This window comes from Paraburkholderia sp. EG286B, from assembly GCF_040965655.1.
Taxonomy (GTDB): Bacteria; Pseudomonadota; Gammaproteobacteria; order Burkholderiales; family Burkholderiaceae; genus Paraburkholderia.
This window is the reverse complement of the sequence record NZ_JBFRCF010000006.1, coordinates 225,114-452,483: the sequence shown is the minus strand read 5'-3', so window position 1 is coordinate 452,483 and position 227,370 is coordinate 225,114. Positions and strand designations below refer to the sequence as shown.

General features: G+C 65.1%; 197 protein-coding genes, 4 tRNA genes, 4 pseudogenes and 1 riboswitch (1 of these 206 cut by a window edge). Of the genes and pseudogenes, 71 read left to right on the top strand and 134 right to left on the bottom strand.

The features are described 5' to 3' along the window. Window positions 1–164: 164 nt before the first annotated feature. The 3 genes from lexA (at window position 165) to AB4Y42_RS16180 (ending at window position 2,053) form a co-directional block, all read left to right on the top strand. Entirely contained in the window at window positions 165–815 is a 651-nt protein-coding gene (lexA, locus tag AB4Y42_RS16190) for a transcriptional repressor LexA (RefSeq protein ID WP_042268621.1), read from the top strand. Between the two features lie 80 nt (window positions 816–895). Further along, window positions 896–1,273 (top strand): hypothetical protein, encoded by a 378-nt coding sequence (locus tag AB4Y42_RS16185; protein ID WP_133184263.1) that lies wholly within the window; start codon window positions 896–898, stop codon window positions 1,271–1,273. 96 nt (window positions 1,274–1,369) lie between these two features. Beyond that, the gene (locus AB4Y42_RS16180) at window positions 1,370–2,053 is read left to right on the top strand and encodes a DUF2939 domain-containing protein (protein ID WP_368686708.1); all 684 of its coding nucleotides are present in this window, start codon (window positions 1,370–1,372) and stop codon (window positions 2,051–2,053) included. Between the two features lie 61 nt (window positions 2,054–2,114). Here the strand turns inward: AB4Y42_RS16180 and AB4Y42_RS16175 are convergent, their stop codons facing one another. Then, entirely contained in the window at window positions 2,115–2,585 is a 471-nt protein-coding gene (locus AB4Y42_RS16175) for a universal stress protein (protein WP_069267551.1), read from the bottom strand. 320 nt (window positions 2,586–2,905) lie between these two features. On the opposite strand from AB4Y42_RS16175, the gene nodI reads away from it, so the two are divergent. Both nodI and AB4Y42_RS16165 read left to right on the top strand, forming a co-directional pair. After that, window positions 2,906–3,820, top strand: coding sequence for a nodulation factor ABC transporter ATP-binding protein NodI (nodI, locus tag AB4Y42_RS16170; protein ID WP_368686392.1), 915 nt, complete (start codon window positions 2,906–2,908; stop codon window positions 3,818–3,820). A gap of 58 nt (window positions 3,821–3,878) precedes the next feature. Continuing rightward, window positions 3,879–4,715: an ABC transporter permease gene (locus tag AB4Y42_RS16165; protein ID WP_368686393.1), complete on the top strand. Its 837-nt coding sequence runs from the start codon at window positions 3,879–3,881 to the stop codon at window positions 4,713–4,715. Between the two features lie 18 nt (window positions 4,716–4,733). Here AB4Y42_RS16165 and AB4Y42_RS16160 read toward each other — a convergent pair whose 3' ends face one another. The 3 genes from AB4Y42_RS16160 to AB4Y42_RS16150 all read right to left on the bottom strand — a co-directional run bounded on the left by AB4Y42_RS16160 (window position 4,734) and on the right by AB4Y42_RS16150 (window position 7,565). Then, window positions 4,734–5,156 carry a hypothetical protein gene (locus AB4Y42_RS16160; RefSeq protein ID WP_042268617.1) on the bottom strand — a complete coding sequence of 141 codons (423 nt, stop codon included), beginning with the start codon at window positions 5,154–5,156 and terminating at the stop codon, window positions 4,734–4,736. 104 nt (window positions 5,157–5,260) lie between these two features. Beyond that, window positions 5,261–6,322: a permease gene (locus AB4Y42_RS16155; RefSeq protein WP_368686394.1), complete on the bottom strand. Its 1,062-nt coding sequence runs from the start codon at window positions 6,320–6,322 to the stop codon at window positions 5,261–5,263. 190 nt (window positions 6,323–6,512) lie between these two features. Beyond that, on the bottom strand, window positions 6,513–7,565 hold the full coding sequence (locus tag AB4Y42_RS16150; RefSeq protein ID WP_368686395.1) for an NADP(H)-dependent aldo-keto reductase: 1,053 nt from the start codon (window positions 7,563–7,565) through the stop codon (window positions 6,513–6,515). Window positions 7,566–7,749: 184 nt separating this feature from the next. Between AB4Y42_RS16150 and AB4Y42_RS16145 the strand changes: the two genes are divergently transcribed. Further along, the gene (locus AB4Y42_RS16145) at window positions 7,750–7,992 is read left to right on the top strand and encodes a hypothetical protein (protein WP_368686396.1); all 243 of its coding nucleotides are present in this window, start codon (window positions 7,750–7,752) and stop codon (window positions 7,990–7,992) included. A 126-nt stretch (window positions 7,993–8,118) separates the two neighbouring features. On the opposite strand, the gene AB4Y42_RS16140 is transcribed toward AB4Y42_RS16145, so the two are convergent. Further along, window positions 8,119–8,391: a hypothetical protein gene (locus AB4Y42_RS16140; RefSeq protein ID WP_028204875.1), complete on the bottom strand. Its 273-nt coding sequence runs from the start codon at window positions 8,389–8,391 to the stop codon at window positions 8,119–8,121. A 416-nt stretch (window positions 8,392–8,807) separates the two neighbouring features. On the opposite strand from AB4Y42_RS16140, the gene dusA reads away from it, so the two are divergent. After that, window positions 8,808–9,809 carry a tRNA dihydrouridine(20/20a) synthase DusA gene (gene dusA / locus AB4Y42_RS16135; RefSeq protein WP_368686397.1) on the top strand — a complete coding sequence of 334 codons (1,002 nt, stop codon included), beginning with the start codon at window positions 8,808–8,810 and terminating at the stop codon, window positions 9,807–9,809. 89 nt (window positions 9,810–9,898) lie between these two features. Further along, window positions 9,899–9,974, top strand: a tRNA-His gene (locus AB4Y42_RS16130). Window positions 9,975–9,988: 14 nt separating this feature from the next. Here the strand turns inward: AB4Y42_RS16130 and AB4Y42_RS16125 are convergent. From AB4Y42_RS16125 to AB4Y42_RS16115, 3 genes are all read right to left on the bottom strand, one after another. Beyond that, window positions 9,989–10,432, bottom strand: coding sequence for a hypothetical protein (locus AB4Y42_RS16125; protein WP_368694719.1), 444 nt, complete (start codon window positions 10,430–10,432; stop codon window positions 9,989–9,991). Window positions 10,433–10,555: 123 nt separating this feature from the next. After that, entirely contained in the window at window positions 10,556–10,747 is a 192-nt protein-coding gene (locus AB4Y42_RS16120) for a hypothetical protein (protein ID WP_368694718.1), read from the bottom strand. Window positions 10,748–11,006: 259 nt separating this feature from the next. Further along, window positions 11,007–11,228, bottom strand: a complete 222-nt coding sequence (locus AB4Y42_RS16115; protein WP_069267557.1) for a hypothetical protein — start codon at window positions 11,226–11,228, stop codon at window positions 11,007–11,009. Between the two features lie 1,344 nt (window positions 11,229–12,572). Between AB4Y42_RS16115 and AB4Y42_RS16110 the strand changes: the two genes are divergently transcribed. Further along, window positions 12,573–13,487: a DnaJ C-terminal domain-containing protein gene (locus tag AB4Y42_RS16110; RefSeq protein ID WP_368694717.1), complete on the top strand. Its 915-nt coding sequence runs from the start codon at window positions 12,573–12,575 to the stop codon at window positions 13,485–13,487. On the opposite strand, the gene AB4Y42_RS16105 is transcribed toward AB4Y42_RS16110, so the two are convergent. From AB4Y42_RS16105 to ssuD, 5 genes are all read right to left on the bottom strand, one after another. After that, a complete protein-coding gene (locus AB4Y42_RS16105; protein ID WP_368686709.1) occupies window positions 13,484–13,732 on the bottom strand; it encodes a DUF6566 family protein in 249 nt (82 codons plus the stop codon). The genes AB4Y42_RS16110 and AB4Y42_RS16105 overlap by 4 nt on opposite strands. A gap of 87 nt (window positions 13,733–13,819) precedes the next feature. Then, the gene (locus AB4Y42_RS16100; RefSeq protein WP_028204871.1) at window positions 13,820–14,035 is read right to left on the bottom strand and encodes a molybdopterin-binding protein; all 216 of its coding nucleotides are present in this window, start codon (window positions 14,033–14,035) and stop codon (window positions 13,820–13,822) included. A 55-nt stretch (window positions 14,036–14,090) separates the two neighbouring features. After that, complete coding sequence (locus AB4Y42_RS16095; RefSeq protein WP_368694716.1) at window positions 14,091–14,972, bottom strand: ATP-binding cassette domain-containing protein; 882 nt, start codon at window positions 14,970–14,972, stop codon at window positions 14,091–14,093. Continuing rightward, window positions 14,969–15,829, bottom strand: a complete 861-nt coding sequence (ssuC, locus tag AB4Y42_RS16090) for an aliphatic sulfonate ABC transporter permease SsuC (RefSeq protein ID WP_368694715.1) — start codon at window positions 15,827–15,829, stop codon at window positions 14,969–14,971. The genes AB4Y42_RS16095 and ssuC overlap by 4 nt, the downstream gene beginning before the upstream one ends. Before the next feature lie 38 nt (window positions 15,830–15,867). Further along, window positions 15,868–17,025 carry an FMNH2-dependent alkanesulfonate monooxygenase gene (gene ssuD / locus AB4Y42_RS16085; protein WP_368694714.1) on the bottom strand — a complete coding sequence of 386 codons (1,158 nt, stop codon included), beginning with the start codon at window positions 17,023–17,025 and terminating at the stop codon, window positions 15,868–15,870. 412 nt (window positions 17,026–17,437) lie between these two features. Here ssuD and AB4Y42_RS16080 point away from each other — a divergent pair, with 412 nt between their 5' ends. Continuing rightward, on the top strand, window positions 17,438–17,863 hold the full coding sequence (locus AB4Y42_RS16080; RefSeq protein ID WP_342920606.1) for a hypothetical protein: 426 nt from the start codon (window positions 17,438–17,440) through the stop codon (window positions 17,861–17,863). A gap of 77 nt (window positions 17,864–17,940) precedes the next feature. Here AB4Y42_RS16080 and AB4Y42_RS16075 read toward each other — a convergent pair whose 3' ends face one another. From AB4Y42_RS16075 to AB4Y42_RS16055, 5 genes are all read right to left on the bottom strand, one after another. Continuing rightward, a complete protein-coding gene (locus AB4Y42_RS16075; RefSeq protein WP_368694713.1) occupies window positions 17,941–19,098 on the bottom strand; it encodes an enoyl-CoA hydratase/isomerase family protein in 1,158 nt (385 codons plus the stop codon). A gap of 72 nt (window positions 19,099–19,170) precedes the next feature. Then, window positions 19,171–19,884 carry a TetR/AcrR family transcriptional regulator gene (locus AB4Y42_RS16070; protein WP_368686405.1) on the bottom strand — a complete coding sequence of 238 codons (714 nt, stop codon included), beginning with the start codon at window positions 19,882–19,884 and terminating at the stop codon, window positions 19,171–19,173. Between the two features lie 74 nt (window positions 19,885–19,958). Further along, window positions 19,959–20,243: a DUF1488 domain-containing protein gene (locus AB4Y42_RS16065; RefSeq protein ID WP_368694712.1), complete on the bottom strand. Its 285-nt coding sequence runs from the start codon at window positions 20,241–20,243 to the stop codon at window positions 19,959–19,961. 156 nt (window positions 20,244–20,399) lie between these two features. Continuing rightward, window positions 20,400–20,747 (bottom strand): multidrug efflux SMR transporter, encoded by a 348-nt coding sequence (locus AB4Y42_RS16060; RefSeq protein ID WP_042268604.1) that lies wholly within the window; start codon window positions 20,745–20,747, stop codon window positions 20,400–20,402. Window positions 20,748–20,751: 4 nt separating this feature from the next. Next, window positions 20,752–21,249, bottom strand: a complete 498-nt coding sequence (locus AB4Y42_RS16055) for a heme-degrading domain-containing protein (RefSeq protein WP_368686406.1) — start codon at window positions 21,247–21,249, stop codon at window positions 20,752–20,754. A gap of 220 nt (window positions 21,250–21,469) precedes the next feature. Here AB4Y42_RS16055 and AB4Y42_RS16050 point away from each other — a divergent pair. The 7 genes from AB4Y42_RS16050 (at window position 21,470) to AB4Y42_RS16020 (ending at window position 26,825) form a co-directional block, all read left to right on the top strand. Next, a tRNA-Met gene (locus AB4Y42_RS16050) sits at window positions 21,470–21,546 on the top strand. A gap of 146 nt (window positions 21,547–21,692) precedes the next feature. Next, window positions 21,693–22,238, top strand: coding sequence for an NUDIX hydrolase (locus tag AB4Y42_RS16045; protein ID WP_110384546.1), 546 nt, complete (start codon window positions 21,693–21,695; stop codon window positions 22,236–22,238). A 26-nt stretch (window positions 22,239–22,264) separates the two neighbouring features. Continuing rightward, the gene (aat, locus tag AB4Y42_RS16040) at window positions 22,265–23,029 is read left to right on the top strand and encodes a leucyl/phenylalanyl-tRNA--protein transferase (protein WP_342920611.1); all 765 of its coding nucleotides are present in this window, start codon (window positions 22,265–22,267) and stop codon (window positions 23,027–23,029) included. Between the two features lie 253 nt (window positions 23,030–23,282). Beyond that, window positions 23,283–24,047 (top strand): arginyltransferase, encoded by a 765-nt coding sequence (locus AB4Y42_RS16035; protein WP_342920612.1) that lies wholly within the window; start codon window positions 23,283–23,285, stop codon window positions 24,045–24,047. A gap of 80 nt (window positions 24,048–24,127) precedes the next feature. Then, on the top strand, window positions 24,128–25,162 hold the full coding sequence (locus tag AB4Y42_RS16030) for a quinone-dependent dihydroorotate dehydrogenase (protein ID WP_028204861.1): 1,035 nt from the start codon (window positions 24,128–24,130) through the stop codon (window positions 25,160–25,162). 83 nt (window positions 25,163–25,245) lie between these two features. Then, on the top strand, window positions 25,246–26,043 hold the full coding sequence (locus AB4Y42_RS16025; protein WP_368686407.1) for a transporter substrate-binding domain-containing protein: 798 nt from the start codon (window positions 25,246–25,248) through the stop codon (window positions 26,041–26,043). A 122-nt stretch (window positions 26,044–26,165) separates the two neighbouring features. Then, window positions 26,166–26,825, top strand: coding sequence for an amino acid ABC transporter permease (locus AB4Y42_RS16020; RefSeq protein ID WP_342920615.1), 660 nt, complete (start codon window positions 26,166–26,168; stop codon window positions 26,823–26,825). Window positions 26,826–26,904: 79 nt separating this feature from the next. Here AB4Y42_RS16020 and AB4Y42_RS16015 read toward each other — a convergent pair whose 3' ends face one another. The 3 genes from AB4Y42_RS16015 to AB4Y42_RS16005 form a co-directional block, all read right to left on the bottom strand. Then, the gene (locus tag AB4Y42_RS16015; RefSeq protein ID WP_368694711.1) at window positions 26,905–27,882 is read right to left on the bottom strand and encodes a Gfo/Idh/MocA family protein; all 978 of its coding nucleotides are present in this window, start codon (window positions 27,880–27,882) and stop codon (window positions 26,905–26,907) included. Window positions 27,883–28,060: 178 nt separating this feature from the next. Then, window positions 28,061–28,780 (bottom strand): FadR/GntR family transcriptional regulator, encoded by a 720-nt coding sequence (locus AB4Y42_RS16010; RefSeq protein ID WP_368686410.1) that lies wholly within the window; start codon window positions 28,778–28,780, stop codon window positions 28,061–28,063. A gap of 373 nt (window positions 28,781–29,153) precedes the next feature. Next, entirely contained in the window at window positions 29,154–30,713 is a 1,560-nt protein-coding gene (locus tag AB4Y42_RS16005) for a mannose-1-phosphate guanylyltransferase/mannose-6-phosphate isomerase (protein ID WP_368686411.1), read from the bottom strand. A gap of 782 nt (window positions 30,714–31,495) precedes the next feature. Between AB4Y42_RS16005 and AB4Y42_RS16000 the strand changes: the two genes are divergently transcribed. After that, complete coding sequence (locus AB4Y42_RS16000; protein ID WP_028204855.1) at window positions 31,496–32,230, top strand: Crp/Fnr family transcriptional regulator; 735 nt, start codon at window positions 31,496–31,498, stop codon at window positions 32,228–32,230. A 239-nt stretch (window positions 32,231–32,469) separates the two neighbouring features. On the opposite strand, the gene AB4Y42_RS15995 is transcribed toward AB4Y42_RS16000, so the two are convergent. From AB4Y42_RS15995 to rnr, 5 genes are all read right to left on the bottom strand, one after another. Next, the gene (locus tag AB4Y42_RS15995; RefSeq protein ID WP_342920619.1) at window positions 32,470–33,081 is read right to left on the bottom strand and encodes a hypothetical protein; all 612 of its coding nucleotides are present in this window, start codon (window positions 33,079–33,081) and stop codon (window positions 32,470–32,472) included. A gap of 72 nt (window positions 33,082–33,153) precedes the next feature. Further along, window positions 33,154–33,747, bottom strand: coding sequence for a hypothetical protein (locus tag AB4Y42_RS15990; RefSeq protein WP_368686412.1), 594 nt, complete (start codon window positions 33,745–33,747; stop codon window positions 33,154–33,156). Between the two features lie 807 nt (window positions 33,748–34,554). Then, window positions 34,555–35,250, bottom strand: a complete 696-nt coding sequence (gene rpiA / locus AB4Y42_RS15985) for a ribose-5-phosphate isomerase RpiA (protein ID WP_324160720.1) — start codon at window positions 35,248–35,250, stop codon at window positions 34,555–34,557. A gap of 123 nt (window positions 35,251–35,373) precedes the next feature. Then, window positions 35,374–36,117: a 23S rRNA (guanosine(2251)-2'-O)-methyltransferase RlmB gene (gene rlmB / locus AB4Y42_RS15980; RefSeq protein WP_342920622.1), complete on the bottom strand. Its 744-nt coding sequence runs from the start codon at window positions 36,115–36,117 to the stop codon at window positions 35,374–35,376. Window positions 36,118–36,336: 219 nt separating this feature from the next. Then, window positions 36,337–38,799, bottom strand: a complete 2,463-nt coding sequence (rnr, locus tag AB4Y42_RS15975; RefSeq protein WP_368686413.1) for a ribonuclease R — start codon at window positions 38,797–38,799, stop codon at window positions 36,337–36,339. 395 nt (window positions 38,800–39,194) lie between these two features. On the opposite strand from rnr, the gene AB4Y42_RS15970 reads away from it, so the two are divergent. From AB4Y42_RS15970 to istB, 4 genes and pseudogenes are all read left to right on the top strand, one after another. Beyond that, a tRNA-Leu gene (locus AB4Y42_RS15970) sits at window positions 39,195–39,281 on the top strand. 176 nt (window positions 39,282–39,457) lie between these two features. After that, window positions 39,458–39,544 (top strand) — tRNA-Leu (locus tag AB4Y42_RS15965). Window positions 39,545–39,708: 164 nt separating this feature from the next. After that, entirely contained in the window at window positions 39,709–40,995 is a 1,287-nt protein-coding gene (locus tag AB4Y42_RS15960; protein ID WP_368694710.1) for a tyrosine-type recombinase/integrase, read from the top strand. A gap of 49 nt (window positions 40,996–41,044) precedes the next feature. After that, a pseudogene (gene istB / locus AB4Y42_RS15955) lies at window positions 41,045–41,801 on the top strand (IS21-like element helper ATPase IstB); the annotation flags it as partial. Between the two features lie 239 nt (window positions 41,802–42,040). Here the strand turns inward: istB and AB4Y42_RS15950 are convergent. The 12 genes from AB4Y42_RS15950 to AB4Y42_RS15895 all read right to left on the bottom strand — a co-directional run bounded on the left by AB4Y42_RS15950 (window position 42,041) and on the right by AB4Y42_RS15895 (window position 55,968). Continuing rightward, window positions 42,041–43,468 (bottom strand): hypothetical protein, encoded by a 1,428-nt coding sequence (locus AB4Y42_RS15950; RefSeq protein WP_368694709.1) that lies wholly within the window; start codon window positions 43,466–43,468, stop codon window positions 42,041–42,043. A 74-nt stretch (window positions 43,469–43,542) separates the two neighbouring features. Next, window positions 43,543–44,784 carry a hypothetical protein gene (locus AB4Y42_RS15945; RefSeq protein WP_368694708.1) on the bottom strand — a complete coding sequence of 414 codons (1,242 nt, stop codon included), beginning with the start codon at window positions 44,782–44,784 and terminating at the stop codon, window positions 43,543–43,545. Window positions 44,785–44,912: 128 nt separating this feature from the next. Then, on the bottom strand, window positions 44,913–45,647 hold the full coding sequence (locus AB4Y42_RS15940; RefSeq protein ID WP_368694707.1) for a hypothetical protein: 735 nt from the start codon (window positions 45,645–45,647) through the stop codon (window positions 44,913–44,915). Window positions 45,648–45,687: 40 nt separating this feature from the next. Further along, window positions 45,688–47,916: a hypothetical protein gene (locus tag AB4Y42_RS15935; protein WP_368694706.1), complete on the bottom strand. Its 2,229-nt coding sequence runs from the start codon at window positions 47,914–47,916 to the stop codon at window positions 45,688–45,690. A gap of 12 nt (window positions 47,917–47,928) precedes the next feature. Further along, window positions 47,929–48,639 carry a hypothetical protein gene (locus AB4Y42_RS15930; protein ID WP_368694705.1) on the bottom strand — a complete coding sequence of 237 codons (711 nt, stop codon included), beginning with the start codon at window positions 48,637–48,639 and terminating at the stop codon, window positions 47,929–47,931. A gap of 335 nt (window positions 48,640–48,974) precedes the next feature. Beyond that, entirely contained in the window at window positions 48,975–49,304 is a 330-nt protein-coding gene (locus AB4Y42_RS15925; protein WP_368694704.1) for a DUF4148 domain-containing protein, read from the bottom strand. 290 nt (window positions 49,305–49,594) lie between these two features. Further along, window positions 49,595–50,818 (bottom strand): enolase C-terminal domain-like protein, encoded by a 1,224-nt coding sequence (locus AB4Y42_RS15920; RefSeq protein WP_368694703.1) that lies wholly within the window; start codon window positions 50,816–50,818, stop codon window positions 49,595–49,597. A 238-nt stretch (window positions 50,819–51,056) separates the two neighbouring features. Beyond that, complete coding sequence (locus AB4Y42_RS15915; RefSeq protein ID WP_368694702.1) at window positions 51,057–52,394, bottom strand: MmgE/PrpD family protein; 1,338 nt, start codon at window positions 52,392–52,394, stop codon at window positions 51,057–51,059. A gap of 162 nt (window positions 52,395–52,556) precedes the next feature. Continuing rightward, a complete protein-coding gene (locus AB4Y42_RS15910) occupies window positions 52,557–53,333 on the bottom strand; it encodes an amino acid ABC transporter ATP-binding protein (protein WP_368694701.1) in 777 nt (258 codons plus the stop codon). Between the two features lies 1 nt (window position 53,334). Then, the gene (locus AB4Y42_RS15905) at window positions 53,335–54,102 is read right to left on the bottom strand and encodes an amino acid ABC transporter permease (RefSeq protein ID WP_368694700.1); all 768 of its coding nucleotides are present in this window, start codon (window positions 54,100–54,102) and stop codon (window positions 53,335–53,337) included. 88 nt (window positions 54,103–54,190) lie between these two features. Then, window positions 54,191–54,913 (bottom strand): amino acid ABC transporter permease, encoded by a 723-nt coding sequence (locus AB4Y42_RS15900; protein WP_368694699.1) that lies wholly within the window; start codon window positions 54,911–54,913, stop codon window positions 54,191–54,193. 152 nt (window positions 54,914–55,065) lie between these two features. Continuing rightward, window positions 55,066–55,968, bottom strand: coding sequence for an ABC transporter substrate-binding protein (locus AB4Y42_RS15895; RefSeq protein WP_368694698.1), 903 nt, complete (start codon window positions 55,966–55,968; stop codon window positions 55,066–55,068). A gap of 492 nt (window positions 55,969–56,460) precedes the next feature. On the opposite strand from AB4Y42_RS15895, the gene AB4Y42_RS15890 reads away from it, so the two are divergent. Beyond that, on the top strand, window positions 56,461–57,822 hold the full coding sequence (locus AB4Y42_RS15890; RefSeq protein ID WP_368694697.1) for an aminotransferase class I/II-fold pyridoxal phosphate-dependent enzyme: 1,362 nt from the start codon (window positions 56,461–56,463) through the stop codon (window positions 57,820–57,822). Between the two features lie 399 nt (window positions 57,823–58,221). On the opposite strand, the gene AB4Y42_RS15885 is transcribed toward AB4Y42_RS15890, so the two are convergent. From AB4Y42_RS15885 to AB4Y42_RS15820, 14 genes are all read right to left on the bottom strand, one after another. Next, window positions 58,222–59,820 (bottom strand): methyl-accepting chemotaxis protein, encoded by a 1,599-nt coding sequence (locus AB4Y42_RS15885; protein ID WP_368694696.1) that lies wholly within the window; start codon window positions 59,818–59,820, stop codon window positions 58,222–58,224. Window positions 59,821–60,389: 569 nt separating this feature from the next. Continuing rightward, on the bottom strand, window positions 60,390–61,208 hold the full coding sequence (hutG, locus tag AB4Y42_RS15880) for an N-formylglutamate deformylase (RefSeq protein ID WP_368694695.1): 819 nt from the start codon (window positions 61,206–61,208) through the stop codon (window positions 60,390–60,392). A 33-nt stretch (window positions 61,209–61,241) separates the two neighbouring features. Beyond that, on the bottom strand, window positions 61,242–62,624 hold the full coding sequence (locus tag AB4Y42_RS15875) for a formimidoylglutamate deiminase (RefSeq protein WP_368694694.1): 1,383 nt from the start codon (window positions 62,622–62,624) through the stop codon (window positions 61,242–61,244). 41 nt (window positions 62,625–62,665) lie between these two features. Next, the gene (gene hutI / locus AB4Y42_RS15870) at window positions 62,666–63,889 is read right to left on the bottom strand and encodes an imidazolonepropionase (protein WP_368694693.1); all 1,224 of its coding nucleotides are present in this window, start codon (window positions 63,887–63,889) and stop codon (window positions 62,666–62,668) included. Further along, window positions 63,886–64,566, bottom strand: coding sequence for a HutD family protein (locus tag AB4Y42_RS15865; RefSeq protein WP_368694692.1), 681 nt, complete (start codon window positions 64,564–64,566; stop codon window positions 63,886–63,888). The genes hutI and AB4Y42_RS15865 overlap by 4 nt, the downstream gene beginning before the upstream one ends. Then, entirely contained in the window at window positions 64,563–66,251 is a 1,689-nt protein-coding gene (gene hutU / locus AB4Y42_RS15860; RefSeq protein WP_368694751.1) for a urocanate hydratase, read from the bottom strand. Before hutU ends, AB4Y42_RS15865 begins: the two co-directional genes overlap by 4 nt. Window positions 66,252–66,265: 14 nt before the next feature. Beyond that, the gene (gene hutH, locus AB4Y42_RS15855; RefSeq protein WP_368694750.1) at window positions 66,266–67,795 is read right to left on the bottom strand and encodes a histidine ammonia-lyase; all 1,530 of its coding nucleotides are present in this window, start codon (window positions 67,793–67,795) and stop codon (window positions 66,266–66,268) included. An 82-nt stretch (window positions 67,796–67,877) separates the two neighbouring features. Beyond that, on the bottom strand, window positions 67,878–68,669 hold the full coding sequence (locus tag AB4Y42_RS15850; protein WP_368694691.1) for an ABC transporter ATP-binding protein: 792 nt from the start codon (window positions 68,667–68,669) through the stop codon (window positions 67,878–67,880). A 222-nt stretch (window positions 68,670–68,891) separates the two neighbouring features. Continuing rightward, window positions 68,892–69,863 carry a hypothetical protein gene (locus tag AB4Y42_RS15845; RefSeq protein WP_368694690.1) on the bottom strand — a complete coding sequence of 324 codons (972 nt, stop codon included), beginning with the start codon at window positions 69,861–69,863 and terminating at the stop codon, window positions 68,892–68,894. 224 nt (window positions 69,864–70,087) lie between these two features. Further along, a complete protein-coding gene (locus AB4Y42_RS15840; RefSeq protein WP_368694689.1) occupies window positions 70,088–70,876 on the bottom strand; it encodes an amino acid ABC transporter permease in 789 nt (262 codons plus the stop codon). A 212-nt stretch (window positions 70,877–71,088) separates the two neighbouring features. Further along, complete coding sequence (locus tag AB4Y42_RS15835; RefSeq protein ID WP_368694688.1) at window positions 71,089–73,071, bottom strand: hydantoinase B/oxoprolinase family protein; 1,983 nt, start codon at window positions 73,069–73,071, stop codon at window positions 71,089–71,091. 1 nt (window position 73,072) lies between these two features. Further along, window positions 73,073–75,121 (bottom strand): hydantoinase/oxoprolinase family protein, encoded by a 2,049-nt coding sequence (locus AB4Y42_RS15830; protein ID WP_368694687.1) that lies wholly within the window; start codon window positions 75,119–75,121, stop codon window positions 73,073–73,075. A 710-nt stretch (window positions 75,122–75,831) separates the two neighbouring features. Further along, window positions 75,832–76,671 (bottom strand): ABC transporter substrate-binding protein, encoded by an 840-nt coding sequence (locus AB4Y42_RS15825; protein WP_368694686.1) that lies wholly within the window; start codon window positions 76,669–76,671, stop codon window positions 75,832–75,834. 104 nt (window positions 76,672–76,775) lie between these two features. Next, complete coding sequence (locus AB4Y42_RS15820) at window positions 76,776–77,888, bottom strand: porin (RefSeq protein ID WP_368694685.1); 1,113 nt, start codon at window positions 77,886–77,888, stop codon at window positions 76,776–76,778. Between the two features lie 461 nt (window positions 77,889–78,349). On the opposite strand from AB4Y42_RS15820, the gene AB4Y42_RS15815 reads away from it, so the two are divergent. Next, complete coding sequence (locus AB4Y42_RS15815; RefSeq protein ID WP_368694684.1) at window positions 78,350–79,690, top strand: PLP-dependent aminotransferase family protein; 1,341 nt, start codon at window positions 78,350–78,352, stop codon at window positions 79,688–79,690. Between the two features lie 675 nt (window positions 79,691–80,365). Further along, the gene (locus tag AB4Y42_RS15810) at window positions 80,366–80,671 is read left to right on the top strand and encodes a hypothetical protein (protein WP_368694683.1); all 306 of its coding nucleotides are present in this window, start codon (window positions 80,366–80,368) and stop codon (window positions 80,669–80,671) included. Between the two features lie 28 nt (window positions 80,672–80,699). On the opposite strand, the gene oxlT is transcribed toward AB4Y42_RS15810, so the two are convergent. The 8 genes and pseudogenes from oxlT to AB4Y42_RS15770 all read right to left on the bottom strand — a co-directional run bounded on the left by oxlT (window position 80,700) and on the right by AB4Y42_RS15770 (window position 90,258). Next, window positions 80,700–82,025 carry an oxalate/formate MFS antiporter gene (gene oxlT, locus AB4Y42_RS15805; RefSeq protein ID WP_368686415.1) on the bottom strand — a complete coding sequence of 442 codons (1,326 nt, stop codon included), beginning with the start codon at window positions 82,023–82,025 and terminating at the stop codon, window positions 80,700–80,702. Between the two features lie 128 nt (window positions 82,026–82,153). Continuing rightward, window positions 82,154–83,548, bottom strand: coding sequence for an NAD(P)(+) transhydrogenase (Re/Si-specific) subunit beta (locus AB4Y42_RS15800; protein WP_368686416.1), 1,395 nt, complete (start codon window positions 83,546–83,548; stop codon window positions 82,154–82,156). Window positions 83,549–83,557: 9 nt separating this feature from the next. Continuing rightward, window positions 83,558–85,053, bottom strand: a pseudogene (locus AB4Y42_RS15795) (Re/Si-specific NAD(P)(+) transhydrogenase subunit alpha). Window positions 85,054–85,277: 224 nt separating this feature from the next. After that, a complete protein-coding gene (locus AB4Y42_RS15790) occupies window positions 85,278–85,535 on the bottom strand; it encodes a hypothetical protein (protein ID WP_368686418.1) in 258 nt (85 codons plus the stop codon). Window positions 85,536–85,563: 28 nt separating this feature from the next. Next, a complete protein-coding gene (locus tag AB4Y42_RS15785) occupies window positions 85,564–85,998 on the bottom strand; it encodes a PAS domain-containing protein (protein WP_368694682.1) in 435 nt (144 codons plus the stop codon). A 161-nt stretch (window positions 85,999–86,159) separates the two neighbouring features. Further along, entirely contained in the window at window positions 86,160–87,410 is a 1,251-nt protein-coding gene (gene frc / locus AB4Y42_RS15780; protein WP_368686420.1) for a formyl-CoA transferase, read from the bottom strand. A gap of 35 nt (window positions 87,411–87,445) precedes the next feature. Next, window positions 87,446–89,194: an oxalyl-CoA decarboxylase gene (gene oxc, locus AB4Y42_RS15775; RefSeq protein WP_368694681.1), complete on the bottom strand. Its 1,749-nt coding sequence runs from the start codon at window positions 89,192–89,194 to the stop codon at window positions 87,446–87,448. A 344-nt stretch (window positions 89,195–89,538) separates the two neighbouring features. Beyond that, window positions 89,539–90,258 carry a GntR family transcriptional regulator gene (locus tag AB4Y42_RS15770; RefSeq protein WP_368686422.1) on the bottom strand — a complete coding sequence of 240 codons (720 nt, stop codon included), beginning with the start codon at window positions 90,256–90,258 and terminating at the stop codon, window positions 89,539–89,541. 248 nt (window positions 90,259–90,506) lie between these two features. On the opposite strand from AB4Y42_RS15770, the gene AB4Y42_RS15765 reads away from it, so the two are divergent. After that, window positions 90,507–90,869, top strand: a complete 363-nt coding sequence (locus AB4Y42_RS15765) for a hypothetical protein (RefSeq protein ID WP_368686423.1) — start codon at window positions 90,507–90,509, stop codon at window positions 90,867–90,869. Between the two features lie 125 nt (window positions 90,870–90,994). On the opposite strand, the gene AB4Y42_RS15760 is transcribed toward AB4Y42_RS15765, so the two are convergent. Beyond that, the gene (locus AB4Y42_RS15760; protein WP_368694680.1) at window positions 90,995–92,710 is read right to left on the bottom strand and encodes a long-chain fatty acid--CoA ligase; all 1,716 of its coding nucleotides are present in this window, start codon (window positions 92,708–92,710) and stop codon (window positions 90,995–90,997) included. Between the two features lie 81 nt (window positions 92,711–92,791). Beyond that, the gene (locus AB4Y42_RS15755) at window positions 92,792–93,565 is read right to left on the bottom strand and encodes an SDR family oxidoreductase (protein ID WP_342920633.1); all 774 of its coding nucleotides are present in this window, start codon (window positions 93,563–93,565) and stop codon (window positions 92,792–92,794) included. 372 nt (window positions 93,566–93,937) lie between these two features. Here AB4Y42_RS15755 and AB4Y42_RS15750 point away from each other — a divergent pair, with 372 nt between their 5' ends. The 3 genes from AB4Y42_RS15750 to AB4Y42_RS15740 all read left to right on the top strand — a co-directional run bounded on the left by AB4Y42_RS15750 (window position 93,938) and on the right by AB4Y42_RS15740 (window position 98,757). Then, window positions 93,938–95,044 (top strand): porin, encoded by a 1,107-nt coding sequence (locus tag AB4Y42_RS15750; RefSeq protein WP_368694679.1) that lies wholly within the window; start codon window positions 93,938–93,940, stop codon window positions 95,042–95,044. Window positions 95,045–95,528: 484 nt separating this feature from the next. Then, complete coding sequence (locus AB4Y42_RS15745) at window positions 95,529–96,746, top strand: MFS transporter (RefSeq protein ID WP_368694678.1); 1,218 nt, start codon at window positions 95,529–95,531, stop codon at window positions 96,744–96,746. 205 nt (window positions 96,747–96,951) lie between these two features. Next, window positions 96,952–98,757, top strand: coding sequence for an AMP-binding protein (locus AB4Y42_RS15740; RefSeq protein ID WP_368694677.1), 1,806 nt, complete (start codon window positions 96,952–96,954; stop codon window positions 98,755–98,757). Window positions 98,758–98,785: 28 nt separating this feature from the next. On the opposite strand, the gene AB4Y42_RS15735 is transcribed toward AB4Y42_RS15740, so the two are convergent. The 5 genes from AB4Y42_RS15735 to AB4Y42_RS15715 form a co-directional block, all read right to left on the bottom strand. After that, on the bottom strand, window positions 98,786–99,169 hold the full coding sequence (locus AB4Y42_RS15735) for a hypothetical protein (protein ID WP_368694676.1): 384 nt from the start codon (window positions 99,167–99,169) through the stop codon (window positions 98,786–98,788). 66 nt (window positions 99,170–99,235) lie between these two features. After that, window positions 99,236–100,837, bottom strand: coding sequence for an FAD-binding protein (locus AB4Y42_RS15730; RefSeq protein ID WP_368694675.1), 1,602 nt, complete (start codon window positions 100,835–100,837; stop codon window positions 99,236–99,238). Window positions 100,838–100,862: 25 nt separating this feature from the next. After that, a complete protein-coding gene (locus AB4Y42_RS15725) occupies window positions 100,863–101,687 on the bottom strand; it encodes an anti-sigma factor (RefSeq protein WP_368694749.1) in 825 nt (274 codons plus the stop codon). A 71-nt stretch (window positions 101,688–101,758) separates the two neighbouring features. Beyond that, the gene (locus AB4Y42_RS15720) at window positions 101,759–102,265 is read right to left on the bottom strand and encodes a sigma-70 family RNA polymerase sigma factor (RefSeq protein ID WP_342920706.1); all 507 of its coding nucleotides are present in this window, start codon (window positions 102,263–102,265) and stop codon (window positions 101,759–101,761) included. Window positions 102,266–102,334: 69 nt separating this feature from the next. Then, the gene (locus AB4Y42_RS15715; RefSeq protein WP_368694674.1) at window positions 102,335–102,481 is read right to left on the bottom strand and encodes a hypothetical protein; all 147 of its coding nucleotides are present in this window, start codon (window positions 102,479–102,481) and stop codon (window positions 102,335–102,337) included. A gap of 531 nt (window positions 102,482–103,012) precedes the next feature. On the opposite strand from AB4Y42_RS15715, the gene hfq reads away from it, so the two are divergent. Next, a complete protein-coding gene (gene hfq, locus AB4Y42_RS15710; RefSeq protein WP_342920640.1) occupies window positions 103,013–103,513 on the top strand; it encodes an RNA chaperone Hfq in 501 nt (166 codons plus the stop codon). A gap of 236 nt (window positions 103,514–103,749) precedes the next feature. Beyond that, entirely contained in the window at window positions 103,750–103,956 is a 207-nt protein-coding gene (locus AB4Y42_RS15705) for a hypothetical protein (protein ID WP_368686432.1), read from the top strand. 143 nt (window positions 103,957–104,099) lie between these two features. Here AB4Y42_RS15705 and AB4Y42_RS15700 read toward each other — a convergent pair whose 3' ends face one another. Further along, window positions 104,100–104,846 carry a DUF2968 domain-containing protein gene (locus AB4Y42_RS15700; protein ID WP_368686433.1) on the bottom strand — a complete coding sequence of 249 codons (747 nt, stop codon included), beginning with the start codon at window positions 104,844–104,846 and terminating at the stop codon, window positions 104,100–104,102. Window positions 104,847–104,894: 48 nt separating this feature from the next. After that, window positions 104,895–105,038: pseudogene (locus tag AB4Y42_RS15695) on the bottom strand (sigma-54-dependent Fis family transcriptional regulator); the annotation flags it as partial. Window positions 105,039–105,164: 126 nt separating this feature from the next. Here AB4Y42_RS15695 and AB4Y42_RS15690 point away from each other — a divergent pair. Further along, entirely contained in the window at window positions 105,165–105,629 is a 465-nt protein-coding gene (locus AB4Y42_RS15690) for a DUF2147 domain-containing protein (RefSeq protein ID WP_342920643.1), read from the top strand. Window positions 105,630–105,824: 195 nt separating this feature from the next. Here AB4Y42_RS15690 and zapE read toward each other — a convergent pair whose 3' ends face one another. From zapE to typA, 5 genes are all read right to left on the bottom strand, one after another. Further along, window positions 105,825–106,922, bottom strand: a complete 1,098-nt coding sequence (gene zapE, locus AB4Y42_RS15685) for a cell division protein ZapE (RefSeq protein WP_368686435.1) — start codon at window positions 106,920–106,922, stop codon at window positions 105,825–105,827. A gap of 116 nt (window positions 106,923–107,038) precedes the next feature. Continuing rightward, window positions 107,039–108,469, bottom strand: coding sequence for a dihydrolipoyl dehydrogenase (lpdA, locus tag AB4Y42_RS15680; RefSeq protein ID WP_368686436.1), 1,431 nt, complete (start codon window positions 108,467–108,469; stop codon window positions 107,039–107,041). 156 nt (window positions 108,470–108,625) lie between these two features. Continuing rightward, on the bottom strand, window positions 108,626–109,897 hold the full coding sequence (gene odhB / locus AB4Y42_RS15675) for a 2-oxoglutarate dehydrogenase complex dihydrolipoyllysine-residue succinyltransferase (RefSeq protein WP_342920646.1): 1,272 nt from the start codon (window positions 109,895–109,897) through the stop codon (window positions 108,626–108,628). Between the two features lie 105 nt (window positions 109,898–110,002). Beyond that, window positions 110,003–112,867: a 2-oxoglutarate dehydrogenase E1 component gene (locus AB4Y42_RS15670; RefSeq protein WP_368686437.1), complete on the bottom strand. Its 2,865-nt coding sequence runs from the start codon at window positions 112,865–112,867 to the stop codon at window positions 110,003–110,005. 338 nt (window positions 112,868–113,205) lie between these two features. Continuing rightward, complete coding sequence (typA, locus tag AB4Y42_RS15665; protein WP_342920648.1) at window positions 113,206–115,032, bottom strand: translational GTPase TypA; 1,827 nt, start codon at window positions 115,030–115,032, stop codon at window positions 113,206–113,208. 410 nt (window positions 115,033–115,442) lie between these two features. On the opposite strand from typA, the gene AB4Y42_RS15660 reads away from it, so the two are divergent. The 4 genes from AB4Y42_RS15660 (at window position 115,443) to AB4Y42_RS15645 (ending at window position 120,671) form a co-directional block, all read left to right on the top strand. After that, window positions 115,443–115,946, top strand: a complete 504-nt coding sequence (locus AB4Y42_RS15660; RefSeq protein ID WP_028204820.1) for a MarR family winged helix-turn-helix transcriptional regulator — start codon at window positions 115,443–115,445, stop codon at window positions 115,944–115,946. An 89-nt stretch (window positions 115,947–116,035) separates the two neighbouring features. Beyond that, window positions 116,036–117,637, top strand: a complete 1,602-nt coding sequence (locus AB4Y42_RS15655) for an efflux transporter outer membrane subunit (protein WP_368686438.1) — start codon at window positions 116,036–116,038, stop codon at window positions 117,635–117,637. Window positions 117,638–117,714: 77 nt separating this feature from the next. Further along, the gene (locus AB4Y42_RS15650) at window positions 117,715–118,995 is read left to right on the top strand and encodes an EmrA/EmrK family multidrug efflux transporter periplasmic adaptor subunit (RefSeq protein ID WP_368686439.1); all 1,281 of its coding nucleotides are present in this window, start codon (window positions 117,715–117,717) and stop codon (window positions 118,993–118,995) included. Window positions 118,996–119,102: 107 nt separating this feature from the next. Beyond that, window positions 119,103–120,671, top strand: coding sequence for a DHA2 family efflux MFS transporter permease subunit (locus AB4Y42_RS15645; protein WP_368694673.1), 1,569 nt, complete (start codon window positions 119,103–119,105; stop codon window positions 120,669–120,671). Window positions 120,672–120,788: 117 nt separating this feature from the next. On the opposite strand, the gene truB is transcribed toward AB4Y42_RS15645, so the two are convergent. The 9 genes from truB to AB4Y42_RS15600 form a co-directional block, all read right to left on the bottom strand. Next, window positions 120,789–121,787: a tRNA pseudouridine(55) synthase TruB gene (gene truB, locus AB4Y42_RS15640; RefSeq protein WP_368694672.1), complete on the bottom strand. Its 999-nt coding sequence runs from the start codon at window positions 121,785–121,787 to the stop codon at window positions 120,789–120,791. 8 nt (window positions 121,788–121,795) lie between these two features. After that, entirely contained in the window at window positions 121,796–122,161 is a 366-nt protein-coding gene (rbfA, locus tag AB4Y42_RS15635; protein ID WP_042272510.1) for a 30S ribosome-binding factor RbfA, read from the bottom strand. 184 nt (window positions 122,162–122,345) lie between these two features. Beyond that, window positions 122,346–125,303, bottom strand: coding sequence for a translation initiation factor IF-2 (gene infB, locus AB4Y42_RS15630; protein WP_368686442.1), 2,958 nt, complete (start codon window positions 125,301–125,303; stop codon window positions 122,346–122,348). Window positions 125,304–125,458: 155 nt separating this feature from the next. Next, window positions 125,459–126,934, bottom strand: coding sequence for a transcription termination factor NusA (nusA, locus tag AB4Y42_RS15625; RefSeq protein WP_116613786.1), 1,476 nt, complete (start codon window positions 126,932–126,934; stop codon window positions 125,459–125,461). After that, complete coding sequence (rimP, locus tag AB4Y42_RS15620) at window positions 126,931–127,389, bottom strand: ribosome maturation factor RimP (protein WP_028204813.1); 459 nt, start codon at window positions 127,387–127,389, stop codon at window positions 126,931–126,933. Before rimP ends, nusA begins: the two co-directional genes overlap by 4 nt. 501 nt (window positions 127,390–127,890) lie before the next feature. Beyond that, a complete protein-coding gene (gene rluB / locus AB4Y42_RS15615; RefSeq protein ID WP_368686443.1) occupies window positions 127,891–129,660 on the bottom strand; it encodes a 23S rRNA pseudouridine(2605) synthase RluB in 1,770 nt (589 codons plus the stop codon). A 62-nt stretch (window positions 129,661–129,722) separates the two neighbouring features. Then, entirely contained in the window at window positions 129,723–130,715 is a 993-nt protein-coding gene (gene scpB, locus AB4Y42_RS15610) for an SMC-Scp complex subunit ScpB (protein WP_368694671.1), read from the bottom strand. Between the two features lie 339 nt (window positions 130,716–131,054). Further along, a complete protein-coding gene (locus AB4Y42_RS15605) occupies window positions 131,055–132,254 on the bottom strand; it encodes a pyridoxal phosphate-dependent aminotransferase (RefSeq protein ID WP_368694670.1) in 1,200 nt (399 codons plus the stop codon). A 96-nt stretch (window positions 132,255–132,350) separates the two neighbouring features. Continuing rightward, entirely contained in the window at window positions 132,351–133,253 is a 903-nt protein-coding gene (locus tag AB4Y42_RS15600; RefSeq protein WP_368686446.1) for a LysR substrate-binding domain-containing protein, read from the bottom strand. A gap of 425 nt (window positions 133,254–133,678) precedes the next feature. On the opposite strand from AB4Y42_RS15600, the pseudogene AB4Y42_RS15595 reads away from it, so the two are divergent. Both AB4Y42_RS15595 and AB4Y42_RS15590 read left to right on the top strand, forming a co-directional pair. After that, a pseudogene (locus AB4Y42_RS15595) lies at window positions 133,679–134,065 on the top strand (transposase); the annotation flags it as partial. 307 nt (window positions 134,066–134,372) lie between these two features. Beyond that, the gene (locus tag AB4Y42_RS15590) at window positions 134,373–134,651 is read left to right on the top strand and encodes a hypothetical protein (protein ID WP_368686447.1); all 279 of its coding nucleotides are present in this window, start codon (window positions 134,373–134,375) and stop codon (window positions 134,649–134,651) included. 238 nt (window positions 134,652–134,889) lie between these two features. Here AB4Y42_RS15590 and AB4Y42_RS15585 read toward each other — a convergent pair whose 3' ends face one another. Next, on the bottom strand, window positions 134,890–135,204 hold the full coding sequence (locus AB4Y42_RS15585) for a hypothetical protein (protein WP_368694669.1): 315 nt from the start codon (window positions 135,202–135,204) through the stop codon (window positions 134,890–134,892). Window positions 135,205–135,490: 286 nt separating this feature from the next. Here AB4Y42_RS15585 and AB4Y42_RS15580 point away from each other — a divergent pair, with 286 nt between their 5' ends. The 4 genes from AB4Y42_RS15580 to AB4Y42_RS15565 all read left to right on the top strand — a co-directional run bounded on the left by AB4Y42_RS15580 (window position 135,491) and on the right by AB4Y42_RS15565 (window position 138,697). Next, entirely contained in the window at window positions 135,491–136,213 is a 723-nt protein-coding gene (locus AB4Y42_RS15580; protein ID WP_368694668.1) for a YdcF family protein, read from the top strand. A gap of 159 nt (window positions 136,214–136,372) precedes the next feature. Next, window positions 136,373–136,600 carry a hypothetical protein gene (locus AB4Y42_RS15575; protein ID WP_342920661.1) on the top strand — a complete coding sequence of 76 codons (228 nt, stop codon included), beginning with the start codon at window positions 136,373–136,375 and terminating at the stop codon, window positions 136,598–136,600. 257 nt (window positions 136,601–136,857) lie between these two features. Then, window positions 136,858–137,118: a hypothetical protein gene (locus AB4Y42_RS15570; protein WP_028212153.1), complete on the top strand. Its 261-nt coding sequence runs from the start codon at window positions 136,858–136,860 to the stop codon at window positions 137,116–137,118. A 274-nt stretch (window positions 137,119–137,392) separates the two neighbouring features. After that, window positions 137,393–138,697 carry an EAL domain-containing protein gene (locus AB4Y42_RS15565; protein ID WP_368686449.1) on the top strand — a complete coding sequence of 435 codons (1,305 nt, stop codon included), beginning with the start codon at window positions 137,393–137,395 and terminating at the stop codon, window positions 138,695–138,697. 41 nt (window positions 138,698–138,738) lie between these two features. Here the strand turns inward: AB4Y42_RS15565 and arfB are convergent, their stop codons facing one another. Next, the gene (gene arfB / locus AB4Y42_RS15560; protein WP_368694667.1) at window positions 138,739–139,143 is read right to left on the bottom strand and encodes an alternative ribosome rescue aminoacyl-tRNA hydrolase ArfB; all 405 of its coding nucleotides are present in this window, start codon (window positions 139,141–139,143) and stop codon (window positions 138,739–138,741) included. Window positions 139,144–139,387: 244 nt separating this feature from the next. Between arfB and AB4Y42_RS15555 the strand changes: the two genes are divergently transcribed. Both AB4Y42_RS15555 and AB4Y42_RS15550 read left to right on the top strand, forming a co-directional pair. Next, the gene (locus AB4Y42_RS15555) at window positions 139,388–140,059 is read left to right on the top strand and encodes a VC0807 family protein (protein ID WP_368686451.1); all 672 of its coding nucleotides are present in this window, start codon (window positions 139,388–139,390) and stop codon (window positions 140,057–140,059) included. 122 nt (window positions 140,060–140,181) lie between these two features. After that, window positions 140,182–142,716, top strand: a complete 2,535-nt coding sequence (locus tag AB4Y42_RS15550; RefSeq protein ID WP_368694666.1) for an FUSC family membrane protein — start codon at window positions 140,182–140,184, stop codon at window positions 142,714–142,716. Between the two features lie 20 nt (window positions 142,717–142,736). Here AB4Y42_RS15550 and AB4Y42_RS15545 read toward each other — a convergent pair whose 3' ends face one another. Together AB4Y42_RS15545 and AB4Y42_RS15540 are read right to left on the bottom strand one after the other, a co-directional pair. Then, window positions 142,737–142,931 carry a hypothetical protein gene (locus AB4Y42_RS15545; RefSeq protein WP_368694665.1) on the bottom strand — a complete coding sequence of 65 codons (195 nt, stop codon included), beginning with the start codon at window positions 142,929–142,931 and terminating at the stop codon, window positions 142,737–142,739. Between the two features lie 93 nt (window positions 142,932–143,024). Beyond that, entirely contained in the window at window positions 143,025–143,486 is a 462-nt protein-coding gene (locus AB4Y42_RS15540) for an Lrp/AsnC family transcriptional regulator (protein ID WP_028204798.1), read from the bottom strand. A 125-nt stretch (window positions 143,487–143,611) separates the two neighbouring features. Between AB4Y42_RS15540 and AB4Y42_RS15535 the strand changes: the two genes are divergently transcribed. Beyond that, window positions 143,612–144,220 (top strand): cysteine dioxygenase, encoded by a 609-nt coding sequence (locus tag AB4Y42_RS15535; protein ID WP_368694664.1) that lies wholly within the window; start codon window positions 143,612–143,614, stop codon window positions 144,218–144,220. A 220-nt stretch (window positions 144,221–144,440) separates the two neighbouring features. Here AB4Y42_RS15535 and AB4Y42_RS15530 read toward each other — a convergent pair whose 3' ends face one another. The 5 genes from AB4Y42_RS15530 to AB4Y42_RS15510 all read right to left on the bottom strand — a co-directional run bounded on the left by AB4Y42_RS15530 (window position 144,441) and on the right by AB4Y42_RS15510 (window position 149,380). Beyond that, entirely contained in the window at window positions 144,441–146,783 is a 2,343-nt protein-coding gene (locus AB4Y42_RS15530) for a mechanosensitive ion channel family protein (protein ID WP_368694748.1), read from the bottom strand. A gap of 268 nt (window positions 146,784–147,051) precedes the next feature. Then, entirely contained in the window at window positions 147,052–147,696 is a 645-nt protein-coding gene (locus AB4Y42_RS15525) for an NAD(P)-dependent oxidoreductase (RefSeq protein ID WP_368694663.1), read from the bottom strand. Window positions 147,697–147,801: 105 nt separating this feature from the next. Beyond that, window positions 147,802–148,257, bottom strand: coding sequence for an Rrf2 family transcriptional regulator (locus AB4Y42_RS15520; protein WP_368686456.1), 456 nt, complete (start codon window positions 148,255–148,257; stop codon window positions 147,802–147,804). A gap of 125 nt (window positions 148,258–148,382) precedes the next feature. Next, window positions 148,383–148,841 carry a hypothetical protein gene (locus AB4Y42_RS15515; protein ID WP_368686457.1) on the bottom strand — a complete coding sequence of 153 codons (459 nt, stop codon included), beginning with the start codon at window positions 148,839–148,841 and terminating at the stop codon, window positions 148,383–148,385. Window positions 148,842–148,843: 2 nt separating this feature from the next. Further along, window positions 148,844–149,380 carry a GNAT family N-acetyltransferase gene (locus tag AB4Y42_RS15510; RefSeq protein ID WP_368686458.1) on the bottom strand — a complete coding sequence of 179 codons (537 nt, stop codon included), beginning with the start codon at window positions 149,378–149,380 and terminating at the stop codon, window positions 148,844–148,846. Window positions 149,381–149,439: 59 nt separating this feature from the next. Here AB4Y42_RS15510 and AB4Y42_RS15505 point away from each other — a divergent pair, with 59 nt between their 5' ends. Together AB4Y42_RS15505 and AB4Y42_RS15500 are read left to right on the top strand one after the other, a co-directional pair. Beyond that, window positions 149,440–150,021 carry a DJ-1/PfpI family protein gene (locus tag AB4Y42_RS15505; RefSeq protein ID WP_342920672.1) on the top strand — a complete coding sequence of 194 codons (582 nt, stop codon included), beginning with the start codon at window positions 149,440–149,442 and terminating at the stop codon, window positions 150,019–150,021. 145 nt (window positions 150,022–150,166) lie between these two features. Further along, window positions 150,167–150,496 (top strand): hypothetical protein, encoded by a 330-nt coding sequence (locus AB4Y42_RS15500; RefSeq protein ID WP_368694662.1) that lies wholly within the window; start codon window positions 150,167–150,169, stop codon window positions 150,494–150,496. A 16-nt stretch (window positions 150,497–150,512) separates the two neighbouring features. Here the strand turns inward: AB4Y42_RS15500 and AB4Y42_RS15495 are convergent, their stop codons facing one another. Then, window positions 150,513–152,303, bottom strand: a complete 1,791-nt coding sequence (locus AB4Y42_RS15495) for an ATP-binding protein (protein ID WP_368686460.1) — start codon at window positions 152,301–152,303, stop codon at window positions 150,513–150,515. A 406-nt stretch (window positions 152,304–152,709) separates the two neighbouring features. Here AB4Y42_RS15495 and AB4Y42_RS15490 point away from each other — a divergent pair, with 406 nt between their 5' ends. After that, a complete protein-coding gene (locus AB4Y42_RS15490; protein ID WP_254314253.1) occupies window positions 152,710–153,912 on the top strand; it encodes an ammonium transporter in 1,203 nt (400 codons plus the stop codon). Between the two features lie 69 nt (window positions 153,913–153,981). On the opposite strand, the gene AB4Y42_RS15485 is transcribed toward AB4Y42_RS15490, so the two are convergent. Continuing rightward, the gene (locus AB4Y42_RS15485; RefSeq protein WP_368686461.1) at window positions 153,982–154,731 is read right to left on the bottom strand and encodes an SDR family oxidoreductase; all 750 of its coding nucleotides are present in this window, start codon (window positions 154,729–154,731) and stop codon (window positions 153,982–153,984) included. A 132-nt stretch (window positions 154,732–154,863) separates the two neighbouring features. Further along, window positions 154,864–155,781: a LysR family transcriptional regulator gene (locus AB4Y42_RS15480; protein ID WP_368686462.1), complete on the bottom strand. Its 918-nt coding sequence runs from the start codon at window positions 155,779–155,781 to the stop codon at window positions 154,864–154,866. A 276-nt stretch (window positions 155,782–156,057) separates the two neighbouring features. Here AB4Y42_RS15480 and AB4Y42_RS15475 point away from each other — a divergent pair, with 276 nt between their 5' ends. The 5 genes from AB4Y42_RS15475 to AB4Y42_RS15455 all read left to right on the top strand — a co-directional run bounded on the left by AB4Y42_RS15475 (window position 156,058) and on the right by AB4Y42_RS15455 (window position 167,125). Next, window positions 156,058–157,605, top strand: coding sequence for a class I adenylate-forming enzyme family protein (locus AB4Y42_RS15475; protein ID WP_368694661.1), 1,548 nt, complete (start codon window positions 156,058–156,060; stop codon window positions 157,603–157,605). 489 nt (window positions 157,606–158,094) lie between these two features. Beyond that, window positions 158,095–158,931 (top strand): IclR family transcriptional regulator, encoded by an 837-nt coding sequence (locus AB4Y42_RS15470; RefSeq protein WP_368694660.1) that lies wholly within the window; start codon window positions 158,095–158,097, stop codon window positions 158,929–158,931. A gap of 396 nt (window positions 158,932–159,327) precedes the next feature. Continuing rightward, complete coding sequence (locus tag AB4Y42_RS15465) at window positions 159,328–160,692, top strand: MdtA/MuxA family multidrug efflux RND transporter periplasmic adaptor subunit (RefSeq protein ID WP_368686465.1); 1,365 nt, start codon at window positions 159,328–159,330, stop codon at window positions 160,690–160,692. Window positions 160,693–160,698: 6 nt separating this feature from the next. Then, window positions 160,699–163,821, top strand: a complete 3,123-nt coding sequence (locus tag AB4Y42_RS15460; RefSeq protein WP_368694659.1) for an MdtB/MuxB family multidrug efflux RND transporter permease subunit — start codon at window positions 160,699–160,701, stop codon at window positions 163,819–163,821. Window positions 163,822–163,825: 4 nt separating this feature from the next. Continuing rightward, window positions 163,826–167,125, top strand: a complete 3,300-nt coding sequence (locus tag AB4Y42_RS15455) for an efflux RND transporter permease subunit (protein ID WP_368694658.1) — start codon at window positions 163,826–163,828, stop codon at window positions 167,123–167,125. 47 nt (window positions 167,126–167,172) lie between these two features. Here AB4Y42_RS15455 and AB4Y42_RS15450 read toward each other — a convergent pair whose 3' ends face one another. From AB4Y42_RS15450 to AB4Y42_RS15430, 5 genes are all read right to left on the bottom strand, one after another. Then, complete coding sequence (locus AB4Y42_RS15450; protein WP_368686468.1) at window positions 167,173–167,436, bottom strand: hypothetical protein; 264 nt, start codon at window positions 167,434–167,436, stop codon at window positions 167,173–167,175. Between the two features lie 43 nt (window positions 167,437–167,479). After that, entirely contained in the window at window positions 167,480–168,022 is a 543-nt protein-coding gene (locus AB4Y42_RS15445) for a hypothetical protein (protein WP_368686469.1), read from the bottom strand. An 83-nt stretch (window positions 168,023–168,105) separates the two neighbouring features. Then, window positions 168,106–168,573: a hypothetical protein gene (locus AB4Y42_RS15440; RefSeq protein WP_368694657.1), complete on the bottom strand. Its 468-nt coding sequence runs from the start codon at window positions 168,571–168,573 to the stop codon at window positions 168,106–168,108. A 128-nt stretch (window positions 168,574–168,701) separates the two neighbouring features. Beyond that, on the bottom strand, window positions 168,702–169,265 hold the full coding sequence (locus AB4Y42_RS15435) for a peroxiredoxin (RefSeq protein ID WP_368694656.1): 564 nt from the start codon (window positions 169,263–169,265) through the stop codon (window positions 168,702–168,704). 163 nt (window positions 169,266–169,428) lie between these two features. After that, the gene (locus tag AB4Y42_RS15430; protein WP_368686472.1) at window positions 169,429–170,721 is read right to left on the bottom strand and encodes an EAL and HDOD domain-containing protein; all 1,293 of its coding nucleotides are present in this window, start codon (window positions 170,719–170,721) and stop codon (window positions 169,429–169,431) included. A 408-nt stretch (window positions 170,722–171,129) separates the two neighbouring features. Between AB4Y42_RS15430 and AB4Y42_RS15425 the strand changes: the two genes are divergently transcribed. Together AB4Y42_RS15425 and AB4Y42_RS15420 are read left to right on the top strand one after the other, a co-directional pair. Next, window positions 171,130–173,103 (top strand): putative bifunctional diguanylate cyclase/phosphodiesterase, encoded by a 1,974-nt coding sequence (locus tag AB4Y42_RS15425; RefSeq protein WP_368694655.1) that lies wholly within the window; start codon window positions 171,130–171,132, stop codon window positions 173,101–173,103. A gap of 48 nt (window positions 173,104–173,151) precedes the next feature. Then, window positions 173,152–174,594, top strand: a complete 1,443-nt coding sequence (locus tag AB4Y42_RS15420; RefSeq protein WP_368694747.1) for an HDOD domain-containing protein — start codon at window positions 173,152–173,154, stop codon at window positions 174,592–174,594. A 70-nt stretch (window positions 174,595–174,664) separates the two neighbouring features. Here AB4Y42_RS15420 and AB4Y42_RS15415 read toward each other — a convergent pair whose 3' ends face one another. From AB4Y42_RS15415 to AB4Y42_RS15350, 14 genes are all read right to left on the bottom strand, one after another. Beyond that, entirely contained in the window at window positions 174,665–176,050 is a 1,386-nt protein-coding gene (locus tag AB4Y42_RS15415; RefSeq protein ID WP_368694654.1) for an EAL and HDOD domain-containing protein, read from the bottom strand. A 329-nt stretch (window positions 176,051–176,379) separates the two neighbouring features. After that, on the bottom strand, window positions 176,380–177,189 hold the full coding sequence (locus AB4Y42_RS15410) for an ABC transporter substrate-binding protein (RefSeq protein WP_368694653.1): 810 nt from the start codon (window positions 177,187–177,189) through the stop codon (window positions 176,380–176,382). 330 nt (window positions 177,190–177,519) lie between these two features. Then, on the bottom strand, window positions 177,520–178,572 hold the full coding sequence (gene astE, locus AB4Y42_RS15405; protein ID WP_368694652.1) for a succinylglutamate desuccinylase: 1,053 nt from the start codon (window positions 178,570–178,572) through the stop codon (window positions 177,520–177,522). Continuing rightward, window positions 178,556–179,896 (bottom strand): N-succinylarginine dihydrolase, encoded by a 1,341-nt coding sequence (gene astB / locus AB4Y42_RS15400; RefSeq protein ID WP_368694651.1) that lies wholly within the window; start codon window positions 179,894–179,896, stop codon window positions 178,556–178,558. Before astB ends, astE begins: the two co-directional genes overlap by 17 nt. Before the next feature lie 9 nt (window positions 179,897–179,905). Beyond that, the gene (gene astD / locus AB4Y42_RS15395; protein WP_368686478.1) at window positions 179,906–181,369 is read right to left on the bottom strand and encodes a succinylglutamate-semialdehyde dehydrogenase; all 1,464 of its coding nucleotides are present in this window, start codon (window positions 181,367–181,369) and stop codon (window positions 179,906–179,908) included. 2 nt (window positions 181,370–181,371) lie between these two features. Continuing rightward, window positions 181,372–182,406, bottom strand: coding sequence for an arginine N-succinyltransferase (astA, locus tag AB4Y42_RS15390; RefSeq protein WP_368686479.1), 1,035 nt, complete (start codon window positions 182,404–182,406; stop codon window positions 181,372–181,374). Continuing rightward, window positions 182,403–183,482, bottom strand: a complete 1,080-nt coding sequence (gene aruF / locus AB4Y42_RS15385; protein ID WP_368686480.1) for an arginine/ornithine succinyltransferase subunit alpha — start codon at window positions 183,480–183,482, stop codon at window positions 182,403–182,405. Before aruF ends, astA begins: the two co-directional genes overlap by 4 nt. A 42-nt stretch (window positions 183,483–183,524) precedes the next feature. After that, window positions 183,525–184,742 carry an aspartate aminotransferase family protein gene (locus AB4Y42_RS15380; RefSeq protein WP_368686481.1) on the bottom strand — a complete coding sequence of 406 codons (1,218 nt, stop codon included), beginning with the start codon at window positions 184,740–184,742 and terminating at the stop codon, window positions 183,525–183,527. A gap of 229 nt (window positions 184,743–184,971) precedes the next feature. Next, on the bottom strand, window positions 184,972–186,066 hold the full coding sequence (locus tag AB4Y42_RS15375) for a GlxA family transcriptional regulator (protein WP_368686482.1): 1,095 nt from the start codon (window positions 186,064–186,066) through the stop codon (window positions 184,972–184,974). A 33-nt stretch (window positions 186,067–186,099) separates the two neighbouring features. Then, on the bottom strand, window positions 186,100–186,888 hold the full coding sequence (locus AB4Y42_RS15370; RefSeq protein WP_368686483.1) for an ABC transporter ATP-binding protein: 789 nt from the start codon (window positions 186,886–186,888) through the stop codon (window positions 186,100–186,102). Between the two features lie 31 nt (window positions 186,889–186,919). Beyond that, a complete protein-coding gene (locus AB4Y42_RS15365) occupies window positions 186,920–187,633 on the bottom strand; it encodes an ABC transporter permease (protein WP_368694650.1) in 714 nt (237 codons plus the stop codon). 13 nt (window positions 187,634–187,646) lie between these two features. After that, a complete protein-coding gene (locus AB4Y42_RS15360) occupies window positions 187,647–188,336 on the bottom strand; it encodes an ABC transporter permease (protein WP_028204762.1) in 690 nt (229 codons plus the stop codon). Window positions 188,337–188,653: 317 nt separating this feature from the next. Beyond that, window positions 188,654–189,406 carry a CbtA family protein gene (locus AB4Y42_RS15355; protein ID WP_368686484.1) on the bottom strand — a complete coding sequence of 251 codons (753 nt, stop codon included), beginning with the start codon at window positions 189,404–189,406 and terminating at the stop codon, window positions 188,654–188,656. A 13-nt stretch (window positions 189,407–189,419) separates the two neighbouring features. Continuing rightward, window positions 189,420–189,638 (bottom strand): CbtB-domain containing protein, encoded by a 219-nt coding sequence (locus AB4Y42_RS15350; RefSeq protein WP_368686485.1) that lies wholly within the window; start codon window positions 189,636–189,638, stop codon window positions 189,420–189,422. Between the two features lie 39 nt (window positions 189,639–189,677). Continuing rightward, a riboswitch (cobalamin riboswitch) is annotated at window positions 189,678–189,823 on the bottom strand. A 44-nt stretch (window positions 189,824–189,867) separates the two neighbouring features. Here AB4Y42_RS15350 and AB4Y42_RS15345 point away from each other — a divergent pair. The 3 genes from AB4Y42_RS15345 (at window position 189,868) to AB4Y42_RS15335 (ending at window position 191,316) form a co-directional block, all read left to right on the top strand. Beyond that, a complete protein-coding gene (locus AB4Y42_RS15345; protein ID WP_368694649.1) occupies window positions 189,868–190,497 on the top strand; it encodes a histidine phosphatase family protein in 630 nt (209 codons plus the stop codon). 128 nt (window positions 190,498–190,625) lie between these two features. After that, the gene (locus AB4Y42_RS15340; protein ID WP_368686487.1) at window positions 190,626–190,970 is read left to right on the top strand and encodes an AbrB/MazE/SpoVT family DNA-binding domain-containing protein; all 345 of its coding nucleotides are present in this window, start codon (window positions 190,626–190,628) and stop codon (window positions 190,968–190,970) included. 7 nt (window positions 190,971–190,977) lie between these two features. Then, on the top strand, window positions 190,978–191,316 hold the full coding sequence (locus AB4Y42_RS15335; protein ID WP_368686488.1) for a type II toxin-antitoxin system PemK/MazF family toxin: 339 nt from the start codon (window positions 190,978–190,980) through the stop codon (window positions 191,314–191,316). Between the two features lie 22 nt (window positions 191,317–191,338). On the opposite strand, the gene AB4Y42_RS15330 is transcribed toward AB4Y42_RS15335, so the two are convergent. From AB4Y42_RS15330 to hpnI, 6 genes are all read right to left on the bottom strand, one after another. After that, window positions 191,339–192,376 carry a patatin-like phospholipase family protein gene (locus AB4Y42_RS15330; protein ID WP_368694648.1) on the bottom strand — a complete coding sequence of 346 codons (1,038 nt, stop codon included), beginning with the start codon at window positions 192,374–192,376 and terminating at the stop codon, window positions 191,339–191,341. 52 nt (window positions 192,377–192,428) lie between these two features. Next, window positions 192,429–193,010 carry a hypothetical protein gene (locus AB4Y42_RS15325; RefSeq protein ID WP_368686490.1) on the bottom strand — a complete coding sequence of 194 codons (582 nt, stop codon included), beginning with the start codon at window positions 193,008–193,010 and terminating at the stop codon, window positions 192,429–192,431. A 78-nt stretch (window positions 193,011–193,088) separates the two neighbouring features. After that, on the bottom strand, window positions 193,089–194,189 hold the full coding sequence (locus tag AB4Y42_RS15320) for a lysylphosphatidylglycerol synthase domain-containing protein (RefSeq protein WP_368694647.1): 1,101 nt from the start codon (window positions 194,187–194,189) through the stop codon (window positions 193,089–193,091). After that, window positions 194,186–195,085, bottom strand: coding sequence for a hopanoid biosynthesis-associated protein HpnK (gene hpnK / locus AB4Y42_RS15315; protein ID WP_368686714.1), 900 nt, complete (start codon window positions 195,083–195,085; stop codon window positions 194,186–194,188). The genes AB4Y42_RS15320 and hpnK overlap by 4 nt, the downstream gene beginning before the upstream one ends. After that, entirely contained in the window at window positions 195,085–196,506 is a 1,422-nt protein-coding gene (hpnJ, locus tag AB4Y42_RS15310) for a hopanoid biosynthesis associated radical SAM protein HpnJ (protein ID WP_368694646.1), read from the bottom strand. The genes hpnK and hpnJ overlap by 1 nt, the downstream gene beginning before the upstream one ends. 98 nt (window positions 196,507–196,604) lie before the next feature. Then, window positions 196,605–197,894 (bottom strand): bacteriohopanetetrol glucosamine biosynthesis glycosyltransferase HpnI, encoded by a 1,290-nt coding sequence (gene hpnI, locus AB4Y42_RS15305; protein ID WP_368694645.1) that lies wholly within the window; start codon window positions 197,892–197,894, stop codon window positions 196,605–196,607. Window positions 197,895–198,595: 701 nt separating this feature from the next. Between hpnI and AB4Y42_RS15300 the strand changes: the two genes are divergently transcribed. Beyond that, on the top strand, window positions 198,596–199,600 hold the full coding sequence (locus AB4Y42_RS15300; protein WP_368694644.1) for an LLM class flavin-dependent oxidoreductase: 1,005 nt from the start codon (window positions 198,596–198,598) through the stop codon (window positions 199,598–199,600). Between the two features lie 24 nt (window positions 199,601–199,624). On the opposite strand, the gene AB4Y42_RS15295 is transcribed toward AB4Y42_RS15300, so the two are convergent. After that, window positions 199,625–200,728: an alpha/beta fold hydrolase gene (locus AB4Y42_RS15295; protein WP_368694643.1), complete on the bottom strand. Its 1,104-nt coding sequence runs from the start codon at window positions 200,726–200,728 to the stop codon at window positions 199,625–199,627. Window positions 200,729–201,124: 396 nt separating this feature from the next. Here AB4Y42_RS15295 and glgC point away from each other — a divergent pair, with 396 nt between their 5' ends. From glgC to AB4Y42_RS15270, 5 genes are all read left to right on the top strand, one after another. Then, window positions 201,125–202,390 (top strand): glucose-1-phosphate adenylyltransferase, encoded by a 1,266-nt coding sequence (gene glgC / locus AB4Y42_RS15290; RefSeq protein ID WP_368686496.1) that lies wholly within the window; start codon window positions 201,125–201,127, stop codon window positions 202,388–202,390. Between the two features lie 94 nt (window positions 202,391–202,484). Beyond that, window positions 202,485–203,975 (top strand): glycogen synthase GlgA, encoded by a 1,491-nt coding sequence (gene glgA, locus AB4Y42_RS15285; RefSeq protein ID WP_368686497.1) that lies wholly within the window; start codon window positions 202,485–202,487, stop codon window positions 203,973–203,975. A 161-nt stretch (window positions 203,976–204,136) separates the two neighbouring features. Beyond that, window positions 204,137–205,009, top strand: a complete 873-nt coding sequence (gene pdxY / locus AB4Y42_RS15280) for a pyridoxal kinase PdxY (protein ID WP_368694642.1) — start codon at window positions 204,137–204,139, stop codon at window positions 205,007–205,009. A 101-nt stretch (window positions 205,010–205,110) separates the two neighbouring features. Continuing rightward, a complete protein-coding gene (locus AB4Y42_RS15275; RefSeq protein ID WP_368694641.1) occupies window positions 205,111–205,572 on the top strand; it encodes a hypothetical protein in 462 nt (153 codons plus the stop codon). 293 nt (window positions 205,573–205,865) lie between these two features. After that, entirely contained in the window at window positions 205,866–207,080 is a 1,215-nt protein-coding gene (locus AB4Y42_RS15270; RefSeq protein ID WP_368694640.1) for a branched-chain amino acid ABC transporter substrate-binding protein, read from the top strand. 5 nt (window positions 207,081–207,085) lie between these two features. Here the strand turns inward: AB4Y42_RS15270 and AB4Y42_RS15265 are convergent, their stop codons facing one another. The 3 genes from AB4Y42_RS15265 to AB4Y42_RS15255 form a co-directional block, all read right to left on the bottom strand. Further along, a complete protein-coding gene (locus tag AB4Y42_RS15265) occupies window positions 207,086–209,074 on the bottom strand; it encodes a DUF3857 domain-containing transglutaminase family protein (protein WP_368694639.1) in 1,989 nt (662 codons plus the stop codon). A 7-nt stretch (window positions 209,075–209,081) separates the two neighbouring features. Then, a complete protein-coding gene (locus tag AB4Y42_RS15260; protein ID WP_368694638.1) occupies window positions 209,082–210,068 on the bottom strand; it encodes a helix-turn-helix domain-containing protein in 987 nt (328 codons plus the stop codon). An 89-nt stretch (window positions 210,069–210,157) separates the two neighbouring features. Continuing rightward, the gene (locus AB4Y42_RS15255; RefSeq protein ID WP_368694746.1) at window positions 210,158–211,402 is read right to left on the bottom strand and encodes an aminotransferase class I/II-fold pyridoxal phosphate-dependent enzyme; all 1,245 of its coding nucleotides are present in this window, start codon (window positions 211,400–211,402) and stop codon (window positions 210,158–210,160) included. 136 nt (window positions 211,403–211,538) lie between these two features. Here AB4Y42_RS15255 and AB4Y42_RS15250 point away from each other — a divergent pair, with 136 nt between their 5' ends. Continuing rightward, window positions 211,539–212,417 carry a LysR substrate-binding domain-containing protein gene (locus AB4Y42_RS15250; RefSeq protein ID WP_069269346.1) on the top strand — a complete coding sequence of 293 codons (879 nt, stop codon included), beginning with the start codon at window positions 211,539–211,541 and terminating at the stop codon, window positions 212,415–212,417. A 31-nt stretch (window positions 212,418–212,448) separates the two neighbouring features. Here the strand turns inward: AB4Y42_RS15250 and AB4Y42_RS15245 are convergent, their stop codons facing one another. The 4 genes from AB4Y42_RS15245 to AB4Y42_RS15230 all read right to left on the bottom strand — a co-directional run bounded on the left by AB4Y42_RS15245 (window position 212,449) and on the right by AB4Y42_RS15230 (window position 216,660). Then, on the bottom strand, window positions 212,449–213,099 hold the full coding sequence (locus tag AB4Y42_RS15245) for a hypothetical protein (protein WP_321926769.1): 651 nt from the start codon (window positions 213,097–213,099) through the stop codon (window positions 212,449–212,451). Window positions 213,100–213,332: 233 nt separating this feature from the next. Then, the gene (gene hutC / locus AB4Y42_RS15240; protein ID WP_368686503.1) at window positions 213,333–214,028 is read right to left on the bottom strand and encodes a histidine utilization repressor; all 696 of its coding nucleotides are present in this window, start codon (window positions 214,026–214,028) and stop codon (window positions 213,333–213,335) included. Window positions 214,029–214,067: 39 nt separating this feature from the next. Then, window positions 214,068–215,603, bottom strand: coding sequence for a histidine ammonia-lyase (gene hutH / locus AB4Y42_RS15235; RefSeq protein WP_368686504.1), 1,536 nt, complete (start codon window positions 215,601–215,603; stop codon window positions 214,068–214,070). 124 nt (window positions 215,604–215,727) lie between these two features. Next, complete coding sequence (locus AB4Y42_RS15230; RefSeq protein ID WP_368694637.1) at window positions 215,728–216,660, bottom strand: LysR substrate-binding domain-containing protein; 933 nt, start codon at window positions 216,658–216,660, stop codon at window positions 215,728–215,730. 115 nt (window positions 216,661–216,775) lie between these two features. On the opposite strand from AB4Y42_RS15230, the gene AB4Y42_RS15225 reads away from it, so the two are divergent. Together AB4Y42_RS15225 and AB4Y42_RS15220 are read left to right on the top strand one after the other, a co-directional pair. Continuing rightward, window positions 216,776–217,690: an NAD-dependent epimerase/dehydratase family protein gene (locus AB4Y42_RS15225; protein WP_368686506.1), complete on the top strand. Its 915-nt coding sequence runs from the start codon at window positions 216,776–216,778 to the stop codon at window positions 217,688–217,690. A 106-nt stretch (window positions 217,691–217,796) separates the two neighbouring features. Then, window positions 217,797–217,979, top strand: a complete 183-nt coding sequence (locus AB4Y42_RS15220) for a hypothetical protein (protein ID WP_069262451.1) — start codon at window positions 217,797–217,799, stop codon at window positions 217,977–217,979. A 75-nt stretch (window positions 217,980–218,054) separates the two neighbouring features. Here AB4Y42_RS15220 and AB4Y42_RS15215 read toward each other — a convergent pair whose 3' ends face one another. From AB4Y42_RS15215 to AB4Y42_RS15205, 3 genes are read right to left on the bottom strand one after another with little or no spacing between them, the layout of a single operon-like run. Continuing rightward, the gene (locus AB4Y42_RS15215) at window positions 218,055–218,795 is read right to left on the bottom strand and encodes a DUF899 domain-containing protein (protein ID WP_368686507.1); all 741 of its coding nucleotides are present in this window, start codon (window positions 218,793–218,795) and stop codon (window positions 218,055–218,057) included. A 35-nt stretch (window positions 218,796–218,830) separates the two neighbouring features. Beyond that, complete coding sequence (locus AB4Y42_RS15210; RefSeq protein ID WP_368694745.1) at window positions 218,831–219,235, bottom strand: SRPBCC domain-containing protein; 405 nt, start codon at window positions 219,233–219,235, stop codon at window positions 218,831–218,833. Beyond that, on the bottom strand, window positions 219,169–219,621 hold the full coding sequence (locus AB4Y42_RS15205) for an ArsR/SmtB family transcription factor (protein WP_368694636.1): 453 nt from the start codon (window positions 219,619–219,621) through the stop codon (window positions 219,169–219,171). Before AB4Y42_RS15205 ends, AB4Y42_RS15210 begins: the two co-directional genes overlap by 67 nt. 140 nt (window positions 219,622–219,761) lie before the next feature. Here AB4Y42_RS15205 and AB4Y42_RS15200 point away from each other — a divergent pair, with 140 nt between their 5' ends. Further along, window positions 219,762–220,157, top strand: coding sequence for a hypothetical protein (locus AB4Y42_RS15200; RefSeq protein WP_368686510.1), 396 nt, complete (start codon window positions 219,762–219,764; stop codon window positions 220,155–220,157). A 120-nt stretch (window positions 220,158–220,277) separates the two neighbouring features. Here the strand turns inward: AB4Y42_RS15200 and AB4Y42_RS15195 are convergent, their stop codons facing one another. Beyond that, complete coding sequence (locus AB4Y42_RS15195) at window positions 220,278–221,681, bottom strand: NCS2 family permease (RefSeq protein WP_368694635.1); 1,404 nt, start codon at window positions 221,679–221,681, stop codon at window positions 220,278–220,280. A gap of 546 nt (window positions 221,682–222,227) precedes the next feature. Here AB4Y42_RS15195 and AB4Y42_RS15190 point away from each other — a divergent pair. Both AB4Y42_RS15190 and AB4Y42_RS15185 read left to right on the top strand, forming a co-directional pair. Continuing rightward, complete coding sequence (locus AB4Y42_RS15190; RefSeq protein WP_368686512.1) at window positions 222,228–223,265, top strand: PRC-barrel domain-containing protein; 1,038 nt, start codon at window positions 222,228–222,230, stop codon at window positions 223,263–223,265. Between the two features lie 11 nt (window positions 223,266–223,276). Further along, on the top strand, window positions 223,277–224,527 hold the full coding sequence (locus AB4Y42_RS15185; protein ID WP_368686513.1) for an MFS transporter: 1,251 nt from the start codon (window positions 223,277–223,279) through the stop codon (window positions 224,525–224,527). Between the two features lie 209 nt (window positions 224,528–224,736). Here AB4Y42_RS15185 and AB4Y42_RS15180 read toward each other — a convergent pair whose 3' ends face one another. Next, the gene (locus tag AB4Y42_RS15180) at window positions 224,737–225,210 is read right to left on the bottom strand and encodes a DUF3331 domain-containing protein (RefSeq protein WP_051482004.1); all 474 of its coding nucleotides are present in this window, start codon (window positions 225,208–225,210) and stop codon (window positions 224,737–224,739) included. A 762-nt stretch (window positions 225,211–225,972) separates the two neighbouring features. Beyond that, on the bottom strand, window positions 225,973–226,881 hold the full coding sequence (locus AB4Y42_RS15175; RefSeq protein WP_342925092.1) for a LysR family transcriptional regulator ArgP: 909 nt from the start codon (window positions 226,879–226,881) through the stop codon (window positions 225,973–225,975). A gap of 144 nt (window positions 226,882–227,025) precedes the next feature. On the opposite strand from AB4Y42_RS15175, the gene AB4Y42_RS15170 reads away from it, so the two are divergent. Next, window positions 227,026–227,370 carry the 5' portion of a LysE/ArgO family amino acid transporter gene (locus AB4Y42_RS15170; protein WP_342925091.1) on the top strand. The gene runs 273 nt beyond the window's last position, so 345 of the gene's 618 nt are visible here — the first part of the coding sequence; the start codon lies at window positions 227,026–227,028; its stop codon lies off the right edge, out of view.

Here is a 227,370-nt window from a genome sequence, read left to right as displayed (position 1 = left end):
AGTGGTAAGGGCAGAGGAAGTCGCTGCTGGAACGCGGTTTCATCCGCGCAAACACGGGAAAGCGGCCTGATGGCAACGCTCAGTCGATGAACTTCAAGTAACACTTGAAAAGTGGCGAGTACTGTATAAAAATACAGTTACCTGTTCAAACATACAGTGGCGCCATGACCAAACTCACCGCACGACAGCAGCAGGTTTTCGATCTGGTTCGCCGGGCCATCGAGCGCACGGGCTTCCCGCCCACGCGCGCCGAGATCGCGGCGGAACTCGGCTTCAGCTCGGCCAACTCCGCGGAGGAGCATCTGCGTGCGCTGGCGCGCAAGGGCGTGATCGAACTGGCTGCGGGCGCCTCGCGCGGCATCCGTCTCGTGCCGGGGCCCGACGACCTGCCGCACCAGTTCACGCTCCCGCACCCGAGCATCATGCAGCTCTCGCTGCCGCTCGTCGGCCGCGTCGCGGCGGGTAGCCCGATCCTCGCGCAGGAGCACATCTCGCAGAACTACATGTGCGACCCGGCGCTCTTCTCGAGCCGCCCCGACTACCTCCTGAAGGTGCGCGGCCTGTCCATGCGCGACGCCGGCATCCTCGACGGCGACCTGCTAGCCGTGCAGAAGAAGGCCGAAGCGAAAGACGGCCAGATCATCGTGGCGCGCCTTGGCGACGACGTCACCGTGAAGCGCCTGAAGCGCCGTCCGAACGGGCTCGAGCTGATCGCCGAGAACCCCGACTACGACAATATTTTTGTCGAGGCCGGCAGCGCGGAATTCGCGCTCGAAGGCATTGCGGTCGGCCTGATCCGCCCCACCGAATTCTAAGCAATCCGTCTGCGCGTAGTTTGCGCGCAGTTCGCGCAGAGTTTGCGCACGCACCGTCTGCGCACTACCTGGAGAGAGTCATGGAACGCCTTGCCCGCCTGCTGCCCTTCCGCCAATTCGGCCGTCTTCGCCATCTCCGTGGAATCGCCTCGTGCGCGGTCCGCGAAGTGCGCGGTTCGGCTGCCGCGCTGAGCGGCTCGCTTTTCGAAGACTCGCCAGAGATGGTGGCGGCCAGCACGGCCGACCTGCCCGTGCTGCCCTCGGCCCAGCCCGCGTTTGCGCGCGTGTCGCTCAACAGCACGCTCAACACCGAACAGCCCATGCGCCGCGCGCCCGTGCGCGTCTATCAGGGCCCGTCGCGGCTCATCCTCGTCGGTACGGTCGACGCGGTTTGCCGCGCGATCGACCGCTGCATCGCCGAACAGCACAGCGACCTGCCCGCGGCGCTCGCGAAGTAAGCAGGAACGCAGCTGAAATGTGAGAAGAGGTTACGGGCGGGATCGTTTGGCCTGGTTTGCGGTCAACACCGTGTTTAAACGATTTGCCCTATGCCGATGACGGAATCTCTCTCTACCCCGCGTAAGACCCAAGGCTGGAAAAAGCCCGTCGCGATCACGGTTGCCGTCGCAATGGTGGTTGCCGCGATCGGCTACGCCTATGCGTCGCCCTATATCGCGGTGAAGCACATGAAAGCCGCCGCCGATGCGCGTGACGCCGTCGCGCTCAACGAGTACGTCGATTACCCTGCGCTGCGCCTGAGCCTGAAACAGCAGGTGGGCGAGATGCTGCATCGGCGCGTCGAGGGGCAGCACAGCAGCAATCCGCTGCTGATCCTCGGCGCCGTGATTGGCGCGGCATTGATTAGTCCGCTCGTCGATGCCTACGCCACACCGGAAGGCGTGGCCGCCCTGCTCGATGGCATGCCGCCGACGGGCAAGCCCGGCGACCGCCCGCACGCGCCGCCGCCGGCGGAATCCGGCGCGCCATCCACGCAATCGGCGGAACCGGCGCAATCGGCACCCGCCTCTGCCTCGCCACCGGCCCCGGCGGCATCCGGCAATCCCGCGCCCGAGGCCCGGCCAGTGACCACGGCCGGCTATCGCGGCCTCAACGAGTTCGCGCTCACGTGGGACCGCGGCAGTACGGGCGAGCACTACGCCGCCATCCTGCAGCGTCACGGGCTCTTCTCGTGGAAGCTCTCGGCCGTCGAGCTCGACGAAGGCAACGTCTCGAACTGAGACAGACCGGTGGTGACAGCCGAGCCAGGCCGGCTCTCTACGAACCGGCCCGCTTGATCCGCTATGCGGCGGCTTGCTGCTGCTTTTCCTCAGCCGCCGACGAACACGCCACCAGAATGCTGCACGATACGCGGTCGAGCAGCGGCGTGTTGCCCGCGCCCATCCACCAGCGCGAGAGCCCCGTGCGGCAGCGGTGGCCCACCACCACGAGGTCGGCATTCAGCTCGTTGGCCAGATTCGCGATTTCGTCGATCGGATGACCGAACGCGAAATGCCCCTGAGCGCGCACGCCGCGCTCGGTTAGCCAGTCCACGCCTTCCTGAAGGATCTCGCGCGCCGTTTCTTCGAAGCGGCCGCAGGCCACATCGGTCAGCAAGCCGGCGCTCTGCGCAATCGTCGAACGCATGTCGACGACCGAGAGCAAATGCGTCTCGGCTTGCAGATCGAGTGCAAGATCGGCGCCGCAACGCAGTGCCTTGCGGCCTTCGCGCGAGCCGTCGTAACAGAGCAGAATTTTTTTATAGCTCGCCATGATCGCTTCTCCCCGCCCGCGTGATTTGCAGGCTGTGCGATTCTCATGATGGTGCGCCGCAATTCCACATGCAAGGGCTGGAAAACGCCAGGTGTGCATCGAAAAACGCCAGATGTGTCGCGACCGCCGCACGCATCTTGCTCAGTGCTGAATGCTTGCCGTGACATGCATTTGCCCGCGTATCGTCAAACCGCTTCGAAGCGCGGCCCGACCCGCCACGCAGCAATGCACTAAAATGGGCCGCCTTGTTTCGTGCGATTTTTCGTTCGGTACTTCGAGCGACTCGCGCGATGCCCGTTCGACTCACGTTCAACCGGTCCATGCCAGCACCCGCCATCGAATTCGAGCAGGTCATCAAACATTACGGAGACAGGGCGGTCGTCAACGGCCTGTCGTTCGACGTCGTTCCCGGCGAGTGCTTCGGACTGCTCGGCCCGAACGGCGCGGGGAAAACCACGACGCTGCGCATGCTGCTCGGCATCGTTTCGCCCGATGCGGGTCGCATCAGCCTGTGCGGCGAGCCGGTGCCGGCGCGCGCACGCCACGCCCGCCAGCGCGTGGGGGTGGTGCCGCAGTTCGACAATCTCGACCCCGACTTCACCGTGCGCGAGAACCTGCTCGTGTTCGGCCGCTACTTCGGCTTGTCTGCGCGCGAAACGCGCGACCTCGTCGCGCCGCTGCTCGAATTCGCGCGCCTCGAAAGCAAGGCCGACGCGCGCGTGGGCGAGCTCTCCGGCGGCATGCGCCGGCGTCTCACGCTCGCGCGCGCGCTCGTGAACGACCCCGACGTGCTCGTGATGGACGAGCCCACCACGGGCCTCGATCCGCAGGCGCGGCATCTGATCTGGGAGCGGCTGCGCTCGCTGCTCGCGCGCGGCAAGACGATCCTCCTCACCACGCATTTCATGGAGGAGGCCGAACGGCTTTGCAATCGCGTCTGCGTGATCGAGGAAGGCCGCAAGATCGCCGAGGGCGCACCCAAGGCGCTGATCGAATCGGAGATCGGCTGCGACGTGATCGAGGTGTACGGACCGGACCCGGTGGCGCTGCGCGACGAACTCGCGGGCGATGCGAAGCGCACGGAGATCAGCGGCGAGACGCTGTTCTGCTATGTGGACGACCCCGCGCCCGTCCATGCGAAGCTGCGCCATCGCTCCGATTTGCGCTACCTGCACCGGCCCGCGAATCTCGAAGACGTGTTCCTGCGGCTCACGGGCCGCGAGATGCAGGATTAACGGCGGCTGGATTAACGGCGGCAAGATCGACGGCGGCGTACGAATCGCCAAGGACACCATGCAGACACGCACCAACAACCCGACGCCCTCGCGCCCCGAGCATGCGAGCGTGCGCGAGCCGCGCGCCGCGCTGCCTTCGAACGCCACGCACTGGATGGCCGTGTGGCGGCGCAACTATCTGGTCTGGCGCAAGCTCGCCCTCGCGTCGATGTTCGGCAATCTCGCCGACCCGATGATCTATCTGTTCGGTCTCGGCTTCGGGCTCGGGCTGATGGTCGGGCACGTCGACGGCGTCTCGTACATCGCGTTTCTCGCGGCGGGCACGGTGTCGTCTTCGGTGATGATGTCGGCGAGCTTCGAGTCGATGTACTCGGGCTTCTCGCGCATGCACGTGCAGCGCACGTGGGAAGCGATCATGCACACGCCGCTCACGCTCGGCGACGTCGTGCTCGGCGAGGTGATGTGGGCCGCGAGCAAGTCGGTGCTCTCGGGCGTGGCGATCATGGTGGTGGCGGGCCTGCTCGGCTACGCGAGCTTTCCTTCCATGCTACTCGCGCTGCCCGTGATCGCGCTCGCGGGCCTCGCGTTCGCGAGCTGCGCGATGATCGTCACCGCGCTCGCGCCCTCCTACGACTTCTTCATGTTTTATCAGACGCTCGTGCTCACGCCGATGCTGCTGCTCTCCGGCGTGTTCTTTCCGATCGCGCAACTGCCCGCGGCCGCGCAGCACATCACGCTGATGCTGCCGCTCGCGCACGCCGTTGCGCTGATCCGCCCTGCCATGCTCGACCGGCCTGTCGAGCAGGCCGGCCTGCACCTGCTGGTGCTCGCGATCTACGTGGTGGTGCCGTTCGCGATCGCATCCGTACTGTTCCGCCGACGCATGATGCGCTGAAACGGCACAGCGAGGCGCTCAGTCCTCGTCGTCGCCCCAGGGAATATCGACGTCCGAAATAAACGCGACCGTCGCGAACGGGCCGCCTTCCTGGCGGCCGACCTTGCCGTCGGCGCGATGCCATTCCACGCGGAACATCGTCGATTGGGTCTGGGCGAGCAAACGCACCGTGCGGATCTCTTCGGGATCCGACTCCTCCACCGGGCCATCGAGCGAAACCAGCAACGACTGCGGCCAGAGACCGTCGGCCGGGTCGTAGATGCGATCACCGTCGGGAATCGAGGTATCCGCCTCGACGCCGATGGTGGCCGAAGCCTCGACGATCATCTTGCCGAGCGCGCGTAGCACCGCCGTGGCGCGGGCCGAATTGGCCTGGCGAATGGCGAGATCGCCGCGCGTGAGCGCCTGCTCGAGTTTCGGATTGGTTTTTTGCTTTGCCATGCTGGTTTTCGGGCCGGGGCCCGCTCCGTGGCGGACGGCGAACCGCCCGCTTATTACAAGAATGCCAACGCTGAACGCATGGCGCCTGCCTCGTCCCGGCGTCCCTAGAAGCCCAGGGCCACCGCCGCGAGCCCGGCGGCAATGCCGAAGAACACCACCGTCGTGCCCACGACCGCGAGCATGCGCGGCCGGAACGAGCCCGCCAGCATCGCGAACGACGGCACGCTCACGGGCGGCAGCGTCATCAGCAGCGCACCCGCGGGTCCCACGCCCATGCCGAGCGCGAGCATCGCCTGGATGATGGGGACCTCGCCGGCCGTGGGGATCACGAACAGCATGCCGACCACGGCGAACGTGACGATCCAGCCAAGGCTGCTCGTGACTTCCGGGCCGATGTGCGGGAACAGCCACGCGCGCGCCGCGCCAAGCAACAGCACCAGCACGATGTATTCCGGCACCAGCCGCACGGCCATACGCGCAAAGATACGCGCCCAGCGCACGAAGACGTTGCCGCCCTCGGCCTGCTGCTGGGCGAGTTGCGCCAGCCGATCGTCGGCGGCGCGCGATTCCTCGGGCGTCACGAGCCGGTTGCAGACCCAGCCGAGGCCGAACACCATCAGCAGGCCCAGCGTGAGACGCAGCGCACTCCATTGCCAGCCGAGCACGAAGCCCATGAACACGAGCGTGGCGGGATTGAGCACGGAGTTGCCGAGCCAGAACGCGATCGCGCCGCCCGCCGACGCATTGCGCGCGCGCAGGCCCACCACCACGGGCGCGGCGCAGCAGGTGCACATCATGCCGGGCACGGCGAGCAGGCCGCCCGCCGCCACGCTGCCGAAGCCGCGCCGGCCGAGCACGCGCGCGACCCACTGCACGGGCAGGAGCGCCTGCACGCCGGAGCCGAGCAGCAGGCCGAGCACCATGGCCTGCCAGATCGCCTTGCCGTAGGCGTAGGCGTAATCGAGCGCGGCGGAGAACGAGGGGTCGGGGGCCGTGGCCGAGCCGCCCATCAGGATCGATTTGCCGATGGAGTGGGTTTCCTCGGCCGTGAATGCGCGGTGATAGTACGGGAACCACTTCACGTAGAAGAGGCCGGCCACCGCCAGCAAAATGAAAATGGGCCAGCCGTAAGACGGGGGCGATTGCGCTGGACGTGCGCTCGTCATTGTGAAAATTCTCCGGGATTGAGCGTATGGACGGCCGCCGGGCGCCGTCACGCGAGGCGTGATGGCGCCCCGGGCGGCGCATGCTGGATCGTAGTGTATGCCTTGCGAATCGCCAACGACTTTGCTGCGTTGGCGACTCGCGCGGCGCCGCGCGGCCCGGCAAAGGACAGCGCAGTTTCCCGCTTTCCCGTTAAGGGGCCGGATTGGGCTGCTGCTCGTGCAACGCGTCGATCTGCGCGAGCAGTTCGGGAGTGAGTTTGACGTCGGCGCTGGCGATATTTTCCTTCAACTGCTCGAGCGAGGTCGCGCCGATCAGGTTGCTGGTGAGGAACGGCCGGCTGTTGACGAACGCGAGTGCGAACTGCGCGGACGTGTAGCCATGGGCGCGGGCGAGTTCCACGTAGCGCGTCGTCGCGGCCACCGATTCCGGCTTGCTGTAGCGCTTGAAGCGCTCGAACCGCGTGATGCGCGCGCCTTCCGGACGCGCCCCGCCCTCGTACTTGCCCGACAGCCAGCCGAACGCGAGCGGCGAATACGCGAGCAGGCCCACGGCTTCGCGGTGCGCGAATTCGGACAGGCCGCTTTCGAACGTGCGGTTGAGCAAGCTGTACGGATTCTGGATGCTGACAATTCGCGGCAGCCCGAGCTTTTCGGCGGCGCGCAGGAACTGCGCGACGCCCCACGGCGTTTCGTTCGACACGCCGATATGGCGGATCTTGCCCGCCTTCACGAAATCGGCGAGCACGCTGAGCGTTTCCTCGATCGGCACCGTGTACGCATCGTCGAGATACGGATACATGCTGCGGCCGAACGTCATCGTGCTGCGGTCGGGCCAGTGCAACTGATACAGGTCGACGTAATCGGTCTGCAGGCGTTTCAGGCTGCCGTCGAGCGCTTCGGTCAGATTCTTGCGGTCGAACTGGTTCTGCGGCCCGCGAATGTGCTGCGGGTTGTGCGGCTGGCGCGCCGGGCCCGCAATCTTGGTGGCGAGCACGATGCGCTCGCGCGCCGCGCGATGCTGCGCGAGCCACGTCCCGATGAAGCGCTCGGTCTGTCCCTGCGTCTCCGGGCGCGGCGGCACGGGGTACATTTCGGCGGCATCGATCAGCGTGACGCCCTGCTCGAGCGCGTAGTCGATCTGCTCGTGCGCCTCGCGCTCCGTGTTCTGCTCGCCCCACGTCATCGTGCCGAGCCCGATCAGGCTCACCTTGACGTCGGTATCGCCGAGTGTGCGGTATTCCATGGAAACGTTGTCCATCAGTTCGGTTGGGGAGCGCCGAAACTACCACGACGCGGGAAATTTTTCAGGAGTTGCAGAATACGGCCGCATTTCTGCACAAGCGGCCGCATGCACTGCGGCCGGCCGCGGCGCCGCTCGGCGACAGACGTGCCAGAATCCGCACAGGCGCCTACGAGGAGCAATCGGCATGGAAAATCGACGCAGCTACGAATACATGGGCTTCGACATGACAGCCGGCGTGGACGGCGACCACGAAGCCGGCTTCTTCGTCTCGACGCAGATCATCCAGAGCCTCACGGACGCGGAAAACGGCAACGTGCCCGTCGACGGCATCGCCGCCGGCCGCTTTCCGACCCAGGACAACGCCTTCGACGCGGCCTTCGATCGCATTCGCGAGGCGATCGACAAGCGCGTGCGCGCCGCATCCTGAGCGTCGCCCCGGGGAAAAACCAGAACGGACGCAGAAAAGCAAAAGCCGGACGTCGCAATGACATCCGGCTTTCAGGCCGCCCGACTGACGGGCGGCTCAGCAACGAATCGGAAACTTCGGCGGGACTTACTGGCCGAAGAAAACCGATTGCGGGCCCGTGGCCTTCGCGTGGCTGCCCGACTGCGAAGCCGAGCCGGCGACACCGCCGTAAGCCGTTTGGGCGCCTTGTTCCTGGACGCGTTCGGCGGCCACGGTCTGGACGCTCTGGCCACGCTGCGAAGCGGGCGCGCCGACGTCCGGACGATAGAACGGTGCCGGGCCGTAGCCGCTGGCGAACGCCGGAGCGGCAACAGAAGCGGTAGCTGCGACCAGCAGCGCTGCGATGAGTTTGGTCTTCATGGTGGACTCCAATATCAGGTTCAGTTGCGGATCGGGAAGGCGCCGCGCCTGGGAGGTCAGTGCCCACGAGCTGCGTCAACGAAACTCAGTGTATACACCTACTATCGGAAAATAATCGCGATAATCCGAATTTACTATTCTCCGTTACACAACAATCCTGTCAGGCAGTTCTGACGGGGCTGAGCGACGAACAGACCCTAAAAGCGCTCTCAAAATAATTTGCGCGACGCAGCAAATTCCCTGCGGATTACATAACGCCGTTAGGGTTTTTCGGCCGAAAATGGCTATCGGGCGCGCTTCCTGCAGAGGTATCCGGCAAATTGGCGCAGTGCGCAAAGGGTACGAAGAACGCGGCCCGTATGCGTTAAAATGCAAGGTTGTTCCACGCCAGCCGTTACTCATCGGTTTCCATCGCCATGTCCGCCAACCGTCAAGCCAGCCCCCGCCGCGTTTCCGTCGCGCCGATGATGGACTGGACCGATCGCCACTGCCGTTCGCTGCATCGCTTCATCTCCCGGCACACGTGGCTGTATACGGAGATGGTGACGACGGGCGCCCTCATCCACGGCGACGTGCCGCGCCATCTCGCGTTCACGCCGGCCGAGGCGCCGGTCGCGCTTCAGCTGGGCGGCAGCGAACCCGACGACCTCGCGCGCGCCGCGAAGCTCGGCGAACAGTGGGGCTACGACGAGATCAACCTGAACTGCGGCTGCCCGTCCGAGCGCGTGCAGCGCGGCGCGTTCGGCGCGTGCCTCATGAACGAACCGCAACTGGTGGCGGACTGCGTGAAGGCGATGCGCGATGTCGTCTCCGTGCCCGTGACGGTCAAGCACCGCATCGGCGTGGATACGGTCGAGGACTATGCGTTCGTGCGCGACTTTGTCGGCACGATTGCCGAAGCCGGCTGCGAGGTGTTCATCGTGCACGCGCGCAACGCGATCCTGAAGGGCTTGAGCCCGAAGGAAAACCGCGAGATTCCGCCGCTCAAGTACGACTACGCGTACCAGCTCAAGCGCGACTTCCCGCAGCTCGAAATCATCATCAACGGCGGCATCAAGACGCTCGACGAAGTCGAGCAGCATCTACAGCACGTCGATGGCGTGATGCTCGGCCGCGAGGCGTACCACAACCCCTACGTGCTCGCCGACGTCGATGCGCGCTTCTATGGCGCAACCGACGCTGCGCTCACGCGCGAGGAAGTGGAAGCGCGGCTCATCGAGTACTGCGCGAGCGAAATCGCGCGCGGCACTTACCTGGGCGCGATCGTGCGCCATGCGCTGGGCCTCTATCGCGGCGTGGCCGGCGCGCGCGGCTGGCGCCGCATCCTCTCGGACAGCCGCAAGCTCGCGAAGGCAGATCTCGCGATCTTCGACGAGGCCCGCGAATATCTGCGCGTTCCGGACGAAATTCTTGAATAAAGGGCTAGGCAAGCAAGCTTTGGTATGTATATAATCTTGCTTCTTGATTGACGCCGCTTTCGAAGCCGCGCTAATTGAGGAAAACAGTGGTGGCTGTAGCTCAGTTGGTAGAGTCCAGGATTGTGATTCCTGTCGTCGTGGGTTCGAGTCCCATCAGCCACCCCAAAGAATTCAAGCGCTTAGCCCAGTTCGATGAACTGGGCTTTTTGCTTTCTGGAATCCGTGTAAGCGCCGGTATAAGCAATTTTCGTCAGACTGAACCGCTCGCAGACCAAGTCGAAGCGGCGCGAGCCGACGGATTCATCTAGTGAACGCCATGCGGCGCCCTGCCGCTCTGAAAACAAGGCACTACATGTGGCCGGCCAGCGGCGGTCAACAAAAGGCGGCGCGAGCGGTTGACCGCGAAAGCGATCCCGTATGCGACGGCTGCAATCCTTTGTGTGCACGTTCTGCACATATGCATCGGGCACGCGGCAGTCTGCACCCATGTGCCCCGCGGTAACCTGGTCAACGTGATCAATCGCACCGACAGGTGTCGCGGTAGCGTTCGCGCTTGAAATCGCATGCTTCAAGCCGTCTGCCGCCGAATTCTGATTCGGTACATCGCGCTTCGGTATCGCCATAACAGCGAACACGCGCTTCCCCGCAACATTGGCGCGCTGCGTGAAAATGTTGAGGTCCTGGCGAATTGCGCCTCCGCTGGGTCGTCAGCCTGAGCCAGGCATGAAACACTTTTGAACTGTCGCCTAAGTCATGCCGTTTGCCCGATCTCTCGCAGCAACGAATTGCCGGTGAGTAGCGACCTCGCGCGCGATCAGGGCGCGTATCAAATCGTCGTTTGGGTTTTCGAGGATCAGCGGCGGCAGATCACGCGCCAATCCTTCGCGTGCCGCGACCCAAGCCTCGTAGGCAGTTGTGAGCTCGTCAACTTTGTCCAAAGTTTGTCCCCGACGACTGGCAATGATTCTCCGGCCCATTGCACCGATTTCGCTTGCTGCGCCGCTCGCATGGGCGCGAGCGGGAGCAAGTTAATCACACATTTGCGTCAGAAACGACCAAGGATTTTCGAGGCAGCGTTCAGTACATTCGTGCGCTGCCAGATCCCCGCCACACAACCGCAGAGAGATGGCCAGGTACGACGACGAGATCAATCCAATCAATACGCAGCGCAGTGGTTGCGTAACCTGACACGCAGCATTAGTCGAGGTCAATCATTTGCAAAGCTTGCAGTTTCCCGATTGCTGTTGCCTCTTCGTAGGTACCGCGATGCATCAAACGACCACTAGACAACGGGACACTGCCAGCCCAGACAGTATCGTCCATTGCGATGGCCCACCGCGGACCGAATTCTCCGTTGCCAACATCAAACGGCGTGAAATCGACGATGTATCCCTTGTAGCGAATGACGTGATTGTTCATTGGCTCTCCTCCCGGTTGCAATCTAACACCGGCGCCGAGGGTGAATTTTTAGAGATTGTTAAGTGAATGTGGACGCGCCACGGAAATCGTTAACGGCGGCTGTGGCAGCAACCTTTAGCGACTTGGGGCAATCCCCCCATCACAGAGCGGCAGAGAGATGACTGCGTATTACAACGAGATCGACAAGCGAAGCGCGCGGCAGCGTCATCGCAGCAGCCGACGAAGCAACGACCGCGTAACGAATAGAGGAAGCGATGGCATCAATCAACGAAACATCCGCATCAACGCCGCGCTTCGCGCCGCGGTAAAGGTCTGCACGCTGTCGAGCCCTGATCACATCGAAGCCTGCCGACTCATCACCGTCGGCGAACGAGTCGCTCTCGCGCCTTCCGATGCGACGAGAGCGCCGAGTGAAACAGGTTTTGGCGAAAGTGCGCAGTTCTCCACAGAAACTGTGGGCAAACCTGTGCGAAGGGCGAGCGACGCAGAGCGCGCTACAGGCAGAAATGAGCGCGACGAGCCTAGCCCGTCAAGATTTCATCGACCATCGCGCGCCCCCAAGCGAACCCGGCGCTTTCCGCATCGTCCCGAGTCCTGTGGCTCGTCTCCAGGTCTTGACTCGAAGCGATGTCGCGTTCCGTGCCCCTGCTTACTTTCGCGCGCCATACCCACATTTCATTGGGGCACTCAAGTGTTTCCGAATGAAGGTCATAGCCACGGTAGTCGGTAAAGCGCACGTTCCAGCCCATCAGCAGTCTCCTTTCAAATTGAAAGGAAATAGTAGCATGGCCGGCGGCGGCGCTATGCATGTAACAGGTAATCGCCTCCAATAGCCGGGAACCGACGCACTCAAGGCAAGTAGCGAATAGAGCAATCGATGAGCGACTACCTGACCACGAGCGAACTCGCCGACCTCATCGGCTGCAAGCCGAACCAGCGCACCAGCATGATCAACTAGCTGTCGGACAACCGCTGGAAGTTCGTCATCGATCGCAACGGAATCCCTAAGGTCGCACGCGCGTTCCGCGACCTGACGCTCGGGCTCAGTGCGGATACCAAAGCAACGAAATTAGCTGGACCGGCTAAAATAGCTACAGCATTTTGGAACGCTCCGCCGCAAACCCGCGCAAGTGCCAGGTCGATGAAGTGGGGCATATTCCGAAATCAAAATCACAGGGCTTTGATTTTTAACCTGAATTTGGTGTTCGACGACTCGATTGCGATTCCTGTTGTCGTGGGTTCGAGTCCCATCAGCCACCCCAAAGAATTCAGCAGTGAACAAATGAGCCCGCACTGGTTGCGGGCTCATTTGCGTCTGTGCACGAGAGACACCCGGGAACGCCTTTGAGCTTCGAGGAATACTACAGGCGGCTGCAACTGCCGGAGACTGCGTCGCCGGCGGAAATCAAGCGCGCCTACCGTCAACTGCGCGCGAAGTACCACCCCGACCGCAACAAGGGTCGCGAGGCGGCAGTCGAGCCGGTGTTCAAGCTCATTCAGGAAGCCTTCGAGATTCTGAGCGGCCGGCGCGTCGCGCCAACGGGCACCGCAGGTTCGGCCAGCAAGACCCGCAACGGCGAGGCTCCGCCGCGCCAGCGCCGCGCGGCGCCGCCCATGCGCGGCGCCAACTGCCTCGTCGAGCTATTCGTGCCGCTCGAAGTCGCGCTCAATGGCGGCGGCGTTCAGGCCCACTACCCCGTCAAAGGTCCGTGTCCCGCATGTGAAAAGGAAGATCGCGGCGCGCTTTGCGAACAATGTCACGGCACCGGCGTCAAGACGTGGCGCAAATCGGAAATGGTCGAGATCCCTCGCGGGGCATGGGACGGCCAGCGTCTCGTGGTGGCCGGTGGCGGCCATCCCGGCGTCAACGGCGGTCCGTCCGGAGACGCGACTTTCTCGGTCTCCATCGTTTGCGGCCCGGGCTTCACGCGCAACGGGCTCGACCTCGCCTGCGAGCTTCCAGTCGACTTCGTGACGGCCATGCTGGGCGGCGGCGTTCAGGCAAAGGTACTCGGCCGCACGTTCGAAGTGAAAATTCCCGCGAACGCGAATGCGCGCACGCCAATCCGTCTGGCGGGTGTCGGACTCGCGGATCGCAACGGCGTGCACGGCAACCTCACGCTGCACCTGGTGCTCACCGTGCCGGCCGCCGCCGCACATTTGACCGGCGCCGAGCGCCAGCAGCTACGCGACATGTTCGCCGACGCAACGCGCCGGGCAAGCCAGCCGCCCGGCGCGGGTTCGCAAGGCAAACGCTAGCGCGCTTGCGTGCCGCGCGCATCGATCCACGCGCGCGCCGCTTCGAAGCCCGCCTCTGCCGCCGCGTGCTCGGTGGACCAGAGGCGCGTGATATGCACGAGCTGCCAGTCCTCCACGACCGTATCGCCCTGCAGCACGCGATAGTGCGCCTTCACGCCCGTGAGCACCTGCTCGACCGCGACTTCGATGTCGTAGTCCTTGTAGCGCTCCTGGTAGTCGCCCATGTCGATGCCCTTCGGCTCCATGCTCGCCTCTTTCGTCGTCCGCTGACAGTTCATGCTAGCACTTCCGCCCGCCGCGACTCGCGGGCGCCGCCGACTCGCGGGCACGCTTCACAGGCGCGCGATCGACACCTCCGTCGACTTCACCAGCGCGACCACTTCCGAGCCCACCTTCAACTCGAGTTCGTCGATCGAGCGCGTGGTGATGACCGAGGTGACGATGCCGAATGCCGTATCGACATCGACTTCCGAAACGACGGGTCCGCGAATGATCTCCTTGATCTTGCCGCGAAACTGGTTGCGTACGTTGATGGCGGTAATGCTCATAGGTTCGGCTCCGTGAGTTCGAGGATAAACAAGAGGATTCCTGATAAAAAATGATTCAAGCCACTGCGCCCAACGGCCGTCCGGCGGCTTGCTGTGGCCCGTGGCCGAGCACGCGCTGCAGCACGCGCTCCTCGAGCGCCGCGAAGCGTGCGTCGACACGCGCCCGCGGGCGCTCGAGCGGCACGCGCTGATCGAGCGCGATGCGCCCCGCCTCGACGAGCAAAATACGGTCGCCCAGTGCGACGGCTTCGTGCACGTCGTGCGTCACCAGCAGCGCGGTGAAGCGATGCTCGCGCCACAGGCGCTCGATCAGCGCATGCATCTCGAGACGCGTCAGCGCGTCGAGTGCGCCGAGCGGCTCGTCGAGCAGCAACAGGCTCGGACGATGCACGAGCGCGCGGGCGAGCGCCACCCGCTGGCGCTGGCCGCCCGAGAGGCGCGCGGGCCACTCGTCGGCGCGCGCGAGCAGGCCCACCTCGTCGAGCACCGCGCGGGCGTCGTCACGCGCGCCGCGCCCAAGTCCTAGCATCACGTTCTGCAAGACGGTCTTCCACGGCAGGAGGCGCGCGTCCTGAAACATGATGCGCGTATCGAGCGGCGCGCCCTCCGCGCCGCGCCGCTCCACCGCGCCCTCGTCCGGCGTTTCGAGGCCGGCGATCAGGCGCAGCAAGGTGGACTTGCCGCAACCGCTGCGTCCGACGATCGACACAAAACTGCCGCGCTCGATCGCGAGGTCGAAACCGGCGAGCACGGCGCGCTCGCCGTAGCGTTTGCCCACGCCGCGAAGGGCAACGGCGGCGTCCATTTCGGGTGTATGCGTGCGCGGTGTCGCGCCCTCGCGCGCCGCCTGCGCCTTGTCGTTGCGTTCGCGCGCCTGTACGCGCTCGAAAGCTTCCCGCTTTACGCCATAGTTCGGCGCCAGTTGACTCGCGCTCATGCTTCGTTCTCCTGTTGATAAGCGGGGTGCCAGCGCAGCGCCAAGCGTTCGAGCGACTTCGCGAGCCAGTCGGCGAGCTTGCCGAGCGCCGCATACAGCAGGATGCCGACCACCACCACATCGGTTTGCAGGAATTCGCGCGCGTTCATCGTCATGTAGCCAATGCCCGACTGCGCGGAGATCGTTTCGGCGACGATCAGCGTCACCCACATCAGGCCGAGCGCGAAACGCACGCCGACGAGAATCGAAGGCAACGCCCCCGGCAATATCACCTCGTGATAAAGCGCGAAACCTTTGAGCCCGTAGCTGCGCGCCATCTCGACGAGATTGGCGTCCACCGAGCGGATACCGTGGAACGTATTCACGTAGACGGGAAAGAACACGCCCAGCGCCACGAGAAAGACTTTCGCCTCCTCGCCAATGCCGAACCAGAGAATCACGAGCGGAATCATGGCGAGCGCAGGAATATTGCGGACCATCTGCACGGTTGAATCGAGCGCGGTTTCAGCGGGCTTGAAGAGCCCGGTAGCCAGCCCGAGCACGAGCCCAATGCCGCCGCCGATCGCGAACCCCGAAAGCGCCCGCCACGTGCTCACGCGCACGTCGGCCCACATTTCGCCCGACTCGATCAGCGACCACGCCGCCCGCACCACGGCGAGCGGCTCGGGCAGCACGCGCGTCGAGAGCGCGCCACTTCTTGCGGCGATCTCCCAGATCGCCAGCACCGCCAGCGGCACGAGCCAGGGGGCGAGCCGCCGCCGGCCCGCCCGCACGAAGGCCCGCGCGGCGCGCAGCACGCCGCCGCCTGGGCGCGAGCGGTCGCGTGCGGGTGCAGCCGTTACCAGGGATTGCGTCATCGTTGCATCCTCCACGATTGCTGCCGTTCTCCAGCGCCTCAGCTCTGGCTCACTTTCGGCAGATAGTGATTGCCGACCACTTCGCCAAACGGCCCTGAAAGCGGGCCGCCCGCGCCCTTCGCCGCGCGCCCCGGCAGCAGCGGGAAGACGAGTTCCGCAAACCGGTAGGATTCCTCGAGATGGGGATAGCCGGACAAAATGAACGTCTCAATGCCGAGCTGCGCATACTCCTTCATGAGCGCGGCCACCTGTTCAGGATTGCCGACGAGCGCCGTGCCCGCGCCGCCGCGCACGAGGCCCACGCCCGCCCACAAATTCGGATACACCTCGAGATCCTTGCGCGTGCCGCGCTTACCGCCGTGCAGCGCGGCCATGCGGCGCTGGCCTTCCGAATCCATCTTTGCGAACGCGGCCTGGGCGCGCGCGACCGTCTCGTCGTCGAGGTGGCTGATGAGCTTGTCGGCGGCGGCCCACGCTTCGTCTTCGGTCTCGCGCACGATCACGTGCAGGCGAATGCCGAAGCGAATCGTGCGTCCATGCTCGGCCGCGCGCGCGCGAATGTCGGCGATCTTGCGCGCGACGGCTTCGGGCGGCTCGCCCCACGTCAGATAGGTGTCGATGTGCGCGCCCGCCATGGCGTGCGCGGCCGGCGACGAGCCGCCGAACCACAACGGCGGATGCGGATGCTGCGCGGGCGGATACAGCACCTTGCCGCCCACCGAGCGCAGATGGCGCCCCTCGAAGTCGATCGCCTCGTTCGCGTGCGATGCCGCGAGCAGCTTGCGCCAGACATGCAGGAACTCGTCGGTGATCTCGTAGCGCGTGTCGTGATCGACGAAGAGGCCATCGCCCTCCAGCTCGGCCGTGTCGCCGCCCGTCACGACGTTGATGAGCAGGCGGCCATTGGAGAGCCGGTCGAACGTGGCGGCCATGCGCGCGGAAAGCGCCGGCGACGAGAGGCCCGGGCGGATCGCCACGAGAAACTTCAGGCGCCGCGTCGCGGCGATGAGGCTCGACGCCACGACCCACGCGTCCTCGCACGAGCGGCCCGTGGGCAGCAGCACGCCTTCGTAGCCGAGCGTATCGGCGGCGACGGCGATCTGCTGGAAATACGCGAGATCGGCCGCGCGCGCCCCCTGGGTCGTGCCCAGATAGCGGCTGTCGCCGTGGGTCGGGATGAACCAGAACACATTCATGCGTTGCTCCTGCCTGGAAATTCGAAACACGAATCGGGTGACTGCCGGCCAGCGAGCGAGCGCGGGCACGCCGCGCAAACGAATGCGCCGCTCGTGGCTCGACTGAAAGGATTCGACAGCAGACGGAATGCGCCGGCGCGTTCCCCGCGCGCCTCGCGAGAGCGCCCGGCGACGGCGGCGCCGTCTTCATGGGGAACCAGTCTAGGGACCGCTCGCACCCTTTAGAACGATTTTTTTGAGCTTAGGTTTTCCACTTTCGTGCTTTGCCCGACGCTTTAGCATACGGTGCGCCTCGCGCGCACCGCGCGCCGATATAATGGCGCACGCACCCACAAAAACACCGGCACGCCGCGCGCGCACCGCTCCATGAGGCGCATTGCGCAGCGAGGCCAAGAAGCTCTCGCAAGATTCCATGCAAAAACTGATTCTGCCGTTCGTATCCGGCTTTCTGGCGTCGCTCTTCTTTCGCGAGGCGACGCTCGCACTCCTGCATGCCGCACAAGTCATCGACGCGGCCGGATTTTCGACGGACCCGTTCCAGCCGCTCGGGCTGCCCGAGTTCCTCGTGAATGCGATCTGGAGCGCCATCTGGGCCGTGCTGATGGCGTGGCTGCTGCGCGTATCGCCTTCGCGGCCCGCGCCGTGGGTTCAGGCCTTCGTGTTCGGCGGCATCGTGCTCACCGCGGCGATGGTGTTCGTCGTCGATCCGCTGCGCGGCATCTGGCCGACCGGCAACATGCTGCCGCGGCTTGCCACGGGCTTCGCTTCGAATGCGATGTGGGGCTGGGGCGCGCTGGTTTTCATGCGCGCGTTCATGAGCGAAACCGCCGAAGACTGATCCCGCCTGCGGGCCGTGCGCAACGCGCGGCCCGAGTTTTCCCGCCGCGCTTCCCCCCTTCCCTCGCGCGCGCCAGTTCAACCGATGAGTTCGCGCAGCGGATGCTCCATCAAGCTCCAGGGACTCTCGAACATCCGCTCGACGTCTTCGCGGCGCACGCCTTCGCTATTCGCGAAGCGCCAGTGCGGATGATTGTCCTTGTCGATGATGCGCGCGCGGATGCCCTCCATCACGTCGCCAATCGCGAAGCTCGAGCGCGTGAGGTCGAGGTCGCGGCGCAGACAGTCGGCCATCGTGCCTTCCGCGCGCGACACCACCTCGAGCGACACCGCCATGGAAAGCGGCGAACGCTCACGCAGCACGTCTACCATCTGCCCGGCCCATTGCGCCTGGTCGCCCGCGCCCGCATGGCGAGCGGCTTCGAGCGATGCCAGCATGGCCGGCACATCGGCAAGCGAGAAATGCTGGTCGATCCAGCCGCGCACCGCGGCCAGCGAGGAGCCTTCGGCGAGGCACCGCAGGCCGGGCGCAGGCAAGGCCGCCTGGCGGATGCGCGCGACCACTTCCGCGCCGCTCGCAAACGGCTCGCTCTCCAGCGCATCGAGCAGCGCCGGCCACGCGGACTCGTCAAGCGACGCATCGGCGAGGCCCGCATACACGGCGCTGGCCTGATCGAGCGTCTCGCCGGTCACCGCGAGATAGCGGCCGATCGCGCCAGGCGTGCGCGCAAGAAACCAGCCCATGCCGACATCGGGAAAGAGGCCGATGCGCGTCTCCGGCATCGCCATGCGCGTGGTCGGACCCACGAGCCGCAGCCCGCCCGTGCGATGCGCGCCCTGCGAGATGCCCATGCCGCCGCCCATGACCACGCCGTTGAGCATCGCGATATACGGCTTCGGAAAGGTGAAGATGGCGTGGTTGAGGCGATATTCGTCGGCGAAGAAGGTGTCGAGCGCCGCCTGTTCGCCCGCGCGGTACGACTCGTACAGAAAGCGAATATCGCCGCCCGCGCAGAACGCGCGCGGGTGGCGCGTACGCACGATCACGGCGAGCACGCCCGGGTCGTCGCGCCAGCGATCTAGCGCCGCGTGCATCGTGCGGACCATGGCGGTGGTGAGCGCATTGAGCGCCTGCGGGCGCTCGAGTTCGATAAAACCGATGCGGTTCACTACGCGCGTGAGCACGTGCGAGTCGGCATCGGCTGCGGTCGGGCTTGCGTTGGCTTCGTGTGACATGGCGATTGGCAAGGCAGAACGATGAGCGGCGCCTGCGTCGGGCGACGCGCGATCACAGACTTTCTGAGGCTATCACGACGCCACACCGGGCGCTTGCCCGGCCGGCAACGTGGCCGCGGCGGCGCGCGTGCCGAACCAGGCATCGAGCGTGGCGTCGATCAACGGACCGGGGGTCGCGTGCTCAAAGCCGGCACGCGCGAGCGTGAGCATCACCACGCCGTGCAGCGTGGCCCAAAGCGACTGCGCGAGCAGCGGGCCATCGATATGGGCCCCGCTCGCCGGCGTCAGTGCGGACAGTGTGGCGGCAAAGAGTTGCGCGCCGGAGGCCGGCGCGGCGTCCGCTTCAGGCGCGCCAGCCGCATCGGCCAGCGCGTCGCGCTGACGACGTGCGGCCGGTCCCACGTGCTCCGCGCGCGCCTTGTGCGCCATGAAGATGAGTTCGTAAGTCTGCGGATGGTCGCAGCCGTACGCCACGTATGCATGCGCGAGCGCATGAAGCCGCTCGCGCGCGTCGGCGATCAGCGCGAGCGGTTCGAGCTGCGCGAGCAGTTGTGCGTAGCCTTCGCGGCCGAGCGCCTCGGCAATCTCGTCGCGGCCGGCGAAATAAAGGTAGAGGGACGCAGGGGAATAACCGATCGCATCGGCGATCTTGCGCATGGAAAGCGCGGCGAGGCCTTCGCGCATGACGATGCGGCGCGCAGCGTCGAGGATGCGCTCGCGCTGGTCGTGCGCGCGCGCTGCTTGCCTTGCGTGGAGTTCGCGTTCCTTGCGTTCGACGATGCTCATGGCGACGCTAGCCAGTTGCGGCAACCAAAAATCCCGTGACGCCCGAGCGGGCGTGCCTGACTACGAGTACAAGCCTACGAGTCCAGGCGTCCGGGCGGAAAGTGACCGCTCTTGAGCAGCACCGGCGTGCCGTTGCTGAGTTCGAGATGGGCGCGTGCCACAGCCTCGATGCGCGAGCGGCCGGCGTCGAACGCCTGCATCCACGCGTCGCGGTTCGCGGGCAGCGCGCCGAAATGGTCCTCGAGCGCCTCGACGGAAATCGCGCAGGGTACGCGTGTGCCGTCAACGAGCGCGGCAAAGACCACGGTCAGATTGGCGTCGCGATAGAGCGGCGCGTCGGCGGGAAAGCGAATGATCATGTCCAGCCCCAATGGGGAAAATCTGCAGAAAGCATTGCCGCCGGAGGACGACGCGGCACACGGCGGTAACCGGCCATGTTACGCGCGAGGCGCAAGGTCTGGCGCGAACGTGGCCAATGCGGCGGCCAACGCAGTCGCCGGTTCAGCCGCCGTCTTTCAATGCGCCTGCATCTTCGAGAACAGATTCAGCACGACCACCCCGGCCACGATGAGACCGAGCCCGAGCACGGCCGGCAGATCGGGCACCTGCCGATAGAGCGCCATCGCCACGAGCGTGATGAGCACAATGCCTACGCCCGACCACACCGCATAGACGATGCCCACCGGCAAACTGCGCAACGTGAGCGAGAGCCCGTAGAACGCGATGCCATACCCCACCACGACGATCGCCGACGGCACGAGCCGCGTGAAGCCATCCGACGCGCGCAGCGCAGAGGTGGCGATGACTTCCGCGACGATCGCGATGACGAGCCAGGTCCAGGCCGAAAACGGAGGAATGCGCATCGTCTCAGACCTTCGCGAGCGCGAGCTGCGCGTAGTCGACGTCGAGTTGCGCGCAGAGCGCTTCGACCACCAGTTCGTGATCGGCGCGCTGGGGCAGGCCCGAGACCGTGATCGAGCCGATCACGCCCGCACCCGCCACCGTGAGCGGAAACGAACCGCCATGCGGCGCGAAATCGCTGTTGGGCAAGCCGTGCTTTTCGGCGAGCGTCGAGCCGGTTTGCTGCATGCGCAAGCCGATCGCATAGGAGCTGCGCCGGAAGTGCTCGACCACGCGCGACTTGCGGCGGACCCAGTCGGCGTTGTCGGGCGTGGCGCCGTCCAGCGCGCAGAAGAAGAGCTGCTGCCCGAAAGTGCGCACGTCGATGGCGACGGGCAGCGCGCGAGCGCGCGCGAGTTCATGCAGATGCGCACCGAGCTGCCAGGCGCGATCGGCGTCGAAACGGGGAAACACCAGCGCGTGCTCCTGAGCGGCTATCGATTGCAGATCGAGGGGAATGTCCATGGAAGAGGCAAATGAAGCGCAGTGCGCTGTAGAAGGCAAAGGCGCAGCGTGAACACTGCGAAGAGCGAGCACGGCGCCAAACGAGCCCCGATTCTATCCTGACGATTCAAGATGCCCTGACGCGCGCGTCCTGCAAACATTTTGCAATCGCCTGGAAAGGCACTCGTCATTTGTTGTTGCAACGCGGCGCGAACTGTCATATAATCTTTTCTTCGACGGACGCGGGGTGGAGCAGTCTGGCAGCTCGTCGGGCTCATAACCCGAAGGTCGTAGGTTCAAATCCTACCCCCGCAACCAGCAGAATTCGAAAGGGTTACAGGTCATTGGCCTGTAACCCTTTTTCCGTTTACGCCTCTTCAAGACGCGGCCTTCCCAGCGTTGGGCACATGAGCGAAGCCGCTGAGCGGTGATAAACTCGCATCACCCATCCCCCTATCGTGCCCATGAAATTCTGCTCGACTTGCGGTCAGGCGGTCAGCCTGCTCATTCCGCCCGGCGACAATCGCGAACGCTACGTCTGCTCACACTGCGGCACCATCCACTATCAGAATCCGCGCAACGTGGTCGGCACGGTTCCGGTCTGGGAAGACAAGGTGCTGTTGTGCCGCCGCGCGATCGAGCCGCGCTACGGCTACTGGACGCTGCCCGCCGGCTTCATGGAGATGGGCGAGACGACCGCCGAAGCCGCTGCGCGCGAAACGCTCGAGGAAGCCGGCGCGCGCGTCGAGGTGCAGAACCTCTTTTCGCTCCTGAACGTACCGCGCGTGCATCAGGTGCATCTGTTCTATCTCGCGCGCCTGCTCGACATCGATATCGCAGCTGGCGAGGAAAGCCTCGAAGTGCGGCTTTTCGAAGAGCACGAGATTCCCTGGGACGACATCGCGTTCCCAACGGTCGGGCAGACCCTGCGCTGTTTCTTCGCCGATCGCCAGTCGGGCAGCTTCGGGCTGCACACAGGCGACGTCCTGCGCTCGCTGCGCGACGGCTGATCGCCCTTCTGACTGCGCCCGCGACGATGGTCCCCTGGCTTTCGCCCGACGAACCGTTTCCCGCCGTCGAGCGCGCACTCGGCGCGGCGAGCGGCGCGCCGGGCCTGCTCGCCGCCAGCGCGGACCTGCTCCCCTCGCGCCTCATCGATGCCTACCGGCGCGGCATTTTCCCGTGGTACTCAGACGGCCAGCCGGTGCTCTGGTGGAGCCCCGACCCGCGCATGATCCTGCGCCCCGACGAATTCAAGGTCTCGCCCTCGTTCAGGAAAACGCTCAAGCGCGTGCTGCGTGAGGATGCGTGGGAAATTCGCGTCGACAACAATTTCGCCGCCGTGATGCGCGCATGCGCGAACGCGCCGCGGCGCGGCCAGCGCGGCACCTGGATCACCGGCGACGTGATCGACGCCTACTCCACCCTGCACCGCGTGGGCGATGCGCACAGCGTCGAGGCCTGGTTCGGCGGCGAGCGTGTGGGCGGCCTCTACGGTGTGGCGCTCGGCACGATGTTCTTCGGCGAGTCGATGTTCGCCTCCATGACCGACGCCTCGAAGATCGCGCTCGCGGCGCTCGTCGCGCATCTGCGCCGCCACGGCGTCGAGTTGATCGATTGCCAGCAGAACACCGCGCATCTCGCCTCGCTCGGCGGGCGCGAAATCTCGCGCAAGGCGTTCATCGCCCACGTACGCACGCACGTGAACGCCGCGCCCATTCCCTGGAAATTCGACAAAGCCGTGCTCGCCGATCTGCTCGGCGGCACAGGCGCGCCTGACGAGTTCTTGCCCGCAGCGTGACTCGCCGGTGGGCGGTAAATGAGTGGCACATGAGCGACGCACGATTGCCGCGTGCGCACTTGCTACGGCCCGCTCAATTCGATGGATACATGTTCGGCGTCAATGTTAGACTGAATAGCGAACCCGTCGCCGCCCGGCCTTCCCTGGCACGCCATGTGCGGCGCGCCGTGTGGCCCGGCAAGGCTTGCGCGCGAGGCTGGGGGCGCGACGCGCGCGCCACGCGACGATCCGAACTGCTACGAGAGCTGCCAACGTGACGCATCCAAACGAGCTGCCGCTTTCACCGCTTTCCGCGCTGCAATTCTATGCGACGGCGCCCTATCCCTGCAGTTACCTGGAGGGGCGCATCGCGCGCTCGCAGGTGGCAACGCCCAGTCATCTCATCAATTCCGACGTCTATACCGATCTCGTGAAGGCCGGCTTCCGGCGCTCGGGCGTGTTCACCTATCGCCCCTATTGCGACGGTTGCCGCGCGTGCGTGCCGGTGCGCGTGCCGGTCGAGCGCTTCACGCCGAGCCGCACGCAGCGCCGCGCGTGGAAGCGGCACGGCGCGCTCGTCGCGACGGTCGCGCCGCTGCACTACGACGAGGCGCATTACGCGCTCTACATGCGCTATCAGTCCGCGCGCCACGCGGGCGGCGGGATGGATCGCGACAGCCGCGACCAGTACGAGCAGTTCCTGCTGCAAAGCCGGATCAACTCGCGGCTGGTCGAATTCCGCGAACCGGACCCTGCGCATCCGGACGAGCCCGGCGCGTTGCGCATGGTGAGCATGATCGACATCCTCGGGGACGGGCTCTCGTCGGTCTACACGTTCTTCGACCCGGACACGCTCCATACGAGCTACGGCACCTACAACATCCTCTGGCAGATCGAGCAGGCCCGCAGCCTTCAGCTGCCTTACGTCTATCTCGGCTACTGGATCCGCGAGAGCCCGAAAATGGCGTACAAGGCGCGCTTCCAGCCGCTCGAAGGCCTCTTCGACGGCGCATGGACCGCACTCACGGCCGAAGCCTGAGCCCCGGGCGCATCGCCCAGGGTCCGCGTTACCGCTAAAATAGCGGGTTCCCATTTTCTGGCGCCCGCGCCTTCTCCCTCGTGTTCAGCACCCTTTATCCGTTCGTCCGCGACCAGCTCTTTCGCATGGACGCCGAAGACGCCCATCACCTCTCGCTGCGCATGATCGGCGCCGCCGGCCGCACCGGCATGGCGGGCCTGCTCGCCCCGCGCGTGCCCGATTCGCCGCGCACCGTCATGGGCCTCACCTTCCGCAACCCGGTGGGGCTCGCCGCGGGCCTCGACAAGGAAGGCGCCGCGATCGACGGTTTCGCCGCGCTCGGCTTCGGCTTCATCGAGGTGGGCACCGTGACGCCGCGCCCGCAGCCGGGCAATCCGCGCCCGCGCATTTTCCGGCTGCCGCAGGCGGGCGGCATCATCAACCGCATGGGGTTCAACAACCACGGCGTCGAGCAGTTCGTGAAGAACGTGCAGGCCGCGCGCTATCGCGGCATTCTCGGCCTGAATATCGGCAAGAACGCCGACACGCCGATCGAGCGCGCCGCCGACGACTATCTCTTCTGCCTCGAGCGCGTCTATCCGTTCGCGAGCTACGTGACGATCAATATCTCGTCGCCGAACACGAAGAATCTGCGCCAGCTGCAAGGCGGCGGCGAACTCGACGCCCTGCTCGCCGCGCTCAAGGACAAGCAGCAGCGTCTCGCCGACATGCACGGCAAGCTCGTGCCGCTCGCGCTGAAGATCGCGCCCGATCTCGACGACGAGCAGATCAAGGAAATCGCCGACACGCTCCTGCGCCACAAGATCGAAGGCGTGATCGCGACCAACACCACGCTCTCGCGCGCGGCGGTGGAAGGCATGCCAAATGCGAACGAAACGGGCGGCCTCTCGGGACGCCCCGTGTTCGATGCCTCGAACAACGTGATCCGCAAGCTGCGCGCCGAACTGGGCGGCGACGTGCCCATCATCGGTGTGGGCGGCATTTTTTCGGGCGACGACGCGCGCGCCAAGATCGCGGCCGGCGCCTCGCTCGTGCAGGTCTACACGGGCTTCATCTACCGGGGCCCGGCGCTCGTCGCCGAATGTGCGCGGGCGCTGGCCTCGGGCCGCGCGTAAAGCTATAGTGGCACGCTAGTCATGGCGCATCGGAGGCGCTGTGCACCAGCACCAGAATCGCAGCAGCAGAACAAGAGGAAAACATGAAATCCGGTTTGCTGAAAAAACTCCTTGCACTTGCAATCGTTGGCGCATCGTTCGTCGCAGCCAGCGCCCACGCCGATGACCTGCTCGACCAGGTCAAGGCGCGCGGCACGCTGCGCATCGGTCTCGAAGGCACGTTCCCCCCGTTCAACTCGAAGGCGCCCAACGGCGAGCTGGTCGGCTATGACGTCGACATCGCGAAGGCCGTGGCCGCGAAAATGGGCCTCAAGCCCGAATTCGTCACGACCGAATGGAGCGGCATCATCGCGGGCCTGCAGGCAGGCAAGTTCGACGTGATCGTGAATCAGGTCGGCGTGACCGACCAGCGCAAGGCCGTGCTCGACTTCTCGCCGGCGTACACGTACTCGGCCGCGCAACTCATCCAGCGCAAGGACGACACGCGCCAGTTCAAGACGCTCGAAGACCTCAAGGGCAAGAAGCTCGGCGTCGGCCTCGGCACCAATTACATGGACATGGCCAAGTCGGTGCCGGGCATCGACGTGAAGACCTATCCGGGTGCCCCCGAATATCTGCGCGACCTCGCAGCGAGCCGTCTCGACGCGGCGCTGAACGACCGCCTGATGCTCGCCTACCTGCTCAAGAACTCGCAGCTGCCGCTGCGCACGGGCGCGATGGTCGGCGCCGGCAACCCGTCGGCCATTCCGTTCAAGAAGGGCAATCCGAAGTTCGCCAAGGCGATCGACGACGCGATGACGCAACTCGAAGCCGATGGCACCTTCACGAAGATCTCGGACAAGTGGTTCGGCATCGACGTGACGAAGCCGATCTCGCAATGATCCGGCAATGATCGCGAGCGCCGCACATTCCGGCTGACGCGAAGGGCGGCATCGTACGATGCCGCCCTTCGCACATATGCCTCCATTGCAAACCGCGCCACTTCCATTCGTTACCTACGCCCATGCCCATCTATACGCTCATCATCCAGTCGCTGCCGGTGCTCGCACAGGGCGCGGTGCTGACGGTCAAGTTCGCCGTGCTTTCGATGATCTTCGGGCTCATCGGCGGTGCCGTGCTCGCGCTCATGGGCATCAGTTCGAACCGCACGCTCGTGTTCATCGCACGCGTGTATGTGAGCCTGATGCGCGGCACGCCGCTGCTCGTGCAGATCTTCGTCATTTATTACGGATTGCCGAGCGTCGGCATCTCGCTCGACCCGACGCCCGCAGGCGTGATCGCGCTTTCCGCGAACGTGGCGGCGTATCTCTCGGAGAGCATGCGCGGCGCGATTCTCGGCATTCACAGCGGACAGTGGCTCGCGGCCTATAGCCTCGGCCTCTCGCGCAGCCAGACCCTGCGCTACGTGATCGCGCCGCAGGCGTTGCGCATCGCCGTGCCGAGTCTCTCGAACAGCCTCATCAGCCTCATCAAGGACACGTCGCTCGTTTCGGTCATCACCGTGACGGAGCTGCTGCGCAGCGCGCAGGAAATCATCGCTTCGACGTATCAGCCGCTGCCGCTCTATCTCGCGGCCGCCGCCGTGTACTGGGTGCTCTGCCAGGTGCTCGAATGGGTGCAGCACTGGTACGAAAAGCGCCTCGCGCTGCCTGCGCGCCACTGATTTTCCTCCCTGCCTCAGGCGTTTTCATGCACGGCCCGCCCACGCGGGCCGTGTCGCTTGCGGGCCGCTGTTTAGCTTGTCACTCGCAGGGGAAACGCAGTCCGAGCGCCGCTCGCGCGGCGTCGGCCATGGCGAGCATGCGGCGCGAGGTGTCGTGCGGCATCACCGGGCTTTCCAGCGCGCCCGCGCGCAGCAGCTCGCAGAAGTGCGCGGTCTCGTAGTTGAGGCCGCCGCCCTCGAACGGCTCGTCGAGTTCGGCGACGCGGCCATCCACGTAGCGCACCGTCGCGCGCGCCGGATTCCACCAGTTCGCGTGGATCGTCACGTTGCCGAGCGGCCCCGCCAGCAGCGCGTCGCCATAGCCGTGCAGATCGAGCCCGCAGAACAGTTGCGCGATGCCGCGCTCATGCTGGCAATTGAGACTCGCGAAGGTATCCACGCCAGTCGAGCCGAGGCGCCCGACGGTCTGCACTTCGCGCGGCGCACCGAGCCAGTCGACCGCAAGAAACATTTCATACACGCCGATGTCGAGCAGCGCCCCGCCCGCGTGTTCGAATGACAGCGAGGGATGGTCGGCAGGCACGCTTGCCACCGAACAACCCGCGCGCACGAGCCCGACCGGCCCGATGGGATCGGCGTCCAGTTGCGCGCGCAACTTTCGATAGAGGGGATAAAACGGCGGCTTCATCGCCTCCATGAAGAGGCGCTGCGCGCGGCGCGCCGCGTCGAGCACGCGTTCGAACTGCGCGCCGTTCACGGTGGCGGGTTTTTCGCACAGCACGGGCAAGCCGGCTTCGAGCGCGGCAATGGCGTACTGGGCGTGGCTGTCCTGCATCGTGGCGATGTACACGGCTTCGATGCCGCTCGCGAAGAGCGCATCCAGGCTCTCGCACGCCTTTGCGCCGCAGGTAGCGGCAAGCGCCTGCGCAGTAGCCGCGCGCCGCGACCAAACCGCCTCGACGCGTGCATGCGGCACGTGCGCGACGCCCTGTGCGAAGCGGTGCGCAATGCGGCCCGCGCCGACGATGCCCCAACGTATCGTTTGTGTTTCGCTCATGTGCTGCGTGCTCCGGCTGTGAGGTCGAGGGCCGCCGCACAACGTACCTCATGTACGTCACGCGCGGCGCACCCAAAGACACGCACGATACCGGCACACGCAGCGCGCCGCAATGCGCTCGCCTCGATCCGCGCACGGCGCCTGGATCGAGGCGAGCGAAGCGACGCCGCGAACGGCCTTAGCGCTGCTCCAGCGCCTCGGGCGAGAGTGCCCGAGTGAGCTCGTCGGCGGTGTATTCGATCATCGCGAGCGCAGCCGCTTCGGCCTCTTTCGGCGCACGCCGCTCGATCGCTTCGACGATGCGCCCATGGGCCGCCACGACGTTGTTCCAGCCGCCGTCACGCGTGTTGAGAATCGGATTCACGAGCGACAGCGCGCCGCGAATGATCGCCGCCATCTGCTGATAAAACTGATTCCCGCTCGCCGCGAGGATGCGCGTGTGCAGAAGCGCGTCGGCGGTCTGGAAATTCGGATCGTCGGTGCTCGTCTGGCGCAGCGCCTCGAACGCCTCGCGAATGCCGGTAATGTCCGCGGCGCTCGCGCGCGTGGCCGCGAGCGCGCACGCCGCCGGTTCGATCAGGCCGCGAAACTCGATCACGTCGCGCAAGAACGTCTTGTCCGGTTTCGAACGGAAACGCCAGTTCACGACGTCCTCGTCGATCATGCGCCAGTCGCGCATGGGCCGGATGCGCGTGCCTATTTTCGGCCGCACGTCGAGCATGTGACGCGCGAGCAGCATGGAGAGCGCTTCGCGCATCACCGTGCGGCTCACGTCGAACTCCTTCGAGAGGATGTCCTGCGGCGGCAGCACGGCGCCATACCGCTCCTCGACGATGCCTGAAATCAGCCCGTCCATCACCTTGCTGACGAGCGAGCGTTCCTTGTTCCCCAGTTCCATGACCCTACCCCCCCGATGTGGGCGTTATCGCCCATGTTTGCCGGATACTGCGCGGGCCCTCGTGCGTCGTCGAACTTAGGTGTTACGTTGCCATGCGCTTCGCATATTTCGCCAGCCAGGATATCTCCTGACATGATGCTTGCGCGCACGCATCTTGTTCGTATTTACGCGTGTTCCGTCGGCCCTTGCGCTGCTGTTTTTGTAAGGCGTTCGTATGAATCGCCCACTTACTTCAATCGACACGCTTTCAACTGGCTTCAAATCGATCGGCAGTCCCTGGCTGTGCATATGCAGGGATGCCGGCGCGCATGTTTCTTCTGCGCACGCTTTTTCGCGCGCGGCCCAACGTCGTGCTTTTCAACCTTGTACTTGTTCACCGTTGTATCCGGCCGTACTCATCGTCGAAGCGCACGATGTCGTCTTCGCCCAGATAACCGCCTGACTGCACCTCGATGATCTCGAGCGGCGTCTTGCCCGGATTTTCCAGCCGGTGCTTCACGCCCAGCGGAATGTAGGTCGATTCGTTTTCCGACAGCAAAAAGACCTCCTCGCCGCGCGTGACGCGCGCCGTGCCACGCACCACGGTCCAGTGCTCCGCGCGGTGATGATGCATCTGCAGCGACAGCCGCCCGCCCGGCTTCACGACGATGCGCTTGACCTGAAAGCGTTCGCCCTGATCGAGCGAGTCGTAGCAGCCCCATGGCCGCTCCACGCGCCGGTGATGCTGCGCGACCGCGCTGCGCTCCTGCCTGAGTTTGCCCACGATCGCCTTGACGTCCTGCACGCGATCCCTGGCCGCGACGAGGACGGCGTCGGCCGTTTCGACCACCACCACGCCGTGCACGCCCACGCAGGCCACGAGCCGTCCGTCCGAATGTGCGAACGTGTCGGTCACGTCTTCGAACATCACGCGCCCGCGGGCCACGTTGCCGCTTGCGTCCTTGTTCGACACCTGCCACACCGCATCCCACGCGCCCACGTCGGACCAGCCGGCCGCGAGCGGCACGACCACGCCCGTGAGCCGCGCATTGGCGCCGAGCGACTCCATCACCGCGTAGTCGATCGAATCGGACGGGCACGCGGCGAGCGCCGCGGCATCGAGATGCACGGTGCCGTCGGCGTCGATGGCGGCCGCCTCGAACGCTGCCGCGCATTGCGCCGCGATAGCCGGCCGGCAGTGCGCGATCGCGGCGAGCCATACTGATGCGCGCACCACGAAAATGCCGCTATTCCAGAGGTAATCGCCCGAGGCCACGTAACTCGCCGCGAGTTCGGCGCCGGGCTTTTCCACGAAACGTTCGATCACGCGCGCGCCGCTCGCGCCGAGCGCCGCCCCCGCGCCGATGTACCCGTAGCCGGTCTCCGCGCGCTGCGGCGGCACGCCCAGCGTGACGATCGCGCCGCGCGCCGCGTAGCCCACCGCTTCTTCGAGCGCGGCGGCAAACGCCGCGCGATCCGCGATCAGGTGGTCCGCAGGCGTGGCGATGAGCACGGGGTCGCTGTCGCATACGGCAAGCGCGCCATTGCGGACGAGCGCCGCCTCGTGCCCGGCGCGCGCTGCCAGCGCCGCCACAGTGAGCGCCGGCGCCGTGTTGCGTGCGACCGGTTCGAGCACGACGCGAGCGGACATGCCGCTGCGGCCGAGCCGGTCGACGGTCATGAGCCGCAATTCCTCGCTGCTCACGACGACCGGCGCGGCCTTGCGGATCGCCGCGCCCGCCTCGGCATACATGCCGTCGAGCCGCCGCACCGTGGCTTCGAGCAGCGACTCGCCGTCGAGCAGATCGATCAGCTGTTTCGGGCAATGCTCGCGCGAGAGCGGCCAGAGCCGCGTGCCCGAGCCCCCGGCCAGCACCACGGGCTGAACGATGAGCGCGACGTCGGGTTCATTGGCTGCCGCGAGCAAGCCGGCAGGCGTCACGAGCTGATTCATGCGGTGAGCTCCCCGTTGAAATACGCCGGGTCACGTCGACGAGCGCCGCCCCTGCCTGCCGGCCGGCTCGCCCGAAGCGTCACGCGCTTCCCGGATCTCTCAAGCCTCACAACGCCTCGAGGCTTTTTACGGACCTCATTGGAGCAAACCTCGGCATGCCAATCTGTACGCATACCCACACTGACCGCATGCGCACCGGCGGGCACGCCGCAAGCCACCCTCGCGCGATGTTTCAGCGCCGAACGTTTTTTCGCCGGCTTCGTCTGCGTTGCAACAGAAGTGAATCAAAACCGCTTGTTTTTTGGGTCGCTGCCCGAATCGCCCCGGATCCATGTTTCAACGAGGAGCCATTTCTGAATCCCCCGCTCGCCAGGGGAAATAATTCAATCAAATCATTGTCTTGCGATTTTCAATCGGGCTGCGCGCAGCACGGCGGCCTGCAAGGTCGCCGTACAAAACTGAAACAAAAACGCGGCGTTTCGCCGCGCTGCCGCATGGCCGGCTCGCGCTCAGCCGCTTCAATGCGTGCTTTCGCACCAACTGGCACACACCCTGCTAAAGAGAGATCGCCACACGAGCGCAGATGCGGACGAACGATACCGCGCCCGCAAACGCGCGAATGGGACGAGGCAAGAACAAGCTGGAACAAGCACCAACAAGCGGGACTATGGGGCCGGCACGACGAACACAAAAGCCGCACGGGAAACGGCAGATAACAACGAGTTCGGCGAACGGAATCAAAAACAGGAGGCGGCTCGCGCTGCTTCACACGAGGACCAGTCATGTTAACCCTTCAATCCGATCTTCACGGCAACCATTTGCTGGGCGCCCTCCCGTCGCATGAATGGCAGGCTCTCGCCCCGCACCTCGAACTCGTTCATCTGCGCACCGAACAGTTGATCTGCGATTCCGGCCAGCGCATTCATCACGTGTACTTTCCGACCACTGCGATCGTCTCGCTGCTCTCGACGATGGAAGACGGCAGCTCGGTCGAAATCGCGGCGGTCGGCCGCGAAGGCATGACGGGCGTGCCGGTGCTGACGGGCGGCGAAACGATGCCGAACCGCGTGCAGGTGCAATGCGCGGGCTTCGCCTATCGCATGAGCGCGCAAGCCCTCAAGCAGCAATTCGCGCGCTCGGATTTCCTGCGCCGCCTCATGCTGCTCTATATGCACGCGCTGCTCACGCAGGTGGCACAGACCGCTGCGTGCAATCGTCACCACTCGCTGAGCAAGCAGCTGTGCCGCTGGCTGCTGATCGAAGTGGACCGCGTGGCCTCCAACGATCTCAGCGTCACGCAGCAGCTGATCGCCGACATGCTCGGCGTGCGCCGCGAAGGCATTACCGAAGCCGCCGGCAAGCTGCACGACGAAGGCCTGATCCATCACAGCCGCGGCCATATCCGCGTGCTCGATCGCGAAGGCCTCGAAGCCCGCGCCTGCGAGTGCTACGGGCTCGTGCGCCGCGAATTCGACCGGCTGCTGCCGCGCCTGCATCAGGCGGAAACGGTCGCTTGAGCGCGTAATCGCGTGCGTTTCCGTTGCGCGCCGCGAGTTCATTCGCGTCTCGTCCTTCTGACAAAGCGTGCCCGTAGCGGCACGCTTTTGCGCGCCTGCTCGCTTTGCCTGCGCCATCGCGCGCCCCGTCAGGCAAGGTCGAAGGCAACCGGAGCATAGAGGATACCGAATCGATCGGATCTCTCCGCGCTAGCTGGAGAGAACAGGAGAGCGCCCTCTTCTCTTCAGCCTTGCCGGACTCAATGGGCCGAAGGCACGAGCGCCTGCGCAAGCGGCAAGGCGGGCAAGTGCTCGCGTTCGCGCACGAACGGGTCGGTCGGCTCCTGAAGCTTCGGATCCGGGCTCGTGTCGGCATTGCGCAATTGCACGGGTGCGCCGTCGTTCTTCGCGACCTTGCGATTGTCGCCGCAAGGATGATCGGTCAGCGCGGCAGCCTCGCGGAAGTCGTCTTCCTGACACATGATGTTGAACGCGATGTCCTTGCGGTCCATGCGCCAGGCCACGGCCGCATTCAGGCGCTTGTTGCAGTCCATATCCTTGATGGTGCCCGCGGCCGTCGCGCCCACGCCCACCACCGACACCGCGGCGGAAATACTGCCCCAGCAGGTCTCGGTCACCGAGGCCGTCAGGGCCGGCGCGTAGACCGTAGGCGTCGTGCGTACATCGTAGCCGCCGTGATACGTGACGTCCGACGTACCGCCGCTCGGCAATACGACGGTATTGGAGACGGTGCTCGTCTGGCTCGACGTGGACGTGGTCCCCGACGTCATCGTCGGCGTGGTTTGCGCCCACGCGGCGCCTGCAAACAGCAACACCCCGGCAACGGCAATTTTTTGCTTCAGCTTGCTCATTCTTCTCTCCGTGAACGGAAAGGGGGCTGCGCCCCCTCTCCGACGCGCTAGTGAACGGCTGACCCGTTCGGATTACCAGTGCATGCCACCCGTGAGCGAACCCGAACCGCCCGCTGCGACGATGCCGACGCCGCCGTCCGCATTGGCCGTGCCGCTGCCGTTCGCGGTCGCGTTCGACGTGAAGCCCGAGCCGCCGTAGCTGCCGCTCGAACCGTCGAACGACGTGTTGATCACCGACGAGTTGAAGTTCTGCGAGCCCGACTGCGTGGCGCTCGTGAAGCCGAGCGTCGACGAATTCTGGTTCGTGGTCGTCGTGCCGGTCTGGCCGACGTAGCCGCTAGCCGTCTGGCCGTAGGTCTGCGAGTTGCCGTTTTGCGTCGTGTAGCTCGAACCGAACGTGAGGCTCGCGTTCGAAAACGACTGGTTGCCTTGCGACACGGTGGCGTCGATATGGCCCGGCACCGTCAGCGCCGACGTGAAGCTGCCGTTGACCGACGAGGTCGAGTTCGACGTGAGTGCCGTCGCACCAAAGCCGACGCCCGCTGCGCCCACCGCCGACGTGGTGGAGGACGACGGCGCGCCCATGCCGCCGGCACCGCCTGCAAATGCGGCAACCGAACCGAAAGAGAGCATGGCGGCGAGCGAAATGGCCTGAATCTTCTTCATGATTGTGGTCTTCCTGATAAAACAGGGGAACGTTGGATGAATGCGCGCGCACTCCCCCTGATAGCGCGGGCGCATTTAACACGACTTCAATTGCCATACCGATTAAATTGCTGCATTTAAAACGCGCGAATATCCCCGCGGACCATCCCGATATCGGGAAGACCGTTTAACGGAGTGACCAGATTAAAACTCGCGCGCAGAACGCCTTAAGCTTTACGCACTCGCGTAAATCAGGCGGTCATGCAGAATTGAAAATCCGGAGAACAGAAAGGAATGCCCCGTAAAGCCCCGTACGCTTCGCGGACTCCATTGAATAGCAGTCCGATACAAATCGCTCAACACCCGCTGTTATCATTATTTCCCCGTGTACCGCACGGCGTACGCCAGTCACTCTCACGCACTGCCTGACAGAAACCCTCGGGCCGCTGCGCATTTTTGCGCGCCGCCCTTCCCCTGCCCGGTCGTTTCGACGTCTCTTTTAGCGAACCGTTTGCATAACGTCGCCGGACGGTGAATTTATATCTCAGACAGTCAGACTATTGCTACGTCATTCGCATTTTTGTGTGCGGTTCTCAACGTAGTGATTTTCGATGACCTTGAATTGGGGGATTTCCTTTCAATAATAATCGAAAGGCGAATTGAAGTTTCAGATGGATGCACGGACAACCAGATCGGAAAATCGCGTTCTTTTAATGATTAATCGCGATGTTCGGTTCGGCAGGCCACGCAGGCCTGCCGGAATAAAGAGCGGCAGCGCACAGGCAATCAGGCGCAAGCCTGTTGCACGCGCCGCTCGCGCGAGGCCGCTCAGGCCTTGCGGTAATCGATGCGCTCGACGCCGTTTTCACCGCCGAGCAGGCAGAAGTCCGCGCCGCGTGCGGCGAACAGGCCCACCGTCACCACGCCCGGCCATGCGTTGACATGCGCCTCGAGCGTGCGCGGGTCGCTGATACGCAGGCCCTTCACGTCGAGAATCTCGTTGCCGTTGTCGGTGATGAAGGGCGAGCCGTCCTTTTGCACACGCAGCACCGGCACGCCGCCGAGCGCCGTCACGCGGCGGCCAATGGCCGTGCGCGCCATCGGCACGACTTCGATGGGCAGCGGGAACTGGCCGAGCACGTCGACACGCTTGCTCGCATCGGCGATGCAGACGAACACGTCCGACACCGACGCGACGATCTTCTCGCGCGTGAGCGCGCCGCCGCCGCCCTTGATCATGGCGCCGGCGCCGTCGATTTCATCGGCGCCGTCCACGTACACGGGCAGCGATTCGATCTCGTTGAGGTCGAAAATCTTGAAGCCGTGCGCTTCGAGGCGCGCGGTGGTCGCGACCGAGCTCGACACGGCGCCGCGGTAGCGGCCCTTGCTCGCCGCCAGTGCGTCGATGAAGCAGTTCGCGGTGGAGCCCGTGCCGACGCCGATCACGGCGCCTTCCGGCACGTTCGCGTTGACATAGTCGGCGGCGGCCTGGCCGACCAGTTGCTTGAGTTCGTCTTGAGTCATGGGAGTACAGCCCGAGGAGGAGAAAAACGCGGAATCCGCATAGTTTACCGGAGATGCGGGCACGGGCTGCCCGCATCTCGCAGGATCGCGCGGCAGGTCATCCCGCGGGCGACCGGTCGGCGCTCAGCGCGCGGCCGCGCGTTGGCGCACCGCTTCGAACAGGCACACGCCCGACGCCACGGAAACGTTGAGGCTCTCGACCGTGCCCGCCATCGGAATCTGCATGACTTCGTCGCAGGTTTCGCGCGTGAGGCGGCGCATGCCCTCGCCTTCGGCGCCCAGCACGAGCGCCACGGGACCGTCGAGCTTCGTCTCGTAGAGGCTCGCGCTAGCGTCGCCGGCGGTGCCGACCACCCACACGCCCGCGTCCTTGAGTTCGCGCAGCGCACGCGCGAGATTCGTCACGGTGATATAGGGCACGGTGTCCGCCGCGCCGCTCGCCACCTTCGCGGCCGTGGCGTTCAGACCCACGGCGCGGTCGCGCGGGGCGATCACGGCGTGCGCGCCGGCTGCGTCGGCCACGCGCAGGCACGCGCCGAGATTGTGCGGATCGGTCACGCCGTCGAGCACGAGCAAGAGCGGCGAGCCCTGGATGCCGTCGAGCAGCTCAGCGAGGTTCTGCGCGAGCGCCAGATCGTGGACGCGGGCCACCACGCCCTGGTGGCGCTCCGTGTGCGCGAGACCCCAGAGGCGCGTTTCGTCGGCTGCGATCACGCGCGCGCCGGCTTCCTTCGCGGTGTGCAGGAAGTCCTGCATGCGGCGGTCGCGGCGCGTCGGATCGTAGTAGACATCCTCGACCGTGGACGCGTCGTGCCGCAAGCGTGCGGTCACCGCATGAAACCCGTAAAGAACCTTGAGACGTGACATGACTGAACCAACCTCTGATGAACGTTTTGCGACGCAGATACAGCGCCGCCGACAACGATAGTCAGCCGGCCGCGTCGTGCGGTCCGGCGTATGCAAGCCGCGCGCGCATGTGGCAAAAGCCGACGCGGCCGGCAAGTGAAAAAACCGGGCGCGCGCACGGCGGCGCGGCCCGGATAATGAAACGGCTGCGGAGCACGTTGGCGCTCCGCATGCAGGTGCTCAGCGCTTCTTGCGCGGCGCCTGCTTCTTGGGCGTCGGCTTCACGGCCGAGCGCTTCTTCGCGGTCTTGGCGGCGCCGCGCGCTGCGCGCGCCTCCTTCACCGCGACGCTCGGCGCCGGCGCAGCCTTCTTCTGGCGCGCCATGTCGCCGCCCTGCAGCGCACGCACGCGCGGACCACCCTCCATGCCGCTCTTGTCGACCGGCATCGGCCGGTTGCCGCCCGGCTTCACGGGCGTATCGCGCACGAGGCGGAAGTCGATCTTGCGCGCGTCGAGATCCACGCGGCTCACCTGCACGCGCACGCGGTCCGACAGGCGATAGCGAATGCCGGTGCGCTCGCCACGCAGCTCGTTCTTGATCTCGTCGTACTGGAAGTAGTCCGAGCCCAGTTCCGTCACGTGCACGAGGCCTTCGATGAAGAGCGCGTCGAGCTGCACGAAAATGCCGAACGACGTCACACCGCTCACCATCCCGCCGTACTCTTCGCCGAGCTTGTCGCGCATGAAGTAGCACTTGAGCCAGGCTTCGACGTCGCGCGAGGCTTCGTCGGCGCGGCGCTCGTTCGCCGAGCAGTGCAGGCCGAGTTCTTCCCAGATCGCCGTGTTGGCGCCGCGCGCGCGCTTGCCGCGCTTCTCCTCGTCCTCGGCCTGCAGCGCGCGGGCGCGCGGCGAGAGCGCGGTATTGAGCTCGACGCCATCGGGTGCCTGCGGCTGGTACTTCTTGCCCTGCAGGATCGCGTAGATCGCGCGGTGCGTGAGCAGGTCGGGATAGCGGCGAATCGGGCTCGTGAAGTGCGCGTACGCCTCGTAGGCAAGACCGAAGTGACCGATATTGTCCGGGCTGTACACGGCCTGCTGCATCGAGCGCAGCAGCATGGTCTGCAGCATCTGCGCGTCGGGCCGGTCGCGGATGTGCGCCATCAGCGCGGCGTAGTCGCTCGCGTGCGGCGTGTCGCCGCCGCCGAGCGAAAGGCCCATGCCGCGCAGGAAGGTACGCAGGTTTTCGAGCTTTTCGGCCGTCGGCCCCGCGTGCACGCGGTACAGGCCCGGGTGCTTGTGGCGCTTCATGAAGTCGGCCGCGCACACGTTGGCTGCGAGCATGCACTCTTCGATCAGCTTGTGCGCGTCGTTGCGCTGGCGCGGCACGATCTGCTCGATCTTGCCTTGCGCGTTGCAGACGATATACGTCTCAGTCGTGTCGAAATCGATCGCACCGCGCTTCTGGCGCGCGGCGAACAGCGACTTGTACACGCCATAGAGATTCTGCAGTTGCGGCAGCAGCGCCGCACGGCGTGTCGCCTCGGGGCCCTTGGTGTTGGTGAGCACCGCCGCGACTTCAGTATACGTGAGCCGCGCCGCCGAGTGCATGACGCCCGGATAGAACTGGTACGCCTTGATCTCGCCGCGCGCGGTGATCACCATGTCGCACACGAGCACGCAGCGGTCGACGTGCGGATTGAGCGAACAGAGCCCGTTCGACAGCTTCTCGGGCAGCATCGGGATCACGCGGCGCGGGAAGTACACCGACGTGCTGCGCTCGATCGCGTCCACATCGAGACCGCCGCCCGGCAGCACGTAATGCGAGACGTCGGCGATGGCGACGATCAGGCGGAAGCCCTCGCCACGGCCGACCTGCATCGGCTCGCAATAGACGGCGTCGTCGAAGTCGCGCGCATCTTCGCCGTCGATGGTGACGAGCGGCACGTCGCGCAGGTCCACGCGATAACGAATGTCAGTGGGACGCACGGCGTCGGGCAGCTTCGCGGCTTCGTCGAGCGCGGGCTTGCTGAACTCGTGCGGCACGCCGTACTTGCGCACGGCGATCTCGATCTCCATGCCCGGGTCGTCGATATCGCCGAGCACTTCCATCACCCGGCCGAGCGGCTGCGAGTGGCGGCTGGGGAAATCGGTGAGCTCGACGACCACGACCTGGCCGACCTTGGCCTTCTTGGGATTCTGCGTGACGAGAATATCGTGGCCGATGCGCTTGTCTTCCGGCGCAACGATCAACGCGCCGTTCTCGTTGAGCAGGCGCCCGATGACACTGCGGTTCGCACGGTCGGTGACTTCGACGATATGCCCTTCCGGCCGCCCGCGCCGGTCATAGCCGACGATGCGCGCGAGCACGCGGTCGTTGTGCATGACCTTCTGCATTTCGCCTTGCGGCAGGAACAGGTCGTCCTGACCGTCGTCGCGCACGAGGAAGCCGTAGCCGTCGCGATGACCCTGCACACGCCCGGCGACGAAATTCGAAGGATGGGCGAGCTGGTAGTGGCCGCGCGAGTCGAGCCGGATCTGCCCGTCGCGCTCCATGGCGGCGAGCCGCCTGAAGAACCCTTCACGCTCCTGGCGCTTGATGGAGAGCGCCTCGGCGATATCGTTCGCGGTGCACGGCGAGTCGCTGGTCCGCAGCACGCCGAGAATCTCTTCGCGGCTGGGAATCGGATACGGATATTTGCTCAAGGGCTTATCGATGGTTGTTCTCGTTGCGTGGACGTCGGATTTTGCGCGGCCTGAATGTGCGATACATGCACGCGGCGCCCGGTCTTCGAGTGCTGCAATCTGCCGGCCCGTAACGTGGATTGCCTGACCGCTCGCGTTGCGTGCGCCACGCTGCACGCAGCACCTGAATCACGGACTTTTGCCGGCGGAACTTCTGCGAGGCATTCTAACACCCGCATCGCACCCTACGAGCCGTGGGAGCGGCCTCGCGGCCCGACGAGACGGCCACTCCACGCGGTCTGCAACGCTTCGGCAGGCGCGTTTCATCACCTTCCACAAAACGCTTGACAGCCGTTCCGATCCCGCTATAATTTCGGTCTTTGCTGCACAACACGTTGAACAGCAAACGACACCTTGCCCAGGTGGCGGAATTGGTAGACGCACCAGGTTCAGGTCCTGGCGGTGGCAACACTGTGGAGGTTCGAGTCCTCTCTTGGGCACCAGATTCAAAAGGCCGGCTTTATGCCGGCCTTTTTCATTTCCGGCGTAGGCAACGAGTACAACTGCCCTGCTATCGCGCAAAACGCAGCAGCCCCGTTCCCGGGATGAAGATTTTTTGAAAAGATCTATTGACAGACACGCGAATTCACGTCACAATTTTCTTCTAGCTTGAAGACGTGCCCAGGTGGCGGAATTGGTAGACGCACCAGGTTCAGGTCCTGGCGGTGGCAACACTGTGGAGGTTCGAGTCCTCTCCTGGGCACCACAAGGCTGTTTAGCGTAGTACAGAGAAGTCCAGAAGACCCCGTAAATGATTGAATTTGCGGGGTTTTTTGTTTATTGCCGTCCAAGCTGGAGCACGGCAAGCCGCGTGCAGATGAGTGCGTTTTTGAGTACATTGAAAGTTCGAGATAACCCAATGTACTCGCCATGCCCCTCACCGTCCGAGAAGTCGAAGCAGCCCGGCCCCGGCCGAAGCCCTACGGTATCGCCGATGGCGACGGTCTGGTCCTCTGGGTAACGCCGGAGGGCAACAAGTTCTGGCATTTCCGCTATCGGCTGCACGGCAAGCAACCGCGCATCTCGTTAGGACGCTACCCCGACGTTACGCTTCAGAAAGCAAGGCAGCAGGCCGCGTCATATCGGACGCTCGTCGCCGATGGCGCCGATCCTCGCGCGAAACGACGGATCGATCGCCAGCGGGCGGACACGAGCGACGATGGCACGTTCAAGGCAGCCGCTGAGCTCTGGTACAAGAGCAAACAGGATGCGGGCCGATCCGCCTCGACGCTGAACAAGATCCGAACGTACCTCGACAAGGACATCCAGCCCGAACTCGGTTCGATCAAGCTCGTAAACATCACGCGCGCCGACTGCGCCCGCGTCCAAGAACGCTTCGAAAAGCGCGACGCCCTCAACGTATCGAAGAAAGCCCGCGGCTGGTTACGCGAAATCTTCAGTCAGGCCATCGCACGCGGCCAGTGCGAGTTCAATCCCGCATCCGAGCTCAAGGTCATTGCGAAACCCGCGCGAAAAGCAAAACCCTATCCCCACCTCCTCGAACCGGAGCTGCCCGATTTTCTGCGTGCACTCGAGAAATCAACGAGTCGCCTCATCGCCTACGTCTCTGCCTGGATGACGATCTGGACGGCGAGCCGTCCCGGCATGGTCCGCTACGCCGAATGGACCGAGATTGATCTCGACGGCGCGCTGTGGACGATCTCCGCCGAAAAGATGAAGATGCGACGCAGCCACGTCACGCCGCTACCGTCGCAACTCGTTACGGCGCTCAGGGAGCTCAAAAAGCTGACAGGCCGTCACCAGTACGTTTTTCCCGGCATCGGCACGAAGCACCAGGTCATCAGCGAGAACACGATAAACCTTGTGTTTTCGAAGATCGGCTACAAGGGCCGCATGGTCGGTCACGGTACACGGCATACCGCAAGCACCCTTCTTCGCGAACATGGCTGGGTAAAAGACCACGTCGAAACGCAGCTAGCCCACCTTGAAGAAGGCACAGCCGGTGACTACAACCACGCCAGGTATCTGGTGCAACGTCGCGCGATGATCCAGTGGTACGCCGACTACCTTGATGCACTCAAGACAGGCATGCAACCCGCCGATCAGCGTTCATTGGCCCAACGGGTCAACAACATACCCACGCGATCACGCCCAGCGCCTTCGCAAATGGTCGACAACGACGAAATCGCTATCTGATGAACCCGCGGGATCAACGCTCGAACACCGACGTCGAGAAGGTGGCGGCATGAACGCGTCCGCGCATGATGGTGGCCGCGTGGCCCTGATGCTCAACGAGCCGCCTTTGCCAACGATCGGCCGGTTGTGCCCCGAGTTCGCTGAGCGCTCGGACAAGGAAGCCTGGCCGGCCGCATGCCTGCTTGGCGCACTGCTAGAGCACGAGCTGGCCGAACGCGCTAAACGACGTATCGAGCGGCACCGAACCGAGTCGCATCTGGACCCGACCAAGACGCTCGCCGCCTTCGACTTCGGCGCCGTGCCGATGGTCTCAAAAGCGCATGTCACAGCGCTGGCCACCGGAGAGTCATGGTTGGAGAAAGGCGTCACGGTTCTCCTGTTCGGCCCGCCTGGGGGCCGAAAAAACCACCTGGGATCGGCTATCGGTCATGCATTGATCGACGTCGGCTACCGCGTGTTGTTCACGCGTACCAGCGAGCTCGTCCAGAAGCTGCAGGCCGCGCGCCAGAGCATGCAGTTGCCTTCCGCGCTGGCCAAGCTCGACCGCTCGATCTGATCATCCTCGACCTGTCGTATGCCCGCAAGGACCGGGCCGAGACCAGCGTTCTGTTCGAGCTGATTGCTGAGAGGTATGAGCGGAAAGCCTTCTGATAACTGCAAACCAACCGCTCTCGGGCTGGAACGACGTGTTCCCCGACCCCGGCATGACGGTCGCCGCCATCGACCGGCTTGTGCATCACTCGACGATCGTCGAGCTCAACGTCGAAAGCTACCGCCGCCGCAAGGCCGGCGACAAAAAAAATGCACGGGCGGCCATCCTAATTGACAATCTACACGAGTACGTCCTCGCCGGTCAGCTCGACATAGCGCCGCCGGCTACCACCTGCCGGCGCCCTTTTTATTCAGTCTTTCCAAAACAGCCTCGACCAATTCGGAAACTGAATCCAACGCGCAAACATCACACGAAGCCGCGGCGCCTACCTGGAGGGCGCGCAAATGAAATGTGAAAGATGTTGACAGCCCACTCGGAACTCGGGCAAGGCTTCTATAAGTTGGCAGCCGATTGCTGCTCTAACAGAGTCTCAGCATAGAGTTCGTGTTTTGGAAATCTCAGCTCGACATTCGTCGCCTCGGAGACTTCGCAACGACGGCGACCAAACCTTCGAAGGCTTGGCTCAAGCAGGATACCGGCGATGGCTGACAGCTCATTGCGTTTCAGCAATTCATCCACCAATTCGACATGCCCGAAGAACAGCAAGGTGTTCAACACGTGCTGCAATGCTGCCGGCTTGTTCATGAGGTAGAACGCGGATTGACGTAGCCTTGCTTCCCCTGCATCACGGTGGGCCAGCGTGTCGCGAACAGCTATCTCCCGCTCTCTTTCGAAATCCTCGCTATACAAAGAGCTATTCCTTGAGAAGTAGTACAAAGCTCTGAGTTCTCCGAACGCTTCCGGCGATATATTGTCCCTAAGCGTTGGCCAGATTTCGGTTCGCAAGGCCGCGTCTGCAACAAATTCCTCGAAACTCCATGAACCAGCTACCTCAGCATCCAGCAGAGCAGCACGTTCTTCTGATGCTGGAGCATATCGCCGCTTCACATCGTCAATGCCAATAATTTTGCACCACGAATCGAAGAACAATTGGAGTTGCGCTGAAGTTAAAAATTTGAATTCGAGACGGGCATCGATAATGGCACCCATTTCGATGTTCGCCTGAATGAGATTCAGCGCTAGCGTGAACTGTTTGGAGCTAAGGTTGTAGTGTTCTCGAAGCGCAGCCTCCGCGACTGTGAACGCATCTGTGCGCCATTCAGCTCTCGGCGGCAGTTGGTAGCCGATGCACACAAGGTCAAAGCGCGAGAGGTGTCGGGTGTAAGTCTTGTGTCGATACTCGTCACCAAAGAATTCACCCTGGTAGTTCAACGTTTTCAGGTCCGCAACCAACGCCCGAAACTTCCTCCAGAGGACCAGAAGATTGATTATTGCAAGCTCCGTCAGGTGCTTTTGATTCTCGCGCCCAAACGGGTAGCGAAAGACCTGTCCAGTGGCGTCCACCTCCGCAAAATCTGATATGGCAGTATCCAGAGGCTCGATGACTTTTTTATAACGCCAATCTAGTGCAACCGAGTGCTCTTTGAAATAACGCCACAGCATCCCGATATCGTGTGATGTCTGAACGTCGACGTCAGGCAAACGATAATCGTGATGAGCAAGCGGGCGCAATGATTCGATAGCTGCCTTGATGTACAGTTCTATCGCATGACGCATGTTGAAGCAAATAGGATACACAAAGGTGTCCGTCGGATGCTTCAAACCTCGGTGACGTATGACCTGCTCTAGCAGCACCTGGGCGGCATTAGCAAAGCCCGCGGCATAGTCCACGATGTCGGGCGAGCCGTTTTCGCCCACGCAGGCATTTGCCCACGACGGTTCTGCGTTTCTGAACGTTTCGTTGCCAGGATTCTGCGACATGTCGTATTGCAATAGTTAGCGGTCAGAGCACAATTTTACGCAAAGGTTGCGGCTTCGGCGTGCTCGGATGCTCTTCAATCTCCTTCCGCATGCGCCCATAAGGCCCGAACGTCACGAGCACCGAAGCGAAGTCGAGGAAACTCGCCGAGTTCACGCGCGGCGTCGAAGACCTGAAAATAGGCTCCGAGGAAACTCCCTTGATTCGGGCAGAACGTCGCGTACTTATGCAGCTCAGCGTAATCAAGCGCGATACACGGCAGGCCTGTCTCATCGAATGCGCTGAACAAAGACTTGCTGTATTCGGCGTAGGTGTCGGTGAAAAGCTCTCGCACAATAACCAACGACAAAAGATGGTGCTTACTGATGTCTACACAGACCTCGCCTCCATCAACAATCATACGAAGCGGCCGCGTGGAATCCGCGTAGCCCACCGCGCCAACAACCTGCTTCAGAGCATCGTTTACCTGATGCACCGACATCAGTTTCTTTCGTTTCAGGGTGCGCTGTAGCGTTTTCTCTGTATTCGGTGAGTCCTTGGCCTGCACTATAAGACACAGGTCGTCGGTGATGACGATGACGTCCGCAATCTCTTCTTTGTCGTAGTGACGCCTTGGTGCGTGATAAATCTGCTCGGACTTGAAGACTCGCTGGAGCATCAAAATAATATCAAGCTCCTGGAATGCTCCTGGCTCCTCCCGCTCCAGCGAAGTGAATGCGTACCCCTGCCCACCGTGGAACTGGTACATCTGTGGCCGGGTGTCGGCTATCGTCAAGTCTTCTGGAAACAAAGGCTCCTCGAATCGCACGGCAATCGCGTCAGCGTCGTCAGCAGCAGTTCTGAGGCCAAACCACATGTTTGCCTGTTCATGCGCGTGACCAAAGCTTGAGTCACTCAAGGGGGGGAACCTTACATGCTCGAGGCGCATCTTCGCCATGAGAGGCACATCGACCTCTGCGCTGTAACCTAACAGCTCGCGATTCTGCTCATCAAATATGTGGACCAGAATCTCGCGCCGGCTGAGCAGATGCAGAAGGTCGAGGGACGGTACGTCATCCGTGAGGAGACGCCATAACGTCAGCGGACAATCCTCGTCGTCGAAGAATGCGCTCATGAGCCCTATCGTTGACTGCCCGTTCAGTTCAACCGGGACGACGTAAATCTTGAACCCTCGATTCAACTTCGCCGGCAGGAGGTAGGACACCGACAACTTCAAAATAAGCCGCATCGTGCCCTCTTCCGGAGCACGTACACAGTGAATTCCGTCTGGATAGTCAAGCACCCCTCGGTAAAGCTCTGGCTGGTCAATCGAAAGCATGTCCCATCACCCTGCAATTCAGAAGCTATTGATTACGCACCCAGTGCAGTACGCCGGCTGAATCGCACCTCGCTCGAGCGGGCGTGTTCGCATCGGTGCCGCAGCACACCGAAGCACTGCACCGTATGTCAATCACCTCGTCCATCAGAAACGCCCGCCTTCTTTTCGGATTTGCTCCTGGGAGCGGCGCGCCGAGCACCGCTTACCTTCTTTGCCGAATGGATGCAAAGTACGTTCTGGACGAAGCGAATTCCCGAGTTTCTTGCGGCGAGCGCCGCAATCAGATACTGCACTGCGAAGACCACCGCAGACCACACAACAGCCGTGACCGTGTTGCCGAACAGAAAAAGCCCAAGCGCCACCAGCGGTACGAGCAATAGCGACATCGCTGCGATGTCCCGGAACATCAGATATTTCTGGTGGCTCTCAAGCACCGATACTTCGTTCTCCACCTGCTTGTAGAGCCGATACCACATCGAATTTTGGTCGCGGTCATCACTCGGGAAGGCTCCCACATTTTTCTTCAGCGTATCTAAGTCAATCCGCGTATCGGTCTGTGCATGCACGGAGAAGGCGCGCGAACCAGGCATCGGGTTACGAAGGCGCCAGAATACGAGAATCGCCTTCTGCGAATGCGAGAGCAAGTACGAAAGAAAAATAATGGGAACAGGCAGGAAAACCGACAGGCCCGTTCGCAGCGCCACCCCTTTGTCCGCGGTGAAGTCGTCGATGGGGTGATGAAAGGCGATGACCATCAATATGATGACATCGAAGACGCCAACGGCGACTAGCCAGACCATATTGCGCGCTTTCAACGACTTTCCAGGCGATGCTACTTGTGCGACCTGCTGAAGAGCGTCCATGTGTTTCCCCGTAGTGTCGAGTATCGAAGCCGTGTGAGCCTTACGCTGGCGCGCCATCGCGGACCAGCGCAGCGTAACCTCGCGGGTGGCGAATGAGCAGAACTGCCGCGTGGCGGATTTGTCCATCGAGCGATTTCGCGGTGTCCCGGTCCATCTGTGATGGACCACTCACCGTCAAATGGTTATGCCATGTCCCGAGGCACCAGAGCGTGTGTCCACCAAGCGCTTCGTAGTCGCGAATAGTATCGAGCGTTCCGTCGACCCCGAGCACAAAACGCGCAGGTGAGCGCGTGCTGTCAGGCGACGCAGGCAGGACGTCAGTGATGAATATCTCTCTGGTGAGCGCAGAGACATTTCCCACGATGAGGCCGCCTGTTTCGACCGTTGGATGCTCTGCAACATCGGCGACAATTTTCTTATGCGCCCTATCAAGCACGCGCACGGTCCACGCCTTCTTATCGAACACCTCCGCCACATGCGTTGCGCCAACCTCGTCGTGAACCCACGTGATGGACATCCCATCTTCGCCGACTGAAGCGACGGACGCCATGCCGGTCCGTAGCAAGCCGACCTCATCGTAGTGATGCAGTCTCTGACCAATACCAGCTGCGACGAGCGAGACTCGAGCGTCAGACATGGGGATAGTGACCGAGTGGCAACCGATACCGATTTCGAGAGTGTTCGCCGCCGCGGTTACACCTGCATCCCGCAGAAAGCCGAGAGAGCGCAATCGCTCGTATGCGTGATACAGCAGGTCGACAGTTGAGGGATTTTTGCCTTCTCCTTCCACAGTCATGAATGCTGCGTCGCCGTGATGGATGAGCGCCCCCTCCATAATGCGTGCGTCAAATTTCGCCCTTGCGAAATAGTCGCGCACAGCTGACGAGCCGGTCGTGTTCACCACCACCGATTGCGCGCTACGAAAAAAATCTCGGTATTTGGCTGCTTTGACGTCTAAGCCGCGAACGTCCGATGCGGCAACCTTCGGGCGTTTTGAACCAAAGCTTGCCATGATTTGCGCCAGCCGCTCTGCCTTGCCGTGGAAGTTAGCCACATCTTCAGGCAGCAGCGCATGGCGAGCCACGTTATGTGCGGCAGCAAGCTTCCCGTCTACAAGCAGCGCTGCCTTACCGCCCGCGCGCGCGACATGCACGGCAACCTTCGACCCGAGGCTCCCGCATCCCACAAACGTCAGTTGTAACTCTTTCGATTGTTCTTGCAGCGCCGACGTCTGCCTCAACAATTTCGAAGAGATGGGCGAGGTGAAAGCAACGGCACTGACCGGCGTCGTATCTTCCACAGACAGTTTTGCCGGCAGCGAGAGCCGCATCTTGTAGCCCAGCATCTCAAACTGGCTCTGCGTACCGATAATGTTTGTGGGCCTGCGCACCGGGAAGGCAAAATACAAGAGCGCTTCGAACTTGTCTTTCGACGTTGCAAGGGTGCGGTTGAAGTTGTTCACGAAATCGTCTAGCGCGACTCGACATCCCCACTCGGTCGCCTGCTCGGCAAGCTCTGCAAACGTCGTGACCGTATCGGCCTTATATCGCTCATGGACGACGGGTTGCTCTCCAGGAGCGGTTTGCGGCCAGCAGAAAACCAAAGGTTCATGCCCGCGATAAGCCGTCTCGTTCACCCCAAGCGTGTTCAGCCACTCACGCATGAAGTTGCGGTCACCAACGGGGAACTTCTGCTGCGGGTCACGCGCCAACGACCAGCGGCCGTCTTTGCTCCAGCACGTCATGCACATGAATAAGCGCCACCCGCCGTACGGTGGCTTGTCGAAATATCCTGCGGGGTGCATCTCGACAAAGTTGAAGCCAACTTCCCTTCGACTCGGTTCCCAGCCCTTTTCATTGATGGCCAGCTCATCGACCGCAGCTTTGTTCAGCCAATCCGACATCTGGTCGGCAAGGCGAAAGAACCCGTCTGAATGCATTACATCAAGCATGTCGCCGAACGTAATGCACGGTGGCACCCGACTTCCGCGCTTGTGCAGATAAATATGCGGCAACGCATCAGGAAAATCCTCACGCAACGTGAATCGCGGAGCCCTATCCGGAAAACCGGACGGAAGTTCGACGAGCACTTCCTCTCGCGCTCGTACCCCGTTCGGACTCGCGCCCGCGGCGGCCCAACGCGACGGCAGGTCGACGAGAAATGTCGCGGAGACGTTTGCACCACCGCCAGAAGTTTCTTCGACCTTTACCGACTCGACCGCAGGATGCGCCTCGAGCAGCTGGATTGCACCCTGCAGTAGAGCGTTCATAGCGACCCCGTCTTAGCCGTGCGACAGAGGCTTCGAGCCGAACGCTGCGGCGGCACCAGCCGCTGCAGGAGCCGCCGCAACCTTCCATTTCGCCTTGACGCCACCCGACATGACCTCGAAAACCATCGGCTCGGGATTCTTTTCGTTGGGATGGGCCGAGGTGTTCACAAACTTGCCCGAGCCCTCCTTCGCGGTAGCCTCGTACTCGCGCTTCGCACGGATGCAAGGCGGGTCATTGTCGTCGTCGAGAATCAGGTTGCTGCTGGCGACGATGTAAGCGCCCGCGCGCGTCTGCGACAGTGCTTTGCGCGCGTCGGAAGACACTTCAGCGTCCTCTTTCTTCTTGCTCCAGCTGTGCCACGAGAGCGTGTGCCACGAGCAATGGTGCGGCGTCGACAGCAAGTCGTACTCGAGTGCCGTCGTGTCGTCCTTGTGGCGTTTCCACTGCTTTTCCCAGATGTACACCTCTGCATCGCCGCCCGACAGGAACTTCACGGCGTCGGCGACCGCTCCCGTGCCGATGGAGTAGTTGATGATGATGCTCGACTCGTTCTTCGAGAGTTCGTCGGCATCGTGCTCGTCGTCAGCAGGCATCGGCGCCAGAAGCAACGCGCTGAAGTTTTCCTGCTCTTTGCCGGCCACCGCCGTGATGCGCTCGTCCGTCTTCACTACGATGTCGAGAATGTCGTCGGTCTTGCCGTCCGTGTCCTCGCCCATAATCAAGATGCGGTCGCCATCTTCCAGCTCCCCTTCTTCGCGGAAGAGCGCAACGCGACGCTTTGCCTCCGTGTTCCACGCGCGCGCGTCGTCCAACTCGGCAAGCGCAGTGAGCAGAAGAAACCGCGCAACGATCGGAAGCGGTCCCGATAGACGCCCCTCTGAGGGGCGTCCGACGTGGCCCGCTACGATCGAACATTGGGGGTCCTGATTGGATAGATTGCGAGAACTGCTGCTGCGCGCAGTGCACGGCGGCTGCGTGACGATAGTGCGAACAGGCCGGGCAAGTCTCGATCCGGATAGACAAGCCGGCCTGCCCGACAGATCATGCGTAGCGCCTGTTACTGGCTTGCGCCAGCGGCTGCATTGGCTTTCTTTTGTGCATTCTGAAGATTCTGCGGATAGTTCGGGTCATTCTGCGATGGCCTATAGCCGTTCTCGCCAAGCTGCTTTAACTCCGCATTGTTCCTGGCACGCGCGGCTTTGCGTTCCGCCTTGCGCTGCGCCTTGGCCTGTTGCTTCTTTTCTGCATTGGTAAGCGGCTTCGAGGCTGCAGATTCGGCGACCGCTGGCGCGCTACCCTCAGATTGTGCGAACGACGGTACTGCTGCGCCGACTAGGAGCGCCGCAACCGCCGCGGCGAGAGAGAGCTTTGTGGTAGTGACACGCATGAATACTCCTATCGATTCATTTGGGCTCGGCTTGCTCAAAACGATGCAAGTGCCGCACGTAACATTGAAAGCGGGTGGCCAGCCCACTAAAGCGAATCTCTCCCGAGAGTCTCTGACTGCACTGCAGCGCGCGCACTTCGCCCGCCACAACAGCGAAACCCCGCCCTTTCGCTCGGACTCTGGATCTCAATTGTGAGAGGCCCGCAAGCCACCCTGTTGCGCCGTGCTTCGCAATTGCAGTGATGGCCATATATCGTGCCTGCACGAAAGACCCCTACCTGCTCACCGCTCTACACCGGAGCAGTTGTCGCAAGGGTGTCCGTGTGATCGTCAATCACGTCGTCGGCTCGTCGTTCATCCGACATTCGCCTATTCAATTTCCTCGAACTGACGCAATTTGCGTGTGATCCCGAGAGCCGTTCGACTACGTGCCAGTCGACCTGTACACCAAGTCCGTCGCCGGTTGGCAGTTCCACGTACCCGTCACGATATTCGATCGGGGACTTGATGATGTCTTCGCTCAACATCAGCGGCCCAGGCAGCGCAGCGCCATGCCTCATGTCTTTAAGCGCGCACGCAGTCTGTAGATATGCGGCGGTTCCAAGGCCGGTCTCTGTCATGCAGTCCAAGTAACAGGAAAGACCGGCAGCATCTGCGACTTGGGCGCTTTGCAGGGTTCCGAGTATCCCACCTGACTTGGCCACTTTCAGTGCAATCATGTCCGCCGCCGCGGAGAGGATGACGTTCATGACCTCGTTGGCGTTCATCGCAGAGTCGTTCGCCACTATCGCAAGCTGTGCCTGATGCCTGAGACGGGCCATTCCCGCGAGGTCCCAGCTCGGCAAAGGTTGTTCGAGGGCAGTGATGCCAAGTTCACGAAGGCGCGGCAGCATCCATGCAGCGGTCATTTCGTTCCAGCGCTGGTTGGCATCAAGCCGGAATTCAAACGCGGGCGAAACATTGCGAACCAGCCTGGCAACACGCTCCAGATCGACTGCGGGACAAGCGGCGCCAACCTTCACCTTGAACAGACGAACACCGAGTCTCTCGTTGACGTCAAGGACCTCTTCGATTTCCTGCTCGACAACGCCGGAGTCGAGCGACCAGACCATCGGGACTTTGTCGCGGTGCTGCCCCCCGATCAATTGCGCAGCTCCAACGCCAAGTGCGTTTCCCAGGATGTCAAAGCATGCCATCTCGATCGCCGCCTTCGCGAACGGATTCCCGCGGACCGCCCTTCTCATAGTGGCCGCGATTTCGGAAATTCTGCAGGGATCGCGTCCGATGAGGACGGGCGCGAGGTACTCCTTGATGATCGACAGCACGGTCATAGCAGATTCCCCGCTCCAGACGGGGCCACCCGGCATCGACGCCTCGCCTGCGCCGACAATTCCGTAGTCCGTCTGAACCTTCACTATCACCGAATGTGCGCCATGCGGTAGCCCCGAACCTGCAGTGAGCTTTCGGCGATAAGGTATTCGGATTTCGAAGCAGTCGATCGAAACGATCTTCATGAATGATGTTCCCTTTGGCGTGCGGGCTCAGTTCGGTCGAAACGACACTGGGCGCCGGTCCGCATGACACAACCCCACTGCGATGCCGCGGGCAGAGGTCCGATAGCACGTCTCGCAACCCCAGCGCAGCGCCGCCAGACCATTCCCCATCGACGCGTGGCGGCGGTGCCGACCGAATCGGCGAGTTGCGGCGAGGTTGACCTGGTTGCAACGCCGTCGGGCCCTATAGTCTCTCTAGCTATGCGCGAAGGAGATCGGCAAACTGAGCCTGTCGGTGCATCTCCCGAATCTGGGCGAAAAGCGCTTCCCGATCAAATGAGGTAGATGGTGTCGCGCGCGCGGTACCGTCCCGAAGCTTCCCGAAAATGTCGTCCCAGGTCGGTGGATCCTCCGGGGAACCACGGGGATTGACCTTGCAAGCGCTCAAATGCGTTCCGTCCGTCAGAACGACCTCGACGTTGCCTGCTGCCATAGTTTTCGATGCCGTAACCATGCGCACTCGCGGCATGAGCGTCGCAATATCAACGCGATCAAGCGCGGATGTCTCAAAATCGTCCAGTGAAACCTTGCCACGTGCCAATGCAACGGCTACCGCGTAACTCATACTGAATTTGGCTTCGATGCCCGACGTCGGGTTCGGAAATCGCAAATAGTGAGTGCACTCCTCGCGTACCGAACAGGTGACCTGCTCGATACGCGACGGATTGAAAGCGCGGCGACGATGAATATCGATGGCCGCATCGATCGCCAGGTGAGTGCAACTACAGCATGGATAAAGCTTCACCGCGAGCCCAGGTGAAATCAGTTCCCAGTCGCTTCCCAATACGGGCAAATCAATCTGGTCCAGCGATCGGTCAGTCAAGGTATCCAGAAACCCCGATTTCACTTCGAGAATGTCTGTGCCCGCCGTAAACCCCTGCTCTGCAAGCGCCGCGGCCAGGTATCCTGCCTGGGCGGCGCGGCCGCAATGAAGAGCCTTGGTCATCGTTCCTGTGTTGCCAAGCAAGCCACCAGCAAAAGAACCCGCTATCCCCAGCGCATGCTCCACTTGAACGGCGTCAAGTCCGCGCAGATTAGCCGCGGCTGCTGTGGCCCCTAACGTGCCGAGCGTCGACATCGTATGCCAGCCGCGGCGGGTATGCGCGGCGCCCAGCGCACTGCCAAGCTTGCACGCCACTTCGACTCCAACGGCATATGCGCGGATCACGTCCCCGCCGCTCGCGCCGGTCACGCTCGCCGTCGTTGCCAGGGCACTCACGATAGGCGCACTCGGATGGCCGTTCATCGAGTACTCACTTGTATCGTCGAAATCGTCCGCGTGAGCACACACACCCATGAGCATTGCGGCTACCGCTGGATCATTCCAGGCGCCCAACCCGGGAACGATAATTCGCCCGTTTCCTTCGGAGGGCACGGAGACCTGCGTCAGTAGAGCAGCGGCATGTGATGCCGACCCGGCGTAGATGCACGCCAGGGTATCGGCTATATGAAGCGCGGCGCGTTCGACAACGTCCGGGGGCAACGCGCGGACGTTGAAGATGAATTCAGAAAGGCGAGCGGTGGCGGACATAGCCATGACGTTCGTTTCGTTGCGTCGATTTACGAGGTGACAAATTCTGGAAAAGGATCTCGAGCAATGAATCCACCTTCTACGTCAGACACTTGAGGCGCAAAAGGCGTTTGCCGATCGAGACCTTCGGCCCAGGACGAGCGTCGCCGGCATCCAACCTGGTTGCTCTCAGGCAACGCGCTTCAGGAACGACACGGTTCGCGCATTGGTCGACTTCGAGAAGATCTGATCGGGAGGGCCATCTTCAATGATGGCGCCCTTGTCCATGACGATGACACGGTCTGCTACCTCACGGGCAAATCCCATCTCGTGAGTGACAACGACCATGGTCATCCCGTTGTTCGCCAGCTCCTTCATCACAGCCAGGACCTCGCCAACCATTTCCGGATCCAGCGCGCTGGTCGGTTCGTCGAACAACACGATATCCGGCTTCATTGCGAGCACACGAGCGATCGCGACACGTTGCTGCTGTCCGCCGGACAATTGAGCCGGATACTGGTCCTTCTTGTCGGCCAGCCCCACACGTTCGAGCAGCGCCAGCGCGTGCGTCGTTGCTTCCTGCCGCGTCTGCTTCAGTACATGCATCGGCGCTTCGATAATATTCTGCAGTGCAGTCAGATGGGGGAACAGATTAAATCGCTGAAAAACCATCCCCACATTACGGCGTGTTGCCGTCTTCTCCTTCTCGCTAAGGGGAACCTTCCTGTTCCCGAGAATTCGATGGCTGACGAGTGATCCATTAACGAAGATCTCGCCATCCTCAATTTCTTCAAGGTGATTTATGCAGCGGATGAGCGTCGTCTTGCCTGAACCTGACGGGCCGATGATCACCACGGTCTCGTTACGTTCAACGGTCAGCGAGACATGATCGAACACCTTCAGGGTGCCAAAGGATTTGCTCACGTTGCGCAGCTCCACGGCCGGCGCAGTTCGACCTTCGCGCATATCAGTTCTCCATTTGCAAGAGGGTTGCGGTTTTATCGTCAAGCTTCTGTTTCACCGTGCGTGCGCTCCAGGACAGACGCTTTTCGATCCACCGCTGAAAGAACATCCACGCTGCGCTGAGCAGCAGGTAGTAGACAGAGATTGCGGCGTACGCCTCGAAGGTCTTGAAGTTGCTCGAGCGCAGGTTGTCAGCAACGTGCACCAGTTCCGGTACCGCGATAACGCTCAGGAATGCAGTCGTCTTGAACATGAGGTTGCACTGGTTGCCGAGCGAAGGAATAATCGTGCGGATTGCCTGTGGAAGAATGACTCTGCGCATGGCGAGCGAGCCTGACATGCCGAGGGCCAACGCGGCCTCCCGCTGCCCCTTGTCGATCGATCGTATGCCAGCCCGGGTAATCTCGCTCATGTGTGCCGCCTCGTGCAAACTAAACGCGAGGATGCCCGCCACAATACTGCCGCTGATCGAAAATACCAGCGTGTGTATGGTTGAGGGAAAAAGGTCGACGCCAAACAGTGAGGGTAAGCCAAAGTAGATCAGAAACATTTGCACAAGAACCGGCGTGCCCCGGAAGAACCACACATAGAACCGGTTGAGCCCCTTCAGGCTCCCCAGCCGGCTGCAGCCGAATAGCGCAAGCAACAGACCAACGACTGTCCCGACCGTCATTGACGTCAAGGTGACTGAAACGGTTATCCAGACTGCGTAAAGCAGCTGTGGAGGTGGCGTGAAGACCAGCTCAAGGAAGTAATGTAGATCGAAATTCACAGATGCTTCTCCACGACTGAGTCTCCATGACCACGACAAACCAACGGCGCTTCAACGAAACGATCAACAAAAGTCACCGATCCTGATTTCATATCGCGCTGAACCCCTTTGAGTATCGCTTCTCCAGCATGTCCTGAACGAATCCCCATGCGGTTGTAAGCGCGAGATAATAAATGGAGACACCGAGATAGACCTCAATCGTCTTGTAGTTCACCGACTGGATGGCGTCAGCAATGAACAGCATCTCGGGCACGGCGATCAGGTACAACAGGGAAGTCGCCTTGAACATCCCGTTGATCTGATTGCCCAGCGGAGGCAACATGATCCGGACGGCCTGAGGCAGGATGACGCGCTTCATGACGAGCCCCGGTGCCATCCCGAGAGCCCTGCCGGCCTCCCATTGCCCGCTATCCACCGACGCAATTGCGGCACGAGCGATTTCGCTGACGTATGCTGCTTCGTGCAGGGCGAACGCCGTGACACCCGCGACGATGGCGCCAGCGACAGAGATAGCGCCGAACAGCTGCACGTCCTGAGGAAACAGGTTCAGATTGGTCAGATACGGCAACCCAAAATAGATGACGATAACCTGCACCAGGAGCGGAGTCCCGCGAAACACAAAGATATAGGCGCTGTTGACCCAGCGAAGCAGGCGCCATCTAGAAAGACCACACACTGACAGCAACAGCCCGAGTACCACGCCAATTGCCATGGACACGAATGTCGTCAAGACCGTCGTCAGCAGCCCCCGCAACAGTGCAAGCGGGGGGTGGAAGACGAAACCAAGAAAGTAACCTACGTCGAAATGCATTTCGGAAATCTCTTCACTGGTAAAGAAAATTGTAAGTCAGCCCCTGGTCCTCAAACCGCTGTTCCACCGATGCCAACTCTGCTGCATTGGTGAAGCAGGGTCTGACTTCGTCATCCTAACCGCATGGTCCTCCCCGGATATCTACACGCTCTTCACGAGCATGGCTTGTCGTCGCGACAGAGGGCGACCAGGTCGGCCATTCCCCATCGTTTCGCTGCCTGTTCGACAAAACCGCTGTCATACAGCGCAAAATAGGCTTTGCGCACAGCATTCTCTGTCTCCGGGTCATCCTTGCGCAGAACGATGCCAATGGTGAGTGGTTCAACCGGAAGTCCACCGACCTCGAACTTGTCCTTGATGAGATGCGTGAAGTAGCCGATCGTCATGGCATCACCCACAAACGCGTCGACCCGACCGAGTTCCAGCTGACGAAATACCACCGTATTTTGCGGGTACGACTGGATCTCGATCGGCTTCTTCCCTTGAGCGACCAGCTTCTCGTTGGTGGCCTTGAGGAGGCGTTCAGTGGTACTGGATACAAGGACGGCAGCGCGGTGACCAGACAAGTCTTCAAAGGTCTTCAGGCCCAGGGGATTTCCCTTGGGGACCATCAATCCCAGCCGGATGGTCATGTAGGAAACGAAGTTGTAGCGCGCAAGCCGGGCTGGACTCTTGGAGTCAGTCGACATGACCGCGTCGCATTTCCCGGAATCGAGTGCGGCGAAAATGTCCGCGAACGGATAGTTGACGACCTGGCTCTTGATCCCCATCACCGGACCGACGGCGGACATGATATCGATGTTGAACCCCCTTGGCGTCACACCGTCTTCTGCCAGGAAGCCGCCGGGCGGATCGCCCAGTTCCGTACACATCACAATCTTGCCAGCTTTCGCCAGTCGTACTGAGGGCGTAACGCTCTTCTGGACCTTGGTCGCAAGCTTCACGTCGAATGCAGTGCCGGCGGCCACGTCTTCGCTGCGAGCATTCAACGAGGTCAGGCTGCCTGCGAGAGCGAGGCAAGCGCTAAAGGCTACTGCGCATGAACGAACAGTCATGGAAATCCCTCTTCTTGTGATCGCTCCACGGCACCGTTGAAACGTGGTGAGTTTCAGCACCAGGAGGCGTCTCTGCATAATTGGAAGAAACCAAAAGCCTCTACGTGGTCTCGATCCCGATGATCCTGCTGGGTCGGGCTGACGTCGAGTGCACGGTAGATCAGTCAAACTGGACGAGCGGGTTTGTCTTTCGGGACGCCATGGGTGACACGCACTGGGGCCGGCAAGATCCCGACACTGCGCGACCTGCTTCTCGCCAATCGCCCGAAAGCGTCAGCACGTGGCACAGCCGGCGGATGTGGCGATGCGTTTTCACAAGTTGTCTCCGAATTGATTTTTTGATCACACGACGTCGGTGGAGAGGTCACGTATTCAGGCGATATTGCTGCCTTTTCACGCGCCAGCCCTGTTGCGCCGGTACCATGATCAAAGCATATGTTTATCAAAAAAAATGTACAATATCTTTTTCGTTATTGAACATAATCGGCGCCGATGGATCTTCAGACGTTTGTCGAGCAGATCAGTTCCCGAACGATGCGAGGCATTGCGCTGGAAGTCGCCGAGCTCATTCGTAGCGGGAGAGTCCCCATCGGTACGCAGTTGCCGCCGGTTCGTGAGCTCGCTGATGCTTTCGGGGTAAGCCCTGCGACCGTATCCGGAGCGTGGAAGGAACTGCGCACGTTCCGCATGGTGGGAGGTAGTGGCCGAACCGGCACGTGGGTACTCGGTGACCAGACGACCCTGCGGCCGGCGCGGTACGAGGACTTTGCAAACTACGGCGAGAACGTCGTAGCCGATCTGCGCTTCGCCTCACCGGACCCCCAATTGCTGCCCGATGTTAGCCGCGCACTCAGCCTTGCGAATCGCACCCGAAATCTGCATAGCTATGCGCGCGAATCCATATCGAGAGAACTTAAAAATGCCGTTGCGCCGGACTGGCCATATGACGAATGCGTATTTACCGCTACCAATGGCGGCTACGACGGCCTCTACACCGCGCTGAAGCTTATTGTCGTCCCTGGCTGCTCGATCGCGATCGAGGATCCGACGACATTGCGCGTATTCGACGTTCTCGAGAAGCTGGGCGCGCGCTCGATTGGTGTGGAAAGTGATTGCCACGGGCCGCGCCCGGACTCGCTGGCTGCCGCCCTTGAACAGCAGCCTGTTGCGTTCGTCTACCAGCCCGGGACGCACTCGCTAACCGGCACGCGCGTCAGCGCCGCAAGGCTGGACCAGTTGCGCGGCCTCCTCGCTGGCAACTCGACGCGCATCGTAGAACTCGATGGTCTGGCAGGACTTTCGAGCGCCGCTCCACTCAGCCTCGGAGGCGCCTTTCCCGAGCGCACCGTACATATCCGTACGTTCTCGAAGTCGCTCGGAACCGACTTCCGGTTGGCCGTGTTGTCCAGCTCCGGGGCCTTTGCCGACCAGATTCAGGCGCTCAGGAATTTTCGCGAGGGCTGGACCAGCCGGCTCCTCCAGAGTACAGCGGCTGCGCTTCTCACGGATCCGCAGGCACTACGCCAGGTCGCCTTTGCTCGCGACACGTATGCAGTCAGACGCAAGCGGCTGGCAGACGCTCTCGAAGAGCGCGGACTGAGTGTGTCCGGCGAAGGAACGTTATGCATCTGGCTGCCAGTTCGCGATCAGCAATATGCCCTGGTAACCCTTGCTGCACGCGGGATTGCGGTACAGCCAGGCTCCCGCTTCCAGGTTACACACCGCCCACATATCCGCGTCGCCATTTCCATTGACGCCGATCACGTGGCCAAGATCGCCAACGCACTGGTTCAGGCCGCGGGACCATTTGATGGTCAGAATTCAAGAGATCAGCCCGGGTCCGAACAGCCTTAAACGCAGCCTGCCACTTCCTGCGACCCGTTGACCCACTTAACCCCATGCGGTGCACCGTCTGGCGCTGCCCTCACGCGACGGTCTGCATCGCAACCGTGAGCCGTGGTCAACGCCCTCACCGAAGAGCATCGAGCCATATCGTCCCCAGAGAACGTGAACGGTCATCGACTGGGCATAGCGACAGAACGAGCAAACCCACGAGGCCCCGGGGTAGTCGCTTGTGGGCACGACCAGTTCGCTGCGTGTACGGGTGTTCGCGAGCGCGTGCCCGCGAACGAATTGACTGAGGCCATCGAAACCCGCCGAACTTGACAACTAAATGTTGCCGCCAGACGTCACCCGGGAACACGCCGTGTCGCGCCGGGTGACTCGACAATACGGCGCGACCCCATCACGATCTCACGTATCGGAGCCCTCGCGCAGCTTGAACGCCGCCGCTATCTCCGCAAGCGCCTGGGCCTCGTCCTGCAACGCGCGTGCCGCCGCGGCGGCGCGCTCGACGAGTGCCGCGTTCAGTTGGGTACCTTTGTCCATTGCGCTGACGGCGACGCTAACCTGCATGAGACCGCTGCTCTGCTCCTTTGACGCCGCTGAGATCTCGGACATGATCGTATGGACCCGCGATACCGCGTCGATCAGCTCGCTCATCGTATCGCCAGCGTCGCTGACAAGCCTGGAACCGACCTCAATACGGGACGTTGCGCTAAGGATCAAATCCTTGATCTCTTTTGCGGCCGCCGACGATCGCTGTGCAAGTACGCGTACTTCGCCCGCAACGACAGCAAAACCACGCCCCTGTGGTCCGGCGCGAGCGGCTTCGACAGCGGCGTTGAGCGCCAGTATGTTCGTCTGAAAGGCGATACCTTCGATGATTGACGAGATTTCGGACACAGCCGATGATCTGTGCCGGATCTCGCTCATCGTGGTAACCACATTGGCAACGACCTCGTGCCCGCGCCGCGCAATTTCCAGAGCCGACGACGACAGGCTGCTCGCGCGCTGGGCGTTCTCGGAGTTCTGACTGACCGTGCTCGTCAATTCCTCGGTACTAGCCGCGGTTTCCTGAAGGGAAGCCGCGTGCGACTCTGTCCGCGCCTGCAGGTCGGCGTTGCCCTGGGCGATCTCCCGCGTCGCCGTCGCGATCGCGCTGCTCCCCTCACGCAGGGTAAATACGGTGCGAGTCAGACTATCCTGCATGCCGGCGAGCCCCTCAAGCATGCGCCCCATCTCGTCGCGTCTCCTGATGTCGATGTTGCGGCTCAGGTCACCGCGAGCGATGCGCTCAAAATGCGTGATGCATTCATTCACCGGCACGAGGATTGCCTTGCCCAGGAAGTACCAGCCGCCTAGCGCCGCGAGAACGCCTATCGCGATCGCAGCGATGCAACCCGCCCGCAACATCTTGTATCGGCGTTCGCTCGCTTCGTACTGAAGCTTCGATTGCTCATACTGGTACGTCTTGAGCGCGTTCGCGGCATCCTGCATTTGCGAGTAGGTCTTCCCAACACTGTAGAGCAGTGTCACGATCTCATCCAGATTGCCGAGTATCGTGGCATTGCGAAACCTCGTCAGCTCCTTTTCGACCGCTTCATATTCATTCGTGACCCTGGCGGCAAGGCGATCCTCACCCGCGTCCCGTGACAACGAAAGGTATGTGCGCCACGCCTTGGCCGCCGCGGCACGGTCCACCCGCTCCTCGCCATACATGTTGACGGCATCCTGTGACCCCGGATTAATTGCCGCCCGGTCCAGCGAAGCGCGTTGCTTTCCGACCACAATCGCCATTTCGCCGACCGCGATGGATTTGGGCATCTGCTCGGAATACGTTCGACGATTTGCATCGTTGCTCAGCGCCATGCCGGCAAGGCCAAATGCTCCGATGCTCAGGAGCAGAATCCCCAGAAGTGCCATCACCGAGGCGAGTCGCCCGTTGATTGAAAGACGTGAAAGCAACATTGTTATTTCCTTGCACAGCTTGGTGTGCTTCGGCAGCAACATGGTGGTATGCGATCGCGCGGCGAGCGAAGCCTGTTGATACTTCAGCCCGATGGTCCTCTTCGCTGTCCCGATAGCAACGAGTCTCTGTTACATGACAGTCTATATTTCGTATTGCTCATTTATATCGAAACTCAGTCGGCGCGCAGGCGCACTTTCCCCCGTCGATGCGTGCCGCCGACTTTCCTGCTCCGCCCCGATCAATCCCCGTTCATGCCAAGGCTGACAGCAGGAGCGTTAAGGCGCACTCTCTCCTCTGGAGCCTGGGCGTTGTGACCTAGTTGTAGCCAAGAATTGCTGCGAAGTGGACGTCTGCGCGATCGCTGACGCTGCTCACTAGCGACGCCATGGGCACCTGGAGTAGCGATGCGTACGGGGACTTCCCACGTGTCTTGTTCAGATCGCTCGGCGCCTCGAATTCCCCAGGTGCGTCCGGGGATCGGAACTGAGGAATACCAGTTTCACGGGATACCATTTTCTTTACCTTGACGTGCTAACCAGCTGCTTTCATCAGAGTGCCCTCGGCGCCGCCCATGCGGCGACCGAAAGGACGTTTGAACAAAAAGGCGTACTCACCGGTTCGTGCCACGCACAGCTTCAACAGCCCTGCTTACGAGACGCTCAAGTAACGGTTCAATGAGTGCTGCCCGACTGTTGTCGTATGCGTAGGGGAAGTCCTCGTCCATATACGTTCGCTGCGCGAGCTCAAGCTGGATCGCATGGATGCCTTCGTGTGGCCGGCCATATTCTCGCGTGATATAGCCTCCACGGAAGCGACCGTTCGCGACCACTGAATAACTCCCGTAGTCCTCGACGATCTTTGCCATCTCTTCGGCGAGACCAGGCACTGCGCTCCCTCCCCCCGCAGTGCCGAAGTTGAAATCCGGCAATATGCCGTCGAACAGGCGAGGTACCTGCGAACGAATTGAATGTGCCTCCCACAGCAGCACCACACCGTGCTGTTGTTTCAGTGCAGCCAGTTCGCCAACAAGTGCTTCGTGGTACGGCTTCCAGTAAATATCGCGCCGACGCGAAATTTCCGGCCTTCCTGGCAACTGACCATCCAGATAAAGCGGCTTCCTGTCGAATGTATCAACCGGAACCAGTCCGGTTGTATCCTGCCCCGGATACAGGTTTGCGTCGTCAGGTGGTCGATTTAGATCGATCACGTAGCGTGCATACGACGGCGTTATGATCGACGCACCAAGGTGCTTCGCGAACGAATACAGACGATCCAGGTGCCAGTCGCAATCGTCCGTTTGCGACGCCACGTCCGTCATCGTCGAAGCAATGTCCTCCGGAATGCACGTTCCCAGATGCGGGATCGACACAAGCAGTGGAATCCTGCCCGGGTGAAGAGTGAAAACTGGCACATCCTTGCGTTCGATCATTTGAAACCCCTGCTGATTTATATTAAGTCCTGGCTACTGACCCAACAGCTCGGCGAGTGCGTCTTTATACGCGCCGTAGGCGACATCCTCGTCTCGATGCACACGGTCCTGTACAACCCGTTCGCCACCCGTGTAGACGTCACGAACAGCACTTTCGCCGTGCTCCGCGAAGACCACGGATGAAAGCCACGTGTCGGGGCCGTGGCCCGCGATAGCAGGATGATCGGTATCCAGCACCATCCAGTCGGCGCGCCGCCCAACTGCAAGCGCGCCAACTGAGCGGCCGCTCGCCTGAGCACCGCCATCGAGTGCCGCGGCGAACAACCGGTCAGCGACCCGCGGCATCTCCGCAGACGCGAGAACGTTTCGCTCGCGCCGCAGGAGCCGCTGCCCGTATTCAAGGAGTCGCAGCTCCGCGCGCCAGTCGACCGCGATATGGCTGTCTGAGCCCACACCGATGCGCCCACGCGCGCCAAGGTAGTCGTACGCAGGGAAGAGGCCATCCCCGAGATTGGCCTCAGTCGTCAGGCTTAGCCCGGCCACGGCGCCGCTGCGCGCAAGCGCCGCGGTTTCCGCACGATTGACGTGCGTTGCATGCACAAGACACCAGCGGGAATCCACATCAAAGCGATCCAGCAACCATTCCACCGGGCGCGCGCCCGAGAACGCAACTGATGCGTCGACTTCGGCTGTCTGCTCTGCAATATGGATATGCACCGGTGCACTGCGATCCACCGTATCAAGGCCAGCAAGCAGTTCGCGCAGCGACGGCTCCGAGACCGCACGCAGGGAGTGTGGCGCAACGCCGTATGCGCGGGAGCTGTCGGCGGGCAATGCCGCACGCAGCGATGCGAGCAGGCCAAGCAGACCCTCGGGCGTGTTGAGGAACCGGCCCTGATCGTCACGCGGCGGCTGTGAGCCGAAACCGGAGTACTGGTAAAGCACGGGCAGCATCGTCATGCCGATTCCGCTCGCTGTCGCTGCGTCAACCACGCGCGCTGCGAGCTCGTGCGGCCGGGCGTAGCGTCCGCCACCCGGCAAGTGATGCACATAGTGGAACTCGCACACCGAGGTATAGCCGCTCTTGAGCATTTCGATGTACAGCCATCGTGCTATCGCTCCAAGCGTCTCCGGCGTGATTCGTGTGGCAAAGCGATACATCAGGTCGCGCCAGCTCCAGAACGTATCTGTCGCGTTGGCGCGATATTCGGTAAGTCCTGCCATAGCGCGCTGGAACGCGTGCGAGTGCAGATTCGGCATGCCCGGCAGCAAAGGCCCAACAGCGCACGGGGCTCCCAAAGCCGACGAGTCAACCTCGATCTGTGTCAGCGTGCCGGCGCGGTCCCACTCAAGGCGAACGTTGCGACGCCAGCCGTCGGGCAACCATGCATATTCTGCAAAAAGGGTGTTGTTCATTGTGTATTCCGATGACAACTGGACGGGCCGCGATGAATCACTCAATCGCCTCGCATCTGGTAGACAGTATGACCAGCCCGGACTACCCGGCTGCACAGCGGTCGACCAAACCAGTAGACAAGTTCAGCGAGCGATTGCACCCGCCAGGCTGCAAAATCGGCCTGGCGCCCTGCTTCGAGCGTGCCGTGACGGCCAGCCTGACCGAGCGCGCGAGCGGCGTGTACGGTCACCCCCCGCAGCACTTCGGGCACCGACATCCGGAAGAGCGTCGCGGCCATATTCATCATCGTCAGCAATGACGTGCACGGCGAGGTGCCCGGGTTGCAGTCGGTCGACACTGCGACTGGCACCCGATGGCGACGCAGCAAATCGAGCGGCGGCAGTTGCGTCTCCCGGATGAAGTAGAACGCACCCGGCAGCAAGACAGCGACCGTCCCACTTTCGATCATCGCAAGCACGCCTGCTTCGTCCAGAAATTCGAGGTGATCGGCGGAAATCGCGTTGTATCGTGCGGCGAGCTGTGTGCCGCCCATGTTCGAGAGTTGCTCGGCGTGTACCTTGACCGGCAGGCCCGCACGCTCAGCTGCCTCGAATACGCGCTCGCTTTGCGCCAGGGAGAACCCAATGCGCTCGCAGAACACGTCGACGGCATCCACGAGCCCCTCGTCAGCGAGCGCCGGAAGCATACGATCGCAGACTTCGTTGATATAGGCATCAGCGCGACCGGCAAACTCGGGCGGCAGCGCGTGCGCACCGAGAAACGTCGTGTAGACCGTGACGGGATATCGCTCGCCCAACCGACGAGCGACGCGCAGCATCTTGCGTTCGCTTTCAAGATCGAGCCCGTAGCCGGACTTGATTTCGATGGCGGTCACGCCTTCCGCGAGGAGTGCCTCGAGACGCTCAGCCGATTGCGCGAAGAGCGCCTCTTCACTCGCTGCGCGTGTCGCGCGCACGGTTGAGACGATGCCCCCACCGCGCCTTGCGATTTCCTCATAGCTTGCGCCCGCAAGTCGCTGGGCAAACTCATCTGCACGTTGTCCGCCGTAGACAAGATGCGTGTGACAATCGACCAGGCCCGGGGTGACCCACGCACGTTTCAGGTCTTCGCGGTGCCAGCCGGCGTACAGGGAGGGAAGGTCGCGCTGCGCGCCAAGCCAGGCGATTGTGCCGTCATCCTGGACCGCGATGGCCCCATCGAGTATCGTCACGTCCGGGTCGCCATGCGGACAAAGGTTCAGGTTATGCCAAACGGTCGGTTTCATGAATGAGTCGCACCTTGAGCACCCGCACGCATGCGCAGCCGGATCGCGAGAACCACGCCACCCTCCCCCTGGAGCGTGCAGCTGACGGTCCCCGGAGCATCGATGCGCAACGTGTCGCGCGTTTCGAGTGCATGCCGGCTTCCGGTCGACAGCGCGACCTCGAGCGGACCGTGAACGCAATACAGCAACACCGTGTCTGCCTTCTGTGCGTCGAAGTCTCCCCCGCGCCAAACCGTGAGGTCGCCATGCGCACAGGTACGACGCACCATGAGGTTGAAGTCGCGCGTGGGGCCGGCCACGAGCCGTGCATCGATTGGCGTTTCGCCAGCGAAGCTCGCGATCTCGAGCGGCTGCGTGAGCGTACGTGTTGTGGCGCCTGCGCCAGCCTCTTCAAGGACCATGCCCGCGCCCTCAAGCAATACGAGCGTTCGGTCCACGCCCTCGAATCGCGAGAACGGTCCAGCTTGAGCGACGTCGGCGATACTCACTCGCCACGCAAAGGTGTCCAGTCCGGCGCCCGCCCCGCTCGCGCACGCCGGACCTTCCACCATCGCACCAGCTTGCGCCGCCGCGATCTCGCGCGTGACGCCGCCGCCGTTCTTCCACGGCGACGCCACCAGATCGGCACCGCGCAACAATGCAACCCGCGCGGCACACATTTCGTTTGCCTGAGTCATCGGCCCAGCATCGGCAGCTTCAGGCCCGCCTCGCGCGCGGTTTGCTGCGCGAGTTCGTAGCCAGCATCCGCATGGCGCATGACGCCCGTGGCCGGGTCGTTGTGCAGCACACGACCCAGACGCTCGTGCGCCGCCTGCGTGCCGTCCGCCACGATCACCACGCCTGCGTGCTGCGAGAAGCCCATGCCCACGCCGCCGCCGTGGTGCAGAGACACCCACGACGCGCCGCCCGCCGTGTTCAGCAGCGCATTGAGCAACGGCCAGTCGCTCACGGCGTCCGAGCCGTCCTTCATCGATTCCGTTTCGCGGTTCGGGCTCGCCACCGAGCCGGTGTCGAGGTGGTCGCGGCCGATCACGACCGGCGCCTTCAGCTCGCCGTTCTTGACCATTTCGTTGAACGCCTGGCCCAAGCGGTAGCGATCCTTCACGCCCACCCAGCAGATACGCGAAGGCAGACCCTGGAACGCAATGCGCTCGCGCGCCATGTCGAGCCAGTTGTGCAGGTGCGGATCGTCGGGGATCAGTTCCTTGACCTTCGCATCGGTCTTGTAGATGTCCTCAGGGTCGCCCGAGAGCGCCACCCAGCGGAACGGGCCCTTGCCCTCGCAGAACAGCGGACGGATATACGCCGGCACGAAGCCCGGGAAATCGAACGCGTTTTCCACGCCCATTTCCAGCGCCATCTGGCGGATGTTGTTGCCGTAGTCGAGCGTGGCCGCGCCGCGCTCCTGTAGCGTGAGCATCGCGCGCACCTGGTGGGCCATCGACTCCTTCGCGACCTTCACGATGGATTCGGGCGCCACCTTCTGCGCTTCGCGCCACTGCTCCACCGTCCAGCCCTGCGGCAGGTAGCCGTTGATCGGGTCGTGCGCGCTCGTCTGGTCGGTCACGCAGTCGGGCGTGATGCCGCGCTTCACGAACTCGGCGAACACGTCGGCGGCATTGCCGAGCAGGCTCACCGAAACCGGCTTGCCCGTCTGCTTCGCTTCCTCGACGATGGCCAGCGCCTCGTCGATGGTCTTCGCCTTGCGGTCCACGTAGCGCGTCTTCAGCCGGAAGTCGATGCGCGTCTCGTCGCATTCCACCGCGATCATCGAGAAACCCGCCATCGTCGCTGCGAGCGGCTGTGCGCCGCCCATGCCGCCGAGGCCACCCGTGAGGATCCAGCGGCCCTTCGGGTCGCCGTTGAAGTGCTGGTTCGCGACCGAATAGAACGTTTCGTAGGTGCCCTGCACGATGCCCTGCGAGCCGATGTAGATCCAGCTGCCCGCCGTCATCTGGCCGTACATCATGAGGCCCTTGCGGTCCAGTTCGTGGAAATGTTCCCAGGTGGCCCAGTGCGGCACGAGGTTCGAGTTCGCGAGCAGCACGCGCGGGGCGTCGGCATGGGTGCGGAACACGCCCACGGGCTTGCCCGACTGGATCAGCAGCGTCTCGTCCTCGTTCAGGTCCTTCAGCGACGCGAGGATCTGGTCGAAGCACTCCCAGTTGCGCGCGGCGCGGCCGATGCCGCCATACACCACGAGCGCATGCGGATGCTCGGCGACTTCGGGGTCCAGATTATTCTGGATCATCCGGTAGGCGGCTTCCGCCAGCCAGGTCTTGCAGACCTTCTCGCTGCCGCGCGGCGCGCGGATGGTCCGGGTCGGGTCAAGTCGGGGATCAATGTGTTTCCGGTGATTCATCATGTTCCTCCTGCTCAGTGCAGTTTGCTTTCCGAGGCGAAAGAAAAGGGCGAGAAGCTCGCAACCGTACCGGCAATGACCTGATCGGCAATTGCAGCGATATCGGGCGCGAAATAGCGATCCAGGTCGTAGTGCGGAACGTCACGACGAATCGCGCGCACCACCTGCTGCAGACGAGGACTGGTGACGACCGGCGCGCGCAGGTCTACGCCCTGCGCAGCAGCGAGCAATTCGATCGCGAGGATGTTGGCCACGTTGTCTGCAATATCGGACAACTTGCGTGCTGCGAAGGTCGCCATCGAAACGTGGTCTTCCTGGTTTGCCGACGTCGGCAGCGAATCGACAGACGCAGGATGCGCAAGCGTCTTGTTTTCAGACGCGAGTGCGGCGGCCGTGACGTGTGCAATCATGAAGCCCGAATTCACACCGCCATCCTTGACGAGGAAAGGCGGAAGCCCCGACATGGTCGCATCGATCAACAACGCGACGCGGCGCTCCGCGATGGCTCCGATTTCCGACGCTGCGATTGCGAGATTGTCGGCAGCAAAGGCAACAGGCTCTGCGTGGAAATTGCCGCCGGAAATCACTTCGCCCGTCTCAGGGAAAATCAGCGGGTTATCGGATACTGCATTCGCCTCAATCAGCAGCACATCCGCCGCGTGGAGGATCTGGTCGAGACACGCGCCCATGACCTGAGGTTGACAGCGCAGGCAATACGGGTCCTGCACCTTGTCGCAATTGACGTGCGACTCGACAATCGGGGAGTCTGCCAGCAGCGTCCGATAAGCCGCTGCAGCGTCGATCTGCCCCTGATGCCCGCGCAACGAATGAATACGCGAATCGAACGGTTTGACCGACCCCATCGCGGCATCGACCGACAGCGCACCCGCAACCAGTGCAGTGCGGTAGAGATCCTCGATCGCAAACAGGTTGTAGATGGCGAGCGCGGTGGACGCCTGGGTGCCGTTCAGCAGGGCGAGGCCTTCCTTGGCCTGCAGCGTAAGCGGCGACAGGCCAGCGAGTTCAAGTCCCTGGCGCGCGCTCATGCGCACACCCTTTGCAAAGACGTCACCCACGCCGAGAAGCACGGCTGACATATGCGCCAGGGGCGAAAGGTCGCCGGAGGCGCCGACGGAACCCTTGACGGGGATGACCGGCAGCACATCCGCGTTGAACAACGCGATCAATGCATCCATTACCTCCCTTCGGATACCGGAGTTACCCCTGCCAAGGCTGGACAGCTTCAGCGCGATGAGAAGGCGAACAACCGGCGGCGACATTGGCTCGCCCACGCCGACGGCGTGCGAGAGGACCAGGTTCTTCTGGAGCAGTTCGAGGCTTTCTCGAGGAATATGCGTGCTCGCCAGCCGGCCGAACCCTGTATTGATGCCGTACGCCGGCTCGCCTTTCGCGACGATATCCGCCACAGTCTTCGCACTGGCATCGATTGCGGCATGACTCGCCGGATCGAGTTCCAGGGTTACGTTCGAGCGCGCAATCTGGCGCAACTGAGCAAGCGTTACTTTCCCGGGTGTAAGAATCATTTCCGAAATCCTGTCTGTTCGTTCATTGCCAATGGGCCCGTCCGCAGCGCGGATGCGCAGGTCGTAGCGGGCCCAGTTCATATCAATTCGCTGTGGCGAGCTGGTGCCCTGCGATGAACTGCCTTACCCGCTGGGATCCACCACCGCCAAAGACCTCATCGGGCGTGCCGTCTACATCGACCTGCCCCTGGTGAAGGAACACGATGCGGTTCGATACGTCGCGTGCAAAGCCGAGTTCGTGTGTGACTACCAGCATCGTCCTGCCTTCTTCAGCGAGGGACCGCATGACACGAAGGACTTCTCCAACCAGTTCGGGATCGAGAGCCGACGTCGGTTCATCGAACAGCATGACTTTCGGACGCATCGCGAGCGCACGGGCAATTGCCACACGTTGCTGTTGACCACCGGAAAGCTGTGCCGGGTAGTGCCCGCTCTTGTCGGCCAGCCCGACTTTCGCGAGCAGCACTTCCGCTTCGTCGATTACTTCTGCCCTGGGGCGCTTTTGTACGTGCGTTGGCCCCTCAATGAGGTTCTGCATGACGGTCATGTGATTCCAGAGGTTGAAACTCTGAAATACCATCGCAAGTTCGGTCCGGATCCGCTGGACCTGCCGGCGGTCGCTGCGCTGCAACTTTCCGTGTCGGTGCCGCGCCATGTCGAACTCTTCGCCTGATACCGCGACCGAGCCCTCGTCGGGGGTCTCAAGCAGGTTCAGGCACCGGAGAAACGTGCTTTTCCCCGAGCCGCTTGCTCCAAGGATTGAAATCACGTCGCCTTGATGGGCGTCCAGCGAAATGCCCTTCAGAACATGGTGATTCCCGAACCATTTGTGGATATTCTTCGCCGAAAGTGCGGCAGAATTTCCGTCATCCATGATGTCTTCCTTACGCGGGTAGTCGATCCGACGGGGGCACCGCGGCGGCGCCGGAATCCCGCTTCGTTTCCGGCACCGCATCCGTCGGTCTGACGAGATTCTTCAGGTCAGCTCAGCCGCTTGCAGTGGCTTGCCGCCCCAACCCTGTCCGCATCACGCGAGGTGCGAACCGGAGGCCCGCACCCAATCGTCTGTCGAGTACGACAACGGCAATGACTTAGCTCAGTCGGCCAGTTCGACCGTCATCCAGATCAGGTCCTTCGACTCGAAGGTCGATTCCCAGACCGCCTTGCCGACCTCTGCCAGCTTGGCGGCATCCGCTTCATCGATCTCCCCGAGAACCGGCTGCGAAAGATCTTCAGTGGTCGGGCCGTACTGGACGATGAATTTTTGACCCGTGGACTGCGAGAAACGAATCCGGCCAATCGGCGCGTCACAGATGCGCTCACGCAGACGGATCGGTGCCGTGCTGACGAACGGCGACCATGCGTACATCGACTCGCCCGTCACGACGGCGTGATCCTGGATCGTCGTGAAGGGAAGCGCGGCAACCAGATCCGCACAGAGTTCCGGGTTCTCCTTGGTCGCCAACGTCGCGTTGACCGTAATGTTCAGCGGCTTCCAGCTGATACGGATGCGTTGACCGCTCTTGATGTGCGCACGGGTCGCGCCGAGATCAGCGACAGGCGGCGGAGCGGTCTTCAGACGGTCTTCCGGATACTGGAAGTACTTGCCGAGCCCCCACGGGAAATAGTGGAACGACCAGGCCTGAAGCTTGTTGGTGTAGTCGGTGAACGCGCGCAGCGCCGTCACCACCTCTTCCCTGGAGGGGTTGTCTTTCAGGTGGGCACGCAGCTCGAGCGCGAGGGCGCCCATCTTCGGAAAGCCGCTGTAGCGCAGATAGTTGCTGTACGCCTGGTCCAGCGCATCCACAATCTTCGACATCTGTCGCGGCTGAACGTCGGGATCCTCAGCCAGGACGACCAGCGGATACAGGGTGTACATCGAGTAGTCGCGCAGCATGCCGTGAGCAATGTCCCACGTTCCGAAGTACTGGCCGTAGCTCCCGGCCGGAATTTCCATTTCGCCGAGCCGCAGGTCGGAAATTTCCTTGGGTTCTTCGCTCATCATGCGATCGGTCAACGCCTTGACCTCGGCAACGAATTCGCTCAGCGATCTTTGAGTCTGGGACATCTAGTTTCTCCAGTGGTGGTTAAGGTAATCCGGTCAGCACCACTTAATTAGTAGTACGAATTACCAACAGAACAAAATTTACGCAAACATCATCTACCCGGACACACCTGGTGGTGACGTCCTACAAGTACGGTCGCGAGGACGATTGGTCGAGGCTCAGAGATCCTCTTCGTCACACTTCCCTGACATCGACCACGCCCCGCGTACCAGAGGCGCCACGCTGCCTAGTTTGCTGCCTCCGGGTGAGGACTCTTTCCAACGCTCGACTCGCGTTTGCGGTTGGAGCGCAGATGCCTCGACAAACGCTTCTCGATGAAGTGTTGAATGATGGTCCACAAGCCCGTGAGCGCCAGGTAGTACACCGACACGCCGAGGTAGACCTCAAAAGTCATGAAGGTTGCGGCTTGCAGCTGCTGGGCAACCCGGAACATTTCTGCGACACCAATCACACTGAGTAGTGATGTGGTCTTCAGCATATTGTTGAACTGATTGCCCAGCGCGGGAACCAGCAGTGGCAATGCCTGGGGCAGGATGATTCGTTGCATCGTCATTCCCGACGTCATCCCGATCGCTTGGGCAGCTTCCCATTGCCCCCGTGGAATGGACGTAATGCTTGCCCGCGTGATTTCGCTCATGTACGCACCTTCGTGCATCCCGAAAGCGATAATCCCCGCGATCAACGCCCCGCTGATCTCGACCGGGCCGAGATGCATCACCGCCGGGAAGAGATCGAAGCCGACGAGATAAGGGAGGCCAAAATAGATAAGCACCAGTTGAACGAGAACCGGTGTGCCACGGAAAAACCAGATATAGACCTGGTTAAACCCGCGGAAGACCCGTCCTGGCGCCATGCCGGCGATGGCCAGAACGACGCCGATGATCGTCCCGAGAAGCTGTGCGATCGCCGCCGCGCTAACGGTAGCCACCAGTCCTCGCAGCAAGGCTGGACTCGGCGAAAGCACGAACTTCAGGAAGAAGTCCGGGTCGAATACAACGTGAACGTTCTCTAACATAGTTCCTTACCTCTCTCCTTGGTCCCGCCTGAAACATGCGCAGGAATGGGTGCTTCTACCAAATGCGACGCCATTCTTGATTCCCCCGGCTCAAGAGCCGATATGACCGGAATCATCTTCAGCACGCTCAGGGCAGGGATATCCGCGCTAACCTCAGTCTCCTCTGCGCGGATCCCAAACGTCATTTTTTCCTGCTTCAACCCGCGAAATCGCTACTGCAAGACACTGTCGCCCGCAAGCCGTGCCGCTTCTTCGGACAGCGCGCGCTGCAAGCTTTCTTCGGTAACCGTCGCACCGGCTGCGGTCAGACGTCGGCGGACGGCATCCACGAGAAGCTGCCGATGCGCTTTTGGCCGTTGCAGGCTGGCTTTCGCAAAATCGGCGCGCACTGCGTCGGGCCAGATACTGTCATAGGCGGTACGCTCAGGTCCCATGTCGAACGCTGCGGGAACATGTGAGGGCCTGCGCGCCACCCGTGTCGCCTCCGTGGCACCATGATCGATCGAACCGTCCGCCGCGAAGACGACCCCGTAGTCCCTCGCAGCTGCGGCCGCCGACAACATACCCCGCTGCAGATCGTGCTCGATTGCGCGAAGATCACGCTCAAGAGGATCCCCAAACCCGCCACCTGCGGGAGTGACCAGACGCAGTACATCTCCACGCTTGAGCTTGAGTACCGTGACCCGCTGCAGGGTCTCCTCGTTTTCCTTCCCCGGATTCAACACAACTTCAGCCATCCTGCCGGGGTGACCACCGTGGACCCCCCAGGGGCGGAAGGAGAAGCGGTTCATGCCGCGAATTGTCATCGTCGCTTCGGCGTCGGTGTTCTCCATCTCCATCAGGAGTGCTGCACCGCTGCGCCAGCGACCAGGTGAGTAGCTATCCTCAAGCAGCCGGTTTGCGTGGACGAAAAGCACGGTCTCTACTTCAATGACCTCGGTCGGAACACTCTTCAGGTATCCGGATCGCGAATCGATGGCATCCGTGCCATCGCTGCCAGCTCGCCCGCCTCCGCCACCGCACAAGGGGTTAATCACGCTAACCTGGCGTTTGCCGCTGCGCGGGTCCCGCGCGCTAAGGACGATCACCGCCGACATTCCCGGACCCGATGCCGTCAATCCGCCTTTAACTGCCTGCTGCAGACAGCCGAGCAGCGTATCGTAGACGCGCGTGCTCGCCGCGACGCGTGAGCCACCGGCAGCCGGAAATTCCGCATTGATGACGGTCCCGCGGGGCGCGTGCATCTTGATTGCACGCAGCAAGCCAGCGTTTCGCGGTGCATCCGGTTCTACCGTCAGCAAGTAGTAGAGAAACGCCTGGACCGTATACGGATGCGTCCGGTCACCGCTTACGAAGTTGTACGCGGCGGGAATCTGCGGGTCGGTACCGTCGAAGTCGAACGAAACGCCATCGCCCTCCACCCGCATGGCGCAGCGGATGTAAGTGTGCTGACCCGGCTCGATACCCTCGAGGTAGTCGCCGAATTCGTAGGTCCCATCGGGCAGCTGCGCGATCACGGCGCGAGCCTTTGCTTCGGCAAAAGACAGGACGTCACGCATACCCTGCTCGACCGCGGTGCGACCATACGCTTCGCACAGCTGGTGGAATCGCCGGTCCATGCTTTGCAGGGCGGAAAGCATGGCTTTCATATCGCCCCAGAGGTCATCCGGGATCCGGCTGTTGTCGAGGAAGAGACGGCGAACGTCCTCGTTGACCTTGCCCTTCTTGTAGAGCTTGACCGGTCGGATCCGGATCCCTTCCTGAAAAACCTCCGTGAAAGCCGGGGAAATGCTGCCAGGCACAGCCCCGCCGATATCCGACGCGTGAACAAAGCCCCAGGAGAACGCGATCAGCCGCCCGCCGACGAAGATCGGTCGGACCATCGTGACGTCCATCATGTGCGTGACGAGGCCATCGGTGGAAAACGGGTCGTTCGTGAGGAAGCAGTCACCCTCCTCGATGCCAAGCTCGTGCAGCTGTTCGATGGTTTTCTGCAGGGGAACGCCGATGAACGAACTCACACCCGACTGGCTCGGATACGCAAAGATTTCGCCCTCAGGGGTCGCAACCGCACACTGATAGTCCTGCACCAGCTTCACGAAGGTCGTATGAGCCGTGCGATACATTACCGCTGACGCTTCCTCGACGATCGCGGTAAAGCGGTTATTCATTACTGCTGTCCGGACCGCATCCATCTCAAGACTCCTTCGTCAACAGGATATTGCCGTGCGAATCCACCGTCGCCACATAGCCAGGCGGGACAAGGATTGTCGTGTCGTTCTGCTCAATGATCGCGGTACCTTTCAGCGTGTCTCCTGCACGCAAACGCTCACGTGCGTAGACGTTGCACATCAGCTCCGAGCGCCCCGCAATCTGGAGATCCCGCTTTCCGACAAGCGCATCCTCGACGTGATCCTTACGCGACGGCACTGCTGCGGGCGTCGGTGTTGGCAGCATGCCCCGGATACGTACGCGAAACTCCGTGAATTCCACGGGCGCCGACGGGTCTGAATGCGCATAGAGCCGCTCGTGCTGGCGATGGAACTCCTGCTCCATTGCTGCCACATCGCCCCTCTTTGCCGCTTCGGCGGGCACATTCACCGTCAGCTGGAACGACTGGCCGCGGTATCGCGCTTCCGCACGGTATTCCAGAACAGTTTCGCGCAGACCCGCTCCAACGTTCTGGGTTGCCAGCCACTGACGCGCGCTGGTCTCAAGCGAAGCGAATTGCGCCTTCGTCGTGTCGCTGTCGACCGCGACACCCTGCATGCTTTTCACGTTGTCGTGCGTCAAGCCGGCCACGAGGCCGCCAAATGCGCAGAATACGGATGGCATACCAGGGACGAGCACGCGACCAATGCCAAGCTCGGCAGCCAGCAACGGGCCGTGAAGTGAACCTGCACCGCCGTAGACGACCAGTGTGACGTCCGCGGGATCCAGCCCGTAACGGGCGAGATAAGGCAGCACGCTTGCGACCATGTTGGAAGTAGCGACCGTGAGGCATGCTTCAGCAGCGGCCACCACGTTGGTCTCTAGCGCTTCCGCGATCGGCCGCATGGCTGCCTGCGCCGCGGCCAGATCCAGGGCCATCCGGCCGCCAAGGAAGTGCTGCGGATGAATCAGACCGCAAAGCAGATATGCATCCGTCACGGTCGGCTGCGTACCACCGTGTCCGAAGCAGGCCGGGCCAGGCCGGGCCCCGGAGCTGCGCGGACCAACCCGCAGCACGCCCCCGTCGATCCAGCAGATCGAGCCGCCGCCCGCGCCGATTGCCTCGATGCCGGTAACCGGCATCATCAGCGGAAAGTCGCCGACTTCCGCATCTCCCGTGATGGACGGTTCGCCATCCTGAATGAGCGAAATATCGGTGCTGGTGCCGCCCATATCCATGGTCAGCATGCAACGCTCGTCGAGGGAGACGCCGAGATATTGCGCCGCCGACACACCGGATGCCGGCCCCGACAGCAGCGTATGCACCGGCATCGCGCGCGCCTCGGCGGCGGCCAGCGCCCCGCCATTGGACTGCATGATGAAAAGCTTCGCGTCCGGCAGACGTTCGCCGAGCCAACGCTCGATTTCGGCGATGTACGCGGTCATCCGGGGTTTAACGTACGTGTTCAGCACCGCGACGATCGCGCGCTCGTACTCACCGATCTTCGGCCAGATGTCGCTTGATATCGAGACGTTCTGGATGCCCGTCGCGGCAATGATGGCGTCCCGCGCTGCCTGTTCGTGAGCGGGATTCCGGAAGCTGTGAAGGAAGGCCACAGCGATGCCCTCGACTCCCGCTTCTTTCGCCAGTACTGCAGCGCGCTTTACCGCGTCGAGATCGATTTCCTTTCGCACACGTCCATCCGAAGCCATGCGCTCCGGAATTTCATAGACCAGTTCGCGCGGCACGAGAGGCTGGACGCGATCCCCGAGAAGATCAATCGCGCGACGCAGCCGAAGGCGCTGCAGTTCGAGGATGTCACGAAAGCCATTCGTTGTAAAAAGCGCGATCGGAGGCCCGTTGCGCTCGATGACCGTGTTGGTCGCCACGGTGGTGCCGTGCACCACAACAATCTGCTCACCATCGCGAGGCTTCATGCGCTTGAGCATTTCCTCGCAGCCGTTCTTGAAACCCTCTGCAAAGTGCGGCGGTGTCGAGGGTACTTTCAACGTCTCAACCTTCTGCTCCCCTCCTTCGCGCCAGGCTGCGAAGTCGGTGAACGTTCCGCCGATGTCTACTCCGATCTTAAGCATCTTTTCTCCGCGTCTTCTCACGACAAGGCTTGCTACTCGACGGGCAACCTGTTTCTCCAGGCTTCTGTCCCGGCACCCGTTTTACCGACCAGGAATCGTTGGCGGGCCTCGACACACATCATCAAGCGCGCTCTACCAGACATTCATCGGCGACTACCGACAATCATCTGTTCACGATGGAGATAGCTTATGTTCAAAAAACGAAATGTACAATTGTTTTTTTGTTATTGAACAAAACTTGATCGAAGCTTCGCCGAACATGCGTTTCGATGAGGAACGCGCGCATCGCTGAGGTGATCGCTACAACGCTGATTTGGGCCGGGACACTAAACGTCGCAGCGCAGCGGCCGCGCGCTTTCAAGGCCGTTCAGCACTCAAAGGCGACCTTGCGCACCCGCGTAAGACAAAGCTAGGAGGATGCGCGAGCCTGAGCCTCGCCACCCTGTGGAAAAGAGAAGGGGCGAAACGCCTAATAAAAGTCGCCACCGATCCGCGGAGGGGACCGCCAGATCTGGTTTGGCCTGAACATACCTGGGCGTTGGGCCATGTACGGCGTAAGCGAGCCGCGTGACCCTGGGATATACCGGGAAGAAAAAGAGGCGATCGCGTACGATCGCCTCCTGTACAACTATTGATCCACTGCGATCACGTGCCGGCCATCTAGCTCACCGCACCTGAGGAATCCGTACGTAGTCGCCTATCCATCCCGCCTACTGGCAGGGATTGGCCGAACTGCATGCAACGACGCCGTTTTCGATTCCCCAAGTCTTGATCAACTGGGCCATCTGACCGCTGGAGTTCATCTTGTCAACCGCGGCCTGTACTGCATTCCTCAGGTCTGTGTTTCCCTTCAGAATCGCAATCGACATTGTTTTCGGGGGTACCGGGACGCCACCAATCGAAAACCGCCCGTGAGAACGTGACATGTAGTAATTCATGACGACCGTATCGCTCACGAGAGCGTCGACGCGCCCAAGACTCAGATCCTGAAAGGCAACCTCGTTCGTTCCCAGTTCAACGATGTCGATCGGCGGCTTTCCGGCCGCTTTCAGGTCATCGCTGATCTTGTGCAGCGCCTTCGAGTTGTTGCTGCCGAGAAGTACGGCGACACGCTTGCCGGAAAGGTCCTCGAACCGGGTCAGATGCTTCGGGTTACCTGCGGGGACGAGCAAACCTGAACCAAACCGCCAGTAGTCGACGAGTTCATACCGCTGCGCACGCTCCGGTGTCTTACCGAGGCTGGCGACAGCCAGATCGCACTTCCCGGTATCAAGGGCGGCAAAGAGGCCGGAGAACTGATAGTTGTCGATTTTCGGCTTCACCCCCAGAAGCGACGCGATGTTGTTCATCATGTCGACCGCGGCACCTTTCGGCGTAACGCCGTCTTCCGCGATGCCTTCAGCCGGCGGATTCTCGAGGTCCGAGCAAAACGTCAGAACTTTCTTCGCCTTGATCGCTGCGGGTGCCTCCACTGCCCCGGGCACAGCAGCCCACGAATGAGCTGCCATGAATACGGCCACCAACGCCAAAGAACCTTTGATCCAGCGCATACAGACTCCTACATGTATCCAAGTTATCGATTTCGTAATCCTGTCGTTATCCAGACCGGCGGTGGACTGAATCGCAAATCCTCGCCGGTTCAGATAAGGCCGCCTTAGAACCTGTGAGTGATGCCGAGGCGTACAGCAGCCTGGGTATCCGAGAGCGACGGCGTCGTATCCCACCCCAACACCGGATTCACGCCCGAGGAGGCTTTCACGAAGTCCCCTGACACATACACGGTGGTCCGCTTCGACAGGCTGTACTGCGCACCGGCCGATACCTGATTCCAGGTATGCCCCATAAGCGTATTGTGCTGATAACCCGCCGCAAGGAGCCACGCGGGTGACAACTGGTAAGTCGCGCCGCCTTCATAGACGTGCATGTACGACGTCATATTCTTGTAGCCCAGCTCGGTATTCGTGAAGTTGCCGATGATCGTCACGCTCCCGATCTGATAGCTCGCACCGATCGCAAAAATCTTGTATGTGTCGAGGACGAAATTGGAGTTCAGATCCTTTTCAACATCATTCGATACCGTCGCGACCGTCTGACCAAAGAAGACCGGCGTACCCAGGCGGTTATATGGGTCGATCGAGTAGCCTGGCAGGGAAGCATATGCGAGCCCCATGTGAAACGGGCCATTAAGGTAGTTACCACCGACCTCCCACGCACTGCCAGTGTGGAAACTGCCTGGAGTGTTGCTAAACGAGTACATCACCCCGGCCCTGAAGCCAGCAATTCGGGGCGAGGTGTACTTGGCCGCGTTAGGCAGACGCGTACAGCTCATCCGGTCAATATCCCCCTGGTGAATACCGTATCCGCTTGCGATGAAACTGACGTTGTAATCGCAGGCATAGTCCGAAATCATGTCGTACTGGTCGCCCAGGGTCAGGGTACCCCATTGGCTGTCGAGACCAACGTACGATTGCCGGCCGAACACCGCCCCGCCGTTATTCGCCTTGCCCGTATTCACGTTGAAACCACCTTCCAAGGCAAAAACGGCTGCAAGACCTCCGCCGAGATCCTCCCGGCCCCTCATCCCCCAACGGTTACCGTGAGCGATACCGCTATCCATCTTGACGTTGCTGTGCCCGCTTTCATTCGACACCCATGTGATGCCGTCGTCGATCAAGCCATACAGCGTGACGGTGCTCTGCGCGTGTGCAACACCGACCATGGAACTCAATCCGCCAAAAGCAACCACCACTGCGAACCGCTTTTTCATTGTGACATTCCCCTAACCAGGTAGTAATCCTAATTGTCTGTTTATTGCGTTACGACGTGCCGGCGAACTTCAGTTGCGCATTCGCCTGTGGTCCCTTCGCGACAGAGGCAAAAGCTTCACGACGATGACTGCAGCTTATGTTCGCCAAAAAAAATGTACAATGAGTTTTTTGTTATTGAACAATGATTATTTTCAATCATTTTTGTTAGAGGAATCGGCACTTGCTGGCGAAGTCTTCTGTATGCTTTTAACGATGTTTGATTGCTGCGTCGCAATATACGCCACACGCCCGAACAGCGTGGCCGCAGCCAGCGCGACGCGGCATAGCAACATGAGCCGCCTTCGCTCTGCGCGTATCGCTCGGCCTTTCGTCGCCGTCGAGCTTGACCGAACTGACCACGTTCTCCACTCCTCAAAACCTTGTACAATGAAGCTTATGTTATTGAACATAGGGAATCAGCATGGACGTCCAGACGTTTGCTGAGCAAATCAGCTCCCGCACAATGCGCGGGATTGCGTTGGAGGTGGCTGAGCTAATTCGCAGCGGGTCAATTCCGGTTGGTTCGCAGTTGCCACCAGTGCGCGACCTCGCCGAAGCGTTTGGCGTCAGTCCTGCGACAGTGTCCGGCGCATGGAAACAGCTTCGCGCCGTCCGGATGGTGAGTGGAAGCGGCCGTACCGGCACCTGGGTGCGTGGCGATCAGACTTCGCTCAGGCCAGCGCGCTATGAGGACTTCGCGAACTATGGCGAGAACATTCTGGCTGATCTGCGATTCGCCTCACCGGATCCGGAGCTGCTCCCTGATCTCCGGCGTGCATTGGCTACAGCACATCAGGCGCACAACCTGCACAGCTACACCCGGGAGCCAATCTCGCGCGAGTTGAAAGAGGCTGTTGCCGATGAGTGGCCGTACAAGGAATGTACGTTCACTGCAATCAACGGTGGGTACGATGGACTGCATGCCGCGCTGCAAATGATCGTCGTTCCAGGCGCAACGGTGGCGATTGAAGACCCAACCACCCTGCGCGCGTTCGACATTCTTGAAAAGCTGGGCGCACGTGTCGTGGGAGTCGATTGCGACTCCCAAGGGCCGCTGCCCGAGTCGCTGGACGCCGCCTTGGAGCAACATCCAGTGGCCTTCGTCTACCAGCCAGGATCTCACTCGCTGACGGGGAAGCGGGTCAGCCAACCTCGTCTCAACCAGCTGCGCAAACTGCTTTCTGGCAAGGCGACGATGATTATCGAACTCGACGGACTGGCCGGTTTGGCTAGCGCCCCACCGCTGACTCTTGGGTCCGCATTTCCTGATCGCACCGTTCACATCCGCACATTCTCAAAATCACTCGGGACCGACTTCAGGCTTGCGGTACTTTCGAGCTCAGAGAAGTTCGCGGATCAGGTCCAGGCGTACCGGAATTTCCGGGAAGGCTGGACCAGCCGGATTCTGCAATGCACTGCTGCATCGCTTCTCACCGATCCGGAGTCGCTACAGCAAGTCACTGTTGCGCGGGAAACTTACGCGAAGAGGCGCGGCGCACTGACGGACGCCCTCGCAGAAAGAGGGGTAACGGTTTCGGGCCAGGATACGCTGTGCATCTGGCTTCCAGTATCCGACCAGCAATACGCTTTGGTAACGCTCGCTGCACGCGGTATCGCGGTACAGCCGGGATCGCGGTTCCAGGTGACCCCTCGACCGCACATCCGTGTCGCGACAGGCTTCAGGATGGACCAGGTGAGCGCGATCGCCGACGCTCTCGCGCAGGCGGTCGGCGCGTTCGATGGCCCGATTCTGCGCCGCTGATTGAACAATGCCGACATCTCGTTTGCAGACGCGAAGCCAACGCGCCCGGCTCCATCGCGATGAGGAAACGACAGAGGTGTTCACCGTAATATCGAGGCATATCTCCCGTTCACATGCAGAAGGCACGTGACGCACTCTGGTGGCCGCAGGTGAGCACGCAGCCACCACAGAGCTGGCGCGCGAAGAACGACCGCGACTTTGCAATGTATTGACGCATGCGGCAAAATCAGTGCGGAGATGGCGGCTAATTTCCGCAGCACTGGTCGCCGCCAATAAGCCGTCTACTTCTGAACTTCCGACTAAACCCAGCTGCGCCAAGTCAAAGCGGCGCCCCAGCCGCCAAGGCAGCGTAGCGCTTGAACAACAGAGTGGCAGTCTTTTTCCAAGGCAACTGCAGACGAGTACATTAATGAGTATTCTTTGATCAACCGAATCGTAAAAAACGCATCAAATCAATTACATAAACGTGTTTTTCGAGTCCTCTCCTGGGCACCACGTCTCATCAAGCAGAACTCGCAGCACCCAGGATTCATCGAAAAAGCCCGCAAATCTGCGGGCTTTTTTGCTTTTCGGCCCGGATCCGCTTGACTCTCTTCGTTATGTTTCATGGTATACATTGCCATACGGCACGGCGCGTGCGTGCCAACCCATGACAAGTCGATTGAGGAAGACCGAATGGAATTCGTTGTCGTCGCAGCGATCGTCGCCGTCAGCTTTGGCGCTGCCGCGACCTGGCTGCTCGCAACCCGGCTGCCCGAGCACTGGCTCGACAAGAGCGCCAGCGAGGGCCGTTACGCCCATCTCGGGCTGGAAAACGAGCGATCCGCCGAGGCGGACCCGCGTCGCGATCAGGCCCGCATCGATACGCGGCGCGTACGGCGCTCACGCGTGCGCGCAAGACTCCAGAGCGCGGCGCGGCTGATGCGGGCATTGCGCCCCGCAAGCGCACGCCGCGATCACGACCGCACCGCCCGCCCATAGCGCGTCAGGGCGCGCCCATCAATCGCGCTCACTCATGCGAGCCCAGCGGCGAAGGGACGAACGCCGAATCGGCAATCCTCGCCTCCTCACCCGACTGAAAGATCCAGCGCCGGCGCATCGGCTGCAAGATCACCTTGGCGCTCACGCCCGCCATCATCGCCACGCAGGCGACCATGTCGAACACCATGTTCCAGCCGCCGTGGATCGCCAGCAGCGTCGCGACAGGCACGAGCATCGCCGCGGTCCCCTTCGCGGTATAGAGCGTGCCCGCGTTGCCGGCCGCGTATTTCGCTCCGAACGTATCGGCGCAGGTCGCCGGAAAGTTCGAAAAGATATCGCCGTAGAACAGGAACACGAGCCCCGAGAACAGCATGAAGAGATACGGGTCGTGGCCGAACGCGCGCAAGCCCAGCAGCGCGAGCCCCTCGCCGAGAAACGTGATGAACATCGTATTCTCGCGGCCGATGCGATCCGAAATGAGCCCGCACAGCGGCCGCGTAAAGCCGTTGCAGAGATTGTTGATCGACAGCGTCATGGTGAGCAGCGGCAGCGTCGCCGCGACGAGCGTAACCGGCATCGAGGCGAAGCCGTAGCTCTTCGCGATCGGGCCGATCTGCGCCGTCGCGATGATGCCGCCCGCCGCCACGCAGACGAACATCGCATACATCACCCAGAATACGGGAGCGCGAACCATTTGCCTCGTCGTGTAGTCGGTCTTCGTCGCCACGATGCGCTTCATGCCCGCCGCGTGAACGGGAGGCTTCGGCCGCACCATCACCAGCGCGAGCAGCATGATGCAGGCACCCTGCAGGAGTCCGAAGAACACGAACGCGCGCTCATAGCCCGACTGCTGGATCATGTTCGAGATCGGAATGACCGTGAGCGCCGCGCCCGCGCCGAAGCCTGCCGCCGTCATGCCGGCGGCGAGACCGCGCCGGTCCGGAAACCATTTGAGCGCGGTGCCGACGCACGTGCCGTACACGCACCCCGCGCCGATGCCCGAGATGACTGCCGCGACGTATAGCACCGGCAGCGCGGGCGCCCACGCGTCGAGCACCCAGCCGAGCGCCACGCAGCACGCGCCGCCCATCACCACGGGGCGCGGGCCAAAACGGTCTACGAGCCAACCCTCCACCGGCACGAGCCACGTTTCCGTCACGATGAAAATCGAAAAGGCGAGCTGGATCGCAGCCTGCCCCCAGTGATGCCGTGCGTCCATCGGCACGACGAAGAGCGTCCACGCGTACTGCAGGTTCGCCACGAGCCCCATGCAGAGAATGCCGGCAACGAGCTGCACCCAGCGGTTGTGCCGCCGGGCCGGGTAGCCGCCATCGATACGATCGGTATATGCCACTTGTCTGTCTCCGTCCGTTGTGATTGCGCGCGGGCCGGTTTCGCATCGCCTCGACCCCGGTGCGTGCACCATTTCCCGCGTTACCACCAGCGCGGCAGACTGAAATCCGCCGCTCCTTGCTTCAAACGTCAAGCCGCTTCGAGTTGCCGGAGTAGCGCGTCGACGCTGCCCTTCGCATCGCCGAACAACATTCGTGTGTTGTCCTTATAGAAGAGCGGATTGTCCACGCCCGCGTACCCCGTCGCCATGCTGCGCTTGGAGACGACCACGGTGCGCGCCTTCCACACCTCCAGCACCGGCATGCCGGCGATCGGGCTGCCCGCATCCTCCTGCGCGCCCGGATTGACGATATCGTTCGCGCCGATCACGAGCACGACGTCGGTGCTCGTGAAGTCTTCGTTGATTTCGTCCATTTCGAGCACGATGTCGTAAGGCACCTTCGCTTCCGCGAGCAGCACGTTCATGTGGCCAGGCAAGCGCCCCGCAACGGGGTGAATGCCAAAACGCACGCGAATGCCCAACGCGCGCAGCAGCCGCGTGATCTCGCTGATGGTGCCTTGCGCCTGCGCGACGGCCATGCCATAGCCCGGCACGATCACGACTTCCTGCGCGTCGCGCAACAGCGAGCCGACTTCGTCCACGCTGGTCGATACGACTTCGCCCTGCGGAGTCTCGCTTGCCGTAGCGCTCACCGCGCCGAAGCCGCCGAGGATCACCGAAACGAAACTGCGATTCATCGCGCGGCACATGATGTAGCTGAGAATCGCGCCGCTCGATCCCACCAGCGCGCCCGTCGTCACGAGCAGGTCGTTATCGAGCATGAAGCCCGTTGCCGCTGCGGCCCAGCCCGAATAGCTGTTGAGCATCGAGACCACCACGGGCATGTCCGCGCCGCCGATCGCCATCACGAGGTGCACGCCGAGCGCCGCCGCCAGCACGCACATCACGATCAGCGCGTAGAGTGCGTCGCCGCCATCAGGAGCACTGACGAAGCGATAACCGAGCACGATGCACGCGCCCAGCACGACCGCGTTGAGCAGATGCCGCGCGGGCAGCACGAGCGGCTTGCCGCTCACCGTGCCCTGCAGCTTCAGGAACGCGACAATCGAACCGCTGAACGTGACCGTGCCGATGAAGGCGCCGACGTAGATCTCGGTGTCGTGAATCGCGCGCTCGACGCCGCTCATCGCGATCTTTGGCGAGAGAAAGTTCGCAAAGGCGATGAGCGTGGCCGCGAGGCCGACGAAGCTGTGCAGCACCGCGACGAGCTGCGGCATCTGCGTCATCTCCACGCGGCGCGCGAGCGTCGCGCCGAGCCCGCCGCCCACCAGCGCGGCGATGAGCGCGATTTGCAGGCCCGCACCGCCCGTGACGAGCAGCGTGGCGAGCACGGCGATCACCATGCCGGTCACGCCATAGAGGTTGCCGCGCCGCGCGCTGGCGGGATGACTCAGCCCACGGAGGCTGAGGATGAAGAGCGTCGCCGCGCCGAGCCACGCCATGTTGCCGATTCCGTTGAGCATGACGTCTCCTCAGGTCCGTTGAAACATCTTCAGCATGCGCTGGGTGACGAGAAAGCCGCCCGCGATGTTGATGGTCGCGACGACGAGCGCAATGCCCGCCAGCACGGTCACGATCGTGCTGGCGTTGCCCGGATGCAGCAATGCGCCGATCACGATGATTCCGCTGATCGCATTCGTCACGCTCATGAGCGGCGTATGCAACGAGGGCGTGACGTTCCAGACCACCTGATAGCCGACGAACACGGCCAGCACGAACACCGCGAAGTGCGCGACGAACGCGGGCGGCGCGCGGCCTGCGCGGTGGCTTCTTTCGCGTCGCCAGTCGCGACGGCAACGGGCTTCGTCTGCGCAGCCGCTTGCGGCGTCGCCGAGACCTGTACCGGCGGCGGCGGCCAGCACACCTGGCCGCGCTGCATGACGGTGGTGCCGCGCTGCACGACGTCGTCCATGTCGAGCTTCAGCTCGCCGTCCTTCGCGGGCGTGAGATCGGTCAGCAGATGGCGGATATTGGTCGCGTAGAGCTGGCTCGACTGGTTCGCCATGCGGCTCGGCAGGTCCGTGTAACCGATCACGGTCACGCCGTTCGCATTCACGACTTCGCCGGGGCGGGTGAATTCGCAGTTGCCGCCCTGCTCGGCCGCCATGTCGACGATCACGCTGCCCGCGCGCATGCACGCCACCGTCTTCGCGTCGATGAGCCGCGGCGCCGGTTTGCCGGGAATGAGCGCGGTCGTGATGATGATGTCGACCTCGCGCGCCTGGGCCTCGAACAGCGCCATCTCCGCTTCGATGAACTTCGCGCTCATCTGTTTGGCGTACCCGCCCGAGCCGCCGCCCTCCTCCTCGATGTCGATGCTCAGGAACTCCGCGCCCATGCTTTCGACCTGCTGGCCGACTTCGGGGCGCGTATCGAACGCGCGCACGATGGCGCCAAGACCGCGCGCGGCGCCGATCGCCGCAAGCCCCGCCACGCCCGCGCCGATCACGAGCACCTTGGCGGGCGGCATCTTGCCCGCCGCCGTGATCTGCCCCGTGAAAACGCGCCCAAAATGCTGGGCCGCCTCGACGACCGCGCGATAGCCGGCCATGTTCGCCATCGAACTCAGCGCGTCGAGCTTCTGCGCGCGCGAGATGCGCGGCACGCAGTCCATCGCGAGCACCGTGACCTCGCGCGCCGCGAGTTGTTCGAGCAGCGCAGCGTTCTGCGCGGGCCAGATGAAACCGATCAGCGTCGCGCCGGGCTTCAGGCGCTGCACCTCTTCGCTCGAAGGCGGACGCACCTTGACGACGATATCCGCGCCGCTCAAGAGCGCTTGCGCGTCGTCCACGACACGCGCGCCTGCCGAGCGATATGCGTCGTCCGGGTAGGACGCATTCACACCCGCCGCCGTTTCGACCTCCACGGCATAACCGAGCTTGATTAGTTGTGCCACACTTTCCGGCGTCGCCGCGACGCGTCGTTCGCCTTCGAGTGTCTCGCGGGGGACCGCAATGGTCATCGCCATGATGCGCCTCCGTCGTTCACAACAGAGAGCGATGCGGCGAGACCATACGAAATGGGCGGCGCGCCAATGCATCTGGCGCGCCGAAAGCGTAGCCACGACTTCATGAAACGTCTCCTATGTCGGCCAGAGTTGGCGCTTCAGCGCCTTATTCCGGCCCCATGCGGTTTAGATTTTTGCCGGATGTTGGAATTCTTTGTGTGCCGCGGCTCGATGAGGGCTTTGCCCTATGACACGCCCAGGCTGGGCGAATTGCCGCTCTTGAGAAAAGCGAGCGCCGCCTGCCGTGCGCCGGCAATCGCAGCCGCCTCGCTTTCGAATACGGTTTCGTCGACCACCCATTGACGGGGCAAGACTGCGGCCGCCGGTTCGTCGGCAGCGGCCTCGACCGCGTGGATCGCGGCAAACGCGGCCCAGCCGCCGTTGTGAATCATTTGCCGGGCCGAGAGTTCGACCTCGAAATGTCCGAGTCTTTCGGTGTGCATCGAAGAGCTCCCGAGGTTTCAGCGGGTTTCAGGATTGCTGGGCCTGTGCTTCGAGTTCGGTGATGCGTTTCTTGAGCGCGCGCTCCTCCTGGAACCGCACCGTCTCGTCGCGGATCACGGCGACGATGCCGTCGAGTTCGCCCTGCGGCGAGTGCAGCAACGCCACGGTGAAGGCAATGGAAAGCGCCTTGCCCGCCTTGTCCACGGCCGGCACGCGCAGCACGTCGTTGCCATAGCGCGTCTGGCCGGTCGCCATCGTCTTGTGATAGCCCTCCCAATGGCGCCCGCGCAGCCGCTCGGGAATGATCACGTCGAGCGTCTTGCCGAGCGCTTCTTCCTGGGTATAGCCGAACATGCGCGTGGCCGCGGGATTCCAGAAGGTGATGTCGCCGGCTGCGTCCGAGATGACGATGGCGTCCCCGATGGCGTTTGCGAGCTGCTCGAAATCGATGGCGGATTGCATGGCGATGACTATGTGGGGTGAGTCGTTTATCGTCGCCGCGCGGCACGCATTGCACATGCCGCGCGGCGTCCTGCCTGCCAGTCTGGTATTGCGGTGCTGCGCGGGCACAGCGTTGGCCGCGCCCGCTTCCTGCGTTCAGCTTGTGGAACTCGATGCGGAACTCAAACCGCGCGCACCTCGTGCAGCGCCGCGATCTGCTGCGGCGTGTAACCGAGGTCGGCCAGCACCTGGTCGGTGTGCTCGCCGAGCAGCGGCGAACCCGTGATCTCCGGCTTCAGCTCCGAGAACTTGATCGGGCTGCCCACCGTGAGGTACGAGCCGCGCTCCTTGTGCGGCACCTCGACGATAGTACCGCTAGCGCGCAGCGACGGGTCATTGGCTATTTCCTTCATGCTGAGCACCGGCGCGCACGGGATGTCGAACTTGCGCAGGATGTCGACCGCTTCGAACTTGGTCTTGTCGGCGAGCCACGCTTCGATCGTCGCGAAGATGTCGAAGATATGCGGCTGACGCGCCTGCGCCGTAGCGTAGTTCGGATCGTCGATCCATTCGGGTTTGCCCAGGGCGCGGCAGATCGGCTCCCACGCGTGGCCCTGCACCGTGAAGTAGATGTACGCGTTCGGGTCCGTCTCCCAGCCCTTGCACTTCAGAACCCAGCCCGGCTGTCCACCGCCGCCCGCGTTGCCACCGCGCGGCACGACGTCGCTGAAGGTGCCGTGCGGATACTGCGGGTATTCCTCAAGGAAACCCTGGCGGTCCAGACGCTGCTGGTCGCGCAGCTTCACGCGGCACAGGTTGACCACGCTGTCCTGCATCGATACGGCCACCTTCTGGCCCTTACCGGTCTTGTCGCGGCCGATCAGCGCCGTGAGAATGCCGATGGCGAGGTGCATGCCCGTGTTGCTGTCGCCGAGCGCAGCGGCGCTCACCGTGGGCGGACCGTCCCAGAAGCCCGTGGTCGAAGCCGCGCCGCCCGCGCACTGTGCGACGTTCTCGTAGACCTTGAGGTCGTCGTAGTGGTGGCCTTCGCTGAAGCCCTTCACCGAAGCGACGATCATCTTCGGGTTGAGTTCCTTGATGCGCTCCCACGTGAAGCCCATGCGGTCCAGCGCGCCGGGGCCGAAGTTTTCGACCATCACGTCCGATTCGCGAATCAGCTTCTCCAGCACTTCCTTGCCTTCGGGCTTCTTCGTGTCGAGCGTGAGCGAGCGCTTGTTGCTGTTGAGCATGGTGAAGTACAGCGCATCGACTTCGGGAATGTCGCGCAGCTGCGAGCGCGTCACGTCGCCGGCGCCCGGGCGCTCCACCTTGATCACGTCCGCACCGAACCACGCGAGCATCTGCGTGCAGGCGGGACCGGCCTGTACGTGCGTGAAGTCGATGATCTTGATACCGTCGAGGGGTTTGCTCATTTCTCGTATCTCCTGGTCTACCTGATCTATGGGGCTTATTTCTTCATTGCCGCGCTTTGCGGATTCAGATTCGTGAGACGGCCGCTTTCGGTCCCGGCCGATTCGTCGATGACTGCGTTGATCAACGTGGGCTTGCCCGACGCGATCGCTTCGAGCAGCGCGCTCGTCAGTTCTTCCGGTGTCGTCGCCTGATGGCCGATGCCGCCGAAGGCCTCGATCATCTTGTCGTAGCGCGCGTTCTTCACGAACACCGTCGGCGCGACGTCGCAGCCGCCGCTCGGGTTGACGTCCGTGCCGCGATACACGCCGTTGTTGTTGAACACGATGGTGCAAACCGGCAGGTTGTAGCGGCAGATCGTCTCCAGCTCCATGCCCGAGAAGCCGAACGCGCTGTCGCCCTCGATCGCGACGACCTGCGTGCCGCTCGTCACGGCTGCGCCGATCGCGAAGCCCATGCCGATGCCCATGATCCCCCACGTGCCCGAGTCGAAGCGCTTGCGCGGCTGGTACATGTCGATGATGCTGCGCGCGTAGTCGAGCGTGTTCGCGCCTTCGTTGACCACATTGATGTCGGGACGCGTCTTGAGCACGTCGCGGATGGCGCGCAGCGCGCTGTGGAAGTTCATCGGCGACGGGCTCTTCGCGAGCGTCGCGGCCATCTTTTCGAGGTTCTTGTTCTTGCGTTCGGCCACGGCGTCGAGCCACTCTGCGGGCGGCTTCGGGAAGTCATTGCCGATGGCTGCAACGAGCGCTTCCACGCATGAACCGATGTCGCCGATCACGGGCGCTTCGATGGCGACGTTGCTGTCGATTTCCGTCGGCGCAATGTCGATCTGCACGAACTGCTTCGGGCCGGCAGCCGCGCCCCAGGTCTTGCCCTTGCCATGCGAAAGCAGCCAGTTCAGGCGCGCGCCGATCAGCACCACGGCGTCCGACTCGGCCAGCACGAACGAGCGCGCGGCCGACGCCGACTGCTCGTGCGTGTCGGGCAGGAGACCCTTGGCCATCGACATCGGCAGATACGGAATGCCGCTCTTCTCGACCAGTTCGCGGATTTGCGCGTCGGCCTGGGCGTAGGCGGCGCCCTTGCCGAGCAGGATCAGCGGACGCTTCGCATTCCTGAGCACGTCGATAGCGCGTTGCACCGCATCCGGTGCGGGAATCTGGCGCGGCGCCGCGTCGACGACCTTGATGAGCGACTGCTGACCCTTCACCGCGTCGATGGTCTGCGCGAGCAGCTTGGCTGGCAGGTCGAGATACACGCCGCCGGGGCGGCCCGAGACGGCCGCGCGAATCGCGCGCGCCACGCCGACGCCGATGTCCTCGGCGTGCAGCACGCGATACGCCGCCTTGGCATAAGGCTTCGCCGCGTTGAGTTGGTCCATCTCTTCGTAGTCGCCCTGCTGCAGGTCGACGATCTCGCGCTCGCTCGAACCGCTGATGAGGATCATCGGGAAGCAGTTCGTGGTCGCGTTGGCCAGTGCCGTGAGGCCGTTCAGGAAACCCGGCGCGGAGACTGTCAGGCAGATGCCCGGCTTCTTCGTCATGTAGCCCGCCACGGCCGCGGCGTTGCCGGCGTTCTGCTCGTGCCGGAAGCCGATGAAGCGCATGCCCTCGGCCTGCGCGAGACGGGCGAGATCGGTAATCGGAATACCGACGAGACCGAAGATCGTGTCGATATCGTTGAGTTTCAGCGCGTCGATGACGAGATGAAAGCCATCGGTCGTTTGCTGCGCTTCCGGCACAGGGTTCTGCTGTGCCTCGTTGATGCCTGCTTCTGCCATGACGTCTCCTCTTTGGCGGGGCGTTGTGTGATTCGTGATATACAATATTCCACACACAATATTAGTCAAGACGTTTTTTTTACCCACGCCGCGTTTGCTGCACTGCGTCGCGCCGCGCTCCACCGTTGCTGTCTCGTGCGATCGCTCGCCAGGCGGCAAACTTTGATGCGGCACACCATGGGCAGGCACCTTCAATCGGCCCAAACGTCCTGACGAACTTGTTACGGACTCCATACCTTTCTTTCAGCATCGCGACGCGCATTCAGACGAGCTGCGTATCGATGCCGCTGACTCATGCGCCGAACCGATATGAACCGGCGGCTCGACGCGGCGCGCCCTACACTTCAGTCCAGAAAATCGCAGTTGGCTTCCACGAACAGCGCGAGTTCGATCGAGTGCTGCCGCACGAGCTGCTCGACACGCTCGGTGTCGCGCGCCTCGAGCGCTTCGATAATGCGCATGTGCTCGACGATCGAGCGCGACGCGCGATCGCTCTGCGCGATCGTCATGCGCCGGATCGCGCGCACATGCATGAAGATGTTCTTGATGGTGTCGACGATGATGGGCGACTTCGAAAGCTCCACCAGTGACTGGTGAAACATGATGTTCGCTTCCGAGTATTCCTCGATATGGTCCGAGGGCGTCGAATCGCCGAAGGTCGCGAACATGCGCCGCAGTCCCGCGATGTCGTCGTCCGAGGCGCGCTGCGTGGCGAGACGCGCGGCGATGCTTTCGAGCGCGGCCCACATATAGATCATCTCGACGATCTCCTTGCGCGTCTTGCGCAGGATGTAAACACCGCGGCGCGGCACCGTGCGCAGAAAACCCTCCTGTTCCAGCAGCGTCATCGCCTCGCGAACCGGCGTCCGGCTCACGCCGAGCTTCTCGGTCAATTCCTTCTCGTCTAGCCGGATCTCGTCTCGCGAGCGGTAGATGTCGGTTTCGGCAATGGCCTGCTTGAGCTTCGCGTAAGCCTGATCGCGCAGCGAAGCGGTTGCGTTGATCGGCTCCAGCGTCAAGGTGACCGGGGGCATCCCGGTGACGAGTTCTCTTTCGGCGGACATCGGTCGCTTGTCTCCAACGTTCTGTTTAGCCGGCGCTGCTGGGGAATTTAATATTTGCAATACAATATATCAGTAACACGCTCGTGGCTAAGCGGGTTTACGCGTACCGGGTGCGTGTCTCGCTCGATTCGCGGGCTTACCCGCGATCCATACAGTCTTTCTTATATTTTTCGAAAAAAACTTTAACTATCGTTTATTCATTGGCGCTTCTACTCTTGCTTCACGCCACTCGACATGAGGAGACAGCCATGAGCCACCTGGACACCCGCCACGATCGTCAACTGGAAGCGCAACTGTGCGCATTCAATACGGCATTTGCCGAGCTGGGCCTGCGTTTTCGTTGGGATGCGCGCACGCTCTATTCGCTCGCGTCGATTGCCGGTGAACATGCGCGCGTCGCCGCCTATATCGAGACGAATCACCCGCATCTGCTGAAGGCGTACAGCATGGAATTTCTGTGCGAGGCGATCCTTGCCCGCAAGAACGCCCAGGCGCCCGGTGAATGGCCGCTCAGCGCGCCCGCTCCACGCGGTTCGCAGGAATGGGGCATGCCAGCCGCCATGGAGCAGGATTGGCGCGAAGGCGGCTTGCCCGCGCTTGCCGGCGCCTGATGCACACGCACGAACGTGCGAGCCCGATAAGAACGAAACCCGTCTGGATCGGCGCGCACTAGCGCGCTATCCAGACGGGCTCGAGATTGAAGGACAACGAAGAGAAATCGCGCAGGCCTGCGCGCTCAGGCGTTGCCGCGCGCCTCGGCCTCTTCTTCCTGCAGCTTGCGCCACAGAATCTTGCCGCTGCCCGACTTCGGCAGCGCGTCCACGAACTGCACGATGCGCGGCGCCTTGTACGCGGCCATGTTGTCGTGCGCCCAGGCGATGATGTCGTCTTCGTTCACGCTGCCGACCTGTTTCGGATCGAGCACGACCACGGCCTTCACGGTCTCACCGCGGCGCGCGTCCTGCGCACCGATGATGCACACTTCGTTGATCGCCGGGTGCCGGTACATCAGCGCCTCGACCTCGGCCGGCCAGACCTTGTAGCCCGACGCGTTGATCATGCGCTTGAGGCGGTCGGTCATGAAGTAATAGCCTTCCTCGTCGCGCCGCACGAGGTCGCCCGTACGCAGGAAGCGCTTGCCATCGCGTTCGATGAACGCTTCGCTCGTCGCCTTGGGGTTGCGCCAGTAGCCCTGCATTACCTGCGGCGCATGCATGATCAGTTCGCCCGACTCGCCTGGCGGCACCTCCTCCAGCGTGATCGGATCGATCACGCGCGAGTCGACGTCGAATACCGGAATGCCGAGACACTGCGGCTTGGGGCGCTGCGGCGGATTGATATGGGTGCCTGCCATGGTTTCCGACATGCCGTAGCCCTCGACGAAGTCGAGCCCGGTGAGATCCTTGAGCTTCTTCACCACCGCGTCGGGCATCGTCGCGCCGCCGCCGCGCATCCAGGCGAGGCTCGACAGGTCGTACTCGTGAATGCGGGGGTTCGAGATGAAGTCCACCACCATCGTCGAGATCGCCTGCCAGCCGTTGATGCGGTAATGCTCGATCGCACGCGCCGCGGCATCGCGATCCCAACGCGGCAGCAACACCACGGTCGAGCCGTTGTAGATCGGGCTGTTCATGCCGCCCTGCATGCCGGTTACGTGAAAGAGCGGCAGTACCGAAAGTTGTACGGCATCCTGATTACTTCCGAACCAGTTGCAGCCGCCCACGGCGGTCGCCATCACGCTGCGATGCGTGTGCATGCAGCCTTTGGGCTTGCCCGTCGTGCCCGAGGTGTAGGGCATCACGCAGAGGTCGTCGGGACCGGCGGTGAGTGCTCCGGGTACGCAGCGCGCCTCGAGCACGTCGGCCCAGTGCGCGACGCCCGGGCCGCTCACGGAGCGCGGCGCGCTCACGAATTCGGGCGGCGGCGAAAACGGCTCGCACTTCAGATAGTCGCTATACGTCGCAACGAGCAGGTGCTTGAGGCCCCCGTCCTCCTGGACGAGCGGCGCAACACGCGGGTAGAGATCCTGCGCGACGAAAGCCGTCGTCGCGCCACTGTCTTCCACGTAGTGCGCGAGTTCCTCGGTGAGGTTCATCGGGTTGACCGGCACGACCACGGCGTTGGCGCGCAGGATGCCGTAGTAAGCGATGACCCATTGCGGGCTGTTCTGCATGTAGAGCAGCACGCGGTCGCCGGCCTTCACGCCGCACTCCTGCTGCAGATAGCCGGCAATGCGCTCGGCCTCGTCCTTGAACTGCGCGAACGTAATGGGCGTGTCGTAGAAAACGATGAACGGCTTGTCGGGATAGCGCGCCGCCGAGACCTCTGCGTTATAGAAGAGGTTCGTTTGCGGAATGCTCAGATGCGGCGAAAGATGCGCGGGCCAATGCGGCGAGGCTGGCTGGGGCGATGCCGGCGAAGGTACGGAAAGCGTCGGGGCGGACGTGGACATGGCGGGCTCCGTCAGGCAAGACTTGTGAAGAATGCGGACGCCAACCGCTCGCTGAGGGCCGGCGCCACCTACCATGCGCAATCAGACGATGCTCGAGCCGCCATCCACGGCGAGATACTGACCCGTCATATGCCGCGAGGCCTGGCTCGCGAGAAACACCACGGCGCCCTTGAGATCGTCGTCGTCGCCGAGACGGTGCAGCGGCGTGTGGTCGATCACCACCTGCCCCAGCTTGTCGAGCAGCCCGGCCGACATCTTCGAGGGAAAGAACCCCGGGCAGATCGCATTCACGTTGATGTTGTACTTGCCCCATTCGGCAGCCAGCGCACGCGTAAAGTTGATGGCCGCCGCCTTCGAGGTGTTGTACGCGATGGTCTGCATGGGCCCGAGCGACCCCTTCAGGCCCGCAATCGAAGCCACGTTGATGATCTTGCCACGCTGGCGCGGGATCATGCTGCGCTTGCCCACTTCGCGCGCGAGGAAGAACGGCGCGGTCACGTTCAGGTTCATGACCTTGTGCCACGCCTCGTCGGGATAATCCTCCGCGGGGGCGCCCCACGTGGCGCCCGCATTGTTCACGAGAATGTCGATCTGACCGCCGGCCGCCAGCGTCTCGTCGACGAGCGGCTTGACGGCCTCGGCGCGCTGCAGGTCGCTCACGATCGTGGTCGCCTTGATGCCGAGCGCCTGCAGATGGCTCTGCGCCTCACCCAGTTCGTCGGCCTTGCGCGCCGTGATCACCACGTGGCAGCCCATCTCGCCGAGCGCCTGCGCCATCTGCAAACCCAGCCCGCGCGAGCCGCCGGTGATGAGTGCGACCTGACCGCCCAGCTCGAACATTTCCCTGACCCGCATGCTTTCGTCTCCTTGATGTCTTGTGGACCGGCCGACGTTCCCGGATGGCGGAACGCGATGAGATGCCAACGATTCTAGCGAGGCCCGCTAGTCAGAAAAATAGGGAAAAGCACGACCGTTCATTAAACGGTATTTGTGCTGTTGCCACCGGCCGTATGCGGGTTGGGTAGGCTGAAAAAGCAAACATGCGGGGAGTTAATTGCGCGCGCAACCGTTGCAAGCGCGCGACAGCCCGCGTTTTCACCCCTTCACCAAGCGTCTATCATCGGCCCCCCGGCCAGCATCCACTGGCCGGCACACGAAAAATTCGGGCCCCGGCACCCCGGCGGTCCGACGGACTGACAACACGCAGCAGAAGAAAAGGATTTCACCGTGAGACACACCCAGATCGCATCCGCCGTCGGCGGCCTCGCCCTCGCACTGGCTTGCCAGCACAGCTTCGCGCAAAGCTCGGTCACGCTCTACGGAATCGTCGACACCAGCATCCGCTACCTGACGAACGCCAACGCGCACAACGACAACGAGCTGCAGATGACGCAAGGCCCGATCACCGGCAGCCGCTGGGGCCTGAAGGGCGCCGAGGATCTGGGCGGCGGCCTCTCGGCCGTGTTCCGCCTCGAGAACGGGTTCAACCTCTGGAACGGCCAACTGGCGAGCTCGAATACGCTGTTCAACCGGATGGCGTACGTGGGGCTGTCGAGCAACAAGTACGGTACGGTCACGATGGGCCGTCAGAACACGCCCCTGTTCGACCAACTGGGCAACACCTTCGACCCGCTGACCGTTGGCAATTTCGACCAGGACGGCTGGCTGCCGGGCGCGCTCGGCTACGGTCTGCGTGAGAACAACTCGGTCAAGTACGACGGCAAGTTCGGCGGCCTCGAAGTCGAAGGCATGTACAGCTTCGGCGGCGTGGCGGGCAGCGTCGGCGCGAGCAACATGTACGGCTTCACGGCCACCTACGCAGCCGGTCCGGTCTCGCTGCTCGCGGGCTACCAGCAGAATAGCGACGCACACAACAACAAGTACCGCGTGGCCAACCTCGGCGCAGTCTATGCGCTCGGTCCGGTCCACCTGTACGGCGGCTGGCTGTGGGGCCAGGACAATACGGGCGTGGTCGACCAGTACATGGCAGCCGCGAACTCGCCCGCGGCGATCAACTTCGTGACGCCCGTGACGAAAACCAACCGTATCGACAACGGACTCTATGCCGGCGCAACGTGGCAGGTCAGCTCGCCGCTGCTGCTGACCGCAGCGTACTACTACGATCACGCAAAGAACGGCCTGAATGAAGACGGCGTGACGCTCAGCACCGGTGTGCGCTACTCGGCAGTACTGCTGGCCGAGTACTCGCTGTCCAAGCGCACCGAAGTGTATGGCACGGTCGACTTCATGCGCGGCACCGGCTCGACAACCGCCGACTTCCCGGGCCGCAACAACCAGACCGGCGTCGCCGTCGGCTTTCGCAACATCTTCTAATAGCGGGTTGCCTCGCCGGGTCTGATCACCGGCACAACGGCGGCGCGGCGCTTCGAGCGCGGCGCCGCCGTTTTTCTTTGCGACGCGCCGGCGGCGCCGTCCACGCGATATCTATCATTCGTCCGATTCGAGCGGGTAAATGCCCGCTCGTTTGCATTCGTTCATGCGCATCGATTAACTCATTCGCGCATTGAGTTACCTTCATTTAAATTACATTTAAATTACGAATAAAACAAAAAGCTTTCGCCTTTACCCGAATTCCCCAGGGATTACTACGGGTTCCAGTCAAGATGCATGCAAATGTTTAATGCCGGGCGTACACTGCTGGCGCGTGGCCCATTGCGGGGGGGGCCGCCCAAGCCACACAACCAGGCCACACAAGGCAATGCCGACACGTGCATGAGATCGCGCGAGGTGCACAAGCGCCCATCGCGATCGACAGGAGACATGGCATTGCCCCCAGTATCAAAGGAGAACAATCAACATGAGCTGGACGCGTGAACAGAAGAACGTCACGATCGCGGCGTACCTGGGATGGACGCTCGATGCATTCGATTTCTTTCTGATGGTTTTCGTTCTGAAAGACATCGCCACCGAATTCAACACCAAAATCCCGGCAGTGGCATTTGCCATTACGCTGACACTGGCCATGCGCCCGCTCGGCGCGCTGATATTCGGCCGCCTCGCCGACAAATACGGCCGCCGTCCCACGCTGATGATCAACATCGCGTGCTACTCGATACTCGAACTGCTCACGGGCTTCTCGCCCAACCTCGCGACCTTCATCGTCCTGCGCGGGCTCTTCGGCGTCGCTATGGGCGGCGAATGGGGCGTGGGCTCGGCGCTCACTATGGAAACCATTCCGCCCAAGTCGCGCGGCATCATTTCCGGGCTGCTGCAGGCGGGCTACCCGAGCGGCTATCTGCTCGCCTCGATCGTGTTCGGCGTGCTGTATCAGTACATCGGCTGGCGTGGCATGTTCTTCGTCGGCGTGCTGCCCGCGCTGCTCGTGGTCTATGTGCGTATGCACGTGCCCGAGTCGCCGGCTTTCAAGGAGATGGAAAAGCGCGCGCGTCCGAGCCTGCTCACCACGCTCAAGCACAACTGGAAGCTTTCCCTGTACGCCATCGTGCTGATGACGGCGTTCAACTTCTTCTCGCACGGCACGCAGGATCTGTATCCGACCTTCCTGCGCGAACAGCATCACTTCGATCCGCACACGGTTTCGATCATCACCATCGTGCTCAATATCGGCGCGATCGTGGGTGGCCTCTTCTTCGGCCGGATTTCCGAAAGTATCGGCCGCCGCAAGGCAATCTTCATCGCCGCGCTGATCGCGCTGCCGGTGCTGCCGCTGTGGGCATTCTCGCAAGGGCCGGTGCTGCTCGCGCTCGGCGCGTTCCTCATGCAGATTTCGGTGCAGGGCGCCTGGGGCGTGATCCCGGTTCACCTCAACGAAATTTCGCCTGACGAAGTGCGCGCGACCTTCCCGGGCCTCGTCTATCAGCTCGGTAACCTGTTCGCTTCGGTGAACGCCACGCTGCAGGCGTCGCTCGCCGAAACGCACAACCAGGACTACTCGATGGCCATGGCGATCGTCGCCGGCACGGTCGCCATCGTGATCGCGGTGCTGATCCCGTTCAGCCGCGAACGTCGAGGCATCGACATGACGCAGACCGCGAAAGAGGTGTCGGGCGTCTGACGTGCCACACGCGGCCGCCCCGTAACGCCGCACCGCAGCACCACGATGAAAGGCCGTGCCGGGTTCGCCCGCACGGCCTTTTTTGCTGGTTTTGGCGATGGTCGAGCCGCCCGCGCCCGCACACCGGGTAAGACCTCCTGGCCGCACGGCGCGTGGCGTTGCATGATGAAAGGCACTCGGTTGCCCTACCGTCCGGAGATCCATCATGAGCGAAACGCCCCAGCCCGATCCGGCGAGCCCCGTGGCAGCTTCCGCACCTCAGGCGGCCACACCTCAGGCGGCCGATCCCAACACCGACGGCATCTGGTACGCCTCGTACCCTCCCGGCGTGCCGCGCGAAATCGCCGCGAGCCAGTACGCCTCGCTCACCCATTTCTTCGACGACTGCACGGCGCGCTTCGGCGAGCGCGTCGCCTACGTGAGCGCCGGCTCGCCGATGACCTACGCCGCACTCGCCCGCAGGGCCACGGCGTTCGCGTCCTGGCTGCAAGGCGCGGGCGTGCAGCCGGGCGAGCGCGTCGCGATCATGCTGCCCAACACCTTGCAGTATCCGGTTGCCCTCTTCGGCGCGCTCAAGGCCGGCGCCGTGATCGTCAACGTCAACCCGCTCTACACCGTGCGCGAGCTCGAGCATCAGTTGCAGGACAGCGGCGCGCAGACCATCGTCGTGTTCGAGAACTTCGCCGCCACGCTCGAAGCGGCGCTGCCCGGCACGCAGGTGCAACGCATCGTCGTGACGGCGCTCGGCGACTTGCTGGGCGAAGGGCTGAACCTCAAGGGCCGCTTCGTCAACATCATGCTGCGCCACGTGAAGAAGATGGTGCCGCCCTACCACCTGCCGCGTGCGGTGCGCCTGCTCGATGCGCTCGCGCAAGGCGCGCGCGCCCCGCACGCGCCGGTGGCGACCCATGCCGACGATCTCGCGTTCCTCCAGTACACGGGCGGCACCACGGGTGTCGCGAAGGGCGCGATGCTCACGCACGGCAACGTGCTAGCGAACGTGCAGCAGGCAAAGGCGTGGATTGGCAACCAGTTCGACGCCAACGCCGAGACGGTGCTTACGCCCTTGCCGCTCTATCACATCTATTCGCTCACCATCAATGCGCTGATCTTCCTCGCACTCGGCGGACGCAACATCCTGATCGCCAATCCGCGCGACATGAAGCGCGTGATGAAGGTACTGGAGCACGAGACGTTCAGTTGCATCAGCGCGGTCAACACGCTCTATAGCGCACTGCTCGACAACGCGGCGTTCCGCCAGCGCGACTTCTCGGGCCTCAAGCTCGCGATGGCGGGCGGCATGGCCATGCAGAAGGCCGTCGCCGACCGGTTCCGGGCCGTCACGGGCAAGCCCGTCGTGGAAGGCTACGGTCTCACCGAATGCTCGCCGATCGTTTCGATGAATCCCGTCGATATCGCGCATGCAGAGGGGGACGAGGCGCATCCGGAAGGCTCGATCGGGCTGCCCGCGCCGTCCACGCAGGTGCGCTTTCGCAGGGACGACGGCACGTGGGCCGGCATCGGCGAAGCCGGCGAGCTCTGTGTCAAGGGTCCGCAAGTGATGAAGGGCTACTGGAATCGCCCGGACGAAACGGCGAAGGTATTCGCCGATGGATGGCTCACGACCGGCGACATCGGCGTGATGGATGCGCGCGGCTATATCCGCCTCGTCGACCGCAAGAAGGACATGATTCTCGTGTCGGGCTTCAACGTGTATCCGAACGAGATCGAGGACGTGGTGGCGATGCACCCCGGCGTGCGCGAGGTGGCGGCGATCGGCGTGCCCGATCCGGTGCAGGGCGAGCGCGTGAAGGTGTTCATCGTGAAGCGCGATCCCGCGCTCACGGAAGCCGCGCTGATCCAGTTCTGCCGCCAACAGCTCACGGGGTACAAGGTGCCGCGCATCGTGGAGTTCCGTGCGTCCCTGCCGCAGTCGACCATCGGCAAGATCCTGCGCCGCCAGCTGCGCGACGAGGAAATCGCGAAAGCGGCGAAGAAGCCGCCGACGTGAGATGTCGATGCGCGATCGCCAAGGTTGCCTAAGCGAAGTCGCGCAGCGTCACCCCGCGCGCGCTGGCGAGCCGCGCGAGCACGAAACGGTCCGAGGGACGCAACGCGCCAGTCAAGGCCGCACCGGGCTCGAGCCGCTGTGCAATGCGTGCGTGCCACAGGGTGCCGATGTCGCTAGCGGCCGTGTCGGCGCAGCCGTCGCCGATGGCCCACGCAACGCATCCCGCGCGCGCAACGGCGCGCGCGAGCACGCGGCCCTGGGCGAGCGCCGGGTCGTATACCGCAACACCACGCGCAAACGCCGCACCCGCGCGAGGCGCGCGTCCGCCAAACGCAACGCTGAGCGGAAGCGCCTGCCATGTCGCGCCTAGCACCACGGCACCGGCATCGCAGAGAAAAGCCCGCCTGTCCATCGAGTCCTCCGTGCGCCTTTCAACGAATCCTACCCGCCAATCGATACGCAGTCTTGATTAAATCGATCACGTATAGCCGCGCTCCGCACGCCACGCCTCGGGCCAGATGCCCTGCTTGCCCGGTGAGAGCACGCCTTGTGGATCGAGTGCGTCTTTCACGGTTTGCGCGAGGCGCAACAGCGCGCCGTCGTTGAAGGCGTACTGCGCCGCGGCGTAATCCATGTAGAGCAAATGCGAACGGTAGACGCCGTAGCCGGCCGCGCCCGCGTCGCTCATCAGCGCGCGTAGAAGGTCCCCCGCGCGCGCAGCATCGTCACGGCGCTCACGCGCGAAGATCGCGGCGAATACGTGATGCAGATAGCGCCCCGCCGCCGTGAAACCGCCGTAGTAATCGAAACCGTACTCGGCCGCGCGCGCCTTGACGAGCGCGTACTGACGCAGCGCGTCGCGGCCGTCGGCGGGACACAGCGGCGAGAAGTCTACGTGCGCGCCGTCACCGCCGCGCCAGTCGAGCATGCGAAACGCGCTCATCGCGGGAATGCCGGCGAGATTGCGGTCAGCGCCGCCCTGCGGTTCGTCGCCTTCGGCATAGCGCCGCGCCGAGAAACGCACACCCGGCACGCCGGCAAACGCACGCTCGACGATGCGCCGCTCCACGTCGATCACCTCGGGCTCGCCATAGAGCGCGTAATGCAGATTCCAGCGGCCCACGTTCAGATCGCGCTGCATCGCGGCGACGGCGGACTCGGGCATCGCGCCCTCGCCTTCGTACCAACGGGCACGCGGCGCGAGGCTCGCGGCGCGGCGGATCGCGCCTTCGATCGCCGCGTGCTGGCGTATCGTGCCGCCGAGCTGCAGCGCGCGCAGCGTATCGACGAGCACGCCGAGATCGTCCTCGCGCGCGAACTGGATCTCGCCGATCACGAACGCCCGCGGCGCCGGCATGAGCCAGAGCCCCATCTTCGTGACGACGCCGTAGTTCGACTGCGTAAAGAGTGCATCGAACGAGGGCCCATAGCCCGGCCGGTAGAGTTGCCACGCCGTGCCGTTGGCGATCGCGCCCATGCCGGTGCGCACCACGTCGCCGTTGGCGAGCACGACCTCCATGCCACACTGCGACGCGGCGTGGTCGCCGTAGGCGGTCGTACCGAAGCCGCGCTCGAGCGTGTTGCCGACCACGCTGCCCCAGCCCGCCGCGGGCGGATCGACCCACAGGCGCAGATGCTGCTCGCGCAGATGCGCGTGCAAATCGAAGTAGCTCACGCCCGGCTCGACGCGCGCCCATGCAAGGCGCTCGTCCACCTCGAGGATGCGGTTCAGGCGCTGCAGGTCGAGCACGACCGAGCCCGCCAGACGCGGCGCGGCGCCGCCGTAGGCGAAGTTGCGCCCCGTGGACACGGTCCACAGCGGCACGCGCGTTTCGTTCGCGACGCGCAGGATCGCGCGGATCTCTTCGACACTCGCGGGGAGGATCGCAGCGGAAGGGGCGAAGGCGTGCGCATCGGCGAGCGGCACGAACGGATCGAAATACGGATCGAGCGCTGCGCCGCCGCGGCAGACGTTCGGCGCGCCCACGATGCCTTCGAACGCAGCGAGCGCACGCGCGAAACGGGCCGCGTCGATGCCGGGAGGCAAGGTGGGCGCGGGATGGCGCGCGGCGTCGCTCATGGGCCCGCTCCGCCGGCGTCGCGCATCACCACTGCCCGGGCTTGCCGCCCAGCGCGCCGCACACGTCGAGCGCGATCTCGCGCAGCTTGGGTTCTGTCTGCGGACCGGAGAGCGCGTAGCCCGTGCGTTCGGTGCTCCAGTAAAACGTGCGGCGGTTGCCATCGCGCAGAAGGCGCACGGGGTCCCTATCCCTTGCCGAACTGCCCACGTAGAGCGTGAGGCGCTCGCCCGCATCGTTCTCGTACATGAATTGCGCAGCCGGCCCCGTGTTGCCGGGCAAGAGACGCCCGCCCACGAGCGTGTAGCCGTATTCGGCCAGCGACGGCACCGAGAGCGGCTTGCCGAGCCGCTTGGAGAGCCACGCGACGAGGTGTGCCTCGTCGGCCGCGCCCACTTCCACGGGATGCCGCTGCTCCGGCGAATACACCGCGTAGGCGATGTCGGCGCGGCGCGCGAACGCCTCGGGCGTTTCGCTGCGCACGGCCGCCGGCGCCGAGACGGCCGCCAGTTCTGGAGCCAGGCCCGGCGCGAGGCGCGGCACGAGCGCGGTGGCCGCCACCGCGAGCCCCGCACCCACCGCCACCCACGACGCCGCGATGCCGGCGCGCCACCACCACGGCACGCCCGGACGCAGAATGAGCACGGCGGGCGCACTGCCTGCCTTTTCGGCGGCGCCGGGCGCTGCATCCTCGCCCGACACGCGCGCGCCTTCGCACAACGCCTGCAGCGCGGCCTTCTGAGCGCGATAGGCCGCGACGCGCGCCGCCGCGCGCGGGTCGTCCGCGAGGCGCCCCTGCAGCGCCTCGCTCTCGCCCGCCGGCAGTTCGCCGTCGACGAAAGCGCCCAGCATCGTGAGGTCCTCTTCAGGCGAAGCAGGCGGCACGCCTTCGCCGTCGCGTCCGTGGCCGAGATCGTTGTCGTTCATCGTAGCGTCCCCACCACCCTGAGCGGCGCGGTGCGTTGCGCCGGATCGCGCCCCGGGTCCTGCACCGGCCCCGTATCGAGCAACGCTCGCAGATGCTCGCGCGCCCGCGACAGGCGCGACATCACCGTGCCGGCCGGCACCCCGAGCACCGCCGCCGCCTCGCTGTAGCTCAACTCCTCCACGCATACGAGCAGCAGCACCTCGCGCTGCGCCGCCGGCAACGCATAGAGCGCGCGCTGCAGATCGCGCAGCACGAGGCCGTCCACCTCGCCGTGCGGCGCCTCGAGCGTGCGCCACGGCGCGGCTTCGTCGTCGACGGCGATCTCGCGCCGGCCGCGCAACTGATCGATGTACAGATGCCGCAGGATCGTGAGCAGCCACGCGCGCAGATTGCTCTGCGGGCGAAACGAAGTCCAGCGCGAGAGCGCACGCTCCGCGGCGTCCTGCACGAGGTCGTCAGCCCAGGCGGCGTCGCCGGTCAAGGCGCGCGCATAGCGGCGCATGGGCCCGAGCTGAGCCACGACCTGCGCTTCAAACTCCGGCGACGGATGACGCAACACGCCGCACGCCGCTCAGTAACCACCGCCCGACGAGCCGCCCGAACTGCTCGACGACGCCCCGCCTGTATTCATGTCGCTGCAAGCCGTGAGGCCGGCACCCGCGACGCCTGCCAGCGCCGCACAAACGAGACACGCGAGAACTTTGCGAAACCGCTCCATGACCACCTCCATTGAGTTCGTCGCCGATATCGCGTTAAACGTTGCAAGCGGTGCGCTTATTCCGCGCAAGCGGTGATTTCGCCTTGCGTGTGCCGCCGCACGGAACGAAGCCCCCGGGCACCGCGAGAATCGTCGCAAGCGGATCGAAATCCATCGTGTAAGCGCGGGCCCGGCCTCGAATCGGTCGAGCATGGCCTGCCGTCATGGACTACGCTGTGTGAATGAGTTCATGCGCGTCGAAAGGTCGCGCGGGTCTGACAACCCGCGGGCGTATCGTCGGCAGGCCTCTTTCCGAAAACCGCTGTCGCTGCCCATCGCAACCTGTCATCCGGACGCGCCGCTTGCCGGCAGCCGACGACGAGGGACGCAGCGATGCATTTTTCGTCAATCTGCGGTCGCGGCCGCGAGCCGGTATAGTTCTGCAGTAAGCTTACTTTCCCGCACGCGCGCTTCGCCGACACAAGGTAGAATCGCGGCGAGCAAACGTTTCCAACTGATTGCGGCATTGCGCCGCCTGGCCAAATCTAGTCCATGCCTTCCGCAGAATCGCACCCGCAAAACGACTTCATGAACGCCGCGCGTAAGGAAAGAAAGCGCGTCGAAATCTATCTGGTCAACGGCATTCGCCTGACCGGATGCATCGAGTCGTTCGATCAGTACCTGGTGATGCTGCGCACGCCCGTCGGCCTGCAAGGCATTTACAAGCGCGCCATTTCGACCATCCAGCTCGACACCGGCACCCGTCCGGGTCCGCGCCCGGGCGGCGCTCGCAGCTCGCACGGCGAGCATACGAGCCGCGGCCCGCACGGCAGTCACGGCGGCCATGGCCCGCGTGAACAACGAGAACCGCGTGAATCGCGCGAGCCGCGCGAGAGCTGGTCGGCGCCGTCCGGCGCGCCATCGGGCGCATCGAGTGCCCCCGGCAATGACCGTGGCTCGCAGGACGGCCCAGTCGTCGTGACGCGCCGCCGCCGCCTCTACGGCGCGGTGAACAACGGCGGTAACGGCGGCGAAGGCTCGGGCAACAGCTAAGCCGCTGATGGCTGGCGCACCTGCTGCACGGTACGCCGACCACGCCGACATTTCAGTACAGTACGGGCGCGCCTTGGCGCGCCCGCTTGTTTGCGCGCGCAGTTTCGTACAACTGCGGTGCAGTCGCGTTCAGTTTCGTCCCGTGTCTTCTGAAGCGCTCTGGCAGCCGTGGCTCACGGTCACGATTCTGGCTTTGCGTTATTCTGGGGCTGACGCATATCGCCACGGAGGCCGCCATGAGCGCATCCAAGCCGAAAGCCCCGCAACCCTCGCAGGAAGACCCGCTCGACGAAGCGCTCGACGAGACCTTCCCCGCGAGCGATCCGATCGCCGTCGACCCCTCGCCGACCGGCTCTCAACCGAAGCCCGGCTCTCAACCGAAGCCCCATTCCGCAGACGAAACCCACAAGGGCCGCGACACGCATCGCCACGGCAAGCACTGAGCGCGCCCTGAACGATCGCACCATGAAGAAAGGCGGAGCGCCCACGACGCTCCGCCTTTTGCGTGTCGCATCGGCGTGTCTTGCTCAACCGGTGGCACGACCCGGCGCCTGGCGAGCATCCTGGCCACACCGCATACCGGCGATCAGCGGATCGGCAGACCGCCTTCCACTTGTTGCTGCAGCTCACGCACCTGACGCTGAACCGTACGCAGTTCCGCCTGGGCAGCCGTCTTCTGCGCCTGCAATGCGTTCGCCTGATCGCGGCCCTGCTTCTGCCGGTCCGCGACGAGCGCCTGTTGCTCGCGCGCGATGGCCAGATCCGCCTGGAGCCGGTTCGCGTGGTCCTGCGTGAGGGCGATCATGCGGTCCGTGAACGCCTTCTGCGCTTCGAGGCGCGTGCGGCGGATTTCCACTTCGGCGAGTTGCCCCGACTTCACCGCGAAGTCGCGATAGATCGCTTCAGCGCGCGTCTCGTCGCTCGTCTTGATCACGCGCCAGAACGTCTTGTTCTGGAACAGCGTGACGTAGTACGTCATTTCCTTGCCGTAAAACAGCAAGCTCGCGCCATACGAGCCGTTGTAGGTCGTGCGTAGCTCGGCGAGATCCGAGCCTCGCAGCATCTGCTGCAACTCGGCGACGTTGCCCGCGGCGTTCTGCTTCGCTTCATCCGGCGTTAGCACGCCTGGCTGGCTCGCTGCCAAAGGCAGCGCAGGGGTCGCGGCCTGCTCGTCCTGCACTGCGGGTGCGGCGGTGGTCTGTGCTACGGGCGCCGCTGCTGCATTCGCTGCTGCTGAATTGTCAGGCGGCGTCTGTGCGCAGCCCGTACCGATTCCCCCGATTAATACCAGCGCCGCCAGGGCGGTGCGACGAACTCTCCACTTGTAGTCCATGTAGTACCTGCTTTGAACAGTTCTAATTTTTACAAATCGGCACAATTATTACTCACTTTCACATGTTTCGGGCCCCTCGTAGAAAATTTGCCGATTACGTATCTTTTCCCACAACACCTGGCAAGAAATTCCTGGAAATTGCGCGGTGTCCTTGCATCGCCCGCCGTTTTGGTCCAGCGCGGCGAGAGGCCGACCAAACTAGAGTGCCTTCTCTCAAACGCGCGCGATGCTTTCCAGTATCCTGCCCTGACCTTGCGGCGTGCCAGGCGCGACGCAGGGTCGGCATCGACACGACAAACAACATCAGTGGAGGAAGACATGAACCGAGTCATCGGACGCGCGGCGCGCCATGTCGCGCTTGCGAGTGCCCTGCTGTGCGGCGCCCTCGCCGCACACGCTCAAACCGACACGCCCGTCGGCGTCTGGCAGACCATCGACGATCACACCGGCCAGCCGAAAGCGCTCGTGCAGATCAGCGCCGACGCCAACGGCGATCTGAGCGGCAAGGTCATCAAGGGACTGGGCGCGAATGACCAGCCCGACCGGCGCTGCACGGCCTGCACCGACTCGCGCAAGGATCAGCCGATCCTCGGCATGACGATCATCGACAGCATGAAGAAGACCGGCGAGGGTTATGACGGCGGCCACATTCTCGACCCTGAGAACGGCAAGCTGTACCGCTGCAAGATGCATACGGAAGACGGCGGCCAGAAACTCGTCGTGCGCGGCTATATGGGCATTTCGCTGCTCGGCCGCTCGCAGACGTGGGTGCGTCAGCAGTAAGTGGATGCGTGAGCGGATCGACCTGAGGACCGGTCCACTCGCCCCCGTCGCCCATATCAGACGAGTCCGAATCTTGAAAATGGTGCCGCCGCGCTATTTTGAGACTGGCTCGGCACCGGCGTGGCGCCAGCTCGACATGGGTGTGTCGCCGCAGATGCGCCCACAGCCCGCAGGTGCGGCGCGGACGCCGTACGCTCAGGTCAGGGCCGTATCGACGATGCGGCGCGGCGTTTCGAGATATTCCTTCGACTGCATTTCGACGATGCGCGACACCGTGCGCGTGAACTCGTTGGCCATCGGGCCTTCCACGTAGAGTTCCTCGGGCGGCACCGCGGCCGACATCAGCAGCTTGACCTTGTGGTCGTAGAACACGTCGATGAGCCAGGTGAAGCGGCGTGCTTCGGACTGCATACGAGGCGTCATTTGCGGCACGTCGGAGAGGATCACGGCGTGAAAGCGGCTCGCCAGCTCCAGATAGTCGTTCTGCGAGCGCGGACCGCCGCACAGCGTCGCGAAATCGAACCACACCACGCCGTCCGCCTTGCGCAGCGCCTTCAGTTCGCGCTTTTCGATGCGCAGCAGCGGGCTTTCGTCGGGGACGGCGGCCAGCTCCGCGAACGAGTGGCGCAACGCCTTGTCGGCGGCGGCGCCGAGCGGCGTGTGATAGACCTCGACCTGCGCGAGCGTGCGCTGGCGATAGTCGATGCCCGCATCGACGTTGAGCACGTCGAGCTTGCTCTTGATCAGCTCGATCGCAGGCAGCATGCGGTCGCGATGCAGGCCATCGGGATAGAGCAGATCGGGATCGTAGTTGGACGTCATCACGAACTGCACGCCGTTCTCGAAGAGACGGTCGAGCAGACGGTAGAGGATCATCGCGTCGGCGATGTCCGAGACGTGGAATTCATCGAAGCAGATCAGGCGATAACGCCTTGCAATGCGGCGCGCGAGTTCGTCGAGCGGATCGGCCTGGCCCTTGAGCTCTTCGAGCTCGCGGTGCACCTCGCGCATGAATTCGTGAAAGTGCAGACGCGTCTTGCGCTGCAGCGGCACGACCGCATAGAAGCTGTCCATCAGGAAACTCTTGCCGCGCCCGACCCCGCCCCACATGTACACGCCGCGCGGCAGGTCCGGGTGAATGAGAAACTTCTTGAAGGCGTTCGAACGTCGCGACTTGTAGGCGACCCACTCGTCGTAGCACCGCTGCAGCCGGTCGATCGCGACGCGTTGCGCCGTATCGGGCTTGTATCCCCGCTTCTGCAGTTCGTTTTCGTAGTATTCGGTGACGTTCATTTTCCGGGCCGCAAATGAGGAAAGGCGGGAGAGCAAAAGCCCACCCGCCTCCGTACGTAATGCTGGGTACTGCGGGGCAGCGCGGCCAGAAAAGTCGGCCGCCCTGCCCTTCGCGCTTACATGTTGAGCGCGCGCTTGTCAGTGGCGAGTGCAGCTTCGCGCATGACTTCGGACAGCGACGGGTGCGGATGGCAGATGCGGCCGATGTCTTCGGCGGCAGCCTTGAATTCCATCGCCACCACGGCTTCCGCGATCAGGTCCGATGCGTTGGCCGAGATGATGTGCACGCCGAGCAGCTCGTCGGTCCTGGCGTCGGCGATCATCTTCACGAAGCCGTCCGCCTTGTTGATGCCCAGTGCGCGGCCGTTCGCCATGAACGGGAACTGGCCCGTCTTGATGTCGCGGCCTTCTGCCTTGAGCTGCTGCTCCGTCTTGCCGACCCATGCGATTTCCGGCTCGGTGTAGATCACCCACGGAATGCAGTTGTAGTCGATGTGCGGCTTCTGGCCGTCGATGATCTCGGCCACCAGCACGCCTTCGTCTTCGGCCTTGTGCGCGAGCATCGGGCCACGCACCACGTCGCCGATCGCGTACACGTTCGGCACCGACGTTGCGCAGTGGTCGTTCACGTCGATGAAGCCACGCTCGTTGGCCTTCAGGCCGATCGCTTCGAGACCGAGGTTGTCGGTGTTCGGCACGCGGCCAACCGACACGATCAGGCGGTCGGCTTCGAGCTTCTGCGCGTTGCCGTCCTTGTCCGTGTAGTTGATCGTGACGCTCTTGTCGGTCGTCGTCACTTCGCCGACCTTCACGCCGACGTGAATGTCGAGACCCTGCTTCTTGAAGAGCTTCGCCGCTTCCTTCGCGAGCGCCTGGTCAGTCGCGCCGAGGAATTCCGGCAGCGCTTCGAGGATCGTGACGTCGGCACCGAGACGGCGCCACACCGAACCCAGCTCCAGACCGATCACGCCTGCGCCGATCACGGCCAGCTTCTTCGGCACGCTGTCGAACGTGAGCGCGCCTTCGTTGTCGGAGATGATCTTGTTGTCGACCGGAATGCCCGGCAGATGGCGCGCCTTCGAGCCCGTCGCGATGATCACGTTCTTCGCCGTGACGACTTCGGTTTCGCCTTCGCCGCTCACTTCGATCTGCACGCCGGCTTCGTTCTTGCCGGTGAACTTGCCGTGGCCCTTGAGCCACGTGATCTTGTTCTTGCGGAACAGGAACTCGATACCCTTCGTCATCTTCTCGACGATGCTTTCCTTGCGGGCGATCATCTTCGCGACGTCGATCTTCACGTCGCCCACGCTGATGCCGTGGTCGACGAGGTGATGCTGGGCGTTTTCGAACTCTTCCGACGAGGCGAGCAGCGCCTTCGACGGAATGCAGCCGACGTTCAGGCAGGTGCCGCCGAGCTTCAGCGCGCCGGCCGGGTTCTTCCACTTTTCGATACACGCAACCGATTTGCCGAGCTGCGCGGCGCGGATCGCCGCGATATAGCCGCCGGGGCCGGCGCCGATCACGACGACGTCAAATTCTTTGGACATGACTATCCTTTGGATGGCGAGCCAGCGCGGCCGCGTTTCGCGGCGCGCGTGGCTTCAATACTGCGGAAATGCGAGAGACTTGCTGCCTAAGTTGACATCGCGTCGCGACGGCGGCGCCCGGTTTCAAGCCGCACGCTGCCGTCGCGCGTCATGCAATTACAGGTCGAGCAGCAAACGAGCCGGATCTTCCAGCGCGTCCTTCATCGCGACCAGCGACAGGACGGCTTCGCGGCCGTCGATGATGCGGTGGTCGTACGACATCGCGAGGTAGTTCATCGGACGGATCACGATCTGGCCGTTCTCCACCACAGCGCGCTCCTTCGTGGCGTGCACGCCGAGGATCGCCGACTGCGGCGGGTTGATGATCGGGGTCGAGAGCATCGAGCCGAACACGCCGCCGTTCGAGATCGAGAACGTACCACCCGTCATTTCCTCGATCGAAAGCTTGCCGTCCTTGGCCTTCTGGCCGAATTCGGCGATCTTCTTCTCGATGTCGGCGAGGCTCATCTGGTCTGCGTTGCGCAGGATGGGCACCACCAGACCGCGCGGCGAGCCGACCGCGATACCGATGTCGAAGTAGCCGTGGTAGACGATGTCGTTGCCGTCGATCGAGGCGTTGACGAGCGGGAACTTCTTGAGGGCGTGCACCGCAGCCTTCACGAAGAACGACATGAAGCCGAGCTTCACGCCGTGTTCCTTCTCGAACTTGTCCTTGTACTTGTTGCGCAGATCCATGACCGGCGCCATGTTCACTTCGTTGAACGTCGTGAGGATGGCGTTGGTTTGCTGCGACTCGAGCAGACGCTCGGCGATACGCGCGCGCAGACGCGACATCGGCACGCGCTGTTCCGGACGGTCGTTGAGCCAGCTCGCAGCCGATGCCGGCGCGTTGACTTGCGGCAGCGACGGCTTGGCGGCAGCCGGCTTCGCAGCCGGTGCGGCGGCGGGAGCGGCCTTCGGCGCGCCTGCGCCCAGCACGTCCTGCTTCGTGATGCGGCCGTCGCGGCCCGTGCCGGCGACGTCGCCGCCCGACAGACCCTTCTCGGCCATCAGCTTGTTCGCTGCTGGCGAGGCGATCGTGCTGCTCGCCGTCGTTGCGGCGGCAGCGGCAGCCGGTGCAGCGGCAGGAGCCGCGGCGGCAGCCGGAGCAGCAGCGGCTGCGGGAGCCGCAACGGCGCCAGCCTTGGCTTCCGTGTCGATCTTTGCGATCACCTGTTCGCTGGTGACGGTAGCGCCGTCGCCGATGAGGATCTCGGCCAGCACGCCGGCAGCCGGCGCGGGCACTTCGAGCACGACCTTGTCGGTTTCGATCTCGATGACAACTTCGTCCTGGGCGATAGCTTCGCCCGGCTTCTTCTTCCACTGCAGCATCGTGCCTTCCGACACCGACTCCGAAAACTGCGGGACTTTGACTTCTACGATAGCCATGTGATTTTCCTGAATACGTATCTGGGTACGAACCGGGTCGCGCACTTGAGCGCGGGAAAGCGCGCGTCGTTCAGCACGCCTTCCCGGTTCGATTTGCTCTAGTGCTTACTTCGCGACCTGCGCGCCCTTCAGGCGGCCGAATGCACCTTCGATCAGCGCCTTCTGCTGCTCGTAGTGCTTCGCGTAGTAGCCAACAGCCGGCGATGCGGAAGCAGGACGGCCGCTGTACGCGAGCTTCATGCCTTCCTTCATGCCTTCCTTCAGGTGGTGCTCGATGTAGAACCACGGGCCCTGATTCTGCGGCTCGTCCTGCACCCAGACCACTTCGGTCGCGTTGTCGTACTTCTTCAGCTCGGCTTCGAACTGCTTGTGAGCAAACGGATAGAGCTGTTCGATACGGATGATCGCGACGTCGTTCGCCTTCGATTCGCGGCGGTGCGCGACGAGGTCGAAGTACACGCGGCCCGAGCAGGCGACCACGCGCTTGACCTTCTTCGCGTCGATGGCTTCGTCCACTTCGCCGATGACCGGCTGAAACGAGCCCTTCGCGAGTTCGGACAGGTCCGACACGGCTTCCTTGTGACGCAGCAGCGACTTCGGCGTGAAGATGATGAGCGGCTTGCGGAACAGGCGGATCATCTGGCGGCGCAGCACGTGGAAGATCTGGGCCGGCGTGGTCGGCTGGACGACCTGCATGTTGTGCTCGGCGCACAGCTGCAGGAAACGCTCGATACGCGCCGACGAGTGCTCCGGACCCTGACCTTCGTAGCCGTGCGGCAGCAGCATCGTGAGACCCGAAACGCGGCCCCACTTCACTTCGCCCGACGAGATGAACTGGTCGATCACGACCTGCGCACCGTTGACGAAGTCGCCGAACTGGCCTTCCCACGCGACGAGCGTGTTCGGCTCGGCGGTCGAGTAGCCGTATTCGAAGCCCAGCACTGCCTCTTCCGAGAGCACCGAGTCGATCACCGTGAACTGCGCCTGGTTCTCGCCGATGTTCTGCAGCGGCACGTACGTGCCGTCGTCCCAGCGCTCGCGGTTCTGGTCGTGCAGAACGGCGTGGCGGTGCGTGAACGTGCCGCGGCCCGAGTCCTGGCCCGTCAGGCGAACGGCGTAGCCCGAAGCGACCAGCGACGCGAACGCGAGGTGCTCGCCCATGCCCCAGTCGAGCTTCGCTTCGCCCTTGCCCATCGCGCGGCGGTCGTTGATGACGCGCTCGACCAGCGGGTGAACCTTGAAGTTCTCGGGGACCGTGGTGATGCGCTCGGCCAGACGCTTGAGTTCGGCGAGCGGCACGGCCGTGTCGGCAGCGTCGGTCCACTTGCGGTTCAGGAACGGCACCCAGTCCACCGCGTACTTGCTCTTGTAGTTCGAGAGCACGGGGTCGACCGTGTGGTGGCCTTCGTCCATCGCGGCGCGGTAGGCCTTGACGTAGTTGTCTGCGTCTTCAGCCGTGATCACGCCTTGCTGCACGAGCTTCTCGGCGTAAAGCGCACGGGTGCCCGGGTGCTTCGCGATCGTCTTGTACATGAGCGGCTGCGTGACCGCCGGGGTGTCCTGCTCGTTGTGGCCGAGCTTACGGAAGCAGATGATGTCGACCACGACATCCTTGTGGAACTGCGTGCGGAAATCGACCGCGAGCTGGATCGCCAGCACGACCGCTTCCGGATCGTCGCCGTTCACGTGCAGCACCGGCGCTTCGATCATCTTGACCACGTCGGTACAGTAGAGCGTCGAACGCGCGTCGCGCGGGTCCGAGGTCGTGAAGCCGATCTGGTTGTTGATGACGATGTGCAGCGTGCCGTGCGTGCCGTAACCGCGCGTTTGCGCGAGGTTCAGCGTTTCCATCACGACGCCCTGGCCTGCGAAGGCCGCGTCGCCGTGGATCTGCACCGGCAGCACCTGCAGGCCGTCTGCATCGCCGCGGCGATCCATACGGGCCTTCGCCGAACCCTCGACCACCGGGTTGACGATTTCGAGGTGCGACGGGTTGAACGCGAGCGACAGATGGACCGGACCGCCTTCGGTCGCGACGTCCGACGAGAAGCCCTTGTGGTACTTCACGTCGCCTGCCGGCAGGTCGTCGACGTGCTTGCCTTCGAATTCGGCGAACAGGTCAGCCGGCATCTTGCCGAGCGTATTGACCAGCACGTTCAGACGGCCGCGGTGAGCCATGCCGATGACGATTTCCTGCACGCCCTTCGCACCCGCGTGACGAACGACTTCGTCCATCGCGGCGATGAAGGACTCGCCGCCTTCGAGCGAGAAGCGCTTCTGGCCGACGTACTTGGTGTGCAGGAAGCGCTCGAGGCCTTCGGAGGCCGTCAGGCGCTGCAGGATGTGCTTCTTTTTTTCAGCCGTGAAGCTGGGCGTCGAGCGGATCGACTCGAGACGCTCCTTCCACCAGCGCTTCTGTTCAGGATCGCTGATGTACATGTACTCGGCGCCGATCGTACCGCAGTACGTATCGCGCAGCGCCTTGACGATCTCGCGCAGCGTCGCGCGCTCGAAGCCGAAGTACAGGTTCGTGGCGCTGAACGTCTGGTCCATGTCGGCTTCGGTGAAGTCGTAGAACGCAGGCTCGAGTTCGGGGATGTTCGGACGTTCGCGACGCTTGAGCGGATCGAGATTGGCCCATTGCGAGCCGAGGAATCGATAAGCGCCAATCAGGGACTGAACGTAGACTTGCTTGCGTGCCGTGGCGAGATCTTCGCCGCCGCCGCGCGGAACAAATGCATTGGCCTTCGCGCGTTGAGCGAAGGATTCGACGATCGGCCCGTGGGCGATGTCGTTGTCTGCCGTGCCACTCGACGACGGCACGTTTTGCAGTGCGTCGAAGTACTCACGCCAGTTGTCCGGAACGGACGCAGGGTTATCAAGATATGCTTCGTATAGCTCTTCGACATACGGAGCATTGCCGCCGAACAAATAGGAGTTCAGCTGGAATTGCTTCATCGTTTCCGACATTTACGCTCACCTTTCTTCGAGTTTCTCGAGAAATAGCGGGTTACTCAACCTTCCGCGCCACGGCCTGACCGTTTAGCGGATTGCGAATCAAGTCTGCTTGGAAGGACCTAAATCATGCATCCGCGGAGTATAGCGCATATGCGCATCTCGCCACAGGATGCAATGCGACCGAACACCACGCGGGAACCCTGTTTACACGGGCCCTTGCGGCATTCGCAACGCACTCTTCCCGCACCGCAATGCAATCCCCGCCAGACGCAAAAAAGCCGCCCGTAAAGCGGCGGCTTTTCTGTGAGTCTTTGTGCATTGCAGTGCAAAAAAAGCGCTAAAAATGCAAATTACTCGGCAGCGCCTTCGCGGCTCGCGCGGCGACGCTCGTGCTCTTTGAGGTGACGCTTGCGCAGACGGATCGACTGCGGCGTGACTTCCACGAGTTCGTCGTCGTCGATGAATTCGACGGCGTACTCGAGCGACATCTGGATCGGCGGCACGAGACGCACGGCTTCGTCGGTGCCCGAGGCGCGCACGTTGGTGAGCTGCTTGCCCTTGATCGGGTTGACGACGAGGTCGTTGTCGCGGCTGTGGATGCCGATGATCATGCCTTCGTACAGCGCGTCGCCCGGCTTCACGAACATGCGGCCGCGGTCCTGCAGCTTCCACAGTGCGTAGGCGACAGCGGCGCCGTCGTCCTGCGAGATCAGCACGCCGTTGCGGCGCTCGCCGAGCGAGCCTTCCTTGATCGGACCGTACGCGTCGAACACGTGGCTCATCAGGCCCGTACCGCGCGTGAGCGTCATGAACTCGCCCTGGAAGCCGATCAGGCCACGCGCCGGAATACGGTACTCGAGACGCGTGCGGCCGCGGCCGTCCGAAGCCATGTCGAGCATTTCACCCTTGCGGCGGCCCAGTTCTTCCATCACGCCGCCCTGGTGGCCGTCTTCGACGTCCACGGTCAGCATTTCGTACGGCTCCTGCTTCACGCCGTCGACTTCGTGCAGCACCACGCGCGGACGCGACACGGCGAGCTCGTAGCCTTCGCGGCGCATGTTTTCGATCAGGATCGTGAGGTGCAGCTCGCCACGGCCCGACACTTCGAACGTGGTTTCGTCGCCGGTGTCCTTCACGCGCAGCGCGACGTTGTGGTTCAGTTCCTTCGTGAGACGGTCGCGGATCTGGCGGCTCGTCACGAACTTGCCTTCGCGGCCGGCGAGCGGCGACGAGTTCACGAGGAAGTTCATCGTGAGGGTCGGCTCGTCCACCGTGATCATCGGCAGGGCTTCGGGGGTGTCGACCGCGCAGATCGTCGCGCCGATGCCGATGTCTTCGATGCCGTTGATCAGGACGATGTCGCCGGCTTCAGCCGATTCGACCTGCACGCGCTCGAGGCCGCTGAACGACAGCACCTGGTTGATCTTGCGGTTCATCACCTCGCCTTCCGGGCCGAAGCGCAGCGCCACCGGCTGACCCGGCTTGATGCGGCCACGCTTGATACGGCCCACGCCGATACGGCCGACGTAGGTCGAGTAGTCGAGCGAGGTGATCTGCAGCTGCAGCGGGCCTTCCGGATCGGCGTCGCGAACCGGCACGTGCTCGAGCACGGCTTCGAACAGCGGGCGCATGTCGCCTTCGCGCGCGTCCGGCGACAGCGAAGCGTAGCCGTTCAGGCCCGAAGCATAGACCACCGGGAAGTCGAGCTGCTCTTCGGTCGCGCCGAGCTTGTCGAACAGGTCGAAGGTCTGGTTGATCACCCAGTCGATACGGGCGCCCGGACGGTCGATCTTGTTGACGACGACGATCGGCTTCAGGCCGAGCGCGAGGGCCTTCTTCGTGACGAAGCGCGTTTGCGGCATCGGGCCTTCGACGGCGTCGACGAGCAGCAGCACCGAGTCGACCATCGACAGCACGCGTTCCACTTCGCCGCCGAAGTCGGCGTGGCCCGGGGTGTCGACGATGTTGATGTGGGTGCCTTCGTACTCGACCGCGCAGTTCTTCGAGAGAATCGTGATCCCGCGCTCTTTTTCGATGTCGTTCGAGTCCATGACGCGTTCGGCGACCTGCTGGTTGTCGCGGAAGGTGCCGGACTGGCGCAGCAGTTGGTCGACGAGCGTGGTCTTGCCGTGGTCGACGTGGGCAATGATGGCGATGTTGCGAAGAGCGCGGGACATAGGAACCTGGGTACAGTTGAGTGCGCCGCGCATGCCCTGCTGGCAGGCCCTGCGAGGGCGCGCGGCCGCCGCTTCGATCCGCCCCGGACTACTGCCGGCGGGTCAATTCAGCATCGCTGCGATGACGCACTTTTGGGAACCTGAAATTGTAGCACGCGCAGATGAATTGATCTCGCGCATATCAGGGAGCGCCCTGGATCGGGGCGGCCGGCGTCGCAACCGCGCAACGCGGGTAAAGATTCGACGGGCGCCGCGGCGCGCCGTTCACGCCGCATTCTCTCACTCTCATGGGGCCGGACTAAGCCCCTACTCTGCAAAGGTTTCTCGGCAAAGGCAGAATAAACCTTGCCGCGTCAACTAACCGCCCCTATAATCCCTGCCTGGTCAACCATTGCATTCGCAGCAGAATCATGACGGATCCGACTCCCACGCCCCCGCCCGAAGTCCGCGACTATGACCTCGGCGAAAGCGTCGGCTACCTGATCTCGCGGGTGAAATCGACGATGTCGAACATGGTCACCCAGCGTGCCGTCGCCGAACTCGGCGTCACGAGCCAGCAGGCCAGCATCCTCTTCATGGTCGCGACGGGCAAATGCACGCTCGCGGCCGAACTCGCGCGCGAGTACGGCATCGACGCGAGCGCCGTCACGCGGCTCGTCGACCGGCTGGAGAAGCGCGGCCTCCTGAAGCGCGTGCGCAGTTCCGAAGACCGCCGCGCGGTACGCCTCGCGCTCACGCCCGAGGGCCTTGCCATCGCCGCGCGCATGCCGGCGATTTTCCGCAGCGTCACGGAGCATCTGTCGGCCGGATTCACGCCCGAGGAAGTCGGCTTCCTGAAGAGCATGTTGCGGCGGATTCTTTCGAATAGCTGCGAAGCTAGCCAGAGTTCGAACCCGAATCCGTCCGAGAATTGATGACGGGGCAAGCAAATTTGAAAGCGCCGAACAAAAAAATAGCTGCATCGTCCAGTATCACCACACACTCTCACGCATCGAGACGAGCAATGAAATCCCAAACCGAGTTTGCGCCAGTTCCGGCCGTGCGGGCACTGTCCTGCCGGGCGGCGGTCGCCGCCGCGGTCGCGGCGCTCGCCCTTGCGGGTTGCGCGAACTACATCGGCATCAAGAGCGACAAGACCATCGATCAGCCGCAGCAGTTCGAAAGCTCGCAGAGCATTCCGGCGCAAGGCGGCCAATGGCCAACGCTCGACTGGGCGAACCAGTTCGGCGATCCGCAGCTGCCCAAGCTGATCGACGAGGCGCTCGAAGGCAGCCCGACCATCGCTCAGGCGCAGGCGCGCCTCGCGAAGGCGTCGTCGTATATCGAAACCTCGCGCTCGGCGCTGTTTCCGAAGGCCAACCTGAGCTACTCGTGGACCCGCGAGCTGTACTCGGCCAACGCCCTCTTCCCGCCCCCGTATGGCGGCACCTGGTATAGCGAGAACAACGTGCTCGCGAGCGCCTCGTGGGATCTGGACCTCTGGGGCAAGAACCGTCAGCGCCTCGCGCAAGCCGTGTCCTCGCAGCGTGCCGCGGAAGCCGACATGCAGCAGGCGCGCATCACGCTCGCCTCTTCGGTTGCGCGCACGTACAACCAGCTCGCCCAGCTCTACGAGCTGCGCGACATCGCGGTGCACGAGATCGACAACCGCAAGACCATCGGCACGATCACCAACGGCCGCGTGGTGGCGGGCCTCGACACCAACGTCGAAAAGCAGACCGCGAACGGCAACATCGCGACGAGCCAGGCGAACCTCTCGCAGATCGACGGCCAGATCGAATCCGTGCGCTATCAGCTCGGCGCGCTGCTCGGCAAGGGCCCCGACCGCGGCCTGCAGATCGCAAAGCCGGTGCTCAACCCGGTCGCCAACGTCGCCCTGCCCGACAATCTGCCCGCCGACCTGCTCGCGCGCCGCCCCGACATCGTCGCCGCGCGCTGGCAGGTGGAAGCCGCGATGCACGACGTGAAGGAAGCCAAGGCCGAGTTCTATCCCGACGTGAACCTCGCGGCCGGCTTCGGCTTCGACGCGTTCGGCTGGGGCAAATTCCTGAACTTCACGAGCCGCCAGATGAACATCGGCCCGGCCGTGCATTTGCCGCTCTTCGATGCGGGCGCGTTGCGCGCGCAACTCAAGGGCCGCTACGCCGACTTCGAGCTCGATGTGGCGAACTACAACCAGACGCTCATCGGCGCGTTCCAGGACGTGGCGACCAACGTGTCGACGATCCGCTCGGCCGACCGGCAACTGGTGGACGCCGATCGCGCGCTCGACGCATCGACGAAGGCCTGGCAGCTCGCCGTGATCCGCTACAAGGCGGGGCTCTCCGAGCAGCTCCAGGTGCTCACCGCCGACCAGAACCGCCTCGCCGCGGAGCAGACGGTGTCGAACCTAAAGGCGCAGCGCCGCGACCAGCAGATGGCGCTCATCAAGTCGCTTGGCGGCGGCTTCGAAGCGCAAGGCGCGGGGCTCACGCCGCCCGCCGAAGTCGGCAGCGAAGCACGCGGCCAGAGCGACGTAAACGGCGCACCGTGGCGCGGTACGCGCTCGCCGCAGAACGCGGCGGCCGCGGCGAATGCGGCCAACGCCGCGCCCGTGTCGAACTGAGTGTCGAACCGAGCGCCGAGCAGCACACGCACATTAAAAACTGAACGAACAGCACGCAAGCATCCGGAGATCCTTCCATGAGCACCCCCCAGCAGCCGGCGGCCAATCCGCAGCCGAACGCGAACAGCGGCAAGCGCAAGCGCATGATGACGCTGCTTGTCCTCGTGATCGTGATTGCAGCCGTTGCCTACGGCCTTTACTACTTCCTCGTCGCGCGCTTCACCGAAAGCACGGACGACGCCTACGTGAACGGCAACGTCGTGCAGATCACGCCGCAGGTCACCGGCACGGTGATCGCACTGAAGGCGGACGACACGCAAACCGTGAACGTCGGCGACCCGCTCGTGCTGCTCGACCCGGCCGACGCGCGCGTCACGCTCGAGCAAACCGAAGCGCAGCTCGCGCAGACGGTGCGCCAGGTGCGCGGCCTCTTCGCCGACGACAGCCAGTACGAAGCGCAAGTCGCGCAGCGCCAGTCCGACCTCTCGCGTGCGCAGGACGACCTGCGCCGCCGCATGCAAGTCGCACAGACGGGCGCGGTCTCGCAGGAAGAGATCTCGCACGCCCGCGACGCCGTGCGCAGCGCCGAAGCCGCGCTCGAAGCCGCCCAGCAGCAGCTCGCGGCGAACCGCGCGCTGACCGCCAACACGACCATCGCCAATCACCCGAACGTCGAGGCCGCCGCCGCCAAGGTGCGCGACGCCTATCTCGCGAACGCGCGCAACACGCTGCCCGCGCCGGTGACCGGCTACGTCGCCAAGCGCTCGGTGCAGGTCGGCCAGCGCGTCTCGCCGGGCAATCCGCTCATGTCGGTGGTGCCGCTGAACTCGCTGTGGGTCGACGCCAACTTCAAGGAAGTGCAGCTCAAGCACATGCGCATCGGCCAGCCGGTCGAGATGACGGCCGACGTGTATGGCTCGTCCGTCGTCTATCACGGCAAGGTGGTGGGCTTCTCGGCGGGCACGGGCTCGGCCTTCTCGCTGCTGCCCGCGCAGAACGCGACGGGCAACTGGATCAAGGTGGTGCAGCGTCTGCCGGTGCGTATCTCGCTCGATCCGGAAGACCTGCTGAAGCACCCGCTGCGTATCGGCCTGTCGATGCAGGTGGACGTGAACATCCGCAACGACGCGGGCACGCAGCTCGGCAATGCGCAGAACACCGTCTACGAGACCGATGTGTTCGCCAAGTACGGCGCGGAAGCCGATGCGGAAATCGCGCGCATCATCGCCGAAAACGCCGGTCCGAATGCGCACAAGGCAGCCAGTGCCAGCAATAACGCCAGCGGCGCGAGCAGCAACGCAGCCGCGAAGGCGCAGATGTCGTCCGCTCACGCGGCGAAGCCGGGCGCAAAAGGCTGATTGAAGAAGCCCTGATGCAAGCACTCGCAAACGCCGGCGCGGGCTGATCCTCAGCCCGCGCCGCTTTGTTTCGCGCGGCCTCCAACCGGTCAACAAGAAAGGACGCAATGGCAGCAGCACAACAACCCGTCGCGCATCCGCCGCTGCAGGGCGCGCAGCTCGTGATCGGCACCATCGCGGTGTCGCTCGCGGTGTTCATGAACGTGCTCGACACCTCGATCGCGAACGTGTCGATCCCGTCGATCTCGGGCGACCTCGGCGTGTCGTCGGACCAGGGCACGTGGGTCATCACCTCGTTCGCGGTGGCCAACGCGATCTCCGTGCCGCTCACCGGCTGGCTCACACAGCGTTTCGGCCAGGTGCGCCTGTTCATGGCGTCGATCATCCTGTTCGTGATCTCGTCGTGGATGTGCGGCCTCGCGCCCACGCTACCCTTCCTGCTCGCCTCGCGCGTGCTGCAAGGCGCCGTGGCCGGCCCGATGATCCCGCTTTCGCAAACGCTGCTGCTCGCGAGCTATCCGCGCGCGAAGGCGCCCATGGCGCTCTCGATGTGGTCGATGACCACGCTGATCGCGCCAGTGGCCGGCCCGATTCTCGGCGGCTGGATCTCCGACAACATCTCGTGGCCGTGGATCTTCTACGTGAACATCCCCGTTGGCATCGTCGCGGCGCTCGCCACGTGGGCGATCTTCCGCAACCGCGATTCGGTCATCAAGAAGGCGCCGATCGACGGCGTGGGCCTGGCACTCCTCATCATCTGGGTCGGCTCGCTGCAGGTGATGCTCGACAAGGGCAAGGACCTCGACTGGTTCTCGTCCACCACGGTCGTCGTGCTCGCGCTCACCGCCGTGATCGCCTTCGCGTTCTTCGTGGTGTGGGAGCTGACCGCGGATCACCCGGTGGTTGACCTGTCGCTGTTCGCGCGACGCAATTTCACGGGCGGCACGATCGCGCTTTCGGTGGGGTACGGGCTGTATTTCGGCAATCTCGTGCTGCTGCCGCTGTGGCTGCAAACCACGCTCGGCTACACCGCAACGGACGCGGGCCTCGTGATGGCGCCCGTGGGCTTCTTCGCGGTCATGCTCTCGCCGATCACGGGCAAGATCCTGCCGCGCACCGACCCGCGCTATATCGCCACGACCGCGTTCCTCGTGTTTGCGCTGTGCTTCTGGATGCGCTCTCAATACACGACCGGCGTGGACACCTGGGCGCTCACGCTGCCGACGCTGATTCAGGGCATCGGCATGGCGGGCCTCTTTATTCCGCTCGTGTCGATCACGCTTTCCGGCTTGCCGGGCCATCGCATTCCCGCAGCATCGGGCCTATCCAACTTCGTGCGGATCATGTGCGGCGGCATCGGCACGTCGATCTTCGAAACCGCGTGGGATCACCGCACGACGTTCCACCACGCACGCCTGACCGACGTGGCGACGCCGGGCAACCCGGTGTTCAACCAGTCGATGCAGCAGTTCCAGCACGGCCTCGGCATGGACACTGCGCAGGCGCATGGCCTCTTCGACCGGATGCTCTCGCAGCAGGCCGCGCAGCTCGGCGTGAACGATCTGTTCTGGATTTCCTCGATGATCTTCATCGTGCTGATCGCGCTCATCTGGATCACGCGGCCCGAGCGCGCCGGTGGCGCGGACGCGGGTGCGGCGGCTTCGGCTGCGCATTGAGGTCGATGCGTTAGCCCTTGCGACTGTCGATAGCAAAACGGCACGTCCGGTTGTTCACCGGCGTGCCGTTTTTGTTGGTGCGTTTGTTTGTGCGCTCCGCGCGCGATGCGAGTGTGCTCAGGCTGCGCCGCTGACCACCAGCCGCTCCGGCGCAAGTACGCCGTTCGCGGCCTTGGCGACGCCGAGCAGGCGCCCATCTTCTGCATACACGCGCACGCGCTCAGCCGCTTCGCAGACCGCGCGGTCGAGCACCAGCTCGTTCAGCGGCAAGCGCTGGCCATGCGTGAAGCGCCGCGCCGCCTCCGCGTCGAGCGTCACGGCGGGGAACGTGGAGAGCAGCGCATCGACGGGGCGCAGCCAGGTATCGCGCTCGGGCTCGTCGGCGGCAGTGAGCGCGTCGAGCGTCACCGCATGCTCGAGCGTGAGCGCGCCCACACCCGTGCGCCGCAGCATCACGAGATGCGCGCCGCAGCCGAGCGCCTCGCCGATGTCTTCGGCCAGCGTGCGGACGTACGTGCCCTTGCTGCACGTCACGCGAAACGTCACCTCGGGAACCTCGGGAAGTGCGCAGGCGATCATCTCCAGCGCAAGGATCTTCACCTCGCGCCCTTCGCGCTCGACCGTCTGGCCCGCCCGCGCATATTCGTAGAGCGGCTTGCCGTCGCGCTTGAGCGCCGAATACATCGGCGGCACCTGCACGATGTCGCCGAGAAAGCGCGTCATCGCCTCACGGACGGCAGCTTCGTCGCAGGTCACCTCGCGCGTTTCGATCGCCTCGCCTTCGGCGTCGCCGGTGGCCGTGCGAATGCCGAGGCGCATGGTCGCCTCATAGGTCTTGTCGGCTTCGAGCAGATCCTGCGAGAACTTGGTCGCCTCGCCAAAGCACAGCGGCAGCAGACCCGACGCGAGCGGGTCGAGCGTGCCGGTGTGGCCGGCCTTCTTCACGCGGTACAGGCGCTTCGCACGAATCAACGCGTCATTGCTCGAAAGGCCAATGGGCTTGTCGAGCAGCAGCACGCCGTCGAGCAGACGGCGCGGAACTTTGGGTCGGGCCGCGTCAGGCCGCGCCGCGTCAGATCGCTGCCCGCCAAGATTCTGTTTCGATGATGCAGTCATTGCCCGCGTCAGTCGTCCTTCGCGCGCGTGGCGTTCGCTTCGTCGATCAGGCGCGACATCTCGACACCTTTCTCGACCGACTGGTCATAGTGGAAATGCAGCGTCGGCACCGTGTGAATGTGCAGGCGCTTGAAGAGCTGGTTGTGCAGATGGCCTGCGGCGTGATTGAGCGCTTCCTGCGTGGTCTTCGGGTCGCCCGTGAGGGTCGTGAAGTAGACCTTGGCGTGCGCGTAGTCGGGCGTGAGCTCCACGCTCTGGATCGTCACGAGCCCGATTCGGGGGTCCTTCACTTCGCGCATCAGCTCAGACAGATCGCGCTGGATCTGATCCGCGATCTGCACGTTGCGATTCGGGGAAGTACGTTTTTTCGGCATGATGGTTCCACCTCTTAATCTGCGAGGCATTCAGGCGGCGTTGCGTCCATGAAGGCGCACACGGCCGCGCAAAAAACAAAACGGGCGGAGCTGGCCAGCGCCCGCCCCGCCCGTTATCGGCAAACCCGCGGCAAACCCGCGGTCAGGCGGGCGACCCGAAGGTCTGCCCGCGGGCGCCGCTGTATTACAGCGTACGCGCGACTTCGGTGATCTCGAACACTTCGAACTGGTCGCCTTCGACGATGTCGTTGAAGTTCTTGATCGACATACCGCACTCGAAGCCTTGCTTGACTTCCTTGACGTCGTCCTTGAAGCGCTTGAGCGAGTCGAGTTCGCCGGTGTGGATGACCACGTTGTTGCGCAGCACGCGCACCGACGACGAACGCTTGACGATACCGTCCGTGACCATACAGCCCGCCACCGCACCGACCTTCGGCACCTTGAAGACCGCGCGCACTTCGACCATACCGGTCACGACTTCGCGCTTCTCCGGCGCCAGCATGCCCGACATCGCCGCCTTCACCTCATCCACTGCGTCATAGATGATGTTGTAGTAGCGGATGTCCACGCCGTTCGTTTCGGCCAGCTTGCGCGCCAGTGCATCGGCACGCGTGTTGAAGCCGATGATGACCGCCTTCGAAGCCGTTGCCAGGTTGACGTCGCTTTCGCTGATGCCACCCACCGCGGCGTGCACGATCTGCACACGCACTTCGCTCGTCGAGAGCTTGAGGAGCGCGTGAACCAGCGCTTCCTGCGAGCCCTGCACGTCGGCCTTGACGATGAGCGGCAGGTTCTGCACTTCGCCTTCGCCCATTTGCTCGAGCATGTTTTCGAGCTTCGCGGCCTGCTGCTTCGCAAGCTTGACGTCGCGGAACTTGCCTTGACGGAACATCGCGATTTCGCGCGCCTTGCGCTCGTCCGGCAGGACGATGACTTCTTCGCCCGCGCCCGGCACTTCCGACAGACCCTGGATCTCGACCGGAATCGACGGGCCCGCTTCCTTCGTGGGCTTGCCGGTTTCGTCGAGCATGGCGCGCACGCGGCCATAAGCGCTGCCAGCCAGCACCACATCGCCACGGTTCAGCGTACCGGACTGGACAAGGATCGTTGCAACCGGACCCTTACCCTTGTCGAGCTTCGCTTCGATGACGAGACCCTTGGCCGGTGCTTCGACCGGTGCCTTCAGTTCCAGCACTTCGGCTTGCAGCAGCACGTTTTCGAGCAGGTCGTCGATGCCCGCGCCGGTCTTCGCCGACACCGGCACGAACGGCGAGTCGCCGCCGTACTCTTCCGGCACGACGCCTTCGGCCACGAGTTCCTGCTTCACGCGCTCGGGGTTCGCATCGGGCTTGTCGATCTTGTTGATCGCCACGACGAGCGGCACACCCGCAGCCTTGGCGTGCGAGATCGCTTCCTTGGTTTGCGGCATCACGCCGTCGTCGGCTGCGACCACCAGAATGACGATGTCGGTTGCCTTCGCACCGCGGGCACGCATGGCCGTGAAGGCCTCGTGACCCGGCGTGTCGAGGAACGTGATGACGCCACGCGGCGTTTCGACGTGGTAAGCGCCGATGTGCTGCGTAATGCCGCCCGCTTCGCCCGCTGCGACCTTGGCGCGGCGGATGTAGTCGAGCAGCGAGGTCTTGCCGTGGTCGACGTGACCCATGACCGTGACGACCGGCGGACGCGGCAGTTGCTCGGCGTCCGTAGCCGTGCCCTGACCTTCGACCAGCAGCGCTTCCGGATCGTCGAGCTTCGCGGCAACCGCACGGTGGCCGAGTTCCTCGACGATGATCATCGCCGTTTCCTGGTCGAGCATCTGGTTGATGGTGACCATCTGGCCCATCTTCATCATCGCCTTGATGACTTCCGATGCCTTCACGGACATCTTGTGCGCGAGGTCGGCCACCGTGATGGTTTCCGGCACGTGCACTTCACGCACGATCGGCTCGGTCGGCGCCTGGAACGTCGAAGCGTCCTGGTGACGGCCACGGCCCTTCGGGCCGCCGCGCCAGCCGCGGTCCACGCCGCCCGACGAGTCGCCGCGCGTCTTGATGCCGCGGCGCTTGGCCGCGTCGTCCTGCCAGCCGCCCTTGCCTGCGCCCGGCTTCTTGTTGCGGTCGCCCGCGCCGGCACCCGGCGCGCTCGTCGAAGGCGCGGCCGTCGTGGCCGGCTTCTTCGCCGCGGCGCCTGCACCGGCTGCCGGACGCGCCGGCGCACCTTCCGGACGGGCCGGCTTGTGCAGCGTGCCCTTGGCTTCGGCGGGCTTGGGCGGCTCGACCGGCTTGGGCGGCTCGGGCGCCTTCACTTGCGCCTTGCGCGGCGTGTTCATCATTTCGCGGATCGCGCGCGCTTCGGCTTCGGCAGCCGCACGGCGGCGGGCGATCTCGTCCTGTTCCTTCTGCGCCTTATCGGCGGCTTCGCGTGCGGCGGCTTCGGCCTTCTGGGCCGCTTCGCGCTGCGCGGCGCGCTCGGCTGCGGCGCGCTGTTCTTCCTGCTGGTCCTGCACTTGCTTCACTTCTTTCGCTTCCGCTTCGGCATTGCGCTGCGCAGCCACGGCCTGAGCGGCCAGCTCGCGAGCGGCGGCATCGGCCGATGCCTTCTTCCTGGCAGCTTCTTCTTCGGCACGGCGGCGCTCGGCCTCGGCGGCCTCTTCGCGCGCACGGCGCTCCGACTCTTCACGCGCGAGCAGTTCCTGGCGCTCCTTGAGCTCCTGGGCCTGACGCTCGAGCAGTTCTGCCTCGCGGCGCGCTTCTTCCTCGCGGCGCTGCAGCTCCGCCTCTTCGGCGGCAGCGGCTGCGTCGGCTGCATGATTCGATGCATCCGCCTCACCGGCGGACTCGTCGCGGCGGACGAACGTGCGCTTCTTGCGCACCTCGACCTGAATGGTGCGTGCCTTACCCGTCGAATCGGACTGCTTGATCTCCGACGTATGCCGTTTCGTCAGCGTGATCTTGCGTTTGTCTGCATCAGTCGAGCCGTGAGACTTGCGCAAGTGATCGAGCAGACGCGCCTTGTCGGTCTCCGACAAAGCATCGCTCTCGCTCGCTTTCGTGACGCCCGCCGCCTGCAGCTGCTCGAGCAGCACGCCGGCAGGCATTTTCAGTTCCGCGGCAAATTGGGCTACGTTGTTACTCGCCATTCATTCCTCTTAATGCAAGGACCGATTCCTTGCGGTTGACATCGGGTCATGCGGCCTTCGGTGCCTCGCGTTCTGCAAGGCTCCGCCGCGTTCAGTTCAGTGGGTCATGGTCGCTTCCTGCTCGTCGCGCCCTGATGCAGTTTCCCGTTGGCGGGTTACTGGAACCAGTGCTCACGTGCCTTCATGATCAACGCCTTGGCGGCGTCCTCTTCCATTCCCGTCATTTCGACCAGCTCGTCCACGGCCAGCTCGGCGAGCTCGTCGCGGGTGTGAACTTCATGCTGCGCCAGTTTCGCGAGCAGGTCCGGGTCGATACCGTCCAGGCTCTTCAGGTCCAGGGCGGCGCTTTCCACCTTCTCCTCGTTCGCGATGGCCTGCGTGAGCAGCGCGTCGCGTGCACGGTTGCGCAGCTCGTGCACCGTGTCCTCGTCGAACGCCTCGATTTCCAGCATTTCGTTGAGCGGCACGTAGGCGATCTCTTCGAGGCTCGTGAAGCCTTCGTCGATCAGGATGTCGGCGACTTCCTCATCCACGTCGAGACGCGCCATGAACAGGTCGCGCAGCACCGTGCGCTCCTGATTCTGCTTTTGCGCGGATTCATCCGGCGTCATGATATTGATTTGCCAGCCGGTCAGTTCGCTGGCGAGACGCACGTTCTGGCCACTACGGCCGATCGCGACTGCGAGTTCGCTCTCGTCGACCACGACGTCCATCGAGTGCTTTTCCTCGTCGACGACGATCGACTGCACGGCAGCCGGCGCGAGCGCGCCGATCACGAACTGGGCGGGATCTTCCGACCATAGCACGATGTCGACGTTTTCGCCACCGAGCTCGTTGCGCACGGCCTGCACGCGCGAACCGCGGATGCCGACGCAGGTGCCGATCGGATCGATGCGCTTGTCGTAAGCCACCACGCCGATCTTGGCGCGCACACCCGGATCGCGCGCCGCCGCCTTGATCTCGAGAAGGCCCTGTTCGATTTCGGGCACTTCCATTTCGAACAGCTTCATCAGGAACTCGGGCGCCGTGCGCGAGAGTTCGATCTGCGGGCCGCGCGCGGTGCGGTCGACCTTGCCGATCCAGGCGCGCACGCGGTCGCCCACGCGCAGGTTTTCCTTCGGAATCAGCTGGTCGCGGCGCAGCAGCGCTTCCACACGGCCGGATTCGACGATGAAGTTGCCCTTGTCCATGCGCTTGACCGTGCCGGTCATGATGCTTTCGCCGCGCTCGAGGAAGTCGTTCAGGATCTGCTCGCGCTCGGCGTCGCGCACCTTCTGCAGGATGACCTGCTTGGCGGCCTGCGCGCCGATACGGCCGAACTCGACCGAAGGTACCGGCTGCTCGACGAAACTGTCGATCTGTGCTTCCGGGTCCTGCTCGCGGGCCTCGAACAGCAGGATTTCCTGGTCCGGCTCCTGCAGGCCCGCCTCGTCCGGCACGACGCGCCAGCGGCGGAACGTTTCGTGTTCGCCGCTTTCGCGATCGATATGCACGCGGATATCCGCATCCTCGTCGAAGAGTTTCTTGGAGGCCGACGCAAGCGCCGCTTCAAGGGCGGCGAACACCACGTCCTTGTCGACATTCTTCTCGCGTGCCAGCGCATCCACCAGCATCAACACTTCGCGACTCATTGTTTGCGGCTCCTAAAGTCAACTTTGGGGACAAGGCGTGCTTTGTCGATGTCCGCGAGCGTGAAATCGAGCATCGCAGGACCCGCCTTCCCTTCGAATTCCAGACCGATGGATTCGCCTTCGGGAGCATGCACGATACCCCGGTACGATTTCCGTCCGTCCAATGGCTTTTTCAACGTGATTACCGCTTCGCAGCCTGCGAAGCGTTCGAAGTCCGCCAGTTTCTTCAGCGGACGGTCGAGACCCGGCGACGAAACCTCGAGTCGCTCGTAGTCGATGTTCTCGACCGTCAGAACGTGCTGCAGCTGACGCGTGACCTTCTCGCAGTCCTCGATCGCGATCCCCGCGGGCTGATCGATGAAGATGGTCAGCATGCCGCGCCCGGTGCGCTCGAGGTCGACCAGCTCGTAACCGAGCCCGGTGACCGTGGTTTCAATCAGTTCCGTCAGTTGCACAATGCCCACTCCAGATGTTCTGCGCAGCGGGCCAGCAACTTCCTTCGCTCTAATTCTTGCTTCGCTAGGGATTCGCGGGCCGCGCGCCAGGTGAGCGCGCGCGCTTCTCACCTACTGCCCCCCGATGACGAACGACCTGGATGGTTAGACGGCCCCCAAATTGACAATGCCGAACGTGAAACGTCGGCATCTGTTGGTATCCAATTTGGGGCGAACCAAAAAAAAATGGGCGAAACGCCCATCTTCTCACTTAGCCAGGTGGTCGCACCTGGGGCGCGAATTACTACCCAGATGACAGCCGCACGCCCAGCGACTTTGTGATTCTAGCCTTTTTTGCACATTAACGCAAATCACCGGTCAAGCCCAATGCGCCTTTTGCCGTTATTTATGGGCTCGCAAGGGGATTTTCCGGTGTTTTACGCGCGAACCGCGCGCATTGCCGCCGTTGCATGGCCGCGACGCCCGCCGCATGTCGCAGACGGACGTCGCGCGCGTCGCGCGTCAGTGGCCGCGAGTGCGGTTGCGCGGCGTGCCGCGCTGGCCGCCACGGCTGTTGCCGCCCGCGCGATTGCCATTGGGGTTGGCATTGCCGCCGCCGTTGCCGGGACCGCTGCGGCGATTGCCGCTGGCATTGCCGCCCGCACGCTTGCCCTGCGCGCCCGGCGCACGGTTGCCGTCGACCTCGCGGCCGCCTGCACGGTTGCCGCCACGGCCGCCGAAACCGGAGCCCGCGCCGAAATTGCCGTGACCGGCACCCGCGCCGCCGCCGAAGCCACCCGCTGCGCCGCGCCGTCCCTGGCCCTGACGCGGCTGACCCATCGCACCGTGCGAGCTCAGCACCGGCTCGCGGTTGATGAAGCCCATCGATGTCTGCATCGGATCGGGCTGGCGACGCTCCTGCTCCTTGCCGCCACGACCGCCCTTCTCTTCGCTCGGCGCCTTCAGGCCGACCGCGGCCATCAGCGCGCGCACCTGGTTGTCTTCGAGCTCTTCCCAGCGGCCGCGCTTGAGGCCCTTGGGCAGCGCGATCGGGCCGTGGCGCGTGCGGATCAGGCGGCTCACCATCAGGCCCGCCGCCTCGAACATGCGGCGCACTTCGCGGTTGCGGCCTTCGGCCAGCGCGACGTGATACCAGTGGTTCGTGCCTTCGCCGCCGCCATCGCGGATACGCAGGAAGCTCGCGGGGCCGTCCTCGAGCTCGACGCCCTTGAGCAGCTTCTGGCGGTTCCCCTCGGTCAGCTCGCCCACCACGCGCACGGCGTATTCGCGCTCCACGCTGTAGCGCGGATGCATGAAACGGTTGGCCAGATCGCCCGAGGTGGTCAGCATCAGCAGACCTTCGGTGTTGAAGTCCAGACGGCCGACGGCCAGCCACTTCGCCGTTTTCATCGGCGGCAGGCGGTCGAACACCGAGGGACGGCCTTCCGGATCGGCATGGCTCACGATTTCGCCGGTCGGCTTGTGATAGATCAGCACGCGCGGCGGCTTGTTCTGCAGCTTGCGCTTGATCGGCTTGCCATTGATGCGGACCTGGTCGGTCGGCAGAATGCGCTGGCCGATGTGCGCGGGTTCGCCGTTCACCGAGACGCGCCCGGCGATGATCAGCTCTTCCATGTCGCGGCGCGAGCCCATGCCCGCATCCGCCAGCACCTTGTGCAGCTTCGGTGCGTCGTCGTCCGGGCTCAGCACGCGCTTGGGCTGCTGGGCACGGCCGCGGCGCAGCATCGGTGCGCGCACGCCCGAACCGGCGCCGTTGTCGGCGTCGAACGCCGGCGACGTCACGTAGAGGAACAGGTCGTCCTGGGTGGACTCGCCCGCGGCGGCGGCCGGCTGGCCTTCGCCTCGGCCCTGGCCCTTCTGGCGCTTGCCCGCGCCCTGCTGGCGCTCGCCCTGCTGGCGTTCGCCCTGACGCTCACCCTGAGCGGCGGCGCCCGCGTTCTGCCGGCGGCCCGGCTTCTTCGCGCCTGCGTCCTTGCGCGGTGCGCGCCCGGCGGGAGCCCGCTCAGGCGCCGCTTCCGGCGCGTCAGCGGGCGCTGCGGCCACGTCGGCGCCTTCCGCGCCTTCGGTCGCTTTTGCCTTCGCGCCCGCGCGGCGGCGCGCAATCAGGCTGCGCGGCCCGCGGCGCAGACCGCGGCGTGGACGCTCTTCGCCCTCGCCGCCCTGTGCTTCGCCTTCGACCTGCGAAGCACGCGTGTCGTCGTCGCGCGCGGAGGACGCGCGGCGCGCGGATTCGGACGCGTCGGTCGAATCGGTGTCGTGGATATCAGTCAAAACAACCTCAAAATGTCAGGTTGCGCGCCCGCTTGCGGGGCGCGTCAAAAATGCTTGTTGCTTCAGATGCCGCGTCGTGCGGCTTCGTCGTCCGTCGTCGAGACGGGGTCGTCCTGCGCCGCGTCGCGGCGGTCTTCGTGTTCTTCTTCGCCCGCCGCATCTGCTGCGTGCGCGGCATCCTGCGCGTGAGCGTCGGGGGCTGACCCGTGCTGCGCGAGGCTGGTTTCTTCATGTACCACTTCGCCCGAGGCAGCGGCTGCGTATGCAACGTTTGCGCCTGCCGCCTCGTGCGTTTGTTCCGCTTCTTCCGTTGCGTGCTTCCCGTGCGCTGCGCTTTCGGGCTGTGCGGGCGTTTCGAAGCCCGACTCATCGCCCGAAGTTTCGACGCCCGACGCTTCGCCCTGCGCTACCGGTGCCAGCGCATCTTCCGCGCCCGCGACATCGGCGGCCGCCTCGGGCTGGCCTTCCGCGACGAGCTGCGCCGCGGCGCTGTCGGGAAACTCGATCGCATGCTGGGCAAGCAGTTGCTCGCCGAACTGGCTCGACGGATCGTCGAGCGGCGGCAATTCGTCGAGCGACTTCAGGCCGAGATCGTCGAGAAACTCCCGTGTCGTTGCATAGAGCGCCGGGCGGCCCGGCACGTCACGATGACCGATGACTTCGATCCAGTTACGGTCCTCGAGCTGTTTGACGACCTGCGTGTTGACCGTGACGCCGCGAATTTCCTCGATGTCGCCGCGCGTGACCGGCTGCCGGTACGCGATGATCGCGAGCGTTTCGAGGACCGCGCGCGAGTAGCGCGGCGGCTTTTCGGGGTGCAACCGGTCAAGGTAGGTCCGCATGGCCGGCTTGCTCTGAAAGCGCCAGCCCGACGCGAGCCCCACCAGCTCGACGCCGCGCCCGGACCATTCGTGCCGCAGGTCTTCGAGCAGGTTGCGGACCGTGTCGGCCGAAATGTCGTCGGCAAACAGTTTGCGCAGTTCGCCGATCTTCAACGGCTCCTGCGTGCAGATCAATGCAGTCTCGAGGACGATTTTCGCCTCTTGGGTATTCATGCAGCCAGGTCAGACCCTAAGTAAGGTAAATCAGGTTCAAGGAACCGGATCAGACAGACGAAAGACGATATGGAACTTGGAGACGCGCTCGCCCGATTCTGATCGGTCATATTGATGGGAGCACGCACCGGGGGGCCGAAATTCAGGCAAAGAGCCAGACCCAGCCGGAGGGAGCCGCGAAGTTCCCGCAGGGAATCGCTTGACTGAGCGCCATATTACGCAAAAACGCTGGGTGCGTAAAGACGCCATTCCGCATGAGCGGCCTCATTTTAATCCGGACCCCGCCACCGCTTTATGCCCGCTCGCGCCACGCCGGTGCATGGCGCGCCGCGAGCCGCCTCAGCGCGCTCCCACTGTCTCCAGGTAGCGCGCGAGTCGCTCGACGCCCGCGTCGAGCCGCGCCGGATCGCAGGCATAGCACCAGCGCACGAAGCCTTCCCCTTGCGGTCCGAAGGCGCTGCCCGGCGCGAGGCCGAGGCCCGCGTCGCGCACCAGCGCCTTGCACAGCTCGAGGCTGTTCTGCGCGCCGGCCAGCCGGAAAAAGAGGTACATCGCGCCGTGCGGCACTTTCACGTCGACGCCGGGCAACTTTGCCAGCGCCGCGGCGAGGTGGTCGCGCGAGGCCCGCAGATCGGCCACCAGCGCGTGCGTGAACGGCTCGCCGTGCTCGACTGCCGCAATGCCGGCCTGCTGTACGAACGACGGCGCGCACGAGGTGTTGTACTCGACCAGCTTGCTCAGATCGTCAGTCAGGCTGCGCGGCACGACCATCCAGCCAAGCCGCCAGCCGGTCATGAGCCAGGCCTTCGAGAACGAATTGACGCAGATCAGACGCTCTTCGCGCGACGCAAGATCGAGGAACGAGGGCGCGGTCCGCTCACCCGCGTCGCCGTAGTAGAGGCGCTCGTAGACCTCGTCGGCGACGATCCAGATGCCGAGGCGCCGGCAATGCTCGAGCACCGCGCGCTGCTGGTCGCGCGTCATCACCCAGCCGGTCGGATTGTTCGGCGAGTTGATCATCAGCAGGCGCGTCTCGGGCGTGAGCGCCGCCAGCAGCCGGTCGAGATCGAGCGTCCAGCCGCGCTCGCCGTAGCCGAGCGAGACCGTCTCGACCGTGGCGCCGAGGATCTTCGGGATTTCGACGAGGTTCGGCCACAGCGGGGTCACCGCCACCACCCGGTCGCCCGCGCCGACGACGAGCTGTGCCGCCAGCATCAGCGCGTTGACGCCGGCGCTCGTGACCGCCACGTTGTCCACCGACGTCGCGCCGTGCAGTTCGCTCACGTAGCGCGCGAGCGCTTCGCGCAGCGGCGCGATGCCGAGGTTGTGGGTATAGAACGTGTCGCCGCGCCCCAGCGCCTCGGCCGCCGCCTCGCGGATGAACGGCGGCGTCACGCGGTCGGACTCGCCGAACCAGAACGGCAGCACGTCGGCAACGCCGAACCCGGCATTCGCCACTTCGCGGATCTGCGACGAGCGCAACGCACGCACCGCTTCTCGCGGCAGGGAGAGGGAGGACGACGGTTCGAAATCGCTCATCGGGGTTCCGGGTGGCACAGCATGTGGGAAAGCATCGAGTGTAGCGCGCGGCCCCGCGCGACGAGGGCGGCGCCTGCAAGCGTGAGCACAGCGGCTTCAGTGCTGCGCTTCGGGCTGACCGGCAAGTTGACGGATCAGCGACCAGACCGCTTCGGCGGCTGGCGAAAGCGAGCGGTCGCGCCGCCGCACGAGCTCGACGGTGCGCTCCGCGCGCGGCACGAGCGGCCGCGCAAGCAAGGGCGCGCCCGCCGGCACGGGTAGCGCGAGCCAGGGCAGCACGCTGATGCCCACGCCCGCCTCGACGAGTCCGAAGACCGTGGCCGGATGGCCCAGCTCCTGCACCACGCGTGCGCGTACGCCCTGCTCGCTCATCACGGCGTCGATGAGCGGACGGCTGCCCGATGCGTAATCCAGCATCACCAGACGCTCGCCGTCCAGCTCCTTCCACGAGACTTCCTGGCTCAACGCGAGCGCGTGATCGCCGCGCACGACCACGCAGAACGAATCCGTGGTCAGGCATTGCGTTTCGAGATCCTCGGCGGCAAAGGGTCCGATGATGACGCCGAAGTCCACTTCGCCCGAGCGGATCTTGCGCACGACGTCGCTCTGCACGTCGTCGCGCAGTCCAAGCGTGATGTAGGGAAACTGCCGCCCACATGCGGCGACGACCTGGGGCATCAAGCGGCACGCGACCGTCGGACTGGCCGCCACGACAACGCGGCCGCGCCGCTGCTCGCCGATCTCGCGAATCTCGCGCAAGGCGTCGTCGAGATCGCCCAGCAGGCGCGGAATGCTCGCGATCAGGTTCGCGCCGACATCGGTGAGCTGCACCTCGCGCGTGGTCCGGTCGACGAGCTTCACGCCGATCTCGGCTTCGAGCTCGCGCACACAGCGGCTCACCGCCGACTGCGTGAGCCCGATTTCGTCCCCGGCCCGGCTAAAGCTCTGCAACCGGGCGACCTCGATGAACACCCGCAACTGCCGCAGCGTCACATTCATCCGCTTGCCTCATGAATTGTCCATTTTCATGCAATTTTATGCCGGACACCCATCGTTGCGGGTAGAGGAACCTCGCTGCCCATTGTTCGCCGCAATGCAGCAATACGGCGCAAACGCACGTCCGACGGGCTTGCCTGCACAAGATTGGTGATTCTCCCGATTTTCTCGATAAGTGTTTTCGAGTCTTATACGCCCCTGGCAATCTCCCGCGCGGGCTTGGCGCCACGCGGCTTCAAGACGAGAACGTACGTGCTGGCACGGTTTTCGCATTAAGGCACGCACAGGTTCGATGGACGTCCCGGAAGCATGCAGTCCGGGACGATCCAGCCGGGCCCGCCTGGTACTCCGGCATCCGGCCGGGAGTACATGAAGAGTGCGCAGCGCGGGGCAGCGCACCGGAGATAGCTTCGCTGAGGTGAAACATGATGCTGTTCGACGATTTGAGAGACAACGAATGGGCGCTGGTCGAGGCGTTGTTCTGTGCTGAACCGGCACGGAGCGAGCGGCGCGGACGGCCTCGCGTCGAAGCGCGTGCTGTGGTCAACGCGGTGCTCTGGGTGCTTTCGACGGGTGAAGGCTGGTCCAAGCTGCCGGGCCGCTACCCCTCGCCGCCGACTTGCCGCCGTCGTTTCGACGAGTGGCAGGCGGACGGCACGCTTGCGGAGATCGTCAAGCGACTGAGCACGAACGGGCGTGAAATTTCGCTGCGCGGCCGTATCGGCGCCACGGCGACCAAGCCGCCCGCGCCGCCCAGCCGTGATCGCCTGCGCGGCGCGTTCTGGACCAATCCGGAATCGTGGCGCGCGCCGGTCAAGATGGCCTGAGCCACGCTTGAACTGCTTTTCCGCCGGGCGCTACGTGCGCCCGGCGTGTTTTTCTCCCAACCCTTCCGCACTGCGTGGCCGCTGCAGACCGCTTTCCGGTCATTGACTGACAGCGCCGCCCCTCTCCTGATGATGCAGGCTGCATCGACCTCGCTGCGTCCGCAACCAGGCGACCGGCACCGCGCGATACATCTCTTTACCAATATTTACAGCGCGCTTTCGCGCCCGACGTTAGTTTAGGAGCATGTCCACTAACGTCAAGAAACTGGATTGACGGGGAACCACCATGAAATCCATGAACCTGCACATCCGGGGCATCATGGTTTCGCTGTCCGCCCTCGCCCTTTTCGCGCCGACGGCCTCGTTCGTGTCGTTCAGCGCCGCGGCCCAGCCGCCGCATGCCTCCGTACCGAAATGGTCGATCTCGCGCACCGGCGCGCGCGCCATGCCGCCCGTAGCGCCTGGCCCGAACGCGGGCAAACCGCCCGTGCCGCGCGGCGACCTGCGCGGCGACATTGCGGACAATGCCCGCCGCAGCGCGCCGCAGAGGCAGGAACCAACGCAGCGCCGCTAAGCCGGCCAGCGAAACACCATCGAGGGGACTGCCGGAACCGATGAAAGAGCCGCGATGACGGAGGACGGCAAGCGCCTCCGGTACGTCGCGGCTCAGCATATACCCTGCCCCGGGGAACCACCGCGCTTCGTGTGCGGTCTACCCTTACGCCATCAAGCACAGCGTGGCAGCAGTAATTCCGGTAAGCCCGTATCTTTCGATGCGGGCTTTTTTTTGGCGGGACGAAGAGAACAGAGTGCTACTGGCTGGCTTCAAGGCCGGATTGGGGCACGCGCTCGGCGACGTAGTCGGCCATGCGATGGGCGCTCCACTGCATCGTGCGCTCGTCGCGAGCGAGCCGGGCGAATTCGGCGCGGCCGCGATCGGTCAGCACCGCGATATCGACCGGCGCATGGAAACCCGGCGCCGGCGCAACCGTGCGTTGCCGGACGATGTCCATCATGCCGAGATCGCGCAAATACTGGAACACTTCAGGACGACGCGCCCACGGGACCTGCCGATACTGCACCCGCCTCAGCGCTTCGAGTACTGCTTCGTTGGAATACGTGGTCATCTCACTTCTTTCTTAAAATGCAGTCCTGCGACCATTGAGCCTCGCGCGAACCGGCTGCGGCGCAATGCGGACCTGAGAACGGCGCAGTCTGTGCCCTGGCGGGCCCACGCGCCCTATCCGTGCGACGTGCAGCGGCAGGGACTGCAGGTTATCCGGGCCCCCGTGAAAGCGGCTTCACCGCTTCCCGCACGGCCAACGCCGCGCCACGCTCGCGGCGCAAAGGTCGGTTGGACGCGCATTTTCCCGAAAACAATACGTTACCTCATCCAAATTGATTCTATTCGTTTTGTTTGTGCTATTTGTTGCGCTCGGCCTGCTGTGGCGCAGCGCGCGCTGGCGTGTCGCGGTCTGCGCGGCCGGGGTCTTCTGGCTGCTCGCGACCGGCTGGCTCACGGGGGTGCTGCTCGATATCGCCCAGCCGGAGTTGTATCGCACTCCCTACGATCAGGCGAAAATCGGCCCGGCGCACTTCGGTGCGCGTACTGCCATCATCATGCTGGGCGGCGGCACCGAATCCCGCGGCGGCCAGCTGGTCCCCGCGCGCGACGTCTACGCACGCATTGCCCTTGCCGCCGACCTGTACGCGCAGTGCGCGCGCGCGGGCGGCATGTGCCGCGTGATCGTGAGCGGCGGCAACCCGGAGCACCATGCGAGCGCCGAGGCCGACAACTACGCGCCCTACCTGCTGCGCGCCGGTGTGCCGGGCGCCGATCTCGTGCTCGAAAACCAGAGCCTCACGACGTATCAGAACGCGCGCAACGTTGCGCCCATCGTCCGGGCCGGGAACGATGAAACGCTCCTGCTCGTAACGTCCTCGTACCAGATGCGCCGCGCGATGCTCGATTTCCGGCGCTTCGACATGCACCCGCTGCCCGCGGTTGCCAGCGTGCGCCACGTCGAGCGAGGCCTGCTCCCGCGCATCGCGAATCTCAAGTCTGCCGAAACGGCGCTCCACGAATCGATTGGGGTTGCGCAGTTTTATGTCTATCGGATGATCGGCTGGTTCTAGTATGACGGTTAGGCGACATCAGATGTAACGAGATGTAACTCCCGTGCGAACGGCTTACGTGATGTCATCTGGCGCGAGTATTTGATCGTTAGAATGGCATGTCCATCCTGCTTGGACAGGTAACGGCTGGGTCCATAAACCGCTCCTTCGGAGGTAGAGATGAAAAAAGTGTCCCTCGCAGTCCTGATTTCACTTTCCGCACTGGCGGGCGCTGCGCATGCGCAGTCGGATAACGGCATCACGATGAGCACCGATCCGGCCAAGGCCGACGACGTCCTGCAACGCGCGCAGGCCCTGCAGCAGCAACAGGAAGCCGCGCCCGCGCCGGCGCCCATGCCGCATCACAAGTCGGGGCATCCGCATCACAAGAAGGCCCCTGCCCAGTAAGATCGGGCGAAGCCTGGCCGCGCGCTGCCCAGCGTACGCGGGCAGCGCCTTCCCTGGAAAACAGCCGATGCCGGTCTAGCCGCCATCGGCTTTTTTTCGCCGCGCCACTCCGCTGCGCTTGCGGTCCCGCGCGCATCGCCGCCGCGCCGACGCGCCGGCGCGGTATGCTAAAGTCGCGCACCTCAAAAACGCCCCGGTCGGCAGACGCGGTCGGCATAGACCCAACCTTTTGTGCGCGCCACGCGCGGAGAAACGCAATGAGCAACATCCAGCTCGACATCGAATGGACCGAAGCGGCCTCACGCAAGATCGAAAAACTGATGCCGCGCGGCGGCAACCAGGACGCGTATCTCGCGCTGCCCCCCATCGAATGCCTGCCGATGGAAGGCGACGTGCTGTTTCTCGGCCCGGCGGGCAAGCAGCAGCCATTCATCGTGGCGGAGCGTCAATACCATCACGAAGGCGACGCGGACTGGACCATCATCCTGATTCTCGACGTGCCCAACACGGCGCACTGAGCGGCAAACCAGGCCGCCAGCAGGCGGCATGCGAGGCGCTCGCACCCGACGCGGGCGCCCTCTCGCGGCATCACCTCCTCCCGCCTTGCATGGCATGGCATGCCTCGCCGCGCCAGGCACGGCGAGTGCGCGCAGTTTTTACCCATAGTCCCAGACTTGACGACAGGCCCTGGCGGTGACCGCCGTCGGGCGAGCGCCTGCTTTGGACGGCAGTTGCGCGGCCCGCGCGGTAGAGGCGCCCACGCACCGCCCGCGCCGCCGTGCGTCCCGAGCCATGCCGAACGATCCGTCGAACGCGAAGGCGACTGCCACCGCCAGCCTGCTCGCCCAACTGCAGCCGCATACCGACAGCTGGGGCGCGCAATGGCATGGTTGCGCGCTCGCCAGCGCATTCCAGCCGGTGCTCTCCATCCCGCATCAGCGCGTGGTCGGCTATGAGGCGCTGTTGCGGGTCACCGACCAGTCGGGCCGGGCGCTCGCGCCCGAGGAGCTGTTCGCCACGGTGCAAGGCGCCGAGGCGCAGCAGCTCGATGAACTGGCCTGCGCCCTGCACCTCGCGAATTTCGTCCAGCAAGGCGTGGGGAGCGGCTGGATCTTCCTGAACACGCTGCCGCGCAGCGCACGCGCCGCCGACCCCGCGCACGCCGCCATCGACGGGCTGTGTCGGCACTTCGGCTTCCCGCACGAACGCGTGGTGATCGAGGTGCTCGAGCAGCGCGGCGGCGACGAGCCCGGCGCGTTCGTCGACGAAAGGGCGCCTGCCGGCGGCCGTGACTTCCTCGTCGCACTCGACGACTTCGGCGCCGGCTTCTCCAATTTCGACCGCGTCTGGCGCTACCGGCCCGACATCGTCAAGCTCGACCGCTCGCTCGTCACGCGCGCGGCCAGCGGCGAGAGTCACGTGGCATTCATCTCGGAGCTCGTCTCGATCCTGCATCATGCGGGCACGATGGTGCTGGCAGAAGGCGTCGAGACCGAGCTGCAGCTCATGGTGCTGATGCGGGCCGACATCGATCTCGTGCAGGGCTTCTGGTTCGGCGAGCCGCAAGCTTCGGTACGGCAAGCGGGCGCCGCTGCGCCCGCGCTCGCGCAGTCGATGTGGCGGCGCTTCGCCGCTTACCAGCGCAGCACCGAGATCATCGAGCAGGTCAATTTCGGCGCACTCTCGCACGCCATGCTGCGCGGCGCGCGCGTGCTCACGGGCGGCGGAACGCTCGAAGCAGCGGCCGAGGCCATTTTCGGCGACAACGGCAGCCACGCGCAGCGCGTATTCACCGCGGATGAACACGGCGAGCAGCACGAGCCTTCGATCGCCATGCCCGGCGTCGGGCCGCCCGCGCGCCTCGCGCCTTTCTATCCCGACACGGACAGCAACTGGTCGCGCCGCGAGTATTTCCGGCGCGCGCTCGCCGCGCCCGGCCGGGTCGCGGTGATGGGTCCGCACTATTCGCTCAACGACGGCGAGCTCTGCTACACCGCCGCCATCGCGCTCGACTACGGCGGCGCGACGCACGTGCTGTGCGCGGACTTCCCGCCCGAGCACGGGCCGCGCGAGCGCCCGTGGCGCGAGCCGGGTTGAGCCGCGTCGCAGGCCGGCAATCCGCCGCGCGGTCCGGGGAACTATTCGGTGACGCGCCGGCGCCCCGCCTTCAGCTCACCGGTGCGCGCCTTGCCGTCGAGCCGGCGCAGCTTCGAGGCGCGCGTAGGGCGCGTCGCCACGCGCGCCTTGCGCGTCACGCTCACGCTGTCGACCAGCTCCTCGAGGCGCGCAAGCGCGGCCACGCGGTTCTGTTCCTGGGTGCGGTATTCCTGCGACTTGATCACGACCACGCCCTCGCTCGTAATCCGCCGGTCGGCGAGCGCGAGCAGGCGCATCTTGAGCACCTCGGGCAAGGACGAGGCGCGGATGTCGAAGCGCAGATGAATCGCGCTCGACACCTTGTTCACGTTCTGGCCGCCCGCGCCCTGTGCGCGAACGGCGACGAGTTCGATTTCCTGCAACGGGATGGGCGCGCGTGCGGTCATGGGCAACCAGAAAGAAAGCAGGCCGCATCGGGCCGGACACGCGGCAGTGTCGCACAGCGCGGCTGAATCGGCACAGGCATGACATACGCGTGACACCTCCTCGCGCAAGCGGCGAGCCGATGCGCCGCGGGCATGCGCAATGCCGCCCAGCCGTCGGCCCGCTGCGCAGCCAGTTTGCCGCCGCGCGGCGCATGAACCATACTTGCGACATTCCCTTGGGCGAACCCTCAGGAGCACGCACCCCATGAAGCTGCGTCCCGCATTCGTTGCCGAACTGGCGGTCAACCTGCTGCTTCCCTGGGTCGCCTACCGTCTCGCCGAGCCGCACTGGGGCGAGGTCGGCGGCCTCATTGCCTCGGCCGCGCCGCCGCTTGCCTGGAGCATCGTCGAACTGGTGCGCTTTCGGCGGGTGGATGCGCTCTCCGCGGTCATTCTGCTCGGCATCGTGCTCTCGCTCGTCGCCGTGGCGTTCGGCGGCAGCCCGCGCGTGCTGTTGATGCGCGAAAGCCTCGCCTCGGGCGCAATCGGCGCCGCGTTCCTGATCTCGCTGCTCGCGAAGCGCCCGCTCGTGTTCTATCTCACGCGAGCGACGGTCGCGCGCGAGACCCGCGAGGGCGTCGCGCGGCTCGAACAGCTCTGGAAGGAGAATGCGAGCTTCGCGGCGGCCATGCGGCTGCTCACGTTCATCTGGGGCTTCGGGCTTTGTCTCGATTCCGCGCTGCGCACTTATCTGGCCGCCACCTGGCCGATCGAGCGGTTTCTCGTCGTCTCGCCGATCATCGGTTATGGCGTGTTCGGCGGCCTGATGGCCTGGACCTTCTGGTATCGCACGCGCATGCGGCGCATTCACGGCACGCACGGCCTGCTCGGCGACGCGGCCGCGGCAACGAACGCAAGCACGCTCAGCGTGGACTGAGACGCCCGCGCCGCCTTCGGCCCGTCCCGCACGCATCGGCGGTCAGATCGCGCCCGAAATACGTTAGACTCAGCGCCACAGTCCGCGGCGTACCGTCCGCTCTCGAACTTCCCCGGCAGTCGATGCGCTACTCCGTAGAAATCAGGAAATTCCTCTATAGCCAGTACTTTTACGGCGGCCTGCGCATCGCGATCGGCATCTCGCTTCCCGCCGTCCTGTGCCTGTTCGTCTTTCACAAGAGCGAGCTGGGCTTCACCATCTCGACCGGCGCGCTCGGCGCCTGCGTGGTCGACATGCCGGGGCCGCTCAAATACAAGCGCAACGAAATGCTCGCGTGCAGCGTGATCGGGTTCCTCTCCGCTTACGCCACGGGCCTCGCCACCTTCAGTCCCATCGCGCTCTGGGCCACCGTGGTGCCGCTCACCTTCGTGCTCTCGCTGATCGTGGTCTACGGCAACCGCTGGCCGCAGATCAGCTTCGCCACCCTCTTCATGATGGTGATGACACTCGAAGAGCATTTCACGCCGCACCTCGCGCTCGTCAATGCGTTGTGGATTCTGCTGGGCGGCCTCTGGTACACGGCGTGGTCGACCTTGATCAGCCAGCTCATGCTCGATCGCATCGAGCAGCAGGCGCTCGCCGAAAGCGTGTTCGCCTGCGCCGACTACCTGCTCGCGCGCGCCCAGTTCTTCGACCTCGACAACGATCTCGACGAGTGCTATCGCAACCTCGTCGCGAAGCAGATCGCCGCTGTGGAGCGCCAGGACGCGGCGCGCGACATCGTACTGCGCAACCTGCCCAAGCTCAGGGCCGGCAAGGTCGATGCGCGGCGCGCAATGCACTTCAACCTGTTCATCAACACGGTCGATCTGCACGAGCTGTTCGTGGGCGCGCACACCGACTACCCGCTCGTGCGCAACACCTTCGGCGGCTCCGACCTGCTCGTGTTCTACCGCGACCTGATCCGCAAGGCCGCCGCCGATCTCGAAGACATCGGCCTCGCGGTGCTGCAAAACGAGGCACCGCGCGCGAGCGTGAACGTGAAGGCCGAATTGCGCGCCATCGAATACGAACTCGAGCTGCTGAAAAAGCGCGACCTGGCCGCGACCGACCCGGAGGCCTATGCGGCGATCTCGGCGTCGTTCCGGCGCATCTGGAGCGCGACACGCCTGATCGACCGCATGCGCCGCAGCCTCGCAAGCGAAGTGCCGACGACCGAAACCGAGCTGCGCATCGACGAGGCGCTCACACGCTTCGTGACGAACCGCCGCGTGTCCTGGCTGCAGATCTTCTCGAATCTCACGATGGCCTCGCCGAGCTTTCGCCACGCGCTGCGCGTGACGATCGCGGTGGCGGTCGGCTTCTGGCTCGGGCGGCTTCTGCCGCTCACCAACGCCTATTGGATCGTGATGACGAGCATCATCATCCTGAAGCCCGGCTACTCGCTCACGCGCCAGCGCAACGCGCAGCGTATCGTCGGCACACTGATCGGCTGTATCGCCAGTATTGCGTTGATCCTGCTCGTGAAGCAGCCGCTCGTGCTGCTCGTCTCGATGTTCGCGGCGATGGTGATGAGCTACAGCCTCCTGCTCTTCAACTACACGGCGAGCGTGGTGTTCACGTCGGCCTACGTGCTCCTGATGTTTCATCTGCTCGCGCCGGGCAGCATGCGCATCATCGGCGAGCGCGCGATCGACACGGTGGTAGGCTGCATGATCGCCATCGCCGCGAGCCATCTGTTCCCGTACTGGGAATACCGCCTGATGGGCAAGCTCGTGCACGACATGATCGCCGCGACGCGCAGCTATCTCGAGGCGAGCTGGTGGTGGAGCGGGCGCACGAGCGCGCCGCAGCCGGCGTTCGCGGGAGCCACGGTGAGCGAGTCCGGCGCACGCGTGGCCGCCCATGCGGCGCCCGCGGCGACGCGCGCAACCGATGCGGGTGGCGCGGCGAATCCGCTGCCGCCCGGCAGCGTGAGTGCGATGGCGAGCGCTTCGGCGAACGCGGCGAGCGTCATCGAGGAACCCGTCGTCGCCACCGCCGCGACCCTCGACGACTCGCCCACAGCCGGCGCGCCGGGCTCGCCCGTGTCGGCCGTGGGCGCGAAGGCCGCTGCGCAAACCGCGCAGGCCACCGCGGGCGCGGCCGCTGCGGCACCGTCGCTCGCGCGCGACTTCCGCTACCGGCTCGCGCGCAAGAACGTGCACGTGGCGTTCGCGAATCTCGGCCAGGCGTTCCAGCGCATGATGCTCGAACCGAAGGCCGCGCAGAAGTTCGTGCCCGAGCTCAACGACCTGCTCGTGCGCAGCCACGTGCTCGCCTCGCAGATCACGGCCACCGCCCCGCTCCTGCGCAGCACGGCGCGGCCCGACCAGCCGGAGGTCAAGCTCGACGCGCTCGAGCGCGCGCTGTCGTGCGTGCGCGAGAACCTCGTCGCCGCCGAAGCGGGCACGGCGGCGCCCGCCGATCAGGCCGACATCACGAAGCAGCTCACGCGCGAACTCGATGCGATGGTGGTGGAAGCCGAGCGGGCACTCGGCGCCTCGGCGGAACTGGCGCAGGAACTCAAGCTGCTCGCCCACCAGTGCAAGCAGATGATCACGGCGTCCTGGCTGATTCGCCGGGACGCGAGCATCATCCGGCTACCGGAGGAATAAGCAGGCGAAGGCCCGGCGCGTCACTGCGTCGAGCCGCCGGCTTGCGAGGCGGCCGTGCTCGCGGACGCATGCGCCGCGCCGGCGCCCATGGTCTCGTCGTACTCGCGCTTGCTCTTCAGCGCGTTGAACAGCACGGTGCCGATCACGAACAGCACCACCACGACGATGAGCACGGCAACGCCAACGGTGGGGTTCTTCTTGCGCGGTTCGTTCATCGGTCGTGCCCAGCCTCGAATTGGATGACAGGAACGGGCATTCTACGCCGCCATGCCTTGCAGACGGCTTGCGCCGCGGGCCGCCGGGTGCCGCTAGGTGCCGCTGCGCACCGGTAGGGCCGTCGAATATTTGAGCTGCTCCATCGCGAAGCTCGAACTGACGTCGAACAGCGGCACGGCGCGAATGAGCTGCTTGTAGACGCGGTCGAAATCGTCGATATCGGAGACCACGATGCGCAGCAGATAGTCGGTCTCGCCGCTCATGCGATACGCCTCGACGATCTCGGGAATCTCCTGCACGGCGCGCGTGAAGGTCTGCGCCCATGCCTCGGTGTGCTGGTTCGTGCGCACGGCGACGAACACCGTCGTCCCCACGCCGAGCTTGCGCGGGTCGCACAGCGCGACCTGCGCGCGGATCACGCCCGTTTCCTTCAGGCGCTGCACGCGCTTCCAGCACGGCGTTTGCGAAAGATTGACGCGCTGCGCCAATTCCGCGACCGGCATGGTCGCGTCCTGCTGCAGCAGCTCCACCAGCTTTCTGTCGATGAGATCCATTTCCGCACTCCCCGAAGCGTAGAAATTTATTCTACACGATGGGCAAACGGGAAAAGAATAGGAAAACTCTTTCTCGGTGCGAACGGCTATAAATCTTCTTGTAGATACCGGAAGAAGAACACGCCATGAACGCCCCTGCCGAACTCGCCCTGTTGAGCGCCGTCCACACCGCGGAGCAGCATGCTGCCGCCGTCGCGCGCTTCACCGCCGCACTCGACGCCGCCTTCGATGCCTGCGCGACGCCCGCCGACCCGTCGCGCTGCGCCCGCTTCGCGCGCGGCATGCGCGCGGCGCTCACGCGTGCGCTCGCCGACCCGGCGCTCGTCACGCACGCGCAGCGCGAAGGCAGCGCCGAGACGTACCGGCGTCATGTCATCGCGGCCGACCGCCGCGGCCGCTACACGGTCGCGGCGCTGGTCTGGCAGCCGGGCCACGCGAGCCCGATCCATGCGCATCACACGTGGTGCGGTTACGCCGTGCTCGACGGCACGCTGACCGAAACGCTCTACGCGTGGGACGACGCACGCCAGGGCGCCGACGTGGTTCGCTCGCATCCGCGCGCGAGCGGCGCGGTGTCGTTCGGCGGACGCGGGCGCACCGGCATTCACCGGCTGTCGAACGGCAGCGACGCGCAGGCCGTCTCGCTGCATGTCTACGGCGTCGCCGCCGAAGACATCGGCACGCAGGTCAACGACGTGCTGCCGCTCGTGCGCAAGACGGCGCTCGTGTCTTAACGCGACTGCCCCATATCCATCGAAGGCGCCATAGTGCGTTGCCGTGCGCCCTCGTTGATTGGGGAGCGCGCCGCATTGCCTGGCCGACACGATATCGCCAATCATCAGCATACCGAACGAAAGCACAAGCTGACCGAGCAACGCCGCCGCGCAACCGCCCGGCGCTCACGCAACTGCGGCGCGACAAGGTGATTTGAGTCGGCCTGAGCGGCGCAGCCGTTCAGCCGCGGCTGCCCGCGGTGGGAATCTGCGGCGGCGCGCCCTCGGGGCCCGCCGTCGGCGGCGGCGCGGGCCGCGGCTCGTGCGAGGCATCGCGCGCGACGCCGCCCCCCACGTGCACGCCAGACGGATGCGGATGACCATGCGGCTCCACGACATCGCCGCTGCGCGAGGACATGTGCACCTGCATCTGCGGCACCGGCATCTCGATGCCGGCCTCGTCCATGTGGCGCTTCAGGCGCGCATTGAACGCACGCGCCACGCTCCACTGCTGCAGCGGCCGCGTCTTGATCTGCCCTTTCACGACCATCCAGTTCGGGTCGAACCGGTCAAGTCCCCACACTTCCACGGGCCCGAGTATCTCGCGACGATAGCGGAAGTCGGCCACGAGTTCCGCGCCGGTCTCGCGAATCATCCGCGTGACCGTATCGAGATCGACCGAGAACGGCACGCGCACCTCGAACACGGCGAACGCGAAATCGCGCGAGAGGTTCTTCACGATCTTGATCTGCGAGAACGGAATCGCGTGGATCGCGCCCTGCCCGTCGCGCAGCCGCACGGTGCGGATCGACAGATGCTCGACTGTGCCCGCATGGCCGTTGTCGATGTCGATCCAGTCGCCCACCGAAATCGTCTCCTCGATGATGATGAACAGACCGGTGATGAGGTCGGCCACCAGCGACTGCGCGCCAAAGCCGATGGCAAGACCGATCACGCCAGCGCCGGCGAGCAGCGGCGTGACGTTGATGCCGAGATTCGCCGCGGTGACGATGCCGGTGATGGTGAGGATCGTCACGAGCACCGCATTGCGCACGAGCGGCAGCATGGTGCGCGCGCGCGTGCTGGGCGCGCGGCCCTTGGTGCGCGGACCGCTCGGATTGAGCGCTTCGAGAATCGCAGTATCGACCGTGATCCAGACGAGCCAGGCGAGAAACACCGTCGACACGATCGCGAAAATGGCGTGCGCGATGCCGCGCGCGGCCACGCTCGCCTCGATGATCGCGGCGAGCGAAATGTCCCAGAGGCGCGCGCACGATTCGAAATACGCGAACCAGATGAACACCACGAGCAGCGTGCCGGCAAAGCGCAACAGGCGCCGCAGATACGGCGAGCGCCGCCGCACGCGCGCGGGGTTCGGCCGCGTGATGCGCAGCACGACCGCCGAGAGGAAGAACGCGAGCACGAGCAGGAGCGCGGAGACCACCGAGATCTGCAGCACGTCGTCGCGGCTGCCGATGCCGCCAAACGTCGCAACGATCGAAGCGCCGGCGAGCAGCAGCATCGGCAGTTGCCAGAGCGAGGCGAGCACGTCGAGGACTTCGGTGAGCGCCTTGTGGCCGTGGCGCAGCGAATAGCTGCGGTTGCGGATCAGATGCGCGACCGGCCGCCGGAAGCCAAAGGCGAACATCACCGTCAACACCGCGGCCGCCATGTTCGCGGCGGTGCTGACAAGGGCGGCCAGGTTCGCGCCCAACTGGCGCGCGACTTCGAAATTGGTCGCGGCGTCGCCGAGCGCGGCCAGCACGCCGATCGCAAAGAGCAGCCGGCGCGAGCGCGCGATCAGGAGGCGCACGGCCGCGCGCCGGTGCCCCGAGCCGAACAGCGAAAACATGATCAGGCAGATCGACGAGAACACCGCGCCCGCGACGATCGCGTACGCGATCACGAGCGCGAGCGTGCGCCCGAGCGCGTCCGGCAGCGAACGCTCGACCACGAGCGCGCCAAGGAACGCCACGATCCATGGCGCCGCACGATGCACGACGAAAATCAGCAGATCGATGGTGCGCGGATCGGGCCGCAGGCCGGTCTCGACATCGAAACGCCTGAGCAGCCGCCGCTCGATCCAGCGCAGCACCGCGGCGCACGCGCCCCAGCCGGCCAGCATGGCGAACAGATCGAACACGATGCGGCCGAGGCTTTCGCCCTCCCCGCCCGAGGCGATGTCGTAAAGCTCGACGCCGGCTGCCCTGAAGCGCCCCGCCCAGTAGTGAAACGGACTGCGGCCGCGGCGCGCGTCCGCCTCGACCGAGGCGAGCCCGGATGCGATCGCGCCCAGCAGCCCCGGCGAGTTCGCCGCCGCGCCCGAAGCGGGCGCGGGCGCCACGTTTTGCGATGCGCTGCGCAGCTTCTTGAGCTGATTCAGGAGCGCGGTGCGCTGGCGCTCGTTGTCGAGCGTAGTAATGACGCTGTCGAGCGAGCGCGTGAACTCGGCCTGGCTCGCCGCTGACGGCGCCGAGGCCGCCTCGGCCGCAGAAGCCCCCGAGGCCGCCGCCGGCGCCCCGGTGATGATGCTCTTGAGCACCGGCAGCACGGGCGCCGGCGCGGCCTGGGCGGCGGCCCGCATGGGCATGGCGAGGCACGCCGCGAGGCATGCGAGGAGCATGAGCGCGCGCAGGAACGCGCGTACACACCGGCGCGCCGGCGCGGCGCGCGAAAGAAGTGCACGATCCGCCGGTCCGAAGCGCATGCGCGACGGCCCGGCGCCCGCGCCATCGCGTCCGATGCTGGAATTCATGGCGGAGGGGCAAAAAACAGGACGTTCCAGTTTAGCCGCACTCCACCTCGCCGCGCCTCGCGCGTGCGTAACAGTTTGTCAGCGCGCGGGGCGCGCCTCAGTAGGCCACCGTTGTGATCTGACGAATAAAGCGGCCCTGCTCCAGTTCGTCGACGAAGGCGATCGCGTAGTCCTCGGCCGAAATGCGGCTCTCGCCCTTCGCATCGGCGATCAGCGTATTGGCGCCCGTGCGGAACGTGCCCGTGCGCTCGCCGGGTGCGATGATCGCGGCCGGCGCAAAGAAGGTCCAGTCGATGTCGGTGACCGTGCGGTAGTAGTCGAACGCCTCGCGATGGGCGAGCGCGATCGCCTTGTAGGCGTCGGGGAAGCCCGCGGTATCGACGAGCTGCTTGCCGGGCGCGACTTCCAGCGAACCGGCGCCGCCCACCACCACGAGACGCTTGAGCCCTGCAGCGCGCACGCCGTCCACGAGCGCGCGGCTCGCGACCAGCAGGTCGTCGAGCTGATCCTTGGGCGGCGCGTAGGCGCTCGCCACTACATCGTGGCCGCGCACCGCGGCGGCGATGCTCGCCGCGTCGAGCAGATCGGCCTTCGCCGCGTGGACGTTCGGTGCGGCCGCCACGCGTTCCGGCTGGCGCACCAGCGCGCTCACCTCGTGGCCGCGGCGCGCCGCTTCGGCGGCGATGCGCGAACCGACCATGCCCGTTGCGCCAAAGAGGGCGATTTTCAGCGTCTTGCTCATGAACTGACTCCTGTTTTCCGTATTTATGTAACTAACGAAGTTACATTTGAGGGGCGAAAAAACGGGGCAATGCCCCGCTGATGACTCTGGTTGCGCGCAACCCGCTCAGGCTCGCCGCGCCCGCGCGCGTTCGAGCTTGCGCTCGCTGCGCGCCATGTCGTCGACGACGTCCGCGAGCGTGCGGGTGGCGAGCGACGCCTCCATGGCGCGCTGTGCATCGTCGATCACGCCGCGCAGCGTCTGCTGGATATGACGCCCGACGAGGCAGGCCGGATTCGGCTCCTCGCGGTGCATGGCGAACAACTGCGCGTCGTCGACCGCGTGGTAGACGTCGAGCAGCGTGATTGCCTGCGGCTCGCGCGCCAGCAGCGCGCCACCGCCCGCGCCCAGTTGCGACGTCGTGAGGCCCGCGCCGGCAAGCATCGACAGGAGCCGGCGAATCAGCGCGGGATTCGTGTTCACGCTGCCCGCGATGATCTCCGACGACAGCGGCACGCCCTCCTGCTGCGCCAGCAGCGCGAGCACGTGAACGGCAAAAGCGAAACGGCTACTCGTATTCACGGCGAACCTGCCACTGCTGAGCGGCGCGCGAATGGTGCGAACCCCCTGCGCCAAAAAGTGTAACCATCATAATTACATTAATTCGTAGCGTCAAGTCGTGAGCCGAGGGCCGCACGGCTGCGGCCTTACTTCCCGGCATCCGATGCCGGCGCCGACGCGGCGGCGTTGCTCGCCCAGCGTTGCAACGAGTGTCCCGCACTCGTCAAACCGGTGCCGGTGGCCGCGGCGGCCTGCCCGAGCAAGGCTTGCGCCGTGCTTGCCGCGCCGCGCAGCTGGCCCTGCGCCGCCGAAGCCAGCTCGGCCGTGGACGCGCTCGCCTGCTGACCTTGCGAGGCCGCCGAATCGAGCTTCTGCTGCGCTGCACCGAGTTGCTGGTTCACGAAGCTCGCGGCCTTGTCGAGCGTTTGCGCCGCCTGCTGCGCGGCCTGGCTGGCGGCGTCCTGGGTGGCCTGCTTCACGGCGTCGGCGGACTGCTTGCCCAGATCGGGTGCGGAAGCGTCGTGCTTGTTACAGCCGGCGGCGAGCGCCGCACACACGAGCAGGGAGGCAAGCGTGAGCCTTTGCGTCGAAACCTTCGAATACATGGTCATCCTGAAAAATTCGCCGCATGAAGCGGCTTGCATAGATGAAAACGCGGCAATGATACGCCGTCGCGCAACACCGTTTCTGACGAAATCAGCGAAAAGCCCGCGCGCTCGAAGACCGGCCGCGACACCGCGCTCGCATCGGCGCTCAACACCGTCGAGCGCGCCTCGCGCGCGAGCGCTTCGAGCCGCGCCAGCATCGCCGTCGCGAGGCCGCGGCGCGACCACGCCGGCGCGACGTAAAGCATCTCGACGTGATCGAGCGGAAAGAGCTGCCCGAACGCCGCCGCCGCGCCGTCACAGTGCGCCACGAGCGTGACGCCGCGTGCCAGGCGCGCGTCGAAGTCCGCGAGATCGTCGGCGGCCGCGGCCCACGCGCTGCGCTGCGCCGCGTCGTAGCGCGAGGCCGCGAGCGTGGTCACGGACGCGCGAAACAAGGCGGCCAGCGCGCTCGCATCGCGGCCCGGCACGTAGCGCCGCCAGTCGATGGTTTGCAGTGCGTCGCCCGCGACGCCGCGCTTTGCGAAATCGTCAAACATGATGGAGTAGACTGCCCACGCGCACGATCTGTTCCACCGTCCACCTCTGGAGACAAACGATGGCCGTCAAGAAGATCCTGTTCCTCACCGGCGATTTTGCCGAAGACTATGAAACGATGGTGCCGTTCCAGGCGCTGCAGGCCGTCGGCCACCGCGTCGACGCCGTGTGCCCCGGCAAGAAGGCCGGCGAGCGCGTGAAGACCGCCATCCACGACTTCGAGGGCGACCAGACCTACACCGAAAAGCCGGGGCACCAGTTCGCGCTCAACGCGACCTTCGACGAAATCGACGCCGCCAGCTACGACGCGCTCGCCATTGCGGGGGGCCGCGCGCCCGAATACCTGCGTCTCGACCCGAAGGTCATCGAGATGGTGCGTCACTTCGCCCACGCGAACAAGCCCATCGCGGCGATCTGCCATGCGGCCCAGCTGCTCGCCGCGGCCGAGGTGATCCGCGGCAAGCGCATTTCGGCCTATCCGGCGTGCGCGCCCGAGGTGCGGCTCGCGGGCGGCGAATACGCCGACATCGCCATCGACAGCGCCGTGACGGACGCGCCCTTCGTCACCGCGCCGGCGTGGCCCGCCCATCCCGAGTGGCTGCGCCAGTTCCTCGCGCTCCTCGGCACGCGCATCGAGCCGTGAGCGAGCGCTGATACTGTCGCACGTCGCCCCCGTTTCGCACGGGGCGCGGCGCGCGCCGGCCGCCAATTCGGACTGGTCCGATATCACCGCAACGCCCCGCTGGCCAGAATAGCCGCCACTTGTTCTGGAGTACGGAGTGCGTGTCGTGGAGCTAACCGACTGGCTGGTGATACTCGCGGTCGCCCTGGCGGCGATCCTCTTCTTTTGCAGGCGCGGCGGCCGCAAAGGCGGCTTGAGCGACCGCGCGCGCCACGTGCACGGCACGCGTCTGCTCCTGCTGGGCGCGTTCGCGCTGTGGGCCGCGCTGCTCATGCTCGTGCGCAGCTTCGCCTTGCCGCTGGGCGAGCCGTTCGGCATCGCCATCAGTCATCACACCATGCTGGCCATCGCGCTGGCGCTCGCTGGCGTGGGCGCCATCTGGACGTTTCGCGCGAGCCGCCTGCTCAAGCCGCGGCGCATCTTCAGCCCGTGCTGAGCGCTGGTCTGGGGGGCTAAGCGCCCGCCGGTGGTCGCAACGCCGTGGCGGGTGCCGTCCGCAATTCGCTTCGCACGCTGCCCTTCGGGTTCGCACCACCCGCGCCGCCCGCGCCATCGCCGGCAGCATATCCTGCCAGGCCACCGGGCGAAGCTTCCGAACGCTCCGCGCGTTCGAGCGCGCTGATGATCTGTTCCGCGTCGCCGGGCAACGGCGGCGCGACTGCAAGCGCATCGGGCAGCGACAGATAGAACGTCGTCCCCTCGCCTTCCGTCGACTCCACCCAGACGCGCCCACCGTGCCGCTCGACCACGCGGCGCACGAGCGCGAGCCCGATGCCCTCGCCCGCCGCCACGTTGCCGTGCATGCGCTGGAACGCCTGAAAGAGCCGCGGCAGGCCCACCTCGGGGATGCCGAGCCCGTTGTCGCGCACATAGAAAATCTGCAGCGACTCCACGCCCGGCGGGGCATGAGCCGTGCCGATCTCGACGCGCCCGTCGCGCGCCGGATCGAGATAGTTCAGCGCGTTGCCGATCAGGTTTGCAAACACCTGCTCGAGCGCCGTCGGGTCGCCCCATACGTCGGGCAGCGTTTGCACGCTCACCTGCGCGCCGCGTGCGCGGATCGAGGCGTGCATCGCGTCGACCACGCGCTGCACCAGCTCCTGCACGCTCACGCGCTGTCGCCGGTACTCCACGCGCCCCACGCGCGCGAGCCGCAGCAGCGCGTCGATGATGTGCGATGCGCGCAGCACGGCCGTTTGCAGATAGCGCAGGGCCTCGCCGATGTCCTCGTTGATGGTCCGCTCGATGCGCGCGCGCGCCTGCGGCGAGAGCGAAGAATGGGCGATGCGCTCGCGCAGGTCGTTGCATGCGTGATTGAGCTCACGCGAGAAGCCCTGCAGGTTCACGAGCGGCGCGCGCAGATCGTGCGACACGCCGTGGATGAACATCTCGTTTTCCTGCGTCTGCTGGCGCAGGTTTTCGTTGATGCGCGCGAGCTGGTCCGCGCGCCGCGCGAGGTCCGCCTGAAAACCGAGGCGCAGCCGCTCGGCTTCGATCAGCCGGTGGCTGATCTGGTGCAGCGTCAGGTCGAGTTCGGCGATTTCGTCGCTGCCCGCCGTGAGCGGCGTGAGCGGCTCGTTCGCGGCCAGCCGGTTCGCGTTGTCGGACAGCGCATCGAGCCGCCCGCGCACGCCGCGCGTAAACACCCAGACGGCAAGCGCGACCAGCACGATCGAGCCGAGCACGGCCGTCATCACGAGCGTCTGCTGCTGGGCGCGCGCCGCTTCGGCGGCGGACACCCGCAACACGTCGAGGCGGCGCTCCTCGGTCTGTAGCGAGACGATCTGCGTGCGCACGCGGTCCAGCACGTCGGCGGCCATCAGCGCGCGAAAGCGCTCGGCGAGGTCGGCGCGCCGACCCGAGCGCAACAGGTCCTGCACGCGGTCCGACCATTGACGATAGTTCTGCACGGCGTAACGGATCTGCACGGCGCGCTCGACCTGCGAGGGATTATCGGAGACGAGATCGACGAGCCGGTCGATGCGGCGGTCCACGTCCATCCACATCGAAACCGGTGTGGCGTAGCTCGTGTCGTTGGCCGCCACCGCACCGCGCAACTTGACCGACTCGACCAGCACCGGTTCGAGCACGCGCGAAGCCTGCGCCAGCACGGCCTGGCTGTGCTGGCCCCAACGCTCCGCGGCGGCGGCGTCGGTCTCGGCCTTCACGATGGCCGACAGCAGGCTCAGTTCGAATACGGCGGGAATCGCGATCAGCAGAAGCCCTTTGGTCGTGAGGCGCATTGCGTGGCGAGTACCGGGCGACCGGACGTGCGTGAGGTGGCAATCTGGCCATTATGTCGGCGTTTGCGCCCTATGTGCGCCCGAAGTTTATCCTTCACGAAAACGCGAGATTATTTCGATTAGCCGACAATCCGTTGATCCGGAAAGGAAAATCGAATCAATCGCCCTATTCTGGCGCGCGATTTCCCCACCTTTGCGCGCAGGCCCGAGTTTGTGCCGAAACATGGTGCATGTGCCCCAGATCCCAGCACGCGCTCTGACGACACGGTATCGACTATTTTTCCGCATCGGTGCACGGCCGCACCGGCTTGACGCCTGTTGCGGCCGCTAATTCACCAGTTTGGCGCCGAAGCTGGCCCGCATCTTGCTCACTATGCGCCCATTTTGGGCAAACTGGGTACGCCAGATGGACAATCTAAAAACCGGCACCGACACGCTATTTCTGCTGCTGGGTGCCGCCATGGTGCTCGCCATGCACGCGGGGTTCGCGTTTCTCGAACTCGGCACCGTGCGCAAGAAGAACCAGGTCAATGCGCTCGTCAAGATCCTCGTCGATTTTTCGATTTCGACGATCGCCTACTTCTTCATCGGCTATACGCTCGCCTACGGCGTGCAGTTCTTCTCGCACGCCGACGTGCTCGCCGAGCACAACGGCTACGCGCTCGTGCGCTTCTTCTTCCTGCTCACCTTCGCGGCGGCCATTCCGGCCATCGTGTCGGGCGGCATCGCCGAGCGCTCGAAGTTCAATCCGCAGCTGTTCGCGACCTTCGTGATCGTCGGCTTCATCTACCCGTTCTTCGAGGGGATGGTGTGGAACAACCGCCTCGGTTTCGAAGATGCGATGACGCACGTGTTCGGCGTGCCGTTCCATGACTTCGCGGGTTCGGTGGTCGTCCACGCGTTCGGCGGCTGGATCGCGCTGCCGGCCGTGCTGCTGCTCGGGCCGCGCCACGGGCGCTATACGCGTGACGGCCGCATCGCCGCGCATCCGCCTTCGAACATCCCGTTCCTCGCGCTCGGCGCGTGGGTGCTCGCGGTGGGCTGGTTCGGCTTCAACGTGATGAGCGCGCAGACCATCGACAAGATCAGCGGTCTCGTCGCCGTCAACTCGCTCATGGCGATGGTGGGCGGCACGCTCGCCGCGTGGTTCGCGGGCCGCAACGATCCGGGCTTCACCTACAACGGGCCGCTCGCGGGGCTCGTGGCCGTGTGCGCGGGCTCGGACATCATGCATCCGCTCGGCGCGCTAGTGACGGGGGCGGTGGCCGGCGCGCTGTTCGTCTATATGTTCACCTGCGTGCAGAACCGCTGGCGCATCGACGATGTGCTCGGGGTGTGGCCCCTGCACGGCCTGTGCGGCGCATGGGGCGGCATCGCCGCAGGCATTTTCGGCCAGCGCTGGCTCGGCGGGCTGGGCGGCGTCTCGCTCGGCGCGCAGATCGTCGGCACGCTTGCAGGCATCGTGATCGCCTTCCTCGGCGGCCTCGTGGTGTACGGACTGTTGCGCAAATTCGTCGGCCTGCGCATCGATCGCGAACAGGAATTCAACGGCACCGACCTGTCGATCCACAAGATCACGGCCACCCCGGAACGCGAAACGGTTTCCTGACCGGTGCGCAACACGCTCATGCGGGCGGCGCCCTGCCGCCCGCACGCCGCACGCATCACTAACTAGCCATCAAAGCTGGCCCATGCCGCCGGCGACGATCACTTCGGTGCCGATCATGAAGGCCGATTCGGCCGCGCTCAGATGCAGCACGGTCGAAGCGATCTCCTCCACCGTTGCAAAGCGCTTGAGCGGCACCAGCCCACGAATCGATTCCTCGGCCGCCGCGAGCGTGGCGGCATCCATGCCGAACTTGTTGTAGAGCGGCGTCTTCACGGGACCGGGGCTCACGACGTTCACGCGAATGCCGCGCGGCAGCAGTTCGGCCGAAAGCGTCTTGGCGAACGAGATCAGCGCGGCCTTGCTCGCCGCATACACCGACGAAGTGGGCATGCCGATATGGGCGTTGATCGAGCCGTTGAGCACGATGGCCGCACCGTCGTTGAGCACTGGCAGGAGCGCCTGAATCTGGAAGTAAGCGCCCTTCACGTTGGTGTCGAAGGTGACATCCCAGAGCGCTTCGTCCACTTGCTCGAACGGCGCGAGCTTCGCCACGCCCGCGTTGACGAACACCGCGTCGAGGCGCAGGCCGGCGTCGCGCACGGCGGCGGCCAGTTCGCGCGCGCCGGTGATCGAGGCCGCGTCGTTGCGCCATGCGTGTGCGTTCGCGCCGAGCGCGCGCCGAGCGGCTTCGAGACCGGCTTCGTCGCGGCCCGTGACGATGACGTGCGCGCCTTCGGCGGCGTAGGCTTGCGCGGCCGCGAGGCCGATGCCGCTGGTTCCGCCGGTGACGAGGACAGTTTTGTTTGCAAAGCGGTTCATGACGTTCTCCTTGAAGGGGATAGTCTCGATCTGAGACTGTGATGCCATATTGCCGGGCAGCGCGCTTTCTGCCGTACGACGGTTTTGGCGCAAACGTTCGAAGCCGTCGAACGTTTGCGCGGGCAGCCGGCTTCAGCCCGTGACCTCGATCCCGTCAACGAGGCGCCTGGCAAGACGCGGTTCGCGCAGCCTGTCGATCCACCATTGCAGTGCGCGCCCCACGTGTTCGCCGCGCCACGCCACGTAAAGCATGTTCGGCTCGCGCGGATTCGCCGTGACCTTCTCCACCAGTTCGCCGCGCTCGATGAGCTTCGCGGCGCGCCGCCGCGGCACCCAGCCGACGCCGAGGCCCTCGCGCTGCGCGAGGATCTTCGCGCGCATCGACGGCACCGCCAGCACCTCCTGCCCCCCGAACAACCCGTAGCCGCGCCCCGGCGTGAGCCGCGCCGAATCGCCGACCGCCACGCCGCGCTCGGCCAGCATACGCTCGCGCGTGAGCGGCGCCTGCTCGCGTGCGAGCCGATGGCGCGGCGCCACGGCGAACGCCCACTCCACCACGCCGAGTTCGAACCAGTGCAGGCCGTCGATGGCGGGCGGCTCGTTGGTCGCGCCGACGATGAGATCGGCGCGGCCGTCGCGCAGCGCCTCCCAGGTGCCGGCGAGCACCTCGTGCGTGAAACGCAGCTTGACCCCCGACTGCAGCGCGTCGAAGTCGCGGATCACTGGCATCAGCAATTCGAATTCGACGATCTCGTCGGTGACGATCCACAAGCGGTCTTCCCAGCCGTTCGCGACCTGCCGCACGCGCTGCGTCATGCGCGCCACGTCCTGCATCAGGCGGCTCGCCTCCTCGGCGAGCAGATGGCCGGCCGGAGTGAGTTGCAGCCGGTAGCGCCGGCGGTCGAACAGCAGCGCGTCGAAGCGCGCCTCGAGTTGGCGCGCCGCGTGCGAAATCGTGGAAGGCGCCTTGTTCAGGCGTGCCGCCGCGCGCGACAGGCTGCCGGTTTCGCGGATGGCGTCGAGCAACGCCAGTTCCTCTTCGGAGAGCATGTGCGACTCCATCGAACGGGTGATCACGCGATGGTATGGCAGAAATGCGGCGCGGGTCGGATCACATGACGCCGCGGCCGTGCGCGCAGACTGTCAAAGTCGCCTTGACGGTCTGTCCAACAAATTGTCGTTGCCTCGCGTAATGACCCGCCCGAGAATCGAACGCACGTTCACAAACCGTGAAGCGTGCCCGCGCGCCCATCAGAAGGGAGGCCATTGCGCAAGAGAACCGCATCACGCCACCGCGAAGCCATCTTTCCAGTGAGGTATGAGGCCATGTCCGTGCAGTCCCCGTCACCCGACTCCCCGTTCGTCGACTTGACCGCCATGATTCGCCAACGCACGGTGGAACACGGCGCGCGCGCGGCCATTGTCTGCGAAGACGAGACGGTCACGTTCGCCGCGCTCGATGCGCTGATCGACCGCTGCACTGCCGCGCTGCAGCGCGACGGGCTGGCTCCCGAAGACGTCGTTGCCATCTGTGCGTCGAGTTCCATCCCATATGCCGCCGTTTTCTTCGGCGCGCTTCGGGCGGGCCTCGCGGTCGCCCCGCTGTCGCCGTCGACGCACCCGGACAGCCTCGTCGCCATGCTGGAGAACTCGCGGGCGCAGATCCTCTTCGCCGACGACACGGTTCGCCAGTTGCTCGCGGGCGTCACGCTGCCGCCAGCGCTGCGCGTCATCGACATCAGTGCAGCCGGGCAATACGATGCCTGGCTCGCGCCCGTGGGCGCCGCGCCCCGGCAGGTGGAGATCCGGCCGGAGTGGGCCTTCAACATCATTTACTCGTCCGGCACGACCGGCGCGCCCAAAGGGATCGTCCAGTCGCACGCGATGCGCTACGCCTATACGCTGCGAAGCCTCGAGCGCGGATACGGGCCGGAGTGCGTTACCTTGATTGCGACGCCCCTCTATTCGAACACCACGCTGGTGAGCTTCTTCCCGACCCTGGCGCTCGGTGGAACGGTTGTCCTCATGCCGAAGTTCGATGCGAAGCAGTATCTCGAGCTTGCCGAGCGCAAGCACGTCACGCACACCATGCTGGTGCCGGTGCAATACCAGCGCATCCTCGGCCATCCGGACTTCGATCGCTACGACCTGTCCCGTTTCCACACGAAGTTCTGCACGAGTGCGCCGTTCGCGGCGGCCCTCAAGGCGGACGCCCTGCGCAGATGGCCCGGCAAGCTCACCGAGTTCTATGGCATGACCGAAGGCGGCGCGTCATGCGAGCTTTGCGCGGACGAGTTTCCCGACAAGCTGCACACCGTTGGCCGCCCGCTGAGCGGCCATGAAATGCGCCTGATCGATGCCGACGGACGCGAGGTCGCCACCGGGGAAGCGGGTGAAATCGTCGGGCGTTCGCCAGCCATGATGACCGGCTACTACCGGCAACCGGACAAGACGGCGCAAGCCGAGTGGTACGACAGCGATGGCCGGCGCTTCATCCGGACCGGGGATGTCGGCCGCTTCGACGCAGACGGCTTCCTCGTGCTGATGGACCGCAAGAAGGACATGATCATCTCGGGCGGCTTCAACATCTACCCGAGCGATCTGGAACAGGTGCTCGCCCGGCATCCCGAAGTCCTTGAATCCGCAGTGGTCGGCGTGCCGTCGGTACGCTGGGGCGAAACGCCGGTGGCGTTCGTCACGCTCCGGCGCGCTTCGCCATTGACCGCCGACGCGCTCGCCGACTGGGCCAACGGGCAATTGGGGAAGATGCAACGACTTGCCGACGTGGTGATCGTCGACGCGCTGCCGCGCAGCCCGATCGGCAAGGTGCTCAAGCGCGAGTTGCGCGAGGGTTTTCGCGGCGAGGTTGCATGACCGGCCGCCAGGCGCGGGAGTGCCCGTTTGCCCGTTTGCCTGTTTGCCTGTTTGCAGCCGGGCGGAAAAAAAAGCGCCACGTTTGCACGTGGCGCCTTGAAAAGTTCTAGCCATTCCGAGGGCCGTGCTAGAACCTGAGAGACGGTATTCGGATGCGCCGTGCCATCGGAAAAAGATACGCAATTATGCGAATTGCATAACACGAGGCACATTAAAACCCCGCAATGTTGCGGGGTCGAGGCGGATTGCCGAAATCGGGTTCCATTTTTTACCTACATGCTGACTAAGTCAAGCAAAATCTCGCCAAAATGCGCCAATCGTCGAGCTTCTGGCATCCATTACAATCGTCTGATAATTTGCACCCTAATTTAGGGAGCGACGTGTTGATCGAACGCAAACGACCGTACCGCGCGGCACGCCGCGCGGACTTTGTAACGCCTCGCGCGAAATCTCAAAACTGAAATCCTGTTTCGGAAAATTGTCCCGCCAATGACTTCCGCACCCGATTCGCGCCATCTTGATGAACCTCCGCGAGATAAAGACGGCGGCACCGACGAAGTGACCGCGCTCGCGCGCGGCCTTGCCGTCCTGCGCTGCGTCGCGGCCGCCGACGCGCCGCTCAGCAACCGCGAACTGACCGAGCTGACCGGCATTCCCAAGCCCACGCTTTCGCGCCTCACGGGCACGCTCGTGAGCACGGGCTTTCTCGCCCGGCTGCCCGACAGCGAACGCTTCGTGCTCACCTCGTCGGTACTGGAGCTGTCCAACGGCTTCCTGCGCAACTCCGACATTCGCAGCCGGGCGCGGCCGTTTCTCACGCGGCTGGCCGAGCGCACCGCGCTCTCGGTGCACCTGACCGTGCGCGACCGTCTGGACATGGTCGTGATCGACGCGATCCGCCCGCGCACCGCCGTGCTCGTCACGCGCCTCGAGGTCGGCTCGCGCATCGACATGGGCCGCACCGCCGTCGGGCGCGCCTACCTCGCCGCTCTCGATCCGCACGCGCGCGCCGAACTCACCGCCGCGTTGCAGACCTCGACCGGCAACGACTGGGGCGTCTTCGGCAGCCGGCTCGACGCGGCGCTCGCCGAGACCGCCGCCCACGGCTACGGCCTCGCGATCAGCGAGTGGTACGAGGGGCTCAACGCCATCGCCACGGCGTTCGCGGGTCCCAACGGCGAGATCTACGCCATCAACTGCGGCGGCGCCGCGCAGCAGTGCCCGCGCGAGTGGCTCGTCAGCCACGTCGTGCCGCTGATGCGCGAATGCGTCGCGCGCGTCGTCGACGAAATCGGCGGCGCCCTGCGCCTCCCCCACGCGACCTGACAACCCGAGCGTCTGCGCCTTACAAAAACACACGAAGGGTGTAACGCTCGTAACGTCTCGAAAGAAACGGCACTGGACTGTAACGAAGCGGGCAACGTAGCATCATGCTTTTTGGCGGCAAGGGCCAGCGCCGCCGCCCTTCGCCCGTAACGCCACCCAGCCGCCAGCGACGCCTTCCATGCCCGTGAGCGCATGGCGCGGCATGCGGGCCGCAGCGCGGCGCGTCCCGACATCTTGCTTGCGCACGGCCTGCGTAGCATCGGCGCGCGCCCGCTGCGCCGGCGCCGTGCGCTGCTGCGCGCGCTTCTGCGAGCGCTTCGCGGCCGGCCCCCTGTATTGCGCTCCGCCAAGAGCCTTCGAGAACCCCGCTTCGAGAACCTGTTACCGACCTGACCGATGGATCAACAAGAAAAGCGCCCGGATTCCCCCCGTAAAGACACGACGCCGCAGTCCCCCGCTCCGGCCGCCGCGAGGCGCGGCAAGGGCAAGTTCATCGCGCTGGGCGTGGTCATCGTGATCGCCGGCATCGTGCTCGCGCGCTGGCAGCCGTGGAACAAGGCGCTCTCGGGCGGCAACGCCGCACCGGCGGCCGGCGCGCACGCGCGTCGCGGCGGTCCGGGCGCCATGGCCAACATGCCGCAGCCCGTGAGCGTGGCCACGGCGAAGGCCGGCGACATGCCCATCGTCATCACCGCGCTCGGCACGGTCACGCCGCTCGCCGACATCACGGTGCGCACACAACTATCCGGCACGCTTCAGGACGTGTACTTCCAGGAAGGCCAGATGGTGAAAAAGGGCGACGTGCTCGCGCAGATCGACCCGCGCCCGTACCAGATCTCGCTCGCCAACGCCGAAGGCCAGCTCGCCCGCGACCAGGCGCTGCTCGCCACGGCGCGCCTCGACCTCAAGCGCTATCAGACGCTGCTCTCGCAAGACTCGATCGCGAGCCAGCAGGTCGACACCCAGGCCTCACTCGTCAAGCAATACGAGGGCACCGTCAAGTCCGATCAGGCCAGCGTCGATACCTACAAGCTCGACCTCACCTACGCGCGCATCACGGCACCCGTCTCGGGCCGCGTGGGCCTGCGCCAGGTCGATCCGGGCAACTACGTGACGCCCAGCGACACCAACGGCATCGTCGTGCTCACGCAGCTCGAGCCGATCAGCGTGATCTTCACGACTTCGGAGGACAACCTGCCCCCCATCATGAAGCAGCTGCGCGCGGGCACCAAAATGTCGGTCACGGCCTACGACCGCAGCAACACGACGATGCTCGAAGCCGGCTCGCTGCAGACCATCGACAACCAGATCGACACCACCACGGGCACCGTCAAGCTGCGCGCGAGCTTCACGAACCACGAACAAGGGCTCTTTCCGAATCAGTTCGTGAATGCGCGCCTGCTCGTCGATACGATCCACGACGCCGTGATCGTGCCCACATCGGCCGTGCTCAACGGCTCGCAGGGGCAGTACGTCTATGTCGCGAAGCCCGACAACACGGTCACGGTGCGGCTCGTGAAGGTCGGCCCCGTCGATGCCGAGCGCACCAGCATCGCATCGGGCCTCACCGTGGGCGAGCGCGTGGTGACCGACGGCTCCGACCGTCTGCGCGAAGGCGCGAAGATCACGATTCCCGCCGAGCATCCGCAACACGCGAAGGGGGCGTCGGGCGCCGCGGGCGCGCAAGGCGCCTCGTGGGCCGGCGCGGCCTCGGGCGCGCGTCATGGCCATCGCCACGCCTCGCAGACGCAAGCCCAGTAAGCCAGCATGAATCCATCCCGCGCCTTTATCCTGCGGCCGGTCGGCACGGCGCTGCTCATGGCGGCGATCATGCTGGTCGGCCTCGTCGCGCTGCGCTTTCTGCCGCTTTCCGCGCTGCCCGAAGTCGATTATCCGACCATCCAGGTGCAGACCTTCTATCCGGGCGCGAGCCCGGACGTAATGACGTCCTCGGTCACCGCGCCGCTCGAACGCCAGTTCGGGCAGATGCCGTCGCTCAACCAGATGTCGTCGCAGAGTTCGGCCGGCTCCTCGGTCATCACGCTCCAGTTCAGCCTCGACCTGCCGCTCGACGTCGCCGAACAGGAGGTGCAGGCCGCCATCAACGCGGCCGGCAACCTATTGCCCTCGGACCTGCCCGCGCCGCCGATCTACGCCAAGGTCAACCCCGCCGACGCGCCGATCCTCACGCTCGCGATCACCTCGAAAACGCTGCCGCTCACGCAGATCCAGGATCTCGCCGACACCCGCCTCGCGCAGAAAATCTCGCAGGTGGCGGGCGTGGGCCTCGTGAGCCTCTCGGGCGGCCAGCGCCCGGCCGTGCGCATCCAGGCGAATCCGCGCGCGCTCGCGGCCTACGGCCTGAACCTCGACGACCTGCGCACGAGCATTTCGAACCTGAACGTCAACACGCCCAAGGGCAACTTCGACGGCCCCACGCGCGCCTACACGATCAACGCGAACGACCAGCTGACCGACGCGGACGCTTACAAAGACGCCGTGATCGCCTACCGCAACGGCCGCCCCGTCATGCTCACCGACGTCGCGAACATCGTGCAGGGCGCGGAAAACACCAAGCTCGGCGCATGGGCCGACGGCACGCCCGCGATCATCCTGAACGTGCAGCGCCAGCCGGGCGCGAACGTGATCCAGGTGGTGGACAGCATCAAGGCGCTGTTGCCGCAGCTGCAGGAAGCACTGCCCTCTTCGCTCGACGTGCAGATCGTCACCGACCGCACCACCACGATCCGCGCCTCGGTGCGCGACGTGCAGTTCGAGCTGCTGATGTCGGTGGTGCTCGTGGTGCTGGTGATGTACCTGTTCCTCGCGAACATCTACGCCACGATCATTCCGAGCCTTTCGGTGCCGCTCTCGCTGATCGGCACGCTCGCGGTCATGTACCTGTGCGGCTTCTCGCTCGACAACCTGTCGTTGATGGCGCTCACCATCGCGACCGGCTTCGTGGTGGACGACGCCATCGTCATGATCGAGAACATCGCGCGTTACGTGGAGGCGGGCGACACCCCGCTCGACGCGGCGCTAAAGGGTTCGAAGCAGATCGGCTTCACCATCATCTCGCTGACGGTGTCGCTGATCGCCGTGCTGATCCCGCTGCTCTTCATGGGCGACGTGGTGGGCCGCCTGTTCCACGAGTTCGCCATCACGCTCGCGGTGACGATCGTGATCTCGGCCGTGGTCTCGCTCACGCTCGTGCCGATGATGTGCGCGAAGATGCTGCGCCACACGCCGCCGCCCGAAAGCCACCGCTTCGAGGCGCGCGTGCATGCGTTCTTCGACTACGTGATCGGCCGCTACGGCGTGGCGCTCGAATGGGTGCTCGCCCGCCAGCGCCTCACGATGATCGTGTTCCTCATCACGCTCGTGCTCACCGGCATTCTCTACGTGATCGTGCCCAAGGGCTTCTTCCCCGTGCAGGACACGGGCGTGATCCAGGCCATCACGCAGATGCCGCAATCGGTCTCGTATGCGTCGATGGCCGAGCGCCAGCAGGCGCTCGCCGCGGAGATTCTCAAGAACGAGAACGTGGAGAGCCTCACCTCGTTCATCGGCGTGGACGGCACCAACATCACGCTCAACAGCGGCCGCATGCTCATCAACCTGAAGCCGCGCGACGACCGCAGCGAAACGGCGAGCGAGATCATCCGCGACCTGCAAACGAGCGTGGCCCACGTGCCGGGCGCGACGCTCTATATGCAGCCGGTGCAGGACCTCACGATCGACTCGACGGTGAGCCCGACGCAATACCAGTTCATGCTCACCACGCCGAACATCCAGGACTTCACGACCTGGGTGCCGAAGCTCGTGCAGCGCCTGAGGCAGCTGCCCGAACTCGCGGATGTGGCGACCGACCTGCAGGACCAGGGTAGCTCCGTGTTCATCGAGATCGACCGCGCGAGCGCGGCGCGCTACGGCATCACGCCCGCGACGGTGGACAACGCGCTGTACGACGCCTACGGCCAGCGCATCATCTCGACGATCTTCACGCAGTCGAACCAGTACCGCGTGATCCTCGAAGCCGATCCGGTTCTGCGGCACTACACCGACGCGCTGAATTCGATCTACCTGCCCTCTTCGACCTCGACCACGGGCCAGGTGCCGCTGTCGGCCATCGCGAAGTTCCACGAGCGGCCCGCGCCGCTGCTCGTCACGCATCTCTCGCAGTTCCCGGCCACGACGGTCTCGTTCAACCTCGCGCAGGGCTCCTCGCTCGGCGCGGCGGTCAAGGCGATCCAGCAGGCGGAAAAGGACATCGGCCTGCCGGGCTCGTTCCAGACGCGCTTCCAGGGCGCGGCGCTCGCGTTCCAGGCGTCGCTGTCCAACGAGCTGTTCCTGATCCTCGCGGCCATCGTCACGATGTATATCGTGCTCGGCGTGCTGTACGAGAGCTTCGTGCATCCGATCACGATTCTCTCCACGCTGCCGTCGGCCGGGATCGGCGCGCTGCTCGCGCTGATCCTGACCGGGCACGACCTCGACATCATCGGCATCATCGGCATCGTGCTGCTGATCGGCATCGTGAAGAAGAACGCCATCATGATGATCGACTTCGCGCTCGAGGCCGAGCGCCACGAAGGCAAGCCGCCGCGCGAGGCGATCTACCAGGCGTGTCTGCTGCGCTTCCGGCCGATCATGATGACGACGATGGCGGCGCTGCTCGGCGCCGTGCCGCTGATCCTCGGCTACGGCGCGGGCAGCGAGCTGCGCCGGCCGCTCGGCATCGCGATCGCGGGCGGCCTGATCGTGAGCCAGGCGCTCACGCTCTTCACGACGCCGGTGATCTACCTCGCGTTCGACCGGATCGCGCAGCGTCTGCGCCGGCGCTTCGGCGGTGGTTCGCACGGCGCGGCGTCGTCTTCGTCGGAGAGCTGACGCGATGAATCTCTCGCGCCCGTTCATCTCGCGCCCCGTCGCGACCACGCTGCTCGCCGTCGGCATTGCGCTGGCCGGCCTCTTCGCGTTCACGAAGCTGCCGGTCGCGCCCTTGCCGCAGGTGGACTTTCCGACCATCTCCGTGCAGGCCACCTTGCCGGGCGCGAGCCCCGAAACGGTGGCGACCAGCGTGGCGAGCCCGCTGGAGCGGCACCTCGGCTCGATCGCCGACGTCTCGGAGATGACCTCGCAAAGCTCGGTGGGCAGCACGCGCATCACGCTGCAATTCGGCCTGAACCGCGACATCGATGGCGCCGCGCGCGACGTGCAGGCGGCGATCAACGCCGCGCGCGCGGACCTGCCCACGAGCTTGCGGCAGAACCCGACCTACCACAAGGTCAACCCCGCCGACGCGCCGATCCTGATTCTCGCGCTCACCTCGCCCACCTTGAGCGCGGGCCAGCTCTACGACTCGGCGGCCACGGTGCTGCAGCAGTCGCTCTCGCAGGTCGACGGCGTGGGCGAAGTCGACGTGAGCGGCTCGGCGAATCCAGCCGTGCGCGTGGAGCTGGAGCCGCATGCGCTCTTTCACTACGGCATCGGCCTCGAAGACGTGCGCGCCGCGCTAGCCTCGGCCAACGCCAACAGCCCCAAGGGCGATATCGAATTCGGTCCGCAGCGCTTCCAGCTCTACACCAACGACCAGGCGAGCAAGGCGAGCCAGTACAAGGACCTCGTGATCGCCTACCGCAACGGCGCGGGCGTGAAGCTCTCCGACGTGGGCGAAGTGGTCGATTCGGTGGAAGACCTGCGCAACATCGGCCTCGCCAACGGCAAGCGTTCCGTGCTCGTGATCCTCTACCGCCAGCCGGGCGCGAACATCATCGAGACCGTGGACCGCGTCGTCGCCATGCTGCCGCAGCTCAAGGCGTCGCTGCCCGCCGACGTCGAGGTGATCCCGACGTCCGACCGCTCGGTCACGATCCGCTCCTCGCTCAAGGACACCGAGCACACGCTCATCATCGCCGTGGCGCTCGTCGTGATGGTGGTGTTCCTGTTCCTGCGCAACTGGCGCGCGACGCTCATTCCGAGCGTGGCCGTGCCCATCTCGATCATCGGCACCTTCGCGGCGATGTACCTGATGGGCTTCTCGCTCGACAATCTCTCGTTGATGGCGCTCACCATCGCGACCGGCTTCGTCGTGGACGACGCCATCGTCGTGCTGGAGAACATCTCGCGGCATATCGAAAACGGCGTGCCACGCATGAAGGCGGCGCTGCTCGGCGCGCGCGAGGTGGGCTTCACGGTGCTCTCGATCAGCGTGTCGCTCGTCGCTGTGTTCCTGCCGATTCTGCTGATGGGCGGCATCGTCGGGCGCCTGTTCCGCGAGTTCGCGCTCACGCTCTCGCTCGCCATTGCGGTGTCGCTGGCCGTCTCGCTCACGCTCACGCCGATGATGTGCTCGCGCCTGCTCGAAGAGGCGCACGAGAAGAAGGAAGAAGGCCGCTTCGCGCAGTGGCTCGAACGCGGCTTCCAGCGCCTGCAGGGCGGCTACGAGCGCACGCTCGGCTGGGCGCTCACGCATCCGTTCGTCATCCTGCTCACGCTCATCGCGACGATCGCGCTCAACGTCGCGCTCTACGTGGTCGTGCCCAAGGGCTTCTTTCCGCAGCAGGACACGGGGCGCCTGGTCGGTGGCATCCAGGCCGACCAGTCCACCTCGTTCCAGGCGATGAAGGTGAAGTTCGCCGAGATGATGCGTATCGTGCAGGCGAACCCGGCCGTGGAATCGGTCGCGGGATTCTCAGGCGGGCGCGCGACCAACTCGGGCTTCATGTTCGTCTCGCTCAAGCCCAAGAGCGAGCGCAAGCTTTCCGCCGACGAGGTGATCGCGCAACTGCGCGGGCCGCTCTCGAACGTGGCGGGCGCGCGCACCTTCCTGCAGGCGGTGCAGGACATTCGCGTGGGCGGCCGGCAGTCGAACGCGCAGTACCAGTTCACGCTGCTCGCGGACAACACCGCCGATCTCTACAAGTGGGGGCCGAAGCTCACCGAGGCGCTGCAGGCGCGTCCCGAACTCGCCGACGTGAACTCGGACCAGCAGCAAGGCGGCCTCGAGTCGATGATCAACATCGACCGGCAGAGCGCCGCGCGGCTGAACATCACGCCCTCGCAGATCGACAACACGCTCTACGACGCGTTCGGCCAGCGCCAGGTCTCGACGATCTACAACCCGCTCAACCAGTACCACGTGGTGATGGAAGTCGCGCCGAAGTACTGGCAGAGCCCGACCATGCTCAACGAGATCTGGGTGAGCACCTCGGGCGGCACGGCGAGCGGCGCGCAGAGCACCAACGCGACGGCCGGCACGGTGACGGGCCCCACCACCGCCTCGACGGGCGGCACGGCCGCCACCACGGCGACGAGCGCCGCGGCCATCGCCGCCGATTCGGCGCGCAACCTCGCGACCAACTCGCTCGCCGCGAGCGGCAAGTCGAGCGCGTCGTCGGGCGCGGCGGTGTCCACGTCGAAGGAGACCATGGTGCCGCTCTCGTCGATCGCCTCGTTCGGCCCCGGCACGACGCCGCTTTCGGTGAATCACCAGAGCCAGTTCGTGGCCTCGACGATCTCGTTCAACCTGCCGCCCGGCAAATCGCTCTCCGACGCCACCCAGGCGATCTACGACACGATGGGCGAGATCGGCATGCCCGCGACGATTCACGGCAGCTTCCAGGGCACGGCGCAGGCGTTCCAGCAGTCGCTCGACAACCAGCCGCTGCTGATTCTCGCGGCGCTCGCGGCCGTGTATATCGTGTTGGGCATTCTCTACGAGAGCTACATCCACCCGCTCACGATTCTCTCCACCTTGCCGTCGGCGGGCGTGGGCGCGCTGCTCGCGTTGCTGCTCTTCAAGACGGAGTTCAGCATCATCGCGCTGATCGGCGTGATTCTGCTGATCGGCATCGTGAAGAAGAACGCGATCATGATGGTGGACTTCGCGATCCAGGCGTCGCGTGAGGGGCTGAGTTCGCGCGATGCGATCTACCAGGCCTGCCTGCTGCGCTTCCGGCCGATCATGATGACCACCTGTGCGGCGCTGCTCGGCGCGCTGCCGCTCGCGTTCGGGCGCGGCGAAGGCGCGGAGCTGCGCGCGCCGCTCGGCATTTCGATCGTGGGCGGTCTGATCGTGAGCCAGATGCTTACGCTCTATACGACGCCGGTGGTGTACCTGTACATGGACCGGCTGCGCGTGTGGTGGGATGCGAAGCGCGGGCGCGCGGCGCCCGCAGCGCAGGCGGAGTGAGCGTTCCTGCTGTAGACAACGGCTGAAGCGTGGCTTCAGCCGTTTCTTTATGCGCGTGCCCGTCGGGGCTCGCGCCGGCGCAAATGCGCCGGCAGGCACCGCACGATCAGATGCAGCAACAGCGGCACGATGATGCCGTCGTCCACGACACCGGCGACCGGCATCGCGAGATTGAACGGATCGAGCGCATAGAGCGCGAGCAGCGCCGTGGCGGGCACGAGCCACACGGGACGCCCCGGCTGGCGCAGCGCGTGCCACAGCACGCGCGCATCGCCCTTCACCACATGCCATAGCAACGCGATACGTTTCATCTGCTTCCTCCTTGCGGCTGGCGCGATCGATGCGCTCGCCGACTCAATGCTGCTCGTGGCCCGGTGCGTCCGAGCGCGACGTCCTCACCACGAGTCCATCCGGCGCGAAATGGGCGTTGAACATGCCGTCCCCCGCCACGCCGCCTTCGGCCCAGTGCCAGCTCCACACTTCCTCGTGGCTCAACGCGTATTTTGCTACCGTGGCCGGCTTGCCGAGCAGGCGCCGCACTTCGTCCTGCGGCATGCCCGGCACGACCTGCGCGATATTCTGCGCCGTGAGCGCCTGGGTCATCGCCACGAGCCTGCCGTTCGCGTCGAAGTCGAGCATCCACGTGGTGAGGCCGTTGGGCCCGCGCGGGTATTCGAGGCGCTGCGCGCCGTCGTCGTCCTCCCACACCATTTCGGGCTTGCCCGCCTGCCGGCGTACGTCCTCGACCGTCGACACGCCAATGCGCAGGCCGCCGAACGCCATCGAATCGGGCTTGATCGCGTTGACGGCGTCGGCGACCTTTTGCTGGTCGCACGCCGCGAGCAGCGTGGCGCAGACGGCGATCAGGGCCGCCGCGATCCAGGGTTTTCGTGACATATCGAGTGTGCGTTGCCGGCCGGGAGTGCCGGGAACTTGTTGGGACAGCGGCGCGGCCGGAACGTTCGACGCGGTCGCGACGCTCAGAGTTTCTGCGCGATCGCCAGCGTGAAAATGCGCGCCCAGCGCTTCGCTTCGCGCTCGCTTTGCATCGGCAGTTGCCAGAGCGGGCGCTTCGGATCGGCCACACGCAGCGCCACGTGCCAGCCATTGGCATCGCGCGCCGACTGCGCGCCTTGCAGGTCGGCGAAGATATACGCGCCATGCGCGCCGCCCTGCGTCAGCTCGCAAAAGCGCTTGCCGGCCGCGAGACGGGCCTCGCCCCAGGCGCCGGCCACGCGGTGCGTCCAGTCGCCTTCGCCGCGCACGTTGGGCGCCACGTCGCGCATCCGGCGCCACCACCAGGCGATGAGCGCGACGAACAACGCCGCGGCCAGCACGGCCGCGCCCACGGCAACGCCCGTGCCGAACTGCGCCGCGATGGCGTTGAAGGACCAGTACGCGCCGTAGACGAGCGCGGCGAAGGCAAGTAGAACAACGACGATCGGCATGCGAGGAATCCGTGCGGCGGGAGAGAAAGGCCAGGGCGAAACGCGGAGGGATGTCTGGGATAGATCGCGACAAGGCCCGCGCGCATGGCGGGCCTCGTTCGACTACGGTTTGCGATGACTCGCGATCACTACTGCTGCGGATGCTGCGTGGCCCATTCCTTCAGGGCGCGCAACGTGTTCGTCACGTGCTGGTCCGGCGACAGGCTCGTGTATTCGTAGATGATCTTGCCGTCCGGCGCGATCACATACGAGACGCGATTGGCCATCGACTCGTGCATCGGCATCGACGCGTCGTACGACTTGATGATCTTCGAGTCTTCGTCGGCGGCCACCGGGAACTTGCTGCGGCACTCGCTCACCGAGAACTTCGTGAGCGTGTCGATGTTGTCGTGCGAAACGCCGATCACGGTCGCGCCGTACTGCTTGTACTGATCGACCGCTTCAGCGAATTCGTGCGCCTCGATCGTGCAACCCTTCGTGAACGCGGCCGGGTAGAAGTACACCACCACCGGCCCTTTCTTCAGCTCCGAAGCGAGCGAATAGGTGTAGGTCTTGCCACCCAGCGATGCCTGGGTCGTGAAGTCGGGTGCGGCATCGCCCGGCTTCAGTGTCGCCTGTGCAGACAGCGTAAAGAGCGCAAGCCCGGCGCAGACGAGCGCCGCGGCTCCCGCCGCAAAGAACCTCGGTTTCATGTCAAATGCCCTCGAGTTGAATCGCCACGCCGGCGCGCGTTTTGCCCGCGGGTCTTGCCCATCATGCAAATGAGACGCATGACGCTGCGGCGATACCAATATTGGATCACACAATTGCGGCACCCGCAGCGCGCCCCCCCGGCGCCAACCTTACGATCTGGTTTCAACCCTCGGCATACGCCGTGAACCACGCGCCGGCCCACAGGTTCAACTCGCCGAGCAGCGGCGGCGTGAGCGCGTTGAACATGCCGCCCGCCTCGCGCGCGAGACGCTGCGCGCCGTCGTGATCGCCGCGCTCGGCCGCGGTCGCGATGCGCAGCAGCGTGCCGAGCTCGCCGCGATGACCGTCGACGGCCTCGACGATCTCGCGCGCAAGGCCGAGACGATCGAGCGTGTTCTCAGGCGTCGAACCCACCAGCACGTGCACGAGGGAGAAGATGCCGGTCATGAAGGCGGCATCGGCGAAATCGGGGTCCTGCGGGCTCAGGCTGCGTGCGGCAAGCTCCATGAAGTGCGAGCGCGTGCCCGCGAGCTGCACGAGCGGGTCCGAGCCCCAGGGCAGGTCGCGTCCGCTCGCGTAAAGCAGCAGTTGCGCCCAGCGCGCGATCTGGCGCGTGCCCGCCGCGAGCACCGCTTCGCGCAGCGACGAAATCGGCCGCCCCGGCGAGTACGCGCTCGAATTGACGAGGCGCAGCAGTTGCACCACTACGCCCGGGTGACTGCGCAGTTCGCGCTCGAGTTCGGCCGTGCCGACGTCGTTGGCCACCAGCGCGAGCAGGCGTACGAGCGCGAGGCGCGAAGCGCGCACGCGCGGCGCGCGCAGCACCTGCGGGCGCGCGAAGAAGTAGCCCTGAAACAGCTCGAAGCCGAGCGACGAGGCCAGTTCGAAGTCCTCGCCCGTCTCGACCTTCTCGGCGATCAGCGTCTTGCCGTGCGCGGCGAGGCTCGCGACGAGGCCGGGCAGCGCCGCGCGCTCGGTCTGCAGCAGGTCGACCTTGATGATGTCCGCGTACGGCAAGGCGCGCAGCAGGTTCTCCGTGATCTCGCACACGTCGTCGAAGGCAATGCGGTAGCCGGCGCGGCGCAGTTGCGCGAGACGCTCCAGCACCGCGGCGTCGAAGCGCACGTGTTCGAGCACCTCCAGCACGAAGCGGCCCGGCGGCAGCAGATGCACGATGTCGTCGAACAGCAGCTCGCGGCTGATGTTGACGTAGCCGTAGTGACGGCCGAGCACCGCGGGCACGCCGAGCTGGCCGATCGTGCGCGTCATCACCTGGGCCGTGGCGAGCGCGTCGTCGTCGACGTCCGCGCGGTTCTGCGCGCCGCCGCGGAACAGCAGCTCATAGGCGTTGAGCGCGCCATTGCGATCGAGAATAGGCTGCCGCCCGAGATAGACGAACGGCTGCGGACCGGTTGATGACCCGGGAGCAAGGCCGGGTTGTGAAGCTGACGGCATAGAAGGCGCGGAACCAGGGGTGCCCCTGCCCGCATCGTCTCGCGCAGCCTCGCTTGCCGGCGCGGCAAACGCTGACGATGAATCGGACATGGCGGATGACTCGTACGGATGGAATGGCCGGTAATGGCCGCCGACGCGCCGGGCCGCCCCTGCGGCCCGCAAGACGGGCGCTTCACGCGCGCCGACCCATCGCGCATGGCGAACGGCGTCTCGACCGGCGCCACTTTAACCGAATCTGGACGCCACCGCACCGATCTCCCGTCACGTTTATGCGTGAGGTGTTTTTTCGGTCGCCGCGGCTAAAGATTTCCCGTCCGGGGTCGATAACTTGCTCTGATGGGCGGCTTCAGCCGGATATGGAAACCGGCCGGGACGCCACAGACAAACAAAGGGTTGCCAGCGACAGACATGGAAGCGAACAGGATCTCCGCGCCCCGCCAGGGCTGGTTGCGCACGGTCGTCGACCGGTTTTACGCGCTTGCCGGCCTCAAGGGCATTGCCGGCGACCCGCCCATGCCTGGCGACGCGAACGCCTCTCATGCCGCGCAGGCACTGGGTGCAGCGCAAGCGGCCGAAGCCGCCGTCGACCAGGGCGCCGCGCCGCTCGTGCCCCTCTCAACTCCCGCAGCCGGACCCGACTACGCCGACGCCGTTTCGCTCTCGTTCGAGAACACGGCCGCGGCGGTGGACTTCCTCGTCCACGTGGACGCGAGGCTGCACTTTCTTTACGTCTCCGACGCGAGCCTGCGCTTCGCGGGGTATCACCGCGAGTTCCTGCTCGGCGCGACGCTCGCCGACATCGTCACGCCCGAGCATCACGAGCGCCTCGAGGCGCTGATCGCGCGCGCCGCGCACAGCGGCGCCGTGGAAAAAGACACGGTCGACCTCGTCAAGGCCCTCACCTACCCGCTTCCCGTGGAGCTGCGCGTGCAGCGCGCACAGTATGGCGAGACGGCCGGCTTCGCCGTGGCGGGCTTCGACGTCTCCGGCTGGCAAGGCACCGAGGCCGCGCTCACCCACGCGCTCCATCACGACCCGCTCACCGGCCTGCCCAACCAGACCGCGCTTGCGCCCGCGCTGCAGCGCGCCCAGGCCGACGCGGACCATTTCGGCGTGCCGGTGGCGCTGCTGCTGCTCGACCTCGACGACTATCAGCGCGTGAACCGCGCGCTCGGCTATGACGCCGGCGACGAGCTGCTGCGCGAAACCGCGCGGCGCCTCACCCACCTCGCGCTGCAGGGCGAAATGATCGCGCGCATCGGCAGCGACGAGTTCGCCATCCTGATCACGCCGCAACGCCACGCCGCGCCCGACGAAGTGCGCGCGGCCGCCGAAGCGCTCGGCCGCCGCCTGCTCACCTCCATCCTGCAGCCGTACTCGTTTCGCAACCAGCCCGTGCACCTTTCGGCGAGCATCGGCATTGCGTTCCATCCGGACCAGCGCCCGGATGCCTCCGGCCTGAGCGACGCCGATGCCGGCGCCGACACCACGCCGCTCATCCGCCGCGCGGACCAGGCGCTGCAGCAGGCCAAGGCGATCGGCGGCAACACGCTGACGTTGCACGTGCCCGTCGACGATCCCACCGACGCCATGCGCCTGAAGCTGGAGTCGGACCTCTACGACGGTGTGCGCAACGGCGAATTCTCGCTACACTTCCAGCCCATCACGAGCAGCGCGTCGCGCGGCGTGGTCGGCGTGGAGGCATTGATCCGCTGGCAACATCCATTGCACGGTCTCGTGCCGCCTTCAACATTTATTCCGCTTGCGGAATCCGTCGGCCTGATTAATTATCTCGGCAACTGGGTTTTGAAGGCTGCCTGTATGCAACTGACCCAATGGGACGAGCAAGGCATCGAGCTGCAGTACGTGGCGGTCAATGTCTCGCCCCAGCAGTTCCGCAATCCGCGGTTCAGGGAAAGTGTCGAGGAGGCGATCGAGCTCACCGGAGTCGATCCGTGCCGGCTCGTGTTCGAGATCACCGAAAGCCTGCTCATGCACGATCCGCAGCATGCGAAAACGCTGCTCGAAGAGTTCACGTCGCTTGGCATTCGCTTCGCGGTGGACGACTTCGGCACCGGGTATTCGAGTCTCGCGTACCTGCAGCGCTTCCCGCTCTCGAAGCTGAAGATCGATCGAAGCTTCGTCGAGAACCTCATCACTTCGCGCAACGATCAGGCGATCGTCAACGCGGTGGTGGGGCTCGCGCGTACGCTCGATCTCGAGCTCGTGGCCGAGGGCGTGGAGACGGAGGCGCAGCGCGAGCTGCTGACGAACATGGGTTGCGAGCACATCCAGGGATGGCTCGTCTGCAAGGCGCTGCCTTCAGAAGAATTGCAGCAGCGCTTCGTTTCGGGTGCGTTGCACGTGCACGAGGTGCAATGATGCGGGCATCGCAAACCGCAGGGCTTTCGCGAAATTGACATGGTTCAGATGGTAAAGGCCGTCCTGCTAGACCGCTTGTGGGCCCGCATGAATGAACGCGGGGACTTCCCCTTGCTGTCGCAATCGCTGCGCACCACGGTCGCGGCGATGACCAACGACGACTACGATTTCAGCGCGCTCGTGAAGGTCGTGCTCTCGGATTTTGCGCTCACGCAGAAGGTGCTGCGTCTCGCCAATTCGGCCATGTACATGGCGTTCGGCGGCAACATCACGACCGTCACGCGCGCGCTGATGGTCCTCGGCATGGACGCGGTCGGCCATCTCGTCGTCGGCCTGAAGATCGTCGATCACTTTCACCACAGCGCGCCGCGCCGCATCGACGCCAAGCTCGAACTGAACCGCACCATGCTCTCGGGCTGCGTCGCACGCAAGCTCACCGAGCACGGCGACCTGCGCGCGGGCGAAGAGGCCGTGGTCTGCACGCTGATGCGCCAGGTGGGCAAGCTGCTCGTGGTGTTCTATCTCGAACCCGAGTGGGACCAGATCCGCCGCGAGATCGATGCAGGCTCGAGCGACGACGAGGCCTGCCTCGAAGTGCTCGGCGTGACCTTCGAAGAACTCGGCCTCGAAGCCGCCACGCGCTGGCGCCTGCCCGACACGATCCGTTCGGGCATGCGCCAGTACGACCCGGCCGACAAGGAACCGCGCGACGTGCAGTGGCTGCGCGCCATCACGAACTATTCGACCGAAGTCGCGCGCGTGCTGACCACCCAGGGCCTCTCCGAAGAGATGCGCGAGACGCATATCGCCGAGCTTGCGCAGCACTACGGCCGCGCGCTCTCGACCGATGCCGATGTGCTCGTGCAGATGAGCCTCGCGCTCGCGCGCGAGGAAGCCGAAGACGGCGTGATGCGCGAGATCGTCGAATTGCGCGCCAACGCCGACGCCATCGCCCGCGAAGCGCTCGATCCCGAGGCGCGCATTGCGGCCGGCGTCGAGGACCTGCGCGCATTGCCGGCCGACAGCGCGCTGAGCACCGCCCTCACGCTCGCAACCGAAACCGTGCTCGCGGGCCTCGGTTTCGCACGCAGCGTGGTGTTCGTGCGACGCGGCGCGAACATGTTCGAGGCGCAGCACGGCTTCGGCCCCCACATGGGCGACGTGCTGCCCAAGCTCGCGTTCTCCGCCGCGTTCCAGCCCGACGTGTTTCACCTTGCCATCGCGAACAAGGTCGGCATCTTCATCGAGAATGCGCGCGACGCGAAGATTCTCGCGCGCCTGCCCGGCTGGTATCGCTCGAGCTTCGACGACGCGCGCGCGTTCGTCCTGCTGCCCGTGGGCGCGCCTGGCGTCGAACCCGTTGCGCTGATGTACGGCGACTGGCTCGTGAACCAGGAGCCGCGCCGCATTTCACAGAAAGAGATGAGCGCGTTGAACGACCTCGCGCAGCAGCTCGCGCGCTTCTTCACGCACGTACCGCAGACCGCCTGAGTCCTGCCTGTCCCGACTGAATCTTGACTGAGCGCGGCGCCGCATCGCTTCGCGGCACCGCCCCGCCCGCTCAATCCTCGATCCGTTCCAGCCCCTCGTCTTCCGCGTCGCGGCCGGACGTGCCCGCCCATTCCGCGGCCGTGAGCGTGATCGCCGCGACCGTCGCGGCGTCGAGCGGCTCGAGTTCCGCGCACAGCGCATCCACGCGGGCCCAGTCCGCACGCTCGAGCGCCTCGGAAAGTTCGAGCAGCCGCCCGAGCGCGCCCTCGCGCTTCACGATCGCCGTGCGGATCGGCTTGGCCAGCGTGAGGACTTCGAGCGTGCTTTCGAGCGGACCGCCGAACACCGCCTCGACGAACGAGAACACCCCCACGAGGAACGCCGCGTCTTCCTCTTCGAGGTGTGCCTTGGCAAGCTGCGTCACCGCGATTTCCATGAAGCGCGCGCGCGTGGCCACGAGTTGCAGCAGCGGGTCGTCTTCGGCGGCGATCTTGCGGCCGTCGGCGTAGAGCAGCAACTGCGTCCAGCGCGCGATCGCGTTGGTGCCGGTCGCATTGATCGCCTCGCGCAGCGTCGTCACCTTGCGGCCGATGTTCATGCTGCCCGAGTTGGCGAGCCGCATCAGATGCATCACGAGCACGGGGTTGAGCTTCAGTTCCGCTTCGAGCTGCGCGACGGTGGGTTCGGCCGCAAGCAGATGCAGCAGGTTCAGCAGCGCCTGGCGCGGCGCGCTGGAGCGGCGCGCGCCGCCGTGCGGTTTCGCGAAGAAGTAGCCCTGGAAGCGGTCGAAGCCGAGTGCGTGCGTGCGCTGATAGTCTTCCTGGGTCTCGACGCCGATGGCCACGAGAAGCTTGCCCGCCGCCTTCATCACGCTCGCGAACTTCGGCAGCACCTCGGGCGCGATCTCGCGGATATCGATCTTGATGGCGTCCACATATGGCAGCAGTTTCGCGAGCGACTCATCCGCCTTCGACACGTGGTCGAGCGCGAAGCGGTAGCGGCGGCGGTGCAGCTCGACGAGCCGCGCGATCAGGTCCGCGTCCGCGCCGATGTCCACGGGCAACTCGAGCATGACGCGCTCGGGGCTCACGCGCAGCAGGCCGTCGTGGAAAAGCGCATCGCGCGTCATGTCGAGCCAGGCGGGATGGCCCGCGAGCGAGGCGCGCAAGCCGGGCGCGGCGAAGCTTTTGAGGAGCGCAGTGCTCGTGGCGGAAGGCTTGGGCGTCAGGCCCGAGGCCTGGTCTTTGGCGGCCGCTTCGGCCTCTTGTTCGATTTCGGCGCTTTCGCGCCGGTCCACGAGGCGCGGCGACGTCTCGAACGCGCAGAGGAGGCCCTCCCGGTCGAGCATCGGCTGGCGCGCGAAATACACGTCGATGGGCGGGCCGGCGTGTTCCGGCGACTGCGTGCTGCCCGCGACTCCTGACATCTGCGGCCGGTCTGCGGCGTTGAAGCTCATGGGGTCCCCCCGCGCGGCGCCGCGCGCATGGCGGCGCTTTGGTCTTGTTTCCTGGCATGCCGCAACCGTTTGCGCTTCGCACACATTGCGCGCCGGACGCGGCACTTTCTTGTGTCGATTTTATCCTGGCAAGTAAGGCGCGGAAATGAAGTTCTGCGCGATCCGCGGGATTTTTTTGTAGTTTTTGCAGTGCCGCACGCGTCACCGGCGCTGCGTTGCCGCTCGACGCAAGAACGATTTGATACGCAATCCGAAGTAAAGGCGCAAAAAAACCGGCCGGCTGGATTTCGTCCAGCCGGCCGGTCTATCGATCTATCGATGCGGGCCGATTACTTCAGCACGACCTTCACGTCGAAATACTTCGCCGCGATGCGGTCGAGCGTGCCGTCCGCCTTCAGGTCCTTGAGCGCGCCGTTCAAGGCGGTCTTGAGCGCCGCATCGTTCTTGCGCACGCCGTAGCCCACGCCCTCGCCAAGCAGTTTGACATCCACGACCTGCGGGCCCGCGAACGCGAAGGCCGCGCCCTGCGGCTTGTTCAGGAAGCCCTTGGAGGCAGCTTCGGCGTCGAGAAACGAGGCGTCGAGGCGGCCCGACACGAGGTCCGCGTAGATCTGGTCCTGCGTCGGGTACGGCACGACGTCGACGCCCGCCGGCGCCCACTTCGCTTTCGCGTAGGTTTCCTGGATCGTGCCCTGGAGCACGCCCACGTGCTTACCCCTGAGCGACTCGGGCGTGGGCTGCAGCGTGCTGCCCTTCTTCGCGATCATCTGGTTCGGAATCGCGTAGATCGGGTCGGTGAAGTCGATGGCCTGGCGGCGCTGGTCCGTGATCGACATGTCGGAATTGATCGCGGCGAACTTGCGCGCCTGCAGCGCCGGGATCAGACCGTCGAACGAGTTTTCCACCCACATGCACTTTGCCTTGAGCTTCGCGCAGACGGCATTGCCCACGTCGATATCGAAGCCCTGCAGTTCGCCTGCGGGCGACTTCGATTCGAACGGCGCGTACGACGCCTCCACGCCAAAGCGGATTTCCTTGATATCGGCGGCGTGTGCGGCCCCTGCCGCGCCTGCCGCGCCTGCCGTCATGGCGGCCGCGCAGAATGCGAGCGTTGCCAGCTTGTTCCAGTTCGTCTTCATCAGTGTCTCTTTCCAGTCAGATTGGGTGCGCCGGCGAAACCCGTTCTTGCCGTTTCATGGTTCGATTCGCGGCTAAAAAACGGCTTCCCGGCGCCGGCACAGGATCGCTGCGCCAACCACACGGCTCAATCGCGCGCACCGTGTGTGGTGCGCCGCAACAACCGCGAGGGCGCGATTGTACCGCGACGGCGCCGGCGCCCCGCCCCGCGGGCGGCAAGCGGCGCATGGCGCGCCCGCGCGCGGCGGCGAGCTCACGCGCTGCGTTCGAACATGCAAGTGGGTGTCGTGGCTGCGCAAGCGCGGGAGAGCGCGTGCGCGTGCGGCTAGCGCTCAGGCGAGCGCGGCGAGCGTCTCGCGGGTCGTATCGACGACGAGCAGGCCCGCGCGCAAGCCCGGCTTCACGCCCGGATTCGGAAACACGATGCGCTCCTCGTCGTGCTGCACGACGTAGCGGTAGGCGCCGTCTTCCGCCAGCACCTCGCCGCGCGGGAACGGGGTGAAGTTGGCCACGTCGGCGGCCACGTTGAGCTTGAGCGCCGCGCTCTGCTTCGTGATCTGGCCGATCACCGTGAAAATGCGCGGCATCTGCGCGCCCTTCGGCAACGACAACTCTCCCGCCACGAGACGGCGCACGGCGGCATCGGCACCGGCGAAGCGCGCCAGGTCATTCTGGCCGAACGGACGCACCTTGCCCAGTTCGAGCGTGCAGGCGAGCGCCCCGCACGTTTCGGCCGTAAACGACGACAAGGTCGCGCCCTTCTCGGTGTGGATCAGCACGGCCGCGATGCGTGCGTCGGCGAGCCATTCGAGCATCGCGCGCGCGGGCGGCTCGCCCGTATGAGGCAGCAGCGCGAACTGCTCGAACGCCGAAGCGCGGATCGCCGTATGCATGTCGAGGTGCCAGCGCGCGTACGGCGCGTCGGCGGAACTCGCGGCCTTCGCAAAGAAGCGCTGCGCCGCCGCTTCGAGCGCCACGGCGCGCGGCGCCTCGCGGCTCGCCGGCACACGCGCATGGCGGCCGCCGAACAGGCGGTTCAGATCGTCGTCGAGATAGCGCTCGCCGGCGCGCATCGCGCCGGCATTGCCGAGCACCGCGAGCACGCGGCAGGCGAGCGGCGCGCGGCCCGCCGCGATGTCGGCCACGAGCTGCGAGAGCAGTTCGATCGGCGCCGTTTCGTCGCCGTGCACGCCTGCCGACAGCAACACGCTGCGCGTCGTCTCGTCGATGCGTGCCGGTTCCAGCTCCAGCACGCCCTCGTCGAGCCACTGCCAGCGCACGCCGCCCGCGCATTCGCCACGCGCCGCTGCGGGCGTGGCCGGACGCGAGCCCGCGAGCGTGTACGCGAGAAAGTTCGCGAGCGGGGTATCAGCGCTGGAAGTCATAGAGCGATCCGAGGCCGAGAATCTGCGTGAGTTCGTCGAGCGCCGTGCGCGACTCGACGAGCAGCGCCGGATCGGTCAGGTCCTGCGGCGCGAGCCGGTCGCGATAGTGCCGCTCGATCCAGCCGTCGAGGCGCGTGAAGAGCGCGTCGTTCATCCACACGCCAGGCGCCGTCGCCGCGCGCTCCTCCGCGCTGAGCACCACGCGCAGACGCAGGCACGCCGGGCCGCCGCCGTTCTTCATGCTCTCGCGCAGGTCGAACACGAGCACTTCGTCGACCGGCCCGCTGCTCGCGACCAGTTCGTCGAGGTAGATCGCCACGTGCGGATTCTCGCGGCACTCCTGCGGCACGACGAGAATCTGCGTGCCGTCCGCGCGGCTCAGCAACTGGCTGTTGAAGAGATAGGACGACACCGCGTCGGCCACGCTCACGCGCGCTTCGGGCACTTCGATCACGTGGAACGGCGCGTCGTACGCCGCGAGCTTCGTGCGCAACTCGTCGTAGACCGCCTTCTGGTCGACGAACGCGCGCTCGTGGCAAAACAGCGTGCTGCGGTTGCCCACGGCGATCACGTCGTTATGGAACACGCCGGCGTCGATCACATCCGGATTCTGCTGCGCGAACACGGTGCCCGCATCGGTCAGGCCGTGGCGCTGCGCGATGGCGCGGCTCGCCTCGAACGTCTGCCGCGCCGGGAAGCGCTTGGGCTCCGGTCCACGACGGTATTCGCTGCGCCCGTACACGAAGAACTCCACGCCGCGCTCGCCGTACTGCGCGCTGAAGCGCGTATGGTTGGCCGCGCCTTCGTCGCCGAGCGCGGGCGTGCCGGGCAGCGCCTCGTGCACGACGAAGTGCGACGGGTCCGCGAACACCGTGGAAAGCGTGCGGCGCGTGGCCTCATGCTCGATCGCGCGATGCAGCTTGCTGCACAGGTTCGCGGGTGTGAAGTGCACGCGCCGGTTCGGCGTATCCGCCGAAGGGCTCACCGTCGCCGCATTCGCGGTCCACATGGCCGACGCGGAGCTTGCCGCAGCGAGCAGTTCGGGCGCGTCCTTCGCGGCGCGCGCAATCGCTTCGGCATCCTTACCGCCGAAGCCCAGCTCGCGCAGCAACCGCATGGACGGCCGCTCCTGCGGCGGCAGCACACCTTGCGCGAAGCCGAGGTCGGCGAGCCGCTTCATCTTGCGCAAGCCCTGCTGCGCCGCGGCGCGCGGGTTCGCGACGGACTTCTCGTTGCTCTGCGAGGCGACGTTGCCGAACGACAGCCCGGCGTAGTTGTGCGTGGGGCCGACGAGTCCGTCGAAGTTGGCTTCAAGGGTTTGCATCGTCGTTCCTTAGAAGTGAAGACCCGGCGATACGCTCGCGGGCATCTGCAGTTGCGCGCTCTCCACCGAGGCCATCGGGTAGGCGCAGTAGTCGGCGGCGTAGTACGCGCTCGGCCGGTGGTTGCCCGAGCGGCCCGCGCCGCCGAACGGCGCGCCGCTCGACGCGCCGTTGGTCGGGCGGTTCCAGTTCACCACGCCCGCGCGGATCTCGCGCGTGAAGCGCTGCCACAGCGCTTCGTCGTCGGCGAGCAGGCCCGCCGAGAGGCCGTACGCCGTATTGTTGGCCTGCGCGATGGCGTCGTCGAAACCCGCGTAGCGGATCACCTGGGCGAGCGGCCCGAAGTGCTCTTCATCGGGCAGGTCGGCCACGCCCGTCACGTCGAGAATCGCCGGCGTCACGAAGCCGAGCGCCGGGTCGCGCTGTGTCATCGGCAGCAAGGCGCGTGCGCCGCGCTCGAGCAATTGCGCCTGCGCACCCATCAGCTTGCCCGCCGCGCGCGCCGAAATCACGGCGCCCATGAAGGGCTGCGGCTCGGCGTCGTACTCGCCCACCGTGATGCGCGAACTCACTTCGACGAAGCGCGCAAGGAACTGCTCGCCGAATGCGTCTGCGGGCACGAGAATGCGGCGCGCGCACGTGCAGCGCTGCCCCGCCGAAAGAAACGCCGACTGGATCGTGTGATGCACGGCGGCATCGATATCCTCGACCGGCGCGACGACGAGCGGATTGTTGCCGCCCATCTCCAGCGCGAGCACGATCTCGGGCCGGCCGCCGAACTGGCGATGCAGCAGCGTGCCCGTGTCCGAGCTGCCCGTGAAGAAGAGCCCGTCGATCTGTTTGTGATTCGCAAGCGCAATGCCTGTGTCGCGCTCGCCCTGCACGAGGTTGAGCACGCCCGCGGGCAAGCCGGCTTCGCGCCAGAGTTCGACCGTGACGCGCGCCACTTCCGGAGCGAGCTCCGAAGGCTTGAACACGACCGCGTTGCCCGCGATCAGCGCCGGCACAATATGGCCGTTGGGCAAATGGCCCGGAAAGTTGTACGGACCGAACACGGCGACGACGCCATGCGGGCGATGGCGCAGCACCGCCACGCCGTCGGCCATCGGCGCACGCTTCTCGCCGGTGCGCTCGCCGTAAGCGGTGATCGAAATCGCGACCTTCGCGGCCATCGACGCCGCTTCGGTGCGCGCTTCCCAGAGCGGCTTGCCGGTCTCGCGGCCAATCGCCTGGGCGAGCGTTTCCTTCTTTTCGGTAACGAGCGCGGCGAAGCGCTGCACGATCTCGCAGCGCGCTTCGAGCGGCGTTTGCGCCCACGCGGCGAACGCGCGGCGCGCGGCGTTCACGGCGCGCTCGACCTCTTCGGCGCTCGCGGCGTTGCCGCTCCACACGGTCTCGCCCGTGCCGGGGTTGCGCGAAGCGAACGCGGGGCCCGAGGCCGCGCACCATTGCCCATCGATGTAAAGCTCGTTCATGGTCATCCCTGTTTTTGCTTTGCTGCCGGGCCGAGCACGCGCACCGGCTCGCCCGCCGCGACGTTCAGCGCCGCCGCTTCCGTGGCGCTCAGCGTGAACACGCCGTCGTGCACGACGCCCGGCGCGAAACCCACGCGAAAATCGCCGAGCGACGTATTGGATACGAGGGAGCGCACGCCCTCTTCGGCATGCGCCTCGCCGATCTCGACCGGCACGACCACGCTGTCGCGCACCGTGCGCAAATCGCCGATATGGCATTCGAGCACCGGGCCCGCGTCGAAGATATCGACGTGATTCTCGTAGCGCAGCCCCTCGGCTTCGAGCATGCGGCGTGCGGGAATCGTGTCTGCATGCGTGAGGCCCACGCAAGCCTGCGCTTCCTCGGGCAGCAGTTCGACGTACACCGGGTAACGCGGCATCAGCTCCGCGAGGAACGACTTGCGCCCGTGCGAGCTGAGGTAGTCGGCAGCGTTGAAATCGATTTGATAGAAGTGCGAGCCGACCGCGCGCCAGAACGGCGACGTGCCTTGCGCGTCGAAATGGCCGCGCAATTCCGCGCACAGGCGCTCGGGGAAGCGCTCGCGAAACTGCGCGATGAACATGAAGCGCGAACGCGACAGCAGGCTGCCCACCCCGCCCGTCCGATAGCGCGGCGAAAGAAAGAGCGAGCACACCTCGGCGTAGCCCGTGAGATCGTGCGAGATATTGAGCGCGCGCATGCGCGTCCAGATGCCGAGCTCCTGGCTTGCGTGCACCACGGTGCTCACGCGGTAGTTGTAGAACGGCTGCTCCAGGCCCACGGCCGTTTCGATGCCACAAACGCCCGCCACGTCGCCCGTGGCCGTGTCTTCCATCACGAAGAAGTAGCCCGCTTCGCGTGGCGCGGCCTCGCCTGCGAGCGTGCGCCGCGCGCGCTCGATGCGCGCCTTGAGCGCCTCGCGGTCGGGCTTGAAGGTGGTGAGGCCGGGGCCCGTTTCCTGGGCGAGCGCGACGAGCGCGTCCACGTCGCCCGTTTGCACGACGCGTACCACGATCATTGTGCGTCTCCCATATAAGCGTCCTCTGTTTGCGGGGTGGCGCGATACAGCGGCGCACAGCGCACCGGCTCGCCGTCCTGCACGCCGAGCGCGGCGCGCGCGCTCGCGTCGAGCGGCGCGATGATGCCGGCGCCCTTCTCGCTTTCGGGCAGCGTCGCGAGCACGCAGCGGAACTCGCCCGCGTGCTGGCTCGCGACCAGATACGCCGCGCCCTCTCGATTCGTTGCGAGCGCAACTTCACGCACCGTGCGCGTCTCGCTTCCAGCGACGGAAGCCGTGCGATCGACCTGCGCGGTGAGCACCGGACCCGCATCGAAAATATCGACGTAGCGGTCGGGCTCGAAGCCCTCTTCCAGATGAATTTCGTAAGCGAGCAAGGCGCTCGGATCGGGCTCGCCGAGCACGCGCTGCGCGGGCTCCGGCAGCAGCGGCACGTAGAGCGGATAAGCCGGCATCACCTCGGCGATGAAGGTACGGCTGCGTCCGCCCGACGCCAGTTCGATGTCCTTGAAGTCGCGCCCGAAGAATTTGCGCCCGACGGCCTCCCAGAACGGCGACACGCCCTTGTCGTCGGTCACGCCGAGCAACAGCGTGAACACTTCAGGCGTGAAGCGCCGGCGGTTCATCGCGACGTACATCATGCGTGCGCGCGACATGAGATGCGCGGCCGCGTCGCCGCGCAGCGACGGCTCGATGTAGAAGCCTGCGAGGCGGCTCTTGCCCGTGAGTTCGTGCGACATCGTCAGCGCGTGAATCTTGCGGTTCACGTGCAGCTCGCGCGACGCGTGAATCAGCGCGTCGTTGCGAAACGCGTAGAACGGCTCGGCGTAGCCGGCCGCCGCCACGATGCTCGAGGTGCCGACGAGCCGCCCCGTGGCGGAATCTTCGAGCACGAACAGATAGAACTCCTCACCGGGGAAGTCCACGTCCGCGCGAAACGAATCTTCGGAAAGCGCGATGCGCGCTTCCAGCGCCGCGCGGTCGTGCGGCAGCGAATGCAGCACCGGCTGCGCGGTGCGCGCCATGTGGGCGATCGCGTCGAGATCGGAAAGCCTGGCGGGGCGAACGAATAGCATCGTCGATCCTGTGTGTGCGCTGGGTTGCGGCTGGGTTGCGATTTAGCGTGCGCCGATCACGTCTGCGCAGGCCTGCTCGAAGCGCGCAAAGCCTTCGTCGAGGTCCGCTTCGGGAATGATGAGCGAGGGCGCGAAGCGCAGCACATCCGGCCCGGCAATCAGCATCATCACGCCGCGATTCGCGGCCGCCCCGTTGAAGTCCTTGGCGCGGCCCGCAAAGCGCGCGTTCAGTTCGGCGCCGATCAACAGCCCCTTGCCGCGCACTTCCTTGAACATGTCGAAGCGCTCGTTGAGCTTCGCGAGCTTGCCGCGAATCGCTTCGCCGCGCGCACGCACGCCAGCCAGCAGCGCCGGATCGCTCACGAGCTCGACCACCTTGCCCGCCAGAGCGGCGCCCAGCGGATTGCCGCCATAGGTCGTGCCATGCACGCCCACCTTGAAGTGCGCGGCAATCGCTTCGGTCGTGAGCATCGCGCCGATCGGGAAGCCGTTGCCGAGCGCCTTGGCGGTCGTGAGGATGTCGGGCGTGACGCCCGTATCTTCGTAGGCGTAGAAGTGGCCCGTGCGGCCCACGCCCGTTTGCACTTCGTCGAAAATCAGCAGCGCGCCGTGCGCGTCGCACGCTTCGCGCAGCGCGCGCAGGAACGCGGGATCGGCGGGAATCACCCCGCCCTCGCCCTGCACCGGCTCGACGATCACGGCGCAGGTCTGCGCGCCGATGGCGCGCTTCGCCGCTTCGATGTCGTTGTACGGCAGATGCGTGATGCCGCCCGGCACGGGGCCAAAGCCCTCCGAATACTTGGGCTGGCCGCCCACGCTCACGGTGAAGAACGTGCGGCCGTGGAACGACTGCGTGAACGAGACGATCTCGAACTTGTCGGCGCCGTGCCGATCGAACGCCACGCGGCGCGCGAGCTTGAGCGCCGCCTCATTGGCCTCCGCACCCGAGTTCGCGAAGAACGCGCGATCGGCGAACGTGAGCGCTTCGAGCTGGCGCGCGAGGCGCAGCACCGGCTCGTTGGTGTAGCCGTTGCCGATGTGCCAGAGCTTGCTGCCCTGCTCCTGCAGCACGCGCAGCAGCTCCGGATGCGCATGGCCCAACGACGTCACGGCGATGCCGCAGGCGAAGTCGATGTAATCGCGGCCCTCGGTGTCCCACACGCGCGAGCCGACACCGCGATCCGGCACGAACGGCGCGGGCGAGAAACACGGCACCATCACTTCGTCGAAGGTCTTGCGGCTCACAGTCTGGTCGTTCATGGCGATTCCTCTTTTACTCAGTGCGTGTCGAATTCGGGGTCGGTGTGCGTTGGGGCCGTGCCCTTTCGCTCAGGTGGCGTTGCATGGGACGGGACTAAGCGCTCCGGCGCCAAGCCCGTCGACACCTGTGCAGTGTAGGCAAGCTGCGCGCAAACGTCTTGCGCAGGCGCGACGCGTTTTTTCGTACGGAACCTGCAAGGTCCGGGCGCTTGCTGCGCCGCGGCCAGCTTCACTGCACTTCCGGCGGCTCGACGAGCGCGCCCGCGCGCGGTTCGGCGGCGGCCCCGCCGTGCTGGCGCTCGATCCAGTTGCGGCGGTCCTCGCGCGGCGTCACGCCGAAGCGCTCGCGGTACGCATTCGAAAAATGCGCCGCCGACGAAAACCCGCACGCGAGACTGATCTGCACCACCGACTTGCTGGTGCGCTGCAATTGCGAGCGCGCCTTGGCAAGGCGCAGGCCCAGGTAATACTTCGACGGCATCGCGCCGAGGTACTGGCGAAACAGCCGCTCGAGCTGCCGCCGCGACACGCCCACGAGATTCGCGATCTCGTCGGTCGTGAGCGGGTCCTCGATATTCGCCTCCATCAGCTTGAGCGCGTCGTTCAGGCGCGGGTGCCGCTCGCCGGGCGCGGTCACGAATGGAATGCGCTGGCGCTCGTCGCCGCTGCGCAGCGTGCTGGCGCCCAGCGCGTCGGCAATGCGCTCGGCGAGTTCCGGGCCATGGTCGCGGCCGATCATCGCGAGCATGAAGTCGAGTGTGGCCTGGCCGCCCGAGCAGGTCGCGCGGTCGCGGTCGATTTCATAGATGTGCTGCGTGACGATGGTGCGCTCGAACTGCTCGGCGAACTGCTGGAAGGTTTCCCAGTTTGCGGCCACGCGGTAGCCCTGCAACTGCCCCGCCATCGCGAGCCACCAGATGCCGTGGTGAATGCCCGTGACGAGCGGCGTGCGCTGCCCCACGCGCGCGAGACTCGCGAGAAAGAGCCGGTAGTCGGCGAACTGCTGGTAGCGCTCGGTCACGACGATCAGCCAGTCGGCTGAAACGGCGTCGCCGAACGCGCAGTCGGCGGGCCACTGCGCGCCACCCGCGAGCGGCACGGGGCGGCCGTTCCACGAGCACATCTGCCAGCGGTACAGCGCGCGGCCGTCGATCTCGTTGGCGAGATTGAGCGCGTCGACGATCGGGCCCACGCCCGACATCGAAACGGGCGGCAGCGCGACGATCGCCACCTGGGTCGTGCGGCTGGCGCGCGCGAGCGGCACCTGGCCCCCGGGCGCGGCGGCCGGAACTGAAGCGGAAGGAAGAGCGGCGGAACGGACCATCGGCAAGACGCGGCGCGAGACTGAACGCGCCGCTTACTTGAGACTGCCGGAGAGGAACTGACGCAAGCGATCGCTCTTCGGCGCGCCGAGCACATCGGCGGGCGAGCCCTCTTCCTCCGTGCGCCCCTGGTGCAGGAACATCACATGATTCGAGACGTTGCGCGCAAAGCCCATTTCGTGGGTGACGACGATCATCGTGCGGCCCTCTTCGGCCAGCTTTTGCATCACCTTGAGCACTTCGCCCACGAGTTCGGGGTCGAGCGCCGAAGTCGGTTCGTCGAACAGCATCACGTCGGGATGCATCGCGAGCGCGCGCGCAATCGCCACGCGCTGCTGCTGGCCGCCCGAAAGATGCGACGGATATTGCTTCTCCACGCGGGGCGCGAGGCCCACTTTCTCCAGATACTGCCGCGCGCGGTCCTCGGCTTCCTTGCGCGGCACGCCGAGCACGTGGATAGGCGCTTCCATCACGTTCTCGAGCACGTTCATGTGCGACCAGAGATTGAAGTGCTGGAACACCATCGCGAGCTTGGTGCGGATGCGCTGCAACTGCTTGTGGTCGGCCACATCCAGGTCGCCGTTGCGGCCCGCCTTCGTGCGCACGGCCTCGCCGTCCACGACGATCTCGCCGGCGTTCGGCTTCTCGAGGAAATTGATGCAGCGCAGGAAGGTGCTCTTGCCCGAACCGCTCGCGCCGATGATGCTGATCACGTCGCCCTTCTTCGCGTCGAGCGAGACGCCCTTGAGCACCTCGTTGTCGCCGTAGCGCTTGTGGATGTCGCGCGCGACGAGCTTGCTATCTGAGGATTGCGTCTGAGCCAAGATGGTCTCCAGTTTCCGGTGTTCCAGTGAATCAGCGGGTGCGCACGGCGAGATGGCCGAGCCAGCGTTTTTCGGCGCGGCGGAACGCGGCCACCAGCACGAACGATACCGCACAGTAGATCAGCGCCGCGAGGCCGAACGACTCGAACGAGCGGTAGGTGACCGAGTTGGCGTCGCGCGCGACCTTGAGAATGTCGGGCACCGTCGCGGTGAAGGCCACCGTGGTCGCGTGCAGCATCAGGATCACTTCGTTACTGTACAGCGGCAGTGCGCGGCGCAGCGCCGAAGGCAGGATCACGCGCCAGTACATCGTGAACGGGCTCATGCCGTAGGCGCGCGCCGCTTCCACTTCGCCGTGCGAGGTCGCGCGGATCGCGCCCGCGAAAATCTCCGTCGTGTACGCACAGGTGTTGAGCGCGAACGCGAGCACCGCGCAGTTCAGGCCGCTGCGGAAGAACGCGTCGAGCAGCGGCTCCGAACGGATGAACGCGAGACTGTACACGCCCGTGTAGATGAGCAGCAACTGCACGTAGAGCGGCGTGCCGCGAAACACGTAGGTGTAGAAACGCACCGGCAGCGAGAGCCAGCGGCGGCTCGAGACGCGCGCCACGGCGAGCGGCACCGCGCACACGAAGCCGAAGGCGACGGAGATCACGAGCAGCCACAGCGTCATCGCGAGGCCCGAGACATGCTCGCCGTCCCAGTAAAGGAACGCGCGGCCGAATTGCTGGATGATTTCGTTCATGACGGCCTTTTCCTCACAGTTGCGCGTGACGCACGCCCACCGAATAGCGGCGTTCGAGCCAGACGAGCGCGAAGTTCGAGAGCGTGGTGATCGCGAGATAGATGAGCGCCGCGATCACGAGGAAGAAGAACAGGTTGAAGGTGCTGCGGCCCGCGTCCTGGGCGGCCTTCACGACATCGGCGAGACCGATGATCGAGACGAGCGCCGTCGCCTTGACGAGCACCTGCCAGTTGTTGCCGATGCCGGGCAGCGCGAACCGCATCATCTGCGGAAAGAGGATGCGGGCGAACACGCGCGCCCCGCTCATGCCGTAGGCGTGGCCCGCTTCGAGCTGGCCGCGCGGCACCGCGAGAAACGCGCCGCGAAAGGTTTCGGTGAAGTACGCGCCATAAATGAAGCCGAGCGTGACGACGCCGGCCACGAACGGATCGATATCGATCTGCGCCATGCCGAGCGCGTCGGTGGCCTCGTTCACGCCGATCTGGATGCTGTAGAAGAGCAGCAGCATCAGCACGAGGTCGGGCACCGAGCGGATCAGCGTCGTGTAGGCGGTCGCCACGGCCGCGAGCGGCCGGTTGAACGAGAGCTTGGCTGCCGCGCCCGCCAGGCCGAGCAGGACAGCCACGCCGAGCGAGAGGAGCGAAAGTTCGATGGTCTGGATCGTGCCGGCGAGCAGCACCGGGCCAAAGCCGTAAAGGATCACGCGCGTCTCCGGAACAAAGTTGTTTTGTCGTTTCGGGCGGCCTCGCGCGGCACGTGGGCGCCGCCGAAACCGATGAACTGGCGCGGATCGTCTCAGTGCAAAATGGATTGCTCAAACTAGCGCGGCGCGGATATTGCAGTGCAGCATTGCCGCGCGACGCGTCGGCGCGTGCGGATCAGGCCCGCACAGCCGCGGGCGCGATGCTTTTGAAAGGCGGAAAAAAATGCCCCGGCACGCGAGGCGCGCGGGGCATTTACGCAAGTTTGGGGTCGCTTTTTCGATAGGCGCGCGGCGTGCGCGCCGCGACCCGGCGGAGCTTACGCGGCGCGCGTTTGCGTGCCGCGTGCGCTGCCCGCACGGGCGTTCGCGCCGAGCAGCTGTTCGGCGAGCGCGCCGAACAGCAGGCCGATCGTGGTCCAGAGAATGAGCTGCATGCCGATCGACACCGTGCGGAACTTCCACAGCAGCACGGCCGGGAACGCGGCGGGCACCTCGTTGATCGTCGGCAGCGCGAGCTGGACCGCGCCGATCACGACGACGAACAGCACGAGCGCCACGATCGAAGCGTTCCAGACGCCCAGACGCGGCACGAACGCGGCGCGCACCTTGAGCGATAACACCGACACGGCGATCGAGATCGCGATCATCAGGAAGAAGAGCCCGGTTCGATAGCCGATCGTCTCCGGGTCGCCGACCGAGGGCGGATTCGACGGATACTTGATGTTCGGCACCATGTAGATCGCGACGAACGCCGCGAGCGCGAGCCAGGCCGAGAGCGCGCGCGGCGAAAGACGCCCCGCGCGGCCATTCGCATACGCGAAGACGAGCGCAAAGAGCCCGCCGATCGACGCGCCATAGACCATCACGCCCGTGAAGAGACCGAAGCTCGCCTGGGTCTCGCGGCTGACGATTTCGGGCTCGGGCGCTTCGCCCTTCGCGGCGTCCGCTTTCTCCTCGAAGGAAATCGCCTGATCGACCTGGGGCTCGCCCGCGATCTTCGCGAAGCCGAACGTGAGGAGTCCCGCGGCGATGCCTGCGAGCATGCCGCGTACCAGCAACTTGCCAACCATGTTCAGCTCCCGGTCAGTGGCAGGGGAAGCCGAGCAGATGGCGGCCGTCGTGAACGAACTCGTGGACGTACATGCCCGGGAAGATCGCGGTGGCGCCCTGCTCGGCGCCCACGAAGTACAGGGCCAGCAGCAGCATGAGGCCGCCGAAGATCGCCCAGGGCAGGATCTCCCGCAGCGGAATGGGCGCCGGCGCGGCCGGTGCGTGCTGCAAGGGGAATGTGGTTTCGGACATGCTGACTTCTCCTGGGGTTACGCGCCCCGCTAGTCGTTGAAAGAGTGGTTCACGACGCGCAGGTCTGACTTCCGTTGCTTCGATGTTTTCGACGGCAACCAGTTACAGTGGCGCGACCGCGCCGGACTTGCACCGGCTTCCGCGTGTCGTGGAGCCTGTATTCTACGCGCTGCGGCGGCTGGCCGCGGCTCGAATGTCAGCCACAGAGTGGCGAAGCAAAAGGAGAAGCATGTCGACGACAGTCTGGCTGGTGAGCCATGCGGCCAATGCCGCGCTGCGCTCGGGCACGTTCCCGCACGAGCCTGACGTGCCTGTAGCGGGCGGTGACGCCGAAGCAGCGCTCGACGCGCGCGCACTCGAGGCGCTCGCCGCCTGGCGCGAGCGCTGGCACGTGCGGCTGGCCGGCGGTCATCGCCATGGCGAGGCGCCGTGCGCGCTCACGAGTCCCGCAGCGATCGCGCGCGCGAGCGCACGCGCGGCAGGCTTCGCGGGGGCAACGCCAGCTGACGCGCTCGCCGAAGCCGCCTTCGGCGCGTGGCAAGGCCGGCGCCTGACGGATCTCGCGCGGGAAGCGCCCGAAGCCCTTGCGGCCTGGACGCGCGATCCAGGCTTCAGGCCGCCAGACGGCGGCGACTCGTTCGACGATGTCCGCGCGCGCGTCGGCGCCTGGCTCGATGCGCTGCCCGAATCGGGACACACCCTGATCGCCTTCACGCACGCGAGCGTGATCCGGGCGGCGATTCTTCACGCGCTGGGCGCGCCGTCGTCGGGTTTTCGCTCGATCGAAATCGCGCCGCTTGCCGTGACGGCGCTGCGCCGCTCGGAGCACGGCTGGGTATGGCTCGCAGCGATGGACTGAGACAGGGACGGCATTCCTTGATCTGCGTCCATGCGCCGCGAAACTACACGTATCAACGCGTTGACACACACCTATCCGAGGCCTAGCATCGGGACTGTATCAACCACGTAGATACACCGCGATCAGGTATGGACATCAAGCTCAACACGTTATTGGCCAGGCGGCTGATTCAGTACGAGGACGAAATGGCGATACAAACCCTGAAGCGTTGGGGAAACAGCCTTGCGGTGCGCATTCCGGCCAGCCTTGCCAGCAAGCTGGCGTTGGCAGAGGGACAGGAAGTCGAGGTGGAAGTCGAAGATGGGTCGCTCACGGTTCGCCCGCATACGGCGATCCGGCGCTTCTCGCGCGAGCGCTATTTGCAGCAGTTGCGCGAGAGGAAGCTCGAGCCGCACCCGCTCGTCGACTTCGGCCAGCCGCAAGGCACCGAGATCGGCGGACCCGATGACCCCACGCGTTTCGACCCATGGTAAGGAACGCATGAAGAACGCCACACCAGACGCAGGCGACATCCTCTGGCTCAACGTCGGGCCGGGTGCGGGCAGCGAGCAGGACGGCTATCGCCCTGCGCTCGTCCTCACCGACGCCGAGTTCAACGAACTGACAGGCCGCTTCATCGGGCTGCCCATCACCAGCACCATTCACGGGTGGGAGTCGGAAATCCCCATCGGCGGCCTTGCCAGGCCTTGCGTCGCGATGGCCGACCAGATCACCACGCTTTCGCTCGCGGGCAGAGTCTGGCGGCACAAAGGGGAAACGGCGACAGCCGAGGAACTGGAGGCAGCGAAATTCGCCGTCGCCGGCATTCTGGCGCTGTAGCCAGCAACACACTGGAAGCGCCCTAATCCAGTCCCAACTGCGCCTTGATGGCCGGCATCATGTACTGCACGGCCGCGCGCCCTTCCTCGATGGCGGGCGCGGCGCGATGAAAGTCGAAGATCCCCATGCCGCCCAGGCGCGGCTGGATCAGCACGTCGGCGGGCTCGCCTGCCAGGCGGCTGCGCGTAATGCGCACCTGCATGATGTCGATGCTCTGCGCCACCGAGCTCAACACGGAAGGCACGCGCGTGCTGGGCGGCGGCGCCACGCGCACGTCCGGGCCGCCAGCCGCGCCGGGGCCTGCAGGCTGCAGCCAGCGCGGAAAGCGCTTGCCGTTGCGGCGCAGGAGCGGTTCGGGCGCCGCTTCGCTGGCTTCAGCACCATTGGCGCCACCGCTGGCCGCTCCGGCAGCCGATGCCGCCGTCACCGCGTCGCTCGCCTCCACGGGCAGCTCGCGCGGCATCGTGTCGATCGCGCCGCCCAGGTCGCGGCCGTTGAGAATGTCGTGATTGAGGTCGATGGCGATCACGGTGTCCGCGCGCATCGCGCGCGCGGCGGACACCGGCACCGGGTTGCTCAGTCCGCCGTCCACGAGCCACACGCCGTCATGCCAGATCGGCGTGAAGATGCCGGGAATCGCGATCGACGCGCGCACGGCATCCACCACGCCGCCGTCGCGCAGCCAGACTTCGCGCCCCGTGTCGAGTTCGGTGGCGACGGCCGTGAACGGCAGCTTCAGGTCATCGATCGAGCGGCCGTTGAACTGGTGCGCAAACAGGTCGATCACCTTGCGCCCGCCGAGCAGGCCGCCCGAAAAACGCAAGTCGAGCAGGCGCACCACGGTCTGCCAGGTGAGCTTGCCCACCCAGTCCTCGAGCCAGTCGAGATCGCCGTTCGCGTACACGGCACCGACCAGCGCGCCAATCGACGTACCGCACACCACGTCGGGCTTGATGCCGGCTTCCTCGAGTGCACGAATCGCGCCGATATGCGCCCAGCCGCGCGCCGCTCCACCGCCGAGCACGAGTCCCACACGCTTGGGCCGTCGCCGGTTCATCATGCGCGCCTCCTTGCGTGGCCCTGGGTCGACTGAATCAACTGAGTCAACTGAGTCAGCGACCGCGGATCACGTCCGAGCGCGAGGTCGTCGTGACCCGCCCGTCCGGTCCGAAATGCACGTTGAAATACGCTTCGGGCGTCACGCCCCCTTCCAGCCACTTCCAGCTCCACACCGTCTCCTTCTTCAAGCGATAGCCGGCCACCTGCCCAGGTTTACCGAGCAACCGGCGGACCTCGTCCTCACTCATGCCGACATGGATCTTCGCGAAGTTTTCCGCCGTGAGCGCCTGAGTAATGGCCACGAGGCGCCCGTTCGGACCGATGTCGACCATCCAGGTCTTGAGGCCCTGCGGGCCGCGCGGATATTCGAGGCGGCGCGAGCCGTCGTCGAACACGCGCTCGGTCTCGGGCTTGCCCATTTGCCCGCGCACCTGCTCGAGCGTGGAAACGCCGGGCGTGAGGCCCTTGAGCAGCAGCGCGTCGGGCTTCACGGAATCGAAGAACGCCTTGAATCCCTGCCGGATGGTGTCGAGCATGGCATCGAACTGGCGATCGTCGCAGCCGGAAAGCGTGAACGCCGCCGTGGCGGCGCACGCGAGCGCGAGCGAACGCGTGAGTGAAAACGTGGGCTTCATGTCCTTGCTAACGCATCAACATGGGCTTGCGTCTACGCGCGCCGATCCGGCGCGCCACGACATGCCCACAATGTACCGTCAATGGACCTGATCGTGCTGCGAGTCCCGCGTCGGACGGGACGCGCGTGCGGACACGCTCGCCGCGGCGGGCAGCGCATCGGCAGACTGTGTGGCGGACTGCGTGGCGGACTGCGCGCCGTGGCGCATGGCGCGACGCGTGCGAACGATTTCCGCGGCCTGCCACGAGAGCAGCGCGAACACGCCGAACACCACTTCGCGCATGCGCTTGACGAGCGCGAGCGAGAACGCCACGTCCTGGCTCACGCCAAAAAGCTGCGCGAGCAGCACCACGGCGACTTCCTGCACGCCGAGGCCCGCGGGCACCATGAAGGCGGCATGGCGCACGGCCTGGGTGATGGCCTCGATGGCGAGCGCGTCGCCGACCGTCACCGGATGGCCGAGCAGCGCGAGCGCCCACCACGTCTCGAACGCGCCGAGCATATAGCCGGCGAGCTGCCAGAAGAAAGCGCGGAACATGAGGCCCGTGCGCGACATCAGCGCATCGAGATCGGCATCGAGCTGCTTGCCGTCGATGCCGAGCATGAGCGGATTGTCGGCGCCGAGCAGCTTCGCGGCCCAGCGTTCGATCGCATGGAAAACGCCGCCGCGCCGCACCAGAAACACCGCGAGCACCGGCAGCGGCGCCGAGAGCACGAGCGCCAGTGCGAGCGTGACGATGGTGCGCAGCGAACCGCCATCGCCGGTCGCCGCGACGATCAGCACGACGCCGAGCGCCGAGAACGCGTATTGCACGGCGATCGTCACGAACACCTCGACGATCACCGAAGCCGTGACCTCGCTCGCATTGCGCACCTTCCAGCGCGCGAGGCGAATACCGACGAGTTCGCCGCCCACGCCGACCACGGGCAGCAACCGGTTCACGGCCTCGCGCACGGTCGCGGTCCACCAGAGGAAGCTCAGCGGTGCGCGCTTGTCGAGCAGGAGGCGCCACGCGTGAGCGTCGAGCAGGAGCGGCAGCGCGTGGAACGGCACGAGCCAGAGCAGCATGGGGCCTGCCGTGCCGATCACGCGCAGCACGTCGTGCGCGCCGTTATGGACCACGAGACCGATCAGGATGGCGATCCCGACGGGCAGGCCCAGCCATTGCAGCCACTTCATGACACCTGCACCTCGGGGCCGCGCGACGCGGCGGGATCGGAGCCCGAAGCCGCGCCGAAGAAGACGTCGGTGAAGCCGCCGCGGCGCACGCCCGCCTGCGCGAGCGCTGCGGCCACGCGCGGCGAGATCAGCGCGCCGAATTCGTCGGCGTGGCGATATGTCAGCATCGACGGCGTGATGGGTCCTTCGTGCGCTTCATCGGCGAGCGCCGGATGGCAGTAGATCTCGCCCACGCCCTGCGCGGGCAGATGCGCGAGCGCGTCGAGCACGGCGGCCTCGTCCATTGCGCCAGTCTTCGCGATGCCGACCACGTAGTCGTTGTGCGCAACCCCCGCACGCGCGAGCCGCGCGCGCACGAGCGCGAGCCAGGGCTTGAGCGCGAACGGCGCGCCTGCCTCGAGCGGCAGACGCATCGCGCGCAGACCGTAGTCGCGGCCGATCTCGAGGATCAGCGCGAGCACCGTGGGATGCAGATGAAAATGCTTGTGCGTGTTCACGTGATCGAGCGCGAGCCCGGTCGCCGCGAACGCTTCGAACTGCGCGCGGATCTCCTTCGCGAGCTGCCTGCGCACGTGCGGCAGGAAGAAGAAGCGCACGCCGTCGCGGACCATGTTGTCGCCGAAACGCCCTTGCGCATCGACGAGCGCGGGAATCTGCTCGCGCGGCAGCATGGCCGCGCCGTCCGCCAGCACCAGATGCAGCCCCACGCGCAAACCCGGCGTGCGGCGCGCCCGCGCCACGGCGTCCGCCGCGGCGGGCGCGGCCACCATCAGACTCGCGCAGTCGAGCACGCCCTCGCGATGCGCACGCTCCACCGCCGCATTGACCCGCTCGTGCAGGCCAAAGTCGTCGGCGGTGAAGATGAGCGCGCGCGCATCGGGGGACGAGCGGTCCATCATGCCTCGTGTGCGCGCAGGAAGCGGAAGAACTCCACGCCTTCGCGCAGACGCCGCTTCATCATGTCCCAGCTCGTGAGCATCTCTCGCACGATCTCCCAGATCTTCGACGGACGGAAATAGAACTGGCGATAAAACTGTTCCAGGTGGTGATAGATCTCGTCGCGCGACAGATGCGCATAGCCGATCGCGGCCAGTTGCACGCCCGATTTCGAAACGAGGTTGATGGTCTTGTTCTCTTCCATCCAGCCGTTTTCCACGGCCTGCTTGTAGAGCGTCGTGCCCGGATAGGGCGCAGCCAGCGACACCTGAATCGTATGCGGATTGATTTCCTTCGCGTACTCGATCGTCTTCCTGATCGTGTCCTGCGTCTCGCCCGGCAGCCCCAGAATGAAGGTGCCGTGCACCTTGATGCCGAGCTTCTTGCAGTCGGCGCTGAAGCGGCGCGCGAAATCCGTGCGCACGCCCTTCTTGATGTTCACGAGAATCTGGTCGTCGCCCGACTCGAAGCCCACGAGCAGGAGGCGCAGGCCGTTTTCCTTCATGACCTTCAGCGTCTTGTACGGCACGTTCGCCTTCGCGTTGCACGACCACGTCATGCCGAGCTTGCCGAGACCCATGGCGATCGCTTCGGCGCGCGGCAGGTCGTCGGTGAAGGTGTCGTCGTCGAACATCAGCTCCTTGACTTCCGGCATGTTCTCGCGAATCCACTTCGCTTCCTCGAGCACGTTCTCGACCGAACGCGTGCGGTAGACGTGGCCGCTCACGGTCTGCGGCCACAGGCAGAACGTGCAGCGCGACTTGCAGCCCCGGCCCGTGTAGATCGACACGTACGGGTAGTTCAGGTAGCCGATGAAGTAATTCTCGATCTTCAGGTCACGCTTGTAGATCGGCGCGACGAACGGCAGCGAGTCCATGTCTTCCAGCACCGGACGGCCCGGGTTGTGCTCGATCGAGCCGTCCTTCGCGCGCCACGAAATGCCCTTGACCTCGGCGAGCGGCATGCCTTCGGCGACTTCCTTGCAGGTGAAGTCGAATTCTTCGCGGCAGACGAAATCGATCGCCTCGCTTGCCGTGAGCGAATTGTGCGGATCGACCTGCACCTTCGCGCCCACCAGCCCGATGACGATCGACGGCTTGCGCTTCTTGAGGTCTTCGCAGAACAGCGCGTCGGTCGGGAACGACGGCGTGCTCGTGTGGATGATGACGAGGTCGTATGCGGCTGCAATCTTCAGCGTCTCTTCGACACCCAGGCTGTCGGCCGGCGCGTCGAGCACGCGGCTGTCGGGCACGAGGGCCGCGGGCTGCGCGAGCCAGGTGGGATACCAGAACGAGCGGATCTCGCGCTTTGCCTGGTAGCGCGAGCCCGCGCCACCGTCGAAGCCGTCATACGACGGGGCCTGCAGAAACAGCGTTTTCATGCGATGAGTGCTCCGGGTACCCGTACTGTGTCGGGTGATGATTGAGGTGACAATTCGGTAAAAAGCGCGCTACAAAAGCGCGGTATAAAAGCGACGCCTCAGCGAGCGTCCGATCCTTCGACGGCAGGCCGCCGCGTGCTCGCGGGCCTCGCCATGGCGGAATGCGCTTCGGCCTCGGGGTTGGCGACGCTCACGCGCACGCCGCGCCAGATCACGTGCGAGCCGAACGCGGCCGAAAGCCACTGCAGGGCCAGCAGCACGTCGCGCAGCGGCACGAGCGGCAAATCGCGCCAGAACCCGCGCCAGCTTCCGCTCGCTCGCGCGTGCAGTATCAAACGCGCAATGATACCCGCCATCGTGGCCGTGGCGAGCCCGGCCAGCGCCGCGCGCGTCGTCGCGCACGCGCCGATGCCCGCGCCCGCAGCGAGCAGGCCGTAGAACAGCGCGCCCAGCACGAGCCACGGCGTGGGAAACGTAATGAACAGCGAAGCGAAGCCCGCCGGATTCACCGAGCGGATGGTGCGCAGCCAGCGCGTCTCGCGCAGCCAAAGCGAGCCGAAGGTCGGCTCGATCACGTCGGTGGCGACCACCACGGGCGCCAGCACCGTGGCGAGGCCGTGATCGCGCGCATAGCGGGCGAGCAGATAGTCGTCGGCAAGGCAGTCCTTGAGTGCGGCGAAACCGCCGATGCGCTCGAGCGTCGCACGGGAAAGCGCGAGCGTCGCGCCAAAACCGAACGCGCGCGAACCTGTGGAATGCGCCACGCGCACCGAAGGCGCGAACCACTCGTTGATGAAGAGCGCGCCCACGCGGGGCCAGAAACCGCCGATGCTGCGGGCGCTGTAGAGACAGGTCACGACGCCCACGTCCGGGTCGGCGAGCGGCGCGGTGACGATCTCCAGATAGTCGGGCTCGACGGCGATATCGCTGTCGGCCACGACGATCGCGTCGTAGCGCGCGCGCGCCGCCAGATTGATGAGGTTGCTCACCTTGAGATTGCTGCCGTGCACACGCGGGTCGATCACGAGCTCGATGTCGTGGCCGGGATATGCCGCCTGCAACCGGCGCACCACGGCAATGGCCGGGTCCGCCGGCGACGACACGCCGAACAGCAACTGAAAACGCGGATGCCGCTGCTCGCAGAAGGTCGCGAGATTCTCGTAGAGGCGCGGCTCGGCGCCGCACAAGGGCTTGAGCACGCTCACGGGCTGCGGTTGCGCACGGCGCGCGCGGCACGCCGCTTCGCGTACGAGCGCGGCCGAACCGAGGCGCGGCATCGTCAGCGCGGCAACGAGGCCGTAGAAAGCGGCCACGCCGCACAGCACGACCACGACCCAGACGAGCACGGGCCAGGGCGCCTGGATGGCGAAAACCTGCGCCACCGTCATGACGCGCCGCCTTGGCCGGTCACGTGGGCCGAGCCGCGCTCGCCGCGGGCTGCGCGCAAGTGGAGAAGCTCCTGCGGTGCCCCGACCGGAATTCGCGTTTCACCACGTACCATTTCCCTGCCCTGAAAATCCAGAAATAAGCCGCGCATCTTAGCCGCATTACGCATTTGAAGCGTGAAACCAGACAACGGATGCCGGTTTGCAGGATGCGAGGTCATTGAACAAACAACGAATGGAGATAAACCATCGTATGAAACCGTTGGACATGGTCGATCCCCGATTCGACGCCAAAAATTGTATCAGCAAGCTCCGTCAGTTGCTTCCGACGGACGCGGGAAAATGCGTTGCCAAAGTTGTAAAAGCGTAACTATTTCAGCGATTAAACAGCCGCCTTCCAGGGCTTTTCCGCCCCGAAAAAATTCGGTAAGCATATAGAAATGATTCTTTAATAAATCTGAATTGAGAGCGCGCCTTTTGCATTGAAACAGGAGTAGTTCTCGTTAATATTCAAATCGACTGGACGCAAAAGCAATCAGCCACTCTGAACCCACGCCGGCTGCATGGGTTCCCGAAGGCCGCCAGCACGAACGAAAGTGGTTTGGCACAATGGCCGCACCTTGCGACTGCCTTGCGGCCTCGCGTCGGGCAACCGGCGCACGGCACGCGCGTCGCGCTCTCCACACCACGCCCCACGCTAGCCCATGACCCTCTTCTCCGTACTCGACCTCTCGCCCATCCCGGCAGGCTCCCATGCCGGCGCCGCGCTGCACAACACGCTCGATCTCGCCCGCCACGCCGAGCGCCTCGGCTACCACCGCTTCTGGCTGGCCGAGCATCACAACATGACGGGCATCGCCAGCGCGGCGACTTCGGTGGTGATCGGTTACGTGGCGGGCGGCACGCAGACCATCCGCGTGGGCTCGGGCGGGATCATGCTGCCGAACCACGCGCCGCTCGTGATTGCCGAGCAGTTCGGCACGCTCGAAGCGCTCTACCCCGGCCGCATCGACCTCGGCCTCGGGCGCGCGCCCGGCACCGACCAGACCACGGCGCGCGCGCTGCGCCGCGACCTGCAGGGCAGCGCCGACAGCTTCCCCGACGACGTGGCCGAGCTGCAGCGCTATTTCGCCTCGCCCGTGGAAGGCCAGCGCGTGCGCGCCGTGCCCGGCGCGGGTTTGAACGTGCCGCTCTACATCCTCGGCTCGAGCCTCTACGGCGCACAGCTCGCGGCGGCCATGGGTCTGCCGTTCGCGTTCGCCTCGCACTTCGCGCCCGACCATCTGCTCACGGCACTGCGTCTGTACCGCTCGCAGTTCCGTCCGTCGGCGGTGCTCGCCAAACCCCATGCGATGGTCGGCGTGAACGTGTTCGGCGCGCCCACCAACGAAGAAGCGCGCTTTCTCTTCACCTCGCTGCAGCAGCAGTTCGTGAATCTGCGGCGCGGTACGCCAGGGCAGTTGCCGCCGCCGGTCGAGCAGATCGCGGCAAACGAGTTCGAACTCGCCGGCGTGTCGCACTCGCTCGCCTGCTCCGTGGTCGGCGACCAGGAGACCGTGCGCGCGGGCCTCGCCTCGGTGATCGAGCAGACCGGCGCGGACGAGCTCATCGTCACCGCGCAGATCTACGACCACGCGGCGCGCCTGCGTTCATTCGAGATGGCGGCGCAGGCGCGCGATGAATTGAAGGAAGCCGCCGCGGGACGGTAACCGCGCCCGCCCTCGAGCGCGCCCTCACTGCGCGGTGTTCAACGCGTCGAGACCCTTGAGCAGCGCGGCATGAAACGCCCGCGGATCCTGCATTTGCGGCGCGTGCCCGAGATCGGCGAACTCCAGCAGCGTCGCGTGAGGAATGGCGCGCTGCGCGGCTTTGGCCAGCACCGGATAGTGCCCGAGCTGCGCGCGCACCTCGGGCGGCGCGAGATCCTTGCCGATGGCGGTCGTGTCCTTGTCGCCGATGAGCAAGAGCGTCGGCATCTGCAACTGGCCGAACTCGTAGATCACCGGCTGCGTGTAGATCATGTCGTAGAGCAGTGCCGAATCCCACGCCACCTGCGTCTTGCCCGGCCCGCGATACATGCCCGCCAGCATCTGCACCCACGGCTCGTAGGCCGGGCGCCACTGGCCCGCGTAATAGGTGGCCTGCTCGTAGCGGCGAATGCCGTCGGCGTTCGTCTTGAGCTCGCGCGCGTACCAGTCGTCCACCGAAATCGACGGCACGCCCTTCGCCTTCCAGTCTTCCAGCCCGATCGGGTTCACGAGCACGAGCTGCTCCGTTTCGCGCGGATACATGAGCGCGTAGCGCACCGCCAGCATGCCGCCCGTCGAATGGCCGACGATCGTCGCGTCATGCACGCCGAGCGCCGCGAGCAGCGCATGCGTGTTGCGCGCGAGCTGCTGAAAGCTGAACTGGTACGCAGCGGGCTTGCTCGACTTGCAAAAGCCAATCTGGTCCGGCGCGATCACGCGGTAGCCCGCGGCGTGCAACTCGCGGACGGTGGCGTCCCACGTCGCCGAGCAAAAGTTCTTGCCGTGCAGCAGGACCACTGTGCGCCCGTTCGGTTTCGCGGGCTGCACGTCCATGTACGCCATATGCAGCGTTTGGCCCTGCGAAACGAACGCAAAGTCATGCACGGGATGCGGATACTCGAAGCCCTGCAGCTCGGGGCCATACGCGGGGCCGTCGGGCGTCTCGATCGCGGCTTGCGCTGACGACGCCGCCGAAGCCCCGCTCGCCTCGGAGTCGGCAGCGAGGGCGACGTGACAGAGCGCGGCCGCACTCAGCGCGGCAACGAAGGGAGCAAGGCGGGCAAGCGAGTGGTTCAGGATGGCTCTCATCGACGGGAGATCGGGCGAAAGGTCGGACAGAAAAAACAGGACGGCGAAATGGCGCCGGTACAGCCAGCGATTCTAGCGGTCCCGCCCCGCTCATGCCGGCTTTCTCGCCCGGCGAACCTTAGCGGCATGCCGTTTGCTGCTCATCAGCGCCTCGCACGACTGCGGCGCGCATCTCCGGCCCCGGGCACTGGCAATTCGCGCTACGCTGCATTCGGTGCTAGAACAGTCAATACAGGACGCACGAGACGTCCGCGACGCGAAATACGCACGCGTGTTGCACCGCGAAACGCGCCGCATCAGGGACACGCGAAGCACGCGAGAGAAGGACCGCACCGGCCCGGGCACGACGAGGCGGGCCGCGGCGGCCGTACCGGGGGGCACAACAAGGAGACGACCATGGAAACTCCGGCAAGCCTCAACGATCTGCAACGCACCACCCTCGCCATCGTGCTCGCTGGCGGCCGCGGCACGCGCTTAGGGCCCCTCACCAACAAGCGCGTGAAGCCGGCCGTGTACTTCGGCGGCAAGTACCGCATCATCGATTTCGCCCTCTCGAACTGCCTGAATTCGGGCATCCGCCGCATTGCGGTCGTCACCCAGTACAAGGCGCACTCGCTCTTGCGCCATCTGCAGCGCGGCTGGGGCTTCCTGCGCGGCGAATTCAACGAGTTCCTCGACCTGTGGCCCGCGCAGCAGCGCGTGGAAGGCGCGCACTGGTATCGGGGCACCGCCGACGCCGTGTACCAGAACCTCGACATCATCCGCTCGATCAGTCCGAAGTACGTGGTGGTGCTGGCCGGCGACCACATCTACAAGATGGACTACACGCGCATGATCGCCGACCATGCCGCGAGCGGCGCCGACTGCACGGTGGGCTGCATCGAGGTCCCGCGCATGGAAGCGCGCGCGTTCGGCGTGATGGCCGTGGACGAGTCGCGCCGCGTGACCGGCTTCGTCGAAAAGCCCGACGATCCGCCCGCCATGCCCGGCCGCCCCGACATCGCGCTCGCGAGCATGGGCATCTACGTGTTCGACACGAACTATCTCGTCCATCTGCTCGAAGAGAACATTTCGCGCTCGGCCACCGACCACGACTTCGGCAAGGACATCATTCCGCGCGTGGTGAGCGACGGCCACGCCATCGCGCATCCGTTCAGCATGTCGTGCGTGTCGTCGGACCCGTCCGCCGAACCGTACTGGCGCGACGTGGGCACGGTCGACGCCTACTGGTCCGCCAACCTCGACCTCGCCTCGACCATCCCCGCGCTCGATCTCTACGACCGCAACTGGCCGATCTGGACCTACCAGGAGCAGTTGCCGCCCGCCAAGTTCGTGCGCGACCTCAACGGCCTGCAAGGCTCGGGCACCAACCTGATCGTGTGCGGCGGCAGCGTGATCTCGGGTTCGCAGATTTCGCGCTCGGTGCTCTCGTCGAATGTCGTCGTGCAGTCGTTCTGCAACATTGCCGAGGCAGTCTTGTCGCCACAGGTGACGGTGGGCACGAGTTGCCGGCTGCGCAAGGTCGTCGTGGACCGCGGCTGCACGATACCCAACGGCACCGTGATCGGCGAAGACGCCACGCGCGACGCCGAACGCTTTTATCGCACCGAGAGCGGCGTCGTACTCGTCACGAGCGAGGCGCTGGCGAAATTGCCTGGCTAGTCATGCGTCTGGCGAAGCCGGTCCGCCAGATCGGCTTCGCCTAAGGACGCGCCAAACCCTTAAGCAACCCGAGCACCGAGAGGACTGACTCCCGATGACCATTCGCGTCCTGCACGTAGCCAGCGAGCTGTATCCGCTCCTGAAGACCGGCGGCCTCGCCGACGTCACCGCCGCCCTGCCTGCCGCGCTGATCGAACAGGGCGCCGACGCCCGCCTGCTGCTGCCGGGCTTCGCGCCCGTGGCGGCGGGGCTCGAGGACCTGCGCACCGTCGCGCGCCTCGCGCGCACGTTCGGCGCGCCCGAGGCGACGCTGGAACTCGGGCGCCTGCCCGGCAGCGAGCTGGCCGTCTACATGATCCGCGCCGATGCGTTCTACGCGCGCCCCGGCAACCCCTATCTCGACGCCGAGCACGTGCCCTACGGCGACAACGCCCAGCGTTTCGCGCTGCTCGGCTGGACCGCCGCGCAACTCGCGCTGCACCTCGATGCCGACTGGGCGCCCGCCATCGTGCAGGCGCACGACTGGCACGCGGGGCTCGCGCCGGCCTATCTGCGCGCGGCGGCGCGCGAGCGCGGCACGAGCATGGCGCCCGGCGGCGCGCGCTCGATCTTCACGATTCACAACCTCGCGTACCAGGGCATCTTCCCCGCGCAGCAGTTCGAGACGCTCGGCCTGCCGCGCGACTTCTTCGACATGCATGGCGTGGAGTTCTACGGCCAGCTTTCATTTCTGAAAGCCGGCCTCTATTTCGCCGACAAGATCACGACGGTGAGCCCGACCTACGCGCGCGAGATTCAGACCGTCGCCCAGGGCGGCGGCCTCGAGGCGCTGCTGCGCGGACGCACGCACGATCTCGTCGGCATCCTCAATGGCGTGGACTACGCCGTCTGGAATCCGTCGAGCGACGCGGCCATCGCCACGCGCTATTCGGCCACGCGCCAGAGCGGCAAGATGCGCTGCAAGGCGGCGCTGCAGGCGCGCCTGAAGCTCGCGCAGAAGCACGACGCCCCGGTGTTCGGCGTGGTGAGCCGGCTCACCGAGCAAAAGGGCCTCGACCTGCTGCTCGCGGCGCTGCCCGAGATCGTCGCGCGCGGCGGGCAGCTCGTCGTGCTCGGCACCGGCGACCCCAGCCTCGAACAGGGCTACGCGCGCGCCGCGCACCAGCATCCCGAATCGGTGGCCGTGGAACTGGGCTTCGACGAGACGCTCGCCCACGAGATCGTCGCGGGCGCCGACGTGATGATGGTCCCCTCGCGCTTCGAGCCGTGCGGCCTCACACAGCTCTATGCGCTTGCTTATGGCGCCCTGCCGCTCGTGCACCGCGTGGGCGGACTCGCCGATACGGTGGTCGACGCCTCGCTGGAAAATCTCGCCGATAGTCTCGCCACCGGCTTCGTGTTCGAGCGTTTCGAGCCCGACGCGCTCACGGCCGCGATCCGCCGCGCCTTCGCGCTCTATGGGCGCAGCCGCGACTGGCGCGACACGCGCACGCGTGCAATGCAACAGGACTTCGGCTGGGCGGCGTCGGCGCAACGCTACATGGCGCTCTATCGCGAGCTGGCCGGTCAACACGTCGTGGCCTAGCGCCTGCCCAGGCGCAGCGCTGGCGCTCGCGGCAGGCGCACACGCAACACCGCGCCCACGCATCCATCGACTGGGCGCAGCGAATTCGGTTATCGTTGCTGCACCTGCGCAAAGGCGCGCTGCTCGAAGCGCCGCAAGCGATAACGAAATCTGGACCGGCCATGAAAAACGTTTTGAGCATCCAGTCGCACGTCGTGTTCGGTCACGCGGGCAACAGCGCCGCGGTGTTTCCCATGCGCCGCCTGGGCGTCAATGTCTGGCCGCTCAACACGGTGCAGTTCTCGAATCACACGCAATACGGCCACTGGACCGGCGCCGCCATCGACTCGGACGAGGTCGTGGATCTCGTCGAAGGCATTGGCGCGATCGGCGTGCTGCCGCGCTGCGATGCGGTGCTGTCGGGCTACCTCGGCACCCCCGAGCAGGCCCAGGCCGTGATCGACGTGGTGCGCGCCGTGAAGGCCGCCAACCCGCAGGCGCGCTACTTTTGCGACCCGGTGATGGGCACGCTCAACGCCGAGAACGGCTGCCGCGTCGAACCCGGCATCCAGGAGTTCCTCGTGCGCAACATGCCCGAGGTCGCCGACGCGATGATCCCCAATCACATCGAGCTGCAACGGCTCGTGGGCCGCGAGATCGAGACCGCGGAAGAAGGCGTGCTCGCGTGCCGCGAACTGTTGCGCCGCGGCCCGAAGCTGGTCCTCGTGAAACATCTGCTCGACCGCAACAGCCCTGCCGACCGCTTCAACATGCTCGTCGTGACCGAGCATGAAGCGTGGCTCGGCCAGCGCCCGCTCTACCCGTTCGCGCGCCAGCCGGTGGGCGTGGGCGACGTGACGAGCGCGGTGTTCGTCGCGCGCCTGATGCTCGGCGACTCGCTGCGCCGCGCGTTCGAACACACGCTCGCGGCCGTGAACGCCGTGGTGAAGGCGACTTACGACGCAGGCCGTTACGAACTGGAAATCGTCGCGGCGCAAGACCAGATCGCGCGCCCGCGCGAATGGTTCGACGCCTGGGCGGTGGAAGCCGCCTAAACTGAAGCGGTGCGCGCGCGGCCTATAATGCCGTCCGCATGACTTGCGGCGGCCAGACACAGCGCACGGCCGCGGCGCCCACCGTCTTTAGAGAATGACCGATGTCCGATTCAATCCGTAGCGAACAGGAAGAGTATTTCGAGCAGCTTTGCCTCGCCGTCGACGCCGGCGAGACCCACGAGCAGGAAGCCATCGAATACTTCGAGGAACAAAGCCACGAAAGCGATTTCGATCCCGCCGTGTGGCTCGACATCGCGCTTTACTATGCGCCCGACGTCGCACGCGGCATCATCGACTTCGTCGACGAGAGCGACCGCCAACGCAGCGACATCGCCCAGACCATTGCCGACACGCTCGACATCTCGTACGGCGACGACGAATGCGAACGCTTCGAAGCGACGATTCGCTTTGCGCTCGCCAACGGCATTCCCGTCGATCTCGACGTGGTGCTCGACGGCTGCAACCGCGCGCTCGACGACCTCGAAGGATGGGCGAGCGCCGACACCATGGCGCCGCTCGTGCACCTGCGCGACGCGCTCTTCGAACTGCAAAGGGGCGAGTAGCCCACCCGCGCGACACGGCGTGAGCGATTGACCCGGCGGCCTGCTATATTGCTCGCCATCCGCCGCCTCACGAAGGCGCGCGCCCAGCCGGCGCACATGGGGACCCGGCTGAGCCACCCCACCCACGCGCGCAGCCGTCGCACAGCCCGTCCCGGCAAGCCGCAGTCGCAAACCGCAAGACGCAAGACCGGAAAACGAGACGCCCAGCCTCCGCGCCACGCCGGCGCGCGGCGCGGCGTACCCGGACAAAACGCACACAAGAACACCGCGCCGCTGTCGCGCAAGGAGTCACCATGAGTCTCGCTGCCGCGCCTGGAACCGCTAGCGCCTGCGCATTCGCCCAGCCGCACCGTGCGTGCCGCAAGCTTGCGGCCGGGCTCCTGATCGGCGCGCTGGCCACCGTCGGGACGCTCGGCGCGAGCCGCAGCGCCCTGGCCGCCGGCCCGCTCGACGTGCGCATCGGCTTTGTCTCGCCGCTCTCGGGCGACTACGCCAATTACGGCCGCGATCTGCAAAACGGCGTGCAGCTCGCCCTCGACGATGCGAACGCGCAAAACCTCAAGATCGGCGAACAGACGGCGCACTTCGAACTCGTCCCCATCGACGACCGCAGCGACCCGCGCCTCGGCGTGCAGGCCGCCGCGACGCTGGCGAATCAGGGGGTGAACGCCGTGGTCGGCCACTTCAATTCGGGCTCGGCCATTCCCGCCTCTCGCATCTATGAGAGCGCCGGCATTCCGATGATCAGCCCCGCGGCCACCAATCCCGTCATCACGTCGCAAGGCTTCGCCAACACCTTCATGGTGATTGCAAACGACGCGCAGAACGCAGGCATCGCCGGCGCGTGGGCCGTGGACGTGATGAAGGCCAAACGCGTGGCCATCATCGACGACCGCACCGCCTTCGGCCAGGGCGAAGCCGACGTGTTCGAGCGCGCGGTGCGCGAGCATGGCGGCAACGTGGTGGCGCGCGAGTTCGCGGAAAGCATCGCGAGCGACTTCGGCCCGCAGCTCGCGAAAATCAAGGCCGCCGATGCCGATCTGCTCTACTTCGGCGGCCTCGCGCACCAGGGCGCGGCGCTCGCGAAGCAGATGAAGGCGCGCAGCATGAACGCGCAGTTCGTGGGCGGCGGCGGCGTGGCGAACGCCGACTTCACCCAGGCCGCGGGCGCAGCCGCCGAAGGCGCGATGGCCTGGGAGTATGGCCGCCCGCTCGCGCAGCTGCCGGAGGGCCCGCGTTTCGAGCAGGCTTTCAAAGCCCGCTTCGGCGCCAACGTGCTCGCCTACGCGCCGTTCGGCTACGACGCGGCGTGGGCCGCGATCCACGCGATGGTCAATGCGAAATCGGCGCAGCCCGAGGTTTACCGCAGCGCGCTCAAGGCGCTCGCCTTCGACGGCGTGACGGGCCGCATCGCCTTCGAGCCGGACGGCTCGCTCAAGAACGGCGCCTCCACGCTCTGGCAGGTGAAGAAAGGCGTGTGGGTGCCGGTGACGACGCGCGGCGGCTGAGCCCCTCACGGTTGCTGCGGCGCGCTCGCCGCCCGCACGACGATCTGCGCGTGTGTGTCGCGCTCGATGCGCACGAGCGCGTCGCGCATCTGCGCGAATTCGTCGGCCGTGCACATCTGGTGGCCAAAACGCGCCGCCAGCCGCCGCTCGATCTGCAGCGTGCGCGAGCGCGCGTCGAACACGTAGTGCGACGTGTAGTCGAGAAACGTGTCGCTCACCTGCGTGTCTTGCGGCACGTCGGTCACGCGCGCGAACGCGGGCAGCACGATCTGCGCGCTCTCGGTAAATTCCCCGCCGATGCACGCCCAGGGCTGCGTGCGGCGCGGCTGCGCGAGCCAGCTGTCGATCTGCGTGGCAATGCCGCCCGTGAAGCTGCTCGTCGCGGGGATTGCGGTCGTGCCGTCGCGCCAGACCACATGATCGAGCGTGCCTTCCATCGTCACCGGGAACGGTCCGTCGGTTGCCTCGGTCGGGCCCGTGCTCACGTGCGCGGTGCCGGCGAGGCCGCTGAGCCGCAGGCGCTGCGCCGCGAGTTGCTGCGCCTGCGCGTGGGTCGCGCGGCGAAACGAGTTGCGCTCGGGCTCCGCGCCCGCGCCTTCGTCTTGCACGTAGTAGCTGTAGGCAGCGTCGCCGCTCGCGCCCACCTCGAGCGACAGGCGCGCCGTGCGCTCGCGCCGCTCGGTCGCGGGCGTGCGCGAGAGCACGCCGTCGTCGACGAGCAGCACGGGCCGGTCCATCACGCCCGGCGGCAGGTAGCCGAACGCGTAGCCGCCCGAGGAAGTGTCCGCATACACGCTGAGGTCGGGCAGCCACGCGATCGCATGGTTGATCGCATGCGCGCCATAGCCCGGCACGTCGGGCAGCGTGTAGACGGGGCCGAGATTGAGCAGCACGGGCTCGGCGCGTATGCCGACTGCCGCGAGCAGCGCGCTGAAGAGCGCCACGTGGTCCTTGCAGTCGCCGTAGCGGTTGCGCAGGATGTCGGTCGCGCGATGCGGCACCGCCGCTGTCTCGCCAAGAAACAGCGCGACGTAGCGGATATTGAAGCGCATCCAGTCGTAAATGCGGCGCGCCTTGTCGCGCGGGTCGCTCACGCCCGCCGTGAGCGCCTGCGCGAGCGCTGCGATGGCCGGATCGGTCGAGGTGGGATCGGCGGCGGCATCGCGATAGCGCGCGGCGAACGCGGCAAAGTCGGGCACCGCCGACACCATCAGCCGGTCGCCCCAGTTCACGTACGCCACCGCCCCCGCTTCGAGCGGCGCATAGGGGCCGTGCCGGTAGTCGAACGCGTAGCGGGTACGGCCGTTCGCCGTCTCGGGGGCGAGCGCCGTGTAGCCGCGCGCGTCGGCGTGGAGCGGCACGTCGGCGGGCAAATCGAAGATGAGGCGCTGAAACTCCACCGGTTCGCCGGTCGGCTCGACGAAGTACGAGAACGTGCCCGCGTCGAGCGCCTTCGCGCGGCGTTTGGCGAAATGCAGATGCACGCGCGACCCGACCTGGACGCCCGGAAAGATCACCGTGCGCAGCACGCCGTCCTCGAACGTTGGCGCGCCCGCCGAGCGCGGCTCCTGCACGTCGCGAATGCCGCTCGCGCCAACCGCGTGTGCGCTGCCGTCCGGATCGATGGTCTCGGCCGAGAGCTGGGTAATCGTTTCGGTATCCTTATTGAACCAGACGTAACGCTGGGCGATCTCGTCCACGCCGGCGGTGGTGTTGGCGCGCAGCACGGTGTCGTCGTCCTCGACGACCGAGCCGTCCTGCTGCACGACGAACAGATGCACGTCGCGTTCGAGCGTGTATGGCGGGACGTCGGTTTGCGCAGCGCGATCGGCGGGCTCGACGCGCGCCGCGCTGTCGGGGCTTCGGTCGCTCGCCTGGGCGCGGGCATGGCCGCTCGCGATCGTCAGAATCAACGCGAGGGGCAACGCGAGGCCCAGCGCAAAGCACGACGCGACGCACCGGGCGCCGCGCCTGATCCCCTCGCCTCGCGTCATGAGCGTCTCAGGCGCGCGCCGCTGCTTGCGCGGCGTTCGGCCAAGACGTCCGCGCGAGATGACGCTCGCGCTGCGCAGCACGCCATGCGCGGGGACTCGCGCCGAACTCCGTGCGAAACGCCGCGTTGAAGTTCGACAGATCATTGAAGCCGCTTGCGAGCGCAACATCGACGATCTTCGTTTCGTCGTCGTCGGCGAGACGCAGTGCGGCGGCGCGCAATCGCGCGCGCAGCAGATATTGATGCGGGGTCACGCCGGCCACCGCCGCGAAGGTGCGCAGAAAATAGAACTCACTCACGCCCGCCGCGCTCGCGAGGCTGGCGAGCGTATGCGCATCGTCGGGCGTTTCGTCGATCAGGCGCAGCGTCGCCACCACGCGTGCCGCCGCGGCGGCGCCCGGCGTGGCAGAGGTGGCCGCGTCCTTGCCGCTCGCGACCACCCGCAAGGTCGTGAGCGCCAGTTTCAGCGCGATTTCATCCCAGGCGGCGGCGCCCAGTGGGGGCGCCTGACGCCGCTCTTGCGCGAGCACGTCGGCGCAAGCGTGCGCCACGAGCGGCGCGAGCGCGCGCACCGGCGGCACCCGCGCGGCCCGCCAGCGGCGCGCCCCGGGTGCGAGGCCCGCGGCCGCGGCCTGCTCGTCGAGCCAGGCGGGGTCGTAATGGAACGAGAGGCAGCGGTCGCCCGCCGCGTGACGGTGGCCGCATTCGAAGCAGGCGCCGGTTTCCCCGAGCATGAGCGCGCCGGGCGTCATCAGCGCGCGCGCGTTGCCGCTGCGGTAGCCGAACACGCCGGCCGCCACGACGGCGAGGCACGCGCTCGTGTGGCGCTCCTCGTAGGGCCGGTCGCCGGGCCCGAGCGTGCAGACGACGTCGTCGACCGACCAGCCGGCGCCCGCCGCGAGCGGGCGCGCCGTGGGCGCACGGCCGCTAGCGGCGCGGCCGTCGCGCTCGCGCTGGGCGAGCGCGCGTTGCAATGAAACGGCGAGACCTTGCACGGCAACCTCGCGGGAAGTTGGCAACGTTAGTTGGCTACGTCTGCCGTTGTAACACATCGCCGCGAGCGCCGCCGGAGCCGCCCCGGCCGCTATCCCCGCCGTTCTTCGATGGCGCGCAGCAGCGACAGCGCAATGCCCTCGGCGGCAAGGCGCACCTCGTCGAGCGCCGGAAACGACGGCGCAATCCGCAGATGGCTGTCGTGCGGATCGACGCCATACGGGAACGCCGCGCCCGCGGGCGTGAGGACGAGTCCCGCCGCCGCCGCGAGTTCGACCGTGCGGCGCGCGCAACCCTCGGGCGCATAAAGGCTGATGAAATAGCCGCCGCGCGGCACGTTCCAGCTCACGCCGGGCACGCCGGCGAGGCGCGCGCGGAACACCTTGTCGACCGCATCGAACTTCGGCTTGAGCAGCGCGCGATGGCGCGCCATCAACGCGGTGAGCGTCGCGCGGTCGCGCAAAAAGCGCACGTGGCGCAACTGGTTGAGCTTGTCCGGCCCGATCGTGCGCACGGCTGAGTGCTTCTGCCACCAGGCCACGTTGCGCGGCGCGGCGGCGAGCCACGCGAACGCGCCGCCGCCGAACGTCACCTTCGAGAGCGACGCGAACATCAAGGCGCGCTCTGCGTGGCCCGCCGCCGCGCAGGCCTCGAATACGTCGAGCGTCGTGTGCGCTTCGTCGCTGAGGTGGTGGAAGCGGTAGGCGTCGTCCCAGAAGAGCCGGAAGTCGGGCGCGGCGGGCATCGCGGCCAGACGCCGGATCACCTCGTCGGACCAGATCGCGCCCGTCGGGTTGCTGTAGAGCGGCACGCACCACATGCCCTTGATCGATGGATCGTCGCGCACGAGCGCTTCCACGCGGTCCATGTCGGGGCCGTCTTCGCGCATCGGCATGGCGATCATGCGCACGCCCAGTGCCTCGCAGATCGCGAAGTGGCGGTCGTAGCCCGGCACCGGGCACAGGAACGCGATCTCGCCCTGCGCCCGCCACGGCGCGCCACTCTCCGCGCCCTCGCCCGCCGGCACGCCGTGCAGCAGCGCGAAGGTCAGCGCGTCATGCATCAGTTCGAGGCTCGAATTGCCCGCCGCGATCACCTGGGCGGCCGGCACGCCGAGCAGCCCGGCGCCCAGCTCGCGCGCCTCGGGCAGGCCGCTCGCCAGGCCGTAGTTGCGGCAGTCGAAGCCGTCGCGCGCGAGATAGCCGGCCTGCGCGGCTTCGTCGATGAGCGCCTGCGAGAGATCGAGCTGTTCGGGCGAAGGCTTGCCGCGCGACATGTCGAGCCGCATCTGCAGTTGCTGGAATCGTTCGTAGGTCAAATCGACGGGCGGCGACATCAACATGGGCTTCTCCGAAAAGCGAAAGACGATGCGAAGAACAACGCGAAGGGTCGGTACGGCCCCAGTATCGGCGCGTCCCCGCGTTCAGACAAACGCGTTATATTGAAGCCTTCGATCAATTTTTCTTATACCAATGAAGACCCTCGACCTCGACGTGCTCGCCATGGTGGTGGCCGTCGCCGACGCCGGCAGCTTCGTGCGCGGCGCCGCGCTCGTGCACCGCTCGCAGGCCGCGCTCAGCATGCAGATCCGCGCGCTCGAGGAATCCATCGGCAAGCCTCTGTTCATCCGCGCGCCGCGCAGCGTCACGCCCACGCCCGACGGCCAGACGCTGATCGCCTACGCGCGGCGCATGCTCGCGTTGCGCGACGAAGCGTGGGCCTCGCTCGCGCACCCGGAGGTGACGGGGCGCGTGTCGATCGGCGTGCCCGACGACTACGCGTCCTCGCTCATGCCGCCGGTGCTGCGCAAGTTCTCGGCGAACTGGCCAAAGGTGGAGATCCAGGTGATCGGGCTGCCGAGCAGCGCGCTCCTGCCGCTCCTGAAGGACAACAAGATCGACCTCGCCTGCATCACGCGCACGCGCGGGTTGGCGGGCGAGTTCATCCGCTTCGAGCCGATGGTGTGGGCCGCGCCCCCCGCGGCGGTGAGCGCGGCGAGCGGGCGCGAGATCTGGCGCGAGCGTCCGTTGCCGGTCGCCCTCTTCGGCGGCGGCAGCGTCGCGCATACGAATGCGATCCAGGCGCTGGAGCGCGCGAAGATCGCCTATCGCACATCGTATGAAAGCCCGAGTCTGATGGGCCTGTGCAGCATGGTGGCCGCGGGGCTCGCCATCGCGCCGCTCGCGCGCTGCGCGGTGCCCGAGACGTTCGTCACGCTCGGCCGCCAGCATGGCCTGCCGGCACTCCCCGAGCTCGAAGTGGTGCTCGCGCGCAGTGCGCGCTCGAACCGACCGCCGTGCGACTTTCTCGCCGACCAGATCCTCGCGGAGCTGCGCGTCCAGGAGCGATGATCTTCCGACGATGATTCGGGCAACGAATCAGTCAGTCGTCACCCAGCCGCGACAGCAGCGCGTAGAGGCGCGAGACGTGCCGCAGCAGCATTTCGCGATGCTTCTCGATCTGCTCGAGGCGGCCTTCGAGATCGGCGCGCACGCGTTCGTCGGGGTCGGCGTAGTTGATCACGTCTTCGATACGCGAGCGCAGCACCGCCGGCTCGACCGGCGGCACGCTCAGGTAGCGCTCGAGCTTGCGCACGTCCTGCGCGGCGAGATCGCGGATCTTGCGCGTGCCCGCGAGACGCCGGTGCGCCTCGGGCGTCGCCGTCGCTTCCTCGCGCTTTGCGCCCTGGCCGAAGATCGGCTCGACGCGCAGCACGGGCGCCTTGCGCACCGGATGCGCGGTGCCGCGAAAGCGCGCGCGCGGCGTCTCGCTCGCGATCGCCTCGCGCGTTTCGTCGGGCACGTCGGCGCTATCGTGCTTCACGTCCATCCAGCCTTCGGGCAGGCCCGTGACGGCTTCCACGCCGCGCACGAACTCCGCGCTGAAGTCGCGCTGGCCCGACACGATCAGCTTCATGTAGCTCGCGGAAAACGTCATCATGCGCGCGAGCCGGGTGGCGGACCCGACCTCGCGCGTGAGCAGCGCCAGATTGGCCCGCCACATCGGCATGAGCGTGGCGTTGGCATCGTCCATTGCGGAACTCCTCCTTCGTTCGCGTCATCTCCCAATGATAAGGGCTGCGGCGCACCACGCGCGCTTTCGCGGGCCGTCTGGCCCCATACGCGCGCCGCAGCCGGCAGTTCGGTCAGCCATCTGTAAAGCGAGCAAGACGTATGCCGATGACGGTCGGCCACGCACAGGGAAAAGACTGAGGAAATCGCGGCGAGCGGCGCGGATGGCCTTGGACCGCCCGACCTCAACCGCCTTTAGAAATGCCCCGTGAAGCGGTAACGGCTGCCCGGATGCCAGAGATTGGCGACCGAAGCGACGAGCCCGCGCGAGCGGGTGCGCCGATGCAGCACGAGGCACGGCTCGGCCTCGCCCATGGCGAGGTGGACGCGCGTCTGCGCCTCGGGGGCGAGCGCCTCGATGCGGTACTCAACGCCCTGCAGCGGCGCGACATGCACGAGGTACTGGTTCGGCGTGATGTGCGTGAAGTCCTGCGCCGCGTAATCGGGCGCGACGGCGGGATTGACCCAGCGCTCTTCGAGCTGCACGGGCTCGTCGTTTTCGAAGTGGAGCACGCGCGAGTTGAACACCTGATCGTTCGCGGCGAGCCCCATTTCGACGGCGAGCGCCTCGTCGGCGCGATGCACGCCGATCTCGAGCACCTCGGCGCGGTAGCGGTGCCCGCGCGCGAGGATTTCGTCGGAGATGCTGCGAATGGCGACGAGCGTCGATTCGTACTTGGGCCGTGCGACGAAGGTGCCCGCGCCCTGCACGCGCGTGAGCACCTGTTCCGCGGTGAGTTCGCGCAATGCCCGGTTCACGGTCATGCGCGCGACCTTGAACTCGCGCGCCAGTTCGTTCTCCGAAGGCACCTGGTCGCCCTCGCTCCACTCACCGGCGTGAATGCGCGCGAGGATGAAGTCCTTGATGCCCTGGTATGCGGGAGCGTTCATCGCGTTGGCCCGTGCGTTGGCTTGGCGCCTGCTTGTGACTTATTGCGCCTCGGATTCGAACGCGAACGGGCTGTGCGAAGCGATCGCACCGTTCTGCACGAGACGCGTGATCGCTTCGATATCCGGCGCGAAGTAGCGATCGAGGTCGTAATGCGGCACCTCGGCGCGCACCGACTGCATCACATGCGCGAGCGCGGGGCTCGTGTGGTGCGGCGCGCGCAGGTCCACGCCCTGGGCAGCGGCGAGCAGTTCGATCGCGAGGATGTTGGCCGTGTTGTCGGCGATGTCGGCGAGCTTGCGCGCGGCGAACGTCGCCATCGACACGTGGTCTTCCTGGTTGGCCGAGGTCGGCAGCGAATCGACCGAGGCCGGATGCGCGAGCGTCTTGTTTTCCGACGCCAGTGCGGCCGCTGTGACGTGCGCGATCATGAAGCCCGAGTTCACGCCGCCGTCCTTGACGAGGAAAGGCGGCAGGCCCGAAAGCGTCGCGTCGATCAGCAGCGCGATGCGGCGCTCGGCCAGTGCGCCGATTTCGGCCGCGGCCAGCGCGAGGTTGTCGGCGGCGAAGGCCACCGGTTCCGCGTGGAAGTTGCCGCCCGAGAGCACTTCGTTCGTTTCCGGGAAGATCAGCGGATTGTCCGACACCGCGTTCGCCTCGATGAGCAGCACCTGCGCCGCGTGGCGCATCTGGTCGAGACACGCGCCCATCACCTGCGGCTGGCAGCGCAGCGAGTACGGGTCCTGAACCTTGCCGCAGTCGCGGTGCGAGAGGTTGATCGCCGAGCCTTCGAGCAGCGTGCGATAGGCCGCGGCCGCCTCGATCTGGCCGCGATGGCCGCGCAGTTCGTGAATGCGCGCGTCGAACGGCTTCACCGAACCTGCCGCCGCATCCACGCAGAGCGCGCCCGAGACGAGCGCCGTGCGGTAGAGGTCCTCAATCGCGAACATGTTGTAGAGCGCGAGCGCGGCGGAAGCCTGCGTGCCGTTGAGCAGCGCGAGACCTTCCTTCGCCTGCAGCGCGAGCGGCTTGAGGCCCGCAGCCGCGAGACCCGCTTCGGCGCTGGCGCGCTCGCCGCGGATGAACACTTCGCCGATGCCGAGCAGCACCGCCGACATATGCGCGAGCGGCGCGAGGTCGCCCGAGGCGCCCACCGAGCCCTTCACGGGAATGAGCGGCAGCACGTCGGCGTTGAACAGCGCGATGAGCGCGTCCATCACTTCGCGGCGGATGCCCGAATAGCCGCGGCCGAGGCTCGACAGCTTCAGCGCCATGAGCAGACGCACGACCGGACGCGACATCGGCTCGCCCACGCCCACGGCGTGCGAGAGCACCAGATTGCGCTGCAGCAGTTCGAGCTGGTCGCTCGGGATATGCGTGCTCGCCAGACGCCCGAAGCCCGTATTGATGCCGTAGGCGGGCTCGCCCTTCGCCGTGATCTCGGCAACGGCGCGTGCGCCCGCGTCGATGGCGGCGAAGCTGGCCGGATCGAGCTCGAGCCGCACGGCCTCGCGCGCGATCTGGCGCAGTTGGGGCAGGGTCAGATGGCCGGGCGTGAGGCGAAGGGTCGGGAGCATGGTCGAATCCTGTCTATACAAGTCGCGAAAGTGGCCGAAGTCTAGCCTGGCGCGCCTGTCTATACAACTCCCCTTTGCGGCCCGTGTAGCCTGGGACTATCCACGAGAGCGCCGCCAGTGCCCGTCACCCGTCGAGTTGCAGCCTGCCCCCAATAAACGCGAGAAAACACTGCACGCGCGCCGCGAGCGCCGCGCTGCGGTAGTAGACGGCGTGGATCGGCTGGCGCGATTCGATCAGCGCGTCGTCGAGCACGGTGACGAGGCGGCCCGCGTCGCGGTCGGCCGTGGTGAGGAAGTCGGACAAGCACGCAACGCCGCTGCCGGCGAGCGCGAGCTGGCGTATCGTCTCGCCGCTCGACGCCGAAAGCGCGGGCGCGATCGTGTAGCCGGGCTCGATCTCCTGGGTCTTCGTGGTCGCGCGCGCTTGGTCGCCGCCCGCCGCGCGCAGCGGCCAGCCGTTCAGATGCGCGGGCGCCGTAAAGCCGATCAGCCGATGGTCGCGCAACGCGGCCACGCTGCGCGGCGTGCCGTGCGCCGCGAGATAGCCCGGGCTCGCGACAATGCGCAAACGGCTCGTGCCGAGCGAGCGCGCGTGCAGCGTGGAGTCCTGCAGCGTGCCGATGCGAATGGCGATATCGACGCGCTGCTCCAGCAAATCGACGATGCGTTCGTTGTTCGTGAGTTCGAGTTCGATCTCGGGATACGCGTCGGCGAATGCCGCGACGTGCGGCACGATGCAATGAAGCATGAACGGCGTGGCCGCATCCACCCGCAGCCGCCCGGAGGGACGCTCGCGGTGGCGCGTGACGGCCTCCTCGGCGTCGGCCAGCGCCGCGAGAATCGTGCGGGCGCGATCGAGGAACAGCTCGCCCTCTTCGGTGAGTTGCAGGCGCCGCGTGGTGCGCAGGATCAGCGCGACGCCCAGCTGCTTTTCGAGCCGCGTCAGCGCGCGGCTCACGCCCGAGACGGTCTGCTCGAGCTTTTCAGCCGCGGCGGTGATCGACCCCGCATCGATCACGGTGACGAATACGAGCAGTTCGTCGGTCGATGTCTTCATCGTGGCTATTTTTGATCCGCAGTCAATATTCATTTGAGACTAACATGGTTTTTGCAAAACCCGGATGCCCCGATACTGGCTGCCATCGCAATCAAGACAGGATCAGGAGCCACTCATGAAAGTCTTCGTGACAGGCGCAGGCGGATTTATCGGCGGCACGATCGCGGCGCATCTCGTGCGCGCGGGCCACACGGTGCGCGGCCTCGTGCGCCGGCCCGAGCAGTTCGCCGACCTCGAAGCGCTCGGCATCACGCCCGTACAGGGCGATCTCGACGACCGCGCGACGCTGATGGCGCAAGCACGCGCCGCCGACGCCGTGATCAACGCGGCGAGCAGCGACCACCGCGGCGCGGTCGAGGCGCTGATCGACGCGCTCGAAGGCTCCGGCAAGACGCTCCTGCACACGAGCGGCTCGAGCATCGTGGGCGACGCGTCGGGCGGCGAGGCGACCGCGCACGTCTATCGCGAGGACGCTCTGCCCGAGCCGACCGCCGACAAGGCGCCGCGCGTGGCCATCGACAATCTCGTGCTCGCGGCCGCCGCGCGCGGCGTGAAGAGCGCCGTGCTCTGCAATACGCTGATCTATGGCGTGGGCGCGGTGCCGGGCGCCGCGAGCGTGCAGCTGCCGCGGCTCATCCGCCAGGCGCAGAAGAGCGGCGTGATGCGCCACGTGGGGCGCGGCCTGAACATCTGGTCGAACGTGCATGTCGACGACGTCGCCGAACTCTATCGCCTCGCGCTCGACAACACGCCCGCGGGCACGTTCTACTTCGTGGAAAGCGGCGAGGCGAACTTCCGCGACATGACCACGGCGCTCGCCGAAGTGATGGGTCTGGGCGCGCCGCAGGACTGGCCGCTCGCAGCCGCGATCGAAGAATGGGGCTACGAAATGGCGTCGTACGGCCTCGGCTCGAACAGCCGCGTGCGCGGCGAGCGCGCCCGCACGCTGCTCGGCTGGCAGCCGCGGCGCACCTCGGTCACGGACTGGATCCGTTCAGCAATGCCCAAAGTGCCGATCGCGCAAAAATAAGTGTTGTAGCGCACGTAATTGTTGCGTATCCGTAAGGTCGCCCCGCTAAAATCCGAGCGTCTTGCACTAGCCGCCGGCGCGCTGCGCGCCGGTACCGGATACGCCGATGCTCCTCGCGCTGAACTTCTACTGGCTAACCAATCTGCTGGCCATCTTGTTCATCGTCGCGTGCCTCTACGATACGCGCTACGACGAATATGGCACGCTGACGCTCGCCGCCGGCGCGATGGGACTCGTCGTGATGGCGATCGAAGTGCTGCTGCGCCCCGCGTTCGATATGTCGCTCTAACGCGCTTTTTTCACGACTCTTTCGCGACCGGCGCAGCTTTCTTTGTTTGCGCTAACCACTGTCCGCCCAACGCATTTACTGCTTCTCGTGCGCACAGCACGACGCCGGCGCGGGCGCGTCTTCATAGCGATCGTGGTGGCGCATCCACTCGCGCATGTCCTTCTCTTCGTTGCGTCCCTTTGCGGTCAACTCCAGCATCGCATAGGTGCCGATCAGCATCTCCCCGCCGCGCGCGTAGGTCGAATACGTGTGGTACACGTTGCCCGCTTCGTCGCGATAAAACGCGCTGACGCCGGGCAGCTCGTCGCTCATGTAGTCCTGCTCGATGTAGTTGTAGATCGCCTTGCCGCGCGCCTTGTCGGCCTCGCCGAACGACACGTGATAGTCGAAGTTGAAGTCGCTCGCATACGACGATACCCACGGAAAACGCCAGCCCATGCGTTGTTTGAACGCCTCGATCTTCGCGAGCGGCGCGCGCGAAACGGCCACGTAAGTCACGTCGTGATGCTCCAGATGCGGCAGCATGCCGTCCACGTGGTCGGACAGGAACGAGCAGCCCGGGCACCCCTCTTCCCAATCCGGCCCGAGCATGAAGTGGTAAATGATCAGCTGGCTGCGCGGCCCGAATAGCTGCGCAAGCGTGCGCGGGCCTTGCGGTGTCTCGAATGTATAGGTCTTCTCGACCTTCACCCACGGCAGTGCCTGGCGCTTGGCCACCAGCGCGTCGCGTGCGTGCGTGAAGGCGCGCTCTTCGGCGAGAAGCGCCTTACGGGCCTCCAGCCATTCGGTCTGCGAAACGATCTTGTGCGATTCCATCTTTCGATTCCTCCTTGCGCTTGAATGAGCGCCGTTCAGTCGAACAGCGCCACCAGTTGATCGATCGAACTCGTCCAGCCCTCGTTGTGCGAGTCGCGCGCTGCTTCGTCGAAGAAGCGTTCGTGCTTCAGCGTGAGGTCGGTGGCGGGACCGTCGGCGCGCAGCGTCACCGTGACGAGCGACTCGCGCTCCGGCGTGCTGCGCCACGCCCACGTGAAGACGAGCTTTGCGTCGGGCACGACTTCGAGATACGTGCCGCTCACGTCGTGGTCTTCGCCGTTCGCACCGCGCATGATCACGCGAAAGCGCCCGCCCACGCGCACGTCGGCTTCGGCGTGAATGCAGGTGGTGTCGAACGGGTGCATCCAGCGCATCAGTTGCGACGGCTGCGTCCACGCGGCGTAGACCTTCGCGGCCGTGGCGTTGAGGCGTCGCCGGATGGTGAGGCTGGGAGCTTGATGGGCAGCGCCGGGTCCGGCTGCGGGTTGGGTAGACATGCATCTTCCTCCACGAAAGCGGCGAGTCGATCGAGCGATTCACTCCAGAAGCGTTGATAGTGCGCGAGCCACTGCATCGCGTCCTCCATCGGCCCCGCGGCGAGCCGGCACGCCACGGTGCGGCCGGTCTTCGCGCGCGTGACGAGGCCCGCCTGAGCGAGAACGTCCAGATGCTTCATGACCGCGGGCAGCGACATCGCGAACGGCTGCGCGAGCGCGCTCACCGAGAGTTCGTCGTGCTGCGCAAGGCGTGCGAGCAGCGCGCGCCGCGTGGGATCGGCGAGCGCCGCGAAGGTGCGGTCGAGGGTGGCGTCTTCATACTTAACCATGTGGTTTAGCATAGGCGACAAGCGAGCGATGTCAAGACATGCGTAAGTCGTTCGCGAGCGGCGGCGCGCACGGCCGCATCGGCGCCACTAGAATGGCGATTTCTGCGCGCCGCGCCCCGCTATCTCCGCCACGTCACGTCATGCCGTCCAAAATCCGCAACTCGCTGCTCTGGATCTTCGACGCCTTCGAGCGCGAGCCCGGCTATATCCGCAAGCCCATGTTCGGCTGCGACGCCGCGTATCTCGACGGCCTGCTGTGCCTCGTCGCCGCCGACCGCGATCCGCCGTTCAACGGCGTGCTGGTCTGCACGTCGCGGGAGAACCATGCGTCGCTCATCGATGCGATGCCGGCGTTGCGAGTGCACCCCGTGCTCGGCAAATGGCTCTATGTGCCGCAAGCCGATGCGGCGTTCGAAGACACGGCCGCGCAGTTGAGTGCGCTCGTGCTCGCGCGCGACCCGCGCATCGGCGTGGAGCCCAGGCCACGCAAGCCGCGCAAAGCGGGCAAGACGCGCAACAGCGTGCTGCCGGAGTAACGCGCTACACAGCAGCGCGCAAAAGCCACACGGCCCGCGCCGCCGTGAAGCGACGCGGGCCGTGCAGCCGCCCGGGCGGGCCGCCGTGGCCGCCGGGCGAATGACCGGGTCATCCGATTGTCAGATGGCCCAGCCGCCCAGGTAGAACGCGGCCAGCACGCCGGCGATCACCACCGTGCCCACGTTCAGCTTGCGGATCTCGCCGCTCACCACGCGGCCGATCACGAGCGTGCAGAAGCCCAGCATGATGCCCGTGACGATGTTCGCCGTGAGCACGATGAACACGGCGCACACGAGGCCCGACATCGAATCGACCATATCGGCCATGTCGAGGCGGCTCACGCTCGAGAGCATCATGAGGCCGACGTACATCAGCGCGGGCGCCGTCGCATACGAGGGCACGAGGCCCGCGAGCGGCGCGAAGAACATCACCGCGAGGAACAGCACGCCCACCGTGGCGGCGGCGAGGCCCGTCTTCGCGCCCGCTGCCACGCCTACCGTCGATTCGATATAGGCCGCCGCCGGTGCGCCGCCCAGGAAGCCCGAGAAGATCGAGCTGACCGAGTCGGCCGTGAGCGCGCGCCCGCCGTTGACGATGCGCCCGTTCGCGTCGAGCTGGCCCGCCTGCCCCGCCACGGCGCGGATCGTGCCGGTGGCGTCGAACACGGCCGTCATCACGAGCGCCAGCACGCTCGGCAGCACGGCGAGCGAGAGCGCGCCCTTGATGTCCATCGCGCCGATCAGCGAGGCATGGCCCGGCGCCGACAGCGAAGGCCACGCGAACACGCCATGAAAGCTCACGGCCGGATCGATGGCGAGACCGAGCGCCGAGATCGCGACGATCACGATCAGGATCGAGCCCGGCACGCGGCGGCGCACGAGGCCGAAGATCGCGGCGAGGCCGACCACCGAAAGGATCACGGGCAGCGAGGTGATATGGCCGAGCGAAACCGGCAGGCCCGCGCCCGGATTCTTGACCACGAGGCCCACGTCATTGGCGGCGATCAGCAGCAGGAACAGGCCGATGCCGATGCCCGTGCCATGCGCGATGCCGTGCGGCAGGTTGCGCAGGATCCACGAGCGCACGCCCGTCACCGAAATGCCCGTGAACACGAGGCCCATCAGGAACACCGCGCCGAGCGCCACTTCGGGCTTCAGGCCCTTGCCGAGCACGAGGCCGAAGGCGGTGAACGCCGTCAGCGAGATGGCGCAGCCGATGGCGATCGGCAGGCGCGCCCACAGGCCCATGAGCAGCGAGCCGAACGCCGTGGTCAGGCACACGGCCACGAACACGGCGCTGGTGTCGAAGCCCGCCTTGCCGAGCATGCCCGGCACGACGAACACGGAATAGACCATCGCGAGGAAGGTCGTGACGCCCGCAATCGCCTCCTGACGCAGCGAGCTGCCGCGCGCGGCGACGTCGAAATAACGGTCGATGAATCCCGAGGCCGGGCCCAATGCATCTTTGGACTCGACTTCGGCGGCGGTCGCACCGGCAAGCGGCTGCGCGTGGGGTTCGATCATGGTGAGTGCCTCCTTTATCAGCATGCTGAAACGGTTCACGGCTCACCAGCCCGATCCGTCATCAGGTTCGTCTCGAATTGAATTAGTCGTGTCGACGCGTTGCCGGCGCCTTCTTCCACTTCCAGGCGCTCATCGTTTTGACATCTCTTTATGGATGGAGCGAAGGTTAGGCGAACACGATTTGCGCTCCCATCGCACGATTCGCATTGAGTTCATGCCGCGATGCTTATATGCCCGTGTACAGGGCGCGACGTGAGGGCCGGCCCCGCGTTTACACCTGGGCGTGAAGCGCGTCGTTACCGCGCAGACCGGGACCGGTTTCGTATGACGAAGCGCGATCGTCCCGGCGCGGCGCTTGCGGCGAGTTGCCCAGCCGGTCGACCGCGCCGGTCGCCCGCGCCGTTCGCCCGCTCTGTCCGCCGACGCCGTTCGCTCACGCCGTCATTAAGCGGATCGGGCCGGTGCGCGGGTTACACTCACGCATCCCGACCCGGTTTCCCCCTGCCGCGCGCGCGCCGCGCCGGCCGCTCCAAGGAGTTTCAGTAGATGAAACGCGGCTTCTTGCGTTCCACACGTCCCGTTTTTCACTTTCCGTACGCCCTGACGCTGCTGATGCTGCTCACGCTTTCGGGCTGCAGCCTGTTCCGGCCGGCCCCGCCGCCCGAACCGGAAGCGCCCGTGGCCACGGAGCCCGAGCCGGCCGCGAGCGAGCCCGAGGCCGCGTCCGCGCCCGAGGCGGCGAGCGAGCCGGAAACGGAGGCCACGATCAAGCCCTCGCCGAAGAAGCCGCGCCCCGCGCCGGTGCACCGCCGCCGACCGGCGCCGCCGCCGCCCGCGCCCGCCAGCGCCCCGCCGGCGCCGCCCCCGGCGCCCATCGTGCAGGTGCGCACGCTCGAGCGCGGCACCTTCCGCACGCTGCTCGACAGCGAAGTGCAAAAGACCGACGGCAAGGTCGTGGGCCGCGCCGTCGACATGGTCACGGGCCCCGGCGGCAAGCCCGTCGACGTCGTGGTGAACCTGCAAGGTTTCATGGGCATTGGCGACCGCAAGGCCAATTTCCCGTGGAGCGGCGTGCACGTGAACACCCAGGCGAAAACGCCCGCCATCACGCTCGCCCTGCCGGCCAGCCAGCTGCAGATCCCCGACCGTCCCAAGGCCGGTGCGCCGCAGCCCGGCAACCCCGAAGCGAGCGCGACGCGCCTGCCCATGCTCGATGCGGACGTGGAACGCGCCAACGGCGGCAAGGTGGGCCGCGTGGTCGACGTGCTGCTCGACGGCAGCGCCGCCCCGCAAGCCGTGGTGCTCGACGTGAGCGGCACGCTCGAGAAACGTCATACGATCGCGGCCGACTGGTCGGCGCTGCACTTCGTCACGAAGAACAACACGCTCGAAGCGCAGCTCGAAATGAGCGATCAGCAGGTGGATGCCTCGCCGCCCTACGCGCCCGACCAGCCGGTGCACGCGGTGACGCCCGCCGCCCCGCCGCCGGCCCCGGCCCCGGCCGCTTCGGCTGCCTCGGCTGCGCAAGCAGCGCCCGCTGCATCGCCCGTCGCCTCGGCGGCCAATGCCCACGGTGCCAAATGACGGACGGCACCATGCAACAACCCAATCCAAGCCAGCGCAGCGTGCGCGCGCTCGACTGGCTGAACTTCTTCGTCGCGAACGTGCAGACGGGCTTCGGGCCGTTCATTGCCTCGTATCTCGCGTCGCACAAGTGGACCCAGGGCGAGATCGGCCTGGCGCTGTCGGTGGGCACGATCAGCGCGATGGTGAGCCAGGTGCCGGGCGGCGCGGCGGTGGACGCCCTGCGCAACAAGAAGGCCGCCGCCGCGTGGGCGATCATCGCGATCATCATCTCGGCCGTCCTGCTCGCCGCGAGCCCGACCGTCGTGGCGGTGATGGCCGCCGAGATCTTCCACGGCTTCGCCAGCTGCATGCTCGTGCCGGCCATGGCGGCGCTCGCGCTCGCGCTGGTGGGCCGCCAGAACCTGGGCGACCGGCTCGGCCGCAACGCGCGCTGGGCCTCGATCGGCAGTGCGGTGGCCGCCGGCCTGATGGGCTTGTGCGGCGAGTACTGGTCGCCGCGCTCCGTGTTCTGGCTGACGGCCGCGCTCGCGTTGCCGGCGCTCGTCGCGCTCGTGATGATCGAGTACGACCAGAACGCCGCCTACGCCAAACCTGCGGCCAGGCCCGGCAAGGCCGGCGCGGCAGTCGCCGGAGAACCGCGCGAAACGATCTTCGACCTGCTGCGCGACCGGCGCATGCTGACCTTCGCGGCCTGTGTGGTGCTGTTCCACCTCTCGAACGCCGCGATGCTCAACCTCGCCGCCGGCGAGGTGACGGCCGGCATGGGCGACAACGTCCAGCTCGTGATCGCGGCGTGCATCATCGTGCCGCAAGCCATCGTCGCGTTGATGTCGCCCTGGGTCGGCCGCACCGCGCAGGCCTGGGGGCGCCGCCCCGTGCTGATTCTGGGCTTTTGCGCGCTGCCGCTGCGCGCGCTGCTGTTCGCCGCCGTCGGCAACCCGTATTTCCTCGTGCCGGTGCAGATGCTCGACGGCCTGTCGGCCGCCGTGTTCGGCGTGATGCTGCCGCTCATCGCCGCCGACGTGGCAGGCGGCAAGGGCCGTTACAACCTCTGTATCGGGCTCTTCGGGCTTTCGGCGGGGATCGGGGCGACGCTTTCGACGGCGCTGGCCGGCTTCATCGCCGATCACCTGGGCAATACGGTGAGCTTCCTCGCGCTCGCGAGCGCAGGCGCCGCGGCGGTGCTGATGGTCTGGCTGGCAATGCCCGAGACGCGCGACGCGCTCGAAGAGGAAAACGCCCGCGATGCCACCGTGTGAGCGGTGCGCCGCCGGGGGGGCCGGTTGCGCCCGCCCCGGCGCACGGTGGCGACCCGCCTTTCGACCGGCAAACGAACAACGGCGCCCCTTGGGGCGCCGTTTTGTTCCTGTGCAGCTATGACATGGGCATGACGCGGTGTGGCCAGCCGCGTGGCTGGTGAGCGGGGGCATACCCGCGCGGGCGACCGGTGCGCCCGGGGACGCCGCGCTCAGGCGGCCAGCGCCTCGTCCAGACGCGCCGCGACCACGGCGTTGGGAAGGTTGTCGAGCTTGCTCGCAAGGATCATCGCATCGGCGTTGGCCGGGCGATGACGGCGATTCGGGCTCGGCCGGAACACCGCGTCGCCGCGGCGGATCTTCTCGCCGGTCAGCGCACAGACCGCGCTGCGGCGCGCCGTGCACACCCGCCACAACTGGTCGGAGTAGCGGCCATAGGTGGCGTCGCTCCAGCAAACGGTGATGCTGTCCGGATCATGCCGCCGGATCAAGGTGATGCCCTGCGCATCCCACGAACGGACGGTGGCGCGCCGCCGGTTGGCCGCCTCCGATGCGCCGCGTGTGATGGGTACCGGTTTGCAGCTTCTGCCGCCTTCGAATTCGCTGTCCAGGCTCAACGGCTCGGAAGCTGCGGACAGAAGGTCAATGGTTTGTTGCCAAACGCTGCCGGTATCTAATTTCGTCATAATGCACCTCGTGCACGTGGAAACGATTCAAATATGCCGGTCGAATAAGCACTCTGCCACGTCCGGATTATAGCGTGTCCAACTCGCAATCCACAGGAAAAACGCAATTTTCACACGATAATGCCAAACGCAAAAAACGAGATGGCAGAGCTTTCAGTTCCGACTGCAAGCCTCCAATGTTGGTTTCTTTACATCCGTGAACTTTTTTGCCGATTTGATGATACTTAACAATCTCGCTGCGGAAAAAATAACCGGTTTCAGGGTGGATGTCACTAGTCGCACGACTTTTCCACATAACTGAATTGTTGCAGCACCCGCTTCGCCGCGCGCAGGCATATAGCCTGAAATGCCCGTCCATGGCCGCTCTCACAGGCTGTACCGGGATCGCACGGACTCCACTCTTACACACGGGACGTGACCGATCAATGAAACGCAATGCACCTATTCGACATAGGTGCATCAGACATATCACATACTAAACGTCAGTCTATTGGACGCGGAATTCTCGCACGAAGCTTGCGTTCTCCACACCCATGGAATATCGAGGCATTCCACTATTCGAAAAGCAATTAATGGATTTCGAATATTGCTTTAGCCGCATTGCCGCGCGCCAATGCCGACATTGTGCAACTCACAGGAGACGAATAGCAACAATACGGTGATCTGACAAGCACTGTCGTCCGCACCGAAAGTCAGCACACTAATCCACCATTGAATCCGCGGATAAAGACAAACGAATGAAGATATCGTGCGGCGCGCGTCTTACGCGCCGCGGCCCTGATCGAGAAATTCGCCGGCGCGCACCTTGAGCATGGCGCCGAAGTCGTCGAGCCAGCCAATGGAAAGCCGCCAGCTCTGCCAGTACAGTTCGACGTCGAGCGCGCGGCCGGGCGTGAGTTCGACGAGTTCGCCGCGCGCGAGATGCGGCGCGATCATGCGCTCGGGGCACATGCCCCAGCCCAGACCGTTCAGGCAGCAGCGCAGAAACCCGGCCACGTGGGGAATCCAGTGCAGCGGCGCGTCGATCTGCGCGCGCGTGATACGGCGAATGAAGCGCTTTTGCAGTTGATCCTTGGGGTTGAACTCGACGCACGGCGCGTGGCGCAGCGTGTCGCGCGTCACCCCTTGCGCGAAATGCCGCTCGAAGAACGCCGGCGAGCACACCGCGAGGTAGCGCATGCGTCCGAGGCGCGTCGAGCGGCAGCCCTGCACGGGCTCGGCCTGCGTCGTGACGGCGCCCTGCACGCTGCCGTCGCGCATGCGTTGCGCGGTGTGATCCTGGTCGTCGATCACGAGGTCGAGCAGAACGCCGCGTTCGACGCAGAAGCCCGCCACGGCGTCGATGAACCAGGTGCCCACGCTGTCGTCGTTGACGGCCACGCGCAGTGTCGGCCGCGCCGCCCCCAGCGCGCTCGTGAAGGTCGGCATCGCCCCGCCCAGCTCCGCCTCGAGCAACTGCACGCGCTCCGTGTGACGGCACAGCAGCGCGCCGGAAGCCGTCGCGACGCAAGGCTGGCCGCGCTTCACGAGCACGGTGCCCACGCGCTCCTCCAGCAGCTTCACGCGCTGCGAAACCGCCGACGGCGTGACGTTGAGCGCGCCCGCGGCGCGATCGAACGAACCATGCCGCACGACGGCGGCAAGCGCATCGAGCAAGGCATAGTCGAGCATTAGCGTTCCTTAATCCGGTTAATGAAAATGAGCTTTTCTTATGCGGCTCCTGGCGGCAGACTAGCGCCATTCCCTGTCGATGTCCAATGACCGCAGGCGCCGCGCCCCGCGCCGCCCGCGGCGCCTACTTTCTCCGCAACCGTCATGAACTGGCTCGCTTTCACTCACGGCGCGGCGCTCTGCGCCTCGCTCATCGTCACGATCGGCGCACAAAATGCGTTCGTGCTGCGTCAGGGCATCCTGCGCTCGCACGTCGGCAAGATCGTCCTGCTCTGCGCACTGTCCGACTTCGTGCTGATCGGCGCGGGGGTGGGCGGCGCCTCGGCGCTCGTCGAGCGCTATCCGACCTTCGTGCACATCGTGCTGTACGTGGGCCTCGCCTGGCTCGTGTGGTTCGGCATCGGCGCACTGCGTCGTGCGGTGCGCCCGTCGCACGCAGTGCTGGAGAGCCAGGCCGCGGCGGATGCGCCCGAGCAACGCGCCTGGCCG

Excerpts from the sequence above, each read along its gene's own strand:
- astD (WP_368686478.1), bottom strand. The coding sequence starts at position 181,369 with ATGAACGAGCTTTACATCGATGGGCAATGGTGCGCGGCCTCGGGCCCC.
- AB4Y42_RS15535 (WP_368694664.1), top strand. The coding sequence starts at position 143,612 with ATGAACGCCCCTGCCGAACTCGCCCTGTTGAGCGCCGTCCACACCGCG.
- rlmB (WP_342920622.1), bottom strand. The coding sequence starts at position 36,117 with ATGTCACGTCTCAAGGTTCTTTACGGGTTTCATGCGGTGACCGCACGC.
- AB4Y42_RS15590 (WP_368686447.1), top strand. The coding sequence starts at position 134,373 with ATGAACCTGCACATCCGGGGCATCATGGTTTCGCTGTCCGCCCTCGCC.
- AB4Y42_RS15660 (WP_028204820.1), top strand. The coding sequence starts at position 115,443 with ATGACGGATCCGACTCCCACGCCCCCGCCCGAAGTCCGCGACTATGAC.
- AB4Y42_RS15195 (WP_368694635.1), bottom strand. The coding sequence starts at position 221,681 with ATGATCGAACCCCACGCGCAGCCGCTTGCCGGTGCGACCGCCGCCGAA.
- AB4Y42_RS16175 (WP_069267551.1), bottom strand. The coding sequence starts at position 2,585 with ATGGCGAGCTATAAAAAAATTCTGCTCTGTTACGACGGCTCGCGCGAA.
- AB4Y42_RS15330 (WP_368694648.1), bottom strand. The coding sequence starts at position 192,376 with ATGATGAACCGGCGACGGCCCAAGCGTGTGGGACTCGTGCTCGGCGGT.
- AB4Y42_RS16155 (WP_368686394.1), bottom strand. The coding sequence starts at position 6,322 with ATGACGAGCGCACGTCCAGCGCAATCGCCCCCGTCTTACGGCTGGCCC.
- AB4Y42_RS15555 (WP_368686451.1), top strand. The coding sequence starts at position 139,388 with ATGAAGCTGCGTCCCGCATTCGTTGCCGAACTGGCGGTCAACCTGCTG.
- hpnK (WP_368686714.1), bottom strand. The coding sequence starts at position 195,085 with ATGGACCGCTCGTCCCCCGATGCGCGCGCGCTCATCTTCACCGCCGAC.
- AB4Y42_RS15700 (WP_368686433.1), bottom strand. The coding sequence starts at position 104,846 with ATGGACTACAAGTGGAGAGTTCGTCGCACCGCCCTGGCGGCGCTGGTA.
- AB4Y42_RS15300 (WP_368694644.1), top strand. The coding sequence starts at position 198,596 with ATGACCCTCTTCTCCGTACTCGACCTCTCGCCCATCCCGGCAGGCTCC.
- AB4Y42_RS16180 (WP_368686708.1), top strand. The coding sequence starts at position 1,370 with ATGACGGAATCTCTCTCTACCCCGCGTAAGACCCAAGGCTGGAAAAAG.
- AB4Y42_RS15185 (WP_368686513.1), top strand. The coding sequence starts at position 223,277 with ATGCAACAACCCAATCCAAGCCAGCGCAGCGTGCGCGCGCTCGACTGG.
- rpiA (WP_324160720.1), bottom strand. The coding sequence starts at position 35,250 with ATGACTCAAGACGAACTCAAGCAACTGGTCGGCCAGGCCGCCGCCGAC.
- AB4Y42_RS15265 (WP_368694639.1), bottom strand. The coding sequence starts at position 209,074 with ATGACGCGAGGCGAGGGGATCAGGCGCGGCGCCCGGTGCGTCGCGTCG.
- AB4Y42_RS15840 (WP_368694689.1), bottom strand. The coding sequence starts at position 70,876 with ATGTTAGAGAACGTTCACGTTGTATTCGACCCGGACTTCTTCCTGAAG.
- AB4Y42_RS15820 (WP_368694685.1), bottom strand. The coding sequence starts at position 77,888 with ATGAAAAAGCGGTTCGCAGTGGTGGTTGCTTTTGGCGGATTGAGTTCC.
- AB4Y42_RS15270 (WP_368694640.1), top strand. The coding sequence starts at position 205,866 with ATGAGTCTCGCTGCCGCGCCTGGAACCGCTAGCGCCTGCGCATTCGCC.
- AB4Y42_RS15935 (WP_368694706.1), bottom strand. The coding sequence starts at position 47,916 with ATGAACGCTCTACTGCAGGGTGCAATCCAGCTGCTCGAGGCGCATCCT.
- truB (WP_368694672.1), bottom strand. The coding sequence starts at position 121,787 with ATGACTGCATCATCGAAACAGAATCTTGGCGGGCAGCGATCTGACGCG.
- hfq (WP_342920640.1), top strand. The coding sequence starts at position 103,013 with ATGCCTTCCGCAGAATCGCACCCGCAAAACGACTTCATGAACGCCGCG.
- AB4Y42_RS15790 (WP_368686418.1), bottom strand. The coding sequence starts at position 85,535 with ATGCACACCGAAAGACTCGGACATTTCGAGGTCGAACTCTCGGCCCGG.
- AB4Y42_RS15275 (WP_368694641.1), top strand. The coding sequence starts at position 205,111 with ATGTCCGATTCAATCCGTAGCGAACAGGAAGAGTATTTCGAGCAGCTT.
- nusA (WP_116613786.1), bottom strand. The coding sequence starts at position 126,934 with ATGAGTCGCGAAGTGTTGATGCTGGTGGATGCGCTGGCACGCGAGAAG.
- ssuD (WP_368694714.1), bottom strand. The coding sequence starts at position 17,025 with ATGAATGTGTTCTGGTTCATCCCGACCCACGGCGACAGCCGCTATCTG.
- AB4Y42_RS15515 (WP_368686457.1), bottom strand. The coding sequence starts at position 148,841 with ATGTATTCGAAGGTTTCGACGCAAAGGCTCACGCTTGCCTCCCTGCTC.
- AB4Y42_RS16100 (WP_028204871.1), bottom strand. The coding sequence starts at position 14,035 with ATGAGCATTACCGCCATCAACGTACGCAACCAGTTTCGCGGCAAGATC.
- AB4Y42_RS15850 (WP_368694691.1), bottom strand. The coding sequence starts at position 68,669 with ATGGATGACGGAAATTCTGCCGCACTTTCGGCGAAGAATATCCACAAA.
- dusA (WP_368686397.1), top strand. The coding sequence starts at position 8,808 with ATGTCCGCCAACCGTCAAGCCAGCCCCCGCCGCGTTTCCGTCGCGCCG.
- AB4Y42_RS15765 (WP_368686423.1), top strand. The coding sequence starts at position 90,507 with ATGAGCCACCTGGACACCCGCCACGATCGTCAACTGGAAGCGCAACTG.
- AB4Y42_RS15800 (WP_368686416.1), bottom strand. The coding sequence starts at position 83,548 with ATGCTCAACGGAATCGGCAACATGGCGTGGCTCGGCGCGGCGACGCTC.
- AB4Y42_RS15865 (WP_368694692.1), bottom strand. The coding sequence starts at position 64,566 with ATGACTCAGGCAAACGAAATGTGTGCCGCGCGGGTTGCATTGTTGCGC.
- astA (WP_368686479.1), bottom strand. The coding sequence starts at position 182,406 with ATGATCGTGGTACGCGTCGTGCAAACGGGCGACGTGGACGCGCTCGTC.
- AB4Y42_RS15510 (WP_368686458.1), bottom strand. The coding sequence starts at position 149,380 with ATGTTTGACGATTTCGCAAAGCGCGGCGTCGCGGGCGACGCACTGCAA.
- AB4Y42_RS15845 (WP_368694690.1), bottom strand. The coding sequence starts at position 69,863 with ATGTCCCAGACTCAAAGATCGCTGAGCGAATTCGTTGCCGAGGTCAAG.
- astB (WP_368694651.1), bottom strand. The coding sequence starts at position 179,896 with ATGCAAACCCTTGAAGCCAACTTCGACGGACTCGTCGGCCCCACGCAC.
- AB4Y42_RS15785 (WP_368694682.1), bottom strand. The coding sequence starts at position 85,998 with ATGCAATCCGCCATCGATTTCGAGCAGCTCGCAAACGCCATCGGGGAC.
- AB4Y42_RS16055 (WP_368686406.1), bottom strand. The coding sequence starts at position 21,249 with ATGGACATTCCCCTCGATCTGCAATCGATAGCCGCTCAGGAGCACGCG.
- hpnI (WP_368694645.1), bottom strand. The coding sequence starts at position 197,894 with ATGACGGTGGCGCAGGTTTTCGCCATCCAGGCGCCCTGGCCCGTGCTC.
- AB4Y42_RS15490 (WP_254314253.1), top strand. The coding sequence starts at position 152,710 with ATGGACAATCTAAAAACCGGCACCGACACGCTATTTCTGCTGCTGGGT.
- AB4Y42_RS15570 (WP_028212153.1), top strand. The coding sequence starts at position 136,858 with ATGAGCAACATCCAGCTCGACATCGAATGGACCGAAGCGGCCTCACGC.
- AB4Y42_RS15250 (WP_069269346.1), top strand. The coding sequence starts at position 211,539 with ATGAAGACCCTCGACCTCGACGTGCTCGCCATGGTGGTGGCCGTCGCC.
- AB4Y42_RS15890 (WP_368694697.1), top strand. The coding sequence starts at position 56,461 with ATGGATCTTCAGACGTTTGTCGAGCAGATCAGTTCCCGAACGATGCGA.
- AB4Y42_RS15605 (WP_368694670.1), bottom strand. The coding sequence starts at position 132,254 with ATGAGCGATTTCGAACCGTCGTCCTCCCTCTCCCTGCCGCGAGAAGCG.
- AB4Y42_RS15245 (WP_321926769.1), bottom strand. The coding sequence starts at position 213,099 with ATGGACGATGCCAACGCCACGCTCATGCCGATGTGGCGGGCCAATCTG.
- lpdA (WP_368686436.1), bottom strand. The coding sequence starts at position 108,469 with ATGTCCAAAGAATTTGACGTCGTCGTGATCGGCGCCGGCCCCGGCGGC.
- AB4Y42_RS15335 (WP_368686488.1), top strand. The coding sequence starts at position 190,978 with ATGAAGAACGCCACACCAGACGCAGGCGACATCCTCTGGCTCAACGTC.
- AB4Y42_RS15990 (WP_368686412.1), bottom strand. The coding sequence starts at position 33,747 with ATGAAGAAGATTCAGGCCATTTCGCTCGCCGCCATGCTCTCTTTCGGT.
- AB4Y42_RS16015 (WP_368694711.1), bottom strand. The coding sequence starts at position 27,882 with ATGAGCGAAACACAAACGATACGTTGGGGCATCGTCGGCGCGGGCCGC.
- AB4Y42_RS15545 (WP_368694665.1), bottom strand. The coding sequence starts at position 142,931 with ATGAACGAACCGCGCAAGAAGAACCCCACCGTTGGCGTTGCCGTGCTC.
- AB4Y42_RS15540 (WP_028204798.1), bottom strand. The coding sequence starts at position 143,486 with ATGGATCTCATCGACAGAAAGCTGGTGGAGCTGCTGCAGCAGGACGCG.
- AB4Y42_RS16065 (WP_368694712.1), bottom strand. The coding sequence starts at position 20,243 with ATGATCATTCGCTTTCCCGCCGACGCGCCGCTCTATCGCGACGCCAAT.
- AB4Y42_RS15465 (WP_368686465.1), top strand. The coding sequence starts at position 159,328 with ATGGATCAACAAGAAAAGCGCCCGGATTCCCCCCGTAAAGACACGACG.
- hutU (WP_368694751.1), bottom strand. The coding sequence starts at position 66,251 with ATGAATCACCGGAAACACATTGATCCCCGACTTGACCCGACCCGGACC.
- AB4Y42_RS15190 (WP_368686512.1), top strand. The coding sequence starts at position 222,228 with ATGAAACGCGGCTTCTTGCGTTCCACACGTCCCGTTTTTCACTTTCCG.
- AB4Y42_RS16025 (WP_368686407.1), top strand. The coding sequence starts at position 25,246 with ATGAAATCCGGTTTGCTGAAAAAACTCCTTGCACTTGCAATCGTTGGC.
- AB4Y42_RS15655 (WP_368686438.1), top strand. The coding sequence starts at position 116,036 with ATGAAATCCCAAACCGAGTTTGCGCCAGTTCCGGCCGTGCGGGCACTG.
- AB4Y42_RS15720 (WP_342920706.1), bottom strand. The coding sequence starts at position 102,265 with ATGCGCCGCTATGCGCGCGCCTTGACCGGCGACGCCGCCTGGGCTGAC.
- AB4Y42_RS15740 (WP_368694677.1), top strand. The coding sequence starts at position 96,952 with ATGAGCGAAACGCCCCAGCCCGATCCGGCGAGCCCCGTGGCAGCTTCC.
- hutH (WP_368686504.1), bottom strand. The coding sequence starts at position 215,603 with ATGCTCCCGACCCTTCGCCTCACGCCCGGCCATCTGACCCTGCCCCAA.
- AB4Y42_RS15225 (WP_368686506.1), top strand. The coding sequence starts at position 216,776 with ATGAAAGTCTTCGTGACAGGCGCAGGCGGATTTATCGGCGGCACGATC.
- AB4Y42_RS15470 (WP_368694660.1), top strand. The coding sequence starts at position 158,095 with ATGACTTCCGCACCCGATTCGCGCCATCTTGATGAACCTCCGCGAGAT.
- AB4Y42_RS16005 (WP_368686411.1), bottom strand. The coding sequence starts at position 30,713 with ATGAATCAGCTCGTGACGCCTGCCGGCTTGCTCGCGGCAGCCAATGAA.
- AB4Y42_RS15730 (WP_368694675.1), bottom strand. The coding sequence starts at position 100,837 with ATGAGCGACGCCGCGCGCCATCCCGCGCCCACCTTGCCTCCCGGCATC.
- hutI (WP_368694693.1), bottom strand. The coding sequence starts at position 63,889 with ATGAAACCGACCGTTTGGCATAACCTGAACCTTTGTCCGCATGGCGAC.
- AB4Y42_RS15485 (WP_368686461.1), bottom strand. The coding sequence starts at position 154,731 with ATGAACCGCTTTGCAAACAAAACTGTCCTCGTCACCGGCGGAACCAGC.
- AB4Y42_RS15565 (WP_368686449.1), top strand. The coding sequence starts at position 137,393 with ATGCCGAACGATCCGTCGAACGCGAAGGCGACTGCCACCGCCAGCCTG.
- AB4Y42_RS15835 (WP_368694688.1), bottom strand. The coding sequence starts at position 73,071 with ATGGATGCGGTCCGGACAGCAGTAATGAATAACCGCTTTACCGCGATC.
- AB4Y42_RS15755 (WP_342920633.1), bottom strand. The coding sequence starts at position 93,565 with ATGCGGGTCAGGGAAATGTTCGAGCTGGGCGGTCAGGTCGCACTCATC.
- nodI (WP_368686392.1), top strand. The coding sequence starts at position 2,906 with ATGCCAGCACCCGCCATCGAATTCGAGCAGGTCATCAAACATTACGGA.
- AB4Y42_RS16075 (WP_368694713.1), bottom strand. The coding sequence starts at position 19,098 with ATGTCACACGAAGCCAACGCAAGCCCGACCGCAGCCGATGCCGACTCG.
- AB4Y42_RS16080 (WP_342920606.1), top strand. The coding sequence starts at position 17,438 with ATGCAAAAACTGATTCTGCCGTTCGTATCCGGCTTTCTGGCGTCGCTC.
- zapE (WP_368686435.1), bottom strand. The coding sequence starts at position 106,922 with ATGAACGTCACCGAATACTACGAAAACGAACTGCAGAAGCGGGGATAC.
- AB4Y42_RS15910 (WP_368694701.1), bottom strand. The coding sequence starts at position 53,333 with ATGCGCGAAGGTCGAACTGCGCCGGCCGTGGAGCTGCGCAACGTGAGC.
- hutH (WP_368694750.1), bottom strand. The coding sequence starts at position 67,795 with ATGATTCTTACACCCGGGAAAGTAACGCTTGCTCAGTTGCGCCAGATT.
- AB4Y42_RS15295 (WP_368694643.1), bottom strand. The coding sequence starts at position 200,728 with ATGAGAGCCATCCTGAACCACTCGCTTGCCCGCCTTGCTCCCTTCGTT.
- AB4Y42_RS15735 (WP_368694676.1), bottom strand. The coding sequence starts at position 99,169 with ATGGACAGGCGGGCTTTTCTCTGCGATGCCGGTGCCGTGGTGCTAGGC.
- AB4Y42_RS15875 (WP_368694694.1), bottom strand. The coding sequence starts at position 62,624 with ATGAACAACACCCTTTTTGCAGAATATGCATGGTTGCCCGACGGCTGG.
- AB4Y42_RS15885 (WP_368694696.1), bottom strand. The coding sequence starts at position 59,820 with ATGTTGCTGCCGAAGCACACCAAGCTGTGCAAGGAAATAACAATGTTG.
- AB4Y42_RS15745 (WP_368694678.1), top strand. The coding sequence starts at position 95,529 with ATGAGCTGGACGCGTGAACAGAAGAACGTCACGATCGCGGCGTACCTG.
- aruF (WP_368686480.1), bottom strand. The coding sequence starts at position 183,482 with ATGCTATTCGTTCGCCCCGCCAGGCTTTCCGATCTCGACGCGATCGCC.
- AB4Y42_RS16165 (WP_368686393.1), top strand. The coding sequence starts at position 3,879 with ATGCAGACACGCACCAACAACCCGACGCCCTCGCGCCCCGAGCATGCG.
- AB4Y42_RS15715 (WP_368694674.1), bottom strand. The coding sequence starts at position 102,481 with ATGGAGCGGTTTCGCAAAGTTCTCGCGTGTCTCGTTTGTGCGGCGCTG.
- AB4Y42_RS15455 (WP_368694658.1), top strand. The coding sequence starts at position 163,826 with ATGAATCTCTCGCGCCCGTTCATCTCGCGCCCCGTCGCGACCACGCTG.
- AB4Y42_RS15415 (WP_368694654.1), bottom strand. The coding sequence starts at position 176,050 with ATGAGCTTCAACGCCGCAGACCGGCCGCAGATGTCAGGAGTCGCGGGC.
- AB4Y42_RS15760 (WP_368694680.1), bottom strand. The coding sequence starts at position 92,710 with ATGTCCACGTCCGCCCCGACGCTTTCCGTACCTTCGCCGGCATCGCCC.
- AB4Y42_RS15445 (WP_368686469.1), bottom strand. The coding sequence starts at position 168,022 with ATGTCACGAAAACCCTGGATCGCGGCGGCCCTGATCGCCGTCTGCGCC.
- AB4Y42_RS15410 (WP_368694653.1), bottom strand. The coding sequence starts at position 177,189 with ATGAAGACGAACTGGAACAAGCTGGCAACGCTCGCATTCTGCGCGGCC.
- AB4Y42_RS15650 (WP_368686439.1), top strand. The coding sequence starts at position 117,715 with ATGAGCACCCCCCAGCAGCCGGCGGCCAATCCGCAGCCGAACGCGAAC.
- hpnJ (WP_368694646.1), bottom strand. The coding sequence starts at position 196,506 with ATGAAAACGCTGTTTCTGCAGGCCCCGTCGTATGACGGCTTCGACGGT.
- AB4Y42_RS15345 (WP_368694649.1), top strand. The coding sequence starts at position 189,868 with ATGTCGACGACAGTCTGGCTGGTGAGCCATGCGGCCAATGCCGCGCTG.
- AB4Y42_RS15255 (WP_368694746.1), bottom strand. The coding sequence starts at position 211,402 with ATGTCGCCGCCCGTCGATTTGACCTACGAACGATTCCAGCAACTGCAG.
- AB4Y42_RS16020 (WP_342920615.1), top strand. The coding sequence starts at position 26,166 with ATGCCCATCTATACGCTCATCATCCAGTCGCTGCCGGTGCTCGCACAG.
- AB4Y42_RS15525 (WP_368694663.1), bottom strand. The coding sequence starts at position 147,696 with ATGAGCAAGACGCTGAAAATCGCCCTCTTTGGCGCAACGGGCATGGTC.
- AB4Y42_RS15340 (WP_368686487.1), top strand. The coding sequence starts at position 190,626 with ATGGACATCAAGCTCAACACGTTATTGGCCAGGCGGCTGATTCAGTAC.
- AB4Y42_RS15645 (WP_368694673.1), top strand. The coding sequence starts at position 119,103 with ATGGCAGCAGCACAACAACCCGTCGCGCATCCGCCGCTGCAGGGCGCG.
- AB4Y42_RS15920 (WP_368694703.1), bottom strand. The coding sequence starts at position 50,818 with ATGAAGATCGTTTCGATCGACTGCTTCGAAATCCGAATACCTTATCGC.
- AB4Y42_RS15810 (WP_368694683.1), top strand. The coding sequence starts at position 80,366 with ATGGAATTCGTTGTCGTCGCAGCGATCGTCGCCGTCAGCTTTGGCGCT.
- AB4Y42_RS15505 (WP_342920672.1), top strand. The coding sequence starts at position 149,440 with ATGGCCGTCAAGAAGATCCTGTTCCTCACCGGCGATTTTGCCGAAGAC.
- AB4Y42_RS15380 (WP_368686481.1), bottom strand. The coding sequence starts at position 184,742 with ATGAACGACCAGACTGTGAGCCGCAAGACCTTCGACGAAGTGATGGTG.
- AB4Y42_RS16150 (WP_368686395.1), bottom strand. The coding sequence starts at position 7,565 with ATGGAATACCGCACACTCGGCGATACCGACGTCAAGGTGAGCCTGATC.
- lexA (WP_042268621.1), top strand. The coding sequence starts at position 165 with ATGACCAAACTCACCGCACGACAGCAGCAGGTTTTCGATCTGGTTCGC.
- AB4Y42_RS16140 (WP_028204875.1), bottom strand. The coding sequence starts at position 8,391 with ATGAAGACCAAACTCATCGCAGCGCTGCTGGTCGCAGCTACCGCTTCT.
- AB4Y42_RS15495 (WP_368686460.1), bottom strand. The coding sequence starts at position 152,303 with ATGCGCCTCACGACCAAAGGGCTTCTGCTGATCGCGATTCCCGCCGTA.
- AB4Y42_RS16105 (WP_368686709.1), bottom strand. The coding sequence starts at position 13,732 with ATGGAGCCGAAGGGCATCGACATGGGCGACTACCAGGAGCGCTACAAG.
- AB4Y42_RS15430 (WP_368686472.1), bottom strand. The coding sequence starts at position 170,721 with ATGCCGTCAGCTTCACAACCCGGCCTTGCTCCCGGGTCATCAACCGGT.
- AB4Y42_RS16125 (WP_368694719.1), bottom strand. The coding sequence starts at position 10,432 with ATGGCGATACCGAAGCGCGATGTACCGAATCAGAATTCGGCGGCAGAC.
- AB4Y42_RS15355 (WP_368686484.1), bottom strand. The coding sequence starts at position 189,406 with ATGGTTGGCAAGTTGCTGGTACGCGGCATGCTCGCAGGCATCGCCGCG.
- AB4Y42_RS15220 (WP_069262451.1), top strand. The coding sequence starts at position 217,797 with ATGCTCCTCGCGCTGAACTTCTACTGGCTAACCAATCTGCTGGCCATC.
- AB4Y42_RS15950 (WP_368694709.1), bottom strand. The coding sequence starts at position 43,468 with ATGTCGCAGAATCCTGGCAACGAAACGTTCAGAAACGCAGAACCGTCG.
- AB4Y42_RS15420 (WP_368694747.1), top strand. The coding sequence starts at position 173,152 with ATGGTAAAGGCCGTCCTGCTAGACCGCTTGTGGGCCCGCATGAATGAA.
- AB4Y42_RS15475 (WP_368694661.1), top strand. The coding sequence starts at position 156,058 with ATGTCCGTGCAGTCCCCGTCACCCGACTCCCCGTTCGTCGACTTGACC.
- AB4Y42_RS15550 (WP_368694666.1), top strand. The coding sequence starts at position 140,182 with ATGCGCTACTCCGTAGAAATCAGGAAATTCCTCTATAGCCAGTACTTT.
- AB4Y42_RS15770 (WP_368686422.1), bottom strand. The coding sequence starts at position 90,258 with ATGTCCGCCGAAAGAGAACTCGTCACCGGGATGCCCCCGGTCACCTTG.
- AB4Y42_RS16045 (WP_110384546.1), top strand. The coding sequence starts at position 21,693 with ATGAAATTCTGCTCGACTTGCGGTCAGGCGGTCAGCCTGCTCATTCCG.
- AB4Y42_RS15350 (WP_368686485.1), bottom strand. The coding sequence starts at position 189,638 with ATGTCCGAAACCACATTCCCCTTGCAGCACGCACCGGCCGCGCCGGCG.
- AB4Y42_RS15960 (WP_368694710.1), top strand. The coding sequence starts at position 39,709 with ATGCCCCTCACCGTCCGAGAAGTCGAAGCAGCCCGGCCCCGGCCGAAG.
- AB4Y42_RS15175 (WP_342925092.1), bottom strand. The coding sequence starts at position 226,881 with ATGCTCGACTATGCCTTGCTCGATGCGCTTGCCGCCGTCGTGCGGCAT.
- AB4Y42_RS16060 (WP_042268604.1), bottom strand. The coding sequence starts at position 20,747 with ATGCGCATTCCTCCGTTTTCGGCCTGGACCTGGCTCGTCATCGCGATC.
- AB4Y42_RS15365 (WP_368694650.1), bottom strand. The coding sequence starts at position 187,633 with ATGAACGAAATCATCCAGCAATTCGGCCGCGCGTTCCTTTACTGGGAC.
- rbfA (WP_042272510.1), bottom strand. The coding sequence starts at position 122,161 with ATGCCGAAAAAACGTACTTCCCCGAATCGCAACGTGCAGATCGCGGAT.
- AB4Y42_RS15435 (WP_368694656.1), bottom strand. The coding sequence starts at position 169,265 with ATGAAACCGAGGTTCTTTGCGGCGGGAGCCGCGGCGCTCGTCTGCGCC.
- scpB (WP_368694671.1), bottom strand. The coding sequence starts at position 130,715 with ATGAATACCCAAGAGGCGAAAATCGTCCTCGAGACTGCATTGATCTGC.
- AB4Y42_RS16115 (WP_069267557.1), bottom strand. The coding sequence starts at position 11,228 with ATGAACAATCACGTCATTCGCTACAAGGGATACATCGTCGATTTCACG.
- AB4Y42_RS16185 (WP_133184263.1), top strand. The coding sequence starts at position 896 with ATGGAACGCCTTGCCCGCCTGCTGCCCTTCCGCCAATTCGGCCGTCTT.
- AB4Y42_RS15450 (WP_368686468.1), bottom strand. The coding sequence starts at position 167,436 with ATGAAACGTATCGCGTTGCTATGGCATGTGGTGAAGGGCGATGCGCGC.
- AB4Y42_RS15320 (WP_368694647.1), bottom strand. The coding sequence starts at position 194,189 with ATGAAGTGGCTGCAATGGCTGGGCCTGCCCGTCGGGATCGCCATCCTG.
- AB4Y42_RS16160 (WP_042268617.1), bottom strand. The coding sequence starts at position 5,156 with ATGGCAAAGCAAAAAACCAATCCGAAACTCGAGCAGGCGCTCACGCGC.
- typA (WP_342920648.1), bottom strand. The coding sequence starts at position 115,032 with ATGTCCCGCGCTCTTCGCAACATCGCCATCATTGCCCACGTCGACCAC.
- AB4Y42_RS15440 (WP_368694657.1), bottom strand. The coding sequence starts at position 168,573 with ATGCCGATCGTCGTTGTTCTACTTGCCTTCGCCGCGCTCGTCTACGGC.
- AB4Y42_RS15585 (WP_368694669.1), bottom strand. The coding sequence starts at position 135,204 with ATGACCACGTATTCCAACGAAGCAGTACTCGAAGCGCTGAGGCGGGTG.
- AB4Y42_RS16010 (WP_368686410.1), bottom strand. The coding sequence starts at position 28,780 with ATGGAACTGGGGAACAAGGAACGCTCGCTCGTCAGCAAGGTGATGGAC.
- aat (WP_342920611.1), top strand. The coding sequence starts at position 22,265 with ATGGTCCCCTGGCTTTCGCCCGACGAACCGTTTCCCGCCGTCGAGCGC.
- ssuC (WP_368694715.1), bottom strand. The coding sequence starts at position 15,829 with ATGACGCAATCCCTGGTAACGGCTGCACCCGCACGCGACCGCTCGCGC.
- odhB (WP_342920646.1), bottom strand. The coding sequence starts at position 109,897 with ATGGCTATCGTAGAAGTCAAAGTCCCGCAGTTTTCGGAGTCGGTGTCG.
- AB4Y42_RS15325 (WP_368686490.1), bottom strand. The coding sequence starts at position 193,010 with ATGAAGCCCACGTTTTCACTCACGCGTTCGCTCGCGCTCGCGTGCGCC.
- AB4Y42_RS15480 (WP_368686462.1), bottom strand. The coding sequence starts at position 155,781 with ATGCTCTCCGAAGAGGAACTGGCGTTGCTCGACGCCATCCGCGAAACC.
- AB4Y42_RS15460 (WP_368694659.1), top strand. The coding sequence starts at position 160,699 with ATGAATCCATCCCGCGCCTTTATCCTGCGGCCGGTCGGCACGGCGCTG.
- AB4Y42_RS15915 (WP_368694702.1), bottom strand. The coding sequence starts at position 52,394 with ATGGCTATGTCCGCCACCGCTCGCCTTTCTGAATTCATCTTCAACGTC.
- AB4Y42_RS15375 (WP_368686482.1), bottom strand. The coding sequence starts at position 186,066 with ATGGTCCGTTCCGCCGCTCTTCCTTCCGCTTCAGTTCCGGCCGCCGCG.
- AB4Y42_RS15575 (WP_342920661.1), top strand. The coding sequence starts at position 136,373 with ATGAAAAAAGTGTCCCTCGCAGTCCTGATTTCACTTTCCGCACTGGCG.
- AB4Y42_RS15530 (WP_368694748.1), bottom strand. The coding sequence starts at position 146,783 with ATGCGGGCCGCCGCCCAGGCCGCGCCGGCGCCCGTGCTGCCGGTGCTC.
- AB4Y42_RS15600 (WP_368686446.1), bottom strand. The coding sequence starts at position 133,253 with ATGAATGTGACGCTGCGGCAGTTGCGGGTGTTCATCGAGGTCGCCCGG.
- infB (WP_368686442.1), bottom strand. The coding sequence starts at position 125,303 with ATGGCGAGTAACAACGTAGCCCAATTTGCCGCGGAACTGAAAATGCCT.
- AB4Y42_RS15825 (WP_368694686.1), bottom strand. The coding sequence starts at position 76,671 with ATGCGCTGGATCAAAGGTTCTTTGGCGTTGGTGGCCGTATTCATGGCA.
- glgC (WP_368686496.1), top strand. The coding sequence starts at position 201,125 with ATGGAAACTCCGGCAAGCCTCAACGATCTGCAACGCACCACCCTCGCC.
- AB4Y42_RS15230 (WP_368694637.1), bottom strand. The coding sequence starts at position 216,660 with ATGAAGACATCGACCGACGAACTGCTCGTATTCGTCACCGTGATCGAT.
- AB4Y42_RS16145 (WP_368686396.1), top strand. The coding sequence starts at position 7,750 with ATGGAAAATCGACGCAGCTACGAATACATGGGCTTCGACATGACAGCC.
- AB4Y42_RS15940 (WP_368694707.1), bottom strand. The coding sequence starts at position 45,647 with ATGGACGCTCTTCAGCAGGTCGCACAAGTAGCATCGCCTGGAAAGTCG.
- glgA (WP_368686497.1), top strand. The coding sequence starts at position 202,485 with ATGACCATTCGCGTCCTGCACGTAGCCAGCGAGCTGTATCCGCTCCTG.
- oxc (WP_368694681.1), bottom strand. The coding sequence starts at position 89,194 with ATGGCAGAAGCAGGCATCAACGAGGCACAGCAGAACCCTGTGCCGGAA.
- hutC (WP_368686503.1), bottom strand. The coding sequence starts at position 214,028 with ATGAACGCTCCCGCATACCAGGGCATCAAGGACTTCATCCTCGCGCGC.
- frc (WP_368686420.1), bottom strand. The coding sequence starts at position 87,410 with ATGAGCAAACCCCTCGACGGTATCAAGATCATCGACTTCACGCACGTA.
- AB4Y42_RS15725 (WP_368694749.1), bottom strand. The coding sequence starts at position 101,687 with ATGCTGGGCGCTTTCGTCGACGGCGAACTGCCGGCGGGCGAGAGCGAG.
- AB4Y42_RS15925 (WP_368694704.1), bottom strand. The coding sequence starts at position 49,304 with ATGCGTGTCACTACCACAAAGCTCTCTCTCGCCGCGGCGGTTGCGGCG.
- AB4Y42_RS15945 (WP_368694708.1), bottom strand. The coding sequence starts at position 44,784 with ATGCTTTCGATTGACCAGCCAGAGCTTTACCGAGGGGTGCTTGACTAT.
- AB4Y42_RS16000 (WP_028204855.1), top strand. The coding sequence starts at position 31,496 with ATGTTAACCCTTCAATCCGATCTTCACGGCAACCATTTGCTGGGCGCC.
- pdxY (WP_368694642.1), top strand. The coding sequence starts at position 204,137 with ATGAAAAACGTTTTGAGCATCCAGTCGCACGTCGTGTTCGGTCACGCG.
- AB4Y42_RS15705 (WP_368686432.1), top strand. The coding sequence starts at position 103,750 with ATGAGCGCATCCAAGCCGAAAGCCCCGCAACCCTCGCAGGAAGACCCG.
- astE (WP_368694652.1), bottom strand. The coding sequence starts at position 178,572 with ATGACTTCCAGCGCTGATACCCCGCTCGCGAACTTTCTCGCGTACACG.
- AB4Y42_RS15895 (WP_368694698.1), bottom strand. The coding sequence starts at position 55,968 with ATGACTGTTCGTTCATGCGCAGTAGCCTTTAGCGCTTGCCTCGCTCTC.
- arfB (WP_368694667.1), bottom strand. The coding sequence starts at position 139,143 with ATGACCGCACGCGCGCCCATCCCGTTGCAGGAAATCGAACTCGTCGCC.
- AB4Y42_RS15995 (WP_342920619.1), bottom strand. The coding sequence starts at position 33,081 with ATGAGCAAGCTGAAGCAAAAAATTGCCGTTGCCGGGGTGTTGCTGTTT.
- hutG (WP_368694695.1), bottom strand. The coding sequence starts at position 61,208 with ATGATCGAACGCAAGGATGTGCCAGTTTTCACTCTTCACCCGGGCAGG.
- AB4Y42_RS15425 (WP_368694655.1), top strand. The coding sequence starts at position 171,130 with ATGGAAGCGAACAGGATCTCCGCGCCCCGCCAGGGCTGGTTGCGCACG.
- AB4Y42_RS15215 (WP_368686507.1), bottom strand. The coding sequence starts at position 218,795 with ATGGAATCGCACAAGATCGTTTCGCAGACCGAATGGCTGGAGGCCCGT.
- AB4Y42_RS15830 (WP_368694687.1), bottom strand. The coding sequence starts at position 75,121 with ATGCTTAAGATCGGAGTAGACATCGGCGGAACGTTCACCGACTTCGCA.
- AB4Y42_RS15180 (WP_051482004.1), bottom strand. The coding sequence starts at position 225,210 with ATGACGAAATTAGATACCGGCAGCGTTTGGCAACAAACCATTGACCTT.
- AB4Y42_RS16095 (WP_368694716.1), bottom strand. The coding sequence starts at position 14,972 with ATGAGCGCGAGTCAACTGGCGCCGAACTATGGCGTAAAGCGGGAAGCT.
- AB4Y42_RS15900 (WP_368694699.1), bottom strand. The coding sequence starts at position 54,913 with ATGCATTTCGACGTAGGTTACTTTCTTGGTTTCGTCTTCCACCCCCCG.
- AB4Y42_RS15200 (WP_368686510.1), top strand. The coding sequence starts at position 219,762 with ATGCCGTCCAAAATCCGCAACTCGCTGCTCTGGATCTTCGACGCCTTC.
- AB4Y42_RS15205 (WP_368694636.1), bottom strand. The coding sequence starts at position 219,621 with ATGGTTAAGTATGAAGACGCCACCCTCGACCGCACCTTCGCGGCGCTC.
- AB4Y42_RS15815 (WP_368694684.1), top strand. The coding sequence starts at position 78,350 with ATGGACGTCCAGACGTTTGCTGAGCAAATCAGCTCCCGCACAATGCGC.
- AB4Y42_RS16070 (WP_368686405.1), bottom strand. The coding sequence starts at position 19,884 with ATGAGCATCGTCGAACGCAAGGAACGCGAACTCCACGCAAGGCAAGCA.
- AB4Y42_RS15690 (WP_342920643.1), top strand. The coding sequence starts at position 105,165 with ATGAACCGAGTCATCGGACGCGCGGCGCGCCATGTCGCGCTTGCGAGT.
- AB4Y42_RS15670 (WP_368686437.1), bottom strand. The coding sequence starts at position 112,867 with ATGTCGGAAACGATGAAGCAATTCCAGCTGAACTCCTATTTGTTCGGC.